Source organism: Nocardia nepalensis (assembly GCF_048910785.1).
Taxonomy (GTDB): Bacteria; Actinomycetota; Actinomycetes; order Mycobacteriales; family Mycobacteriaceae; genus Nocardia; species Nocardia nepalensis.
On record NZ_JBKBET010000041.1, the window covers coordinates 1 to 226389 of the forward strand.

Here is a 226389-nt window from a genome sequence, read left to right on the forward strand (position 1 = left end):
ACGCGGCGCGCCACCGCCACCGCGCGGACCGCCCGCGCCGCCCGGCGGCCGCGGACCGGTGGAGGAGCCGCTGACATAACCCGCCGAACCCGGCGCGGCACTCTTGACCGCGACAGCCTTGGTGCCCATCGCACCCAAAGCGCCCACCGCGAGCAAGGTTCCACCGGTCGCGGTCAGACCGGAACCACCACTACCGACGATCGCGACCGCGGGCGTGACCAGTCGCATCAGCGCGGGCAGCACGAACGCGACACTGCACAGCAGCACGATGGCGACCAGCATCCGTTGCGCCTGTTCACCTTCGGGCAGCCCGCCGGTATCGGTGAGCGAATCCACATGGCCCGCAGTGGTGAACGCGATCATGTAGACGATGGCGGCCACCGGCTTCCAGAGCATGAAAGCGATGATCCAGCCGATCAGCTTCTGATAGGACTGCTTACCGACATTCATCCCGGACGCGGCCGCCGCCAACGGCAGCACACCCGCCGCGATCAGCAGCAGACCCTGACGGACGATGGCGAGCACGATCTGCGCGAGCGCGCCCAGCAATCCAACAATCGCGATGATCAGCACCAGACCTGGCGAAAATGCCTGCAGCTTACTGGTTTTCACCATCAGCTCGGCCAGGTCCTTGGCATTGCCATTGGTCGAATCGTTGATGATCCACTCGGAGAAGCGATCCGAGGCCTGGGTGCCCGCGACGATGACGGCGCCGAGCATCCAGGAGCTGAAAACCACCCGGGCGAACATGCGGAACGATTCGGCCGCCTCGTTCATCGCGGCGCCGCGTCTGGCCTCGGCCAGTCTGGCGCCGGACAGGATCACCGAGGCTATCAGCAGCAATATCTGCGCTTGATAGGTGTAATCGTTGATCTTCACGAACAACGAACCGTTATCGCTGGCCGCCTCATTGGGAACCTTCATCCAGAAGGTCAGCGCGAGGATGATGGCCTCGCCGAGGCCGTTCATCAGCGAATCGACGACCTTGCCGAAGGTCGAATCCCAGGCCTTGTCCTTGACCGCGTTCGCGGCGCTGCCCGGGTGCGAGGCGGCGTTGCCCGCCTTGCACGCGGCCGACGCGGCATCACCAAGGGAGAAGCCAGGCAGGCCGACGTTGTCGAGAGTGTCGTGCAATTCGTTGCACGTCTCGTCGAATCCGTAACCCTGGCCGTAGGCCACCGTCGGTGTCGCGATCATGACAGTGAAGATGACCGCGAGAATCGTGACAACTCGCCTCACCATTTTGTCCACCCATCGATCGAGTCGATCGTCTCGAGCGGTTGTGCATCACTCGTGGACGACTTGAGTCTCCAACCACCATCACGCCAGAGCACATTCAGTCTCATGGCCACCCAACTGCGCCCGCCGTGCAGGAAATCACGGGTCTTGCGGGCGATACGTACCACAGCGAAATCGTCACCATAGCTTTCGATTCGGAATGCGTCGGAAGCGAACAACAACGGTTTGATGTTGTCGGGTAGTTCGTTCGGAATCTTGCCGTCGGCGATCTTTCGGTCGCGCTCGGCCTGCTCCTGTGCGGACAGGATCACCAGCTGCTGCCACAGGGCCCGATCGGTCGGGCGTGCCGCGGTGCGCCAGTAGATCTGCTCGGCCGCGAGTGCGGCGCCCTGCGGGGTCTTGGTGAATCCCAGCGGAATGTCATTGTCGATTCGAATGGGTCCGTCGGTGGTCGAGAACGGGATCACCGGACCTCCGTACACCCGCTGCCATCCGCCCTGCTGACCCGTACCGCCCGGCGCACCAGACTGCCAGTCGGAATCGGTGGGCTTGCGCGGTGTGACGGACTCCGAAAGCGGTTGTCCGGCAGGGTTGTTCGGGATATCGAAGCGATGACCGAACGAATCCACATCCGAGCCGCTGAATCCGGCCGCTCCGGCGGTCGACGAGGCGCTGGCAGGCACACTTTCCGAGTTCGTGCCGGTCTTCGAAACCTGGTCGCCCCCGGCGGCGTTATCGCGCATCGCGACCACGGTCACGGCGACCGCGACGGCCACCGCGAGCAACGCGCCGACGCCGAGCATCGCGACCGGCGAACGTTTGTGTGCCGGACCGGATCCGGGGCCCATGGTCACCATTTGGTCCACCCGTTCAGCGATTCGGCGTATTCGGTCTGAGTGTTGTTGGAGGTGGCGGGCTTGAGCCGCCAGTCCCCCGCGTCCCACACCATGACCAGTCGCAGGGCTGCCCACAGTTGCTTGCCGTCGACCACGGGACCGCGAGTAGCCAGCTGAATGATCGCCAGATCATCGGCATAGTTCTCCACCTTGAACGCGTCCGAGGCGACGAAGTAGCGAGTTACCTTCTCCGGCTGCTGTTCCGGCAGTTTGTCCTGGGACAGGGCCTTGTCGTAGGCGGCGATCTGCTGGGCCGAGACGCGCACCTGGCGGACGTAGAGGTCGCGGTCGGCGGGGCGGGCGTTGAGGCGGTAGGTGATCTGGGCCGCCGCGAGCACCGCGCCCTGCGGGGTGTGCGAATAGCCGACGGCCAGACCGTCTTCGATGCGGGTGGGTCCGTCGGAGGTGGAGAACGGGACCGACGCGCCGTAGACCCGCTGCCAGCCGCGCGGTGCGGTGGTCCCTTCGGGTGCGGCGGTCAGCCAGTCCGGGTCGGACGGTTTGCGCTGGCGGGACGGATCCTGCGGAAGTGGTTGTCCGGCAGGGTTGTTCGGGATGTCGACGCGCCTGCCGAGGATGTCGACCTCGGGCGTCGCGAAGCCGTCCGCGCCAGAACCCGCTGCGGCGGTAGCCTTTTCGCCGCTCGAACCCGAGCTGTCCCGGCCGAGGTACACGAATATGCCCACGACAATGATGAGCACCACCACGGCCGCGGACGCGATGACACCGAAGGAGACGCGATCGCGCGCGTACGACTCCTTCTCACTCACTTCGGTGCCTCCAATTTCACTATGTCCGTGGGCAATTCGTCGACCGACTCGATGGGACGAGCGGTGGCGTCCGGGTCGGGCAGCCGTAACCTCCAGTCGTTGCCGAACCACTCGACGGTGGTGTGGTTCACCGCCTTCGAGTTGTCGGAATACTCGGTATAGACGTCGACGGCGGATACCGCCTCGGTGTAGCTGGTGATTCGGTAACCGAGCAGTCTGGGCGCGTAATCGGGCGACGCCGGGCCGGTGACCGAGAGCTGCAGCCGGTTCACCGACCATTCGTCTCTGGCTCGGTTCGGCACCACCTCGAGGCGCACGATATCGGCCCACTGGCTGTCGGCGGCTATCGACAATCGCACCGTGTGGACGATCGCGGCCAGCGCCGCACCGGTCGGCGAATGCTCGAAACCCGTTGCGGCGCCGTCGGCGACCTTCTTGGGTCCCTGTTCGGCCGAAGGGAGTGCGACACCCTGGAAAGGCTGCCAGCGCACCTGGGTCGGCGCGGCCGACAGGTTCGGGCCGGAATCGCCGTCCCCGCCGCCGCAGCCGACCGCCGCCAGCAGCAGGGCGGCACCGAACGCACCGGCCGCGGGCGTGCGGATGCGCCGCCGCCGCGCGATGAGGTGCTTTCGTGGATGCTGCCTCGGCGCTGCCGTTTCGCGCGACCTGCGAGCAGTCGCCAGCGGTGTCGAATTCATCCCAGGGCCGTACCCATCCCCGTTCACGTCGGCAGGAACGCCAACGCGATCCCCGACGCCGTGCTCGCCACCGCCGCCCCGAGCAGACTCATCAATACGCCGTGCGAGGCGTCGTTCATCGCCAGATCGCTCCGGAACGCGATCCACAGGCGGCCCGCGGAGACGATCATCCACGCCAGGCACACCAGCAGCACGAACCAGAGCAACCAGTTCAGCAGCTGCATCAGCGGTTGCAGCACTTCGGCGGGCATCTGCTTGTAGGCGAGCAGTTCCGCCGCCGACATTCGCACGGTGGACATGGCGGACATCAGGTTCCGATGACCGCGTTCATGATGGTGCCCGCGCTGGTCGCGACCACGCCACCGATCATGGCTCCGGCCACCATCTTCGGCGATTCGAGCCCACCGCCGGTCCACTTCTCCCACGCGAACTTGCCGCCCGCGTAGGTGATTCCGCAGATGCCGGAGAGCAATACGAACCAGGTGAGGTACCGGACCAGCTGCAGGATCTTCTCCGAGCCGGGAGGCGCCTCCGGCGTCGGGTTACCGACCTGAGCCAGGACAGTGCCGTACGTGTCCTGCACGGCGAGGAGAATCATGCTCATCGGCTGCCTTTCTGGGTAGCAGTGGTGGTCAACGGTCCGGTCCGGCGGTCAGTGCGATGTTCATCGGTGGTCCTCCTCGAAAGATCCACTGCTGTCCAGGTTTTCGCGTACCACCGCAACGATATCGGCACCGAGTTCCCGAACTTCGAGCGGAACTTCCTCGAGCGGATCGATCCTTTTCTTCTTCTGCGGAATCTCGTCGCCCGGAGTCCAGATGGGCAGCTTCTCCGGTTCGACCAGGATCCATTCCTCGTACCACGGGAGCTGCCACACCTGGCCGGCCAGCGAGCCGACGACGTCACGGTAGCGGCGGATTTCGGCGGGCAGGCGACCGGGGCGGGCGGCGACGGTGATCAGCCCGAGCACCTCACACGATCCGGCGAAACCCGAATGATGTTGGCGCAGAAGGTCATGCGCGCGAGTGAGCCCGGCGATCGTCTCTCTGGCCACCAGGACGACGAAGGGTGATTCGCGGTCGAAGACGCCGGGCCAGCGGCGGCCCGAATCCGCCGCGGGCGCAAGCACATGCGCGAGGGTACTGGCTCCGGCACCGCCGTGCACGCCTAGCAGCCACCACAGCGGCGCCCGGCCGACGCCGGGTACGGGACGGTCCCAAATGGGCGCGCGACGGGACTCCGGTGGGGCGACCACACCGGCTTGGGCGGCTTCGGACTGACGGCGAAGTTTCATGGCGGCCGTCATGATGCCACTCCGGCGAGCAGCCGCCCATAAGCCCGGCGCGTCTCGGCAGCCAGCGACGCGTGGCGCACGAGTTCACCACGCGCCAAATGCGAATCGTAGGGAATCTCCCTGATGTCACGAACCCAGCCGGACAGATGCTCACGCAAATGATCGGCAACATGCGAGTCCGCGCCCGGCATCTGGTGTGAGACAACGATTGTGGTATCGCCGACGATGCCGGCGCCCTGCCCCTCGGCCGAGTCGCCGAACTGGTCGTCGAGCCATTCCAGGGTCACCCGCAGCCGATTCGCCGCATCGGCGCGCGCCGGAATGGCAAGCACCAGAGCGACATCCGCGTCGTCGAGCAGTGGTCGCAGCTGCCGTCCGGCAATCGGGTTGCCACCGTCGTAGACCGCGGTGTACCCGGCGTCATAGACGGCCCGCGAGACTGTGAGGTACGTGGCACGCCGACGCAGCGGCGCGGCGTCGCGCCACAGCAGTCCGATGCCCGAACTCGCCTGCGACAGACACTCCTTCAGCGGCGCGGGTTCGTCGTTGCCGCGGCCGTACAACCACGACTGCAGACTGATCGGATGCAGGTGCTCATCGGCCCCGCGCAGCGCCAGATCGCTACCCGCCGCGGTCGCGTCCACCGCCACCGTCGGCGTACCCGCCATACCCAGTTCACCCGCCAAGCCCAGCACCGTGGTTGTCGTTCCCGCACCGCCACAGCCACCGACCACCAGAATCGAGCGCTGCGCCGGTTCCGCGGACTCGGTCTCACCGCGCTTGCCACGCCGCAGTCGCACCACCGGAGCCTTCGAAGGCGCGTGCCGGCTCGACGGATCACCCTCCTCGGGTGCCTCATCGAGCCAGCGGCTCCAGTCGTCTCCCATCGCTATCAGCTCTCCCTAACTATCCGGCCGCAATGCCCGTGATGAGCGTGCGGCCGCCGACCACCGCAGTGGTGACGGTCTGCTTGTTGTACGTGGCGGGCGCGCCGCCGGGCCGATACTCGGTAACCTCGACCGAATACCTGTCCTCGGTGATGGTCTGGATCCGCACGCAGTGCGTGGTGCCCACCGGGATGGTGTCGATGCCGTGCTGGATCACCGCCGCGGGCGAGATATTCGAATCCGGTGCGACAACGGCCCGCACCCGCTCGCCGGAGCGTTCCACGTAATAGGCGTACTGGAACGCCAGGATCGCGTCCGGGCCGGATTCGGTGCCACCGGGTTCGGCGCTGCGCACGATGCGGTCGGCGCGTTCGGTCGGGCAATCGGCGATACCCCGGGATTGGACGCTGCCCGCGGTGAACTGCATCGAGGGCACGACCGGTGCGGCGGCGCCGTGATCACCTGCGGAACGCAGGAGATAGATCGCGCCCGCGGCGGCACCGGCCAGCAGCAGCACGGCCACGATGAGCACGACGACCACCCGGGCCCGACGCGAGGTCGGGTGATTGCGCGCCTCCTGGCGCAGGGCCCGCGTCTCGCGTACCGACCGCCCGGCTCGATCGTGGTCGTATTCGTCTTCGGGCCACGGGAACTGTACAAGTTCGCCATCGCCCGGACCGGTGTAGTCGTCATCGGGGCCGGGAGCGTGCCCGGCCACCCAATCCGACCAGCCACCGGTGAATTCGCTGCGATTGGAGGCCAAGTCGGCCGGAACCTCATTGCGCGCGCGCACGTCGTCGGGATCCTCTTCGCGAATGTAGTGCGGATACCGGGCGGGGCCGTCCTCGTCGCCGGGGGTCTGCAAGTCCGCCTCGTCGCACTGTGGCGGCGTCACCACGCTCGCCTCCGGCTCCAGCGCGCCGTACCAGCGCGACAGCTGTTTGTACGACTTCAACATTCCCCCATTCCCGCAGAGTGAGGCACGTGCATCATCGGACCCTCTCGGCGATCAGTTCGTGGAGAACGGGTAGGTGTTGTTCAGGGTGCCGGGTACCACGGTGGGCGGAGTCGACGTCGCGCCGCCGGATGAGGCGCCATTGGCTCCTGTCCCGAACGGAAATTGTCCCGTACCGGACGAATTCGGCGTAGTCGACGCGCCGGAACTTTCTCCGAAGAATCCGGTGGTCGATTTGGTGCCGCCACCGATAGGCACAGCTCCGCGGCCGAATTTATCGGCCAGATCGCGTGCCACCGCGGCGAACCAGTCCGCGACGAATCGGGTGGGCGCCTCCCCGGCTGCGGTGACCGCTGCCGTGCTGTAGGCGCCGTGGCGCTGCACGGTATCCCAGTACCGCACCCAGGTCGTCGCATTGAGCAGTTCGCTGTTATCGGTGATGTTCTGTACGACCGCGTCGAAGGCCTGGGTGACCAGCCGGACGCCGGTAGTCGGCGGCACCAGTTGGGTCACCGCGCCCAGCAATTTCGTGCCGAGCAGCAGGATTCCGGACACCGGATCGGAGAGGCCAGCGGTGGCCAGTTGGGTGATGGTCGCCGGATTGATCACCGTCTTGACCACCGTCACGACCGCGTTCATACCGATCATGCCGACCTTCAGCAGCGCCCGCAGCGCCGCGGGGGCATCGAGCGGGGTCCGCGGGTCGGCGGCGTCGGCGAGACGCTGCGAAATCGACTTCTTCGGCGAAATGGACAGATTCGCCAGTGAGTTGCCTTGGACGTCCTCGTTGGCGACCGTGGTCGCGGTCTTGATCGAGGTGAATGCCAGCGCCTGCGCGATCGAAACCAGGGAGGCGATCGGGTCGCCGCCGCTCAACTTGGCCTGGCCCGCGATGCTGGCTACCGCCTTGAGGATCGGCGCGCCCTCCGGTGCGTCGCACGCGAGATCGCCTGCGGCACAGAAACTGGCGACGCGGCCGGTCAGCGCGGCGAAGTTGACGGCCTTATCGCGTTCGGGTCCGATACCGCCGCCGCTGGCGGGCTGCTGCGGCATTGCCACAATGGACGCGATCTGATCGCCGGAGGTGCCCGGTGCGGGATCCGGTGTCGCCTTGCCCGGCGAACCCGGAAACAGCGGCGCGCCCGGATTGCGAGTCGGATCGGCGAACAACGCGACCGCGGCGACCTTCTCGGGCGGTATCACGCCCTGGCCCTGGCCGACCTCCTGGGCGAACATCGAGGCCACGTGCGCGCCTTGCGAATAGCCGACGATCGCGAAACGGGTCTCGGCGCAGCGGTCCGCGACATCCTTGGCCATCGAACGCAGCCGCACCAATCCGCCGATCACCGACTGCGCGTACGGCACCGCGCCACCGGCGGTCGCGCCGCCGAAGCCGGATTCGTAAGGGACATAGGCCCGATCGACCAGTCCTGGCTGGGATGCCTTGGCCAGCATGGGCATAAAGACGGTGGAGAGCATGCCGGTATCGGTGGTCGGCGCGGCATCCGGCGACGATTCTCCGGTGCCCTGAATCCCCAACGCGTACAGTGCCGGACAGGTACCGATGGCGACATTCGTTGTCGGGCCGGCGGGATCGGACGGTGCCGCGACGGCGGTGCCTGCGGTCGCCACAGCTACGGCGAATGCGACCAGCATCCCCGAGATCCGTGCCGTGTAGTTCATCATAGCGATCCGCAATCAATCCGTGTGGCCGCAACTAACCCAAACGCCATGAAACGCAATAGACCGTAACAGATTCCGGCTCCTACTGCGGCTTCGACGAAAAGTTTGCGCGAACCGCCGCGGGCAGACGGCAGTTCCCCGCACGACACCATGGATTTTGCGACAAGTTTCCGATAGCGGAAATCGCCCGGCAATCCGCACGCGATCCTGCGGAGAGCCGAATCATCAACGTGGACTTCACATTCCGGCGAATCTCGGAACCGCGCACAGCGACCACCACGACGTACGGGTACGCCGGGTTCGGCTTCCGCCGATGTTCAGCGAGCTTGACCAGGGTCGATCAGGTGGCCGAGGTCACCCGGTAGACGTCGTAGACGCCCTCCACGTTGCGCACCACATTCAGCAGGTGGCCCAGGTGTTTCGGATCGCCCATCTCGAAGGTGAACTTGCTGATCGCGACCCGGTCGCCGTGTGTGGCCACCGAGGCGGACAGGATATTGACCTTCTCGTCTGCGAGCACCTTGGTCACATCCGAGAGCAGCCGAGTGCGATCCAGGGCCTCGATCTGGATGGCCACCAGGAACACCGAGGACGGCGACGGCGCCCATTCCACCTCGATGATGCGTTCGGCCTGTTCCCGCAGCGAGCCGGCATTGGTGCAGTCGGTGCGATGCACGCTGACCGCGCCGCCACGGGTCACGAAGCCCATGATCTCGTCGCCGGGCACCGGGGTGCAGCACTTGGCCAGCTTGGCGACCGTGCCGGGCGCGCCCGGAATCAGCACGCCCGCATCGCCGGTGACGCGCTGACGGGCCGGGGTGGTCGACGGGGTGGAGCGCTCGGCGAGTTCGTTCTCCACATCGCCGATGCCGCCGAGTTGGGCCATCAACCGCTGCACGACGTGATGCGCGGAGACTTGGTGCTCGCCGACGGCGGTGTAGAGCGTGGAGATGTCGGTGTAGTGCAGTTCGTGCGCGACCGCGGTCATCGCGTCCACGCTCATCAACCGCTGCAGGGGCAGCCCGACGCGGCGGACCTCCTTGGAGATCTGCTCCTTACCGCTTTCCAGGGCCTCCTCGCGGCGCTCCTTGGCGAACCACTGCCGGATCTTGGCCTTGGCGCGCGGGGAGACCACGAAGTTCTGCCAGTCGCGGCTGGGTCCGGCATTCTGCGCCTTCGAGGTGAATACCTCGACGACTTCACCGTTTTCGAGCTGGCGTTCCAATGCGACCAGGCGGCCGTTGACTCGCGCGCCGATGCAGCGGTGGCCGACCTCGGTGTGCACCGCGTAGGCGAAATCGACCGGAGTCGACTTCTGCGGCAACGTGATCACATCACCCTTCGGGGTGAATACGAAGATCTCCGGCGACTTCAGGTCGAAGCGCAGCGACTCCAGGAACTCCGCCGGGTCCGCGGCCTCGCGCTGCCAGTCGAGGAGTTGACGCATCCACGCCATATCGTCGACTTCGGTGGAGTCGTTGGAATGCTTGCCGCGGGTCTCCTTGTAGCGCCAGTGCGCGGCGATGCCGAATTCGGCGGTGCGGTGCATGTCCTGGGTGCGGATCTGCACTTCCAGGGGCTTGCCGTCCGGACCGACGACGGTGGTGTGCAGCGACTGGTAGACGCCGTAACGGGGCTGGGCGATGTAGTCCTTGAAGCGGCCCGCCATCGGCTGCCACAGCGAATGCACGACGCCGACCGCCGCGTAGCAGTCGCGGACCTCGTCGCACAGGATGCGGATGCCGACCAGGTCGTGGATATCGTCGAAGTCCTTACCCTTGACGATCATCTTCTGGTAGATCGACCAGTAGTGCTTGGGGCGGCCCTCGACGATCGCGTTGATCCGCGACGCCGCGAGGGTGTTGACGATCTCCGCGCGCACCCGGGCCAGGTAGGTGTCGCGCGAGGGCGCCCGGTCGGCGACCAGTCGCACGATCTCGTCGTACTTCTTCGGGTGCAGAATCGCGAACGCGAGGTCCTCGAGTTCCCATTTGACGGTGGCCATGCCCAGCCGGTGCGCCAGCGGCGCGATCACCTCGAGGGTTTCCTTGGCCTTCTTCGCCTGCTTCTCCGGCGGCAGGAAACGCATGGTGCGCATGTTGTGCAGACGGTCGGCCACCTTGATCACCAGCACGCGCGGGTCGCGCGCCATCGCGATGATCATCTTGCGGATGGTCTCGGCCTCGGCGGCGGCGCCCAGGTTGACCTTGTCCAGTTTGGTGACGCCGTCGACCAGATGCGCGACCTCGGAGCCGAAATCCTGGGTCAGCTGCTCGAGTGAGTAGCCGGTGTCCTCCACGGTGTCGTGCAGCAGCGCCGCGACCAACGTGGTGGTATCCATCCCGAGTTCGGCCAGGATATTGGCGACCGCGAGCGGGTGGGTGATGTAGGGGTCACCGGATTTGCGGAACTGGTGCGCGTGGCGCTCGTCGGCGACGTCGAAGGCACGCTGGAGCAGGTTGAGGTTCGCCTTCGGGTACAGCTCGCGGTGCACACTGGCCAATGGCTCGAGCACCGGTTTGACCGCCGCGATACCGCGCTGACCGGTCATGCGGCGGGCCAGGCGGGCCCGCACGCGCCGGGATGCGGAGGTCGGGACGGCGGCCGTGGTCCCGGGCTGGCGTGCCGGTGCGGAATTGCCGCTCACCTGCGGTTTCGACGTCGATACAGCCGGGGTGGCCGCACCATTCGTCTGCGGGGCGCCTGCCGATTGCTCGACATTCGCCTCGCCAAGATGCTGAGTCATGCCACCACCTCTCCACGCCGCGATCGGACCACCCTATCCGACCGCTGCAACCGCCCAGAACACAACTTTAGTCCGAGCGCAGGTCACGCGTCCGGTCCGAGGTTGCCGAGTCGCCGACGACCCCGGAAACGCCAACGTGTGAGGTGCGGAAAAAGCTGCCCTATCGGCTGGTGAAGGGTTCGACCGGCTGGCGGATGCGGGACTGGCCGTCGAAGTCCGGATCGAGCGGGGCGTGGAAGATATCGAGCACGGTGGGGGTGATATCGACCAGGGAGAAGCTGGAGCTGGTGGCGCCCGCGATGAAGTTCGGGCCGCGGGCGATGACGAAACTGGATGTCTCGTCGGGGGTTTGGCCGCCGTGTCCACCCCTGGGCCGGTGACCGTGGTCGGTGGTGACCAGGATGGTCCAGCGTTCGGCGGGGTTGGTGCGGGCGCGGGTGTCGACGGCGGCGACTATGCGGCCGACCAGGGCGTCGATGCGCGTGACGGCGTCGCGGTATTCGCTGGACGCGCCGCCGTGGCGGTGGCCGGCGCGGTCGACCTGGTCGAGGTGGGTGAAGAGGAAATCGGGTGCGTATTTGGTGATGGCGGTGACGACGCTGTCGGCGGTGGCGGCATCGGTGTCGATCTCGGCGTCGTCACCGGGGACGGGCGCAGTGGAGATGACGACGTCGGCGCGGGGGTTACCGCTGCCCGCCATGGTGGCGATCTGATCCCAGGTGGCGATGGACTGTGTCTTCAGGGTCGGATCGCAGCGTTCGAGCCGGGTGAAGATCGTCGGATATTTCGCGAACGGCGTGGCGTCGAAGTTGTTGTCGGTGATGCCGTGTTTGCTGCCCCAGACACCGGTGAGCACGGTGGCCCAGGACGGACCGGAGATGCTGACGTGCGGAGCGATGGAGGCGCGGCCGAGGGTGCCTTCGGCGCTGAGCCGCAACAGGTTCGGTGCGCGCACCTCCTCGATCTTGCGGTACATCAGGCCGTCGAGTCCGATGAGGACGACCTTGTCGGCTTGGGTGACGGCCTGCGCGCGGCCGGCGGCGAGGACGGTCGAAACGGCCGCTACGGCAACGGCACTGGAGAACAGTTGCCTGCGGGCGAGGGACGTGATGGCTACGGTTCGCTCGCTCATATCCGCCAACGATCCGGTACGGCTGTGCCTTTCGGGTAGTTCACCGCGCGAGTGTTCATGGACGTTTCATCGGTATCGCCATCGTTGGTCGCCTCGCTGAACAACCACTGAATTCGCGATAGCCCATAGCTATTCCCACTGCTCACCAGCGCGTATCGGCGAGGTGAACAGCAGGGATTACCTCGATTGCCTGATCGACATCGCCGTGCAGGCCCCCGCGACTATTCGTCGGGGGAGAAGGCCCAGACGGCGGCGGGGCGGCCGGTCGCCTTGACGCGGCGGCGTTCGGTGGTGCGCTCCAAGCCAGGGATGGCGGCCAGAGTTCGGTTGAGGTTCGCGGGATCGGGGCGAGTGCCGTGGATGGCGGCGCTGAGTTCGACCGCACGAGTGGCCGGAAATTCGTCGCCGGTCAGTGCCCGGGTGAAAGCCAGGTCCTTCCAGAGCAATCGGGCAAGCAGGCCGCGGGCGGCCTCGACGATGCGATTGTGGTCGAACGCCAGCTCGGGCACCTGATCGAAGGAAACCCATTGCGCCGGCCCCTCATGCGGCCCGACCACCGCCCACATGGCAATGGACAAGGTCGGCCCGCGCGGATCGCGATTCGGTTCGTCGAAGGTCACCAATTGCCCGACCGCGCCGATCGCCGCCTCCGGCACCCCGAGCTTGGTGTGCACTGCCCGCCGCGCGGCCGCGACCAACCGCTCCCCCCGCCCGAGCAGTACCCCCGGCAACGCCAACCGCCCGGTGAACGGCTCCATCTCCCGCGGCGCGATCCCGACGCTCAACCCCGCGTCATCGGCCCAGAACCGCAACGCCACCACATCAACCGAAACAACGGATTGCTCCACGCCACCCCATCCTGCCCCACACCCGCCACCCGCCGCCGAGTGGCACGCCAGGTAGCGATGATCTCGACGTGCACCGCAGCCATTTGTACGGACACGGCTTTCGAGCCCTAGGCGACTGCGGCCGCGGTGTGGGTCGGGGTGCGGTTGCGGCGGTCCGGGCCGTCGGCGGTCAGGACTATCGGGGCGCCGAGTTGGCGTTCCAGCCATGGGACCGGGTCGGCGGGGATGGGTGTGAGGGTCGGGGTGGCCGTGGTCAGCAGTTCGGTGAGGTGGCGTTGGTGGTCGAGGTCTTGCCATGGGCCTGGTTCGAGGTGGTCGACTATGCCGGTCGGTGTCGCGTATTCCGTTGCGGCGTAGCCTGTTCCGGGCATGTCGAGATGGGTGAGGGCGAGACCGTCGATGCCGCCGGAGACCTCGATGGCGTAGCGGAGCAGGATCGGGTCGAGGTGGCCGCGGCGGAACGGGCCCTGGTACGGACCGGTGGTGTTGTGGGGTTCGGGGATGGTCAGGGTGTCATCCTCGGTGGGGAACGGGCCCGCGCCGTGGCGGGTCATGTAGGTGCGGGTGACGCCGAGTGTGTGTGCGGGGGCGTCGATTTCGGCCAGTAGGGCGCGGGCGTTGCGTGGTTCGACGGTGGACCAGGTGGTGTGTGGGTGGAAACCGCGCCATTCGTCGAGGAGAACGCCCTGTGCGCCTTCGAAGATCAGGCGGCCGCGTCGGGCCAGGCGGGCGAGTTCGGTGTCGTCGACGATGCGGACGGCGGCGGCGAATTCCCGGTACATCTCGACCAGATCGCCAATCGGTTCGTAGCGGTGCGCGCTCGGCGCGATCAGCGGGCCATAGTGTGCCGCAATCGCCTGCAGCTTGGCGTGCAAAACGTTGGGGCGCAGGCAATCCGACACGGTCGGGGCGTCGTATTCGAGTGCGTACCGGGCCGTTTCGCCGATGCCGCGGCCGCAGGAACCGTGCCGCGAGGAACCCCTCGCGTCCTCGCGCGCACGGTTGGCGGCGATATGGATCGGGGTGGTGAGCAGCGCTCGCCCGTCGATCCGCAGCAGCGACAGCGGCTCCGGCACACCCACCGCCGCCAGCCGCAGCGATTCGCTCGCCAGCGCGATCGGCTCGACCAGCATGTGCCGTGAGAGCAGCGTCGGCACACCGGAGAAGGCGCCGGAGCCGAACTGGGCGAAGGTGTGATGCCGTCCTTCGGCGATCACATTGTGCGCCGCCTGCGCACCGCCGTTGAACCGCACGACCGCCGATACGCCCAGTCCCGCCTCCGGCGAGCACAGCCAATCGACCGTCGCCCCCTTCCCGGCATCCCCGAACCCGAGGTCGAGCACTATGATGTGCGACTGGATCACCTTGTACCCCTGACCTTTCGAGCAAGGACCGAGTCCGAATTCAGCTCCGGCCCCGGGACAGTGCGCGCATACTCGGTCCCGCCTTGGCGCCCAAGGCCTTTCCGACCGAATCCGCTTCCGTTACCGACCCGACATCGCGCAGATCCGCCAGTCCCGTATGTACGTCGACGCGGTCCTCCTCGAGCCCGATGGTGAGCGCGATGAGCTCGCAGACCGCGGCCGGATCGTCGAGCTTCATGAAGTTCTGGCCGAGCAATCCCCGCCAGTGTTCGGCGATCTCCGGATCATCGAAATAACTCGACTGGTTCGGCAAGATGTAGTACACATGCCAGCGCTCGGCCAGTTCCCGATAGATCGAGGCCACCTCGATATCGGTGCGCACATGGTCGCCGATGACGCCGCGGATGTGCCGCCCGGCCAACTTCGCCTTGTTCAGCTCGTCGCCGATGATGAACAGGTAGCCGCGCTTGCCGCGCTGCTCCCAGGCGTCGGTCGCGACATGGGTGGCCATGAAATACGCGGCCAGCTCATAACTTTCGGACTTCTGCCCGCCACCCCCGCCCTCTAGCAGGATATTGCGCAACTGCTCGTCCATCCGGTTGTCGGATTCGAACTGGCCCACCTGCAGCGGCACCCGGTCGGTATCCGCATCGCCGATGGCGCCGAACATGATCTGCGGATCCTGCGCATATCCCTTGCGCCGCAACAACCCGTGCAACTTGCCGAGCTTGTCCTGCATGATCCGCGGTACCCGTCCCATCGATCCGGTGACGTCGAACAGCACCGCGATCGGCAGCGAATTCCCGTGCTCGTCGGAATCCCGACATTCGCGCACGGTGACGCCGAGCGGGTCGAGCGCCGGATGCGCCTGCCAACTCGTATACGGCTGGCCCTGCATCTCGGCGGTATATCCGAAGTCGTCCAGCCCCCGGCTGGCACGGAAGGTCTTGGCCGCGCGGTAGGCGGTGTCGTCCCAATGTCCGTATCCCATGTCGTCACTTCCTCTCGTGAATCTAGTTTTAGTGTATGAGACTAAAACTCTGCTCGTCAAGGGTCCCCCGGTCACCGTCGCGACCGCGCGATCAGCTCAGGAAGCCGACATCAAGGCCGCCGCGGCGACCGTCTCGAGAATGCAGTAGAACCAGTTGGGGTAGAAGGAGATTCGATCATCGATTACCGCTGAAATGATCCGGCCCAACGCCATTCCGCCCAGCGCGATACCGATCGTGAACATGATTCCGGTGCGCAGCGCTCCGTCGTGCGTCGCCGCGACCCCCAGCATCGCCGCCATCGCCAGACCGAATCCGCCATAGACGGCGCGGATCTCGTAGCGCGCCGCGGCGTGCTCGAGGCGCATGCCGAAGGGACGTATCAGCGGGGCGGGTGCGGCAAGGGCATATCCGCCCATCGCGAGGAAGAACAAGCCGATGACGATATTGACGGCAGTTGCCAAGGTAGCCTCCTGATCGAGTCGCAAGGCCAGCATGGTCGACCGGAGCACATACCCGCTTCCGGAAACGTGCGATCAGTCCTCGCCATAGCGCAACGAGCGCCAGGCCTCGATCGCCCAATCCAGTTGCGGCTCCGGAACAGTGATGGTGACCAGGAGAAGTTCGCCGTTGCGGCGGCTGGCGATCCCCTGCACCCCGACATCCTCGCCGTCCTCCGATGGCAACCACCAGCCGTCACCGGGCCCGCCGATGACCGGCTCACCGCGATGCCCCTCGGTCGCGTTGGCGCCGTATTGCAGCATGGCGGCCGGGGGCGGGCCGGTCTTCGTGTCGCCGACCCGCAGGATGGTGATCTCGATTTGGCGGATGCCGTCCCAGGCCCACCAGCGGTCGCCGTCCCAGCCATAGGTGAAATCGCCGGGGATCCGCAGGCTCCAACCGGATACGGGTGTGGTGCGGACCGACCGGCGGCGGTAACCCAGCCGCGCCGGCGGATCCGCGGCGGCCCGCGCCGGCAGATCGGCGGGCGCATCGGCTGCGGTAGGCAGCGAATCCGCGAGCAGCAGCCGTAACTCGTGCCAGGCCGCCCATGGCAGGTCCAGCGCCGCGTCGAGCCGGTGTGCCTCGGCGAGCAGCGCATCGGCCTGGTGCAGCGCTGGGGTGTCATCGGCGTCCGACGGTGCGCGCCAGCGCACATCGTTCCAGATGATGCCGACCGCGGTATTGCGAAGCGTCCGGGCGGTCCAGCCGTCCTCCCACCAGGGGAAGAACGCGCGCGCCGCCGCCTCGTCACCATCGGAGACGGCCTGGAACCAGTCGCGGTCGCGCGGCCCCAACCAGCTCGCGGCCAGCCCGTCGTAGTCGAAACGGTCACTGCCGAGCGACAATCCGATCGACACCCAGGCGCCCTCGGCGGGCACCTGGGTCAACACCGTCTCCGCGAGGGTGCGGATCCACATCAGGTAGTCGCGTTCGACCTCGGCGCGGTTATCGGCCAGTCCGAGCGGATCCTCGGTTCCCTCGTCCCACACGATGTCGAATCGCCGGCCCATTTCGCGCAGTACCGCGGCAACGTGTCGGTGATAGCCCGGCCCGGCCGCGGCGCAGCCCGCGCTCACCACCACCTGGCCATGCGCCGCGCGTAGATCGACCGGCTCCGCCGCCGGATGCAGGACCGCCAGCAGGCGATCACCGGAGACCTCCACCGAGTTCCGTATCGGCGCCGATGTGGCGATCCAGCCGACCCGGGCACCGGCCGGACCGGTCCGCAGCCACGCCCCGACCTGATCGAGGAAGTCCTCGGTGGGCGCGCGGCACACCCCCGCCACATTCAACTCGATTCCCATGGATACACATCCTTGTGTCCGCGGTCCGGCGGCGAAAGTCAGGACCCTACACCTAAACTGCGGACGTGGACCCGTTGACGCGGATCCGGGGCGATATGCCGGATTGAATCGGCTACTGCTCGACGAGACGACGACAGCCGGCCCGCCCGCCCGGCAGACCCGCCGCGCTGAACCAGCGTTCGAGCTGACCGCTCTGCCACAGGGTCTCGATCTCCGCCAGCACCGCGAGATAGGACAACTGGGCCGCGGACAGCTCCGATTCGGCGTCGATCGGATCGGGAAAGGCTCTGTGCAGGAAGGAAATACAGTCGCTGCGCACGGTGTGCTCGTTCGCGGCCCACGCCGCTTCGATCGCGGCGGGCAGCAGTGTCTCGAAATCGTCGACGCGGCTGACGAGTTCGCGGATGACATCGTGGCGAAGCCAGCCGTCCTGTCCGGGCAGCTGACGGTTGAACCACTCGTCGATGACCTCGGGGCGCTCCAGTGCGGCCAGGAGTTCGTCGATGGCGCGTTGCTCGGTGGCGAAGGCGGGCGCCAAGGCGGCGCAGGTACGGACACCGGGGTGGTCGTCGGTGAGCAGCTGTTCCGGACGACCGCCGTTGATACCCGAAATCCTTGCGGCAGTGGCACGTTCGGCCGGGTCCGGCATCATCGGCGCGATGATGTCCAGCCGGTCGAGCAATGCGGTCCGCTTCGCGGCGCAGGCCGGATGCGCGGTGAGCTCGATCAGCGCGCGCAACGCGGCGATACGCACCGCCGCGTCCGCATCGTCCACCAGGGATTCGACCGCCTCGATCACGTCGGGAATCACCGCGCGACAAGCGATCTCGTCCCGCGCCCGCATCGCCGCGCGGAATTCGTTGTCGTCGATCGCCGCCAGCAGGCCCGGTGGCGTCGGAACATGCTCCACCAGTAGGGCATTCGCAGGATCGGGACCGAGTTCCAGCAGCCCCGCGCGCCGATTCGCCTTTACCCGCTGCAGATCCTCCTCGGTGCGACCAGGCGGATAGGCCTCGGCATACAACTGCGCATCGGAAAGTCCGGTACAACAGCCCTGCGCGAAGACCTCGAGGTAATCGAGCAGCGCGACCCGCAGGGCCCGCGGCTCCGGATCCCACGGCAGGATGTCCTCGATCGTCATCGCGGTATGCGGGCGCGACAGCAGTTGCGCCACGATCGCGACGAACGGCGCGGTCGCGGAGTACACACTCCCCTGATGCAGTAGCGCGGCATCGAGATAGCCGACGGCGTCGACACAGGCCTCGGCATCACCGTCGATCAGTGCCCGCAGATGCGCCGGAGCATCCGCCGCCGGGCCATAAGCATGTTCCAACTCGGCCCAATCGACATCGGCTATCGCTCGCAGCACCTGGTCCACCGCATTGATCATGCTGCAGCCGGGCAAGTCGCTCAACTCGAGCGAAACCCTTGCCATGCCCCGCAGCGCTACGGCGCGGGTTCCAAATGGTCGCCGATCAGCATGGTTCCGGGGCCACGTCGCGCGCCGGGCCCGTGCCGCCAGGACACATTGTCGGCGGTGAGCGGCGCTCCGCAGTCGCGGCACACCACCACACCCGACGTCGCATGCCCACACTCTCGATGCACGACCAATGCGGGTGGGCCCGCTGGCCCGGCCAGCCATTTGTCACCCCACGAGATCATCATCGTGAGCGCCGGATACAGATCGCGGCCCTGCTCGGTGAGCAAGTACTCGTTGCGCACCGGATTCGACTGGTACTGCCTGGCCTCGACGATCCCGTACTGGCGCAGCACATCCAGACGCGCGGTGAGGACATTCGAGGCGATCCCCAGATCGCGGCGGATGTCCTCGAACCGGTTCACCCCGACGAACAGGTCACGCAGGATCAGCAACGTCCACCGCTCCCCGACCACGTCGAGCGTTCGCGCGATCGAGCACACAATGTCGGACATAGCAGCCTTGGGCACAGACCCATCGTAGTCCATTGCTTTTTGCAAGTGACTCAGCTACGTTCCGATGCGTCAGAAGGACGCGAGTGCGAAGGGGTGATCGAGACAATGCCGGACGCTGTGGCACGGTTCCGCGAGGCGACGGAGACCGCCGATATCGACGCGCTGATGACCACCCTCGCACCCGACGCCGAACTCACCTCACCGCTGTCCGGGCGCTTGGTCTTCCGCGGTCACGACGATCTGCGCATCCTGCTGACCGCCGCCTACGGCAGCCTCGCCCGGCTGCGCTGGACCGAACACATCGGCGATGGCGCACGCCGGGTTCTGCTGGCCGAGGCCGACGTCGGCCCATTCCGGATGACCGAGGCCATGATCCTCGAATTGGCCGAGGACGGCCGCATCCGCCGCCTCGAGCCGCACTTGCGGCCCTGGCTTCCCCTCACCTTCCTCGCCGTGAAGCTCGGACCGCGCCTGCTGCGCCATCCGGGTGTCATGCGGCGTGCCGCACGCGGATGACGTTCCGCTTTACCGGACCAGCGTTTCCACCAGTCCGTCGGCGGTCAGTTCGGCGCGCCTGGTTATCCCGATGTCGTCGAGGAAGCGAGGGTCGTGGCTGACGACGATCAGTGCGCCCTCGTAGTTGGCGAGGGCCTGGGTCAGGTGGTCGAGGCTGGGGAGGTCGAGGTTGTTGGTCGGCTCATCCAGTAGCAGGAGTTTGGGGGCGGGGTCGGCGAGTAGGAGCATGGCCAGGGCGGCGCGCAGGCGTTCGCCGCCGGAGAGGGCCGCCGCCGCGACATCGGCGTCGGCGCCGCGGAACAGGAAGCGGGCCAGTTGGGCTCGGATCTGTTCGGCGCGGGCGTGTGGCGCGGTCGCCGCGACATTGTCGAAGACGGTGCGGTGCTCGTCGAAGATGTCAAGGCGTTGCGGCAACATGCGCCACGGGACCTTCGGTGGTTCCGCGGCGATGCGGTGCAGCAGCGTGGTTTTGCCCGCGCCGTTGCGGCCGGTCAGTGCGATCCGCTCGGGGCCGGACACCCGCAGCGTCACGGTCGGCCCGCAGGCCAGCTCGACCCCGTCGAGATCGATGACGTCCTGCCCCGGATAGAGCCGGGTGTCGGGTAGGTCGACCCGGATCTGCCGGTCGTCACGCAATAGCTCTTCGGCGTGCTGCAGCTGTTCCTTTGCGGTGTCCAGCTTTTCGATGTGGTTATTGCGCAACTTGCCCGCCGACACCTGCGCGGCCCGCTTGCGTGCGCCCATGACGATCTTCGGCTCGCGTTTGTTCTCGAACATCTTCTGCCCGTAGCGCGCTCGGCGATCCAGTTTGATCCGGGCCTCGACCAGTTCGCGCGCCTGTTTGCGAACGTCGCTGCGCGCATCCCGGATGGTGGCACGTGCGAGCTCCTGCTCCGCCGCGATGATCCGTTCGTATTCGCTGAAATTGCCGCCGAACAAACGCAATTCGCCCTGGCGGAGTTCGGCGATCGTGGTCATCCGCTCCAGCAGTTCGCGATCGTGGCTGACCGTGAGTGCGGTGCCGGAGAATTGGCCGACGACCTCGTAGAGGCGTTGCCGGGCAACGTCATCCAGGTTGTTGGTCGGCTCGTCGAGCAACAGCACGTCCGGATCGCGCAGCAGCTCCGCGACCAGACCGAGCAGAACCGTCTCCCCACCGGACAGCGTCTCCAAGCGGCGGTCGAGCTGTTCGATCGAATCGGCGAGGTAATGCAGACCCAGTCGACCGAGGAGGGCGATGGCGCTCTCCTCGACGTCCCACTGCCCGCCGACCGCATCGAAGTCGGCCTCGTCGCCGATGCCGGATTCGATGCGGTGCAATGCCTTTCGTGTCGCGGCGATGCCCAGCACCTCGTCGACCCGCCGACCAGCGCCGAGGCCGAGATCCTGGCGCAGATAACCGAGCCGCCCGGTCACCGTGATCGAACCGCGTGCGGGCGTCAGCTCACCCGCGATCAACCGCAGCAGCGTGGACTTGCCCGCGCCATTGCCGCCGACCAGGCCGAGGTGGCCGGTTCCGAGCACGGCATCGAGCCCGTCGAATACGGGTGTGCCATCGGGCCAGGAAAAAGTGAGATCGGAAAGTGAAAGATTGGTCATGCGGACCCCAGAGGTTGCACGGAACGCGACGCGCGGGATGCGGGCCGCCCGAGTGGCTACCTCATGAGAGCAACGGCATGACTCCGATCAACGGGGATAAGACCCGACTAGGTTAACCACAACCGCGGATGTTGTGCCAGTGATATTTGGATCACACGAGCCCTGCCTACCCACCAGCACCGATGACAGCCGAGATCTCCGGCGGCACAGGATAAGGCCGCTCAACAGGCAGCGCCCCAGCCGCCGCATCCAACTGCCCGGCGGCCACCAGTTCACGGATCCGCCGTGCCTCATCGGTCAACCCCAACCGGCAAACCGATTTTCGCGAACTAGACGCGCACCACCGACGTCAACGGGTAATCACCCTGGCGGTCGCGCCCGTTCAGGAAACCCAGCTCCAGAACCACTGCGGCCGCCACAATTTCGGCCCCTGCGGCCTGGAACAGATCCGCTGCCGCGGCCAACGTCCCACCGGTTGCCAACACGTCGTCGAGGAGCAGGATGCGACGCCCCTTCAGCTCGACACTATCGGCGGGAATCTCCAGAGCGGCAGTGCCGTACTCGAGGCTGTACTCGCGGGAGATCACCGGCGGCGGCAGCTTACCCGCCTTCCGCACTGCCATGACACCGGTGCCCAACGTCGCGGCCACCCCCGCACCGAGGATGAACCCACGCGCATCGACCCCCGCCACCAGATCGGCATCGGGAGCACAGGCGGCAAGGCAGTCGATAACCGCCCGGAAACCCTCCGGATCAGCGAAGACCGGGGTCAGATCGGCAAACCGGATGCCGGGTGAGGGGAAATCGTCGCGCCAGCGGGTGAGGCGTTCGACCAACTCGGCCGCCTTGCCCGTCCGCTCGGCTAGGACGTCATCCGATTCCACCGCCGCATGCTTGCTCATCGACACCTCTCCATGGTTACTCACCCACCAACACCTGTCACCGCTTCAACACCCAGCGGTCCATGTTCCAGCCGGTTCCCGCCTGGGTGGGTCCGGCTATGCCGTTCTGCAGACCGTTGCCGAACGCGATGGTGCGGGGTGTGACGAACAATGGAATGCTCGACATCTCCGCCCACAGCAGGTTCTCGGCCTCGGTGCGCAGATTCAGCGTTGTGGTCGAGTTGTCGTCGCCCGCAAGCTGATCGGTGATCGAATCGTAGCGGCCATTACCGAAGCGACCGAAATTGAGCCCGCTACCGGTGCGCAACGCGCTGGTAGCGGCCACACCGGTCTCGGATCCGGCCGGACCCGGCGCCGATGCGGTACTACCGAGGACGGCGTCGACTTTGCCCTCGGTGAGCTGGGACGGCGCGAAATCGGGGGATCCGGCGTCCACCACGTTGATACCGGCCGGTTTGCACGCATCCGCGATCATCTGCACGGTCTGTGTGCGCCGCTCGTCCGGCTTCACATACCCGACCCGAATGGTCGAATTGGCCGCACCGGAGGCCGCCGCCGCGGTCGCGTCACCGCCCCGATACTTCTCGGCCGCGCCGATCACGGCCGGGTAGTACAGCGAATCCTGCTGTGTGATACGAGAATTCAGCACCGCGGTACCGAGTCCCGTCTTCGGCGCGTCCTTGGCCTTGCCGAGCTTGTCGAACAGCGCTTGGCGCGGCACACACAGCGCGAAGGCGCGCCGCGCGTCGACCGAGGCGAAGACCCCTGAGGTTCCGAGCACCAACTGCTCGGCACCGCGCCCCGGCACCGTCCGCACCGAGAACCCGTCCAGGTTGATGTCCTTCACCGATCCGGCGCCGATATCGACGACCCCGACCGCGTTGTCGCCGACCTTCGACTTCAGATCGGCCGTCTTCGGATACACCACGATCCGCCCGGTCTGGGGCTTATTGCCCCACCAGCGTTCGTTGGCGACCAGGACCAGCCCGTCCTTTGCGGAGTAGGAATCGATCCGATACGGCCCCGAAGACGGGAACCGCGAAAGATCCACCTTGTCCGCGCCGATCGTCCACCCGTTGTTCCAGAAGTCGGCGATCCGCTGCAGCGAGGCCTGATCACCGGATTGCACGGCGGTCACCACATTCGGCACATTCGCCACCCGAGCGGCGACATGCGCGGGCATCAACTCCCCCGCGCTGAACAGATTGCGCCACGGCAGGTAATGGTGGTCGGCCCGGAACACCACGGTGGCGTCCTTGGAGCCGGGCTGACAGTCCACCCGTTCGATATCGGCGTATCCGGCGGTGCTCGCGGCATCGAACAGCGGAACCTGGCCGCGGTCGCCGGGTTTGGTGTAGCGACCACTGCGCGCGGCCCAGGCGAGCACCAGATCGTCACATGAGGTCGGCACCCCGTCGGAGTAGACCCCGTCGGCATTGAGCCGGTACTGCACGGTCTGCGCCTCGCCGGGCACCTCTTTCGCAGTGCCCACATCGGTGTCGGCGACCTGCTGGCCGTCGGGTCCGGTGTAGAAGAACCCGGTCAGCACCCGCGCGAACACCGCGTCCGAGCCGCTGCTCGCGCCGAGCGTGGTCCCCCCGTTGTAGCTGGCGATCACCGCGTCGACGGCATAACCGATGGAGGGCACTTGGTTCTGGCTCGAGCACCCGGCCGCCACCGTGGCGGCCACGGTCCCCGCAGCCACCGCTCCGATCAGACGTGCCGCTAGCGACTGCTTCATAAACGAAAACCCCTGCCGTCGGCTGTCAGTGCCTGCGCTTGTTCCGCTTTCCGCTCGGTCGGGCGCCCGGACGCGGAGTCTGTCCGGGTTCGCGCTCGGGGCGTGCACCCAGATCTCGGCCGGTCGCCGCGAACGCGCGCCGCTCCGCCTCGGCACCCGCACGCGCCGACGCCAGCCCGGCCCGCTTGTTGAGCACCTTCTTGGTGTGCGCCGCGACCGGACCCCAGCGTTCCTTGATCGACACCAGCAGCGGCACCGCGAAGAAGATCGACGAATACGCGCCGACGATCATGCCGACCAGCTGTACCAGCGCCAGATCCTTCAGCGTGCCGACGCCGAGCAGCCATACCGCGATCACCAGCATGCCGACGATCGGCAGAATGCCGATGACCGTGGTGTTGATCGAACGCATCAGCGTCTGGTTCGCCGCGAGATTCGCCTGTTCGGCATAGGTGCGCCGACTCGTGTTCACCACGCCGCGGGTGTTCTCCTCGACCTTGTCGAAGACGACGACATTGTCGTAGAGCACATAACCGAGGATGGTCAGCAGACCGATCACGGCCGCGGGTGTCACCTCGAAGCCGACCAGCGAGTAGATGCCCGCCGTGACGATCATGTTGAAGAACAGCGAGGCGATCGCCGCGATCGACATATCCCGTTCGAAACGGATCGCGATGTAGACCATGGTGAGCGCGATGAACACTCCCAGCGCGATCAAGGCCTTCTTGGTGATCTGGCTACCCCAGGTCTCGCTGATCTCCGCGACACTGATCGCATTGCGAGAAACGTTGCCGTCCTTGTCCTTCGGCTGGAAGGCGTTGAACAGCGCGGTCTGCAGCGCGTCGGTCTGGGTGGCGTTCAGTGTGTCCGAGCGGACCTGGATGGTCTCGGCCGAACCGGACCCGACCTTCTGCACCGTCACCGGGGCGTGGCCGATGGTCTGGGAGTAGACGTCCTCGACCTTCTGGGTGGTCGCGGTCCCGGCCGCGGGCAGCTGGATGCGCGAACCGCCGGCGAAGTCGATGCCGAGGGTGAATCCGCGAACTCCGATGCTCAGCAACGAGATCAGCATGAAGGCCGCGGTCAGCGCGTAGTAGAAGCGACGGCGACTGACGATCTTGAAACCGCCGGTGCCGGTGTAGAGGCGCTCGAAGATGCCGTGCTTGGGCGCTTCGTAATCGTTCACCTGGTCGGCGAACGGCTCCAGGGTCGAATTGGGCCCACCCGTCGCCCGACCGCCACCCCTCATGGAATCGCTACGCGATGCTGTACTCATCGTGACGTCTCCTTAACCAGAGCCTCGCCAGCCCTGCGTTCCCTGGCCACTTCCTGAATCGCGCCGAGCCCGTTGACCGACGGCTTGGCCCAGAACGGCGAGCGCGACGCCAGCATCATCAGCGGCGAGGTCACCAGGTAGAGCACGATCACGTCGAGGACGGTGGTGATACCGAGGGTGAACGCGAAGCCCTTCACCTGACCGGCGGCCAGAATGTAGAGCACGACCGAGGCGATGAGGCTGACGGTCTTACCGGAGAGGTTGGTGCGCTGGGCCCGCTGCCAACCGCGCGGCACCGCCGAGCGGAAGCTGCGTCCTTCGCGCATTTCATCCTTGATGCGTTCGAAGAACACCACGAACGAGTCGGCCGTCAGACCGATACCGATGATCAGACCGGCGATACCGGCCAGATCGAGGGTGAATCCGATCCACCGCCCGAGCAGCACGATGATGCCGTACACCGCGACACCCGAGGCAACCAGCGAGAATCCGGCAAGGAAGCCGAGCATCCGGTAGTAGGCAAGGCAGTACAGCAGCACCACCGCGAGACCGATCGCACCGGCGAGCAGACCGGCGCGCAGCGAGGACAGACCCAGCGTCGCCGAAACCGTCTCGGCCTCGGAGGTCTGGAACGACAGCGGCAGCGAACCGTACTTCAGGGTGTTCGCGAGCTCCTTGGCGCTGGCCGCGGTGAAGCTACCGGAGATCGTGGTCCGCCCGCCCTGCTGCGGACCCGACTGCACGACCGGCGCGCTGACCACCTTCGAGTCGAGCACGAACGCGACCCGCTTATTGATGTATTCGCCGGTCAGCGTCGCCCACGCATCGCTACCACCGGATTTGAACTCGAGGTTCACCTCGTGGCGGGCCTGCTGCTGGTTCAGTCCCGAGGTGGCGTCCTTGATCTCCTGGCCGTCGATGCGGCTCTTGTCGAGCAGCAAGATCTCCTTGCCGTCGGTGGCGCAGGCGACCAGCGGCAGGTTCGGATCGTCGTTACCGGCCAGCGGGTCGGCCTTGGTGCAGTCCATCGCCGCCATCGCGGCCGCCTGCACCGTGGGATCGGTGCTCTGCCTGGTCGCCTTCGCGTCCGCGATCTCCTTCTTCGCCTGTTCCTGCGGCGTCAGGCCGCCGGGCGGGGCCGGGGGCGAGGTCGGGGCCTGCGCCGGGAAGACGCGCGGCTGCGGGGCCGACTCCGCCGGGGGCGCGGACTCCGGGGTCGGCGCCGCACCGGTGGCGGGCGCGGGCTGGGTCGGCACCGTCCCGTCGGGGTTGAGCTGCGTGGTGTCCGGAATCGTGCCCGGCGTCGTCCCCGGTGCGCCCGCCGTCTGCGGCGTGCCCTTGCCGCCGACCGCGGGGGTCGCCTGCAGCACCGGACGGATGTAGAGCTTGGCGGTCGTCGCGAGCGCCTTGGCCTGGCCGCCGTCGTCACCCGGAACCGTGATCACCAGGTTGTCACCGTCGATGACGACCTCGGACCCCGAGACACCGAGGCCGTTGACCCGGTTCTCGATGATCGTCTGCGCCCTGCGCAGGCTGTCCTGGCTCGGCTTGCTGCCGTCGGGGGTGCGGGCGGTCAACGTGACCCGGGTACCACCCTGCAGGTCGATGCCCAGTTTGGCGGTCGGGCGGTCACCGGCGAAGAACACCAGCGCATAGATCACGGCCAGCAGCAAGGCGTAGACGCCGAGCAACCGGAGCGGATGCGCCGATCCCTGGGAAGGTGGCACAGTTCGTCATCTCCTAGGCGGAAGTCGAGGATGGAACAGGCGGGCACACAGCACCCGGACGGATAGCCCGCGGCGCTCGTCAGCACGCGGGCTGGCCCTTTCGAGCGACCTGCAAGCAGTCGCTACGGTAGCCGGTGGAGCTGACCGTTTCGAGCGACCTGCGAGCGATCGCCGCGGAAGTCAGTCCTTGGTCAGCCGGGTCTCGGTCTGCTGCGCGGACTCCTCGACGGGACCTGCCTCGATCTCGTCGGCCACGGTCTCATCCGTGGTCTCGTCCGTGGTGCGCACATCGCGAATGGCCTGACGCAGCCAGGTGGTGATGACATCCTCGGCGATCTCGAGATCGACCGTGTCGTCATCAATATCGACCACGGTGCCGTAGAGCCCCGACGTGGTGGTGACCTGATCGCCGACCTTCAGGCTTTCCTGCATCGAGGTGACCTTCTCGGCCTCGCGCTTCTGGCGGCGCACGCCGAGGAACATGGGCACGAGCAGGGCTACCAGCAGCAGCGGAAACAGAAGTTCCATCGTCGAAGTCAGTCCCTAGTCTGTGGGTGGGATGGACAAGTACACCAACAGTCTGCCAGTTCGCGTCATCGCCACCACACCGGCACACCCCCTGACGTCCCAGAACGCCGCTTCGGCGGGCATCGGGGCGCTGGCCGCGGACCGGTCATCCGAGGTATTCCGCGATACGCACTGGTCGACGCCGCCCCGCATATGGGCCGAAACGTCGCAGCTAACGAGCGAGCCCCGCGACCGTGGTGCGGTCGCGGGGCTGCGCAACGGGACGTCCTAAGCGGTCTTGCCGTAGGTGTAATCGTCGAGCGGAAAGGCGACGGCTTCGCGGTGGGCGTTGATGGTGCTGGTCGGGCGCAGCAGAGCGGCCTCGCCGTGCTGGTTGAAGTAGTAGCTGCGCGCGGTCGAGCAGTCGCCGCCGTAGAAGACCGAGGAGCCGAGCTTGTCGGTGACCCGCTCCAGGAAGTGCCGGTTGGCCTCCTCGGTGACCTCGAAGGTGGTCTCGCCGCGACGGAAGGTCTCCTTCAGCAGGCGGCCCATGTGCTTCATCTGGGCCTCGATCGTGGTGAAGTAGGACAGGCCGCTGTAGGAGTACGGGCTGTTGAGGCTGAGGAAGTTCGGGAACTTCGGCACCGTGATGCCCTCATAGGCCTGGAAACGGTTGTCGCGCCAGAACTTTCCGAGGTCGAGGCCATCGCGGCCGATGATCTCGATGGCCGGGAAGTTCACATCCCATAGGTTGAAGCCGGTGGCCAGGATCAGGGTGTCGATCTCGGTCTTGTGGCCGTCGGCGGTGACGATGCCGTCGGGCTCGATGTGATCGATCGAGTTGGTCTCCAGCCGGACATTGGGCTGGTTGAACGTCTTGAAGTAGGCGTTGGAGAAGGTGGGACGCTTACAGCCGAAGTCGTAGTGCGGGGTGAGCTGCTTGCGAATCTCCTTATCGCGCACCTGCGCCCGCAGATGCGCCTTGGCCAGCACGCCCGCGGCCTTGTTCAGCGGCTTGGCCTGCTTGAAGTGCAGCACACCGAGCACCATCAGCGCCTCGAGCATGCTGGTGTTGACCAGCCGTGCGGCCTTCTGGGTGGCGGGCACGCGGGCGAACAGCTTCTGCACCGGTGCCGGAATCGCGGTGTCGATCTTGGGCACCACCCAGATCGGGGTGCGCTGGAAGACGGTGAGTTCCTCGGTCTTCTTGGCCGCCTCCGGTACCAACTGCACGGCGGTGGCGCCGGTGCCGATGATGGCTGCCCTGCGGCCGGTGAGGTCGAAATCGTCCTCCCACGCGGTGGTATGGATGATCTTGCCCGCGAAGGACTCGATGCCGGGGAACGGCGGGGTGTAGGGCTGGGACAGGAAGCCGGTAGCGGTCAAAAGGTAACGGCCGGTAATGGTTTCACCGCCCGCGACGGACACGACCCAGTGCTGGTGCTCCTCGTCCCAGCGAGCGCCGTCTACCACGGCGCCGAAGCGCATCCGGCGGCGCAGGCCGTACTTGTCGGCGACGTGCTCGGCGTACTTCTTGAGCTCCTTGCCCGGCGCGAACAGCCGCGTCCAATTCGGGTTGGGCTCGAAGGAGTACGAGTAGGTCACCGAGGCGATATCGACCGCGAGACCAGGATAGTGATTGACGTGCCAGGTGCCGCCGAGGTCGTCCTCGCGCTCGAGGATCACGAAATTGCTCAGACCGAGCCGGTCGAGCTCGATACCCGCGCCCATTCCACCAAATCCCGCACCGACCACGACAGCGTCGTACTGAGGCGCCACGTCGAACCTCCTGCTATATACATTCCAACGGGAATGTAGGAATCATCTCTCACAGAATGACATCTCATTCCGTTTATGAACACAGTATCATCGGGTGCGTGACGAAGCCATCCACGCGTGCGCCCCGACCAGCGGCCGGTAATGCGATCCAGCGGCGCAAAGCCGAGCTGCGCCAGGAGATCATCGACACCGCCTTCGTCTGCTTCGCCGAAAAGGGCTATCACGCCACCGGCATCGCCGATATCGCCAACGAGCTGGGCATCGGGCACGGCACGTTCTACCGGTATTTCAGCAATAAACGCGAGATCATCGACGTGGTCGTCGACGATCTGGCCGCCCGGATCATCGATGCGCTCGGCACCGATAACGCCCCCGACGCCGCCACCTCCCTTGACGAATACCGCGCCCAGATCGACCGCATCGGCGCCGCGCTCACCCACATCCTCGTCGAGGACCGTCGGGTCGCCCAGCTGCTGCTGTTCCACGCGACCGGCATCGATGACGAACTCACCGCCCGGCTCTACGGCCTGCTCGATATGGCCGACGCGCTCACCGCCGGTTACCTCTCGCACGGCGTCGAGCTCGGCTACCTGCGCGCGGACCTCGACACCAAGAACACCGCCAAGGCCGTCACCGGGATGCTGATCGCGGGGATTGTGCAGGGACTGCGCAATCCGGACCGGACCGCGGTCGACGGACTGAACGAGGCGATCCGGCGACTGCTGATCGACGGCGTGCGCAAGGACTGAATCCGGCTGCGCGAAAACGATAATTCTCCACCGGTTTGCCGCGGCGATCAGCGCTAGGGTGTAGCCAGATCGACTGTGGCCAACGGGGGCAGCACGTGTTCGGTAGAGACCGCCGAGTTCGAAAAATGCGTATTCGACCAGAGCAGGGCAGCGCCCCTGACACAATGTCGCGAGTGACCCCCGAAGACGTGAGCCGAATCCATTTCGCCATGCCGCCAATGGGACACCGCGGCTACCACGCCGACGAGGTAGACGCCTTCCTCGAACTCGTCTCCGCCACACTCAGCGGACACGGCGTGCTGACCGCCGACGATATCCGCCACGTCGCCTTCGACGCCCCCCGCTTCGGCGGCCGCGGCTATCAGGCCGACCAGGTCGACGAATTCCTCGACCGGGTCCGCATCGAGCTGGAATTCCGGCAACGCGGCAGCCGCCCGGTTCCCGCGGGCGGCAACGGCTCCGGTCCCGCCGCCATGCTCACCCCCGACGACGTGCACCGCATGCAGTTCACCCAGGCCGCGGTCGGCCGCCGCGGTTACGACACCGACGAGGTAGACGCCTTCCTCGACCTCGTCGCCGCCACTCTCGCCCACGGCGCCCCCGGCAGCCTCACCATCGCCGACGTCCGCGCCGTCCGCTTCACCGACGCCCGCCTAGGCACCCGCGGCTACACCCGCGACGAGGTAGACGCCTTCCTCGACCTCGTCATCACCGCCCTCCAACACGCCCACTAACCCAAGTCAAGATCAGGTGGAATCTATGGCGGCATCGCCCGAGAAAGCCCCGCCACCAGTTCCACCTGATCTTGATCTCATACCGCGCTGGGGAGGTTAGTCGAAGAGGTCCAGGGTGGGGTGGGGGTCGCGGCCGCGGACTTCGATGGAGCCGAAGACGAGATCGGGGGGTGGGATGAGGCCCAGGTGTTCCCAGGCGGCGGCGGTTGCGACGCGGCCTCGGGGGGTGCGCGCGACCATGCCGGCGCGGACGAGGAACGGTTCGCAGACCTCTTCGACGGTGGCGGCCTCCTCGCCGACGGCGACCGCGAGGGTCGAAACACCAACGGGCCCACCGCCGAAACTGCGGACCAGGGCGCCGAGGACCGCACGGTCCAGGCGGTCCAGGCCCAGCACGTCGACGTCGTAGACCTCCAGCGCCGCCTGGGCGATCGGCCGGGTGATCAGACCGTCGGCGCGGACCTCGGCATAGTCGCGGACGCGGCGCAGCAGGCGGTTGGCGATGCGCGGGGTGCCGCGGGAACGTCCGGCGATTTCGGCGGCGGCGTCGCGGTCTATGGTGACGCCGAGGATATGGGCCGAACGCTGCAGGATGCGCAGGAGTTCATCGGGATCGTAGAAGTCCATGTGGCCGGTGAAGCCGAAGCGATCGCGCAGCGGGCCGGTGAGCGCACCCGAGCGGGTGGTCGCGCCGACCAGGGTGAAGGGCGCGATATCGAGCGGAATCGAGGTGGCCCCGGGGCCTTTGCCGACGACCACGTCGACCCGGAAGTCCTCCATCGCGAGATAGAGCATTTCCTCGGCGGGCCGGGCGATCCGGTGGATCTCGTCGATGAACAGCACATCGCCCTCGACCAGATTGCTCAGCATGGCGGCGAGATCACCCGCGCGTTCCAGCGCCGGACCCGACGTAATGCGCAGTGCCGTACCGAGTTCCGCGGCGATGATCATCGCCATGCTGGTCTTGCCCAGGCCGGGCGGGCCGGACAGCAGCACATGGTCCGGGGTGCCGCCGCGCTGTTTGGCGCCGCGCAGCACCAGCGCCAACTGTTCGCGCACCCGCGGTTGCCCGATGAAGTCGTCCAGGGATTTCGGGCGCAGGCTGGCCTCGATCTCCCCGTCGGACTTCAGATAGCTTGCGCTGACCTGGGATTCGGGTTCGGTGTCGTCGTAATCCATGACGTTTTACCGGCTCTTGCCGAGCGAGCCGAGTGCGGCGCGCAATGCGACCGAGGTATCGGCGGCGGGCTGTTCGGCGAGCACGGCATCCACGGCCGGTTCGGCCTGTTTGGCGGGAAAACCGAGCCCGATCAGCGCCTCGACAACCTGCTCGCGCACCGGCGTGAGCACCGGAGTCGGCGTGCTACCGGGCGGGCCCGCCTGCACCGGAACGAGATTCACCTTGTCGCGCAACTCGACCACCATGCGTTCGGCGCCGCGCTTGCCGATGCCCGGCACCCGGGTCAGCGCCGCGACATTGCTCTCCGCGAGCGCCTTGCGCAGCGCCTCGGGTTCCAGCACGGCGAGCACCGCCATGGCCAGCCGCGGTCCCACGCCGGAGACGGTCTGCAAAAGGCCGAACAGGTCACGGGATTCGGTATCGGCGAACCCATAGAGCGTCATCGAGTCCTCGCGCACGATCATCGCGGTGAACAGCCGGGATTCCTCGCCGCGGGTCAGCGTCGACAGCGTCGCCGGGGTGACATTGAGCCGGTAGCCGACGCCCGCCGCCTCGAGCACCACATGATCGAGCGCGATCTCGAGCACCTCACCGCGTACCGACGCGATCACGGGCGCACCACCTTCCGTTGTTCGGCAAGCCGCTGGGTGTACCGCCGCTGCGCTTCGGCGGCCCGCGCCTCGGCCTCGGCCATCCGCGCCATCAGCGGCGCCCGCCAACAATGACAGATCGCCAGGGCCAGCGCATCGGCCGCATCCGCCGGTTTCGGCGCGACCTGGAGGCCGAGGATACGCGTCACCATCGCGGTCACCTGAGCCTTGTCCGCGGTGCCGTTTCCGGTGACCGCGGCCTTCACCTCGCTCGGGGTGTGGAATGCCACGGGTATCCCCCGCCGCGCCGCCGCCAGCGCGATCACCCCGCCCGCCTGCGCGGTGCCCATCGCGGTGCGCACATTGTGCTGCGCGAACACCCGCTCGATCGCGACCGCATCGGGTTTGTGGATGTCCATCCAGTTTTCGGCGACATCGGCGACGCCCATGAGCCGGTGGGCCAGGTCCATATCCGCGGGGGTGCGCACCACGTCGACGTCGAGCGCCGTCACCTTCCGACCCAGCCCGCCCTCGACGATGCTGAGGCCGCACCGGGTGAGCCCGGGGTCGACGCCCATCACCCGCACACGATCCCCTCTCGAACACACGAACAACTGTTCGAGAGTCTAGTGGACGCCGCGGGCGCCGTTCGCCAACGACACGGCGCCCGTCCGGGATTCGGCTCGTCGAGGGTCAGTCGAACGAGTGATAGCAGCTCACGTAGGCGTACGACCCGGAATCGGATTCCTCGACGACCACCTTGCCGTCGCGCAGGATGCGGCAGCTCACCGTGCCGCCATTGGACCCGCTGACAGTCGCCGACACCCGGCCCGAGCGGACGAATCCGGTGAGGGTCACGGCCTTCGTCCAGGGCAGCGACGCGTGGTTATCGCTGGAGCTCTCGAAATCGCCACTGGTGTAGGAGATATCGGCGGTGCCGGTGCCGGAGATCTCATAGGTCACCGCGACTTCTTTCTTCGACTCCTTGTCGATCCGATAGGCGATGGATCCGAACACCGCGACGCATCCGCCGACAATGAGCACGATGGCCAGGAAGATGCCGCCCAAGACCCACGGCCACACCGGCTTTCCCTTGGGCGGCTGCTGCGGCGAATAGCCCGGGTAGCCCGGATACCCCTGTCCGGGATAACCCGGGTATTGCGGCGGTGGCTGATAGGTCATGTGCACCCCTCCTGAATCCTGCACAACCGGCTATAGGACCTTACCGGACAACAGGGCTGGGAGTCCGGTTCACTTGTGCACTAATCGACCAGCGACCGATCAGCGTTTCAGCGCCGACCACCACGGCATCGTTCGGGCCCACAGGTCGGCTGGAGCGGATTCACAGGGTTTCTCGAGGAAAGGTCTCGACAATGCCGTAGGTGCCCGTAGTCCGTGCCCCGCTCGCCGCGCCCGCGACCCCCGTGACACCGCCACCGCCGCCACGGCTGCCGTCGGCGAATCTGAATCCGAACTACCAGCACGGCTCCTATCACGGGATTTCACTGCTGCACGGCTGGTTGCCATTGACCGTCGAGTTGGCCGCGGTGGCCGCGTTGATCCTGGCGATCGGCTGGCGAACCCGGCGCTGGCGGCTGGTACTGCTACCGGTCTGCGCGCTGCTCGGGGCGGCGGGCGCGATGGCCGCGTGGGCGTATGTGAACGATCAGGGGCTGGCATCGGATCCGGCGCCGGTCGAGTTGTGGGCCTGTGTCGGCGGCGCGGTCGCCGCGATCGCCGTCGCGGCACTCGGCTGGCGCAGTGCGCGCTGGTGGCGGCGCGCGGTCTCATTCCTCGCCATCCCCCTCGCCCTGCTGAGCACCGGCATCGTGCTCAATCAGTGGGTCGGTTACTACCCCACCGTGCAGTCGGCCTGGAACGCGCTCACCGCGGGTCCGCTGCCGAACCAGACCGATCTCGACGCACTGCCCGAACTGCGCAATACCAACGTCACCACCGGCAAGATCGTGCCGGTGCGAATTCCCGACGCGGGCAGCGGTTTTCCGCATCGCACCGAGTACGTATATCTGCCACCGGCCTGGTTCGCCGGTCCGACGCCGCCGACCCTGCCGGTCGTCATGATGATCGGCGGCGAATTCAACACCCCCGCCGACTGGATTCGCAGCGGCCAGATCATGCCCGAGGTGGACAAGTTCACCGCCGCCAACGGTGGCCGCGCCCCCATCCTGGTCTTCGTCGATTCCAGCGGCAGCTTCAATAACGACACCGAATGCGTGAACGGTCCGCGCGGTGATGCCGCCGACCATCTGACCCGAGATGTGCCCAGCTACCTGGAATCTCGCTTCGGCGCCTCGGCGGATCCGGCGAACTGGGCCGTGGTCGGCTGGTCGATGGGCGGCACCTGCGCGGTCGACCTGGCCGTCATGCACCCCGAATTGGTGCGCACCTTCGTCGATATCGCGGGCGATCTGGGCCCGGTCTCGGGCACCAAAGAGCAGACGATCCGCAGGCTTTTCGGCGGCAATGCCGACCAATGGGCCGCCTTCGACCCGCTCACCGTCATGGCGAAACACGGCCCCTACACCGATATGGCGGGTTTGTTCGACGATCTCACCCCACCCAAATCCGGTCCGGGATCCCGTGGCGCACGCCGGTCCGCGGCCGACGATGACGACACCGTCGGCATGGGCGGCCACGACGGCGTCGTCGATACCGGCGAGGTCGGCGCCGCCGAAAAGCTGTGCGCCGCAGGACATGAGGTCGGCATCGACTGCACCATCCACACCACCCAGGGCGGCCACACCTGGCAGTTCGCCTCGGCCGCGTTCACCTCGTCCTTCCCCTGGATCGTCGCCCGCGTCGGGCTTGCGGTGCCGGACGCGACCTGAAACCGATTGCGCGGTCGATGAATCGAGCCGCGGCTGCGCGGCTCAGTCCGATGAATCCGCCGATTCGGCGCGAAAGGTCCGCCGATACGCCAAGGGGGCGACGCCGATCGAATCGTGCAGGTGCTGGCGCAGCGAACCGCCGGTGGCGAAACCGACCTCGCCAGCGATGCGGTCCACCGTCAGATCGGTCGATTCGAGGAGCTGACGGGCGCGGAAGACGCGCTGCTGGATGAGCCAGCGGCCCGGGCTCATGCCGACCTCGTCACGGAAGCGGCGGGCGAAGGTGCGCTTACTCATTCGGGCCTGCACCGCGAGATCGTCCATGGTCAAGGGCAATTGGAGGTTCTCGAGGGCCCAGTGCCTGGCGGCGGCGGTGCCCACCGAGGTCGAGGGCGGCACCGGCTGTTCGATGTATTGGGCCTGGCCGCCGTCGCGCCACGGCGGCACGACACAGCGCCGCGCCACCGTATTGGCGACCGCGCTGCCGTGATCGCGGCGCACCAGATGCAGGCACAGATCGATGCCGGCCGCCGCGCCCGCCGAGGTGAGCACGTCATCGTCATCGACATACAGCACATCGGTATTCAGCCGGACCCGGGGAAAGGTGCGCCGGAACAGCTCGGCCACATTCCAGTGCGTGGTCGCGGGGCGGCCGTCGAGCAGTCCGGCGGCGGCCGTCACGAACGCGCCGGTGCAGATCGAGACGATGCGTGCGCCGGGCCGGATGCGCGCGAATGCCTGCGCCAGTGGCGGCGGCAGCGTGCCGCCGAGCGTCATGTCGATATCGCAGGCCGGGATGACCACGGTATCGGCGCTCGCCAGCGCCCGGCTGTCGTGCTGGACGGCGATGGCGAAATCGGATCGGCTCGGCACCGGTGCGCCGTCGACCGAGCAGGTGCTCACCTCGTAGCGGTCCGACGCGGTGCCGAATACCCGGCTCGGAATGCCGAGTTCGAACGGATACACCCCGTCCAGGGCGAGCACGACCACACGATGTTTCCGCGCATCCGACGTAGCGACCATGGCACGATCGTATCGAATATTGGCAATCGTGCCATTTTTCGGAGCCGCCGCCCTCGGCAAGCTGAGGGACATGAACGACACCACCATGCGCGCGATGAGCCAGCACGTGATCGGCGGCCCGGAGGTCCTGACCGAGGTCGAACTGCCGATTCCGACGCCCGGCCCGGGCCAGATCCTCATCCGGGTGCGGGCCGCCGGCCTCAATCCGACCGATTGGCGCCATCGCGGCGTCGCCGGGCTGTTCCTCGGCGAACCGCCGTTCGTGCTGGGCTGGGATGTGTCGGGTGAGGTGGTGCGGACAGGCATCGGCGTCACCCTGTTCGAGCCGGGCGACGAGGTCTTCGGCATGCTCCCCTACCCGCACGGCCACGGCGCGCTCGCCGAATACGTCGCCGGTCCCGCTCGCGCCTTCGCGCCGAAGCCGTCGAACCTGGACCACATTCAGGCCGCCGCAATCCCTCTGGCCGCCCTCACCGCCTGGCAAGCGCTCGTCGACACCGCGAAACTCCAAGCCGGACAGCGCATTCTGATCCACGCCGCCGCGGGCGGCGTCGGGCACTTCGCGGTCCAGATCGCCAAGGCGCGCGGCGCCCATGTGATCGGCACCGCGAGCGCGGCCAACCACGAATTCCTGCGCGGCCTCGGCGCCGACGAGACGATCGATTACCGCACAACCGATTTCGCCGAGGCGGTCCGCGATGTCGACGTCGTGCTGGATTCGATCGATGACGAGAACAGCGTGCGATCGATGCGCACGCTGCGCCCGGGCGGTCTGCTGGTCTCCTTGCGCGCCTTCGGCGCGACCGATTTGACCGCCGAGGCCCGGCATTCGGGCGTCCGGGCGGTGCGCATGCTGGTCGAGCACGACCACGCCGGGATGACCGCACTCGCACGGCTCGCCGAATCCGGGGCGCTGCGGCCGACCGTCGCCGGAGTCTTCCCGCTCGCCGACGCCGCGAAGGCGCACACACTCGGCGAAACCGGCCGCACCGTAGGCAAATTGGTCCTCACGGTGCCGTGATCCGGCGGGGTCAGCGCTTTCTTGCGTGGCCGATCAGAATGTCGGCGCCCCACCAGGTCAAGCGCCCGGTGATCGCGAAGTACAGGAAGATCGCGAAGTACACCAGGCTCGCGCCGTAATCGTCGGCCCAGCCGGGCATCCGGTTCATCGTCGCGACCGCGGCGATGAGCAGGACCAGTCCCGTCGCGACCGCGAGCGGGGCAAGAGTGATATTCAGGTCGGACGAATGGCCGGGATGCTCGTCGGCAAGGGATCGACTCATGATGGTGCGTCTCTTTCCGGGGACAAGTTCTCGGTGTTCTGGAGCCTGATCGCGTCGCCGCGGCGGTTGTTGTCGCGGCACTCGAATTTTGTATAACCAATCGAGCCGCAATCGTTACGTTGCCGAGCTAGACGGCTGCGACCAGTCCTCGCGCACCGGCAATCAGCTAACCCACAGCAATCTCAACGCGGTTCCGCCGGACATCTCGCCTGTCGAGCCGAGTCGCGGAAGCGAAACTTCCACAGGACAGACCGAGCCATACGGCCGCGTTTGTGGCATGCCTCACATTCGAGACCTACCATCCGAAGCATGAGCAATAAGGCTGTCCTCGAAGGTGGGCCGGAAGACTTGCCCGCGCGCATCGTTCCGATCACGCCGCCCGGCGTCGAGCTCAAGGTCGAATTCCGCGGCGGATACGAGCACTTCAAGGTCACCAACCGGGAGGCCGATACGCCCGAGGGGCGACTGCCGGTCTACCAGTGGTCCGACCGCACCAAAATCGCGGAATAGGCGAACGCCGACGTCACGGCCGCGCCCGCCGGACCCGTGACGCACTCGGGGCGGCCCGCAGACCTGCGAACCGCCCCGAGTTACCCGATGGACTGCGTCAGTCCTCTTCCAGCTGGGCGCCGACCTCGTCGGGGATGTCGACGTTGGTGTAGACGTTCTGCACGTCGTCGCTGTCCTCGAGCGCATCGACCAGTTTGAACACCTTGCGCGCGCCGTCGAGGTCGACCGCCACCGACACCGACGGCTGGAAGCCGGATTCGGCGGAGTCGTAATCGATTCCGGCGTCCTGCAGCGCCTTGCGCACCGGGATCAGATCGGACGGTTCGCTGATGATCTCGAAGGATTCCCCGAGGTCGTTGACCTCCTCGGCGCCCGCGTCGAGCACGGCCAGCAGCACGTCGTCCTCGGAGAGACCGTTCTTGTCCAGGGTCACGATGCCCTTGCGGTGGAACAGGTAGGAGACCGAGCCCGGGTCGGCCATATTGCCGCCGTTGCGGGTCATGGCGACGCGCACCTCGCCCGCGGCGCGGTTGCGGTTATCGGTGAGGCATTCGATCAGCACCGCGACACCATTGGGGCCGTAGCCCTCGTACATGATGGTCTGCCAGTCGGCGCCGCCCGCCTCTTCACCGCCGCCGCGCTTGCGGGCACGCTCGATGTTGTCGTTCGGAACCGACGACTTCTTCGCCTTCTGGATGGCGTCGTACAGCGTCGGATTTCCCCCCGGGTCACTGCCACCAGTGCGGGCCGCCACCTCGATGTTCTTGATCAACTTGGCGAAGAGCTTGCCGCGCTTCGCGTCGATCCCCGCCTTCTTGTGCTTGGTGGTGGCCCATTTGGAGTGGCCGCTCATTCCCTACTTCCTCCAGTCGACAGCACGTCTGATCGTGCGCACGTTACCCGCACCGGCCGGGTAGACAACTCTGTAAGCCTACTCGTCCGGTCAGGACAACTTTCCGAGGGCAACTACTGGGCGTCGCGCACCAGATCGACGAACATCTCGTGCACCCGCAGATCGCCGGTGACTTCCGGGTGGAACGAGGTCGCGACCACCTTGCCCTGCCGCACCGCGACGATGCGTCCGGCGAACGGGCCGCTCGGGACAGTGGCCAGCACCTCGACGCCAGCGCCGGCGCGCTCGACCCACGGCGCCCGGATGAACACCGCGCGCATCGGGCCGCCGGTCAGGCCGGCGAATTCCAGATCGGTTTCGAACGAATCGACCTGCCGACCGAACGCGTTGCGGCGCACCGTCATATCGATACCCGACAGATGCTGGGCATCGGGGCGGGTGTCGAGCACCTCGGAGGCGAGCAGGATCATGCCGGCGCAGGATCCGAAGGCGGGCATGCCCGCACGCAGCCGCGCGCGCAGTGGTTCGAGGAGTTCGAAGACCTCGAGCAGCTTGCTGATCGCGGTCGATTCGCCACCCGGCAGTACCAGCGCGTCCACCGCGGCCAGCTCGGAGGCGCGGCGCACCAGCACCGGTTCGGCGCCGCATTCCGCCAGCGCCGCGACATGTTCGCGCACATCACCCTGCAGCGCCAGCACGCCGATGGTGGGCCGGGCGGGAGTCTGCTGCGCGCCCGGAGCGGGCGAGGCGACCGATGCGTTCACGCCACGAGCTTACGAGGCGAGGCGCTGTGGTCCTGCTCACGGTGGCCGTCAATGTTGCGTCAAGACCGGTCCTATTCGCCCGAAGCCGGTCGACACTCGCAGATGTGATTGCCGTGTTGCCGCGCAAGGCGCCAGCGCCGAGCGGAAAAGCGAATGCTGTCGCGAAGCGCCGGGGGTTGACGGTTTCGACCGGTCTGGCGGGGCTTTCCCTCGATGCGATGGCATCGGTTTCCTATGGCCCGGAAGCGATCGTGCTGGTGCTGGCCACCGCCGGTGGCGTCGGACTCGGCATGACCCTGCCGGTGACCCTCGCGATCGCCGCACTGCTGGCCGTGCTGGTCGCCTCCTACCGGCAGGTGATCGCGACCTTCCCGGACGGCGGCGGCGCGTACGCGGTGGCCAAGCGGCATCTCGGCCATCGCACCAGCCTGGTGGCCGCGGCCTCGTTGATCGTCGACTACATCCTCAATGTCGCGGTCTCGATCGCCGCGGGTGTCGCGGCACTGACCTCCGCGTTCCCGGCATTGCACGGATACACGGTGTGGATCTGCCCGGCAATCCTGGTCGGGATCACCGCGCTCAATCTGCTCGGCATCCGAGAAAGCGCCCGCGCCTTCATGATTCCGACCATTGTGTTCGTCGCGGGCATCTTCGCGGTGATCATCGGCGGTCTGCTGCGCTCGGAACCGGCCAGCGTCACCACCGGGGTTGGGGCGGTCAGTGATATCCACACCGTCGGAATCCTCTTGCTGCTGAAGGCGTTCTCCAGCGGCTGCGCGGCGCTCACCGGTGTCGAGGCGATCGCGAATGCGGTGCCGAGCTTCGACGCGCCGAAAGTCGAACGCGCACAACGCGCGGAGGTCGCGCTCGGGGCACTACTGGGCGTCATGCTCATCGGGCTTGCGGTGCTGATCGAGAAGTTCTCGCTGCGGCCGATCGAGGGGACGACGGTGCTCTCCCAGCTCACCGAGGCGGCGCTCGGACACGGAATCGGCTACTACGTTGTGCAATTCGCGACCGTCGTACTGCTCGCGCTGGCCGCCAATACCTCCTACGGAGGATTGCCGACACTGACCCGGATCCTGGCCGACGACAACTGCCTTCCGCACCGGTTCGCGGTCAGCTCACCGCGTCAGGTGTACCGCTACGGTGTGCTGACGCTCGGCGTGACGGCGGGCGTGCTGTTGATAGCGGCGCGCGGCAATATGAATGCGCTGGTCCCGTTGTTCGCGATCGGTGTCTTCGTCGGTTTCACCATCGCCCAGACCGGTATGGTCCGGCACTGGTGGCTGACCCGTGCGGCGGGCTGGCGCTGGCGGATCGCGCTCAACGGCTTCGGTGCGCTGCTCACTTTCGTCGCCGCGATCGTCACCACCGCAATGAAATTCACCGAGGGCGCCTGGCTGATCGTGCTGGTGCTGCCCATGCTGGTGCTCGGCATGGAACGCATCCGCGGCGCCTACACCAGAATCGGCGGCCGCCGTGGCAACGGCGCGATTCCGGATCAGCCGCAGGCCACCGGTACCGCGATCGTGGTGCCGATCTCCGAGGTCTCCGAGTTGAGCCGCGAGGCGCTCTCGGCCGCCATGTCCATCGGCAAAGACGTTGTCGCCGTGCATGTTTGTCTGCCCGGTGAATCGGTGAAGGCGTTCACCAAGGCCTGGGAGGCATGGCATCCCGAGGTCAGGCTGGTGCTGCTCGCGGACAGCGACGCCACGGTCGGCGGTCCCGTCGCTCGGTATGTCCGGGAGAACTTCCCCGGACGGCGCAAGGTCGTGGTCATTGCCGAGATCGATCCGCCGATCGGCTGGGACCGCGTGCTGCCCAGCCACCGCAGCGATGAACTCGAACGCGAACTGCGTCGGATGAGCGACACCGTGGTCTGCCACCTACGCGTCCAGGTGGTCTGAGCCGTATGCGGGCTAAGGACTGTTGCCGTCAGTCGTCGCGCAATGTGCGGATCAAGCCCTCTTGCACGACCGCCGCGACCAACTCGCCCTGACGGTTGAAAATCTTGCCGCCGGTCAGCGCCCGGCCGAAGCCAGCGGACGGGGAGGACTGGTCGTAGAGCAGCCAGTCGTCCGCGCGGAACGGGCGCAGGAACCACATGGCGTGGTCGAGGGAGGCGTTCTGGGTCGGCTCATCGGGGTGAGTGACCTTGGAGGACCCGAGCAGGGTCATATCGCTCATGTAGGCGAGGGTGCAGACGTGCACCACCGGGTCGTCGGGCAGCGGGTGCCGGTAGCGGAACCACACCTGCTGCTGGGAGACGACACCGTCGCGGCGGGCCACCACATCCTGCGGCACGGTGCGGATATCCCAGTGCTCCCATTCGCGCATCGCCCACAGTCGTTCGGGACTCATCGTGGTGCTGGCATCGGGCAGCTCATCGGGGCCCTGCACCTGCGGCATCACATCCTGATGCTCGGGACCGGCGTCACCGATGTGGAACGACGCCGACATGGTGAAAATCGCGGCTCCGTCCTGCACGCCGGTCACCCGACGGGTGCAGAAGGATCGGCCGTCACGGATCCGCTCCACCAGGTACACGGTCCGCTCTTCCGGATTCCCCGGGCGAAGGAAGTATCCGTGCAGCGAATGCACCTGGAACCGCGGCTCCACCGTTCGTACCGCCGCCACCAGTGCCTGACCGGCAACCTGTCCGCCGAATGTGCGCGGGAGCTGGGTCTTGGTGGACGCGCCACGGAAGATATCCCGCTCGAGCCGCTCTATCTCCAGCGCCTCTTCGATTGTCGCCATGGCGCTGACATTATCCCGCCCGCCGACGCGGGCTCCGCCCGGCTGGCCGGTGATCCATCGGCAACGGCCGCGGCCGCCGCCCACAATGGGGTGCGACAGCGCGGTTTGATGGGATGGGCCGATGCCGCATTTCGATCCGATCACCCGCGACGGACTTGTCGAATTACTGACCAACCGCATCCTCGAGCTGAGCGCGCGCGTGGTGATAGCGATCGACGGAGCCGACGCCGCCGAACCCGTGGCGATCGCGGACCGCATCGCCACCGCGCTGCGCGATACCGGACGTGCCGCGGAGGTGGTCTCGCTGCACGACTACATCCGGCCCGCCTCGCTCCGGATGGAATTCGGGCGCACCGACGAAATGTCTTATCGCACCGCCTGGTTCGACTATGCGGCGCTGGACCGCGAGGTCATTCGCGCGCTGCGCGAGGATGCGCGCTGGCTGCCGGCTCTCTGGGACGAGGGTAGTGACCGGTCGGCCCGCTCCTCCATCCGCAGCGCCACGGCCGACACGGTCTTGCTGGTTGCCGGGCCCATGCTGTTCGGGCGGGGCCTGAGCTTCGATCTGACGGTGCGGCTCGAGATGTCCGAGCCCGCACTCCGTCGCCGCACCCCGGCCGAGGCGCAGTGGACGATTCCCGCAATCCTGCGACACGACCACGACAGCTCTTATGCCCCAACCTTTTTCATCCGCTGGGATCATCCCGATCGGCCCGCGCTTCGGATCGACGACAACGCCCGCAGATGAAGGCTTTCCTACTCGGAGGCCTCCTTGCAATTTCTTTCTGACGTACGGTTTCGCACTTTGATTTCAGGGAGGGATTCATGTTTAAGTGCGCATATCTAAGTAGGTAGATGATTACCAGTTGTTCGGCAGTCCGCTACCAACCGACTGACCCGACCTCCCGATGCACACGCACTCGGCTCCCTGCCGAATGTCCGGGCCCGCCGAGGTGCCACACGCCCGGCCGAAACGAATCCCGTTGTCGCCGAGGGTAAGTCGAATATCGCCACTCCCCCACCGTCGGCACGAAACCACTCGACCCCACCTCCACGAACACGCCGGGTGGCGAGCGCCGCACGCGCCCGCCACCCGGCGATGAACTGTTCCCGGCCGAACCCGGCCGGGCAACAGCGAACTATCCGCAGGCCACCGACTGCTGGCCGAGGTTGGTCAGCATGGTGCAGGCCCAGGACTTCTCGACCTTCCACTTGCCGTCCTCGGCGACGAACGGTACGTCGACGACGTTCTCCTGGCCATTGACGACGAACTTCGCCTTGGCATTCACGCTGTCACCGAATGAGGTGACCTCGGTGACCGTCACCTGCAAATTGGCGCCCTTGGCGGCCTCCGCGAGGCGGCTCGGCAGATTCGGATCGGCCTGTGCGCCCTGCACCAATTCGAGCTTCTCCGCACCGGGTACCGACGGATCCAGCGCGCGGGCGAGTGCGGCATTCAACTCCGCCGCGGTCGGCACCGGCGGCAGGTTCGGGTTGGCCACCGCCGACGTGGTGGCCTTGGACGGCTTGGTCGGGGTGGTCTTCGAGTCATCGCTGCTGCACGCCGACAGGCTGAGCGCGGCCACGACGGCCAGACCCGCAATCGCGATACGCCCGGTCTTACGAAGCTTCAACTGATCATCCTTTGCCGTTCGAATAGGTCCGTGACCGCGCCGGCGCCGCATTCGATTGCCCGCGCGGTCGCCGACGTGCACCGAATCCCGAAGCTAGCCACCAACTCTGTGGTGGGAATAAGACAACTGTGTGGGATGTGCAACGGGTTCGCTCCGCCCCGCGTTCGACCACACGATCGATGCCAACCAGATCATGCCGACACCAGCGGCGATATGGCCGGTCCGCACGATGGGAGCCGGGAGCAGGAAGGTCAGGCAGAGGGCCGAAAGCCCAACCGTGTACAGCGCGATGGCGAACCGCGACACGGCACCGCTGCGCAGTAGTGCCGCGCCGAACAGAACAGTGCCGATGAGGGCGATGGCGGCGGTCGCCAGGAAGGCGAATCGCGCTGGGCTCCTGAGCAATTCGTCGACAATCGGGCGATCCAGATGGACCAGCACGAAGTTCTTCGTATACGCGACGCCGGCGAAGTAGCCGAAGCCGAGGAACTGGATGACGAAGGCGATGGCACCGAAGCGGCCGAGTTTCCGGTGCAGCAGTGCGTAGATCGCCACCAGCAGCCCGATGCCGAAGGGGACGGCGCCACCATTGAGTAGTTGAGTGAGTGCGGCTTTGTGGCCGACGACGAGTTCGGTGCCGCCAGCGAGTGCGATGGCGCAGCCGCAGATCAGGCCCGCGGCGGCGCCGAGGCGAAGCAGCGCTCGGGTGTCCATATCGAATTCCTTTCTCGAGGTGCGGCCGACGCTAGGAATCCGGTGGTCACGTTGGTAAGTGCCGTACGACCCATGACTTTCGGCCATACTGTCGGCGCACGACTGGTCGCGGTGAACGGTCCCGCCCTACGCTCGGGGCATGATCCGTCCGCGGGCACTGACCTGGGTGGCGTGCTTCCTCTACGCATCGGTCCTGCTCGCCGGGGTGGCCATGGCAGGGATGGGCGTCTGCCCCATCGACGCCGGGCTGCTCGGTTTCGTCGGCGTGCTCGCGGTGCTGTGCGGCCTCGAATTCGTCGAAAGCCGAAGGACCGCAACCAGAGTCACGGCCGTCGCCGGGCTCCTCGCACGTGCCGTGCTGTTCGCGCTCGCCACGGCGCTGGATTGTCAGGGCAATGCCAAGGTCCTGTTCGCACTGCTGCCCCTCATGGCGTACTGCACGCTCGGTCGCCGGATCGCGTTCGGCATCGCCGCGTTGGGGCTGATCACCCTGGCCGGCTTGGTGCTCGTCCGGCCAACGCTGCGGCACGATCCGGAAAGCGTGTCGGACCTGCTGATGTTCGCGATCGGCGTGGTGTTCGCGCTGGCCATCGCGGTGATCGCCGAACGCGAGGAGGCTGGTCGCCGCCGCGCCGAGATGCTGTTCACCGAACTGTCGGACGCCCATGCGCGACTGCGCGAATACGCCGACCAGGCGGCAGCCCTGGCGGCCGTGGCCGAGCGCAGACGGATGGCGCGCGACATCCACGACACCGTCGGCCACCACCTGGTTGTTACCGCTATCCAGTTGGAGAAGTCCGCCGCCTACCGCACGCTCGACCCGGCCGTCGCCGATCAGGCGCTCACCGACGGCAGAGATTCGGCCGGACTCGCACTCCAAGAGGTCCGCCGTGCGCTGGAATCCCGCCGCACCGACACGGAATTCGCCCTCCGCACGGCCCTCACCACCCTGGTCGACCGCCTGGACGAACCCGAATTCACGGTGCGCCTCGACCTGATCGGCGCCGAACAGCACATCCGCGAACCTGCCCGTCTCGCACTGTATTTCGCCGCGCAGGAAGCACTGACCAACGCCCGCCGCCACTCCGGCGCAACGGCCGTCACGGTGCGCGCCGATCTCGCCAACCCGACCGCGACACTCGAAATCACCGATAACGGTGGTGGTTTCGCCCCTGGATCGACCACCGGTCATGGCTTGACCGGCATGCGCGAGCGACTGGATCTGGTGGGCGGCATCGTCGAAATCACCACCGGGCCAACGGGTACGCGATTGGTCGCCCTGGTGCCGCACCTGGAGTCGGCACAGTGAACGCAAGGCCGACCGACTACTCGTCACGACGCGAGCCCCACGATTGCGATGCAACGGACGGCACGCTCGCGGTCCGGGTGTTGATCGTCGACGACGAGCGCCTGGTACGGGAGGGTATTGCTGCGCTGCTCGCCCTGCAGCCGGGGATCGAAGTGGTGGGCGTCGCCGAGAATGGTTCCGACGCTATAGAACTGGACTGGGATCCGCGCCCCGACGTGGTGCTCATGGACGTGCGGATGCCGGGTATGGACGGCGTCGAGGCGGCGAGCATCCTGCGGGCGCGGGCGAAGGTGTTGATGCTCACGACCTTCGACGATGACGATTACATCGTGCGCGCACTGCGGGCCGGAGCGTCCGGCTATCTGCTCAAGGACCTACCCGCCGCCGAACTCGCGCAGGCCGTGCGCCTGGTCAACGCGGGCGTCGACCAGTATTCGGCGACGGTCTCCGGGCGACTCGCGGCAATGGTGCGTCCGCACCCGACCACCCCCACCATCGAGTTGACGCCGCGGGAAGTCGAGGTGCTGCGGCTGGTCGCTAATGGCGCGGCCAACAGGGAGATCGCACGCACGATGTATCTCAGCGAGGGCACCGTGAAGAATCACGTCTCGAACATCCTCAGCCGCCTCGGCGTACGTGACCGCACCCAGGCCGCGATCTACGCGCGTGACCAGGGACTCATCTGAGCGGAGAACGAACGACGCCCGCGGCAGCGGATCGTGAAATCCCTTGCCGCGGGCGTCGATTCAGTTCAGCGGTAGCGCCGAATCACCAACCGCGCTCGGCCAGCCGGTGATCGACCGGCAGCTCCTCGACATTGATGCCGACCATGGCCTCGCCCAGTCCACGCGAAACCTTCGCCAGCACATCCGGATCGTCGTAGAAGGTGGTGGCCTTGACGATGGCGGCGGCGCGCTCGGCCGGGTTGCCGGACTTGAAGATGCCGGAGCCGACGAATACGCCCTCGGCGCCGAGCTGCATCATCATCGCGGCGTCGGCGGGGGTGGCGATGCCGCCCGCGGTGAACAGCACGACCGGCAGTTTGCCGGTCTGGGCGACCTCTTTCACCAGCTCGTACGGCGCCTGCAGCTCCTTGGCCGCGACGAACAGCTCGTCCTCGGGCAATGACGACAGCTTGCGGATCTCGGCGCGGATCTTGCGCATGTGGGTGGTGGCATTGGAGACGTCGCCGGTGCCCGCCTCACCCTTCGAGCGAATCATGGCCGCGCCCTCGGTGATTCGGCGCAGCGCCTCACCCAGGTTGGTGGCGCCGCACACGAACGGCACGGTGAAGTTCCACTTATCGATGTGGTTCGCGTAGTCGGCGGGGGTCAGCACCTCGGACTCGTCGATGTAGTCGACGCCGAGGCTCTGCAGAATCTGCGCCTCCACGAAGTGGCCGATGCGGGCCTTGGCCATGACCGGGATGGAGACGGCGGAGATGATGCCGTCGATCATGTCCGGATCGCTCATCCGGGAAACGCCGCCCTGCGCGCGGATATCGGCCGGAACACGCTCCAGCGCCATCACCGCGACCGCACCGGCGTCCTCGGCGATCTTGGCCTGCTCGGGGGTGACGACGTCCATGATCACCCCGCCCTTGAGCATCTCGGCCATCCCGCGCTTCACGCGGGCGGTGCCGATGGTGTTGGTGGTCTCGGGCGTGGTCACGGCAAACTCCTGAGTCATGTGCGCCAATCGGGTCGCTTGGAACTAACGACACCGATTCTAGGCGGGCCGATCAGGCCACTTGATAGCCAGTTGGAGTCCACTGGCCTTGCCCCGACCAGCGAGTCTGCGTGAGGTCGGTCACGACTGGACCGATCGGGCGGCGCTCGGGAGGCGGCATATGCGGCGCGAGCGCGGACCGATGCAAAACGGAGCCGCCGGGTCGACGCATTATTTCGCCGACCCGGCGAACACCGGGTTTTCGTTCTAGAGCGGGCCGATCACCAGCAGTTGTGCCCAGTACTCCGCGGCGGCGGGGCCCAGCAACGGCAACAGGAAATCGAACAACAGGTAGGACATGTACTGCTTACCTCCACGCACCAATGGACATCTCACTGCAGTGGAATCACCACCGAATTCCGAGCAGCGCTCTCCCGTAAGCACTACCCAGGCGGCATCAATCCAGTCGCGACGCTATCACGATCGTGAAACACATCACAGGTGAGAGCCGCAGGCGCGCACGGGGATCGCGGCGTAGCGGATGCCGTTGGTCCGAGCGCGCATTTCTGCGCCGATTCCCGTGCGACAGTTCGGCATTCGAGCGAACGCTCGGCACATTGCCGACGCCCGAGGCGGCGCGCTCAGCGGATGGAGCGAACCTCGGGGTCGGCGGCTGCGGAGGCGGCGGCCGCGGCTTCGGGGAGTAGCTGGTCCAAGTGGTAGGGATAGACCGTCTCGCCGGTGTGGTCGAGGGTGACGATATCGGAGCCGGTACACCATTTGTTGCCCGTGATGCTGCGGCGCTCGATGGCGGTCAGGTTGCCGGGCTTCGGGTCGTAGGCCGGGACGCGCAGCGCGAAGAACAGCTCCTCGGCGCGGATGAGTTCGCCGTCGAAGGGGAAAACCGCGACGCGCCGCCAGATAGGACCGCGCAGGCTCGCCGGGTCCGCGGTGTATCCGGTTTCCTCCCATAGTTCGCGCACGGCGGCCGAGCGCAGGGTCTCCCCCGGTTCCACGCCGCCGCCGATGGTGAACCAGAAGGAGACGTCGGGAGTCTTGGGGTCGTTGCCGCGCATGAGCAGCACACGATCTTGTTCGTCGAGTAGCACCACACGCGCGGAGGTGCGGACGGTGTCGACGGCCAGACCGATGGAGGCGGCGGGGGTGGTGCGCTCGCTGATCTCGAAGTAGGTCGGCAGCGGCGCGGTACCGCCCAGGTGCAGGATGCGGACCGGGCGGCGGGTGCGCAGGGCGAGGGTGTCGCGGACGGCGTCGTTGTGGAAGCGGCGCGCGATCAGCACGCGGGCCTCGGCGTCGGCGAGCTCGGCGACCTGCTGTGGGCGCAGTTCGGCGACATCGATCGCGGAAAGCGCCGTGGAGAGCTGGTTTTCGGCGGTTTCGCGATCGGCGCGACTCGCCCGCTCGGCCCGATCGGCCAGCGCGGACAACCGTTTGGCCTGCTCGGACCGCGCCGCATCGGAGGTCGCCCCCATGATCGCCCCGGCGACCGACCTCGCCACCACCGCCCGCCTGGCCAGCGCCCCATCCAACGCCTGCCAGGACTGATCCGACCGCACATGCAGCCGGTCGAGCCGATTCGCGGTCGAGGCCGCCCACAGACCGATCGCGACGATCAACGCCGCGATGAGCGCTAGAACGAGAACAGTTGTGGCAGAGAAAGTAATCATCCGGCGGCCCGGACCCTGGTGTCACCAACGGTGACCGTCTCGTACACCCGCAGGATCTGTTCGGCAACCACCGGCCAGTCGTATTCGCCGACCACCTGATTGGCGGTGCAGACCAGGGCCTCACGGCGGACGTCATCGGTGAGCAGGGTGTCCAGCGCCTCGGCGAGGCGGGCCGAATCACTGACCGGGACCAGCATTCCGGCGGTGCCGTCGCGCAGCACGCGACGGAAGGCGTCCAATTCGCTTGCCACTACGGCGGTTCCGGCGGCCATTGCCTCGATCAGGATGATGCCGAAGCTCTCGCCGCCGAGATTGGGCGCGACGTAGACATCCGCGCTGCGCATCGCCGAGGCCTTCTCCTCGTCCGAAACCTGGCCGAGGAAGCGCAGGTGGCGGGCGAGCGGCCCGGCGTCCCGCCGCAGCCGGTCCTCATCACCGCGCCCGACGATGAGGATTTCGATATCCGGATGCTTGCGCACCAATTCGGGCAGCGCGCCGAGCAGCACCTCCATCCCCTTGCGCGGTTCGTCGTAGCGGCCCAGGAACAGCACAGTCCCACCCGCGCGCGGATAATCGGGCAGCATCGGGGCGCGCGCGAAGGCGGCCACGTCGACGCCATTGGGAATCTCCACCGCATCCGAGCCCAAGGCCTCCACCTGCCAGCGCCGCGCCAGCTCGGAGACGGCGATCCGGCCACTGATCTTCTCGTGATACGGTCGCAACACACCCTGAAAGGTGCTGAGCACCAACGATTTCGTGGTCGAGGTGTGGAAGGTGGCCACGATCGGCCCCTCGGCGATCTTCAGCGCGAGCATGGACAGGCTCGGCGCATTCGGCTCATGGATGTGCAGCACGTCGAAGTCATTGCCGTCGATCCAGCGGCGAATCCTGGTGTAGGCCATGGGCCCGAAGGACAGCCGGGCAACCGAACCGTTGTACGGAATCGCCACCGCGCGACCGGCCGACACCACGAAATCCGGCAGCGGCGTGTCCTCCGACGCGGGCGCCAGCACGCTCACCTTGTGACCGCGTTCGATGAAGACCCGCGCCAATTCCACGACATGGGCCTGCACGCCGCCGGGGACATCGAACGAATAGGGGCAGACCATGCCGATTTTCATGGTGTCTTCTCCCCTGCGGACCTGCCGATCCCGGCCTGCGCCGCGGCGATCCTGGCGCGCCGCTCCGCCGAAAGGTCCTGTTCCCATAGTGGCTGCAACATATGCCAATCGGCGGGGTGCTCGGCGATATTGGCCGCGAACCGGTCCGCCAATGCCTGGGTAGCCGCCGCGACACCGCCCGAAACATCCAGCGGCGCTTCGGTCTTCATCCCCCAGCCCTCGCGGCCATCGGCGTCGACGGTGAACCAGACGTGCACCGGGATCAGCGCGGCGCCGGTCTCGATGGCCAGCTTCGCCGCGCCCGCGGGCAGCCAGGTGCGCTCGCCGTACATGGTTACCGGCACCCCCTTACCGGTCAGATCCCGCTCGCCCATCAGGCAGACGACCGTGTTCTCGCGCAGGCGGGCGGCCAGCGCGGCGAACGGCGGCTGCTCACCGCCGGTCAGCGGGAACACCTCGAAGCCCAGGCTCTCCCGGTAGGCGACGAACCGCTCGAACAGCGACTCCGGCTTCAGCCGTTCCGCGACGGTGGCGAGTGCGCCGTCGTGGTTGACCAACCAGACCCCGGCCGCATCCCAGTTCCCGGAATGCGGCAGCGCCAGCACCACACCGCGTCCTTGCGCCAGTGCGGCATCCAAATTCTCCACGCCCTCGACGAGTGACCCGGTCAACGCCGAGTGATCCATTGTCGGAAGGCGGAATGCCTCACGCCAATAGCGCGCGTAGGAACGCATACTCGCGCGAATGAGGTCGTCGGGCACCTCGGCCGGAGTTACACCGAGGACGCGAGCAAGATTGCGCCGCAACTGATTCGGCGGACCACCCGCTCGGAATGCGCGATTGGCCTTGTTCGCGACTCGATTGCCGCCCCAATCGAACGCCCGCCGTGCAGTCGATTCGGGCAGTGTACGCACGACCCGCCAACCGGCCGCATAGGCCCAGTCCGTCAGTCCAGCCTTGATCCGAGATCCAAGGCCGCCGTGCGCATCCGCACCAGATCGTTGGCTCGACTCGCCGACAGGCCGCGCGGAATCCCCCGACGCGCCGGGCTGGGAGCTCACGAGGGCAACTCCGTCGCGTCCGCGGGATTCTGTGGTTGCGCGGGCGGGATCACATCCCGCGCGCCCGGCGAGTTCCGGACCGCCAGCACCCGCTGGAACACCGTGATGATGCTCAGCACCGCCAGGATCCACATCGCCACGTGGACGGCCCAGGTCAGCCATTCGATCCCCCAATAACCGCCGATGCCGGTGAATCCGGCGCCCACCAATACGATGATCAGCCGATCCGGCCGCTCGATCAGCCCGCCGTCGGCGGAGAGTCCGCTCGCCTCGGCGCGCGCCTTCGCGTATGAAATCACCTGGGAGGTAACCAGAACCACCAGGGTCGCGAAGAACAGCGGCTTACTGTTCTCGTGATACACCGCCCACCAGGCCAGCCCGGCGAAGATCGCGCCGTCGGCGACCCGGTCGCAGGTGGCGTCCAGTACCGCACCGTATTTCGTGCCGCCGCCGCGGGCTCTCGCCATGGCGCCGTCGAGCATGTCGAACATGACGAACAGCCAGATCACCATGGTCCCCCAGAACAGATGTCCGGTCGGGAACAAGGTGACCGCGGCCGTGATCGAGGCGACGGTGCCGATCACCGTCATGGCGTCCGGAGTGAGCCCGGTGCTGACAAGCGCTCTACCCAGCGGCGCAGTCGCTTTGGAGAACGTCTCGCGGCCGAAGAAGCTGAGCACCCTACTCGACTTCCTTCCACGCCGCCGAGAGCAGCGCCCGAGTTTCCCGCAACAACTGCGGCATGACCTTCACCCCGCCGATGACGGTGATGAAATTGGCGTCGCCACCCCAGCGCGGCACGATGTGCTGATGCAGGTGGTCGGCGAGCGAACCACCGGCCACCCCACCGAGATTCAGGCCCACATTGAAACCGTGGGGCCGCGAAACCCGCTTCATCACCCGAATCGCCTGCTGGGTGAAGGCCATCAGCTCGGCGCTCTCCTGTGGCGTGAGGTCCTCCAGGTTGGCCACCTTGCGGTAGGGCACCACCATCATGTGCCCCGGGTTGTACGGGTACAGGTTGAGCACCGCGTAGACGTGCTCACCGCGCGCGATGACCAGACCGTCCTCGTCCGACATCTTCGGGATATCGGTAAACGGATGGCCCGTAGCATCTTTCGGAGTGGCGGCCTCGGCGATATAGGACATCCGGTACGGAGTCCACAACCGCTGCAACCGATCCGGCTCACCGGCCCCGGTGTCCACGAGGCTCCCCTGCTCGTCCGAGTCCGCGTTCAAATCCGCGAGCCCGTCCGGCACCGTGCGCTCACTCATGCCTGGCCCTTCACCACAAAACCCTCGGCGGTCGGCGAGGCGTTCTTCCGGTTCGCGATCCATTCCACGATGGTCGCCACCGCCGCCGCGACGGGCACGCCGTTGACCTGGGTGCCGTCGCGGAAGCGGAAGCTGACCGCGCCCGCGTTCACATCGCGCTCACCGGCGAGCAGCATGAACGGAATCTTCTGCGCGGTGTTGTTGAAGATCTTCTTCTGCATCCGGTCGTCACTGCGGTCGACCTGTGCGCGGACGCCCGCGTCCCGCAGCTGCTCGATCACCGAATCCAGGTGCGGCGCAAAGGCTTCCGCAACCGGAATGCCGACAACCTGAACCGGCGACAGCCACGCGGGGAAGGCGCCCGCGTAGTGCTCGGTCAGCACACCGAAGAAGCGCTCGATCGAACCGAACAGCGCGCGGTGGATCATTACCGGCCGCTGCTTGGTGCCGTCGGATGCGGTGTATTCCAGGTTGAAGCGCTCGGGCAGGTTGAAGTCGAGCTGGATGGTCGACATCTGCCAGGTGCGGCCCAGTGCGTCCTTGGCCTGCACGGAGATCTTGGGGCCGTAGAAGGCGGCGCCGCCCGGATCCGGGACGAGCTCCAGTCCGGACGCCTCGCCCACCCTCGCCAGGGTTTCGGTAGCCTCCGCCCAGATCTCGTCGGAGCCGACGAACTTCTCCGGGTCCTTGGTGGACAGCTCGAGGTAGAAGTCGTCGAGTCCGTAGTCGGCGAGCAGGCCGAGCACGAACTGGAGCGTATTGGTCAGCTCCGCGTGCATCTGCTCCTTGGTGCAGTAGATGTGCGCGTCGTCCTGGGTCATGCCGCGCACGCGGGTCAGGCCGTGCACGACGCCGGACTTCTCGTAGCGGTAGACCGAGCCGAATTCGAACATCCGCAGCGGCAGTTCCCGGTACGACCGGCCGCGGGACCGGAAGATCAGGTTGTGCATCGGGCAGTTCATCGGCTTGACGTAATAGTCCTGGCCGGGCTTGCGGACGGTGCCGTCCTCATTGAGTTCGGCGTCCAGGTGCATGGCCGGGAACATGCCGTCCTTGTACCAGTCCAGGTGACCGGAGACCTCGAACAGATGGCCCTTGGTGATGTGCGGGGTATTGACGAATTCGTAGCCCGCGGCGATATGGCGGCGGCGCGAGTACTCCTCGAGCTCCTTGCGGATGATGCCGCCCTTGGGGTGGAACACCGGCAGGCCGGAGCCGAGCTCGTCCGGGAAGCTGAACAGGTCCAGTTCCAGGCCGAGTTTGCGGTGGTCGCGGCGTTCGGCCTCCTCGAGCAGGTGCAGGTGCTCTTCGAGGGCCTCCTGCGACTCCCAGGCGGTGCCGTAGACGCGCTGCAGATCCTCGCGGTTCTGGTCGCCGCGCCAGTAGGCGGCGGAGCTGCGGGTCAGCTTGAACGCGGGGATGAACTTGGTGGTCGGAATGTGCGGGCCGCGACACAGATCGCCCCAGACCTTCTCGCCGGTGCGCGGATCCAGGTTGTCGTAGATGGTCAGCTCTTTGCCGCCGACCTCCATGACCTCAGGATCGTCGATGCCCGACTTATCGCTGATCAGCTCGAGCTTGAACGGCTCCTTGGCCAGTTCGACGCGCGCGTCGTCGATCTCGACCACCCGACGCGAAAACCGCTGCGCGCCTTTGACGATCTTCTTCATCCGGGATTCCAGCTTGGCCAGATCCTCCGGGGTGAACGGCCGATCCACCTGGAAGTCGTAGTAGAAGCCGTCCTTGATGGGCGGGCCGATGCCGAGCTTGGCCTCCGGGAACTCCTGCTGCACCGCCTGGGCCAGCACATGCGCGGCCGAATGCCGGATCACGCTGCGGCCGTCCTCGGTGTTCGCGGCGACCGCCTCGACCTCGACGTCGGTTTCCGGGGTCCACGACAGATCCTTCAGCCCCTCGGCATCGCGCACGACGACGATGGTTTCGGGCCCCTTCGTCGGCAGTCCCGCCTCGCGCACCGCGGCACCCGCCGTCGTCCCTGCTGGCACCCGGACGAGCGCGACAGGGCTGGTAGGTGCTGAGGTGGTCACGGCGAGGGACTCCTTGGCGTTCGCTGGCGGGCGTGTTCCCGCGCTGGTGCGGGCGGTTGCCCACGGGTCATCGTCGGAGGCGAATTTGCTCCGGCGCGACCATGCTATCGGCACCCTGGCAGCCCCGCGTCGATGGACCGGGCTCGCCGCGTCGCGGGTCGGCCGGTGTGCATATGCGAGACCCGAACGTGACGTTCGGCAAGCGGTTCCGTCATCCGAACCGCCGCCCCTTCGATGCGGTGCGCGCGGCGCTCGGCCGAGATCGGATCCGATGCCGGGATCGGACGGTGCGTGAGTTCGATCGACTGCGCTGAGCGTGCATCTCTCGGTCCGGTGATTCCCGCGGGAACTGCTCGACCGCGGCTTTCGAGCCGGGCCCGGCGATCATATTCGCGCGAAAGGTGCGGCTCCGCGCAGGTGTCGGGCTGGCGTGCGAGGACCGATGTCGAATGCGTTGCGGGCGATCAACTTTCGGCGGCAAGCTGAGCCAGCAGAGCCTTGCGCTCGGCGGCGGGCCGCTTCGGGCAGCTGGTGCACATCTCACATCCGGGCACCTCGAAGACCAGGCAGCAGGAGATGCGGCGCACAAAACTGCGCCCACCGACCTCCACGAACCGCGGCACCGGTAGCTTCCCGCCGACCTCACTCGCAAGCCGCACCCCGGCCTGCGGATTCCCGGCGTCGAGCGCCCGGTTACCGATGGCGTCGGCGGCTATCGCCCACAACGACGGCACGCCCGCGCCGGATACCGCCGCGACGGGCCCGATCACCGCGGCCAACGTTTCTCGCAGCGCGTTCGCGCACGCCTGACTCAGCGCGGCATCATCCGCCTCACGCGGCGCACTGACATCCACATCACCCTGAATCACGGCTGCTGAGCCGGGTAGCTCGCGGGCGGGACTGATCGCATCGGGCAGCACGTCCGAAGCCTCGTGTAGGTCGGCATCAGGCCCGGATAGTGGGCCGGTCTCCGATCCAGGCAGCGCCACAGCCTCCGGACCGTGCTGTGCGCGAGCATCGGTCCGATCCAGCGCGCCTCGATCTCGGTCGGCATCGGCGGTCTCGCATACGTGGGCACCCGAGAGCTCGGAACCTTCCGTGGTAGGCGGCGGAGCGGCTGTCTCGATATCGGCGGCGGGCACGATGCGGACTCGTTCTATGCCGCCGTCGGGTCGGACCTCGCAGTCCAAGCGGTCCAGGAACGGCTCCGGCGCGACTTCATCGTTCGCATAGGCGCGCGCGAGCTGTTCGACCAGAGCGGAGGCGACCATGCACCACCACAGCGTGCCGGAGACCCGTGGTTCGGTGGCGCCCCAGGAGCGGCCCATTTCCGCGATGCGCGCGGACAGCCAATCCGGCTCGGTCAGGGTCCGGCCGGGGACCATGTTCACCACTTCAGGGGACTGCGCAACCACTGCCAATCGACTCCGATCCAGCCGCCGACCACTCCGAATGTTCCCAATACCCATAGCGTCGCGATGACCAGCGCGAAGGTAGCGACCGCCGCGACCACGCGTACGGCAGGACCCCGTGCGGAGTACCACGCCATACCCTGCCGGTACTTGTCACGCAGCCAGCCGAGCGCCCGGCGAGCCCAGGCGAATTCGGTGGCGAGGATGCCAAGCCCGGCGAATACGATCGCCCAGCCGGGTCCGGGGTAGGGAATCGCCAGGATTCCGACACCCAGCACCGCGATGCCGATCACCGCGACCCCGATCCGGTAGGCGAGGTTCAGCGTAGGCCGCCCGGCCACCCGGGCGCGGAAGGCGCGCCATCGGCTGCGCTGGGCGGTTGCTTCGGATTCCAACTCGACACTCATCGCCACCAGCGTACGAGCGCAAGCGGCAGGAATGGACCCGCCCGAACGACGTCGGGCGGGTCCGGTGTCATCGCCTCAGACGAGTTGCGGTGTACTGCGCGCTCCGGTGTCGTCGATATGGGCGAGCCCGTCCACGGTCACCTCGACCACGCGCGCGCTGGCGATATCGAAGAACAGACCCGATACCGTCACACCACGCTCGGCGATGGCCGCCCGCACCGCGGGGTGCAGGTGCAGAGTTTCCAACTGCACGGCCACATTGACCATGCTCAGCTGGTCGACCTCGCCGAATCCGGCGGCAGCGGCCGCCCGCGCCACCGGGTGCCCGAGCCGGAACCGCTCGAGGCTCGGATGCGCGTGCGCGAGCCACGGTCCGATCCCAGGACCGGCGTCGGCGCCGGAATGCAGCGCCTTCATCGCACCGCAGGACGAATGCCCGCACACCACGACGGAGCGCACATTCAACTCGGTGAGCGCGAAAACCAGGGCGGCCTCCACCGACGCGTCGCCGCTCAGCGGCACCAGATTGCCCACATTGCGCACCGTGAACATGTCACCGGGACCGCTATTGGTGATGACGTTCGGCACCACTCGCGAGTCCGCACACGTCAGGAAGAAGGTGTCGGGATCTTGCCGGTCCCGCAGCTCGTCCAGGTGCGGACGCACGACATGGGCGTGGCTGCGGTGGTAGGCGGCGACACCCGAGGTCACCGGGTCGGCGGACTTGTCGTCGCCGCGCCACGGGCCGAGGATCTCGTCCAGCACCGCGCGCCCGAATCCGCGGGCGGGTGGACCCGCGGTCGCGTGCGCCATCCTCGCGCTGCCCATTTCCACGAAATCGACTGCGCCGCCACCGCTTTCCTGCTGCCGGACCCAGTCCTCGATGGCCTCGAAGGCGGCGTGGTCGAGGAAGTCGACCGTCATCTCGACGGTGATGTCCACGCCCGCGGGCACTTTCGCGAATTCCGCGGACAGCTTCGGCAGCGCGAGGAAGGTGCAGGAGCCGTCGATGGTCATCAGCCAGCGTTGCGAACCGGGAATCTGCTCGGCCGCCACGGCAACCCGCACCACACGCCACAGCAGCAGCCCGAAAGCCAATGCCAGACCGATGATCACGCCTTCCAGGAGATTCGAGAAGACCACGCCGACCACGGTCACGGCGTAGATGAGCAGATCGCCGGTGCGCCTGGCCAACTTGATATGGGCCAGCTTGACCAACTGCATGCCGATGACGATCAGCAGACCGGCGAGTGCGGACTTCGGAATCTGCTGCACCAGCCCGACCAGCGCGACCGAGAAGACCAGAATCCAAAGGCCGTGCAGCACAGCCGAAGCGCGGCTGCGCGCACCGGCCTGAACGTTGGTGGCGCTGCGCACGATCACGCCGGTGACCGGCAGACCGCCGAGCAGACCGGAGACCACATTGGCTGAGCCCTGGCCGATCAGCTCCCGGTCGAAATTGGTGCGCTTACCGGTGTGCATCTTGTCCACGGCCACCGCCGAGAGCAGGCTCTCGACGCTGGCGATGAGCGCGATGGTGAGCACGGTGATCGCCACGGCGGACCAGTTGCCACTGGGGATCTGCGGCAGTCCGATCGCGTCGAACAGCGAGCCGTTCAACACGATTCGCTCGGCCTCGAACGGCAGCACCAGCGACAACACCGTGCCGACCAGGACCGCGACCAGCGGGCCTGGAACGGCCCGCAGCTTGGCGGGCACCCGGCGCCAGCCGAGCAAGATCGCGATGACCACGGCGCCGACGATCGCGTCATCGCCGTGCAGCGACAACAGCTGCGACGGCAACTGGGTGATGTTGTTCCAGGCGGAACTGTGCGACGATCCGCCGAGCAGCACGTGAATCTGTTGCAGCGCAATGGTTATGCCGATACCGGCCAGCATCGCGTGCACCACAACCGGCGCGACGGCCAGCGCGGCTCGCGCAATCCGGCTGAGCCCGAACAGAATTTGCAATACACCGGCCGCGACGACGATGAATGTGGTTATCCGCCAACCGAATTGGTTGATGGATTCGGCGACGACGACGGTTAGACCCGCCGCCGGTCCGCTGACCTGCAGCGACGAGCCGCCCAGCGTGCCAGCGACGATGCCACCGATGACGGCGGCGATGAGTCCGGCGGCGACCGGCGCGCCGGCGGCGACGGCGATGCCGAGGGACAGCGGCAATGCGACCAGGAAGACCACGATCGAGGCGGGCAGATCGAGGCGCAGGATCGATGTCAGTCGATCCGATAGGGTTTCGGAACTGGGACTGCCCTTGCCCAATTCGGTGGGTGGTATCGGTGGTGCGGCTACAGCGCTATCAATAGCCATTGACTTCTCCTTCGCCGACTCGGCGCGAACGCCGAGGTCGGTTGACGATCAACATGTCCAGCAGGGGCACAGACCGCGAACCGGCATCTCGCGGTGAAGCAGTTCTCGACGCGGCGGTGGGTCGAGAGGTAAACCAAGTCAAGGCTATTAGTAAAGGCTTAGCAAAGCCTAAGAAGTAGCGGCCGGATCCATGCGTCCCGTGTGTGATGCTGACCACATTCGTGCCGAATTCGCTTACCGCGCCGGGACATTCGACGCGCTCCTGCGGTACGCCCGCGGCTAGACGGGTTCCGCCGCGATACCGCGCGCATCGGCCAACTCGGCAAAATCCTCGACCGTCGCCTCATCGGCGAACTCGGCGATGCCGTGCACGGTCACCTCGACGACCCGGGCGGTCGCGAGATCGAAGAACAGCCCGGACACCGCGACGCCCCGCTCCTCGATCCCACGCCGTACCGCCGGATGCTCGTAAAGCCGCTCCAGCTGTAGCGCGACATTCACCATGCCGAGTTGGTCGACCGGGCCGAATCCAGCGAACGCCGCGGCATCGGCGACCGGATGTCCGAGCCGGAACCGCTCCAGGCTCGGCCGCGCATAGGCGAGCCAGTCGCCGAGCCCCGGCCCGGTTCGCACCTCCCGGTGCAGTGCCTCCATCGCACCGCAACCGGAGTGCCCGCAGACGACCACTGCCCGCACATCGAGTTTCTCCAGCGCGTAGATCAGCGCGGCCTCCACAGAAACGTCACTGCCCCCGGCCGGGACCAGATTGCCCACGTTGCGGACGGTGAACAGATCGCCGGGCCCGCTATTGGTGATGACGTTCGGCACGATGCGGGCATCGGCGCAGGTCAGGAAGAACGTATCGGCATCGGGCCGGTTGCGCAGCCCGTGCAGATGCGGCCGCATCAGATGCGCGTGACTGCGGTGATAGGCGGCGATACCCGCCGCGATCGGATCCTCTCGGTTGCCTGTGCGCCGCCAGGGTGCGATCACTTCATCGAGGATCTGGCGCGACCGCCCACGCTCCGGCGGACCCGTCACCGCGGTCGCCATCCGCGCACTGCCGATCTCGACGAAATCGACTGTGCCGCCGTGGGCTTCGCGCTGGCGGGCCCAGTCGGTGATCAGTTCGCAGGAGGCGTGGTCGAGGAAATCGACCGTCATCTCGACGGTCACCTCCGCACCGGCGGGGACTTTCGCCAGTTCCGCGGTCAGTTTGGGCAGCGCCAGGAAGGTGCAGGTGCCGTCGATGGTGACCACCCAGCGCCGAGCGCTGGCCACCGGTTCGGCAACGATCGTCACCCGTACGACCCGCCAGAGCAGCAGACCGAACGACAGCACCAATCCGATCACCATGCCCTCGAGCAGGTTCAGGAACACCACACCGAGCATCGTCGCCACGTACACGTACAGATCGCCGGTGCGGCGAGCCAACCGGATATGGGCCAGCTTCACCAGCTGCACACCGATCAGGATCACCAGCCCCGCCAGCGCCGCCTTCGGAATCTGCTGCACCAATCCCGCCAACGCGACCGCGAACAGCAGAATCCATACACCGTGCAGCACTGTCGCGGCCCTGGACCGCGCGCCCGCATGGACATTGGTGATGCTGCGGACGATCACGGCCGCGATCGGCAGGCCGCCGAGCAGGCCCGATACGATATTGGCCGATCCCTGCCCGATCAGCTCACGATCGAAATTGGTGCGCGTGCCCGGCCGCGTCTTGTCCACGGCGACCGCCGAGAGCAGGGTCTCCATACTGGCGATCAGCGCGATGGTCACCATGGCTATCGCGACGGCGAACCAACTGCCGGACGGGATTTCGGGCAGACCGATGGCATCGGCCAGCGATCCGGTCAGCACGATGCGCTCGACATGCGTCGGCAGCAGCAGCGACAGCATCGTCGCCGCCAGCACGGCGACCAGCGGTCCCGGCACGGCGCGGATCGGGCGCGGCACGAACTTCCAGGTGATCAGGATGACGATCACCACCACGCCGATGAACAGGTCGCCGCGATGCACCGACATCAGCTGGTGCGGCAACTGGGTGAGGCTGGCGAACGACGAACTCAGCGAGTTGCCGCCGAGTAGCACATGCACCTGTTGCAGCGCGATCACCACACCGATACCGGCCAGCATCGCGTGCACGACGACCGGCGCGATCGCCAGCGCACCGCGCGCAATACGACTGACCCCGAACAGAATCTGCAGCACCCCCGCCCCGACGGTGATGAAACAAGTAGCGGCCCAGCCGAATTGGTGCACGCTCTCGGCCACGACGACGGTGAGACTCGCGGTGGGCCCACTGACCTGCACAGTCGAGCCGCCTAGTAGCCCGGCGACCACACCACCGACGACTGCGGCGATGAGCCCGGCGGCGACGGGTGCGCCCGAGGCGACCGCAATACCCAGCGAAAGCGGTAGTGCGACAAGGAAAACCACAACCGAGGCGGGTACATCGTGGCGGCCGACGGCGGCGAGACTTGCGCGAAGCGGCGACGTCCGTGGTGCGAGATCGGTGTCGGTGGACATTATTCTCCTTCGCCGAAACGGCGCGAAGCCGATCCGGTTCATCGGTCGAACATGTACTGGCATCGAAAGCGAGCGGCGGGCGAAGCTGGTGGATCGGGAACGCTCTCATGCGCTTTGCCATGGAGCGGCTTCGTGGAGCAGGACCCGTGACGCGAAGGTCAGACGCAATAGTAAAGACTTCCCAAAGTGAACGGAAAGCTTTCTTGTGCAAATAGGCCCAACCGCTATCAAACTGTGACCCAAGTCACAGTAGGGCAAAAAGTTGGTTCCGGTCAGGAGATTGGGCCGATGACGGCGGATTCCGCGCCGATATGAAAAAGGCCGGGCACTCACAGTGCGCCGACCTTGGTTCCAAATGAGTGGTCCCAGCTGGTTTCGAACCAGCGACCTTCCGCGTGTGAGGCGGACGCTCTCCCACTGAGCTATGGGACCGAACTCGATGTTCGACCGGGGCCGAAGCGGCCGTTCGAACGAGATGGAACCTTAGCACGCACCACCGGCGTCCCACCAAATCGCCACCACCCCACCAGCGGTGCTCGAATCCCGGCCGATGCGCCGGCCCCGAGTGCAGGCCGGTGAATCACCAAGCGGTTCAACAGATCCTGGAGCAAGGGTTGTTCACGTCGAACACGGGGCCGCACAAACGGGCCACCACGGGAGCGTCAAGGCCCGACCGGACGGCGCCGAACTCACCGGGCGGCATCATGGCCGCACCGACAACCAATGTCCCAACCAACGTTCGTCCACGGCGGGTTCGGATGTTGCGCAACCGAAGGTAAAGGCGCGGCGATGCGCCCAACCCGCCGATTCGGGCAAGTTTGCTCGGGATGCATCGACCGCACCCGCGAACAACACCCGTGTAATTCAACTTCATGCCGTTCTACCAGCGGATTTGTAGGTTGCGCCGAACGTCGGCTAATGTTCTGTCTCGCACCACGGAGGGCAGCGAGCCCCCCGGAGATGCAAATGCGGATGTAGCGCAGCTGGTAGCGCATCACCTTGCCAAGGTGAGGGTCGCGGGTTCGAATCCCGTCATCCGCTCGAGGAGTAGGGCCAGGCAGTAATTAAAGCCTTCCCCCTTCGCACGGTGGAGTGGCCGAGTGGTGAGGCAACGGCCTGCAAAGCCGTGCACACGGGTTCGATTCCCGTCTCCACCTCGCGCGATTAGCTCAGCGGGAGAGCGCTTCCCTGACACGGAAGAGGTCACTGGTTCAATCCCAGTATCGCGCACCACCGTTTTGCCAGGTCAGAGGCACTTTTCGAGGAAACTCGGAAGGTGCCTCTTCTGCTTTTCAGCCTCCGAACGCACACTCAGCACACACAAGGTTGAGTAGCTCCGCGCCAGCGGGAGCAACTCCGGTATCCCATTCCGTTGTCGGCGAACACGGGTCTACCCATCCGAGCGCGTCGTCCCTTCCCCACCTTCCCCTGATGCCGTTGGTAGGCCCCGCCGCGATTGTGGCCGTTAGTATTCGAGCTGCACCACCGGGCGGTCGTCGACCACGGCGTTCTCTACCCGCTTCATAGCCACCGTGGCCGGGTCGAACGTCGTCCAGTACTGGTGATAGGGGCCGGATTCGGGCCGCACTGCGACCGCACCGGCGGCGGCAAGCCTCATCATCTCGTCGGCCTCATCGGGCCGGTTATCGCGTACCGCCGCCGCCGATGCCCCTCGCGCAGCGAGATATGTGCCAGATCAGTTGGTGTCCGCCCCTCAGTCGGCGAGCAGCCGCCAGGCGGTGAGGGCGAGTCTGGCCCTTATCAGTCCGGTGGGGGCGGTGAGTTCGATGCCCAGGGTTTTTCCGAGGTGTTCGACTCGGCGGGCGACGCTGCTGTGGTGCAGGTGGAGCAGTTCGGCGGCCCGGCGTTGGGAGCCGGTGGCGCAGTAGGCGTCCAGAGTATCCAGATCCTCTGGGTTGCAGGCGATTCGGGTGATCGCGGTCACGTCGGGGTTATCTCGCGCGGCGTCACCGGGTATCTGTGCGAGCAGCGCCAACGACCCCAGGTCGTGGTAGTGGATGACCGGCTGGCGTGCGGTGGTGAAGCGCAGGGCGGTGCGGGCTTCCCGCCAGGAGCGGTCGGGACTTTCGGCCGCGCCGATGCCCGCGCGCACATCTGCCGGAAACCTGGCCGGATCGACGGTGGTGGCGAGGATGACGCCGACGTCGGCCACCGCTGCCGCTTTCACCGGGCGAGCCGGGCAGATGAGGCCGCCGAGCTGGTCCAGCGGCAGCCGGGACCGGACGGCGACGACGCGCACGGGCAGGTCGGGGGCGAAACCCAGGAGTCGCAACGCGCGATCTCTGGCCGCCTCGTCGCTGTCGGAGCTGATCACCAGTTCGACGAGGGCGGGATCGGCCATGGTGGTGCGGGCGGGACCGTAGCGTTCGACGACCGCCGCGACGGCGATGGCGAGCCGGTCCAGCAGCAGGTCGTCGAGCGAGCGGGGTGGGGCGGTACGTTCCAGCCATACCGTGCCGATCTCCTCCTCGTCGAGCGTGATCGCCACGGTGGTGGACGCGGACGCTGGCGGAGACGCGGCTTCCCGGCCGTCAGGTGAAAATCGGATCACCTGTCCCGTGCCGTGCAGCCTGATCCCGGCCACGGATTCGGCCAGGCCGGCAGAGGCGCGGGCGAGCGCCGGGAGATCCACGCGGCGGCGAATCAGCGTGTCGTAGAACATCACAACGCGCAGCGCGCCTTCCGCTTCCGCATCCAACTGCGACAGCCTGAAGACCAAGGCATCCATGTCTGGAGGATATGCGGCGATCGTCGCGTTATCGGACCGGAATGCGCGACGGTCGGCGGATGATCTTCGGTCGCCGGGTCGCGACGATAGCTGTTATGGATCCCGAACTCGAACCATTCCTCGCACTGTTCCCTCCGGCCGACCTGTCCGATCCGCACACCGCGCGTAAGCAACTCGTCGAGTTGGCCGCCGGGATTCCGGCGGACACCGCGAACCTGGAGATCGAAAATCGCACGGTGCCGGGCGATCCCGATGTGCCGGTGCGGATCTATCGGCCGCAGGGGGCGCAGGGCGCGATCGTCTGGCTGCACGGCGGTGGATTCGTCATGGGCGATCTGGACACCGAACATCCGTGGGCCACGCTGCTGGCCAATGGTTCCGGCGCGACGGTGATCTCGGTGGGCTACCGTCTGGCCCCCGAACATCCGTTTCCCGCCGCGCACGATGACATCTACGCGGTGCTGACCTGGACGGCCGAGCACGCGGTCGAGCTGGGCATCGACCCGGCGCGGATCGCGATCGGCGGCCACAGCGCGGGCGCTGGACTCGCGGCGGCGGTGGCGTTGCGGGCGCGGGACCAGCAGGGGCCGCCGATCCGCTTCCAGCTGCTCCACCAGCCCGGCCTCGATGACCGACAGCAGGCGTGGTCGGCGCGGAATTTCACCGATACGCCCTTCTTGACTCGGGGCAAAGTCACCCAAATGTGGGGGCACTACCTGGGTTCCACGCCCGCCACGCCGTACGCCGCCGCGGCGCGGGCGAGCGATCTGTCCGACCTGCCACCCGCCTACATCGCGGCCGCCGAGTTCTGCCCGAACCGCGACGAGGGCATCGAGTACGCGCTGCGGCTGATGCGGGCGGGCGTATCGGTCGAGCTGCACCAGTGGCCCGGCACGTTCCACGGATCGCAGGCGATCCTGTCCGCCGATATCTCACAGCGGCAGAACGCCGAACTCGCCGGCGCCCTGCGGCGTGGCCTGGCCGGGTAGCGCTGGCTGCTCACGCTGATACCGGTGGTGCTGGCCGTGGCGCTGGTCCCGCGGATGATGACCCCGGCCCGCTGCGCGAGCAGCACGAGTTCGATGCGGCCATGGGACGGATTCGAAGGAAAATTTCCGCGGCAACGGTAGCGAGCAAATGAGTCGGAAAGTCGTCCGGCTCGTGGTAGGCGACTAACCCCGGCACGACCATATCCGCACGGCAAACGAGCAGCTATGCTGGTAGCACGCCTCTGGCGTATGCGCTGATACGTGTGGCCAGGGGAATGTGGGAGTCGAAGTACCTTTTCTGCGAAGAGGTTATCCATGAACACAAGCACACGCAGAGCTCCCGGCCCGCGTCGACAGCAGATGGCATCGATTGTCGTGGCTGGAGCCGTTCCGCTGGCACTCGTGCTGGGCGGAATTACGAACGCCGCGCCCACCTGGTCCACCACGGTGGCGCAGTCCGACTACCTCCAGGTCGGCTTGCCTGGGGCCCCCGAGCCTCCGCCCGAGATACCGCCCGAGCAGATCAACCCGGAGCATTATCCCCCAGAGCACCGCCAGCCCGAGCAGACCCAGCCCGAGCAGTATCCCCAAGAGAACCAGCCCTCGCAGACCGCGGCCGGCCAGTCGTAGTCACCGCGAAGTCGCGCGCCACCGTTCTCGCAGATCAGCCCCGGTTTCCGCCGGGGCTTTCGGGTGTTGTGCCAGATCGCTGGACTCGGATTTCCGAAACCCACCACACGTAGTCGCCACCTCGATGGCCGATTGCTCATTCCGGCGGACTGTCCGATGCGGGGTTTCGGGACTGGACTCGGCGGACCGTGTCGATGACCCCGTCCAAGGGGCGGCCCTGGCTGATCGTGAGCACTGTTTGGGCGAGTTCGGCGCAGGTGTCGTCGACGGCCTGGCGGGCGCGGTCGCGTTGGGCGGCGATGGTCGCGTATAGCAGGGCGGTGAGGGCGACCGAGCCGTTGAAGGCCTGCAGGGTGATCATTTTGGCCGTGAGGTCGAGTCCGGCGAACGCGGGCAGGTCGCGGGCGACGGCGAATATGGCGACGATTGATGCGATCAGCGCGCACGGGAGGGCGCCGGCCAGGTGGAAGCGCATCGCGGCCCAGATCAGGAATGGGAAGACCAGAAAGAGCATATTCGCCGACACCGCCGTGGCAGATACCGCGACGAGGAATGTCCCGGTAGCCAGGACGGCGCCCTCGAGCACTCGCGATGGCACCAGCGCCTTCGGTATTCGCGCACGTTCGGCGACGAGGATGAGCGGTGCGATCAGCAGGACGCCCATCGCGTCACCGGTCCACCACACCGACCAGGTCCCCCAGAAACCGTGCGAGGGAACCGTACCGGCCACGACCAGCGTCACGCTGCCGATCGTCGCGCTGATCAGCATCGCGGCCAAGGCACCGAGGAATACCAGTTCGAGCGCATCGCGGACGGTGTCGAAGTCGCTACGGAACCGCACCCGTTTCAGCAAGAGGTAGGCAACCGCCGGGGCGATGGTATTCCCGACCGCGATCATCAGGACGGCGGGCAGATTCGGCCCGATCAGGGCATTGACCGCTACCGCGCCCAGGGTGATTCCGGGCAGGGCACGTAGCCCCAGCAAGAACAGACACGCCAGCGCAACCCCGGTCGACGGCCACAGTGGCGTGACTTGGCCGCCGACGAGGGCCATCCGCAAACCGACTTCAGCGGCCGCGAAGTACGCGACCGCCGCCACGATGATCCACAACGCCACCACCGCGTTCATGCGGAATCGGCCCACGGCGTCAGCTTAGAACCGTTTCCCGGGATGATCAGCGAATATCGGTGCCGGCCCGCATTCGCGGGTGTCGACGTCTCGACGCCGATTCGGCTCCCGACCTGCGGGATGGGCTGGGTTGTCGGTGGACGGCATTAGGCTTTGGCGCACATGTCGAGTCGGGGTCAGGGGTGCAGGGTGACGGCTAGCGAGAGGACCGGGCCCGATCGGGCCATTGACGAGGCGGACCCCGAACTGCTCGACGATATCGCTGGGGATGTGTCGTTCGGGCTCGAGGAGATCAATGAGCTGCTCGGGGAATTGATCGAGATGCGGGGGGATCGCAAGCGGCGGGATGCGGAGATCGTCGGGTTTCGGCTGGGTGTGAGCGGCGAGCCGCCGGAGACGCTGGCGCGGATCGGGGCGCGCTACGACCTGTCTCGGGATCGGGTTCGGCAGTTGCACACCAGGGCGGTGGCGCAGATTCTGCGGGAAGCGCAGTTGAGCGGGCATCGGGCGGCGGCGGTGTTCGCAGCGCGGTATCCGGCGGGGACGCGGGATCAGCAGTTGGTGCGGGCGCTGCTGGTGGAGACGTACGCGACGGATACCGATCTGGCCGCCAATGAGTTGTCGTATCTGAAGCTACGGTTGGCGGGGCATGCGGGCGAGGATGCGAAGCGGGTCGCCGGATTCGTCATGCAGCGAATCATGGCCTGGCAGAAGAAGACGAATCGGCGGTTGGCGAAGCTGCACAATGCGGAGCCACTGGCGAGCGGCGAGGTGAATTCCTGGCTGGCACAGGTCGATTGGCCGGACTCCGGAAAAGGTCCCGCAGCCCTGCCGACCGAATCGGCGCGCACCGTCGACGGGGACGACGAGGGGCGCGGGCGGTTCTACCTGAGCAAGGTCGGGCGCGACGTCGGGTTCGACTCCGGGCTGGAGGCTCGGCTGCTGCGGACGTTGAACGCCAGCGATCTGATCGAGACATTCCAGGAACAGCCGAGTGCGGTCACCTATGAGTTGGACGGCGCGGAACGGATCTTCTACCCCAGCATCGCAACGCGGCTGGCCGATGGCCGGGTGATCCTGATCGATGTCGAGCCGCTGGGACATGTCGGCTTCCAAATCAATCGGATCAAGTCCGCGGCTGGTCGCGCGCACGCGCATGCCAACGGGTGGGGCTGGCTCGGGTGGACCGGCAGCCGGATCGGAATCCCAGATCTATTGCGGCGCAAGGTGGATGCGCACGCCGAGAACCGGCTGTGGGAGCTGGTCGAGCGCGGACCGGTGTATTGGCCCGCGCTGCGGCAACTACGGGAGGAGGTCGAGCTCGAGTTGCTCGATCTCGTCGCACTGGTGCTGCGCAACGAATGGCGTTGGGACCGTGCGCCGTTCCGATTGACCGGCGGTCGCGCCAGCCCGATCAGGTCCGGCCTGGGACGGCCCGACGGCGCCCAGTAGCGGGCCCGCGGGCCTCCTCACCCCTCAGCGCACGAATATCGCCCCTGCCACGAACGTGACGATCAGCATCATCGCGCAGTAGGTGATCAGCTGCCAGTGGCCGATCGCCTTTTGCAAACTGACGATATTGGCGCGCAGCGAGGTGTCGATGCGGTGGTGATCGTCGAGCTTGCGCCTGACCTCGGCCAGTGAATCGGCGTGTTCCTGCGCGGACTCCTCGGCGCGTTCCAGGCGGGTGGCGAGCTTCATGATCTGCTTCTGCTTGTCCCGAACCGATTTTCGGGACAGAGCCAGGGTGGTGCGTTGGTTGACCAACTCCTGGCGCTGACGGGCGATGACGCTGGCCTGCGTCCTGGTGTGGTGTTCCCAGTCGGTCACGGTGGCCCATCCTCCTGTCATCACATCGCGGTAGCCCCACGCGATCTCGCCCCGCACCCAGCCGCGCAGGAAATCGCGCAGTTCGTAGGGATCACGGCGCGGCACGGCGACCGCGCTGTTCGAGGCGTCCAACATTCCCATTTCGGTCCGGTAGTCGCAGGCGGGCGGCGCGAAGTCCGCGATACCCAGCGCGGGCAGGTGCGGGACCCAGTAGCCCGAGGGGCACAGCCACAGCACGCCGTCGCAGCCCGAGGAGCGCAGGCGAGCCGTATGATGCTGCGCCGATTCACGATCCAGCGGTCCGGTGCGGACCTCGATGGCGAACTGCCGATCGCCGCGGCGCCAGAGCACGTCCACCGGGATATCGCCCACGCGGCGGTCCACCTCGGCGGCATCCGCGCCGTACGCGGCGAGTCTGCCGCAGAGCCAATATTTCAGCCGTTGGATATCCCATTGCGCGGCCGCGCATTCCGGACAGGTGCAGCCGTACCCCGTGCTCCCCTCCGGCGCTCGGCCGTCCGATATTCGGGTGTCCGTGACACGACTGTCCGCCAATCCCAATTCGGCGAGCATCGTCCGACGCCCGCACGCCCGCTCGACGCGCTGCTTCGTTCTCACGCGACCACACCCCTGCCCAAAACCACCGCAGGTCAGGTACGACCTACGCCATAGATCAAGAGTGCGTCAGCTTTTGCGAGCCCGCCAGCCCCCTATACCCCGCGCTCGGGTGCGCCACAACCCGAGAACCGTCCTCGACCAGCCGATGTGCGCTGTCTCACAAGCGATTTCAGCGCGACACGCGAGAGCATTACCACAGATATTTCCGGCGATTGATAATTGCCGCCATTCCTGGGACACGGCCCGACGCCCGCGGAAACGGACCAATGACGCAGAACGACCGACGAAAGCCACTGTGCAATCGGACGAATGCCCCATCGCGCGGGCGCTGCCGGCACTCGAGCCGCCGCACCTGGCGATCGACGGATAGAATCGGCCCGCCACGAGCGGAGTTCGGGGCAATACGGGGAAGAAGGTATGGGATGGACCACGACGAGCACAGCGGCGAATCGATCGGCGCTCTCTTGTCGAGTCTCGCTACGACGCTGCGTGAGGTGAGCAATAAGCTCGACGCGGTCGCCGCCCACGTGGATGACGACCGCAACCTGGCCGGCCGCCTGGCCAAGTTGGAGGCGTGGGCATTTCGTACCGGGGAGGATGTTTCCAAGATCGGGTCGCGGTTGGAGCAGGTCGAGACCGGTGCAGACGAATCGGCTGAGCCCGCGCCCGACAGCCAGCCGGTGCCCGCGAAGCGCGAACGGCGTGAACCGATTCCGTCACGCCGGGACCGCCTCGGCAATGTCAACGGGCACGCTGGCCGCCTCGACACCGCGACCGCGCGGAATGAGACCACACCCGGACGCGACAATCGACCGGACACGGTGACCGGCCACAGCGAACGCATCGAAACGACGGCTGTACATCTGGACACCGCGACCACACAGCACGAACGCATCGACACCGCGACCACGAGCAACGGACACCTCGATACAGCAACCGGACGCAACCAGCGCCTCAGCACCGCGACCACACAGCACGAAGCCGCGACCGGGCACAGCGAACGCCTCGATATCACCTCTGGACGCAATGCCCGCCCGGACGCTGTGACCGGCCGCAACGAACGTCTCGGGGCGCCCGACGAACCCGCGCCCCGCCCCGCTCGGACCGAATTCACCGCGCCGGTATCCCGCCCCGACCCCCTTGAACCCTTCGGCCCCGCGACACCGAACGAGCCCGTCCCCTTGCCGTCGCGGACTCCCCAGCCGATACCGCCGGCCGTCCCCCCGACCTACCGCAGCGAACCCCTCGCCGCACCCACCACCCGCGCCGAATGGCTCGACTCGGCCACCCCGGCCGAATCGGCGGCACCCGCATACACCAATCGCCTCGAGCCTCCGACCACCGGAGACCACCTCGACTACGGTTCGATCGGCTCGACCAATGGCCGCCTCGAACCGCTCACCTCCGCACCCCGCAACGGCTACGAATCCCCCACTCCCCGCCCGGATTCCGGCATGACGACCCCCCGCGCCGAGGACAATGGCGCCCTACCCCCGGGCGCGCACCGCGCCAGCACCGGTGAGGACACCTCCCACGTCGACAAGCTGCAAGCCATGCTCGACGAACTCAAGCGCAACCCGAACGGCCCCTTCGGCCGCCCCGACTCGACCCCCTCCGCCAACGAATTACCCGGCGTAGACCCGACTTTCGCCATCCGCACCGAGGGCTGAAATCCCGTCCCGCCCCCTCATCGCTGCCGACCTCCTGACGGGTGCAGGTCCATGAGGGTGATGCGGATCAAGTCGCGCAGCCATCGGTGGCCATTGTCGGCGGTATTGCGGGGATGCCAGGCCATTGCGATGGCGACTTCGGGTAGGGGAAGCGGGATTTCGAAGGAGCGCAGGCCTAATGCGGCGAGGGTTGTCGCGGTGAGGGTTGCGGGTGCGGGGCAGATGAGATCGGTGGAGCGGACCGCCAGTAGGGCGGTGGTCAGATTGGGGACGGTGGCTACCACTCGGCGGGTGCGGCCGTGCAGGGCCAAGCGGTCATCGATGGGGCCGCGGGCGCGGCCGCGGCGGGAGATGCCGAGGTGGGCCGCTGCGGCGAAGCGCGCCACCGTGACGCGGTCGGTGATCAGCGGATGCTCCGGTGCGGCAACGCCGATCACGCGGTCGCGGAGTACCCGTTGCACGGTGGTCTCCGGATCGGTGTGGTCGATGACGCCGACCTCGATATCGACGCGGCCATCGCGGAGGCCGGCGGTGCCTTCCAGACTTTCCGGCAGGAAGTGCAGCGTCACACCGGGCGCCTGCGCGCGCACGGCATTCAGCAGCGGCGTGGCCAACTCGCCGAGCACCATATCGTCGGCCTGCACCGCGAAACTGCGCTTCAAGGTGGTCGGATCGAGCGCACCGCGCGGGGTGAGCAGCGCGCGGCCCTGCTCCACCAGAACGCTCACCTCATAACGCAATTCCAATGCGCGCGGCGTTGGCACCAGCGTGCGGCCCGCGCGCACCAGCAGCGGATCGCCGAGCACGCGACGCAGCCGGGCCAGCGTCCGGCTCATGGCGGGCGCCGAGGTATGCAGCCGCTCGGCGGCCTGGGTGACGCTGTTGGTGTCCAGCAGCGCATCCAGAGCAACCAGCAGATTCATATCGAGGGCGTCCACTCGTGGATTATCCAGAATGTAATGACCGACAACCAACATTGCACCGGTGATAATCCGGCGCGGGCCCGCATCGGGTCACAGCTCTCGATCTATGACGCCCCTCAGGGGGTGCGCTGCTCCGCGGAAACCTGGACCGCCGTATCCCGCGCCGGGGGCACCACCGCCCCCTTCGACCGATCGGCGAGCCCGCGATACGAGGACGGCCGGATCGTGCGGAACCATTGCGCCGCACGGGTTCTGCGCGGCAGGCGGAACTTCAGATCGGCGAGCATCTCGTCGAGGTTGTGAATGGAGAACGGAGTAATGGCGGTGCCGTGCGCATGGTGGCCGCCGCTCCGTTCGGCCATCCAGCGCAGCCGCTCATCGACCTGCGCGGCCATCTCCTCGTGCGTCGGCAAGGCGAGACGGCCCTGCAGCAAGGCGGCGGTCCAATGCGCGCCGACCTCGGCGCTCAGCGCGCTGACGACCGAGGAGTTGTACCCGATGAAGCTCAGATTCGGGACGCCGATGGGCAGGATCTGCCGGTGCAGCCGGAAATTGCCGTCGTCGTCGGTGAGCTGACGCTGCACATACGGGGTCAGGAACGGCACCCGCTGATGGAACCCGGTGGCGCACACGACGATATCGGCCTGCACGGTCGTGCCGTCGGACAGCCGCACCGCCGGGCCCTGCTGATTCGCGAACATCTCGGTGATGGTGCTGTCGCGGTGCACCGTGATCAGCCCCATGCCCACACGCTCGAAGAAGTCCTCGGTCACCAAGCTGATCGTGCTCTGGGCGATCTCCTCGAAACGCCCCTCTGGCACCAGACCGAGTTCGCGCAGATGCGACTTCTTGGTGGCGAGTTCCTGGATCACATCGAAGTTGCTGTCACGGAAGCTCTGTCCGGAGCCGTGCAGGAACCGCTCGATCCGATTGAGCTGCCGATAGCGGAAGTGCGCCTCCCCGAACCTGGTCAGCATCATTCGTTCGTAGTTCAGCCCACGTGCCAGCTTGCGCGGCATCTTCCACATCAGCCTGCGGGCGACCACATTCGTCGAGGCCGCGACATGGCTGATCGCCTCGGCGATATCGCAGGCCGACTTGCCATAGCCGACGACGACAACCGATTTGCCACGCGCCCATTCGACATCGAGGAACTCCGAGGCGTGCCCGATCTGCCCACCCGCCTGCCGGAACCGATCGACGCCGGGATAGTCGGGCACCGCGGGCTCACTGAACACACCATTGGCGATGATCAGGTGATCGCAGGAGGTGCGGTGGATGCCGATATGGTCGCGGATCTCCAGCAGCCAGCCGCTGTCCACCGGATCGGCGGCGACCACCTCGGTGTTCAGGCGCAGGCTCTCACCGAAGCCGTGGTGACGCACATACCCGTCGAGGTATTCCTGCATCTGCTGCCCGTCGGGCACGCGCGGATAGTCCTCGGGCATCGGGAAGTCGGAGAAGTGATAGGTGTGTTTGCTGTTCTGTGCGCGCAGGCCGGGGTATCGGCGCGTCGCACTCCACACTCCACCGACGTCCGGGCTCCGGTCGAATACCTCGACCGGAAACCCCTCCTGGCGCAACACCTTCGCGCAGGCGAGGCCTGCGATGCCCGCACCTACGATCGCGATGCGGTTCCCGCTCGTCATGGGACGGAGATTACGTCGCTCGCGCGAATGCGGCAAAGCCTCGGTGCGATTTCACGAACCTGAACGGGGGGTGACTAGAATCCTGGCCCTGCCGCGCGGGACCGTGGTGATATTGCGCACCCGTCCGCGCTCGGGTTTCGCGCCCGCTGGCGCCGCCAAGCTGTAGCGGGACAGGATCTCGCGCAGCACCGTGGTGCCCTCCATCAGCGAGAATCCCGCGCCGATGCAACGGCGGACGCCACCGCCGAAGGGCAGCCAGGTATTCGGTTCGACTTCGCCGTCGAGGAAGCGCGACGGGCGGAAGGTCCAGGTATCGGGATAGTTCGCCGGACTGCGGTGGGCGAGCAGGATCGAGCAACTGACCACGGTGCCCGCGGGCAGTTCCCAGCCGCCGATGGTCATATCCCTGGTGAGTTTGCGGACCGCGCCGGGAATGACCGTGCGCATCCGCATCGCCTCCTTCATGACGGCCTCGAGTGCCTTGTCGTCATCGATGCGGACCGCTTGGTGGGCGCCGCGCTGTACGTCCGCGTTGACGGAGAGTTCGTACAGCGCCCACGACAGCGCGGCGGCCGTGGTTTCGTGACCGGCGAGCAGCAGGGTGATGAGTTGGTCGCGCAGTTCGGCGTCGGCGAGCGGTGGTTCGTCGTCGGTATCGCCGCCCGCCTGCAGCAGCCGAGATAGGACGTCGGTGCGTTCGGCGAGGTCGGGTGCGGTGCGCCGGGCCGCGATCTCGGCGTACAGCAGGTCATCGATGGCCACCATATTGTCGTGGAAGGACTTCCACGGCGGGTACTTCTGCAGCGCGGGCTTCAGCAGGCCGATGTATTGCAGCGGACCGATGGTGACGATGCGGCCGACGCGTGGTGCGAGCGCGGCGCGGGTTCGCTCATCGGTGACGCCGAAAACCACCCGCATGATCACCTCGAGGGTGAGCGCGTTCATCCGGTCGAGGGTGATCACCGTCGAGCCGGGTTGCCAGCGTTCGACCTCCGCGGCCGCGATTTCGGCGACCAGATCGCGGTAGCCGCGCAGTGCCGCGCCGTTGAATGCGGGCATGAGCAACCGCCGGGCCCTTGCGTGTTCGGCCTCGTCGGTGATCAGCACGGAATGCTGCCCCATGACCGGACCGAGAATCTGGTTGCCTTCCCCCGCGTGCAGGTCGCGCGGGTTGCCCGCGAAGACCTCCCTGATGTGTTCGGGGCGGGTGAACACGACGAGATTGTCCGCGAACGGCGGCACGTGCACCGAGAAGACATCACCGTAGCGCCGCCGAAGCGGGGTCAGTAACTGCGCGCGGTAGCGGAAGTACAGCAAGCCCTGCACAAATGCCGGGATCGGCGGGCCGGGTGGATACGCGGCAGTCATCGTTTCCTCCGGATCCGGCGCCGGACGCCTCGTTACGACCGGTTCTATGCAATGTTCCATAGATTCCGGGCGCGACGGAAGCCCCTGGAGCGCAAAGCCTGATCAACGCAGCGCCGGCGCACCCGTCAGTTCGACCGGAAGATCCTGCAGACCGCGGATGAGCGTGCTCTCCCGCCAGCGCAATTCCCCGCCGTCGGCCGCCAGCCGCAGCTGCGGACAACGCTCGACCAGCCGCGTGATGGCGATGCGTGCCTCCAGCCTGGCCAGACCCGCGCCGAGGCAGTAGTGGATCCCGTGACCGAAGGCCAGATGGCCGGAGGCGGGCCGTTGGGGATCGAACTCGGCGGCGCCGTCGAAGTGCCGTTCGTCGTGGTTGGCCGAACCCAATGCGACGAGCACCAGTTGGTCGGCGGGAATCTCGGTGGCGCCCAGCGTGATCGGGGCGGTGGTGTAGCGCAGGGTCGCGATGTTCACCGGACCGTCGTAGCGCAGCATCTCCTCGATCAGCGCGGGCACGTCCTCCGGATTGCCGTGCAGCGCACGGTAGCGTGCCGGATCCGACAGCAGGGCGAATACGGTATTGCCGATCAGGTTCACCGTGGTCTCGTGGCCCGCGACCAGGATGAGGAACACCATCGAGATCAGCTCGTCGTCGGTGAGGCGGTCACCGTCGGCATTGGCGGCGATCAGGTCCGAGATGAGGTCTTCGCCCAAACCCTCGGCGCGACGTCGGGCGATCAACTGCTCGAAGTAGTCGGCGATGGCGTCGGTCGCGTGCCGGATCTCCTCCTGCGTGGCCGTGGACAGTTCGACGATGATCCGCGACCATTCCCGGAACTCCGCTCGATCGGCCACCGGCACCCCGAGCAACTCACAGATGACGGTAATGGGCAGCGGAAACGCATACTCCGACAACAGATCTACCCGTCCGGCGCCGTCCGCGGCCATCCGGTCGAGCAGTTCATCGGCGATCGCGAGCACGCGCGGTGCGAGCGCTTCGATCCGGACCGGCGCGAACGCGGGGGTGACCAGGCGCCGCAACCGTGCGTGCGCGGGCGGATCGGTATTCAACAGGTGGTAGCTGATCCGCGTATTCACCGCGCCGACGCCGGTGTCATCGGCGGGCAGGCCACGAGCCTTGCGGCTGGCGTCGGTCCGCGGATCCTTGCGGATGGCAGGATGGCGCAGCACCTCGCGCGCGGCGTCCAGGTCGACCACCAGCCAGGCGCGGGCACCGGTATTCAGCTCGATGACGTGCACGGGGCCTTCGGCGCGTAGCTCTTCATAGAAGGCATACGGTGTATGAAAGAAGTCCTGCGGCAGCTTTCTCATTCGACGGCCCTTCCCCGTTCGCGAGTTGTCTTGCGCCCCTTCGATAGTGGCACGCGGCAACGATCTCGACCACCCGCGCGCCGACGGTAGCAGCCGTAGCTGACCAAAGGATGACTGTCGCGCGCACCACATCCGACGAAAGTATGATCGCGGCCGTTTCGTTCGGCACAGCGGCAGCCTGGCCGATACTCTCCGCAGATGGGACCGATTTCTCCTGTCCTGCGTGGTGCCCGGATCGCGAATTCTTTCGCATTCGGGCTGCAGGGCTTTTTCTTCGCCGTCGTACTCACCGAACTGCCCCAGCAGAAGGATCGCTTCGGATTGTCCGACGGTCTGATCGCCGGTTCGGTGGTGCTGGTGTCGATCCTGGCCGGTGTCGGCAGCGTGGCGGCCGAGCAGGTCGCGACGCGCTGGTCGAGCCGGGTCACGGTGCGGGTCGGGCTGTTGGGGATCACGGTCACCGGATGCGCGATCGCGATGGCGCCCAATACGCCTGTCCTGCTGATCACGCTCGGCCTCTACGGGATCGCGGTCGGCATCGTCGACGCGAGCACGAATATGCAGGGTGTCTTCATCCAGCACGGGTACGGGACATTCATCCTGTCCTCGTTCTACGCGGTGTGGAGCGCCGGATCGATCATCGGCGCGCTGTTCGTCTCCGCCTGCGAGGCCTTGGATGTCACACTGCGCGAATCGCTGTTGACGGCGGCGGGGCTGGTCCTGGTGGTCGGGTTGGTGATCGGTCCGCGCCTGCTGGGCGCGCGCGAGGCCGAGGCCGGTCCCGCGGAGGTAGAAGCCAGCGAATCCGCAGCATCCGCGATGGTTCCGGTGCGCAGGTACCTCGCCTTCGGCATCGCGGCCTCGCTCGTCTTCGCGATCGACCTCGCCGTCAGCAACTGGTCGGCGCTGTATCTGAAAGAGGATCTGCTGGCCAGTTCGTCCACCGCGGCGCTGGCGCTGGCCGTCTATCAGTGCGCCTCGCTGGCCGCGCGGCTGTCCGGGGATCTGTGGGTGCGCCGGCTCGGCGGACGCAGGGTGGTGCGCGTCGCGGGTGCGATCGGCGTGCTCGGGCTGGCGGTCGCGGTGGTCGCGCCGGGGCCTGCGGTCGCGATCGCGGGCTTCCTGATCGGCGGTTTCGGGACCGGCGTGGTCGCGCCGCTGTGCTTCAGCGAGGCCGGACAACTCACCAGCGGACGCCAGCTCGACGCGCTCATCGCCCGCCTGAACCTGTTCAACTACGCGGGCACACTCGTCGGCGGTGGGCTGGTCGGCGCCATCGCCGCCGGGTTCGGACACCGGATCGGTTTCGTGATCCCGGTGCTGTTCATGGCGATCGTTATCGGACTCGCGCGTGTATTCCATTCCCGTTCCGAACCGGATGAACTTTCCGCGTCGAGCGAAGGTCATGCTGTACTGGACATATGAGCAACATCCCAGTCACCGTCGACCGGGCCGGATTATGGGACGCCGAGGCCCTCAGTGATGTTGCGGCCGCGACCTTTCCGCTCGCGTGCCCGCCGCACGCCACCCCCGACGATATCGAGATCTTCATATCCGAGGTGCTCTCCAGCGAACGTTTCGGCGAGTACCTCAGCGACCCCACCCGGATCGTGCTCAAGGCGGTCACCAACGGCGATATCGTCGGCTACGCGATGTTGCACTACGGCGATCCGGCCGATCCCGAGGTCGCCGAGGCGGTCGGTCTGCGGCCGGTCGTAGAGATCAGCAAGATGTACGTGCTGCCCGGCCACCACGGCGCCGGGGTGTCGAAGGCATTGATGCATGCCGCCCTCGAGCGGGGCCGGGAGGACGGCATGGCCGGGGTGTGGCTCGGGGTCAATCAGGAAAACGTGCGCGCCCAGCGGTTTTACCTCAAGCACGGATTCGAGCGGGTCGGCACCAAGACGTTCACCGTCGGCAGTCAGTTGCATCACGACTTAGTTATGCGGCTGGCTTTCTGACGCCTTCAGTCCACGAACTCGACCAGCGCCGTATGGAAGGCCGGATCCACCACGGCCATCAGATGATCACCTGGGACGACCCGCAAAGTGCCGTCCGGTAGCGCATCCGCGAGCCGATCGGGCTCGGCGGCGAACGGGTCCCTATCGCCCGCCAGCACCAGGCTCGGCATCGTGATGTCGGCCAGGGTTTTGATCGGCTCCTCGTCCAGGCCGGTCGCGACCGCCTCGATGGCGTCGCGGTCGGCGCGCACCGCATCGGCGAGAATCCGGAACATCATCGCGATCGGTGGCGCGCCCGCGCCGTCGCCGCGCATGGCGGTGCGCAGGTCGTCGATATCGATCACGCGCCGGTCGACGCCGCCGCAGTCCAGCACGCCGGAGCCGATGCCGCCGACGGCCAGCTTGCGCACCCGCTCGTCCGCACCCGCCACCAGCAGCGAGATGATCGCGCCCATCGAATAGCCCACCTGCACAACGCGATCGAAGCCGAGTTCGTCGTAGAGTGCGCTGACATCGCGTGCCATCCCGGCCCACGTGTACCTGGCCGCCTCGTGCGGTTTCTCGGAACGGCCGTGCCCGCGCGCGTCCAGCGAGACCACGGTGCGCCCGGCGGCCTGCAGCGCCGCGACCACGCCGGTGGCCATCCAGTTGGCATTCGTATCGGCCACGACTCCGTGCTGCAGAACAACCGGGATGCCCTCGCCCTCCCACATGCGGTAGTTGAGCTCGAGTCCGTCCCAGGTAGTGAACTTCGTCATGACCGGATCGTAGTGGCGCCGCCCCGAGGGGTTTACGAGTTCTGTCTGTGCCGGCAAGTCCACCACCATCCGCGCCGCGATACCGCACGCGAGCGTCTGCCCACGCTGTCGGCCCGAGGCCCGGGATCTGCTGTGTTACAGCGTGATTCAGACGAGCAGTTTCGCCTTCAGCGCGGCGACGTCGTCGGCGGACAGCTTCAGTCCATCGCGGACATAGTTCTCGAAACTGCCGTAGGTCCGGTTCGCTTGGTCGAAGGCGGCATCCAGCCACGCGGCGGAGACGCCGTTGAGCGGATCGTTCGAGCTGGCGTTGCGGTACTGGTTGGACAGCAGATAATCCTGCGTCACGGTATCGCGGTCGACGCCGAGGATGGTCAGCAGGACCGCGGCGGTCCAGCCGGTGCGGTCCTTGCCCGCGGTGCAGTGGAACAGTACGGCGCCATCGGTGTCGATGATGTCGCGCAGCACCGAGGCGAAGGCCTGATTCGCACCGGGCGCGGTGATGAACGCGCGGTACAGGTCGCCGCCGCCGGTGAGGGTGGTGACCAGGGTTTGCGGCGGAGCCTGGCCGATGACGTCGTCCCAGTTGGCCACCGCATCGCCGGGGACGCGGTCCGCGGCGATGGTGCGCTCGTAGACGGTGCGCAGATCGTCGACGACGCGCACCCGACGCTCGCTCAACACGGCCAGATCGGCCGGGGTCGCGTTGTTCAGCTGGCCGGTGCGGTACACCAGCCCGGTGCGCACCCAGTGTCCGTCGGCGGTGCGGTAGCCACCCGCGTCACGGCCGTTCTGCACGCCCTGCAGGTTCAGCGAGCGGTCGAAGGCGACCGGATCGGCGATACTGACCGGATCGGCCGGGGCGAGGCCTGCCACCGGCCCGAAGGCGACGGTGAGACCGGCGGCCAATGCCACCGGAACGCGAATCGAACGGCGGACCATCGCAGTGCTCCGATCATCGGTGTAACCCGGTCTCATCGACCCTCCTCGACCGCTACGCCGCGACCTCGAAGCGCGACAACGCCAGCAGACGCGATATCGCGCGCAGGTACTTCTTGCGGTACCCACCGTCGAGCATTTCCTTGGAGAAGATCTCGTCCAGTTTCGCACCGGAAACCGTCACCGGAATGCTCGCGTCGTAGAGCCGGTCGGCCAGCACGACGATCCGCAGCGCGACTGCCTGATCGGTCACCGGATGCACATCCGAGATGAACACCGACGACACCCCCGAGATCAGCGCGCCGTACTTGGACGGGTGCAGCGTGCTCAGATGCTTCAGCAGCGCGTCGAACTCGTCGAGCGTGGAACTCGGTGTGGCAGCGGCCCGTTCGGTCAGCAGGTCCGGCGAGGTGGGTTCAGGCGCGGGCGGCAGATCGCGGTGCCGGTAGTCCGGACCATCGACGCGCACGGGCTCGAAGATCGAACCGAGCTTCTTGATCTCACGCAGGAAGTCCTGGGCGGCAAAACGGCCCTCGCCGAGCTGTCCGGGCAGGGTATTGGAGGTGGCGGCGATCGAGACGCCGCGCGCGGACAGCTCGGTCAGCAGCCGCGAGACCAGCATGGTGTCGCCCGGGTCGTCGAGCTCGAATTCGTCGATGCACAGCACGCTGTTCGCCGATAGCCGCTCCAGGGCATTGTTGAAGCCAAGTGCGCCAACGAGATTGGTGAGTTCACCGAAGGTGCCGAAGGACTTCGGCGCGGGAGCGCTGTGGAAGATGGAGGCGAGCAGGTGGGTCTTGCCGACGCCGAAGCCGCCGTCGAGGTACAGCCCGGCGCCGCTGATCGGTTTCTTCTTCCCGAACAGGCTCTTCTTGTTGGCCGCCTGGTTGATCTTGGCGACCTGCCCGGCGAAAGCCTCGGCCTTGCCGACCGCGGCCGCCTGGCTCGGCTCCTTCGGGTCCGGAATGTAGGAGGCGAAACTGACCTCGTCGAACATGGGCGGTGGCACCATCTGGGCGACCAATTGGTCCGCCGGAACCTCCGGATGGCGATCGACAAGGCGTTCTTGCATGGGCGAAGCCTAATGACGTGGTGTGATCTTCCTTCATGCAGCGTATCCACAATGCGATCCAGCTCACAGGACTGAGCCGCGACGACCTCGCCGAGCTGTACGCCTACCCCACCGACCTCCAGGCCCCTTGGGTCCGCGCCAATTTCGTCGCCAGCATCGACGGATCCGCCACCAGCGGCGATCTCTCCGCAGGACTCGGCACCCCCGCCGACAAAACCGTGTTCTCGATATTGCGTGAACTGGCCGATGTGATCGTGGTCGGCGCGGGTACCGCGCGCGCGGAGAACTACGGCGGCGCGCGCACCGATCCGCGGCTGCGGCGCGCGCTCTACGACCGCGGTATCGGCGGCCATCGCGACGGCGCGCCGCCGCCGATCGCCGTGGTCACCGCGAGCGCCGCGCTCGAACCGGGCGCGCGGTTGTTCACCGATACCGAAGTGCCGCCGCTGATCATTACGACCGCCGCCGCACCGCAGGACCGCAAACAGCAACTCGCCGATGCCGGCGCGCAGGTGGTCGAGGCGGGCGGCGTCGCCGTGACGCCATCCGGTTTGCTGCGCACACTCGCCGACCTCGGACTGCGCCGCGTACTGCTCGAGGGCGGACCGCATCTGTTCGGTGAGCTGCTGGAGGCGGATGTGGTCGACGAGTTGTGCCTCACCACCGCGCCGATCCTGGTCGGCGGCACCGCCCGCCGAATCTCGCTGTCCGGACACGAGTTCCGCGCACCGATGGTGCGCAGGCACATCTTGCTCGACGACGACGGCACCATGTTGACCCGCTGGACGCGCCGATGACCTACACGACACCCGAATTCACGGACCGCGCCATACCCGCTCGCGGGCGGTGCGCCGTCACGCTTTGCCGCATCTACGCCTGCTTTGTGAAACAACCGCACGAACCTGGCAGGCTGTAGCGCATGCGCTGGACTCGGGCCGTCGTGCTGGCCTCGACACTCTCGATCATGATCGCCGGATGCGGTGCGGGACCTTCCGATCGCCCCGGCGTTGCCGTCGAGCGCGCGCCCCAGGGCGGTGCGGGCCCGAGCCCGACCACGGTGATCGCGCCGCCGCCGGCTGCCGGTGTCCCCAAAACCGATCTGACCTGGCACGATTGCACCACACCGACGCTCGACCTGCTCGGTCTCGGTACCGCACCGTCCGGTTTGGTCTTGGACTGCGCCGAATACACGACCCCGATCGACTCGACTGGCGGGGTGCTCGGCAACTTCCGCACCGGCGCCATGCGGGCCCGGATGCCGCAGACCCCGACCGATGTCGCGCCGCTTGTCATTACCTCCGGCGCGGACCGATCCTCCACCGCCACGCTGGCCGGTCTCGCGGTCGGCGGGGGTAACGGGCTGCTGGCCAGCCGCCCGATCGTCGCGGTGGACCGGCGTGGGCTGGGCACATCGCAGCCGATCGACTGCATGCCGGTCGATGCGCGCCGCGGCCTGGCCGATAACGGACAATTCGGGCCGGGCGCAAGCGATCCCGTCGAGGCGGTGACCGGATTCAGCCAGGACGCCACCATCGCCTGCCGCGATTTCCTACAGCCCTATGAGGGCACCTTCGACGCACCGCACGCCGCCGACGACATCGAACAGCTGCGCAGGCAGTGGCAGGTCGACCGGATCGATCTGCTCGGTTCGGGCAACGGCGCGAAGGTCGCGCTCAGCTACGCACGCAAGTTCGGCGACCATCTGGCGCGACTGGTGCTCGATTCGCCGGAGGCCGTCGGCACCGATGCCGTCACCCGCACCGAACAGCACGTCCAGGGCGCGGAGGCGGCCGTAACGGCATTCGCGCAGCGCTGCACCGGAATCGGCTGCTCACTCGGCGCCGACCCGCGCGCCGCGATCATCGACCTCGTGCGCAAGGCGAGCAGCGGCGGACTCGGCGACATCTCCGCGAACGCGCTGCTGACGGGGCTGTCCGGATTCCTCGCCGGTCCGCGCGACCAATCCGCGCACATCGCCGAACTCGCCGACGCGCTCTCGGCGGCCGGACGCGGCGATCGCGGACCGCTCGGGACGCTGATCCAGCGCGAATCCGCCGCCACCGCGGCCGACGGCCAGTTCGTCAACCGCTGCACCGATAACCAACTCCCGCCGAGCCCGACCAAGGCCAAGGAGCTCGCGGACACCTGGGGCACGAAATATCCGGTCTTCGGCAGGACGGCCGCGATCGGCATGATGGCCTGCGTCGCCTGGCCGGTCAGTGCCGCGCCGCCGCTGCCGGAGAAGCTGGACCTGCCGGTTCTGGTCCTCGGCGGGACCGCTGATCCGCTGGTCGGCGATGGCGGCCAGGCCTCGGTCACCGGTGCACTCGGGGCTGCGGGCGCGCGCAAGGCCGCGATCACCTGGCAGGGTTGGGGGCACCCGGTTTTCGCCCATTCCGGTTGTGCGCAACGGGCTCTCATCGATTATCTGAAGGAGGCCAAGCTTCCTGCGGACGGCACCGCATGCCCCGCATGAGCGAGCGCATCAACGGCACGGCCTTAGAGGAGTGACGAAGCCGACCGACAGCGAGGGGTAGGCACATGAGCGAGCGAAGCGAAGGCACAGCCCCCTAGGGGGAATGACGAAGCGAGCGACAGCGAGGGGTAGTCATGATCCCCTAATGTCGGCGCGCCAGGTAGGTCCCGGCAACCGTCACGAGCGGATCCGGTGTACCGTGCCCCAGTGTTACTTCGACAGCTCGAGCCTCGCACCGCTCGCACCACCGCCGAGGTGATCAAGTTCGCACTCTGGCCGCTCGCGGTCATGACCGTGCTCAACCGGGTCTTCATCAAGGCCGTCAACGGGTTCATCACCGATGACTTCAAACCCGTTTACAACGCGTCGCTGGCGTTCCTCAACCACCGCCCGGTGTACACCGCGAACTACGATCTGGTGGATCCGCACTACCTGTACCCGCCGAGTGGCACCCTGCTGATCGCGCCGTTGGCGCTGATCGACCCGGAGAAGTCGCGCTGGTGCTTCATCTTGCTGAATGCCGCCGCCATCATCCTGGCCTGGTACCTGCTGCTCAAGCTGTTCAAGTTCACACTGTCGTCGATGGCCGCGCCGATCCTGCTGCTGGCCATGTTCAGCTCCGAAACCGTCATCAACACACTGGTTTTCACCAATGTGAACGGGTGTGTGCTGGTGGCCGAGGTGGCCTTCATCATGCTGCTGCTGGCGCGGCGAGATCTGTGGGCCGGTGCGCTATTGGGGTTGAGCATCGCGGTCAAACCGACGCTCGCGCCGCTGGTATTGATCGCGGCGGCCCGCGGGCAGTGGAAGGTCTTCTACACCGCCATCGGCGTCCCGCTGGCGCTGACCGCGATCGCATGGCCGCTGTCGGCCGATCCGGACAAATTCTTCACCAGAACCGCTCGCTACCTCGCCGACCCGCGCGACTACTTCAACAGCGCCATCGTCGGCAATGCGGCGTACTACGGCCTGCCGCTGTGGCTGACCTGGGGCATTCGCATTCTGATGGGCGCACTGGTGCTCATCTCGCTGTGGTTGCTGTACCGCTACTACCGCGACGACGAGCTGTTCTTCGTGACCACCGCCTCCGGTGTGCTGATGACCGCGGAGTTTCTGCTGAACTCGCTCGGGCAGATGTACTACTCGATGATGCTGTTCCCGCTGCTGATGTCGGTGGTGCTGCGCAATTCGGTGATGCGGAACTGGCCAGCGTGGCTGGCGGTCTTCGGGTTCATGTCCTACGACAAGTGGCTCTCCGACCGCTGGCAGGGCGTCGGGCGCAACCTGGAGTACCTGCGCATCACCTTCGGCTGGGGCCTGCTGCTGATCGTCATCGCCTGTGTGCTCGGTGACCGGTATCTGGCGGCGCGGCGCGAGGGTCGGCTGCGGTTCGGGATCGACCCGGAATGGATGCGGCCGGCGCCGGACGCACCGGATGCGGTCGCGGAAGCGTCGCGCGCGATCGAGGAGGCCGGTGTGCACGAAGCCGACGCCGGTACGAACGGCGTGGAGGTCGAGCAGCCCGAGCTGCGGAGCGAAGCGCAAGCGAGTGCGCTGAAGTAGTGGCGGAGTGTGCGGCGCTGCCGCGGGAAACCTATTAGCGTGGAGCAATGAGTTCCGACGCCGACACGTCCCTACCCGCGCCGCGCATCCAGCTGACCCCACAGCAGTGGCAGGCCAAGCTGAATCCGGAGGAGTACGCGGTGCTGCGACAGGCCGCGACCGAACGCCCGTTCACCGGCGAGTACACCGACACCAAGACCGAAGGCGTCTATGTGTGCCGGGCATGCGGCGCCGAATTGTTCCGCAGCACCGAGAAATTCGATTCGCATTGCGGTTGGCCGTCGTTCTTCGATCCGGCGAAGTCCGAGGCGGTCATCCTGCGCTCGGACGACACCCTCGGCATGCGCCGGGTCGAAGTGCTGTGCGCGAACTGCCACAGCCACCTCGGCCACGTCTTCGAGGGCGAGGGATACAACACGCCCACCGATAAGCGCTATTGCATCAACTCCATCGCCCTGCAACTGCACCCCTCGGGCAGTGCAGCGGAGTAATTCACCTGCGGCGCTGAGCGAAACATACAGACCGACCGGCTTGTTGCGCATGCCCCGAAATGCTGGGGCATGCGCAAGCGGTCAGTAATTGCATTGCTGACTGCCCAGCGGTAGATCAATGAACACCCGGCACAACAGAAACATGATGCCGCGGGTGCGCTGCGCTGAGCCGCTAGGGGAAAACGCCTCACCCCAGGCATCGGACGAGCCCGACGGCACTCCCGCCCACGAGGATGCGGACCCGGTGGGCGCATCCGCCAATAGCGACGAACCCGAATCCGGGGCCGCCACCGCGGGCGGCACGCCCACCACCAACGGTCCTGACATCAATACCGCCGCAACGAAACCGGCCGCGCATCTCCCACCGGACACTCGCCAAACCTCCCGCTCGTCGGAACCCTGCACGCACCGTAGTGCCACCGACCACCCCACCCGCTCCGGCTCGCCGAGTTCCCCACCGCGCAAGCGAAAGCCGCGCGCTTTGTCGGGATTCGCACTTGTTGTAGGCGCACACGGGGAGTGCAGATCCCGACAAAGGGGCGGATCCGGACAGAGCCTCGACTGAGCGCGCGGGCTCCGACAGAACACCAGTCCCGATTGAGCACGCGGGTCCCGACCCGACGTGCTGGTCTGCGGGATCGGAGCGGGTCAGGGCAGGGCGGCGATGAGGTTTTCGATCTCGACGCGGGGGCCGGTGAAGAACGGGACTTCCTCGCGGACGTGCAGGCGGGCTTCGGTGGCACGCAGGTCGCGCATCAGGTCGACGATGCGGTGCAGTTCCGGGGCCTCGAAGGCGAGGATCCACTCGTAGTCGCCGAGGGCGAAGGAGCTCACGGTGTTGGCGCGCACGTCCGGGTAGCCGCGCGCGGCCTTGCCGTGGTCGGCGAGCATCTTGCGACGCTCCTCATCGGGCAGCAGGTACCACTCGTAGGAGCGCACGAACGGGTAGACGCAGATGTAGTTGCCCGGATCCTCACCGGCCAGGAACGCCGGGATATGGCTCTTGTTGAACTCGGCGGGCCGATGCAGCGCCACATTGCTCCACACCGGCGCGCTGGCCCGGCCCAACTCGGTGGTGCGACGGAAGTCCGCGTATGCCGACTGCAGATCCTCGACCCGCTCGGCATGCGACCAGATCATGAAATCGGCATCGGCGCGCATCCCCGCGACGTCGTAGATGCCGCGCACCACGACATCACGCTCGGCGAGCCCATCGAAGAACGCCCGCGCCTCCTTGATGGCACCTTCCCGGTCGTCTCCCAGCACGCCCGGCTGCACCTGGAACACCGAGAACATCAGGTAGCGAATGGTGGAATTGAGTGCTTGATAGTCGAGTCGCGCCATGGTTCCTATCGTGCCACTGCGGTGGGTGGGAGTATCCGCGCGGGCCGTTCCCGACGCGGGTGCTCGCGCCGGCGTTTCCGGCGCGAGCCGATCGCGCCGCTACACCGGGCAGCCGTCCAGGCGCCAGTCGGTCGGCGTGAACTGCTCGATGTGGATGCGTTCCTCGGGTACGTCGGCGGCGAGCAACTGGGCGCGCACCGAGTCGAGGAATCCGGAGCCGCCGCAGACATAGATGTCGGCGTCGGCGGGCAGGTCGACCACCGCCAGGTCGAGTAGCCCGTGGTGGGCGTCCCCGGCTTCCTGTTCGTACCAGAGTTCGACCGTGGCGGCGCGCAGCCGGGTGCCGAGCTCACGCAGGCGTGCCCGCAGTGGATGGGTCTGTGGGGAACGGTCCGCGTGCAGCACGACGGTGGGCCGGTCCGGGTTGTCGACGGCGAGCTGTTCGAGGATTGCGATCATCGGTGTCGCGCCGACACCGGCCGAGATCAGCACCAGCGGGGTGGTGGCAGCGGTGTCGACGACGATATCGCCGAACGGGAGGGTCACCTGCAGCGCGTCGCCGGGCCGCACGGTCTGGTGCAGCCATGACGAGACCTCGCCCGCCGGGCAGCCGCCCGCGGCATCGATCCGTTTCACCGCGAAGGCCAGGGTGCCCCCGCCCGCGGCGTTCACCAAGCTGTACTGACGCAACTGCCTGGCGCCGTCGGGGAGCCGCACGCCGACCGAAATGTATTGGCCCGGCAGGAAACTCGGCAGTGGTGCGGATGGATCGGCGGATTCGACGGCGAAGACCGCGACACCGGACGGATCGTCGGTGCGCTCGACCACGATGACATCCCGGAACACATCGCCCGGCTCGACTCCGGCCGCCACGTAGAGCTGTTTCTCCAGGTCGATCAGTGCATCGGCCATCAGCCAGTAGACCCGATCCCAGGCCGCGGCCACCGGTGCGGTGACGACGTCCGCGCCGAGCACCTCCACGATCGCGGCGAACAGATTGTCGTGCACGACCTGGTACTGCTCGGCGGTGACGCCGAGCGAGGCGTGCTTGTGTCCGATCCGCGCGAGCATGGCGGTCGGGTGCGGGAGCTGCGGGTCGACCAGATATGTGGCGAAGGTCGCGATGGAGGCGGCCAGGGCCCGCGCCTGGGAGCCCTGTGCCTGGTTACCGCGATTGAACAGGTCGCGGATGAGTTCGGGATGATTGCCGAACAGGGTGCGGTAGAAGACCGTGGTGATCGCGTCCACCTGCGCACCCACCAAAGGCAATGTGGCGCGGATGATTTCGGCGTGGTGTGCTTCGAGTTCCGGTTCGCTACGGACCGCGGTGTTCATGACAACTCCTTGTTCACTGAACCGCCCGCCGCGGATGTGGCGAGCAGACGCAGCAATCCGGCCGTCGGCGCGCTGACGAGTTCGTCGAGGGTGTACCGGTCCAGTTCCCGGTAGAACGCCGCCTTGGCCTCGGCCAGTGCCCGGCGCAATCGGCAACCGGCAATCAGTGGGCACGGATGGTCGCCTTCGCACACGACCACCTCCCGATCGCCCTCCAGTTCGCGGATCAACCACCCGATCGAGACCGAGCGGCCCGCCTCGGTGAGGAACAACCCGCCCGTGCGACCGCGCTGCGCCTGCACGAGACCGAGTTCGATCAGTCGCGAAACCGCTTTGGCCACATGGCGTTCGGAGGCATTCACCTGATGTGCGATCAAGCGCGTCGTCACCCGGCCGTCGGCCTCGTCACTCACCGCCAACCGCATGATGGCCCGCAGGCCGATATCGGTGAACCGTGAGAGCTGCATGAGCCCGACGCTACCGGCGGGCAACCACCGCCACATCCCCCAGCGGCCGTGTCCTTAATTACGTCATATCGTGCGGTTTTTTGCGCAGCGACAACGCCGCGATGTCCGGCCCGCCGGGCGGCGGTCCGCCGTCGCGCCGGACTCGATCAGGATGCGGCGGTTCGGTTCAGGGCGGTGGCGATGCGGTGGGCGGCGGCGGTGCCCGAGGCGACACAAGCGGGGACACCGACACCATGAAGGTAGGCGCCAGCTATCGCGAGGCCGTCGAAATCGGCTGTGACGGATTCGATTTCGGCTACTCGGTCGAGGTGGCCGGGAGCGTATTGGGCGAGGCCGCCCGGCCAGCGTTGCACGAGGGCGGAGATCGGTTCGATGGTGGTGCCGGTGACCGTGGCGAGGTCTTCGGTGGCGGCGGCGATCAGATCGGCGTCGGACCAGGTCTGGGTGGAGTCGTCGCCGAATTTGCCGAATGAGGCTCGGACCGCGGCGGTCTCACGTTCAGCCAGGTGGGTCCATTTGCGGCTCGACAGTGTGAAAGCCTTGGCGCGCAGTGGTTCTCCGGTGGCGACCAGGATGCCGGAATTCTGGGGCAGCGCGGTGTCGCGCGGGAGGGCAAGGGCCACAACGACAGACGAGGACAGCTCGATGCCCGCGGCGGCCGATGCGGCGGCGGGGGCGAACGAGCGCAGCAGGTTCGCGGTCACTGGGGCAGGGGTGGCGAGCACCACCGCGTCCACCGCGCCGACCGGTTCGAGTACCCAGCCGTGGGTCGCGCGGGTCAGGTGGGTGGCCGAGGTCGTGGTGACGAATTCCGCCTCGGACTTCGCGGCCAATGCGTCCAGGAGCACTCGATAGCCGTCGCGCAGGCCGCCGAAGACGGGCGCGTTCGAGGGCGGCGGCATGGCGGCAACCACCGCGTGGGTGAGGCTGGGCGCACCGTCGTCGAGCGCGGCGGCCAGGGTCGGCAGCGCGGCGCGCACGCCGATGGAGCGCGAACTGCCCGCGTAGACACCACCGAGCAGCGGATCGACGCTGCGCTCGGCGACCTGTGCGCCGAACCGGTCGGCGACCAGGCTGTAGACGTCGATATCGGCGTCCGGATACCAGGCGAACGGCCGCCGGGATTCCGTGTCGATCCGCTCGAGCGTTTCGGCATCGACCACGCCGCGCATCGATTCGGCATTCGACGGAATCCCCATCAGGGTGCGTTCCGGCAGCGGATGCGCACGGCCCTGCGACCAGAGCAGCGGCCGCAACCCCGCCGGGACCACCAACTGCGATTCGAGCCCGAGCTCCCGCAGCAGTTCCGGCACCTCGGGCCGCCGCCCGACGAACGCCTCCGCCCCGAGATCCAAAGGCTCCCCGGCCAATTCGCCGGTATAGAGAATCCCACCCACCCGCGCGCCCCGATCGATGACGACGATCTCCGCACGCCCACCCAACAGCACCCGCAACCGGTACGCCGCGACAAGCCCGCTGATCCCGCCCCCGACAACCGCGATTCTCATGCCGCGACCGTAGCCCGCCGACGGATCCGCGCCCTGCACGCCCCTCGCCAACGTGGCCGAGCCCACGGTCGGCACCGGCCGAGGCCGAGCACCGGACGGCGAGTCATCCGCGGTCAGCGGCCGCCCCCCAGAGTTGCCCGTATCTCCGGTTTGAGCACCTTGCCGATCTTCGAGCGCGGCAGATCGGGCCAGATCTCCACCTGCTTGGGAGTTTTCACCCCACCGAGGCGTGCCCTGGCGTGCTCGCGCAGTTCGTCGGCGGTGGCGGTGCGGCCGAGATGCAATTGGACGACGGCGGTGACCCGCTCGCCCCATTTATCGTCGGGAAGTCCGATGACCGCGCAGTCCTGGACGGCCGGGTGGGTCAGCAGCGCCTGCTCGACCTCGGCGGAGTACACGTTGAATCCGCCGGTGATGATCATGTCCTTGGCCCGGTCGACGACGTAGAGATAGTTGTCGGCATCGAGGTAGCCGATGTCCCCGGTGTGATGCCAGCCGAACCGCGACACCTCGGCGGTCGCCTCCGGATTCTTGTGATACCCCGCCATGACCAACGGGCCCCTGACCACGATTTCGCCGCGCGCACCGGTGGGCAGCACGCGGCCCTCGTCATCCATGATGGCCACCTGGGTGAGCGGGGTGGGCCGTCCGGCCGAGGACAGTCGTTCGGTGGCGATCGAGCCGTCGGGGCGGAAGTGCTCCTTCGGCGCCAGTGTGGCGACCATCATCGGCGCCTCCGACTGCCCGAACAGCTGCCCCATGACCGGCCCGATCCGGTCCAGCGCAGCGGCCAGCCGAGCCGTCGACATCGGCGCTGCTCCGTACCAAAGACATTGCAGGGAGCCGAGATTCGCGGCCGGTAGCGCCGGATGATCCAGCAGCATATAGATGAGCGTCGGCGGCAGGAAGGTGTGGGTGATCCGGTGCCGCTCGATCAACGTGAGGAATTCACCGAGATCCGGGACGGGCATCACGACGATCTCACCACCGAGGGTCAGGATCGGAAAGCACAGCACGCCCGCGGCGTGGGTCAGGGGCGCCAGCGCCAGATAGCGGGGCCGAGGTTCGAACGGATAACTCATCAGGGTCGAGGCGGTCATCGCCTCGATATTGTGGCCGGTGAGCCGGACACCCTTCGGACGTCCGGTCGTTCCACCGGTGCCGACCAGCATGGCGAGCTCGTCGATCGGCTCGGCCTGCCACGGGTCCGCTGGACAGTCGCGCACCCAGTCGTCGAAACATGGTGCCCCGGCGGCGTTTCCATCCAAACAGACCAAGGTTCGCAGTGTTGGAAGCTGCGGTGCGATGACGGAAACCAATGGCGCGAAGGCGGATTGGAATATCAGGCAGGTGCAGTCGAAAAGGTCGAGCAGCTCCCGATTCTCCGCCGCCTCGTTGCGGGGATTGATCGGACACCACACCGCACCGGCGCGGGCGATGCCGAAAACGCATGCGAAGGCCAGGGTGTCGTTCGCCGACAGGATCGCGACCCGATCGCCGGGCCGGACCCCGGATCGCTCCAGCGCGCGGCCGATCCGCCACGACGACTGCTGTACCTGCGCGTAGGTCAGCGTGTGACCGTTCATGGTCAGGCAGGGTGCGGCGGCGCCGAGCGAGGCGCCCTTGTCGAGATAGTCGGTCAAACGCACGGTAATCCTCTACGGAAGCTGTTGTGGGAGCGGCGATTCGGGCCACAGGCTGGTGTCCGCCGGTGGCCCGAGTCCGCGATCACTGGTGCACGTTCAGCACCGGTTCACCGACCAATCCGAAACCGCGCAGCACCCCGAGCAGTTCCCGATGACCGAAGGCCTGGCACGCCGAGGCGAACCCGGTCCGTTTCGGCGGCGCCTGCAGTAGCGCGTTCGCGGCGAACGCCTGCAGCAGGCCGGTCTGCTTGTAGTTGCAGTTCCCGTAGATCACGCAGTGGGCACGCGCCAGCGGTCCGGACGCGTACACGGAGTCGAGCGAGGTATTGACGCGCGGATTCTCCCGCGGCGGCATCTCGTCTCGGACCAGTGCGGCCTGTTCGGCGAGGACACGGTATTTCTCCTGCACCGGAAGGTCTTTCACCTGTTCGACGACCGCCTGCACGATCTGCGGCACGCCCTGCATCAACGGCCGGTTGAACACGCCGCCGAGCACTTTTACGTTCGCGACCCTCGGATCGCGCTTGAACCAGACCGGATGCGAGGTGCCGCCCCAGGGCAGTGCGAGCCCGATCTCGTGCTGGCCGGGCACCACCACGTCGTAGAGTCCACCGTCGGCCGGCCACTCCACATACTGGTTCTGCTCGAGGTAGTAGGCCTTGGACAGCGCGGCATTGACCAGGATCGTCTTAGTGGACGCGACCGTCGGGAAGCCCTTCCAGAAGACCTGGATATCGAGTGTGTCCAGACCGGGGGTTTCCAGGCAGATGTTCGCGGCGATTTCCCCCGTGGTGTACATCTGCGCGACGCCCGGCGCGAGCAGCAGTCCCCGCGCGGCCATTTCGGCGCCGTATTGCTCGTCGCAGTCGATCAGCCAATCCTGTTCGCCGGTGGTGTCGAGATAGTGGGTTCCCGCGGCCACGCAGGCCCGCACCACCTCGTGGCCGTACTGCGCGAACGGGCCGACGGTATTGCAGACAACGGCGGCGCCGCGAAACAGTTCGGTCAGCGGTGCGACCTCGTGTGCGACCTCGACTACTTCGTGCTCGACGGTGTCGATGCCGGGAATCTTGTCGATCGCCTCTTGCAGCCGGGCTTTGTCCCGACCCGCGGCGACGAACGGAATGTTGAACTCGCGGAGGTATTCACAGACCAGTCGGCCGGTGTATCCGGATGCGCCGTAGACGACGACGGGCTTATCAGTACTCATCAGATCTCGAACCTTTCGCTGTCGTAGCTGCTCACATGCCCATGCCGCCGTCGACCGGCAGACCAGCGCCGGTGATGAACCGCGCGGCATCGGAGGCGAGGAACACCACCGCGTCGGCCATATCGGCAACCTCACCCAGCCGCCCCTGCGGCGTCTGTTCGACGACCGCGCCGACCGCGGCTTCCGCGCTGGGGAACAATCCGATCCGAGCGACATCGTCGGCCAGTTGGGCGCCCATCTCGGTCGGGACGAGTCCGGGGTATACGCAGTTCACGCGCACGCCGTAGCCGAGCTTCCCGGACTCCATCGCCGCAACCCTGGTGAGGCGATCCACCGCGGACTTGGTCGCCGAGTACACCGAAATGCCCGGGAAGGCGATGGTCGCGGCGACCGAAGCGATATTCACGATCGCGCCACCGCGGCCCGCCGCGCCGCCGGGCCGCATCGCGCGCAACGCGTGTTTGATGCCGAGCGCGGTGCCGAGCACATTCACCTCGAGCATCCGGCGCACCTGTTCCGGATCGAGATCGACTATGAGGCTTGTGATTTCGACGCCAGCGTTGTTCACCACTATGTCCAGGCCGCCCAGCGCGGCGACGGTGTCGGTGACCGCCTGCGCCCAGCGCGCGTCATCGGTGACGTCGAGCGGCACGAATTCGGCCGTCGCGCCGGTCGCCCGCAGCGCTTCCACGGTGTCCTTGCCGAGATCCTCGCGCACATCGCCGATCGCGACCGCCGCCCCGGCGCGGGCCAGCGCCTCGGCCATACCCGCGCCGAGTCCTCGCGCGCCACCGGTTACCAGGGCCGTGCGCCCGGTCAGGTCGTACCCACTCATCGGGCATCTCCTCCTCGAGATGGTCCATTTGGCCTGCATCGCATCCGACACTCGGTCCGAATGCGACGTGGATCACAGTGTGCCCGCAACCTTGACGACCGTCAAGAATTTTTTTGACAGTCGTCAAGTTTTTCTTGCACAATCGTCAAATCGGCTGGTCGCCCGGGTCCCGTCCCGCGATACACTGGGCCAATTCACAGGACGCGGTGACGGAGAGAAGCACGATGACCGAAATCGTCGAGACCAGGCGGGATCGCATCGCGCGCCGACAGGTCGACAAGTTCGGCGAGCGGCGCGCACAGTTGGCCGCCGCCGCGCTGCACACCCTCGCCGAACTCGGCTACGCCCGAACCAGCCTGCGCGAGATCGCGCAGAAATCCGAGTTCACCCACGGGGTGCTGCACTACTACTTCAACGACAAGGTCGAGCTGATCACCCACGCGGTGCGGCAATACGAGCAGGTCTGCGTCACCCGATACGACGACATCGTCGCCGCCGCGACAACGGCCGAACAGCTACGTCGCGACTTCGGCGCGGCCATGGCGGCCACCCTCGACGCCGACGCGCCGCTGCACAGGCTCTGGTACGACCTGCGCAACCAGAGTCTGTTCGAGGAGTCTTTCCGCGATGACGTACTCGAGATCGACGGTCACCGTGCGGAGATGATCCGTAACGTCGTCGACCGCTTCGCCGAGTTGTCGGGTCGGCCCTTGCTGGTGCCATCGGCAGCGGCCTACGCCATTTTCGACGGCCTGTTCCAACAGGCACTGCTGCACAAGCTCGCCGGGCACAGCGATGCCGCCGATGGTCTGGCCACCGAGGCCGCCCGCCTACTGGACGTGGTGATCGGACAAGCCAAGCCCTAGCCGCTCTCCGGAATTACGCTGTCGCACAGCATTTTACCGCCGTGCATTGCCACACCCTCATTTGTTTGCGAAAGACGTTGTCGCGCCGCGCATTCGAGCGCATCGTCAAGCCTCGCCCGTGATGATCAGGTCCACCCGGTCGCGGGTGCGGTCAGTGGCGAAGTGCGCATCTTCGGCGGCCATCCACTGCTCCCATAGCGGCAGTGTGTGCGCACCGTCGCGTTCGAGACCGCGGGCCAGACGCACCACGCGCGGGGTTTCGATCCACACTGCCAGCGATATTCGATCGCGGACGGCGGCCCGGGCCGAGGAGACCCCTTCGAGGACGAGCACTCCCCCGGGCGCGACATCGTGCCATTCGGCCAGGGCTCGCCTGTTCCAGTCGTAGCGCTGGTATCGACCGGGGCGGCCATTGGCGATCGGCGTGAGCACCTGTTGCTCGAGCCGGGGCCACCATGGGAGCTCGTTGTTCCCGTCCGCGAAGTCGTCGGTGTGCACGATCTGCGCATCGCACAGCGCCGCCAAAGACGCTGCGAACGTTGACTTTCCGGCGCCGCCCGGCCCGTCCACCGCCACCAGGCGGGTCGATCCGAGGCGCGGCGCGCTGGCGGCGACCCGGCCCACGATCTCCTCCATCGTCGGACTCGCCCCGCCCGGCGCGGCAGGCAGGGGTCGGCCGCTCGGTCGAGGATCCGCACCCACGGCTAGTCGGTCACAGCTCGTGGACGAGTTGCACCAACGCGGTGAGCACACCCGGATCGGTATCGGGCAGCACACCGTGCCCGAGGTTGAAAATGTGACCGGCCGCGCCCATGGTGATCGCATCGTCGGCCTCGCGTGCGATGCGCCGCGCCTCGGCCTCGATCGCGGCGGATCCGGCGAACAGCACCGCGGGATCCAGGTTGCCCTGCAACGCTTTTCCGGGTCCGACCCGGCGCACCGCCTCGGTCAGCGGTACCCGCCAGTCGACGCCGACGACATCGGCGCCCGCCTCCCCCATCGCACCGAGCAGTTCCCCGGTCCCGACCCCGAAGTGGATCCGCGGCACACCGGCGGCGGCGACCTCGGCGAAGACCCGCTCCGAATGCGGCAGCACGAACTCGCGGTAGTCGGCCAGCGACAGTGCCCCGGCCCAGGAATCGAACAACTGCACCGCGTCGACACCCGCGGCCAGCTGCGCCTGCAGGAAAGCGATGGTGATGTCGGTGAGGACACCGAGCAGTTCGTGCCAGGTCGTCGGATCGGCGTGCATCATCGCCTTGGTGCGCTCGTGGTTCTTACTCGGACCACCCTCGACCAGATACGACGCGAGCGTGAACGGCGCACCGGCGAATCCGATCAGCGGTGTCTGGCCGAGTGCGTCGGTCAGCAGCCGCACCCCGTCGGCGACCGCGCCCACCTCTTCGGGCCGCAGCCGAGGCAGCGCGCGCACATCCGCGATGGTGCGCACCGGCGAGGCGATCACCGGACCGACACCGGCCACGATATCGAGGTCGATGCCCGCGGCCTTCAACGGAACGACGATGTCGGAGAACAAGATCGCCGCATCGACACCGTGGCGTCGGATCGGCTGCATGGTGATCTCGCACACCAATTCCGGATCGAAGCACGACTCGAGCATCCCGATGCCCTTGCGCAGCTCGCGGTACTCGGGCAGCGACCGTCCGGCTTGACGCATGAACCACACCGGCCGACGGGTGGGTTCGGCGCCGGTGGCGGCGGCCAGGAAGGGGGCATCGGTCAACCGACGGCGGGTGTGAGTGCTCATCACCGCTATCGTATGCGGGCTCTCGACCCGCCCTCGCTCGGCCGGGTACCGGGTCACGGAAGGGCTATGTTCGCCCGCTCGGAGCGGGTACCCGGCGCGCCTCCGAGCGCCCCGGGCGCGCAAGGTCTACCGTCGCTTCCGTGACACCGCTCGACTTCCGCGACGGAGCCGCACCGACCGAAGGACCCAACGGCGAGCCAGCTCAATTTCGCGCCGCGGTCGATGCGATGGGCACCGCAACCGTGCACCCTCGAATCGAGCTGGCACCGATCCGGCCCCCACAACGCCTGGCACCCTATTCGTACGCACTAGGCGCGGAAGTCAAACATCCCGAAACCAATGTGGTACCGGTCGATTCCGAGGGCGATGCCTTCGGCAGGCTGATCCTGTTGCACGATCCCGACGGTGACGACGCCTGGCACGGCGTATTCCGTCTAGTCGCCTACATCCAGGCCGATATCGATGCCGCGCTGGCCACCGACCCGCTGCTGCCCGAGGTCGCCTGGAGCTGGCTGGTGGACGCGCTCGAGTCCCGCGGCGAACCGTTCACCGCGCTCGGCGGCACCGTCACCTCCACCAGTTCGGTGCGCTACGGCGATATCGCCGGACCCCCGCGCGCGCACCAATTGGAGCTGCGCGCCTCTTGGACCGCGATGTCCACCGAGATGCGCCCGCACGTGGAAGGCTTCTGCGAAGTGCTCGCCTATGCGGCCGGTTTGCCGCCCGCCGGAATCACTCATCTGAGGCCGGACCCCTATACCACCAACGACCACACCTGATCGCCACGTAAAGTTCAGGTTTATGTCGGTAGCAGATGAGTCCGAACCGGGCAACACAGCCGAAGACAGCACAGCCGAACCCCTGCTGGTGCCTGCCGAAGGTGTGCCCCCTGTGCTCGTCACCGCCGCCGAGGTCACCGAGGCCGCCGCCCGCCTCGCCGCGGGCGCCGGGCCACTGGCCGTGGACGCCGAACGCGCTTCCGGTTTCCGGTACTCGGCGCGCGCCTATCTGATCCAGCTGCGGCGCGCGGGCTCGGGCACCTTCCTCATCGATCCGATTCCGGTCGCCGATGCGCTCGAACCGCTGGCCGCCGCGATCAACGAGTTGGAGTGGGTGCTGCATTCCGCGGACCAGGATCTGCCCGGACTCGCCGAACTCGGCCTGCGCCCCGCGCGACTGTTCGACACCGAATTGGGCGGCAGGCTGGCCGGTTTCGAGCGCGTCGGGCTGGCGGCGATGGTGGAGCGGCTGCTCGGCCGGGCCCTGCGCAAGGGTCATGGCGCGGCCGACTGGTCCACCCGGCCGTTGCCCGCGGAGTGGCTGAACTACGCGGCCCTCGACGTGGAACTGCTGCTCGAGCTGCGTGACGAGGTGGCCACCTCGCTGGAGGCTCAACACAAGAGCGACTGGGCCGCACAGGAATTCGAGCACGTCCGGATCACCGAACCCGGCACGCCGAAGGCCGACCGGTGGCGACGCACCTCCGGCATCCACACCCTGCGCCGCACCCGCCAGCTGGCGGTTGTGCGCGAACTGTGGAACACCAGGGACACCCTGGCCCGCACCCGCGACGTCGCACCCGCCCGCATCCTCCCGGACGCGGCGATCATCGCCGCCGCGAACGCGGAACCACGCACCATCGCCCAGTTGCGCGCGCTGCCGGTCTTCGGCGGACCCCGCCAACGCCGCTACTCCCGCGACTGGCTCGCCGCCGTCGACCGCGGCCGCACCCTGCCCGATACCGAACTGCCACCGCTGACCCAGCCCTTCGAGGGACCGCCCCCGGTGAACCGCTGGGAACGTCGCGACCCCGCGGCAGCGGCCCGGCTGGTGCGTGCGCGGGCCGCGATGGGCGAGTTGTCCACCGAGTACGCGATCCCGGTGGAGAACCTGCTCTCCCCCGACCTGGTGCGCCGATTGTGCTGGGACGGACTGCCGGATTACGACAAGGTCGGCGACCTGGCGGAGCTATCGGCCGCGATCGATGGATTCCTGAAATCGGGCGGCGCCCGACCATGGCAGCGTGAACTCGCGGTCCCCCGACTCACCACAGCCCTGACACCCATTCCTGAGGAGTAAGCCCCGGATTGTGGGCGCGCAGCTCAACGGGCGAGTTAAAGGGGCGTACCTCCGGTCCTCGCAGCCACCATTCGACTCCACTCGAAGGTCGACTCGCTCCTGCCGAGGGCTGACAGCCGGGCCAAACCAATCGCCGCCGCTGGACCCTGCCCCGCGCCGAGGCGAGTTTAAGGGGCGTTCACTAGGTCGTCTTCGCGCCACCATCAGGCTCGCTCGACCGAGTAATTCACCCCAGAGCCGTGCGATCAAGATCAGGTGGCACTGGTGGCGGGGGCTTCTCGGGCGATGCCGCCACAGATTCCACGTGATCACATGTCCAACTGAGGGGGGTGGGTGGTGGCGTTCCGGTTGGGTGGGCTGCGGTAGGTCCTGTTGTTCTGCACCGACTTCTCGGGGGTGCTCGACCCGGATGGTTTGGCGTTCCGTGGTTTTGCCGGTGCAGTGCTGGGCGCGTCGTGTGCCGTACCCGACTTACCTCCCGCAGTCAGGTGGGCAGGCCCGCGGCTTCCAGCTTGGTCGACTGGCTGTGGTTGCGTTCTCGAGAGTGTCGAGGCGAGTCGCACAGGGATCAAGATCAGGTGGCAGTGGTGGCGGGGGGTTCTCGGGCGATGCCGCCATGGTTTCCACGTGATCACATGTCCAACTGAGGGGGTGGGTGGTGGCGTTCGGGTTGGGTGGGCTGCGGTGGGTCCTGTTGTTCTGCACCGACTTCTAGGGGGTGCGGACCCCGGATGGTTTGGCGTTCTGTGGTTTTGCCGGGGGCAGTGCTGGGCGCGTCGTGTGCCGTACCCGGCTTACCTTCCGCAGTCGGGTGGGTAGGCAGGCGGCTTCCAGCTTGGTCGACTGGCTGTGGTTGCGTTCTCGAGCGTTTTCGAGGGGAGTCGAATGGTGGGTGTGGTGGTCGCAGTCACCATTTGGCTGATGTCGGAGGCTGGCTGGTTCGCCGCTGTCGGTGTGTGGGATTGGCGATGGCTGTGGCCCGAGTCGGCGGTCAGGGCTTGGGCGCGACTGCACCCTCGACTGTCTGTTTGAAGACCTGGAGACCGTGTTCCATGCTTGCGCCGAAGGTTTCGGCGAGTTCGTCGGGCAGTACGTCGTGGATCCAGACGAATCGGCTGCCGGTCTCGTGTGGGAAGACCTGCATCGATGCGTTGTTGTGCGTTGGGGTGACGCTCCCGCCGACGATGGAGTACACGAAGCGGTGCTCCGGTTCGTCCAGTGCGATGAAGCGCTCGTGCAGCGTGGTTCCGTTGGCGAAGGTGGCAACCCGCAGGTCGGGGGCGTCGAGCGCGCAGTCGGTGACGAAGCCCGGTGCCATGCGGATCGGGCCCTGGGCGAAGTCGCGGATGATCGCCCACAGGTCGGCAACCGGCGCCTTGATGATGAGCTCTTTCTTGACCGATGCCATGGTCCGATCCTCCTGATACGTGGGTAACTCCCGTTATCAAGACGGTAGTTAGGTAACTGCCTATCGTCAATGGCCGGTTATGGTGGATTTATGTCCAGTGGAATCGAGACCGCGGCAGTGGCACGTCTCGTGGAATTCGTGAACACCCGCCGCGCGGATGCCGACCTGATCGGCACACCGCAACAGTTGACGACATGGCTGCGCACTCAGCACTTGTTGTCCGATGACGCCACCGCCGACCGCGCCGCGCGCGACCGGGCCGAACGTGTGCGCGAAGGTCTGCGCGCCCTGCTCGCGTCGAACAACGCCGAACCCGTCACGAGCCCCCGCCCGGACGGCCTGAACCCCGCGGCACGCACCGAACTCGCCGCCCTCGCCGAGGCACTGCCACTGGCCCTGGATGTGACGAGCACCCCGCCCCGCCTCGTCCCGCGCACCGACGAACCCGTGGACCGAGCCCTGGCCACCCTGCTGGCCGATGTCGCCACCGCCGTCGCGGCGGGCACCTGGCCGCGCCTCAAAACCTGCCGGGAACCGAGCTGCCGCTGGGCCTTCTACGATCACTCCCGCAACCGCGGCCGCACTTGGTGTTCCATGGACGTCTGCGGCAATCGCGTGAAAGTGCGTGCGTCCCATCGACGCAACACCGCACGCTAGTCGACGACACAATCGCGCGGCACCGAACCGCACAGACTGTCGCCCATGGATAGCGAGCAGACCATCGTTCCTCGGGAACGGCAACTGCTCGACGACCGATCCGCCGCGACGAACGCACCGACGGTGTCGCTCCGGGGCCGGAGCGATATCGCTCGGGATCAGCGTGCGTCGAGCCAGCCCGAGATGCGGCGCGCGATATCGGGCGCGGTCAGCCCGAGCTCCTCATGAACCTCGTTGCGCGAGGCATGGTCCAGGAAGTGTTGTGGCACACCGAGATCGCGCGTCGGAACATCCAATCCCGCGGCACGCAACCGCGCCGAGACGGTCGAACCGATGCCACCGTGCACGCCGCCATCTTCCAGGGTGACCACGAGACGGTAGTTTTCGGCGAGTTTGACGATGGTGTCGGAAACCGGCAGCACCCAGCGGGGGTCGATAACGGTGACCGAAACACCTTCCGGCGCAAGCAGATCCGCGACCTCGAGCCCGGTCGCGGCGAACGGGCCGACCGCGACCAGCAGCACATCGCCGCGCTGCGCTTGCGCGGAGCCGCCCTCGCGCTCGGGCAGGCGCAGCACGTCGACACCATCGAGCCGCTCGACGGCCGAAATATCCTCGGCCACACTGCCCTTCGGGAACCGAATGGCGGTGGGTCCGTCGCTCACCGCAAGCGCCTCGGCCAATTCCTCACGCAACGTCGCCGCATCGCGCGGGGCTGCCACCCGAATACCCGGAATGATGCCGAGTACGGATAGATCCCACATCCCGTTGTGCGACGCGCCGTCCGGCCCGGTGATTCCGGCGCGGTCCAGCACCACCGTCACCGGCTGCTTCAGCAGCGCGACATCCATCAGCAACTGATCGAAGGCGCGGTTCAAGAACGTCGAATAGATCGCCACCACCGGATGCATGCCGCCGAGGGCGAGTCCGGCCGCCGAGGCCATCGCATGCTGTTCGGCGATGCCGACATCGAACATCCGCTCCGGGAAGCGTTCCCCGAAGGCCGCGAGACCGGTCGGTCCCGGCATGGCCGCGGTGATCGCGACGATATCGTCGCGCTTCTCCGCGTGCGCGATCAGCTCCTGGGAGAACACCGAGGTCCAGCCGAGCGCCTTCGGCCCGCCCAGCGGGCGTCCGGTGAGCGGGTCGATCGGATCGCAGGCGTGCATCTGGTCCGCGACGTGGTTCTCGGCGTGCGTGTAACCACGCCCCTTCTGGGTCACCACATGCACGACCACCGGCCCGCCGAAATCCTTCGCCCGGCGCAGCGCGGCCTCCAGCGCGACGGTGTCGTGGCCGTCCACGGGTCCGACGTACTTCAGTCCGAGGTCGCTGAACAGCTCCTGCGGACTCACCGCATCCTTTATCCCGGCCTTGACCGCGTGCACCATCGAGTACGCGGACTCGCCGACGCGCGGGATGCTCTTGAGGATCCGCTTGCCCGCGTCCAGCGCGTGCTCATAGGCGGGCTGGGTGCGCAGCGCCGTCAACCGGTCAGCGAGGCCGCCGATGGTCGGCGCGTAGGAGCGGCCGTTGTCGTTGACCACCACGACGACCGGGCGGTCCGGTGCGGCGGCGATATTGTTGAGCGCCTCCCAGCACATGCCACCGGTGAGCGCGCCGTCGCCGACCACCGCGACCACATGCCGGTCCTGCCCGGTCAGCGCGAATGCCTTCGCCAGACCGTCGGCATAGGACAGCGACGCCGAGGCGTGCGAAGATTCGACCCAGTCGTGGGCGCTCTCGGATCGGCTCGGGTAGCCGGACAACCCGCCCTGTTTGCGCAGCGTGTCGAACTGATCCTTGCGGCCGGTGAGGATCTTGTGCACGTATGCCTGATGACCGGTGTCGAAGATCAACGGATCGGCTGGCGAGTCGAAGATCCGGTGCAGTGCGATGGTCAGCTCGACCACACCGAGATTGGGGCCGAGGTGCCCGCCGGTGACGGCGACCTTCTGCACCAGGAACTCGCGAATCTCCTCCGCCAGTTCACCCAATTCGGCAACGGTAAGCCGTCGCAGGTCTTCGGGTGTATCGACCCGGGAAAGCACTCCCACCTGAACTCGCTCCCTCCGGATAGCGCATCTGATCCCGATCAGTCTACGGAGCCGTGCCAGTGGCTCCGCACGACAATGCCCCGCCACCAGCCGACTTCGCGCGGAAGTGTGAGCCTCCACACGAATCGCCAGCCCGTCCGAAGACACGCTCGGGCGGACGAGTTCACCGGTCCATCTAACGCTACCCAAGCTTAGAGTGGACCAGTGGCCCTGCCCCAGCAGATGGTTCCGCGAACGATCGACCCCGGCGTCGTGGCACGCATCGTCACCGATGTCCACCAACTCTGCCGCGCCGACGATTCCGCAGACCTCGCTGTCCGCGTCCCCGAACTGGCTGCGGTACAACCCGATTCGTTCGGGTCGTGCCAGACCACCTCGGACGGACAGGTGTACGGCACCGGTGACGTCACCACCGAGTTCACCATCCGGTCGATCGCGAAACCCACCGAACTCACCGCCGCGGGCTGCCGCGTCGCCACCATTCGCCGTTCGCGGTGGCGACTGTCGACCGGCTTCGGTCGAGCCGAGGGGACATTTCCGAAGCATCGACCGTTCTCATCTGAAACCGACGAAGTCAGGAGACGCCGTGAGCAAGAAGAAGTCCGACGACACCGGTACCGCCGCAGGCACGGTCACCACCTTCGGATACGGCACCGCCCGCGCCACCCCGGATCTGATGCGGGTCACCATCTCCATCGAAACCCGGGCCAGCAAGGTCGCCCTCGCCTACGGCCAGGCCGGCGAGCGCGTCGCCGCCGTCACCGATTCGCTGCGCTCCGACGGCGTTCCCGGCACCGATATCGCCACCAGCGGGCTGACGGTGCGCACCGAAACCGTCTGGCTGGAGGGCGGGGGCTCCAAGATCACTGGTTACGTGGCGACCACCGACCTCACCGTCGTGCTGCGCGATATCGGCGAAACGGCCGATCCCGGGCCCGCCACGATCATCGCCAACTGCGTCGACGCGGGTGGTGACGATGTTCGCCTCGGCGGCCTCAATCTCGGCTTCGCCGATCAGGAGGGGCTGCTCACCCGGGCCCGCGATGCGGCATGGGACAACGCGCTCGCCAAGGCCCAGCAGTACGCGGGCCGCGCCGGGGGCACCCTCGGATCGGTCGTCGAGATCACCGAGAACACCACCTCCGCAGCGCCCGCCGCGCCCCGGCTGATGGCGATGTCGGCCCCGATGAACGAGGGCTACGGTGGCGCTTCGGTTCCGGTCGAACTCGGCGAATCCGAGATCTCGGCGACCGTCCGGGCGACCTGGCAGCTCACCTGATTTCAGGTAACCTAACGCTTGCTTGGGTATAGTGAGGGCCTCATCTTGTCCGGTTAGGGGTCTGCATGCCATTCGTGCTCATCGACAAACCGCGGCCGCAGGTCGCACTGGTCACGCTCAACCGGCCGGAACGGATGAACGCGATGGCCTTCGACGTGATGATCCCGCTGCGGGAGGCGCTCGAAGAGGTGAGTGCCGATAACGAGGTGCGGGTCGTGGTGCTCACCGGCGCGGGCGATGGCTTCTGTTCCGGCGCGGACCTCCAGCACGCGGGCAAGGTCCCCAATACCGAGGGGCTGACCAAGACCAGCGTCGCACGCCGCTCGATGGATCTGCTCAACGATGTGATGATCACCCTGCGGCGGATGAACCAACCGGTCATCGGCGCGATCAATGGCGCGGCCATCGGCGGCGGATTCTGCCTCAGCGTCGCCACCGATATCCGAATCGCGGGCGAGGACGCCTACTTTCGCGCGGCCGGCATCAATAACGGCCTCACCTCTGCGGAATTGGGCATCAGTTATCTCCTGCCGCGCGCCATCGGCGCCTCGCGCGCCTTCGAAATCATGTTGTCCGGCCGCGATGTCGACGCCGTCGAGGCCGAGCGCATCGGCCTCGTCTCGCGCACCGTCCCCACCGCCGAACTCCTCGACACCTGCTACGACCTGGCCGAACGGATCATCAGCTTCAGTCGCGTCGGCACCGAACTCACCAAACGCATGCTGTGGAGCGGAATGGAGGCCAGCGGCTTCGAATCCCATATGCAGCACGAGGGCATGTCCCAGCTCTACGTTCGCCTCACCACCGAGAATTTCGACGAGGCCATCCGCGCCCGCCGCGACCGTCGCCGGCCGGTCTACGAGGACTGAGCCGACTGCTGGCCGATGCCCTTGACCAGCAGTGTCACCGTGTCGGCACCCGCGTGGCGGTCCTTCGAGATCTCCAGGTACTCAGGGGAATCCGCCCACGCCCGGAAGGACGGTTCGTCCGGGAACGACATCAGGACCACCTTTTCGCGATCCGAATCGCCCTCGATCACCTGCGGGGATTCGTCCGCGGCCAGCAGGGTGCCGGAGTAACGGGCGAATACGTCGAGGAAGCGCGCTTGGTAGCGATCGTAGGCGGTGCGATCGGTGAACTTCAGCTGCGCGACGACATAAACGGTCATGGTCAGACTCTAAGCGGCGCCGCGGCTTCGGCGATCGAGGGATATGAAGTCGAGGCGGCGCGAACGCCGATTCGGACCATCCACAGAGCCTCGGCGCCGCCGAAGTCCGAGGTGGCACGACCGGGCGACGCTCAGCGTTCCAGGAGGGCGAGGCATTCGACGTGGTGGGTGGCGGGGAAGGCGTCGAAGGCGCGCAGGTCGGCGAGATGGTAGCCGGCCGCCTGGTAGAGGCCGAGGTCGCGAGCGAAAGAGGCCGGGTCGCAACCGATGTGGATGATGCGAGCGGGGCCGCTGGTGGTCACCGGAGTGATGACGTCCTTACCCGCGCCCGCGCGCGGTGGATCGAGCACGACCACATCCGGTGCGGCGCTACTGGCGTGTTCGGCCAGCCACTGCTCGACGCGCTGGGCACGCAGGTCCAGCCAGGGTAGGTCGCGCAGTGCCGCGCTGCCGTCGGCCACCGCGGACCGCGTCGATTCCACCGCGAGCACCGAGCCGGTCTGACCGACCTGGTCGGCGAGCCGGGCCGCGAACACTCCGACCCCGCTGTACAGGTCCCATGCCCGTTCCCCATGACCGAGCCCGGCCCACCCTGCGACCAGATCCGAATAGCATTGCGCCGCACCGCGATGCGCCTGCCAGAACCCGGTCGCCGACAACTCCCACCGCCGCCCGGCCACATATTCGACCGTCCGCCCACTACCCCCGAGCACCCACTCGTCCCGAGCCGCATGCGTCGCCGCCCGCCGAGCCGAAGCGCGCCGCCGATCCCCCTCGTGCCCAGTCGATCCGGCCTGATCCGTCCCGCGCGAACCCCCGCCACCACCGAACTGGTCACCTCGCGGCCGACCGCCGCCGTCGCGATCCCACTCGCCATCGCGCCCACGCTCAGCGCCACGACGACTGCGCCCCGAATCGCCCCGCCGATCCTGGCCACGCCGACCATACCGACCGTGCCGATCGCCACCACGCGACGCAGGCCGCTCGCCACCACGACGACCACGCTCATCACCACCGCCCACCGCCGACGGCGCCAACTCGACGATATGCCGCATCCCATCGCCGTCCACCGCGATCACCAGGTCCGCGCCGGGCGTCCACAGACGCTCCGCGATGCCGTCCATCGCGCCCGGAACAGGTTGGGGGCAGCGCAGGTCGGTGATCACCTTGGTGCTGCGGTAGCCGTGGACCCCGGCTCGGCCATCGGCGTCGACGGCGAGTCGGACACGGGTGCGCCAGCCGCCGGTGGTGTCGGCGGGGTATCCGGTGATCGGCTCCACGGTGATGTCGCGGTCGATTCCGGCGATGCGACGCAGCTGTTCGGCGACCACCGCCGCCTTCAGCGCGCGCTGGGCGGCCGGAGTGGCGAAGGAGAAATCGCAGCAGCCCGCGCCGGCCGGACCGGAGACGGGACAGGTGGCCGGGACGCGGTCCGCAGATGCCTCGAGGATCTCGATCGCGTCGGCCCGGCAGAACGAACCGCCGCGGTCCTCGGTGACCCGCACCCGTACCAGCTCGTCGGGCAACCCGTGTCGCACGAAGACAACGCGCCCCTCGTGCCTGGCGACACAGAATCCGCCGTGCCCGGGTGGCCCGAGCCGTACCTCGAAGGTGTGCGAGCGCCAGTCGGTCACCCTCGGTCCTCGTACCCGCGCCGCACCGCACCTGGTGCGTTCACCACGCCGGCCTGCCTGGCCTTCGCGGACGACGTCAGCTGCCACGGCACACTCGTCACCATCACACCGGGCTCGAAGAGCAACCTGCCCTTGAGCCGCAAGGCGCTCTGGTTGTGCAGAATCTGCTCCCACCAGTGTCCGACAACGTATTCCGGGATGAATACGGTCAACACATCGCGCGGCGAATCCCGCCGCACCCGCTTCACGTAATCCAGTACCGGCTTGGTGATTTCGCGATAGGGCGATTCGATCACCTTGAGCGGCACGGTGATGTCGCTGCGCTCCCACTCCCGCACCAGCGCCCTGGTGTCGGCCTCGTCGACGTTCACCGTCACCGCCTCCAAGGTGTCGGGCCGGGTGGCGCGGGCGTAGGCCAGCGCCCGGCGCGTCGGCAGATGCAGTTTGGACACCAGCACGATCGAATGCGACCGACTCGGCAGCACCCCGTCCCACTCGTGCTCGTCCAGCTCACGGGAAACCGAATCGTAGTGCCGCCGAATGAGTTTCATCACAACGAAGATCGCCACCATGGTGCAGATCGCGATCCAGGCTCCGGCGAAGAACTTGGTGATGAGCACGATGACCAGCACCGTCCCGGTCGCGCTGAGACCGATCGCGTTGATCACCCGCGAGCGCATCATCCTGGCCCGCTGCGCGGGATCGGTTTCGGTGCGCAGCAATCGGGTCCAGTGCCGCAGCATGCCGGTCTGGCTGAGCACGAACGAGACGAAGACGCCGACGATGTAGAGCTGGATGAGCTTGGTCACCTCGGCCCCGAACACCACGACGAACCCGACGGCCGCCCCGGAGAGGAACAGAATGCCATTGCTGAACGCCAGCCGGTCGCCGCGGGTATGCAGCTGTCGGGGCAGGTAACGGTCCTGCGCCAGAATCGAACCCAGCACCGGGAACCCGTTGAACGCGGTATTCGCCGCGAGCACCAGGATCAGCGCGGTCACCGTGGTGATGAAGTAGAACCCGATCGGGAAGCCGTGGAATACGGTCTCGGCCAACTGCGCGATCAGCGTCTTCTGATGGTAGTCCGAGGGCGCGCCGATGAGTTCGGACTCGTTGTGCGCGTATACGATCCCGATCTTCTGGGCCAAGATGATGATGCCCATCAACAATGCGATCGCGATGCTGCCGAGCATCAGCAGTGTGGTCGCGGCATTGCGCGACTTGGGTTTCCGGAATGCGGGCACGCCATTGCTGATCGCCTCGACACCGGTCAGCGCGGCACAGCCGGAGGAGAATGCCCGCGCGATGAGGAAGGCGAACGCGAGCCCGTAGAGGTGCTCGTCCTCGGCATTGAGCTGGAAGCCCGCCGATTCGGCCCGCAGCTGGTCACCGAGTACGAAGATGCGGAACAGTCCCCACCCGAGCATCGCGAACATGCCGAGGATGAAGGCATAGGTCGGAATCGCGAAGGCGACACCGGATTCCCGGATGCCGCGCAGATTGATCGATGTCAGGACGACGATGGCGACCACCGCGAACAGCACCTTGTGGGTGGCCACGAACGGAATCGCGGATCCGATATTCGACGCCGCCGAGGAGATCGACACCGCCACCGTGAGCACATAGTCGACCAGCAGCGCACTGCCGACGGTGAGTCCGGCATTGGGCCCGAGGTTCGTGGTGGCAACCTCGTAGTCACCGCCACCGGAGGGATAGGCGTGCACATTCTGCCGGTAGCTGGCGACCACCACCGCCATCACGAACGCGACGGCCAGACCCACCCAGGGCGCGTAGACATAGGCCGAGATACCGGCCACCGAAAGGACGAGGAAGATTTCTTCCGGCGCGTACGCCACCGAGGACATCGCGTCGGAGGCGAACACCGGGAGCGCGATTCGCTTCGGCAGCAGGGTATGGCCCAGCGCATCGCTACGGAAAGGCCTGCCCAGCAGCACACGTTTGGCTGCCGTCGTCAACTTGGACACTGGAGCGAGCATAGATCCCCGCAGGGTTGTCCGCTGCCCCGGCTGGCCCGCGTCGTATGTTTGGTCGGCGCGCAGAGGGGGAAGTTGGGGCATGGACACATCTGGCGGGTACGGTTCGAAGCCGGAGATAGCAAACCGAACGCCCCGCGCGGCGCGAGTTCGCGGCCCGGAGGAGGTAGCTTGCGTAACCACGCAGGGCCTGCGAGTGCCGCCGATTGAACACGGTTTCCAGGAACGAGGTTGCACGGTGTACGTAGTGATCATGGGTTGCGGACGAGTCGGCTCGTCGCTGGCACGCGCCCTGGTCCGGGTCGGCCATGAGGTCACCGTGATCGATCGGGACCAGAGCGCCTTCCTGCGCCTCGGCGAGGACTTTCCCGGCCAGCGGGTGATCGGCGTCGGTTTCGACCGGGATGTGCTGACCCGCGCGGGAATCGAGCGGGCCGACGCCTTCGCCGCGGTCTCCTCCGGCGACAACTCCAACATCATCTCCGCGCGGGTGGCCCGGGAAATGTTCGGCGTGCAGCGCGTGGTCGCGCGCATCTACGACGCCAAGCGCGCCGCCGTCTACGAGCGTCTCGGCATTCCGACCATCGCCACCGTGCCCTGGACCACCGACCGCTTCCTCACCACGCTGATCGGCGACGGCGGCACCACCACCTGGCGAGATCCGACGGGCACCGTCGCGGTGGCCCAGCTGACGCTGCACGAGGACTGGTACGGCCGTACCGTGCGCGATCTGGAACGGACCACCGGCACCCGCGTCGCGTTCATCATCCGGTTCGGTCAGGGCCTGCTGCCCGAGAGCAAGACCGTGGTCCAAGCCGACGACATCGTCTATGTCGCCGCGACCTCCGGCTCCGTCGGCGAGGCCGTCGCCTTGGCCGGTAAGCCCCCAGCAAGCGAGGACTGAACATGAAAGTGGCGATCGCCGGAGCCGGTGCCGTCGGCCGCTCGATAGCCAAGGAGCTATTGCGCGGCGGACATCGGGTGATGCTGCTCGAGCGTCAGCTCGACCATATCGACCCCGCCGCCATCCCGGATGCCGTCTGGGTGCATGCCGACGCGTGCGAGCTCGCACTGCTCGAGGATGCCGGATTGGAGACCTACGAGGTCGTCATCGCCGCCACCGGTGACGACAAGGCGAATCTGGTGCACAGCCTGCTGGCCAAGACCGAATTCGGGGTGCGCCGGGTGGTGGCCAGGGTCAACGATCCGCGCAACGAATGGCTCTTCGACGCGTCCTGGGGCGTCGATGTCGCGGTGTCGACGCCGCGGCTGCTGGCCTCGCTGGTAGAGGAGGCCGTCTCGGTCGGCGATCTGGTGCGACTGATGACGCTGCGGCAGGGTCAGGCGAATCTGGTCGAGATCACCCTGCCCAGCGATACCGCCTTGGCGGGCAAGCCGGTCCGCACGCTCACCCTGCCGCGCGACGCCGCCCTGGTGACGATTCTGCGCGGCGGCCGGGTGATCGTGCCGCAGCCCGACGACCCGTTCGAGGGCGACGACGAGCTGTTGTTCGTGACCTCCGTGGAGGCCGAGGAGGACCTGCGGGTGGCACTGGCCACGCACGGCATCAAACCCTGACTCCCCGACAAGGCCGATGCGGCTCAGCGCCTGATCGCCCTCAGGCCGCGGCTTGCAGCTGCGCGCGCAACTTGTTCAGCGCGCGATGCTGCATGACGCGAACCACCCCCGGGCTGGTGCCGATGGCCTCGGCGGTCTGCGCCGCGGTCCAGCCCAGCACGATCCGCATCACCAGCACCTCGCGGTGCGCGGGCGCAAGGATCTTCATCAATTCCCTGGTGGTGGCGCGACGTTCGGATGCCAGCGCCCACTCCTCGGGGCCGGCCGCGGTCGAGGCCATATCGGGGACCTCGTCGACCGGGTACATCGGGTGCAGCTGCGAGCGCCGGAACGCGTCGGCAACCTTGTTGGCCGCGATGCCGTAGACGAAGGCCAGGAAGGACTTGCCCTGATCCTGGTAACGCGGAATGGCATTGACGGTGGCCAGCAGGACCTCCTGCACCACATCGTCGGCCGTGACGTGCAGATGAGCGGTATTGCCCAGGCGCGCACCGCAATACCGGCGGACCAGCGGATGCACCAGCCGGACGATCTCGGAGACCGCCGCGCGATCGCCCGCGGCCGCCGGGCCGATCAACTTATCCAGTTCGGCCGATACCCGGCGGCTCTCCGACAGTGCCGGGTTGTGGTGGGCCTGCTTCTTCGACAATGTCGCAGTGTTGTGCTCGGTAGCCAACTTCCGAGTCCTTCCTAGCCGATCGTGCTTTATTTGCTTGCACTGATCGTCTGATGAACTCGGTCGCCCAACCAGGCACCCCAGGGTGGGTACTCCTGCACCTCCGGCGGCGAATTGTTAACACCCCGACGACATCGGGGCGAGAATCCCTAGGCCGCTTCGGCGGCGGTCCCACGCTGCGCCGGCAGGTGTCCGGCGCGTCGCACCGCCCACACCGTGACGGCCAGCGCGACCGCGGTCAGCGGCCACCCCATCGCGATGCGCGCGAAGGCCAGCCAGCCGGTGCGATCGGTGTCGTAGAGCTGCGATTGCACCAGATAGCGCGCACCGAATACCACCACCCAGGTGGTGGTCGCGAGGTCGTAGAGACGCACGACGCGGCGGTCGGACCGCCATTCGGTGCCGTGACCGTTGAGCACGCCCCAGATCACGCCGACCAGCGGCCAGCGCACGAACATCGACACCAGGAAAACCCCGGCGTACACCAGGCTGGTGTAGATGCCGAACAGGAAGAAGCCCTTCGCCTCACCCATCCGATAGGCGATGAACGCGCAGATGCCGACTCCGAGGAAGCCGGAGATCGCGGGTTGGATCGGGCTGCGCCGCACCAGGCGCCACACCAGAATCGCGGCGGCCACGCCGAGTGCCGACCAGATCGCCGCGGTGAGCCCGGCAAAGGTGTTCACGGGCACGAAGACGAGCACCGGCAGGGTCGAGTAGATCAGGCCGCTGAAACCGCCCAGCTGCTCGAGCAGGGTCTGTTCGGCCTCTTCGATCTCGACGTCGGTTTCGGCGTCGACAGGGAGATCGACGGCCTCGGCCGGGTCGATCGAATTACGCCTTCCGGTCTGGCTCGCGGCGCGGATCTCGGCGGCGTTCTCGTTGCTCGATGGCATACGTCAGCTGTTCTCACGCAATTCGTAGTAGGGGTTGTAGATCACCTTACGGCCATCGCGGTCACCCACCCGACCGCGAACGAGGATCTTGCGGCCCGGTTCGATACCGGGGATCCGTCGACGACCGATCCACACCAGACTGATGGCATCGGTGCCGTCGAAGAATTCTGCCTGAACACTGGCGCCGACGGACTTCGGACACGCTTCGACACTGCGTAGTCGTCCGAGCATCGTGGCCTCTTCGCCGCGACGGCACTCCGAGGCCCGGCACGCACCCGACGCGTCGGCCGATTCGGCCAGTTCCTCGGCGTCCAACTGATCGATGTCCTCGGTCAGCCTGCGGCTCAGACGGCGAAAATAACCTGAGGCGGCGGATGACATGTGACGCTCTCCTGCTTGGAGCAAGACGACGTGGATCCACACGCCATCGGGGTTGTTCCGGTTACGACCGGCTGTAGGCCGTATACCCGCCACTGTAGATGGGCAACCCTCCCCCCGCTACGCTCGGACCGGTGTTCGACTCCCCACACTCAGCGCCGGGCCACGGCGACCGCGCCCCGATCGCCGTGGCGTTGCCGGGAACCGGTTCGGATGCCGACTTCGCGCGCCGCGCGTTCGGACCGGCCTGTGCGGCACGCGGACTCGAATGCATCGCCGTCGAACCCGACCCGCGCGCGGTGGTTGCCAGCTACCGGGCCGCGCTCGACGCCGCCGCCCGGCGCGGCCCCGTCCTGGCCGCTGGCATCTCCCTGGGCGCGGCAATCGCACTCGAGTGGGCAGGTGAGCACCCCGAGTCGGCAATCGGCGTAGTGGCAGCGCTACCGGGCTGGACCGGACCGGATACCGCGGCCTGCCCGGCCGCGCTCAGCGCCGCGGCCACCGCGGCCCAGCTGCGCGCGGACGGTCTCGACGCGGTCGTCGAACGGATGCGCGCGAGCAGCCCGCGCTGGCTCGCCGACGCGCTCACCCAATCCTGGCGCTCGCAATGGCCGCGGCTGCCGGATGCCCTGCAGGAGGCCGCGGACTACAAATGGCCCGGCGCCGAACGACTCGGCACCATCGATGTACCGGTCGCGATCGTCACCGCGATCGACGATCCGGTGCATCCGCTGGCGGTCGCCGAGGAATGGGCCGAACTGATCCCGCGCTCCGAGCTGATCCGGATCACCCTCGACGAACTCGGCGCCGACCCCGCGATTCTCGGACACTCCGGTATCGCCGCGTTCTACCCAACTGCCTGACGTCCGCGCCCCCGCGTGCGGCCGTGCGCTCGTTCAGAAACCACGAAGCCCCAGCGTTGGGCTGGGGCCACGAATTGCGGTCGGGCGTCGGCTAATTCAGGCCGAGCTGCTGCATGGCGGAACCGTCCGCGCCGCGGCGGGGTTCATTCGGCATGCGCGGCGGGATCACGGCCTGCGGTGCGGCCTGGGCGGCCTGCTGTGCCGCCACCGCCTGCTGCTGGGCCTCTACCTGCGCCTGGTGCGCGGCGGCCAACTGCTCGGCCAGCTCCGGCGGCAGCACGACGGCCAGCGGCTCGCGCACCGGCATCGGGTCGTCACCGCGTCGGATCACGGTCTCGCTCAAGATGGCTCGCGCCGCGCGCACCAGTGGTCCGCCGTCATCGGCGGCGCCCTGCGGACCCGCCGCCACCAGACGCACCATCCACCGTGGCCCGTCCACCCCGATGAAGCGCAGATCCGCGCCCTCGGTGATGGCGAGCAGTTCCCGGCCCCACGGTCCGGTCTCCACCGCGACCCTGGCGCCGTCCTTGCGTAGGGATTCGGCGAGATCGGCTGCCACCGAACGCCATTGGCCCGCGGACTTGGGCGCGGCGTAGGCCGCGACGGTGATCCGGCCGTGCTCGGTCGCCAGGTGCACCGCCTGCGGGGTGCCGTCCGGGGTCATCTCGACCTGCAGCTGACCGCCCGGCGGTACCGGCAGGATCACCGATCCGAGATCCAGGCGCTGATCGGACACATTCTCCAGCAGCTCGGCCACTTCGCTGTAGTCGTACGGGCCGGACTTGGGCATCTCCGCGTCGACATCGTCGTAGTCGGTCTCGTCGTAGCCGGGTTCGTCGGCGTAGCCGGGTTCGTCGGCGTAGCCGGGTTCGTCGGCGTAGGCCGCGGCGGCGTAATCGGCTGGTACGACCGGATTCTCATCGGTGATCGGATCGATGATCGGATTCTCATCGGTGATCGGCTCGTCGTCGTAGCCCGGATGGCCGTAGCTGGCGTAGTCGGCGTCGTAGTCGCCCGCGTAGTCGTCGTCGTACTGATCCTCGGCGAACTGGTCACGTCCGCCGGACCTGCGTCTCTTTCCGAACATTCCCGTCATGCCTCCTTGCCGGGGGCGCCCACTCCGTCGGCCGCCGCGGCCAGACTCGCGTGGCCACCGCTCGACCCGTAACCGCCCGCACCTCGCGTGGTGTCGTCGAGCACGTCGACCTCGACGAAATCGACCAACTCGACCCGCTGCACCAATAGCTGCGCGATCCGGTCGCCCCGGCGCAGCTCGATCGGGGTGCGCGGATCGTGATTGATCAGGCATACCCTGATTTCGCCTCGATATCCCGCGTCCACCGTGCCCGGGGTATTCACCACGGACAGGCCGGTTTTCGCGGCCAGACCGGAACGCGGATGGATCAGGCCGACCGTGCCGACCGGCAGCGCGACGGCGACACCGGTGCCGACCAGCACCCGCTCGCCCGGCTCGATGATGACGTCCTCTGTGGTGCACAGATCCACGCCCGCGTCTCCGTGGTGGGCACGCGTGGGCATGGGGATGCCGGGATCAAGCCGCAGCAAAGGTATCGGTGAAAGTGCGCTCATGACCGCGCCTCGCTGCCGCTCGGCTCCGTCATGACCGCACATGCTGCTGTGTTGATTATTCGCTCGCTGCGCTCGCTCACGTTGATCGAGCCTACGCGTACGCCCTCGACCTCAGTGAATTAGTGTTGAGTCGTGTCGGACCAGCCCAACCCAGTGACTATGGACGAACAACAGAGCGGCTTCGAGCCCTACCGCGAGCGCCTGTGGGTGCCGCTGTGGTGGTGGCCGGTCGCGTTCGCCATCGCCGGTCTGCTGGCCGCCGAAATCCATATGGGCGCACCGGGTCTGCGTGCCTGGCTGCCCTACGCGCTGCTGTTTCCGGTACCGGTGTGGGTGCTGGTGTGGTTGAGCCGCCATCGGGTCGAGGTGGCCCAGGATTCCTCCGGCGTGCGTGAGTTACGCGCCGATCGCGCGCATCTGCCGGTCAACTTCGTGGCCAAGGCGGCCACCGTGGCCCCCACCGCCAAGAGTGCGGCACTGGGCCGCCAGCTGGACCCCGCCGCCTTTGTTCAACATCGGCCATGGGTGGGGCCGATGGTGTTGCTCGTGCTCGACGACCCGGACGACCCGACGCCGTACTGGCTGGTCAGTACGCGACGGCCGGACCGGGTCTTGGCCGCGCTTGGCATACCTGGCTGAAAGCCGGGCGTGCCGAGCGCGGGCTATGGTGTCGATCTCGGGCTGGAGATCAGATCTCGCGCCGCGGATCAGGCTGCGCAGTCCATGCAGATCATCTGGCCGCCACTCTCGCTGGCCAGTCTGCTCCGGTGATGGACCAGGAAACAGCTGGAACAGGTGAACTCGTCCGCCTGCTTCGGGATCACCCGAACCGTCAGCACTTCCTCGGACAGGTCCGCGCCGGGAAGCTCGAACGACTCCGCGGTATCGGATTCGTCGATATCCACGACGGCGGACTGTGCCTCGTTGCGACGAGCCTTCAGCTCCTCCAGCGAATCCTCCGACACCTCGTCGGTTTCTGTGCGCCTCGGTGCGTCATAGTCGGTTGCCATGTCGTCTTCCCCTCGTCCTTAATCCGTATATCCCGGACCGGGCCGCCCAACCGATTCACTGGGAATCGGAATGATCAGCCCGCCCCGCCGGTGGTGCACGTCACACGTACACCGGTCCCCTATCAGGGCGGATCGCGCGGACCCACCATTGATAGCGCTCGGTAAACGCAGGACATGCCCTTCTTGTTCCCGCGACCGACCACCGATTTCTGGCTGGATGATTCGATCTGGGCCGCCAGACAATAGCGGACGACACGGCAAAAGTCGCAATCAAAACACAGACGATTCGAAACTGAGGGGCAATCGACACCAACCCTGCAACTCGCCGAGACCTTGGCGCTGAATTCACCCCACCCCGGCCGGCTCCGCCGGCCCGCCATCGCCCGGCCGCGCAGACATTTTCGTAGAGTATGCCCGTGGTTTCACTCATCACCGAAGGCAGCGCGACCGATCGTCAGGGGCAACCCTTCCTCCGGCGGCGCAATCAGCCATGGTTGATCCTGGTCGGCGTCCTGTTCCTGATCTGCACCGTGGTGTGGATCAAGGCCCTGACAACCGAGGACAGCAGCGGAACCGCGATGGCGTGCAACTCGCCGAGCCCCGCCACCGACGCGAAGTCGCCGCAACCGGCTCCGCTGGGTCAGCGGGTCGGCCAATCGCGGCTGACCGATGTCGAACCGGCGGCGCTGGCCTCCGCCAAGGTCCGCGTACTGAACGCGAACAACAAGAGCGGTCAGGCCTCCCACATCGCCTCCGCGCTCGGTGATCTGGGCTTCGCGAGCCCGTCGGGGCAGCAATTCGGTAACGATTCGGTCTACGTCAATGGCGACCTCAATTGCACCGGCCAGATCCGCTTCGGCGTGAACGGCCGACCGGCCGCCGCATCGGTCCAGCTGGTCGCGCCGTGCGCCGAGCTGATCGAGGATCAGCGCAATGACGACTCCGTCGATCTGGTGCTCGGTTCGGTGTTCGGCGAGTCGCTGCGGCCCAGTCCGGATGCCGAGGAAGTGCTCAAATCCCTGAAGAATCCGGCGCCGGGCGGCTCGCCGTCCATCGATCCCAAACTGCTCTCCGCGGCGCGCACGGCCCGCTGCTGAGTCGGACTTAGACCAACCTCCATCGCCCCGGCGCCGCTTCGGCGCCGGGGCGATCCGCATTTTCGGGCGACGAATCAGGCGTCCGGAATCGCCGCGGTCGCGCCGACCCGCCCGAAGAGTTCGGTCAATTCGCCGGCGATGCCCGGCGCCGCGGCAACGACCAACTCACCGGCCGCGCCCGGACTGGTGGCGGCGGGCAACCGGAGTACCGCACCCGCCTCAGCGGCGATCAACGCGCCCGCGGCCCAGTCCCACGCGTTGAGTCCGTGCTCGTAGTACGCGTCGATCCGGCCCTCGGCGACGAAGCACAGATCCAGGGCCGCCGCGCCGAAGCGGCGGATATCGCGGATATTCGGCAGGATCTCGGCGACCAGCGCCGCCTGCCGGGCCCTGCGGTGCTTGCCGTAGGCGAATCCGGTGGCCACCAATGCCATTGCCGCCGACCGCACGGGCGTGCAGCGCAGATGGTCCACCGAGCCGTCCGCGGCCACCCGGGTGGCGCCCAGACCCGACGCGGCACTGTAGGTCGCCGCGCGCGCGACGTCGACAACCGCGCCGGCGACCGGTCGTCCGTCACGCACCGCGGCCACCGAAATCGCGTAGCCGGGAATGCCGTACAGGAAGTTCACGGTGCCATCGATCGGGTCGACCACCCACTGCACGGTGTCCGCGTCGGTGTCGGCCAGGCTGCCGCCGCCTTCCTCACCGAGGATCGGGTCACCGGGGCGCGCCTGGCCCAGCAGCCGCCGGATCAGATCCTCGGTCTCGGTGTCCACGATCGTCACCGGATCGGTGGGGTGTCCCTTGGCCTGCACCGCACCGTCACGCGCGCCGTCCGGACCGAACACCTCGGGGCGGCGCGAACGCACATGCGCCGCCGCGGTTTCGGCGAGCTGAACCGCGATCCGGCGCAATTCGGCCACCTCCGCGGAATCCGCGGCGTTGGGCTGGTCGGTAACTGACGCTCTGGTCTCCGGCATGACCCCATGCCATCACAGATCCTCATCGAACGGGAACCGGCCAACGCCCATTACTCTTGTCGTGCACGACACAACGCCGTCGTCGGGCACACCCGCCGCATGCGCTCGGACCAGCGGGGGCCTCTGTGCGGCGGTGCGTTCATCACATCGGCCAGCACAGGGAGCGAGGGAACGTCATGTCCGCTCGGGGGCACGCATTCGGTATCGATATCGGTGGCAGCGGCGTCAAGGGCGCCGCGGTGGATCTGGCCACCGGTGATCTGGTCCACGAGCGGATCAAGATCGCGACACCGCATCCCTCGACACCGCAGGCGGTCGCCGACGCGGTCGCCAAACTGGTCGCCCAGGCCGATTGGGACGGTCCGGTCGGCATCACGCTGCCCTCGGTCGTGCTCGAAGGCGTCGCGCGGACGGCCGCCAATATCGACAAGGCCTGGATCGGCACCGACGCGCGCGCCCTGTTCTCCGCGGCGCTCGACGGCCGCACGGTCACCGTGCTCAACGACGCGGACGCGGCCGGACTCGCCGAGGACCACTATGGCGCGGCAAAGGATTTCGACGGCCTGGTGCTGCTGCTGACCTTCGGCACCGGCATCGGCTCGGCGCTGCTGTTCCACGGCACGCTGGTGCCCAACACCGAACTCGGCCACCTCGAGATCGGCGGCATGGAGACCGAACACCGCGCCGCGGCCTCGGTCAAGGATCGCGACGGCCTGACCTACGCACAGTGGGCCGCCGAGGTCAGCATCGTGCTGAGCGGACTCGAGAACCTCTTCTGGCCGAAGGTCTTCGTCGCGGGCGGTGGCATCAGCCGGGACGCGGCGCAGTGGATCCCATTGCTCACCAATCGAACCCAGGTGATCCCGGCCCACCTGGAGAACACCGCGGGTATCGTCGGTGCGGCGATGGCCATCGACGCGGGCATCGCGCCGTGAGCGAGCGCAGCGAGTGAACCAAAGGCACAGGCCCCTTCGGGCACGGCGGAGCCGAGCGACAGCGAGGCGCAGCCGTGACCGAGATCAGCGGATCCGGGAGGCGCGCGGAGGGTGCGGCATTAGCCGTTGCCGGGATCGTGCCGTAGGTACCCTGGTTCGATCGTTACAATGGAACGTACTCCGGCCGCGAGCCGGAAACCCCCACCCCGGCGCTCAGCCGGTGAAACCCGACAGACCGCTCCGCCGGAACACCACTCTGGCGTGACGCCGCACGAGACCGTCACGAAAGGGCGTACGTGGTAGCCACGACCCGTCAGACCGCCGAATCGGCCGATGCCGACTCCGCAGATGTAACCGAAGCACGGCCGGTCCGCAAGGCTGCCGCTAAGAAGGCTCCGGCGAAGAAGGCCGCCGCCAAGAAGGCGCCGGCCAAGAAGGCCGCCGCCGCGAAGGCGACGAAGGGCCCCGCCAAGAAGGCCGGACCGAAGAAGGCCGGACCCGACGGCGAGCCCGGCGGCGACGAGAACCTCGAGGCCGAGGATCTGGACCTGGAGGATCTCGGCGATCTCGAGGTGTCCGAGGACGACCTCACCGAGGACGCCGAGGATCTGGTCGAGGACGTCGCCGAGGAAGTCGAGGAGGGCGAGGCCGACGAGCCGACCGCTGCCGACAAGGCCTCCGGCGACTTCGTCTGGGACGAGGAGGAATCCGAGGCGCTGCGCCAGGCCCGCAAGGACGCCGAGCTCACCGCTTCGGCCGACTCGGTGCGTGCCTACCTCAAGCAGATCGGCAAGGTCGCGCTGCTCAACGCCGAGGAGGAGGTCGAGCTCGCCAAGCGGATCGAGGCCGGGCTCTACGCGGCGGAGAAGGTGCGCGAATTCGCCGAGCAGGGTGAGAAGCTGCCGGTCGCGATGCGGCGCGACTACACCTGGATCGTGCGCGACGGCAACCGCGCCAAGAACCATCTGCTGGAAGCCAACCTGCGCCTGGTGGTCTCGCTGGCCAAGCGCTACACCGGCCGCGGCATGGCGTTCCTGGATCTGATCCAGGAGGGCAACCTCGGTCTGATCCGCGCGGTGGAGAAGTTCGACTACACCAAGGGCTACAAGTTCTCGACCTACGCCACCTGGTGGATCCGGCAGGCCATCACCCGCGCCATGGCCGACCAGGCCCGCACCATCCGCATCCCGGTGCATATGGTCGAGGTCATCAACAAGCTCGGCCGCATCCAGCGCGAGCTGCTCCAGGATCTGGGCCGCGAGCCCACCCCGGAGGAGCTGGCCAAGGAAATGGACATCACGCCGGAGAAGGTCCTCGAGATCCAGCAGTACGCGCGTGAGCCGATTTCGCTGGACCAGACCATCGGCGATGAGGGCGACAGCCAGCTCGGCGACTTCATCGAGGACTCCGAGGCCGTCGTCGCGGTGGACGCGGTGAGCTTCACGCTGCTGCAGGATCAGCTGCAGTCGGTGCTGGAGACGCTGTCCGAGCGCGAGGCGGGCGTCGTCCGACTGCGCTTCGGCCTGACCGACGGCCAGCCGCGCACCCTCGACGAGATCGGCCAGGTGTACGGGGTCACCCGTGAGCGCATCCGGCAGATCGAGTCGAAGACCATGAGCAAGCTGCGCCACCCGAGCCGCTCGCAGGTTCTGCGGGACTACCTCGACTGAGTTCGTTTCCGCTCACTTCTCGCCAAGCGCCCGCGCCGAACAGCGCGGGCGCTTTGTCGTTTGCACACACTGGTGTTGCCGGGTATGCGGACCGGCAACTTCGTCCGCACTCTCTCCGCCTTGGGCCCCGCTACCATCGAATCCGGCAGTGCGCGTTGGCAATTTCGCTTGAGTTTATCCGAACTCCTTCTGCGACAGCACTTTTTGGCATTCCCAACGGCAATCGACCAGCCACGCAATGGCAACCGCAGCAGCGTCCGGCCCGCTAACCAATTCACGTTTCAATCAAACCTAAAAGTGACCGAAACCACTTCCACGGAAACAGATTTCGATGCCCATCCGACCGCTAGCTGTCGTATCGTCTGACCCGCCGTTGTTTCAATAGCCGAAGTTCTCGGCAGTGGGGACGTTGCGTGCTCGACATCTACCATTTCAGTTACGGTCTACTGACCCCGCTGCTGGCCTACACCGTGTCCGTGACCGGATGCCTGCTCGGCTTGCAGTGCGCCGCGCGCGCCCGCACCGGCAAGGACCGGATCGGCTGGCTGCTCGCCGCGGCCATCGCGATCGGCGGCACGGGCATCTGGGTCATGCATTTCATTGCGATGCTGGGGTTTTCGATCCGCGGCACTGAGATCCGGTACGACATTCCGCTCACCCTGCTCAGCGCTGTCACCGCGATTGCCGTGGTCGGTATCGGGCTGTTCATCGTGGTCAAACCCGAACCGTCGCTGCTCGGCCTGCTGGCCGGGGGTGCGGTCACCGGAATCGGTGTCGGGTCCATGCATTACATGGGCATGTACGCGATGAAGTCGAATGCGGTGATCGTCTATGACGTGCGCCGAGTTGTGCTGTCGATGGTCATCGCGGTGGTCGCGGCGACGGTTGCGCTGTGGTTCACGTTGCGGGTCAAGGGCTTTTTCGCCACCGTCGGCGCCGGACTGATCATGGGTGTGGCGGTCTGCGGCATGCACTACACCGGGATGTCGGCGATGCACGCACATACCGGAAATACCCATGAACCCGAGGGTGCGGGGGCAATGGAGCTGATCGCACCGCTGATCGTGGTGATCAGCGTGGTCACCATGCTGTTGCTCATCAGCGTCAGCCTGACCGAGATCGAGCGCAATATCGAGTTGCCGCCACTGCGCATCGCTCCGCGCGCCAAGCCCGATCCGCTACCGCCGCTGCCACCGGTCGAGCCGGAGGCACTGTCGCCCGCGACCGCCTACTGGCCGACGCGGACCGAGGTACCGCGCCACTGAACCCATCGAAATCGCCTGTGCGACAAACTGACAGGCGATATGGACTCAGTCCCGGGTCGGCCAGTATCGCGCCGTACGCGGGCCGCGAGCGCCGTCGTAGGCCGGATCATCGACATCGGTGATGCCGATGTGCAGCAGCAGCATCATCGTCACCATGCCGACGCCGACGGTCAGCGGTGTCAGCAATTGAGCCGCGCCCGCACCGGAGGGCGGGTGCATATGTTGGCCGTTCTGCACATGCATCGCGAACATGCCCGTGTAGTGCATGCCGCAGACCGCCACTCCCATCACCAGAGCCGCACCGATGGTGGCGATGGTGCCGCGTACGTGCAGCGCGAACCACAGCGCCGCGGTCGCGGCAAACACCGCGATCACGATCGACAGGCTCACGATCCACCCGTCGTATTCGATCACCGCATCCGATTTCATCGCGTACATGCCGGAGTAATGCATGGCACCGACGCCCGCACCGGTGATCGCACCGCCGATGAACAGGGCCAGCGGCTCCAATCCCCGCTGCTGCGCGACCCACAGTCCGATCCACACCACCGCCATCGCGATCACCGCGCTGAGCAGGGTGATCGGCACGTCATAGCGGATCGACGCGCCGCGGATCGAAAAGCCCAGCATGGCAATGAAATGCATGACCCATATGCCGGTGCCGCCGATCGCGACGGCCGCGGCGACAAGCCATCCCGCGTGACCGTTACCGGCCCGCGCACGAACCACACAGCGCAGTCCAAGCAATGATCCGGTGAACGACATCAGATAGGCGAGCACGGGCGTGAGCCACCCGTGGCTGAAGTGGTCGATTTGCAGCACGCGACCTCCCTCACGGGGCGGACGTCGGCCGTCACCGCGACAGCGCGAGCCCGCCAACTTGTATCGAACTAGCAGGTAGGCGATTTACAGTACTACCGTCCGCTAAATTTGTCGTGGGATGAATCCAGCCAGTGGGATCGCGGGTGCGATGCGGCAGTCACCGCCCATCACCCGTCCATACCGATCGGTCCCCAACCGCCCGATCTTGTCGAACACGCCATCCGGCAACCAATCAGCACCGATCTCACTGGGGCACAATGGATCTGGTGAGCTCGCCGATCGGCAACAGGCGTTCGCACATTTGCAAGAACGGTGCGCGATTTCGGTACGCATTCCGAGTCCTGTTGCGGCCCAACACCACCGGGCGCGATCACGCGCGTCCGGTAACCGGACTTGACCGACGCCGTGTTCCCACTGGCGGGTCTGAGCGCACACTTTCGTGTGGAGATGGCAGAAATTGCCAGATCCGGCGGGCGAGTGCGCGCTCAGACCCGCCAGTGACAGGTGTTCGCCCTAACCAGCGGTGATAGCGACGACGTCGGCGGAAATCACGGCATCAGCGCGGGAAGTGTCCTTCAGGTCGACACCCGACCTGCCGAGGGCACGCGCGCCGGATATCAAGCCCGCCAACACTTTCGCCGCCTGCCGATAACCCAACCCCTCCGGCGGATGGATGTTGGAGACGCAGTTGCGATCGGCGTCGGTACGGCCCGGTCGAGGCAGGTGGGTGAGGTAGATGCCGAGGCTGTCGGCCACCGACAGCCCGGGTCGCTCACCTATCAGCACCACCACCGTCGCAACGCCCATGGCCTCGGCGATATGGTCACCGAGCGCCACCCTGGCCTGCGTGGCGATCACCGGCGGGGCGATGGAGTAGCGGGGGGCCAGTTCCGCGACGAGGGCCGCGAGCAGTGCGGGACCGTGGTCGGTGAGCGCGCGCGGCGAGAGCCCGTCCGCGAGCACGAACCCGATCTCGGCTCCACCACGCGGTAGCTTCGCCAATAATTTCCCTTGCGCCGCAACTGATTCCGGTAACCGACCCAGATCCGGACGACGCAGGTACTCCGCCCGATCGCGCGCCCGGCTGCGCACATGGACGGCATTCCCCAACCCGACAGCCGCGACCCGCGCGGCCAACCCGTCCACATCCAAGGGCGTATGCACCGCGTCACGCGCCGCCGAATGCGCGGCCCGGAACTCCAGCACCCGCTCCGTCGGCAATGCGTCGCCCGTCCGGCCGAGCCCGATCCTGGCCTGTGTCGTTCGCCGCAAGTCCTCCCAGAACCCCTGCACCGCAGGATATTCGGCAACGACAGCGCTGGATTCCGCGGCCGTGCCAGCGCCCACGCCCGAATCCGGAGTGGCCACGGCGGAATCCGACTCGGCGAGATCCGTGGCGGCCGAGTGCGCAGTCCCGGCGGTCATCGTGTCCCCGCCAGTGCGCGCAGCGGCGACGACGGTGCTTCGACCGGGAGCACCCGACCGGTGTCGTCGATCATCCCGAGTCCGGATAGCCAATTCTCGAATTCCGGTGCGGGACGCAGACCCAGCACGCGCCGGGCGTACAACGCGTCGTGGAAGCTCAGGCTCTGGTAGCCCAACATCACGTCATCGGCGCCGGGAACGGCGATGACGAAGGCGACACCCGCCGCGCCGAGCAGCGTGAGCAGGGTGTCCATATCGTCCTGGTCGGCCTCCGCGTGGTTGGTGTAGCAGACGTCCACGCCCATCGGCAGGCCGAGCAGTTTGCCGCAGAAGTGATCCTCCAGGCCAGCGCGGATGATCTGCTTGCCATCGTAGAGGTACTCCGGGCCGATGAAGCCGACGACGGTATTGACCAGCAGCGGGTCCAGATCCCGCGCCACCGCGTAGGCGCGGGCCTCCAGGGTCTGCTGGTCCACCGGCCGCCCGCCGACGCCCAGATGCGCGCCCGCCGAAAGTGCCGAGCCCTGGCCGGTTTCCAGATACATCACGTTATCGCCGACCGTGCCGCGCCCCAGCGAACGACCCGCCTCGTCGGCCTCGCGCAGCAGCGAAATATTCACGCCGAAACCGGCATTCGCCCCCTCGGTGCCCGCGACGGACTGGAAGACCAGATCCACCGGAGCTCCGGCCTCGATGAGTCCGAGCGTGGTGGTCACATGCGAGAGCACGCACGACTGCGTCGGAATATCGAAGCGGGTGCGCACCTCGTCGAGCAGGTGCAGCAGATCCGCGGTCGCCTGCGGAGAGTCGGTCGCCGGATTGATGCCGATCACCGCGTCACCACAGCCGAGCAGCAGACCATCGAGCACCGCCGCGGCGATGCCGCGCGGATCGTCGGTGGGGTGATTGGGTTGCAGCCGCGTCGCCAATCGTCCGGGCAGACCCATGGTGGTGCGGAATCCCGCGGTCACCACGGCGGCGCGGGAGACCGCTATCAGATCCTGGTTGCGCATGATCTTGCTCACCGCCGCAACCATTTCCGGCGTCAGACCCGACGCAACCGCGCCCAAGACGTCCGCGGGACTACGCAAACCACAGGCCGCGTGATCGCCCGCCGCGACGGCGAGCAGCCAGTCCCGCAGTCCACCGACGGTGAGATGCGAAATCGGCTGGAACGCAACGCGATCGTGGGAATCGATGATCAGCCGCGTGACTTCGTCGGTCTCGTAGGCAACGATCGGATCGCGCAGGAACGTGGTCAGCGGCACCTCGGCCAGCGCCCACTGCGCGGCAGCCCGTTCCGCGTCGGAAGCCGCTGCGCACCCGGCCAATTCATCACCGCTGCGCTGTGGCGTGGCCTTGGCCAGCAGTTCGACCAACCCGTCGAAGACATACCTCGTCCCGCCGAGATCCTGTGCGTAGCGGGTCATTCCAGCACCTCCTCCGTGCGTGCGAGCACGGCGTACTCTGGCGAGTTCGCGACCAGACGGTGGCGGCCGCAGAGCGCGAAGTAGCGATAGTCGTCCCCGGTCGGTGCGGTGATCCGCACCTCGTCGATCGTGATAATTGCTGCGCGCTCCTGTCTGCCGACGTTTTGGTCGGCAGACCAATTCTTCGGAGCCGATGTTGCCCGGATGTGAATCGGCGTTACGTCCGAACGACCAGGTCAGGTGAGTCAGGCCACAGACTTGGCGGGTCTGCGGACATGACCGCCCTGCGCCCGGCAGACTTGTGCATTGTGGTTGCCCCCACTTTGCACCGGATCCATTCACCCTGGACGCGGACCGTCGACCTCCGCGACGAACTCCGCGCGGTCTGGACGTGGGTGCGTCGCCCCGGGCTGGCGCGCCGATTACTGCCCGAACTGCGCCAGCACCTGTCGAGCGCACCGGCCAGCACTGCTTACGCGTTCACCCTGTTCGTCACCTGGTGGACGCTGCGCGGGGTCGGCGATTCGGTGGAGCGCAGGCTGATCTTCTCGGCCTCGACCAACCTCTACAACATGCAGCACAATCCGGTCCAGGTGCTGGTGGCGTCGGCGTTCTGGACCCAGGGCCAGTTCCCCTGGATCACCATCGCGGAGATTCTGCTGGTCATGGGCTTCGCCGAACGCTGGCTCGGCACCAGCCGCTGGATTCTGCTGTTCGCGACCGGGCATATCGGCGCGACGCTGCTCACCGTCACCGCCATCTCCCACGCCATCGACCGCCACGTCATTCCGGTTCGCGTGCAGTACGCAGCTGATGTCGGCACCAGTTATGGGTTCACCGCGGTGCTGGCCGCCATGGCCTTCCACTTCCGCGGGGCGGTGCGCGTGGTGTGGGCGGGCGTGATCATCGTCGTCCTCGGCTCGGCGCTGCTGATCGGACCGACCTTCACCGACTACGGCCATATGTGCGCGGCCCTGATCGGTTTGGCCGTCGGATTCCTGGCCTCGACCCTCTGGCGTCGCATCGAACGCCGGCGTGCCGCCCGCGATGCGAGTTCCGCCGCGGCGACCCCGGTTCCGGCGAACCCGGCAGCTGAGATCTTGGCGGTGGCTGATGGCACGACTGCCACCGAGGCGTCCTCCGTTGCGGCCCAGCCCCTATCAGGCGCTGGCGGCCGGACTGAATCGGCGCTGCACCATGCCGATGACCGGTTCGACGACGCGGGCCGCGATCGGGCCGAGCACGGCCATCAGTAGCACATAGGCCGAGGCGAGCGCGGCCAGCTGGCCGTCGACCGCGCCCATGCCCACCGCCAAGCCCGCGATGACAATGGAGAATTCACCGCGCGCAACCAGTGCGGCGCCCGCGCGCGCCCGACCCATCCGGCGGATGCCCTGCCGACTCGCCGCCCACCAGCCGGTGGCGACCTTGGTGACCACGGTGACCACCGCGAGCAGGATCGCCCAGCCGAGCACCGGCGGAATCGCCAGCGGGTCGGTGCTGAGTCCGAACGCCACGAAGAAGATGGCCGCGAAGAGATCTCGGATCGGCTCCAGCAGCTTCGTCGCTTCGTGCGCGGTCGAGCCGGAGATCGCGATCCCCAGCAGGAACGCGCCGACCGCCGCCGAGACGTTCACTGCCGAGGCCAGCCCGGCGACCAGCAGCGCGGCACCGAGCAACTTCAACAGGAATACTTCGCGATCGGCGCTGTCCACGATCGCCGAGACATAACGGCCGTAGCGCAATGCCACGACCAGCACGACGGTGACGGCGGCCAAGGCGAGACCGACCACGGTAAGCCCACTCAGCAGACTCGTGCCCGCCAGAATCGCGGTGAGGATCGGCAGGTACATCGCCATCGCGAGATCCTCGAAGACCAGAATCGACAGGATCACCGGGGTCTCCCGGTTGCCGAGCCGTCCGAGATCATTGAGCACCTTGGCGACGATGCCCGAGGACGAAATGTAGGTGACTCCGGCCAGGGTGATGGCTCCGGTCATCCCCCAGCCGAGCATCAGCGCGACCACCGCACCGGGCGTCGCGTTCGCGACGATATCGACCACACCGGCGGCCCACGATCGGCGCAGTCCGGTCACCAATTCGGCCGCGGTGTACTCGAGGCCCAGCAATAGCAACAGCAGCACAACGCCGATTTCGCCCGCGATATGGCCGAATTCGTTCGCCGCGCCCAGTTCGATGAGTCCGCCCTGGCCGAATGCCAGCCCGCCGAGCAGGTATAGCGGAATCGGGGACATGCCGAAGCGTGCCGCCACTCTCCCGAGCATGCCGAGGGCGAATAACACCGCCCCGAGCTCGATGAGGGCGAGCGCGGTTGCGTTCACGCTCTCATCCGTGCGTCAGGATCTTCGCGGCCGCGTCCAGACCGTCGGGCGTCCCGACGACCACGAGTATGTCATCGGCGGTGAAGGTGAAATCCGGTCCCGGCGAAGGGTGCAGCTGCCCGGCGCGCATCACGGCGACGATGGAAGTCTTGGTGCGCGTGCGCATTCCGGTCTCACCCAGGGTGCGACCCTCGTACGGCGATTCCTCGGCGATGGGTAGCTGGCGGGTGGTGATCCCGGGTAGGTCGCGGTGATCCTCGCGCAGCTTCGCCACCAGTTGCGGCGAGCCGAGCAGATTGGCGAGCACCGATGCCTCGTCGGGGGTCAACGGCACTTGCGCGGCGCAGGAGTCCGGATCATCGGGTTTGGAGACGATGAGATCGATGCCGCCGTCGCGGTGATCGACCACACCGATCCGACGGCCCGACCGCAGCTGGAAGTCTTTGCGTACCCCGATCCCGGGTAGGGCGGTGACATCGACATTCACACCATCCACCCTAACCGGCGATAGCGGCTGACCGACCGCACCTCCTTCCTTCGGCTGATCCGGGGACGCCGCGGCGTGTGTTGTGATGAGTCGGTGAGGCGGCAGTGGGAGGCGTTGTCGGCGACCGCGCAGGACGCGCTGGTCGTCGCGTTCGCGTTCGCGCTCGGCGCCGGGCTCTTTCTGTCCGGCCTGTTCGAGATGGCCAGCGATCTCAGCACCCACCCGCCGCTGATGGCCCGGTTCGGGGTGCTGGCGTTGATCTGCGTGGCCACCTTCCTGCGGCGGCGCATGCCGGTGCTCGCGCTCGGCGTCGGTCTGCTTCCGTTCGTCATCGACGTTCTCCTGGGTCCGACGGTGCCGATCTGGCTTATCTATTCGGATCTGATCTACGCGGGCGTGCTGTACGCCGAGCCCGTGCGCTCGCGCTTGGTGGTCGCGGTGTGCGGGGTGCTGTCGGTCGTACTGACCGTGCTGGCGCTGGTATTGGGCGACTGGCGGATCGCGGTCATCACCATCGCGGCCCTGTTCGCATTCGTCGCGACGCCGCTGTGGTGGGCATTGTCGGTGCGCGGACACAAGGAGATCGCCGAGGCCGAACGTAAACGCGCACAAGCGATGACCTTGGTCGCCGAACTGGATCGGCGCGCCGCCATCGCCGATGAACGCAAGACGATGGCGCGGGATCTGCACGATGTGATCGCGGGTCATCTGTCCGCCATCGCGATCCAGTCCGAGGCGGCATTGGGTGTGCTGGCACGGCAAACAGCGCCGGGCGGTCGAGACGGCGATCCCGCTGTCGCCGGGATCATTTCGTCGATCCGGTCCAACAGTGTTAGCGCCCTGCAGGAGATGCGCACCATGATCGGTCTGCTGCGCCGCGACGACGGCGCCGAGGACGACGCGGCCGCGCCACGCAAACTGGCCCAGCTGCCCATCCTGGTCGACGCGGCCCGCGCCGCCGGCATCACCGTGCGGGTGCGTGATTCGCTGAACGGGACGCCCCTGCCGAGCGCGGTCGACCAGGCCGCCTATCGAATCGTCCAGGAAGCGCTGACGAATGCCATGAAACATGCCCCCGGCCAGGAGGTCGATATCGACGTGCGCGCGGAGGCAACGGCTTTGGCCATCGCGGTACGCAATCCCACCGCACCGGCACGCAATCGGCCCGAAACGCACGATATGGGCCATCGCGGACTGATGAACATGCGCGAGCGGGCCGCGGCCCTCGGCGGCACCTTCACCGCGGGACCGGCCGCACGCGGCTGGGAAGTGCTTGCACGGCTGCCGATCTCGGAGGTGTCATGAGGGTGACGGATGGCCCCATCCGCGTGCTGATCGCCGACGATCACGGCGCGATCCGGGCCGGCCTGCGCATCATCCTGGAAACCGCCGACGGCATCGAGGTGGTCGGTGAGGCCGCGGACGGCGATATCGCGGTGGCACAGGCCAAAGCGCTGCGCCCGGATGTGGTGCTGATGGATGTGCGCATGCCCGGCGTCGACGGCATCACCGCCACCGGCCGCATCACCGCCGACGGCCTGGCCAGGGTGCTCATCCTGACCACCTTCGATCTGGACGAGTACGTCTTCCGCACACTGCGCGCCGGCGCGTCGGGATTCGTGCTGAAATCCGCGTCGGGACAAGCACTTGTCGATGCGGTGCGCGCGGTGGCCGCCGGCGACGGCGTTCTCGCGCCGGAAGTGACCGCCGCGGTGATCAACGCGTTCGCCTCGACCGATACCGAGCAGAGCGAGCCAGCGCCGCACGGTCTGGACGATCTGACCGAACGCGAGCGCGAGGTGCTCGACTGTCTCGGCGAAGGCCTATCCAATGCGCAGATCGCCGCGCGGCTGTTCATCGGCGAGACGACGGTGAAGACACATGTGTCGCGGGTGCTCACCAAACTCGGTGTGCGGTCCCGGGTTCAGGCCGCCATCGTGGCGCGCGGGGCCAGGAACCGATAGCTCACGACTCGGCGCAGTTCGGGTCCAGTGCGGCGAAAGTGCCGTCCGGACCGGGCTGATACTCGATGACCGCGGTGACGGCGCCGACCGGCAGTGGACCGTACAGATGTGGGAACAGCATCGATTCGGGGTCGGTCGGCACGCCCGGCTCCCACTTCACCGGCGCGCCGACGCGGGCCGGATCGATGCGCAGCAGCACCAGGTCGCGCCGTCCCGCGAACAGGCGGTTGGCCGGAAGATGCGCCTGCTGCGGCGTGGAGAGATGGATGAAGCCGATCTCCTCGAACGACTCCGGGCGGTACTCGCCGGTTTGCCGCGCGGTCAACCATTCGGCGAGGGTGCAAATGTGAACGAGCGTGTGAGTGTCGTGGATCACGGGTAATCTCCCGGTAGACAACTGGATAGGCCTGTTCGTGATCGTGGTCGAGTGGAGTTCGATACGTAACCAGTGGTGTTCGCCAGTAGCGAAATCCCAGGTCGTGTTATCGAAAACACACTGAATCACTTCCGGGAACAAAGCCCCCGTCCCGAACGTCTGACAGAGTAGTCATACCCCTGCTGGGAAGTAGCGGTAGCGAGCCCGCGGAGTGACCACGGGCCCCACACCAGGTGAACGGACTGTAGTGCCGGGAGCCAGGACGGAGGAGTCATGCCAGGAACCCTGACAAGCACCCCACTGACCGCGGTCGATCGTTGCGACCGCTGCGGTGCTGCCGCACGAGTTCGTGCCGTATTGCCCGCAGGTGGCGAGTTGCTCTTCTGCCAGCACCACGCGAATGAACACATGGATCGCTTGCGTGAGCTCGAAGCCGTGATCGACACGGAATCGGCTCCCGCGCTCTGACCAGTCCTCGCGTCCCGACACAACAGCATCGAACAACAGAACATCGCTGATAGACCGACAGCGGGCGACCTACAAGTCGCCCGCTGTCGGCGTTCGACGAAGCGCCGCGCCCGGGTCCGCGAGGATGCCGTCCAGCAGCTTCGCCAGTCCGAAGGCGAAAGCGCCCTCCGGGTCCGACGGCGCTTGATAGCGTTCGCCTACCGCCGCACCGACCCGGGACGAGATCGGGAACTCCTCGACCGACATGACCTCGGTGAGCAGCGGACCGTGCTGCTCCCACCACTGCGCATCGGTCAACTCCGCCGTACTGCGGATTCCGGCGATCGCCATCCGCGCATTACCCGTCGCGAATTCCGATAGCACCGCGATGACCCGATCCATCGCCAGATCCGATAATCCGATCCCCTCAATCGCGGCCAGCTGCCGTTCGTAGCGACGCATCCGGCCCGGCCCGAGCACCAATCGCCACGGCGGTACCTCGAGCAGCCACGGATGCGCGATCAGCTCCGCGCGCACCTGATCGGCGATCGCGGCCATGCGATCGCGGACCGGCAGGTCGGCCGGGATCGGCGCGTCATCCTGGGCGACCGCGTCGACCATCAAGACGGTCAACGCGTCCTTGCTGGGCACATAGGTATAGAGGCTCATCGGGCGCAGTCCCAGTTCGGCGGCGACCGCGCGGATGGACACCTTCTCGTACCCGTCGCGATCGGCGAGGGTTATGGCGGCGGCGACCACCGCGTCGACACTCACCGTCTGCTTCGGCCCACGCCCGCCGGGACGCGGCGGCACGGCATGCCGCCACAGCAGACTCATCAGCTGTTTCGCCTGGTCGGGATCGGTCACGTGGTCCTCTCGGAATTAACCCGGTACGGTGTACGTTATTACAATACTCCGTACACGATACGATGATCTAGGGGTCCGCTCTGCCAAGCACACACGCCACATACCTCCCCGACCGCCATATGTTCGCCCTCTGGACCTGGACCGGATCCGCCCCCGGCCGCGCGCCCGAGGGCGATCGGCAAACCATCGCACTCGCGGTCCCGACAGGACCGCACGGCGCGATCGAGGTCGCCGACGTCCACTGCGCGCTGGTCGATCCGGACGCGCTGCTGAACCCGGATCTCGACGATGCCGGATCGTCGGTACATGCTTGGCGCGCGGTTCTGCTGGACGGAGTCGGTCCGCGTGACGCACTGACACCGGGCGATAAGAATTCCCCCGGTGCACGCCGATGCGGGCCCGATGATGCGGCTTCGGACGCCACTGGGACGACGCAGGCTGCCACCGCACCGCCGAGGGCCGTCAGATCGGTGCCGACCCCCCACACATGGAGGTCCCCGGTGCACGTGCCGGCGAACGCATCTCGGGAACCGGCCGCAGCGCGAGTCGACACGTTTCCACTACCCATTGCGGCGCATGCGGTGCCCGATGCCACCGGCGCTTCGATCGTGTCCGCCGCGCGGGCGGTACGGGTGTTACGCGAAACATGTTCCGTCGAGGCGGAATTGCGGGTGGGGTTGCAGGCGGAGTTGCGGCCTTATCAGGCGCGTGGGGTCGGGTGGTTGCACGAGACCGTCGCGGCGCAGGGCGGCGCGGTGCTGGCCGATGAGATGGGGCTCGGGAAGACCGTGCAGACCATCGGGTTTCTGCTCGGGCGCAGTGCGGGTGGTCCGCAGCTCGTGGTTTGTCCGACGTCGTTGGTCGGGAACTGGGCGCATGAGATCACGCGGTTCGCGCCGGGGCTGCGGCCGGTGGTGTGGCGCGGCGGCGAGGTCTCGGGCGCGGCCGGCACGGTTGTGGTGACCGGATATCCGATGTTGCGGCTGCACGGCCGCGTGCTGGCCGATCAGGCCTGGGCGACAGTCGTTTTCGATGAGGCGCAGGCGTTGAAGAATCCGCGCACCCAGATATCCAAGGCCGCGCGGGCGCTTTCGGCGCAGGCCACGGTCGCGCTGACCGGTACGCCGGTGGAGAACCATCTCGAGGAGCTGTGGGCGCTGCTGAATCTGGTGGCGCCGCGGCTGTTCGGGCATCGCACCCAGTTCCGGCGGCGGTTCGTCCGGCCGATCCACGAGGGTTCGGCGGCCGCGGCGGCCCGGCTGCGCGACACCCTGGAGCCGGTGCTGCTGGCGCGCAAGAAGGCCCAGGTCGCCGCGTCACTGCCCGCGAAGATCCACAGCGATCTGCTCTGCGATCTGACCACCGAGCAGGAACGGCTCTACGACCAACTGCTCGACCGGGCCATCGATGACGGCTTCGGCCATGGCGCGCAACGGCAGAGCCGGGTGCTCGCGGCGCTGACCGCCCTCAAGCAGGTCTGCAACCATCCGGGCCTGATCACCGGCGAGCTGGACGAATTGGCGGGCCGGTCCGGAAAGCTGGACCTGTGCACCGATATCGTGGCCAATAACCTCGAAACCGGTGACTCGACACTGATATTCACCCAGTACCGCGCCACCGGCGACCTGCTGGTCCGCCACCTCGACGAGCAGTTCGGCGTGCGCGCCCCGTTCTTCCACGGCGGCCTCGACCAGGCCGAGCGCGCCGAGATCGTCTCGGGCTTCCAAGCCGAAGATGGTCCGCCCGTGCTGATTCTGAGTCTGCGCGCCGCCGGCACCGGACTCACACTGACCCGCGCCGCCGATGTCATCCACTTCGACCGATGGTGGAATCCGGCCGTCGAAGCCCAGGCCTCCGACCGGGTGCACCGCATCGGCCAGACCCGCACCGTCACCATCACCACGCTCACCTCGGGCACCACCGTCGAGGAGCACATCGCGGGCATGCACGACCGCAAATCCGCCCTCGCGGACCTCGGCGATTCGGCGGGCATCGCCGCGCTGGCCCGACTCGACGACGACCAGCTCATCGAGATCCTGCGACGCAAGAGGGAGAACTGATGGCGGATAACGAATTCGGCTACACCGCCTGGGGTATGGACTGGGTTCGCCTGGCCGAACCCCTGCGCCAGACCCGCCCCGACCCGCTGCTGCCCCGCGCCCGCAGTATCGCTCGCAATAGTGGCGTCCAGACGACGATCGAAGGGCGCGTCATCCGCGCCGCCATCCACCGTGGCGGCCAGGCCTCGGTGACCCATCTCGAAGTCGCGCCACTCCCCCGACCGGCCATCACCGCGATCGCCGAAATCATTCCGGACCCAACGGTACTCACCGACGATATGCACCGAGCCTTGGTCACCGCGGGCACCAGCCCGGCCCCTATCCTGGCCGGGACGGACTGCTCCTGCTCGGCCCGCTCCGCCCGCTGCGTGCACATCCTCGCGGTGTACTACGACCTGGCCCGCCGCGTCGACGAAGACCCTCGCCTGGCCCTCGACCTCCAGGGCTATTTCCGGGCGGCACCGCAAGATCCGGCAGCGCCGGTCGAGTCACCCTGGTGGACCCCGATCAACGCCCTCGACCCTGCGGACTACTTCGAGGCTCTCGACGCCAGTGCGCCTCGGCGAGTTCGTCACCAGTCCGCGCAGGGATTCGGCGGTACCTGACGATCAGGCGTTGGTGCCACCGTCGACGGTGAAGATCGAGCCCGTGATGCTGCGTCCGGAGGTACCGGCGAGGAAGGCCACGGTGGCGGCGATGTCGTCGGCGGTGCCGAAGCGACCCAGCGCGGTGAGGCCGATCTGGTGTGCGGCATGGTCGCCGTCGGCCGGGTTCATGTCGGTATCGGTGGAGCCGGGCTGCACCAGATTCACGGTGATATTTCGCGGACCCAGTTCGCGCGCAAGCGCTTTGGTGAATCCGTTGAGCGCGGACTTGCTCAGGTTGTAGAGCGAGAGTCCGCCGAATGCGGCGCGCTCGGACAGGTTGCTGCCGATGCTGATGATCCGCCCGCCCTCGGTCATATGCGTGATCGCCGCCTGCGCCCCGACGAACGCCGCCCGCGCGTGGATATTGAGCGCGCGGTCGATCTCCTCGACGGTGAACTCCTCGAACGGCTTGGCCGGGAAGATGCCCGCGTTATTGACCAACACATCGAGCCTGCCCAACTCGGCCGCGGCCCGATGCACGGCCGCGACGACGGCGCCCGCATCGGCGCTGTCCGCCTGAATCGCGACCGCACGCCGCCCCGACGACTCCAACTCGGCGACCACCGCTTTCGCCTGCAGCTCATTGTTCTGGTAAGTCAGCGCCACATCCGCGCCGGCACCGGCCAGGTGCCGCGCGATCGCCGCACCGATCCCCCGGCTACCCCCGGTCACCAGCGCCACCTTGCCCGCGAGATCCGACATCGCAACTCCTCCAAGTTCTGTGTCGATCAGTACATAAATAGCTAAGCGCACGGGTGCGGATCGCGTCAAGGGGTATATTTAACGATCGACACAGAAAGGATCGAGCCATGGCCGAACGAGGACGCCCCCGCGCTTTCGACCGCGAGGTCGCGCTGCGCCGCGCCATGGAGGTGTTCTGGGAGCACGGCTACGAGGGCTCGTCGATGAGCGATCTCACCGCGGCGATGGGCATCAATTCACCGAGTCTGTACGCGGCCTTCGGCGGCAAGGAAGAGCTGTTCCGTGCGGCCGTCGGCCTGTACGGCCGGACCGACGGCGGCTACACCGCGCGCGCGTTGCGGGAGGAGCCCACGGCACGCGCGAGCATCGAAGCGATGTTGCGCGACAACGCGATTGCCTACACCGTCGCGGACAAACCGCACGGCTGCATGGTGGTGCTGGCGGGCTCCACCTACACCACCCGCAGCGAGAGCATCCGCGACTTCTTGATCGAAAAGCGGCGCGAGACAACCGAAGACATCCGCGAACGCCTGGATCGTGGTGTCGTCGAAGGTGATCTATCCCCGGACGTCGATACCGCCGCTCTGGCCAGTTTCTACACCACGGTCCTGTACGGCCTATCGATCCGGGCCCGCGACGGCGCCTCCCACACCGAACTCACCCAATCCATCGACTGCGCCATGGCGGCATGGCCGGTCTCCGCCACCGCCCATTGACGGGGAACTACTTGCGGCGCAACGCCGCGATGCGCTCTCCGAGCTGATCGGCCGTCGCCAATGCCGTTGGCGGACCGCCACATTCGCGCCGCAGCTCACCGTGGATGACACCGTGCGGCTTGCCGGTCCGATGGTGGTGCATGGCGACCAGGCTGTTGAGCTCGCGCCGCAGCTCACCGAGCTTGTCGGCGGTCGCGACACGCTCGGCGGCCGAGGCGACCTGCGGCCCCGGGTCGGGCGCGGCGGCCGTACCGCGTTCGGCCAACTGCCGCGACTGTCGTTCCCGCAGCAGCGCACGCATCTGGTCCGCGTCCAGCAGCCCGGGAATGCCGAGGTAGTCCGCCTCCTCGGCGCTGCCCGCGAAAGTCGCGGTGCCGAAGGAGGATCCGTCGTAGATGACCTGGTCGAGCTCGGCGTCCGCGGCGAGCGCGACGAAGGGCCGCTCGTCCTCCCCCGGCTCGTCCTGCTGCTTGTTCGCCTCGATCAGCAGTTCGTCCTCGAGGCCGTTCTTCTCCCGGTGCGGCTTGCCGATCACGTGGTCGCGCTGCAGTTCCAGCTGCGCCGCCAGATCGAGCAGCACCGGCACCGACGGCAGGAAAACACTGGCGGTCTCGCCGGGCTTGCGCGCACGCACGAATCGGCCGATGGCCTGGGCGAAGTACAGCGGCGTCGAGGCGCTGGTCGCGTAGACGCCGACCGCCAGGCGCGGCACGTCGACGCCCTCGGACACCATGCGCACCGCGACCATCCACGGCTGGGTGTTCTTGCTGAACTCGGCGATCCGGTTCGAGGACAACGGATCATCCGACAGCACCACCGCGGGCTTCTCACCCGAAATATGTTCCAGCAGCTCGGCGTAATCGCGGGCCCGCTCCTGATCGGTGGCGATCACCAGGCCACCGGCATCGGGCATACCGGTCGCACGCAGCTGGCGCAGCCGGGTGTCCGCCGCGACCAGCACCTTGGACATCCAGTCCCCGGCCGGGTCCAATGCGGTGCGCCAGGCGCGGGCGGTGTGTTCGGCGCTCAGCGGCTCACCGAGGCGGGCGGAATACTCCTCGCCCGCGCTGTCGCGCCAATGCGCCTCACCGGAGTACGCGAGGAAGACCACGGGCCGCACCACGCCGTCGGCCAATGCCTCGGCATAGCCGTAGGCGTGATCGGCGCGCGAACGCGGGAAGCCCGCTTCATCGGGCTCGTAGGTGACGAACGGGATCTGGCTGTCATCGCTGCGGAACGGGGTTCCGGTCAGCGCTAGGCGCCGAGTCGCGTCACCGAATGCCTCGGCGGTCGCATCGCCCCAGGACTTGGCATCGCCCGCGTGGTGGATCTCGTCGAGAATCACCAGCGTTCTACGTCTTTCGGTGCGGACGCGGTGCCGCGCGGGATGTGAGGCGATCTGTGCGTAGGTGACCACGACACCGTGATAATCGCCGGAGGTTCCGCCGGTGGCGTTGGAGAAGCGCGAATCCAGCTGAATCCCCGCGCGGGCCGCGGATTGGGCCCACTGGTGTTTGAGGTGTTCGGTCGGTGCGACCACGGTGATCTGGTCGACGGTGCGGTCGGCCAGCAATTCGGCCGCGACCCGCAGCGCGAAGGTGGTCTTACCGGCGCCCGGCGTCGCCACCGCGAGGAAATCCCTCGGCTTCGTGGACAGATATTTCATCAGGGCCCGGCGCTGCCAGGCACGTAGCGAACCACCCGTGGATCTCGCGGCGTTCGATATCTGCGAATCGCCCGGTGTTTCCGCTTCTCCCGCCACAGCGGCGCCACCCGACACAGTCACGAAGACGACCCTAGCTGTCCCCCATGGCGTGTCGCCAAACCGACGCGGCGTGGGCGACAGGCGTCACACAGGAACCGCACGCCACGCCGTGTTCATCTGCTGCCCGCCGACTCGATGCGATGGCAAACCAGAACAATATGCTCCGATGCGCGATGCTGTAGGCACCATGACCGACGACAGTGCCTTACCGCGCGACCCCCGCGGCACCGGCGACCAGCCGATCCACAGCGGCGGTGGCGGCGCGCACCCCACCGCGGCGACCCACGCCCGACGTGCCGCCACGCGGGTGGCGCACGGCGCGCGACAGGGCGGCAAACTCGTCGTGCGGGTGGCTGTGAAGGCATGGAACGATTCGATCTTCACCAAATCCGCGGCCGCGGCGTTCTGGCAGACGATGTCGCTGGCGCCACTGCTGCTCGGGGTGCTCGGCAGCCTGGGCTACGTCGGGGGATGGTTCGGACCCGACACCGTGCAGATTGTCGAGCAGAAGATCATCGCCTTCAGCCGGGACCTGTTCAGCGCGAGTGTGGTGAGCGATCTGATCGAACCGACGGTCACCGACGTCCTCAGCCGCGGGCGCGCCGCCTTCGTCTCGGTGGGTTTCGTGCTGTCGCTGTGGGCCGGATCCTCGGCCATGTCGACCTTCGTGGATGCGATCGTGGAGGCGCACGGGCAGAAGGACGCCCGGCATCCGGTGTGGCAGCGCATCTTCGCCTTGCTGCTATATGTGCTGTTCCTGGTGGTGGCGGTGTTCCTGCTGCCGCTGATCGCATTGGGTCCGACATTGATCGGACGGGTGCTGCCGGATTCGTGGCGCGAACCTGGGCTGCGCCTGATCGACTTCTTCTACTACCCGGGTGTCGGACTGCTGCTGATCATTGGGCTCACCACGCTCTACAAGCTGGCGTTGCACAAATCGCTGCCGTGGCACCGGTTGTTCGGCGGCGCGCTCGTGGCCGGCGTGTTCTTCATGGCGGCCAGCGAGGGGCTGCGCCGCTACCTGGCCTGGGTCGCCAAGACCGGTGTCAGCTACGGTGCGCTCGCCACGCCGATCGCCTTCCTGCTGTTCACATTCTTCCTGGGCTTCGCGGTGATCCTGGGCGCCGAATTCAATGCCGCGGTCCAGGAATTCTGGCCGGCCCGCAGCACCCGCATCGACCAGGTGAAGGAATGGTTGTCGAACCAGTTGGGCGGCGAAGGATCCGATGACGCGGACACCGACCCGGCATCGAGTGCCGACCACGACGATCTCGACACAGCGAAGCCCCCGACCTCACCGGGAGCTCAGGGGCTGATCAAGCGGGCAGACGATATCGACGCCGATGCCGCCCGCGCACGCCTGGGCGCACCGGACGGTCCGTCACCGCGGGCGCAGTCGGCTCAGTCGCCCTTGCGCAGGCCGTCGTAGACCTTCTTGCACTCCGGGCAGACCGGCGAACCGGGCTTCGGGGAGCGGGTCACCGGGAAGACCTCACCACAGAGGGCGACCACGTGGGTGCCCATGACGGCGCTCTCGGCGATCTTGTCCTTCTTCACATAGTGGAAGAACTTCGGGGTGTCGTCGCCCGTCGTCTCGTCGGTGGTCGTATCCGGGCGAACCAGAGTGTCGGTACTCACGGATTCCATGATGCCGCATCGGCGCGAACTCGGCTCGGCACGGTCTGTGCCGCGCGCCTTCATCCAGCTGACCAGGCCATGTGCGGTCCGGTCGCGACAGTGGAAGACTCAGGGTATGCAGCAGCACGGCGACAACCCCGACGCCGACGACATCGGCAGCGGTGATCGCCCGGACGTGACCATGCCGACGCCGCCTCGCAAGTCCACCGGCTACTTCCCCGGCAATGACCAGAAGCATCCGTTGCTGATCACCGAGGCCGCGCCGTCGCTGGACGACCAGCACCGCGCCAGGGTCCGCCGCTACACCATCATCATGGCGTTCCGCATCCCCTGCCTGGTCTTGGCTGCGGTCGCCTACAGCATGTTCAACAGCGCCCTGCTGTCGATTCTGATCATCGCCGCCTCCATCCCGCTGCCCTGGATCGCGGTCCTGATCGCCAACGACCGCCCGCCGCGCCGCAAGGACGAACCCAGCCGCTGGGATCACCCGCGCACCGCCATCGAGTCCCGGCCGCACCGGGCGATCGATAGTTGACCATCCGTCAGGCGTGACGGCGGATACCCGCCGACATCAGGGCCGCTGCCGCGCAGAGGGCTCCGGCGATGTACCAGGCGAGGTTGTAGGAGCCCTGAACGTCGCGGATGATGCCCGCGCCCGTCGCGGCGATGGCGGAACCGATCTGGTGTGCGGCGAAGACCCAACCGAAGGCGACCGGCCCGTCGGCGCCGAAGAGTTCGCGGCACAGCGTCACCGTCGGCGGCACCGTGGCGATCCAGTCCAGGCCGTAGAAGATGATGAACACCCACATGCTGGGCTGGGTGTCCGGCGCGAACAGCGACGGCAGGATCAGCAGCGACAGTCCGCGCAGGGTGTAGTACCCGACCAGCAGGTAGCGGGGGTCGGCCCGGTCGGTGAGCCAGCCGGAGAAAATGGTGCCCGCCACATCGAAGACACCGACCAGTGCCAGTAGGCCCGCCGCGGTGGTCGGCGGCATGCCGTGATCATGTGCGGCACTGACGAAGTGGGTGCCGACCAGTCCGTTGGTGGAGGCACCGCAGATCGCGAATCCGCCAGCGAGCAACCAGAATCCGGGTCGGCGCGCGATCGTGGCCAGCACCGTCAGCGCCCGGCTCGCGCCGCCGGACGCGGGAACGCGCAGCCCGACCGTGCTGCCGGGTTCGGCGCCGTAGGCGGAAACGCCTGCGTCACTGGGGAAGTCGCGGATGAACAACAAGACCAGCGGCACCACCGCCAGCGCGACGCCCGCGACGATCACCGAGGGCACCCGCCAACCGTGCGCGTGCGCCACCGCGGACACCAGCGGCAGGAAGATCAGCTGGCCGGTCGCACCTGCGGCGGTGAGTACGCCGGTCACCAGTCCACGCTGGCGCACGAACCAGCGGCCGGTGATGGTGGCCACGAACGGCATGGACATCGAGCCGACGCCGACACCGACCAACAGCCCCCAGGTCGCCACCAAATGCCAAGGCTGGGTCATGAATACGGTGAGCCCGCTGCCCGCCGCGACGAGCACCAGCGCGCACGCGACCACCCGGCGGATGCCGAATCGATCCATCAGTGCCGCGGCGAACGGCGAAATCAGGCCGTACAACAGCAGATTCAGCGAGACAGCCGCCCCGATGGTGCCGTGCGACCAGCCGAACTCCTCGTGCAGCGGATCCAGCAGCACACTGGGCACCGACCGGAACGCGGCCGCACCGAGCAATGCGATGAATCCCACGCCGGCGACGATCCAGGCGGGATGCAGCCGCCGCGTCTCGGTATCGACAGGTCCCGGAGTCGGCGTCTGCAGTTCGGTCACAGCTCCGCCTCGCTGGCGCTCGGCTCCGCCGCGACCGTTGGTGCTCTGCTGATGGTTCCTTCGCTGCGCTCAGTCACTAGCTGAGACTGCCGGAATTTCGCGCACCGAACGAGTGGCCGGAATGCCATAAACCGACAAGATCGTGCCAGTCAGGGCGGTTCCGAAACCCGCTCGACAGCATCATGCGATACACCTACTGTGTGGCGGGGGTACGAGACGGGAACTCCCTCACCCCAAGTGATGTGCGACACACCTGCGCCGAACCGGGCGCGGGACGCCGTCGAAGCGCGGAAGGTGCGACACCATCGCACGGCGCTTTCGGCAGGGAGAATCCGCAAGGAAACAGGAGACACAGCATGATTCGGTGGGTCTGGGCCTTCCTCGATCGCCCGGCACAACGTTTCGACGAGTGTGCGACGTTCTGGGCGACGATCACCGGCACCCAGCTGTCGCAACGCCGCGGGGAGAACGACGAATTCCTTACGCTCCTGCCCGATCCCGCACTCTTCGCGGCCGCCGGCGTCAAGATGCAGGCGGTGACCGGACTCGGCGGTGTGCACCTGGATCTGGACGTCGACGACGTCGCGGCCGCGGTCCGCATCGCACTGGACCTCGACGCCGAACTGGTCGCCAACCACAAGCGCCACGCCGTACTGCGCTCGCCAGGCGGTCAGATCTTCTGCTTCACCCCCAGCGGCCGCGCCAAGGGCACCCCCGCGCCGGCCGTTCGCGCCCCCGACGGCACGGTGACCCGCCTGGACCAGGTCTGCCTCGATATCGGCCCCAGCGACCACGCCGCCGAAACCGGCTTCTGGACCACCCTCACCAACTGGGACCTGACCCAGGGCCGTCTGCCCGAATTCGCCCGCCTGCGCGCGAAAGAGCCGATGCCCGTGCAACTTCTGCTGCAGCGCCTCGGTACGGACCGCACCACCAGCGCCCATATCGACCTGGCCTCCGCCGATATCGACGCCACCGCCGCCTGGCACCAATCCCTCGGCGCGACCCTCGTCGAACGCCACGGACACTGGATCGTCATGTCCGATCCGGCCGACGCGCCCTACTGCATCACCGGCCGCGACCCGAACGGCGTCTGATCCGCACGGGGTGGTCCTGCCGGACATGTGACACGACGGACACGTTTCGAGTGCTGGCGAGTTGCGGTGGCAGAGTACCCGTGTGCCTACCAACCAGACGACCACCGGATCGCTGCTCACCGCGCTGTGCCCGGATCTGCGCGCCGCGCTGACCCGCGTCGGCTACGACGCCGACACGCTGCTGGAAGTGCTCGGCGCGGACGTGCACGCGGCACTCGGCCGCTCCGAACCGGTACCGGTGCGCCGCGCCGCGCGCGAGGCCGGAGCGCTCGGCACGCTGATCCGTCTGTTGCTGCTCGGTGACCCGCTGCCCGAACGCGAGGTCGCGGCCGCGCTGGCGCCGCTGGATATCGACCGCGCGGTGGCGGCGGGCCTGCTGACCCGCGACGACGACGACGTGCGCGCGGCCCTGGATCTGCGCCCGCTCGACGCGGGCGAAGGCACCCGCTGGATCCTGTCCGACCTCGACGATTCGATGCGCAGGCGCACCCTGACCGAGGATCACGTGCTCGGCGTCGGCCACGCCTCCCTCTCGCTGCTGCGCGCCACACCGACCCGCCGCGTCGGTTCCGTCCTCGATCTGGGCACCGGCTGCGGCGTCCAGGCCGTGCACGCCGCCGCCTACGCCGATCGCGTGACCGCCACCGATGTGAACACCCGCGCGCTATGGCTGGCCGAGGCGACGGCCGCACTCAACGAACTCGATATCGAACTCCTGGAAGGCTCCTGGTTCGAGCCGGTGGCCGGTCGCCGCTTCGACCAGGTGGTCGCCAATCCGCCGTTCGTCGTCGGTCCCGCCCGCATCGAACACACCTACCGCGACTCCGGCCTCGCCCTCGACGGCGCAAGCGAATTGGTGATATCGCAGGCCCCGGACCTGCTCGCACCGGGCGGCACCGCGGCGATGCTGGCGGCGTGGGTGCATGTGGACGGCGAGGACTGGCGCCAGCGGGTCTCGTCCTGGTTGCCCGGACACGGCGTCGACGCCTGGGTGGTGCAGCGCGATATCGCCGATCCGGCCCTCTATGTCGGAACCTGGTTGCGCGATGCGGGTTTGGATCCGCGCGACCCGGCCGCACAGGCCCGCGCCGAACAGTGGCTCGATGCCTTCACCGCCGCCGATGTCGAGGGCATCGGCTTCGGCTTCGTCTACCTGCACGCCATCGACGGCCCGACCGAACTGCTCGCCGAGGATCTGACGCACGGCTTCGACGATCCGCTCGGCGCCGAGGCCACCGGGTATTTCGCGCGCTCGGCCTGGCTGCGCCGCGCCGCCGCCGAGGAAAACCTGGCCTGGACTTCACGTTTCGTCGTCGATCCGGCCACCGCGCTCGAACGGGTCTACCTGCACGGCGAATTCGGCTGGGACCAGCAGGTCGCGCGGCTGCACCGCGGCGACGGTCCGCGCTGGCAGCACGAGGTGGATGAGTCCACCATCGCACTGGTCGCGGGAATGCGTGCCGACGGTTTGCCGTTGGAAGAACTGATCGAACTGCTTGCGCTCGCCCACGGATCGGGTGAGATGACAAAGGAGTTCGCGGCCGACGCATTATCCGTGGTGGCCGGATTGGTTCGCCACGGTTTGGTGCGGCCCGTGTAACGAAGCGGCAACCGCATGCTTCGCGTGGCGGCACTTCGCGCACGGGCTGTTCCGACAGGGTGGGGTTCTCAGGAACTTCTCAGACGCGAGTGATGGAAACCGCAGTTCAGAGCGGTTTATCGGAGCAATAGCGGGGAACTTTCTACCTGTCGGGTCCGTTGATCGGAGTGAGACACCACCGACAGGAGGCAAGTCATGACAAGCCCCGCCACCACTCGTGTGCGCACCAGCGATTCGGACCTCGACGCCCAGAGCCCTGCCGCCGACCTGGTACGTGTGTACCTGAACGGGATCGGCCGTACCGCACTGCTCACGGCAGCCGACGAGGTCGAGCTGGCCAAGCGCATCGAGGCGGGCCTCTACGCGCAGCATCTCCTGGAGACCGGCAAACGGCTGTCGGCTACCCGCAAGCGCGATCTGGCCGCCATCGTCCGCGAGGGTCAGACCGCGCGCTCGCATCTGCTCGAAGCCAACCTCCGTCTCGTGGTCTCGCTCGCCAAGCGCTACACCGGCCGCGGCATGCCGCTGCTGGACCTGATCCAGGAGGGCAATCTCGGCCTGATCAGGGCGATGGAGAAGTTCGACTACGCCAAGGGCTTCAAGTTCTCCACCTATGCCACCTGGTGGATCCGTCAGGCCATCACCCGCGGTATGGCCGACCAGAGCCGCACCATCCGCCTGCCCGTGCATCTGGTCGAGCAGGTCAACAAGCTGGCCAGGATCAAGCGCGAACTGCATCAGCAGCTCGGGCGCGAGGCCACCGACGCGGAGCTGGCCAACGAATCGGGCATTCCGGTCGACAAGATCTCCGATCTGCTCGACCACAGCCGTGATCCGGTAAGCCTGGACATGCCGGTCGGCAATGACGAAGAGGCGCCGCTCGGCGATTTCATCGAGGACTCCGAGGCCACCTCGGCCGAGTCCGCCGTGATCGCCGGACTGTTGCACCACGACGTGCGCAGCGTGCTCGCCACCCTGGACGAGCGGGAGCAGCAGGTCATCCGCCTGCGTTTCGGCCTGGACGACGGTCAGCCGCGCACCCTCGACCAGATCGGCAAGCTCTTCGGACTCTCCCGCGAGCGGGTGCGTCAGATAGAGCGTGAGGTCATGTCGAAGCTGCGCAAGGGTGAGCGGGCCGACCGCCTGCGCGCCTACGCCAGCTGATCACAACAATCCCGCGGTAACTTCGTGCTGGCGACCCCGGCACGTGCCCAAGACGCCGGATCACATCCGAGGCCGGTCCGGCGTCCGGCTTGGTGACCGGGGACGGTCACCTCGAAACGCCGACCGGTGTCCGCGCGTCCCGCCCCCTCCGGGTTTCGCGCGAGCCGGTCGGCGCCCCTATCCGAAAGCCTTCGCGACCAGGTCATTGCGTCTCGAGCAGCCCTGGTACGAGGAATTCGCCGTCAAGCAGTTCCAGCGAAATATCCTCGATCGCCCGAGCTGGTGCGGCAGCGCCAATTCGTCGCCGAAGAATCACGCCTCGGCGACCAGATCGCTCAGGAAGGCGCCGCGCTCGCTGCCTTCGAGCGCGGCTCGCGTGCGCGGGTCAGCCGATGGGTGCGCAGGCGGTTGAATCGACGCGCTGCTCGTAGTCGACGCCCATGTGGCCGGGTGCGGCCATCGGCGCGGCATCCACCATGATCAGCTCTCCCCGCCGAGTCCATCGTCGACCGTGACGTTCTCCGGTTTCAACGCGAGCGCGGAGTTCCGCGCCTGCAGATCGAGCAGGATCGCGAAATCCTCCCGCACCCGGCCGCTGCCGACGCTGGCCTGTACGAGTTGCGCGGTGGCCGCGGCGAGCGGCATCGGCACGTCGAGCCGTCTGGCCGCGCCGAGGCCGAGGTCGAAATCCTTGCGCAGCAGGATCGGGGTGAATGTGGGCGTGTAGTCGAGGTTTACGAAGGCCGGGGTCTTGTATCTGGTGAAGACGGAGCCCATGACGCTGTTGTTGAGGAAGTCCAGGAATGCCGCGCGCGATACGCCGCCCTTTTCCGCGAGCACGGTGACCTCGGCCATCGATTGGGTGACCACACCGAGGAACAGGTTGTGGCAGATCTTGACCAGTCGCGCCACATCGCCCTCGCCGACATAGGTGACGGATCTTCCGATGGTGTGCAGCAGCGGCGACACCCGCTCGTAGACGTCGGGCGGGCCCGATGCTGCGATCGAAAGTCCGCCCGCGCTAACCACTTTCGCGTTGCCGCTGACCGGTGCGGCCAGGAAGCCGACGCCACGCAGCTCACAGGCCGTGCGGATCGCGGCGGATGATTCCGTCGAGACGGTCGAGCAATCCACCACGACCGCGGGCGCGGTGTCCGCATCGGCGAGCAGGCCATCATCGCCGAGCAGCACCTGTTCCAGGTCGGCGGATGTGGAGACCATCGTGAACACCACGTCGAGCGTGCGCAGGTCCGCAATGGTGGCGGCGATGGCGCAACCATGGTCGGCCAGTGGTTCGGCCTTGCTTCTGGTGCGGTTCCACACCGTGATCGGAATGCCCGCGGCGGCCAGGCGAACGGCCATGGCGGCGCCCATGCGGCCTGCGCCGATCCAGCCGACGGTGTGGTTCTGGGGTGATCCCTCTGGATCCAACTTAGCTCCTTGCAATCGTTTGCAGTCAATAATGCCCTAGTATAGACATCAGGCCAGGTATGAATTTGTCCGATCTTGCAAACGAGTGCAGTTAACTAGGTAGGGCGATCGACCTTGGTGTCTGCCCGCCCGATCGCCACCGCGGCACATCGACCGCCAACGCCCGCGCTACAGCACGCGCAGCGGCGCTCTGCGCGGCTGGAAAGGAAGACCGTGTCAACGAAACTCACATTGGGTGTGTGCACCCCGTTGGTGCGCGCGAGACGGCTCGCGAGATCCGCTGCGGGCGTTGGGGATCGGCTGGCCATGGACGCCGCGGTGGGGCTGCCCCGCGCACTCGACCCCGCCGCCGGGGCGGGATGACACGGCGCGGGTCGGTGCGACGGCCGCATAGTATTTCTGTAATGCAGGGACCCACGCTCCGCGATGTGGCCAACGCGGCCGGTGTGCATACCGCCACGGCGTCGCGCGCTTTGAATCCCAATGCCCGTGCGTTGGTGAATCCGGAGACCGCGCGCCGGGTGCTGCGAGCGGCGGAATCGCTCGGTTACCGGCCGAATCCGATTGCCAGGAGCCTGAAGACCGCGAAGTCCGGCACCGTCGGGCTGGTCATCCCCGACCTCACCAATCCGCTGTTTCCGCCGATCGTGCGCGGCATCGAGGATGTGCTGGCCCCCGCCGGATACAGCACACTCATCGTCAATACCGACGACCGGCCCGATCGCGAGCAGGCGCAGATCACCTCGCTGCGCTCGCGCCGAGCCGAAGGTTTGATCATCGCCACCGCGCTGTTGGAGCACCCGCTGCTGGGGCAGTTGCAGGAGCAGCGCGTGCCCATGGTGCTCGTCAACCGCCGCACCGAAGGCCTCGATATCGGATCGGTCGCCGCCAACGACGCCACGGGCATCGGGCTCGCGGTCAGACATCTCGTCGACCTGGGCCATCGCCGGATCATTCACCTCGCGGGCCCGCAGCACACCTCCACCGGCGTCGAACGCCTGCGCGCCTTCCGCACCGCCATGCGCGAATACGATCTCGACGACACCGCTCGAATCATGGTGTGCGACCGATGGACCGAAGACGCGGGAGCCCAAACCTTGCGCACCGCACTCGATTCCGGCGACGACTTTACCGCGGTGGTCGCCGGGAACGATCTCATCGCCCTCGGCTGCTACGACGTCTTCGCCGAACGCGATATCACCTGCCCCACCGATATCAGCGTCATCGGCTTCAACGGCATGCCCTTCCTGGACAAACTCCGTCCCCCGCTGACCACCATCGCGATCCCCCACCAGGACATCGGCCGCGAAGCCGCCCGCATGCTCCTCGAGTCCATCGCCGAACCAGACCGCACCCCCCGCTCGGTCCTCCTCCCCCCGACCCTCGTCGTCCGCGGCTCCACCGCCCCACCCCGCCCCTGAGGCCAGGCCGAGCCGGCCCCAGAAAGCTATTGGCGGTCGCAGCGAATTCGGAGCCCCGCGAGTGGCCCCCGCACCCATCCCGGCGGTCGCTACGGAGCGGCGGAAGCCTCAGCCGAGGCGGCGCGAGCCCACCCGAAGCACCAAGAGCTGAGCGGCGGCGACGCGGCCCGTCCGAACCGCCAAAACCTCAGCCGAGCCGGGCACGCCCCTGCCCGAACCGCCAACACGGTCAGCCGAGCCGGCGCGACCCCGCCCGAACCACCAACACACTCACCCGAAACGGCACGCCCCCGCCCGAAGCACCAAGAGCTCAGCGGAGGCGACGCGGTGTCGATTCCGGCTCAATACTGGATCTGGCACACATTCCGTGACTCCGCAGGATCCCTCACTCCCTCAACAGGATTCCCCTCTGCACCAGATCACCCTCCGCACTGTTGGTCGGCCGATCAGGTGGAACTGGTGGCGGCATCGGCCGAGAGAGTGCCGCCGTCAGTTCCACGTGATCACTTGTCCAGTAGTGCACAGCGGCCGACGATCACGGAATGTGTGCCAGAGCCAGGCTTCGGCCGGAGTTGACACCCGCCCGAACCGCCAACAAACTCAGCCGAGACGGCACGAGCCCGCCCGAAGCATCAAGAGCTCAGCGGAGGCGGCGCGGCCCGTCCGAACCGCCAACACGCTCAGCCGAGACGGCACGAGCCCGCCCGAACCGCCAACAAGCTCAGCCACCGCGGCGCGAGCCCCACTCGAAGCACCAACAAGCTCAGCCACCGCGGCGCGAGCCCCACCCGAAGCACCAACAGACTCAGCCACGACGGCGCAAGCCCGCCCGAAGCACCAAGAGATTCACCCGAGGGGGCGCGAGCCGCCCGAAGCACCAACAGGCTCAGCCACGGCGGCGCGAGCCCGCCCGGAGCGCCAACAGGCTCAGCCGAGGCGGCGTGGGCCGGTGTCGAAGCGGCTGGGTTCGGGGCCGAAGCGGGCTCGGGCGTAGAGGATGGCGGCGGCGTTCGGGGAGGCGAGGACGGGGTCGAAGGATAGTTCGCGGATTTCTGGGAGGTCGTCGAAGAGGGCCGAGACGCGTTGGGCTAGTTCGGCTAGGGCAGGTTTGTCGACTCGGGGGCTGGCGGGGGTGCCGGATAGGAGGGGGGCCGCGCGGGGGGCGTCGATGAGGGCGGTGGCCTCGTCGGCGGTGAGTGGGAGCGCGCGGTAGGCGCGATCGCCGAGGAGTTCGATGATCATGCCGGAGAGGCCGAATTCGATGACCGAGCCGAAGGACGGGTCGTCCTGTACCCGAAGCACACAGCCGACACCGGGATTGGCCATCTTCTGGATGTGCACGGCCGGATCACCGCACAGCTCCACCAGATGCGAATAGGCCTGCCGTACTGCCTCGGGGCGCCACAGGTCGAGTCGGACGCCGCTTAGATCCGGTCGACGCCGCCACATTTCGCCGGTCGCCTTCGCCGCGACCGGATAGCCGAGTTCCTCGGCCGCGGCCACCGCCTCGTCGGCGCTGCGGACCTCACGGAACTCGACGACGCGAATGCCATAGCAGTCCAACAGGTCCACCGCCTCCAGGTCGGTCAGCCACCGGCCGTCGGACTCCCGCATCCATCCGGCGACCAACCGCTTGGCCCGGTCGGCATCGATGCCCGCCGGACGCACCACCGTCGAAACCGGTCTCGTGCGCCACTGCGCATACCGGCGCGCCCTGGCCAGCGCCCGCGCGGCCCGCTCCGGATCCGGATAGGACGGGATCGACCCGTGCACGGCAGCGCCGTTCGGACCACGCATCGCCAGCAGGTTCGGAATCCCTTGTTCGGCAACGAAAGTGGTGAGAATGGGTTTGCCCGAATCGGGTACGGCCTGCGCCGCCGCGCGAATGGCATCGGCGAATCCGGCCATCGGCAGCGGCACCGGCGGCGCGAAAACCACGATCACCGCGTCGATCTCGTCCGAGCGCAGGGCGGCGACCACCGCGTCCAGGTAGGCGCCCGGCGTCGCATCCGGACCCAGACTCACCGGATCGCCGACCGACTCCTCGTCCACCACCCGCTCGGTGGGGCGGGGACGGCGAATGTCCTCCAGCGGCACGGCGGCGGGCCGCCGCACCTCGAGACCTTCACCGCGCGCGGCGTCGACGGCCAGCCAGTTCAATGCCGCACTATTGCCGATCACGGCGACCCGGGGACCGGCGGGCAGCGGTTGATAGCCCAGTAGTGCCGCACAGTCGAACAGCTCCGAAATCGAGTCGACCTGAACGATTCCCGACTGCGCGAACAAGTCACGCACGATCGACCGGTCCATATCACCGGTCGGCTGGGCCCGCGCCGCCAACCGGCCGCTGCTCACCGCGACGATCGGTTTACTGCGGGCGACGCGACGCGCGATCCGGGAGAACTTGCGCGGATTACCGAAGCTCTCCAGATACAGCAGGATCACGTCGGTGGCGGAATCGGTATCCCAGTACTGCAGCAGATCGTTGCCGGATACGTCGGCGCGATTGCCCGCCGAGACGAAGGTCGACAATCCCAGGTTGCGCGCCGCGGCCTCACCGAGGATGGCCGCGCCCAACGGCCCGGATTGACAGAAGAATCCGATGCGCCCGCGCCCGGGCAGAACCGAGGCGAGGGTCGCGTTCAACGAGACCGCGGCATCGGTATTGGCGATGCCGAGCGCGCTCGGCCCGACCACCCGCATCCCGTGCCCGCGCGCCGCGGCGACCAGCTCGTGTTCGGCGACCACACCATCGGCGCCGGTCTCCCCGAAGCCCGCGGTCAACACGATCAACCCCTTGACGCCCTTGGCCATACAGTCGTCGAGGACCGAGCCGATCGCCTCCGGGGGCACCGCGACCACGGCCAGATCCACCTCGTCGGGGATATCGCGCACCGTCGGATAGGCCCGCACCCCGCGCACCGAGCGGCGGTTCGGATTGACCGGGAACACCGGCCCCTGGAACACCCCGGACAGCAGATTGGCCAAGATCACCCCGCCGACCCGGGCCGGGCCCATGGTGGCGCCGATCACCGCGACCGAACGCGGCGCGAGCAGATTGCCCACACTGCGCGCCTCGGAGGCGCGTTCGCGTGAATCCCGCACCGACAGCAGGGCTTCGGTGGGATCGATGGCGAATTCCAGATGCAGCACCGAGCCGTCCCTGCTGCGCTCCACCTGATAACCCGCGTCGCGGAAGACGGTGACCATTACGGTGTTCTCGGCGAGCACCTCGGCGACGAAGGTTTCGATCTTGTTCTCGGCGGCGGCTCCGGCCAGATGTTCGAGCAGGATCGAGCCGAGTCCGCGCCCCTGATGTTCGTCGGCCACCACGAACGCGACCTCGGCGGCGCGCGGACCCGGGCGGTCCGCCAGCAGTTCGTAGCGGCCGACCGCGATGATCGCCTCGCCCAGCACCAGCAGCAGCCCGACCCGGTCGTGATGGTCGACATGGGTGGAGCGGTACAGGTCCTTGGGCGAAATGCGCGGATACGGGCCGAAGTAGCGCAGATACCGGCTGCGATCCGACAGCGCCGCATGGAACTCCTGCAGCCGATCGGCGTCATCGGGCGTGATAGGGCGCAACCGCACCACGCCGCCGTCGGAGGCGAGCACATCGGCGAACCAGTGCTGCGGCGGCGGTGGCGGCACCAGCGGTGTGCTCGGGGAATCCGGGATGGGCGGGTTCTCAGTCACGGGCGTCCTCCGGATCCAGTCCGAGCAACCCGAAGGTGGCTCGGCGCGTGGCCAATACGGCCGTATCGATAGCGCGTTGCGCACGGTCGGTGCGCGCGTCCCCAGTTTCCCCGGTACCGCCGGGTCCGTCCCAACGGCGGAACGAGATGTCAGCACCGTCACCCATGGTGCGCGGCGGGTCGACGGTCGGGGCCGCGGTGCGGATCATATCGATCCAGTCCTGCGGCACCGCGGTTTCGGGTGCGATGGTGCGATCCAGCGCGGTGGCCAGCAGATGCGTCCAGGCGCGCGGCACGACGCGCACCACGCCGTAACCACCGCCCCCGACGGCGAGCCAACGGCCTTCGGCATATTCGTCGGCCAGATCGCGCATCGCGATGAACGCGGCGCGCTGACCGTCGACGGTCAGTTCCATATCCGCGAGCGGATCCTCGCGATGGGTGTCGACACCGCATTGGCTGACCACGATCTGCGGCCGGAACGCCGCCAGCGCGCCGGGCACGATCGCATGGAACCCGCGCAGCCACTGGGGATCCCGGGTGCCCGGCAGCACCGCCAGATTGATCGCGGTGCCTTCGGCGGCGCCGTGACCGGTCTCCTCCGGCCAGCCGGTATTGGGCCAGAGGGTGGCCGGATGCTGGTGGATGGAGATGGTCAGCACCCGCGGGTCGTGGTAGAAGGCGCGTTGCACACCATCGCCGTGGTGCACGTCGACATCGATGTAGGCGATCCGATCGAATCCGTTGTCCAGCAGCCAGGAGATGGCCACGGCCGCATCGTTGTATATGCAGAATCCGGCGGCCGAATCCGGCATCGCGTGGTGCATGCCGCCGCCGATGCTCACCGCGCGCCGGGTCCGCCCCTGGGCGATCTCACGCGCGGCGCTCAACGTGCCGCCGACGATCACCGAGGCCGCCTGATGCATCCGGGGGAACACCGGATTGTCCGGGGAACCGAGGCCGTACGGCGGTGCGAGCGGCGCACCGGCGGGCGGCGTGGCATGTTCGACGGCATCGATGTAGTCGGCGGTGTGGATGCGCAGCAGATCCGATACCTGCGCCTGCTCAGGCGCCAATCGCTCGACACCGTCGAGTAATCCGAGACTTTGCGCCAGCGCCATGGTGAACTTCAGGCGCGCCGGTTTCATGGGGTGTTCCGGCGTCCACGCGTAGTCGAGGAATCGGTCGGTCCAGACAACCGTCCCCGATCGCGACCCGAGATCACCTTCGTCGAGCGGCGCGGAGTACTCGCCGCGCGGTGCAGTGGCCATGCTCGCAACGCTACGCGGGAAGCTAACCGCCCCGTTGAGCGTTCGTATGCAGTAGAAATACAAGCAAGTGCGAACACGGCGGCAGGCCGTGCGCCGACAGGATTCCCACAGCGCAGTCACGGGTGTAGCGCGAGACCACGCGGCACACGGGGGTGCCGACGTGCGTGGGTAGAATTCGTGCCGACGAAGGGTTAACAGGTGAAGGATCTGGTCGACACCACGGAGATGTACCTCCGTACCATCTACGACCTCGAGGAAGAGGGCGTGGTGCCGCTGCGCGCGCGCATCGCCGAGCGCCTCGAACAGAGTGGTCCGACGGTCAGCCAGACCGTCGCGCGGATGGAACGCGACGGTCTGCTGCTGGTCGCCGGTGACCGCCATCTCGAGCTGACCGAGAAGGGCCGCAGCATGGCGGTCGCGGTCATGCGCAAGCATCGCCTCGCCGAGCGGCTGCTCGTCGACATCATCGGGCTCGACTGGCAGAACGTGCACGCCGAGGCGTGCCGCTGGGAGCACGTCATGAGCGAGGACGTCGAGCGGCGACTGGTCGAGGTGCTCAACCATCCGACCACCTCGCCCTACGGCAACCCGATTCCGGGCCTGGACGAGCTGGGCATCGCCCCGCCGTCCGCCGCCGAGGAGACCCTGGTGCGCCTGTCGGATCTGCCGCACGGCCAGGTGCACGCGGTCGTGGTGCGCCGCCTCGCCGAGCACATCCAGACCGATCCCGAGGTCATCGGCCAGCTGCGGGAGGCGGGCGTGGTGCCCGATGCCCGCGTGACGGTCGAGACCAAGCCCGGCTCGGCGGTCATCACCGTGCCCGGCCACGAGGGCTTCGAGCTCTCGGACGAAATGGCCCATGCCGTCCAGGTGAAGCTGGTCTGAGGCGTGAAACTTCTGGTCACGGGTGGCGCGGGCTACGTCGGTGGTGTCTGCGCACAGGTTCTGCTGGAATCCGGGCACGAGGTCGTGGTGGTCGACGATCTGTCGACCGGCAATGCCGACGGCGTGCCCGCCGAAGCGCGGTTCGTCGAGGGTGATGTCGCCCTGGCCGCGCCCGCACTGCTGGAAGCCGAATCCTTCGACGGTGTCCTGCATTTCGCCGCGCAGTCGCTGGTCGGCGAGTCGGTGCAGCAGCCGGAGAAGTACTGGCAGGGCAATGTGGTCAAGACCCTCGAGCTGCTGGAGGCGATGCGGCGCACCGGCACGCCCAAGCTGGTCTTCTCCTCGACCGCCGCCGTCTACGGCGAACCCGACCAGGTGCCGATCACCGAGGACGCGCCGACCCGGCCGACCAATCCCTACGGCGCCTCGAAACTCGCCATCGACCACGCCATCACCTCCTACTCGATCGCGCACGGGCTGGCCGCGACCAGCCTGCGCTACTTCAATGTCGCGGGCGCCTATGGCGGCCTCGGCGAAAACCGTGTGGTGGAAACCCATCTCATCCCCCTTGTACTGCAGGTCGCCCTCGGACATCGCAAGGCGATCTCGGTCTTCGGCACCGACTGGCCAACACCGGACGGCACCGCGGTCCGCGACTACATCCACATCCGCGACCTCGCCGAGGCCCATCTGCTGGCCCTGGCCACCGCGGAATCCGGCGCGCATCGCATCTTCAATCTCGGCAGCGGCACCGGTTTCTCGGTCCGCGAAGTGATCTCGGCCTGCGAACGCGTCACCGGCCTTCCGATCACCGCCCAGGACGCGCCGCGCCGCCCCGGCGATCCGGCCACCCTCATCGCCTCCAGCGACCGCGCCATCACCGACCTCGGCTGGCGGCCCGAGCACAACGACCTCGACGAAATCGTCGCCGACGCTTGGGAATTCCTGCGCGACCTCGGTCCGCGGGCACACAGCGCCGAGTAGGGCGCCGGGCCCGAGTCGAATGGTGGTCCGCACCCGGCACCAACCACCATTCGACTCACCTTGATCGTCATCGGGCGACAGGGCCCAGATCGATGCCGAGGTCGGCGGCGATGCCGAGGCCGCAGTAGGCCAAGCGGCGCAGGGTGTCCGGGCGCATTCCGGTGCGCAGGGAGATCTCGAGCAGGATCGCCATCGAATGGGCCGGGTCGGCGTCCAAAGCGGCTTGCAGGGCAATGCCCGCGAGGGGGCCGTCCCCGCGGATGTAGGCGCTATAGCCGAGCAGGGTTGCGGCATCGGCGCGGTCGCTGCCCGAAAGTGCTTGTGCCAGTGCCACCCACAGGTTTTCCGCGGCGGCGGCGTGGTCGGAGACGGCGAGTCCGAAAAGCGAGTCGCGGACCATCCGAGCACGCAGTGCGGCAGCCACTTCCGCGTATTCCCGGGCGGTGAGGGATACCCCGGAGTCGGTGTTGGCGATGTGCCACAGCACGTGTTCCAGCGCCCGCCGGTGATAGCCGTCGGGATCGCCGCGCCGCACGGCGGCCGCATACCGCTCGTGCGCGGCCGCGCGGGCGCTGTCGAGATGCGACGCAACCTGCCGCGCCAGCTCATCGTCGGTAGCGACCAGATCGGTAAGTTCCGAGCGGGCACCGCGGATCGGCCGCCCCTCGAGCACATGCGCCACCGTGACCATCGAGGTGGCCGGATCCGGCAGCGTCCCACGATGATTCGCATCCAGCAGACTCCACCACCGCTGGTCCGCCTCGATCGCGCGCACCGCCCAAGCGCCCTCCAGGAATACCTCGGCCTGTGCCAGCCGCCGCCCGAACGCGGCGATGAGCGTGCCCCACGCCCCGGGACTCGCCGTGCCGCCTCGGCGCGCGCGACGCGGTTCGCGCACCCGGTCATCGATGATCACCGCGAGCACCTCGGTCGCGCCCTCCGCGGCACAGATCTGCGAGACGCACTCCGCATACGCCGCCGCGAGACCCCGGCGACCGCCCTCCTGATCCAGATCGAAGCGCACTACGGCATCGATGATCGGACTGTGCCCCGGATCGGGCGCGCCCCGCAACACGGCGACCACCAGCGACCGCTCCGGCACGAACCCCACCATCGCGGGCACCGCCACAATCAATTCGCCGGGATCATCGACATGTAGCGCCCAGGCCGGACCGCGATCCCCGAAAACCGGCGGCGGTTCCGCGCAGGTACCCGTCGCGCGTCCGAAACCCCTTGTGCACTCCGATGATTCGTCCTCGTCGAGATCGGGGTCGAAGAAGGGTACCGAGTCGATCCTGGACCGTGTGCCACCCCGGGGACGAGGGGATTTGCGGAGGTGAACGGCTGGGCTCGCGCACAGACCGTCGCGAGGCGATGCGCCGTCGCCGGGATCTCCGAGGGCGGGAGCGGGATTCGTCGAAGTTGTCATGCGCCGAGAATGCGCTCCCCCGCCACCGCGGCCGAGGCGGCGACCTGGGCTTATCTGGGGATTATTCTGCCCTGTGGAAATCGCTTGGTCTGTGTACGAATTGGCCCATGAACGAAGAAATCCCGATAACCGTGTCGGTGCTATCTGCTATTGTCCCGCCGCGAGCCCCTGCCGCCGATCGGCAAAGTCTCACCCCTTCTTCGCCTTTCGCACCGCCGTCGTGAACAGCTCGTCCAACGCCGCCGTATCCGGCTTCGCATCGCTGAATGACATGTAGGTCACCGCGATTCGCACATCCCCGACCTGCCCGGTCAGCGTCTGCATCGACTGTGTCAGCCCCGGTGTGCTCACCTGCGGCACTACCGTCCGGCGCAGTGCGAGGGTGTCGTCGGCGTCGATCGGTGGCGGCGCCTGCAGTTCGGTGCTCACCGTCGTCGTCGCGCCCGCCCGGCTGACCCGAACCTGCTGACACCGCTTCAACTGATCACGCAGTGCCGACAGCGGCTGCGCGGACCTGGTCAGCTCGACGGTCATCGTGACGCGCGTCTCGTTGTCGGTGCCCACCGCGACGGCGGTCTGATTCGGGCCGAATTGCTGAGCGGGCGGCGCACATCCATCGGGCTGCACCGTCGAACCGCGCCCGACCCCGGTCAGATCCCCCGACGCCTGCGCGGCCGCCTCCGGTGGCAGCACCACCGCCTCGTACCGGGCCGGGAACTGCCCCGGATCGGGCAATAACGTCGAAAGCTGCGCCGCCACATGCTGGGTCACCGAATTCGGTCCGGAGCCGACCGGATGCCCGGTCACCGTCGACGCGCACCCGGTGAGCAGCGCAGCACTCGCGGCGAGGGCTATCCAACCCGATGCCGCGAATCCGCGTGGCCGCCTGCACGTCGAATTCGGCACATTCACCGGTCCACTGTGCCAAACTCCCCGTGCCCGCCCGCGGATGCCACGCCGATCGTCCCGAACGACCTGCAAGCAGTAGCTAGCCGATCGTTTCGGGCGACTCGCGAGCAGTCGCTAGCCGACCCTTTCGAGCGACCTGCCAGCAGTCGCTACGGCCCGGGGCGGGAATGCGTGGGGCATCACCGATGTTGCCCCCACTTATGGGTCGGTGTCGCCCGTGGTAACCGGTGTCGGTCTCATGGGGGACAATGGACAGTGGTTGACCGCCGCGAATTGCCCAACAGGCCTAGGACCTGGAAGTTCTCGGCACCAAGCGGCTCGCATCGGTGAACCGCGCAGGAAGGGAGTACGCGATGGACCACGAGTCGCGAATGTACGAGTTGGAATTCCCAGCTCCACGGCTGTCGAATGACGACGGCCTGGGTCCGGTCCTGGTACACGGACTGGAGGGCTTCACCGATGCCGGGCATGCGGTGCGGCTGGCCACGACGCACCTGCGCGAGAGCCTCGAAAGCGAACTGGTCGCCTCGTTCGATGTCGACGAGTTGCTGGACTACCGATCGCGTCGTCCGCTGATGACGTTCAAGACCGATCACTTCTCCGACTACGCCGAGCCCGAACTGAATCTATGGGCGCTGCGCGATACTTCGGGCACCCCCTTCCTGCTGCTATCGGGGCTCGAACCGGACCTGCGCTGGGAGAAGTTCACCACCGCGGTGCGTCTGCTCGCCGAACAACTCGGCGTGCGCCGCAGCATCGGCCTGAGCGCGATTCCGATGGCGATCCCGCACACCCGCCCGCTCGGCATCACCGCGCACTCCTCCGATCGCGACCTCATCGCCGACCACCAGCGCTGGCCGGGCGAGCTACAGGTGCCGGGCAGCGCGTCCTCGCTGCTGGAGTACCGGATGGCCCAACACGGCCACGAGTCCGTCGGTTTCTCGGTGCACGTGCCGCATTATCTCGCGCAGACCGCCTACCCCGAGGCCGCGCAGACCCTGCTGGAGCACGTCGCCGACAACGCGGGCCTCGAGATTCCCCTGGCAGCGCTCGGCGAGGCCGCCGCGCGGGTCCGTGAGCAGGTCAACGAGCACATCGCGGGCAATTCCGAGGTCGAGACCGTCGTGCACGCGCTCGAGCGCCAGTACGACAGCTTCGTCACCGCACAGGAACGCCAGTCGAGTCTGCTCGTCGGTGACGGCGAACTGCCCAGCGGCGATGAATTGGGCGCCGAGTTCGAGCGGTTCCTGGCCGAACAGGGCGGCTACGACGGGGACGGGGACGAACAGTCCAACTGACCCGATCACCCTAACGGCGCCGTAGACGGCTGCCCGTAGGGTGGTCGGAGTGGATCTGACCGAACTGCTCGAGATACCGGGAACCGACGCCGACGCGCTCTACGAATCCTTCGGGACGTGGGCGGCCGAGCAGGGCACCGCGTTGTATCCGGCGCAGGACGAGGCGCTGCTGGAGTTGGCGTCCGGGTCCAATGTCATCCTGGCCACCCCCACCGGGTCCGGTAAATCCCTGGTCGCGGTCGGCGCGCATCTGTTCGCGCTGACCCGCGGCCTGCGCACCTACTACACCGCCCCCATCAAGGCCCTGGTCAGCGAGAAATTCTTCGCCCTGTGCGATGTGTTCGGCGCTGATCGGGTCGGCATGGTGACCGGTGACGCGGCGGTGAATCCGGAAGCGCCGATCATCTGCGCCACCGCCGAGATATTGGCAAACCTCGCCCTACGCGAGGGATCGGCCGCCGATGTCGGCCAGGTCGTGATGGACGAATTCCACTTCTACGCCGATCCGGACCGCGGCTGGGCCTGGCAGGTGCCGCTGCTGGAACTCCCGCGCGCCCAGTTCCTGCTCATGTCGGCCACTCTCGGCGAGGTCGACTTCTTCGCGGCCGATCTGGAACGCCGCACGGGCAACCCGACCGCCATCGTCGCGGGCACCGAACGGCCTGTCCCGCTGAGCTTTTCCTACGCGCGCACGCCCATCACCGAAACCCTGGAAGACCTGGTCACCACGAACCAGTCACCGGTGTACGTCGTGCACTTCACCCAGGCAGCGGCACTGGAACGCGCACAGGCGCTGACCAGCGTGAACTTCGCCACTCGCGCCGAAAAGGACGCCATCGCAACGGCCCTCGGCGATTTCCGGTTCTCCTCCGGATTCGGCAAGACCCTGTCCCGGCTGATCCGCCACGGCATCGGCGTGCACCACGCGGGCATGCTGCCCAAGTACCGCCGCCTGGTCGAGCGCCTGGCCCAGGACGGTCTGCTGAAGGTGGTGTGCGGCACCGATACCCTCGGCGTCGGCATCAACGTGCCGATCCGCACCGTGCTACTCACCGGCCTGACCAAATACGACGGTGTGCGCACCCGCAGGCTCAAGGCGCGCGAATTCCACCAGATCGCGGGCCGCGCGGGCCGGGCCGGCTACGACACCATGGGCACCGTCGTCGTGCAGGCCCCCGATCACGAGGTGGAGAACACCCGGCTGCTGGCCAAGGCGGGCGACGATCCGAAGAAACAACGCAAGGTGGTGCGCCGGAAACCGCCGGAGGGCTTCGTCTCCTGGAGCGAGGACACCTTCGACCGTCTCGTCGCCGCATCCCCCGAACCGATGGTGTCGCGCTTCAACGTGACGAATTCCATGTTGCTCAACGTGATCGCCCGCCCGGGCAATTGCTTCGACGCCATGCGCCACCTCCTGGAAGACAACCACGAGCCCCGCCCCGCCCAACGCAGACACATCCTGCGCGCCATCCGCCTGTACCGTGCCCTGCGCGATGCCGGTGTGGTGCAACAACTCCCCGAACCCGACGCACAGGGCCGCCGGGCCAGGCTCACCGTCGACCTGCAACGCGATTTCGCCCTCGACCAACCCCTGTCCCCGTTCGCCCTGGCCGCACTCGAGCTGCTGGACCAGGACGCCCCGAGCTACACCCTCGATGTCATCTCCCTGATCGAATCGACACTCGAGGATCCGCGCCAGCTGCTCATGGCCCAGCAGCACAAGGCCCGCGGCCAGGCGATCAACGAAATGAAGGCCGACGGCATCGAATACGACGAACGCATGGAACTCCTGGAGGAGGTCACCTGGCCCAAACCCCTGGCCGAACTCATCGAACCCGCCTTCGAGACCTACCGGGCCGGGCACCCCTGGATGTCGGAGTTCGCCCCATCCCCCAAATCGGTCGTCCGCGACATGATCGAACGCTCGATGACCTTCGCCGAGCTGATCTCGCACTATGAACTGGCCCGCTCAGAGGGTGTGGTGCTGCGCTACCTCGCCGACGCCTACCGCGCGCTGCGCCGCACCGTGCCGGAATCCGCGCGCACCGAGGACCTCGACGATATGACCGAATGGCTGGGCGAGCTTGTCCGCCAGGTGGATTCGAGTCTGCTCGACGAATGGGAGCAGCTGACGAACCCGGGCGCGGAGACCGACGCGGATCAGCTCGCCTTCGGCGCGGAGTCGGTGCGCCCGATCTCGGCCAACGAACGCGCCTTCAAGGTGATGATCCGCAATGCCATGTTCCGCCGCGTCGAACTCGCCGCGCTGCGCCGCTGGGAGGCCCTGGCCGAGTTGGGCACGGGACCGGACTGGGAGGCGGAGCTGACGCCTTATTTCGACGAATACGAGAGCATCGGCACCGGTCCCGACGCCCGCGGTCCGCAACTGTTCCAGGTGGAACAACGCCCCGGTTTCTGGCACGTGCGCCAGGTGCTCGATGATCCGGCGGACGAGCATGGCTGGGCGCTCGCGGCAGTGGTCGATCTCGCCGAGTCCGACGCCGCGGGCGAGATCGTATTCGACGAGGTCACGGTAGTCGCGGGGTGATCATGGTCAAGGTGTCGTCAACGAGTTAGTTAACCGGGGCATCGCGCTGATACTCTCTCGCGCGGTGCCCGAACGAAGGCCGCCCCCCAAACGACGGAGAGTTCCCTTAGATTGACCGGCTCAAACATGCCCGAATCGCCCTATCTGGTCATCGACCCGGAGCGAGTGCGCGATAACTACCGCGCACTCGCGGTCGCGGTACCCGGGGCACGAATTCGCTTCGCGGTCAAGGCGAGCCCGGTCCCAGAACTCATCCGGCTGCTCGACGAGCATGGCGCGGAGTTCGACGTCGCCAGCGTCGGCGAGATCGAACTGTGCCTGCGCGAGGGCGTCGACCCGGCCCGCATGTGCTACGGGAACCCGATCAAGAAGGCTGCCCATATCGCCGCCGCCTACGCCGCGGGCGTGCGCCGCTACGCCTTCGACACCGAGGACGATCTGCTGCGCATCGTCGAGCACGCGCCGGGCTCGGAGGTCGAATGCCGGTTCCTGTCCTCGGCGCCGCAGTCGACGACGCCCTTCGGCACCAAATTCGGCTGCTCCCCGACCGAGGCGCTGCGCCTGCTGGTGCGCGCCCGCGATCTCGGACTGATCGTCGGGGGTCCGTATTTCCACGTCGGGTCCCAGCAGACCGACCCGAGTGCCTGGCGGATCGGCATCGAACAGGCCGGTCGCATCGCTGAAGCGTTGGCGGACAAAGATATTCGGGTGCGTTCGGTGAATATCGGTGGCGGCCTGCCCATTTCCTACGTCGAGGCGGCGCCCGCACTCGACGAGATCGGGGCCGTCATCGCCGCGGCCACCGCCGAATTCCTCCCCGAGACCGCCGGACTCGTCGTCGAGCCCGGCCGCGCGCTCGTCGGTTCGGCGGGCACCATTCACGCCGAGGTCATCGGCGTGCGCATCGCGCCGGACGGACGGCGCTGGGTGTATCTCGACATCGGCCGCTACAACGGAATGGCCGAGACCGAGAACGAGTACATCGCATACCGCTTCGTCACCGAACGTGACGGAGATCCCGTGGACGAGGCGGTGGTGGCCGGACCGACCTGTGATGGCGACGATGTACTGTATCAACGCACGAAGGTCCTTCTTCCGACCTCGTTGCGAGCCGGTGATCGCATCCAGATCCTCGATACCGGCGCCTATACCGCGAGCTATTCGTCGGTGTCCTTCAATGGTTTTCCGCCCTTGACCGTTCATGTCTCGGGCGCTGAGCGAGAGTGAGTTTGCCCATGACGGCGGAATTCACCGGCTGGCATGTGCTGGCCGAGTTCGGTGGTGTCGACGCGACCCTCTGCGACGACCTCGAACGACTCGAATCGGCGTTGCGCGAGTCTCTGATCGCCGCGGGCGTCACCATCTGCGATGTCGTACACAAGAAGTTCGATCCGCAGGGGGTGACTGTCCTCGCGCTGTTGTCGGAGTCTCACGCCTCGATTCACACTTATCCGGAGTCCGGCGACATCTTTGTCGACGTCTTCACCTGCGGAAGTATCGGCGCCGGCGCGTCGAAAGCTGTCGAGCTACTGCGAGATAAGTTGTCTCCCAAGGATGTTCGCATGCAGGTCATCCAGCGTGGGCACGGCTCCACGCGGATCGAGGAGCCGGTCGGCAACGGCCTGACCCGCATCTGGGATCTGCACGAGGTCATCGTCGACACCCATACTCCGTTCCAGCACATGGTGATCGCGCGCACCGAACAGGGCATCAGCCTGTTCTCCGACGACGATCGCCAGTCCACGGAGTTCTCCCAGCTGACCTATCACGAGGCGATGATGGTCCCCGCCTTCGCGCTGGCCGCGAAGCTGGAGAAGGTCCTGATCATCGGTTCGGGTGAGGGTGTGGCCAGCCAGATGTCGGTCGCCGCTGGCGCGACGCTGGTGGATCACGTCGATATCGACCAGCGCGAGGTCGAGCTGTGCGCCGAGCACCTGCCCTACGGCTACACCAGCGACGAGCTGGCCGCCGCGGTGCGCGGCGACGGCCCGATCAAGGTGCACTACGCCGATGGTTGGGACTTCCTGGCCAATGCGGCCGAGGCGGGCACCCGCTACGACGTCATCGTCATCGATCTGCCCGATGAGCGGGTCGAGGACGCGCAGCACAACCGCCTCTACGAATCGGAGTTCCTGTCGCGATGTCGGGCCCTGCTCGCGCCCGGCGGCGTGCTCAGCGCGCAGGCCGGTTGCGCGACGATGTGGCGCAACGAGACGTTGAAGCGGTCCTGGAAGCGCTTCCATGAACAGTTCGCCACCGTGGTGCAGTACGGCAGCGATGAGCACGAGTGGACATTCCTGTTCGGGTTGAACGAGCGGATCGATGACCCGGTGCCCGCGATGACCGATCGACTGGTCACGCTGCCCTACCGCGCCGAGACGGTCGACGCGCGGGCGCTGGTGCGTGGCGCGATCGAACCGCACGCGCTGCGCGTATCGCAGTAACCTCGAATCGCACCGGCTCCCAAGGAATTTCCCATGGAGCCGGTGCGCTTCGGCGTTGCGGGGTCAGGTCTTCGCTGGTTCCGCTACGGGCGTCTCGCCGTCGGGCCCGCAAACCAGGCCATCGCGCCACGGTTGCCGGGGTTATGGCGTGAAGCGGATCTCGCTGTGTCGGGGCGGAGCTGTGGTCGCGTAGCGGATCTGCTGGTTGCCCGGCCGCGTGCGCTGCCACCGACCGAACCGCTGTACGAGTACGGCGATGGACAGTGCGCCGGTCAGCAGCGCCATCGGTTCGCCGATGCATTTTCGTTTGCCGCTGCCGAAGGGCAGGCGGGCGGGTCCGAGGGCGATGAACAGCTGGTCGCCCTGACGCAGCGGGCGACCGGCCAATTCGGTATCGACCACGACATGACGGAAGATGAGCGGGAACGAGGGCCGCTGTGCCACAACGTCGCCGAAAAACGATGTGAGCAGCGGCAACCGGGCGAGGTCGGCTGCGGCCGGTACCCGATTCACCAGCGTTTGTTCGACCTCGGTCCGCAATTCGGCCAGCTCGGCGGGATTGTCGGCCAGCCGCACACATGCCCACGCCTGAGCGCATGCCGTACTGTCGAAACCCGCCATCAAGTGGCTTATCACCTGATCGCGTATCCGCTGAACCGGAAGTTCCGGACGCACCCGCAGTAGATGTCCGAGCAGGTCACCCCCGAAATCGTTCAATGCGCGACGCCGGTCGATGATGGCGTGGACCTCGGCGTCCATGGCCGCGATGGCGCGCCGATACCTGCCGCCGCCGATCCGGAACCACTGCTTGCGCTGGCTGTCGAAGATCGGCTGGGCCAATCGCACCAGGGTCGCGCAGTCGACGGTCTGACCGAAAAGGTGTTGCGCCAGTAGCTCCACATTGAGCAGTTTGAATTCGGTGAACACGTCGACGGCTCGGTTCGGCCGCCAGCTGTCGACGCGGTCGTTCAGTCGGCGCACACTCTCGTGCGCGAGCGGCGCCAGCTCGGCAGCCGCGAACGCGGGATTCGTGTGTTCACGCAAGGTCCGCCAGAGTTGCCGATCGTTGATCACGAACAAGCCCTCGTCGCCGGTTGCCTTACGGATAATGCGGTAGATCGGACCACCCTTGTCGAATTCGCCCGCACCGGTACGCAATACACGGTCGATGAGATCGCTGTCGGTGATCAGCCAAGACCGGCCCGGCAATGGCATCCTGACCCGCATGATCCCGCCGTTGCGCCGCGTCCGCGCGATCAGTGCGGACGGAATGTCACGCTCGACAATCGCCCGTCTCCAACCGATCTCGGCTCGAACCTCACCGGGCATAGCTGCTCCTGGACCGGATACATCGGATCTCAGGTTAACAGCGCCGCGTGGGGCAGGGTGGATCGCCGAGGAATGCCTGGCCATTGCCGTGTACCCGGCCAGGACCGAAGTGGCCTCGGCGCCCATTCCGGCCTCGATCCCACTGAATCCGAGCAAGAATGGGCGCATAGGTCGACCTATGACTGCTTGCGCCAGTCTTCGACGTTCATGCCGCCGATGCCCCAGTCGCTCAGCTCGACCTCGTCGATCACCACGAACGTTGTCGCCGGATCCTTGCCGAGCACATCTCGCAGCAGGTCGGTGACGCCCTTGATGAGCTGGGTCTTCTGCTCCCTGGTCACACCCTCGTTGGTGACTTTGATATTGACGTAAGGCATTACGCGGCCCTTCCCGAGATGAACCCGCCGTCGACGGGGAAGATGTGACCGGTGGTGAAGGCGGCGTCCGCGAGATACAGCACCGCCGCGGTGGTTTCGCTCACCTCGCCGATCCGGTTGAGCAAAGCCAGTCGGCCCGAGGCGCTTTCGTCGCCGTCACCGAACAGTGGCGTGCGAATGATCCCTGGCGCAACGGCATTGACTCGGATCCCGTCCGCCGCGAGTTCCGCCGCAAGGCTCGTCGTCAGGGCGTGCACGCCGCCCTTGCTGACCAGCGCCGCCGATGCGGGTAGGCCCGCCAGCGCGTGGTTGATCAGGACCGTCCCGATATTCACAATGCTGCCACCGGTTTTCTGCGCCTGGAGCTGCCGCACGACCGCCTGCGTGGTGAAGTAGGTGCCCTTCAGGTTCCCGTTCAGATAGCCGTCGAGCTCCGCCTCGGTGACATCGACGAACGGTGTGGCCCCGAAGATTCCCGCGTTGTTCACCAGCACATCCACCCGGCCGAACCGCTGCACCGCCAGGCGCACTAGCTCGGATCCCGTTGCGGGAGCACCGATATCACCGGCGAATACCGCGATCCGCTCCGGTGCGCCCAACGAGTCCGCGACCGTGCCGAGCTTGTCCGCATCCCGTCCGTTGAGCACGACATTGTCGCCGCGCTCGACGAAGGCCCGGGCGATATCGCGCCCGATCCCGCTGGAGGATCCGGTCACGATGACCGTCTTCGCGCTGACCATATTTCTCTCTCTTCCTCGTGATACTTTTCGATACGACCGGTCGTCTTGGAATGGATATGCGTCGACGCAAAGCGGAAATCCGCAGCTCAGGGTCGGAAGTAATCGTCCAGCAGTCGACGCAGACACTTGTGCAGCGGTTCGAGCGAGCGCTCGATCTTCATCCGTATCACCGCCCCCTCCCAGGACTCCAGCAGCAGATCGGCCAGCTCGGTGGCATCGATATCGCCGCGAATGGTCCCGAGCTCCTGCGCCCCACGCAGCGCCACCGCGACCCCGTCTCGCCAGGAATGCCACGCACCGGCCAGGGATTCCCGCAGCACCTCACTGCCCTCGAGCTCCCCACCGAGATTCGCGATCAGGCACCCGCCGGTGAACTCCGCCTGGACGAAGTCGTCCATGAGCCGCGCGAAGAACGCGCGCAACCCGGCGATCGGATCCGCCGTACTCCCCAGCGCCTCGGCCAAATTCCGCTGCACGCACAGCGAGTGATGGTCGATGATCGCCCGCCCGAAGCTCTCCTTGCTGTCGAAGTAGTTGTAGAACGACCCCTTCGGCACGCCCACCGCATCCAGCACCTGTTTGATTCCGGTGCCGTGATAGCCGTTCGTCAAGAACCCGGCGGCCCCCTCCTCCACCAGAGCCTGCCGAGTATCGTCACTGCGTCGCGGTCGCGCCATGCGATTAATATATGACCGGTCGTCTTGGAATGGCAAATTCCGGCCATGACCAGGCTCGATTCAGAGCCGCCGTCGCCAACCGGCGCAGCGAAGGACGAATGATTCGAGATGCTCGGCGGCGAAGCGCTCGGCGAACCAGTCATCCTGGGCGACACCGGAAGTCCACACATACGTCCACGCGGACGTCACCGAATCGAGCCGCACCTGTCGCAATTCGTACTCATCGTCCTCGAACGCATCGAGCACCGCCCGCTCCGCCGCGTCGAGCCCCGACAGCACCGCACCCCGCGCGACCCCACCTACGGCGGGCACCAATCCCGGATACACCCGCCCGGGAAGTGTCGCCACCCGCCACCCGGCCAGCTCCGCCGCGACGCACTCGGGACGCCGACCGATCAACTCGACCAGTACCTCGGGAAACTGCAGCGTCCCGTAGACGAACAACCGATCGTCGTCCGCCATCGCGCGGACGGCTCGCTCGGTCGCCGAGCGCGTGACCGACACGATCGCCGCCGACTCCACCGCGAACTCTTCGGAACTGCCCACGAGCGGAGATTACGCCCGATAGGTCATGTGCGCCCGGCGGGACCGGCACGACACCGACGGACCGATCCACACCCCTCGCGCGACACGCGGCGACCCGGAGCGATACCAGTGATCCGTCGAGCCCCGACGTCAGCGAAACCGACTCAGCCACTGGAGCTTTGATTCCGGGCCGCCTTCGGACGGATGCCGGCTACGCGCCGCCGGTCGGGACCGAAACCGCCAGCACACCCGATGGGCCGGATACGTCGGCGGGCGCGGCGCACCGCCGCCGCTGTGACCCGATAAGACCCGTTTCACGCTGTCGCACGGAATGCGTCGATGTTGCGGGCACACCACTCGGCGAATGTACCCGGACTGCGGCCGAGCAGTTGACGTACGGTGTCGGTGCGGAATCCCACCGTATCGGCGCGCATCAATTCGAACCCCTCGATAATCGCCGCGGCCAGCGCTGGTGGCGCACCGCCTGGGTAGCGGGACTGCAACGCCTCCTGCGGTGTGGCCGCCTCGCGCACCTCTATGGCGTGGCCGACCGCGCGGGCGATGATCGCGACTTGTTCTGCGACAGTGTAGGTTTCCGCGCCGGTGAGGGTATAGGTCATACCCTGGTGCCCGTCGGTGGTGAGCACTTCGGCCACCACGGCGGCGATGTCGGCGGGATCGATCGGGGCGTAGCGGCCGGGTCCGGTGGGATCGAGTACCGCGCCGCCGGAACGGATGGTCCGCGCCCATTCCAGCGCGTTCGTCATGAAGCCGCCGGGCCGCAGCACCGTCACCGGAATGCCGGATTCGGCGACGATCCGCTCGCGCTCGCGATGCCAACGACCCATGGCCGGTACGGGATCGCCCATCGCGTTGATCGACGACAGTTGCACGATATGCCGCAACCCGGCCGCTCGCGCCGCGGCGACCGCATTCACCGTGTGCTCCGAGCCGATGCCCGGCACCAGCAGGAACAGTGCGTCGGCGCCGTCAAACGCAGGCGCCAGGGTCGCTGCATCGTCGAGGTCACCGACGATCAGCTCGCCCCGACCCGCAGCGCGGGCCGGATCACGCACGAGCACACGGTATTCCGCGCCCCTGGCATCGAGTTCGTGGACGAGTTCACGGCCGATATTTCCGGTGCCACCGGTAACCACTATCATCAGATCTCCACATCGTTAGCCGTCTAACGAAGAGAACGTTAGACGGCTAACGATTGATCCGTCAATGCCCGCCGCCCGCGACAAGGAGGCCGATCGTGCCCGAATTCCTCGACCTGCACGGCCGCAGTTCGAAGGTGCTGCGCGCACTCGCCGATCGCGAGATGCGCACGCACGGACTACATCTGGGCCAGAATCACCTGTTGGCCCTGCTGTGGGAGCGCGACGGCCGGACCCCGGGCGAGGTTGCCACGGCGCTGAACGTCGCCACACCGACCGTCGTCAAAATGGCCACCCGCATGAGTGCGGCGGACCTGCTCGAGCGACGCCGCGACGAGCACGACAACCGCCTCGTGCGCCTCTGGCTCACCGAAAAGGGCCGCGCCCTCCAGCAGCCGATCGAAGCACAGCGACAAGCCTTGGAGGACAAGGTAACCGCCGATCTCACCCCGGCCGAACGCCGCCACCTGATGACCGCCCTGCGCAAAATCCACCACACCGCGTCCGAACTGCTCGGCGACTCCGCACCCTGATCCGGCGCTAGCGGCGCACCGCGAACGCGCTGGTACGGGATCGAGTCATGGTGAGCCCGCACCGGCGGCCGACGCTTCGAATTGCGGCGGGCATCGGCCGACATGAGACCTATCGGACTGTCGAGGCTCCCGCTGCGCGGCTATTCCCCTGGGAGCAGCGCTGATTCAGCTCGCTCCGGGGCGCTGCGATCGGATGATCTCCGCGAGGCGTTCGTAATCCTCGGCGCGCGCCGTCGATCCCCGGAAGGCCAGACCAAGAGTGCGCCCGGGAGCAGGCGCGGCGAAATGCGCGGTTTCCAATGTGCCGCGCGAGGTTTCGGCCGCCACGGCCATCTCCGGAATCAGCGTCACACCGAGGCCGCCGGCGACGCACTGGACTACGGTCGCCAGCGAGGCAGCGCGGGTATCCCCGACCGCGCCCGGGTGCGCGTCGGCGGAACGGCAGAACTCGAGGGTCTGATCACGCAGGCAGTGCCCCTCGTCGAGCAGCAGCAGCGGCAGCGTGTCGAGGGTGGCGGGGGCGATATCGGTGCGGCCGGCCAGCTCGTGACCGCGCGGGGTCACCAGCACGAATTCCTCGGTGTACAGGGGGATCTCGACCAGCCCCGGCGCCTCGGTCGGCAGCGCGAGCAGCGCCACGTCCAGGACACCCGTGCGCAAACCCTCCAGGAGCCGCGCGGTCTGGTCCTCGACGACCTGAGGTATCAAGGCGGGCAGCACCTTGCGCAACTCGGGCAGGAGATTCGGCAGCACATACGGAGCAACCGTCGGGATGATGCCGATCCGCATGGTGCCACCGAGACTGTCACCGGTCGCCGATGCGACGAATCGATCGGCCGCCTCGAGCGTTGCCATCGCCTGCGGCAGCAGCCGCATGCCCGCGGCGGTGACGAGCACCCGGCGGGTGCTGCGCTCGATCAGCTGCAGCCCGAGCCCGTGTTCCAATGCGGCCAATGCCTGCGATAACGTGGGCTGGCTCACACTGAGCCTGGCTGCCGCGGTGCCGAAGTGGCGGTACTCCGCAATCGCTACGAACGCACGCAGCTGCGACAGGGTCGGCTGATAAGTCTGATCAGTCACGCCTATCAGTGTAGTGCGACTGATCACGTTTACCTTTCACCGGCCTTTGGGCAAGATCACTTGTGAGCTTTTCGATCCACTCGCTCTAGCAACCCGACTGACGAGGAGACAAGCATGGCTTTGCTGACCATCGGCGACCAATTCCCGGCATACAACCTCACCGCGGTGATCGGCGGTGACCTGTCGAAGGTCGACGCTCAGCAGCCTGACGACTACTTCACCCGGATCACCTCCGACGACCACGCCGGCAAGTGGCGCATCGTCTTCTTCTGGCCCAAGGACTTCACCTTCGTGTGCCCGACCGAGATCGCCGCCTTCGGCAAGCTCAACGAGGAGTTCGCCGACCGCGACGCGCAGGTGCTCGGCGCCTCGGTCGACAACGAGTTCGTGCACTTCCAGTGGCGCGCCCAGCACGAGGATCTCAAGACCCTCCCCTTCCCGATGCTGAGCGACCTGAAGCGTGAACTGGCCTCCGCCACCGGCGTTCTCAATGCCGACGGCGTCGCCGACCGGGCCACCTTCATCATCGACCCGAACAACGAGATCCAGTTCGTCTCGGTGACCGCCGGTTCGGTCGGCCGCAATGTCGACGAGGTGCTGCGCGTGCTCGACGCACTGCAGTCCGACGAGCTGTGCGCCTGCAACTGGAAGAAGGGCGATCCGACGATCAACGCGGGCGAACTGCTCGCCGCGAGCGTCTGAGCACCATCCGAAACACCTGAAAACCCCCGAACGAGAAGAGGATTCGCCGAATGAGCATTGAGACCCTGAAGAACTCCCTTCCCGAGTACGCAAAGGACCTCAAGCTCAATCTGTCGTCCATCGCACGCACCACTGTGCTGAACGAACAGCAACTGTGGGGCACCCTGCTCGCGTCGGCGGCCGCGACCCGGTCGGCGACGACGCTGCGTGAAATCGCCGAGGAAGCCGCGGACAACCTCTCGGCGGAGGCGTACAACGCCGCACTCGGCGCGGCCTCGATCATGGGCATGAACAATGTGTTCTACCGGGGCAAGGCGTTTCTCGAGGGCCGCTACGACGATCTGCGTGCCGGTCTGCGGATGAACATCATCGGCAACCCGGGTGTCGACAAGGCCGATTTCGAGCTGTGGTCCTTCGCGGTCTCCTCGATCAACGGCTGCGCGCACTGCCTGGAGGCGCACGAGAAGACGCTGCGTGAGGCGGGTATCTCGCGCGAGGTGATCTTCGAATCGCTGCGCGCGGCGGCGATCGTCGCCGGTGTCGGCCAGGCCGTCCAATCCACGGAGGCGCTGGCGGCCGTCGCGGTCTGACACCTCGTTACGCCGAGCAACGGTCCCGCCCAAAAGGGCGGGGCCGTTGCCGTTTCCGCGTCGACCGGTACATGTCGGAGCGGCCCGATAGCCTGTCCGCGATACGCACCTCGTGGACAAGGGAGACGGGCCAATGGCTGTCCGCACACCGCCGACCGATGCGGACGCCTGGGTGGTACCCACCGCTTGGTAGTCGAAAACCGATCGGAGCTGAAGCGCCAACGGCCGCACCCTTCGAACCGTCGGAACTCCCAAACGGGAATTTGGGACATAACGGGCAAATTTGCCGGTCGTAGGACAATTCGTCCCAGACAGAAATTCTGCGGCGACGCATAGGAGCACTTTTCGCCGCCCGGTAGGCTCGCGATCATGGGCACACAAGGTGAACCGGAGGCCATTGGTACGCGGGTCGAGGTCGTGCGCGTTTTCACGGACCCGGCCGGGCGGGGCGGTAACGAACTCGGCATCGCCCGTGCGAGCGATGTCGCCGAGGTGGACCACCAAGCACTCGCCGCGCGTGCGGGCTACAGCGAGACCGTCGTCGTCGAGGAGCCGGTCGACGAGGTCGCCAAGGTGCGGATCTACACCCCCGCGATGGAGCTGCCCTTCGCCGGACACCCCTCGGTGGGTACCGCATGGTGGTTCGCCGAGCAGGGCCACCCGGTGCGGACCCTGCAGGTGCCCGCGGGACCGGTCGCCGTCGAACTCACCGACGGCCTCATCTGGATCACGGCGCGCGGCGAATGGGCACCGGATTTCACCTTCCACCAACTCGATGATCCCGACGAACTGGCGAAGCTACGCCCCGACGACTTCACCGAGGGCTCCCACTACGTGTGGACCTGGACCGACGAACACCGCGGCACCGTACGCTCCCGCATGTTCGCCCCGGCCATGGGCATCGCTGAGGACGAGGCCACCGGCGCCGCCGCCGTCGCCCTCACCGCCCTACTGCGCCGCAGCCTGATCATCACCCAGGGCAGGGGCTCTCAACTGTTCACCGGATGGGACTCCGACGGATGGGTCCGCCTCGGCGGTCGAGTCGTCGCCGACTCGGTCATCGAGCTGTAGGCAAGCCCGTCGGCCGCGATCATCCGGATGGGGTCGCAATCATCCGGATACGGCGGCGACCAGCATGTAGGCGGTGCCAAGATCCATCACGATGTGGGGCACCATCGCCGAGGACAGCGCACGACCGGCAACGGAGCCAGTCTGCGTTGAGCCGGTTACGACCGGAGCGGTCGGTGTGGAACCGGGCTGACCCGGTATCGAACCGGACCGGGCCATATCGACCGGCATCGAAATAGCCTCAACCGAATCCCGTTGAGCCGAGCCGGCCGGCAGGCCGATCGGATGCCCGAGCCAGTGCTGAGCACGTCCGGTGGTCGCGGCGACGATCGACGCGATCGCATCCGCGGTGAACAACGCGGCCAATGCCAGCGCGGGAACACGTGCGGGTCCACCGGCATGTCCGCTCGCACCGTGCCCGGAGATCGCGTACAGCATCGCGGACGCGACGACGACGTGATATCCGAGCGCGACCATCCGAGCGCCGGGCACCAACCGAGTCGCACTGCGCCACTGCACAATCCGGTCCACCAGCAACGCCGCGAATACGACGATCATCGCGATCAGCACACCGCGCAACGCAACCGGGTCCGCACCGGCGGGAAACACCAGCATCGCGAGCATGACCAAACACATGATCAGATGCGCGGCATCGGATTCATGACATGCCGCCGTGCCTTTGCCCATCGAATTCGCCTGCGCGCAACCGAAATCGGCCGTACTCGAGCCGCCAACGAGCGGGACCACAACCGCCCCGCACTCCCCTGCCACACGCCGCAGCTCACCGGCCGGTGCCGCCAACCGCCCGAGCACCACCGCCGACGCCAACAGAAACGCCAGCACCACCGCCCACCGCAAAGCGGCATACTCCTGCGCGAATTCCACCACACCCACCACCTCCCGACCCGGCACTACCCACCATTCATGCTCGCACCCAGCATGTCCACCGGCCACCCTTTCCACACAACACGCTCAGTCGCACCCCATCAGGGTTGCGAATCGACACCGCCACCTCAGACACTTCACCCCGCTCAGGCCGGAAGCTCCCGTAGCACGCGTTTGAGCACCTTGCCCGTGGGGTTGCGCGGGAGTTCGTCGATGAACAACACATCACGGGGCACCTTGAAGCGCGCCAGATGCGTCTTGACGTACTCGCGCACCTCATCCTCGGTGAGCGAATACCCCTCTCGCACAACGACTACCGTGCGCAGGCGCTGACCGTACCTGTCATCGTGCACGCCGAACGCGCTGACCTCGGCCACCGCGGGATGCGCGGCCAGGAGTTCCTCGACCTCGCCCGGAAAGACGTTCTCGCCGCCGGAGACGATCATGTCGTCATCGCGCCCGTCGATGAAAAGCCTTCCGGCACTGTCGAAGTGACCGACATCGCCGGTGGACATCAACCGTCCGATGCGGGGCTTGTCGCCGCCACCGGTGTAGCCCTCGAACTGGTAGTTGTTGCCCACGAAGATCCGCCCGGTGGTGCCGGGGCCCACCTCCAGGTCATTGTCGTCGAAGATCTTCACGGTGGTGCTCGGCACCGGGGAGCCGACGCAGCCGGGCTCTATCGCCAGGTCCGCGGGCGTGGCGATGGTCGCGTAGGCCACCTCGGTGGATCCGTACACGTTGTAGACCACCGGCCCGAAGGCCTCGGTCACCCGAACGCATAGGTCGGCGCCGAGCTGCGATCCAGCGACGAATATGATCCGCAATCGCGAGAGATCATGTCCGGCAAAGGCTTTCGGACCGGCGTCGACGAGCCGCTGTAGCATCACCGGCACGGCGATCATGGCGGTGGCGCCGTGCTGGTCCAGGCTGTCCAGCACCGCCTGCGGATCGAACCGGCGCCGGATGACCAGCGTCGAACCGAAGCCGACCGCGAGAATGGCATGCGCGAAGCCGAGCGTATGGAACAGCGGCGCCGGGCATTCGGTGATTTCGCGTGCCCGGAACGGCACCTTGCCGAGGATGGCGCCCAGTGGCGACAGCGAGGTCGGTTCACTGCTGCGCGGCGCACCCTTCGGCGTACCGGTCGTCCCGCTGGTCAGCAGGATGATTCGGGCTGTGGTGCGTGGTTTGCGCGGTGGCGTGCGCGCGGCGCCCGCGATCAGATTGTCCAAGGTGTCGACACCCGGTTTATCGGCCCAGGCGCGGTAGCGGCCGCGCCGCGGCGAGAAGTCGCCGAGCATGCTGGCGTACTCGTCGTCGAAGACCAGCAGATCCGCGCCCTCGCGGGTCGCCACCTCACGCAGCTGCGGGCCCGCGAAGTCGGTGTTGAGCAAGATGATCCGGGCGCCGCACTTGGCCGCCGCGAAGAGTGAGTAGTGGAAGCCGCGGTGGTTGCGCGCCAGGATCGCCACGCCCTCGCCATCACGCAGACCTCGTGCGCGCCAGGCATTCGCCAGTGCGGTGCTGCGCTCGTCGAGTTCGCGGAAGCTGACGCGGCCGAGTTCGTCGATGATGGCGGTGCGATCGCGATAGCGCAGGGCGGCAACGGTTGTCAGCCCGCCGAGCAGTCCCGAGCGCAGCACCGCCACGCCCATCCGGGCGATCCGATCCGGGCGTTCGGGCGTCGCGAGTCCGGCGCGCACGGTCAGGGCGGCGTAGTAGGTCTCATCGGCGGCCCGGCGCGCCGCGGTCGCGGCCAGCGTCCCGACCTTGTTGGCAAACTTCATGATTCGATCCTCACGTCGTCCGCGTCCGATCGCACGTCGACTGTCGCCGATCCGCCGCGCCGGTCGCCCCGGTCGCCCCGGTCGCCCCGGTCGCCCCGGTCGCCCCGGTCGCCCCGGTCGCCCCGGTCGCCCCGGTCGCCCCGGTCGCCCCGGTCGCCCCGAATTGTGCTTGTGCCGTCGAGGTTTCCGGACGGGGCAGCCGGCTGAATACCCTTCGCCGCAGCCGATTCGGGGACCATACGGTGGAAGTAGTGCAGCAGCAGTCGCGCGGTCCGCGGCATCAACTGACTGCCGGTCGCGGCGAGGGCGCCCAATGGCACGCCGACGTGGTCCGGTTGCCGTCGGAGCGCGTCGATCAGCAAGGCCACCGCCTCGTCCACCGTGAGCGGGGCGAAGCCACCCCAGCCGGTCGGGCCGATCATGTCGGTGTCGACCAGCGGCAGGTGCACGGTGCCGAATCGGACTCCGTCACTGAGGCATTCGACGGCGGCGACCCGCATGAACGCATCCAGCGCGGCCTTGGACGACACATACGCCGAGAAACGAGGCAGGTTGGCCTGCACCCCGATCGACGAACTCGCCAGCACATAGCCGGAACCCCGGGCCCGCATGCCCGGCAGCAGGCGCAGCGTCAGTCCGACCGCGCCGAGGTAGTTGACCCGCATGGTGCGCTCGTAATCGTGCAGGCGCCGTTCGGAATTCGCCACCGACCGGCGGATCGAACGACCCGCGTTATTGACCAGGATCTGCGGTGCGCCGAATTCGGCGAGCACCTGGTCGGCGACGGCATCGATGCCCTCGTCGGTGGACAGATCCCCCGCGATCGCGTGCGCCACCCCGCCGCGCTCGCCGATCTCGCGCACCAGCACCGCCAATTCATCCGCGCGCCGCGCCACCACCAGGGTCGTCGCACCCGCCGCCGCGACCGCCTCGGCCAACGCTCGGCCGATTCCGCTGGAGGCGCCGGTGATGAGCACCGTGCGTCCCGCGACCCGATCGGCCAGCGACGGCACCCAGGGCGCGGGCAGGCGACGCGGTTTGATCAGCGCATTGTTCGTGCGCTGCGCGAACTTCTCGAATATCGGCATCGTTGTCCACCTAAGGTGAGGGCGAGTGCCCTCACAGTAAAGCGTGCCGAAGGAGTTCGTCGAGTGCCGACCCAGACAGCAGGGGCCGGGCGCGCGGTCCATGATGGTCCAATGTCCAGCGAAGTCGACGAGCACCTGCCGAGCCCCACCGCCACCCTGCGGATCGTGATCGATGATCTGTCCGGACCCGAGGTGGCGGCCCTGCTGACTCAGCATCTGGCCGAGATGTACGACAACTCACCCGCCGGCAGCGTGCACGCCCTCGACCTGGACGCCCTGCGCGGACCGAACGTCACATTCTGGAGTGCCTGGGAGAACAGCGAACTCGCCGGCTGCGGCGCACTCAAACAGCTCGACCCCACGCACGGCGAGATCAAGTCGATGCGCACCGCCACCGATCGCACCGGCCGCGGCATCGCCCCCACCCTGCTGAACCACCTCATCGCCGAGGCCCGCGCACGCGGCTACCACCGGCTCAGCCTGGAAACCGGAGCCTCCGACTACTTCGCCCCCGCGCAACGGCTCTACGCCCGCCACGGCTTCGAGGTCTGCGCCCCCTTCGCCGACTACCTCGAGGACCCGCACAGCGTCTTCATGACTCGCGCCCTCTGATCGTTCGGCACGGCCCGGATCGGCGTGATCGCCGGTCCAACTCAGGCGGCGTTGATCGCGGTGATCAGCGTTCGATTGCCCGCTGTTCGGGTCGTGATGATCTGGGTGAATGTCTGTGGCTGCTCGCCGGGACGCTGTTGGGTGAGGCGGACTTCCCAGTGGGCCTCGCCCGCATCGGTGCCCGCGCGGGTGATCTGCACGCAGTAGAGCGTGCCGACGGGGACCTGGTTGATGCCCCGCTGGATCTGATCGGCGGCGGGTACATTCGCGTCATCGGCGACGACGCCGCGCGCCGCGAATCCGGAACGCTGCACGTAATAGGCGCGTTCGAAGGCGAGGATCGCCGAGGGGCCATCGCTGGTGCCGCCCGGATCGGTGCCGGAGATGACATCGCCGGTGCGCCGCTGTTCGCAGCCGGGAGTCGCGACCGCCGACGGTTGATCGCCGGGGGCGGTGGTTCCAGGGGCGCGCCCGGCGGTGCCCTGTGGGTAGGCCGGAGTGGTCGCGGCGGCAGGTCGCTTCGGGTCACCCGAGCCGCCGAAGACGAACATCACCACCGAGACCACCGCGAGCAGCACACCGAGCACGATCAGCACCGCGACCACCCGATTGCCGCCACCTGCCGGTTGCGGATCGCGACGCCGCGGCGGATGCCGCAGTGCCGGACCAGGATTCCCACCGGACCGATCGATGATCGTGGGCACGACGGAACTGGTCTCCGCCGGTAGGGCGGATTCGGCCTCGGCCGCCCGCGTTCGAGTCCGGCTCCGATCCGCCTCCGGTGGCGCTTCGGCGGGGCGGCGCGGTTCGAGCCACTCCTGCCAATCCCCGGCCGGCCTGGCGCGACGCGGCCGCTCGGGTGGGTCGAGCGGATCGACCCGCGGTGCCCGCCGTTGACCGGAACCGCGGCGCGGGTTCGAGCGCCGTCGCCGCTTCGAATCCGGGGCGGCGGGCCGGACCATGGGCAGTCCGGTGTCGAACGGATTGCCCTGGTTCTGGCTCGGGGAGCCGGAATCAGAGCTCGTCATCGTCGAATTCGCCGATCACCGCTGGCGGGACGGTCGCCATCGCGGTCGGCACGGTGACGCCGAGCTGGCCGTCGCGCGGGCGGCGGTCCTCATCCGATTGCGACGACGGCGGCATCGCCAGACCACCGGTGGTGCCCGGCTGGTTCGCCGGCTCCGGCGCGGACGGTCGCGACGGCGGCGTTTCCGTGCTGGCGGCCGGTGGCTGCGGCGCCGGCGTCGGCGCGGGCGCCGGTTTCGTCGCGGTGGATCCGTTGGGCGGGATCACCGAACTGGTCCCGGCATTCGGCGCGGGCTTGGCCGACTGACCCGATCCGCCGCCGAAGTCGATCACGTTCGAGGGCTTGCTCGAGGATTCGCCCGTGGTCGAGTTCGTGGTGCTGCCGGGATGGATGAGTTCGGGAATCGCCTTATCGATCACCTTATCGGCCGAGGTGGCCACGGTATCCATGGCGTGCGTGCCGACCTCGGCGATCTTGTCGATGAGGTGGGTGCCGATATTGACCCCCGCCTCGATGGCCGCGGTGCCGACCGAAACACCGGCGTTTATCAGGTACTGCTGCAACTGGAGTTGGGCGGCCTGCACCGGATCCAGCGGCGTTGTCGTCGTCACGCCCGCGGTGGTGGTGCCGTCCGTGGTAGTGGGCACGACCGATTGCTGGTAGGTGCCGACGCCCTGTGGTGTGGTCACCGTAAGCGGCCCCATCGCGTCCAGCCGCGCGGTATGGCCGTCCATTTCCGACCGCGCGGTACTGACCGCGGTGACGGCGTCACGCAGCGCCTGCGTGGCCCGCGCGATCACGGCATCGGTATCCGAGGACGCGCTCGCGGTGCTCATGATCTGCCGGGCGTCGCGGCGGAAGTCCGCGATGATCTGGTCCACCTTCTGCGCGGCGCGGGAGCTGGTGGCATGGGCATCCCCGAGCACCGACAGGTATTCGGGTCCGCGGTCGGAGATGTCGCCGATCTGGGTTTGGGTGGTGCGCAATGCCGGAACGGCGTCGTCGGCGGCGCGCGAGGTCCAGGTCGACTCGAGTGCGTGCAGGCCGTCGCGGTGCGGACCCTCGGTATCGGCGACCTGGGTGGAGGCCGCGGACAGCGCGTCGACAACGGACTGGTCCGGTGTCGCGACACCGCTGCCGAGCGAGGCGCGCAGCTGCAGCAGCGGCTCGACCAGCGCGGCCACAATCGGCGGATCCACATTCGGGTCGACGGTCGTGGTGGGCGTGTCGGCCGCGGTGTTCGCGGGCCGTCGTCGCAGTAATCGTCTCATGACAGCGCTTCTCCTTGCCGGGCAAGGGCGCCCGCGGAATCGACGTCGATGTCCTGCATATCCGCGCTGTAATCGCGCAGCACCTGCCCATAGGCGGCCACCAATTGCCCTGCGGTCGAGAGCGCCTGGACGTGCTCGTTCACCTTCTCGGTGAAACGGGCCACGAATCCGGCGCCGATCGGTCCGAGGTCGGCGGCCAGCCGCTCCGGATTCACCGCGCCACCCGCGACAGCCGACGCCGAGGCCAGCTGTTGCGACACCGTATTCGCGATCGTGGTGTAGGCGGCCATCGCCGCCGGGTCGAGCTTCAGCGCGTCCACTGTTCCCCCTTGATAAATACGGAAACCAATCTGTCGCGTTATATTTCGACACTCCGAGCGTACTTGGGACCCGGACAATGCGCGCCCGATCCTGTGTTCCGATGGAGTCTATGTCGCTTCCGCTGGCGCTTGTGCGACACCGGCACTTCGCAGCAGATACCGAGGTAGCGGTGCGAAAATGATCACTTTCAACTCGCGGCGGACCTATGCTTAGCCGACGAGGTTGGTCCCATCATCACCCTGGCGGGTCGCGCACAGGGTGCCGGTAAGGTTAGGGGTCAGAAACGTGAAGAACAGCAAGCGTTTTCGAAACTGGTCGGTCAGATCCGCAGTGCTAGTCGGTGCCGTTTCGGCCGGGCTCCTGATGGCGGGCACGGCGCAGGCCGAACCATTGTGGCCCGGTGGACCGGATATCGGCACACCGGCGATCATTCCGCCCATTCCACCAGCTCCCGTCTACGCACCGTGCGGCACCTCGGCACGGATGTGTATGCGGCTCTCGACCAACGAAGCCTGGCTGATGGACAACGGCAAGGTCACCTACGGCCCGACCCCGATCTCGCATGGGCGGCCGGGATACGAGACGCCGCCCGGCGTCTTCAAGGTCGCCTTCAAGAGGGAGGACTTCTGGAGCACCATGCACAACGCTCCGATGAAGTGGGCCGTCTTCTTCAACGGTGATATCGCCACCCACATCGGCCCCATCGAGGAACAGTCGCACGGCTGCATCCGGATGACCCCCGAGGGCGCCGAGGCGACCTACCGTTGGCTCGAGCCCGGTGACGTAGTCGAAGTCGTACGCTGACAACGTCTTTGGTCACCGAGCAAGGCCCGAGCGGAAATCACCGCCCGGGCCTTTCTCGTGTCGATCCGCGGCCTTACCGTTCGCCGACGAGCTCGGGAGCGAGATTCGCGTCGTCTTCCATGACCGCTTCGCCGCGGGCGACCATGCCCGCCTCGTCGGAGAGTTTCATCTGGGGGATGAACAGGGCGAGCAGGAAGGCGAGTATCGCGCCCGGGATGAGGTACCAGAAGCCGGGAACCAGGGCGTCCACGTAGGCGCCGACGATTGCGTCGTGCAAGCCATCGGGTAGGTGTTTCACGACCGAGGGAACCAGGGCGCCGGGATCCAGTTTCGCCGCAGCGGCTTCGGGGCCGTGGGAGACGAACACGTCGGTGAGACCTTCGGTCAATCGGTTGGTGAAGATCGAGCCGAAGATGGCTACGCCGAGTGCGCCGCCCATTTCGCGGAAGTAGTTGTTGGCACTGGTCGCGGTGCCGATCTGGTTGGGGGCCACCGCATTCTGTACGACAAGAACGATGATCTGCATGATCAGGCCGAGGCCCGCGCCCATGACGAAGAGCATCGCGGAGACGACCCACATCGCGGTGTCGGCGTCCAGGCGGGTCAACCACAGCATGTCCACGAACATCAGCGCCGCGCCGAGCGGCGGATACGCCTTGTAGCGGCCGGTCTTGGTGACCATCGTCATCGACGCGATCAGCGCGATCATCAGGCCGACCATCATCGGGATCAGCAGCAGACCCGATACCGAAGCCGAAGCGCCCGTTGCCATTTGGAGATAGGTCGGAATGAAGGACAAGGCGGCGAACATCACCAGCCCGACCAGGAAGCCGATCGCGGAGGTCAGCACGAAGGTGCGGTTGCGGAACAACCACAGCGGCAGCATCGGCTCCTCGGCGCGTGCCTCGACGAGCACGAAGGCGGCCACCACCGCGATGAACGCGGCGATCATCGTGACCATAACCGTTGAGCCCCAGGCGTATTGCTTCCCACCCCAGTCGGTGATCAAGATCAGCAGAGTGGTCGCCGCCGACATCAATACGACACCGAGGTAGTCGGGCCGGGTCTTGGGCCGGTGGCTGGGGATGCTCAGGTAGCGGAAGGCGATGAACAGCGCGGCGATACCGATCGGCACATTGACCCAGAAGCACCAGCGCCAGCCGAGGTGATCGGCGAAGAAGCCGCCCAGCAGCGGACCGGCGACCGAGGTGATGCCGAAGACCGCACCCATCGGGGCCATGTATTTGCCACGGTCCTTGGCGGGCACCACATCGGCGATGATGGCCTGCGCCAGGATCATCAGACCACCGCCGCCCACACCCTGCAGGCCGCGGAAGGTGATGAACTCCCAGAAACTCGTCGACGAGGCGGCGCCGATGGATGCGGCCGTGAAGATGGTGATGGCGAACAGGAACGGCCAGCGACGGCCGAACAGGTCACCGAACTTGCCGTAGATCGGCATCATGATGGTGGTCGCGAGCAGATATGACGTTGCGGTCCAAGCCATATGGGAGATGCCGCCCAAGTCGCCGACAATGGTCGGCATGGCGGTGCCAACGATCGTCTGATCCAGGCTGGCCAGGAACATCCCCGCGATCAGCGCGCCGAAGATGAGCCAGATTCGCTTCTGCGTCAGTACGATCGGCGCGGGGGGCGATTCAGCCGTGATGGTCATCGGTCACGTCTCCTTTTCTGGTCGCCGGCTGCTCGAACAGCCGGGCGGCCATGACACAGTGTTGGTGTACCGCCGCTGCCAGCGATACGTTCGGATCCTCGGCCGAGGTCATCGCTGCCCTCGTGGTGATGGTCGTCATGAATCCCGCTGCCAGACCGGCGAATTCGGGTGAGACGGCACTACCCAGCCGAGCGCCGAGCAGGTCGGAGATAACGCTCTGCAATCGGGCGCCCGAGGCGACGAAGGCCGCGAGCACCCGTGGCTCGGTCTTGATGATCTCGGTAACCAGGGCGATGCCCTCGCGGACTTCGCTCTCGGATTCGAAGCCGTGGGCGAACAACCAGGTGAGATCGTCCATCAGCACACCGCTCGGTCCGCCAGCGATGAACCGCTGGCGCAACTCCGGCGTGCCGATCTCCCCGATCGGCCCGACTACCGCATCCATTTTCGTCTCGTAGTAGTTGAAGAACGTGCGGGGCGAGACCCCGACCGCCCTTGCGATGTCCTCGACGGTCGTCGCGTCCAGCCCGCGCTCGACCGCCAGCCGTCGAGCGGCAAGACAGAGCTCGAGCTCGGTCTGACGCTTCTTCTGTTCTCGCAACCCGATCGGGCGCTCGTCGCGCGTGGCCTTGGACATGTCCGCCAAAGTAGCACAAACTGCAATTTTTCAGAAACTGCAAGTTCAGTGGCATACTCCGTCACAGCCGGGACGGCGACGGCCGGGAACAGGCACGGCGGATGCACGCAGCGGACCGAGTCGGCGCGTACCGACACCCCTGCGTGCTGTCAACCCATGAATTCACCCAGCGTATGAATCTCCTTGGGACGTAGGACAATTCGATACGTTATCAATGTGAATTAACTCCGATATAACTCAACTTTCATCGAGTCGCTACTCGATTTTCGATAGTGTTGAGCTTGCCTACAGCGAGGTGGGATTTCGAGAACTCACGTCGGTCGGGGGGATAACGCCCGGAGGAGAGCTCCAAGTGAAGTATCCAGTGTGCGCTCGCGTGTTAGGTCCATTGACGCTTGCCCTGAATAATCAGAACGCCACGCCAACTGCTCAAAAGCAACGCCAACTGCTCGCATTACTCCTCGTCAGACACGATACCGTCGTTCCGGTCACCACCCTGGTGGAAGAACTGTGGAACGACGATCCGCCGCGGAGCGCCGTCACCGTCGTGCAGACCTACGTGCTCGGAATTCGCAAGAAGATGGCCGAACAACTCGGCATCGGACAGGCCGAGGTGGCCGAGCGTTTTCTGCGCACCCGCAGCAAAGGCTATTCCTTCGACGTCAAGGACTGCCTCTTCGATTTGCGCGATTACCAGAGCATGTCCGAGGCCGCCCGCTGTGCCGCCAAGACCGGCGACGACTACCGCGCGGTCGACCTGTTCACCGCCGCGGAGGCGCTGTGGAGCGGTCCGGCGCTGGTCGATGTGGAGGGCGGCATCCCGCTCGCCGCGGAGATCTCGCATCTGGATCACCTGCGGCTGACCAATGTGGAGCTGCGGGTCGAGGCCGAGCTGCGGCTCGGCAGATACCGTGAGGCCTGCCCCGACCTGGCCCGACTCACCATGCAGCACCCGCTGCACGAGCGTCTGCAGGCGTATTACATGTTCGCCCTGTGCCGTTCGGGCCAGCGGGCCAGCGCCCTGGCTTCCTACCAGCGGTTCAGCAAGCTGATGCAGCATGAACTCGGCCTCGACCCGTGCCAGAAGCTGCAGAAACTGCATCAGGACATACTCGCCGCCTCCGACGTATCGGTGAGCGCCATGCTCAACAGCCGCCACGCGGGATATCTCATCGGCTGGTACTCCCCCGAATTCCGCTCGGCTCGAGCAGAACCCGCTTAACCCTCCCGCAACAACTCGTCCACCAGCGCGGTCGAGTGCGTGGCCGATCGCATGGCCGGATGGTCGAGTACTTCGCGTAGGAAATCCCGGGTCGTCTCGACCCGCGCCCCGGAAATCCGGAATTCAGCCAGGGCTCGCCGCATGCGCGCGAGCGCCTGGTCCCGGTCGGGCGCCCAGACGATCAGTTTCGCCAGTAGCGAATCATAGTGCGGCGGGATCGAATAACCGGCGTGCACGTGCGTATCGACGCGTACGAACGGACCACCCGGCGGTGTGAATTCCGACACAATTCCCGGAGCCGGTGCGAATTCGGCGGCCGGGTCCTCAGCATTGATCCGGCATTCAATTGCAGCACCGCGCAGGGAAATATCGTCCTGAGCGATGCCGAGCGGTTGCCCAGCGGCTATCCGAATCTGTTCGGCGATCAAATCGATGCCCGTGACCATTTCGGTCACCGGATGTTCTACCTGGATTCTGCAGTTCACCTCCATAAAATAGTAATTCCCCTCCCGATCCACCAGAAATTCCACGGTTCCGGCGCCGACATAGCCCGCTTCCAGCACCCCGTCCACTGCGGATTTGCCCATCCGCGCCGCGAGTCCGTCCGGCAGTCGCGGCGCGGGCGACTCCTCGATGAGCTTCTGATGTCGGCGCTGCACCGAGCAATCGCGTTCGCCGAGGTGCACGCCCTTGCCGTAGCCGTCGCACAGCACCTGGATCTCGACATGCCGCGCGCCCTCGAGGTACTTCTCCAGATAGACTCGACTGTCCCCGAACAACATTCGCGCGGTAGCGCGGGTCTCCTGGTAGGCGCGCGGGAACGCCGCACTCTCGCGCACCACCTGCATGCCACGCCCGCCACCGCCCGCGGCCGCCTTGATGATCACCGGATAGCCGATCGAGTCGGCGAGCGCGTGCGCCGCATCGGGTTCGAGCGGATCGAGACTGCCCGGCAGCAGCGGCAACCCCGCCTTGGCCATCAGTGTGCGCGCCGACTGCTTGTCGCCGAGCTCGGCCATCACATCGGCGGGCGGGCCGATCAATGTGACCCCGGCCGCACGGCAGGCATCGGCGAAATCCGGTGACTCCGAGAGGAATCCGTATCCAGGATGGATGGCATCTGCTCCGGTCAGCTCGGCGGCGGCAAGCACGGCCGCGGCATTGAGGTAGCTGCGCTTGGCCGCCGCGGGCCCGATCTGCACCGATTCATCGGCGAACCGCACGACCGCCGATTCGGCGTCGGCGACCGAATGCACCGCGACGATGCGCACGCCGAGTTCCCGGCAGGTGCGCGCGACCCGCAGCGCGATCTCGCCACGATTGGCGATCAGAATCTTCTCGAACATGGTGTCCCGCACTCTCTTACGCCACCGACCGGACCGGAACCTGGTGCCGCGCGCCGAATCGGCGGAAGCGAGCGCGCCGCTCGGTCGCGAGGTCTTCCCCACTGCGCCCGGTCAACTCCCGCAGGTTCGCCACCAGCGCCCGGTGCAGCTGATTCGCCGCCGCCAAGGGCGCACTACCGACATCGTCACCGGGTTCGGGCAGCACGGCGTCGACTACGCCCAGCCGCAGCAGCTCGCCGGCCGTAAGCGACAGCGCGGCAGCCGCTTTCGGCGCGGCGGCCGCCTCGTTCCAGACGATGGCCGCGCACCCCTCCGGGCTGATCACCGAGTACGTGCCGTTCGCGAATATCAGCACCCGATTGGCCACACCCAAGGCCAGCGCACCACCGCTGCCGCCCTCGCCGATCACCACGCTGATCACCGGCACCCGCAGCGCCGACATCAGCCGGATATTCTCCGCGATCACCACCGCCTGCCCCTGCTCCTCGGCGGTCGCACCGGGATAGGCCCCCGGAGTGTCGATCAGAGTGATCACGGGCAGCCCTAGCTTCTCGGCAAAACGCATGAGCCGCGCGGACTTTCGGTATCCCGCCGGCGTCGGCATGCCGAAGTTGCGCGCCATCATCTCCTTCGGCTCATGGCCCTTCTGGTGTCCGATCACTACGACCGGCTGATCACCCAACCAGGCGGTGCCACCGACAATGGCCGGGCAGTCCCCCGAGATACGGTCCCCGCGCAACTCGTGGAAGCCGTCGAAGGCGAGGGCGAAATAGTCGAGCGCGGTCGGCCTGCTCGGTGTCCGCGCGCGCCGGACCTGGGTCCAGGGATCGCTGTCGGCGACCCGAGCCGGGTCGGTGATGGTTCCCGCGTCCAGTTCGGTCACCGCACCGCCGGTCGGGTCGACCGGACCGGCGATTCGCAGCAGGGAACCGAGCGCCTGCCGCAGCCCCGCGCGCGGCACGATCATATCGATCAGCCCACGCTCCAAGAGGAATTCGGCGGTCTGGAACTTCGGCGGCAGCTCCTGGCGGATGGTCTGCTCGATCACCCGGCGCCCCGCGAAACCCAGCCGCGCGCCCGGTTCGGCGATCAGCACATCCGACAACGTCGCGAACGAGGCCGCCACACCGCCATAGGTCGGGTCGGTGATCAGGGTGATGGTGAGGATCCCGGCGCGGTCCAACTGTTCCAGTGCCGCACTGGTTTTCGCCATCTGCATCAGCGACAGCGGGCCCTCCTGCATCCGCGCACCGCCGGATGCGGTGACGATGAGCAGTGGGATCCGTTCGGCGAGCGCGGTTTCCGCGGCCGCGGTAATCATCTCCCCAACGGCGGTACCCAAACTGCCACCGAGGAAACGGAAATCCATCGCCGCAATGATCACCGGATTGCCGTCTATCGAGGCGAGCGCGCACAGTACGGCATCGTGCATGCCGGTGCGCGCCCGCGCGGCGGCCAGCCGGTCCGGGTAGGGCTTGGTATCGGTGAAGCTCAGCGGGTCCTCGTCGGTAGGAATGACGGCGAGCGGTTCGTAGCGGCCCTCGTCGGCGAGCTGGGCGATGCGCTGTTCGGCGGTGATCGGGGTATGTCTGCCGCATTCACCACAGACGCCGAGGTCGCGGGCGAACCGCTTGCCGTACAGCGGAATCAGACAGGCCGGGCAGAGCACCCAGTCCGCGGCACCGTCCAGGCCGTGTGCTGACTTCATCACGCATGTCTCCTGTGCTCGGGGAACGGGTGATCGATCCGGACCTCGCTGTCGGTCGATCACTGAGCACAGCCTGCGCGCGCCCGCTAGAGAACAGCTCGACTCCGGCGCTCGAGTCAGGTTCGAGGATCGCCTTCGATGCTTGGTGCCACGATCGAAGGGAGATAACGCCATGAACCCCAACACATCCGGTGGTGCGGCATGAGCCGCCGCGTTGTCGTCACCGGCCTCGGTGTCCGCGCGCCCGGCGGTTCGGGCAAGGACGAGTTCTGGAAGCTGCTGTCCGAAGGCCGCACCGCCACGCGCCGGATTTCGTTCTTCGACCCCGCACCGTACCGATCGCAGGTGGCGGGCGAGGCCGACTTCGACCCGGTTCAGGAGGGGCTCTCGCCCAGGGAAATTCGCCGCATGGACCGGGCGGTGCAGTTCGCCGTGGTGTGCGGACGCGAGGCGGTGGCCGATAGCGGCATCGATATCGGGTCGCTGGATCCGCACCGGCTCGGCGTGAGCCTCGGCAGCGCGGTCGCCGCGGCCACCAGCCTCGAGCAGGAGTATCTGGTGTTGTCGGACTCCGGCAAGAACTGGCTGGTCGACCAGACCTACCTGTCCCCGCACATGTTCGACTACATGGTGCCCAGCGTGATGCCGGCCGAGGTCGCCTGGAGCGTTGGCGCCGAGGGCCCGGTCGCCATGGTCTCCAACGGCTGCACATCCGGCCTGGATTCGGTCGGCCATGCGGTGCAGTTGATTCGCGAGGGTTCGGCCGATGTCATGCTGGCCGGGGCCGCCGATACCCCGATCACGCCGATCGTGGTGGCCTGCTTCGATGCGATCAAGGCGACCACCTCCCGCAATGACGATGCCGAACACGCCTCCCGGCCGTTCGACAACTCGCGCAACGGCTTCGTCCTCGCCGAGGGCGCCGCGATGTTCGTGCTGGAGGAGTACGAGAGCGCGCGCAAGCGCGGCGCACACATCTATGCCGAGATCACCGGCTACGCCACGCGGTGCAATGCCTACCACATGACCGGTCTCAAGGCCGATGGTCGCGAGATGGCCGAGGCGATCCGGGTCGCGCTGGACGAATCGCGCATCGACCCCACCGGCGTGGACTACATCAATGCGCACGGTTCGGGCACCCGGCAGAACGATCGGCACGAAACCGCCGCGGTGAAGCGCAGTCTCGGCGATCACGCCTACGCGACACCGATGAGCTCGATCAAGTCGATGGTCGGACATTCGCTCGGTGCGATCGGTTCGGTCGAGATCGCCGCGTCCCTGCTGGCACTCGAATACCAGGTGGTGCCGCCGACGGCGAATCTGCACGAGGCCGATCCGGAATGCGATCTGGACTACGTGCCGCTCACCGCGCGCGAGCACCGCATGGACACCGTGCTCACCGTGGGCAGCGGGTTCGGCGGCTTCCAGAGCGCGATGGTGTTGCGCAAACCGCAGGAGGTGGCGGCATGATTTTGGTGACCGGAATGGGTGTGCTCGCGCCGAACGGCCAGGGCGCCGAACGCTTCTGGGATGCGGTATTGGCGGGTCGCGGTGGTATCGCGCCGCTCACCCGGTTCGACGCGAGCAACAGCAGCGCTCAATTGGCCGGGCAGGTCGCCGATTTCGACGCGGCCGAACATCTGCCGAGCCGATTGCTGCCGCAGACCGACGTTTCCACCCGGATGGCGCTGGTTGCCGCGCAATGGGCTCTCGACGACGCCAAGGTCGATACGGCGGCGCTGACCGACTACGACATGGGCGTGGTCACCGGAAATGCCTCCGGCGGTTTCGAATTCACCCATCGGGAGTTCAACAAGCTGTGGTCGCGCGGTTCCGAGCATGTGAGCGTCTACGAATCGTTCGCCTGGTTCTACGCGGTGAACACCGGACAGATCTCGATCCGGCACGGCATGCGCGGACCGAGCAGCGCGCTGGTCGCAGAGCAGGCGGGCGGGTTGGACGCGGTCGGGCATGCCAGGCGCACGGTACGTCGCGGAACCCCGCTGGTGGTCACCGGCGGGGTGGATTCGGCGCTGGATCCGTGGGGCTGGGCCTCGCATCTGGCCAGTGGCGCGGTCAGCACCACGCCCGTACCGGAACGCGCCTACCTCCCCTTCGATATCGAGGCAGCCGGATATGTACCCGGTGAGGGCGGGGCGATGCTGGTGGTCGAGGACGCGACGGCGGCCCGAGCCCGCGGTGTGCCGAAGGTGCACGGCGAGATCGCGGGGTACGCCTCGACATTCGACCCGCCGCCGGACTCCGGGAAGCCCTCGGGCCTGCGCCGGGCCGCCGAACTCGCACTCGCCGACGCCGGTGTGCAGCCGGGCGATATCGATGTCGTCTTCGCCGACGCGGCCGGTGTGCCCGACCGCGATCGGGACGAGGCGGCGGCCATCGAAGCCATCTTCGGCGCCGACGGCGTCCCGGTCACGGCGTCGAAACCGCTGACCGGACGGTTGTTCTCGGGTGCGGGCCCGCTCGACATCGTGACCGCGCTGCTGTCCATCCGCGATTCGGTGATCCCGCCGACCGCCTACACCACCACACTCGCCGAGGACTACCGGATCGATCTGGTTCTCGGCGCACCCCGGCCCGCCACCGTCGGCGGCGCCCTCGTCCTGGCGCGTGGCCGTTGGGGTTTCAACTCCGCGGTCGTCGTACGCGCCGTCGATCAAACCTAGGGAGCCGATCATGACCATGACCATCACCGAATTACGCCGGATCCTCGTGGAATGCGCGGGCGGCGACGATATCGCCGAGGATATCGCCGGCCTCGACTTCGAACAGCTCGGCTACGACTCCCTGGCGCTCATCGAGACGGCCTCGCGGATCCAGCGCGATTTCGGCGTGATGATCCCGGAAGAGCAGCTCATCGACGTCAAGACGCCACAGGAGTTGATCGATATCGTCAACAGCCAATTACCGGGTGCGGCATGAATACCCAGGTGATGAGCCATTCCAAGGTGGTGCAAGCACCGCCCGAGGTCGTCTACGCCCTGGTGGCCGATGTGACCAAGTGGCCGGTGATCTTCGCGCCGAGCGTGCTGGTGCGCCATCTGCACCGCGGCGCCGATGAGGAGCGGTTCCGGTTGTGGGCCACCGTCAATGGCGAGGTGAAGAACTGGACCTCCCGGCGGGTGCTCGATGCGGCGCAACGCCACATCGCATTCGAGCAGGAACGCAGTCAGGCGCCGTTCGCGTCCATGGGCGGCGCCTGGACATTTCGTGAAATCGACTCCAGCACAACGAAGGTCATACTCGATCATCGCTTCACGGTGGTGGACGGCGTCGATCCGGATGTGGTCGCCGGCGCGGTGGATCGCAATAGCGAAACCGAACTGGCCGCGCTGGTGCGCATCGCGGAGCTCGGCCATCCGGTCGAGGATGTCGTGCACACCTTCGAAGACACCGTCACGCTGAATATTTCGGCGGCCGAGGCCTACGACTTCGTCTACCACAGCCAGCGCTGGCCCGAACACGTCCCGCATGTCGGCCGGATCGAGCTCACCGAGGACGACGAGGGAGTGCAGCTGATGGAGATGGATACCGTGACCGCAGGCGGTATCCCACACACGACCAGATCGGTGCGCGTCTGCTTCACCAACGAGCGCATCGACTACAAACAACTGCTGCCACCGGCCATGCTCTTCGGACACAGTGGCGCATGGGAGTTCGCGGACGGACCCGACGGCGCATCGGTGACGGCACGGCACACCGTGGCGATCAATCCGGTCGCCGCCCGCGAAATCCTCGGGGCCGATACCGATCTCGCCGACGCACGCGCATATCTCACCGATGCGCTCTCGACCAACAGCCGCAACACGCTGCTGTGCGCCGTGCGGTATGCCGAGTCCGTGAAGTCACCGACATGACAGCCACCGAACTACCGCAGGTGGCCGGGGCCCCGGTCGTGCGCGAAATCGCCGACCGGGTCTACGCGTACACGCACAGTCGCGGCGGCTGGTGTGTCAGCAATGCGGGCGTGCTGGCGGGTCCGGATGGCGCGGTGGTGATCGACACGCTGGCGACTGAGGGACGCACCCGCGCGCTTGTCGAATTCGTCGATGGGCTCGATATCGGCCCCGCCAGAACGATTGTCAACACCCACCACCACGGCGACCACAATTTCGGCAATCACCTGTTCGGCCCCACCGCGGTCGTCATCGGCCACGACCGGATCCGCCCGGAGATGATCGAGACGGGACTCGCCCTGACCAAACTGTGGCCGCAAGTGCAGTGGGGCGATGTGCGGGTCACGCTGCCCAGCATCACCTTCAGCAGCCGGGTCACGCTGTATATCGGCGAACGACGTGTCGAGCTCATCCACCTCGGACCGGCCGCGCACACCACCAATGATGTGGTGGCGTGGCTGCCCGAGGAAAAGGTGCTCTTCGCTGGGGATCTGGTGATGTCGGGTGCCGCGCCGTTCTGCCTCATGGGATCGGTCATCGGATCGATCAGCGCGATCAGGAGGCTGGCCGCACTGGGCGCGGAGACCGTGGTGTCCGGGCACGGTCCGGTCACCGGACCCGAAATCTTCGACCAGACACTGCGATATCTGCGGTGGGTGCAGGATCTGGCCGCCGAGGGAAGGTCCCTGGGCCTGACCCCGTTGGCGATCGCACTCGAGGCCGATCACGGCGAATTCGCCGACCTGGTCGACGAGGAACGCATTGTCGGCAATCTGCATCGGGCCAACGCGGAGTCGGCGGGCGGTCCGCTCGGCGAACCACTCGATGTGCTGTCGATATTCGATGAGATGATCGTGTACAACCACGGGCGGGTGCCGACATGTCTAGCGTGACAACCGAATCGGTGCAGGTCTGCGTCGTCGGCGGCGGACCGGCCGGGCTGATGACCGGTCTGCTGTTGGCTCGCTCCGGCGTGGAAGTGCTTGTGCTGGAAAAGCATCCGGATTTCCTGCGGGACTTCCGCGGCGACACGGTGCATCCCTCCACGCTGCGGGCCATGGACGAGCTCGGACTCGCGACGGAGTTCCTCGCGCTACCGCACGTCGAACTGCCGCAGCTGCCGATGGCCACCGCGAGCGGTCCGGTTGTCTTCGCCGACTTCCGCACTCTCCCAGGCCGTTTTCCTTTCGTGGCGTTCATGCCGCAGTGGGATGTGCTCAACTTCCTCGCCGACGCGGGCAGGCGGTATCCGGGCTTTCGGCTCATCCAGCAGGCCGAGGTCACCGAGCTGATCCAGGAGGACGACACGGTGGTCGGCGCGCGAGTTCACACACCGCAGGGCCCCTTCGAGGTGCGATCGAACTTGGTGATCGCCGCGGACGGGCGCAATTCGATCGTGCGCGGCCTACTCGAGGTCGCGGCCAGCGCTGCACCCATGGACGTGCTGTGGTTCCGCGTCAGCAAGCCCGAGGGCGAACGGCTACCCACCGTGCGCAGCGGCAAGGGGTTCTTCATCGTCTGCATCGACCGCGGCGACTACCTCCAGGTCGCGTACATGATCCCGAAGGGCGGATTCGCGACCGTCAAGGCGGCCGGAATCACCGAATTCCGCGCCGGACTCGCCGCGATCTATCCCAGCCTGACCGCGCACCTGGCGGCGGAGATTCGCACCTGGGACGATGTGAAACCCCTTGACGTGCGGGTGGATCGGCTGCGCCGGTGGTATCGGCCCGGTCTGCTCGCCATCGGCGACGCGGCCCATGCCATGTCGCCCGCGGGCGGGGTCGGCATCAATCTCGCGGTGCAGGATGCGATCGCGGCCGCCCGCCTGCTCGCACCCATCCTCGGCACCGGTGCTCGACCGAGCATCGCGCAGCTGCGCACGGTCCAGAGCAGGCGCGAATTCCCCATGCGGGTAGTCCAATTCGCCCAGCTGCGACTGCTATCGGATCTGTATCCGAATGCCGGACGCCCGGGCACCGACAAACCACTGCTCGTGCGGCTGCTGCGCCGCTTCCCCCGCCTGCCGCGGCTGGTGGCCCGCGTGATCGGACTCGGCATCCGGCCCGAGCAGGTGCCGCCTGCGGGCGCGGTCGCCGGAACACTCACTGCCCTACCGAAATTCAGGGAGAACTGATCGTGTCGAACTATCTGCTCGTCCACGGGGCGTTCCACGGCGGCTGGGTCTGGCAGCGGGTGACACCGCTGCTCGAGGATGCCGGGCATCGCGTGCTGGCGCCGTCCCTGGTCGGCCTCGGCGATCGCGCCGACCAGCTTACCCCCGAGGTCGGCCTCGACACCCACGTCGAGGATCTGGTCGGCCTGCTCACCTTCGAGGACCTCACCGATGTCATCCTGGTCGGCCACAGCTATGCGGGCATCGTGGTGACCGCCGTGGCCGACGCCGTGCCCGAGCGCATCGCCGAACTCGTCTATATCGACACCTTCGTCCCACGCGACGGTGAGGCGGTCGCCGACATCATGCCCGGCATGGTCGAGGCCTTCACCGCCGCGGCCGACGCGCACGGTGACGGTTGGCGGGTGCCGCCGCAGACCGAGCCGATGGGCGATGGTGGGCTCTACGGCGTCACCGAGGAACCCGACCTCAGCTGGGTGGCCTCGATGCAGACCCCGCAGTCGCTGGAAACCTTTCGGCAGCGCATCCTGCTGACGAATCCCGAAGCGCTGGCAGCGATTCCGGTGACGCACGTGCATTGCAGCGAGGGCGGCGAGGATTTCAAGGCCATGCGCGCCGCGATGCCGCGCACCCTGCCGCCCGCCGACCTGCCACCCGAGCGCCTGCACGTGCTGCCGACCGGGCACGACTGCATGATCACCATGCCGCGCGAATTGGCCGGGCATCTGCTGGCTTTGGCGCCGCGACCGGCGCCGACCGGTCTCGTTTAGCACAGAACACCGTAGGTCGCCGCGACGGTGAACCCGTGGTCTCCGGCCGCACAGGTCACGGTGCCCTGATAGCCGACGCCGCAGGTGGTGCCGCCCAGGGAGACCTTTTGCCCTTCCGACAGCACCTGCGCGCCGTCCGGGTAGGTGAAGATCGGTTTGTCGGCGGTCGGGAAGTGGGCTGGCTCCCGTTAGCGATGAGACCGCTCGACGACCATTACGTGTTGATGACGAATTCGCGTGCCGTCCAGGCGAATCCGCTCAAAACTGCGCCGAGTCGAAAGCGGCACGGGCCGCGAGCACCTCGCTGAGATGTTCGCTCGACCAATCCACAATGCTCATGAAGACCGGCGTCAGCGTCACCGCGAGCGGGGTGGCCTCGTACTCGACGCGCGGCGGCACCTCAGCATGGTAAGTGCGGGCTACCAGGCCATCGCGTTCCAACTGACGCAGACGCTGGGTCAGCACCTTGGGGGTGAGGCCCGGAATGCGCTGCTGGAGTTCGGTGAAGCGCAGGCGGCCGTCGTGGGTCAGCACCCAGAGCACCTGGGTGGACCAGCGGCCGAAAACGAGGTCGATCACCGGGGTGATCGGGCAGGGATCGACGGTTGTGGACCCACCCGTCATCGAATCGCTATGCGATGCCGCATTCATTTGTTTCTCCCAGCGAGTCACTTTCCACTTGGTAACTACTATACTTTGGAAAGTACTGTGAAACCAGGGGTCGCGAGCGAGCAGGACCGCTAGCGAAAACCGAAGGGAGCACAGTCATGACGACGATTTCCGTGGACGGACGCATCGATCTGCCGCGCCGCTCCGGCGAACGGCCGCACACCAGGGCGCACAATCCGCACCAGCAGCTCACCCAGCTGGCGCCACCGGATCTACAGGAGACCCTGTGGTCGCGAATGACCACGCTGAACGGGGTGCTGCTCGGGCGCAGCGGCGTTTCGCTGCCCGATACCCGTGCGCTGCATCTGCGGCCGACAATTGCCAAGGGACCGGGTGAGGCGTACCTGGTCGGCACCGAATTCGCACATCTGCACGGACACGGCGACGGCAGCCTGCACATGTGCCTGCCGAACGATATTGCGGCCGAGGCGATCGCGCAGGGCTGGGCGGAGCTGCATCCGATGGCACGCCAGCGGTTCCTGCCGCAGACGCTGGTAATGGTCTACGGGCCACGGGATCTCGATGAGCTCGAGGTCGCCTGGCGGCTGGTGCGGCTCAGCCACCGGTTCGCGCGCGGGGTGGCTACAGCGTGATTAGAGCGGCCGCCGCCATCGTGGGAGTCATGAACGCGACCGATCTCGTCGGAACCTGGGAATTGATGTCCTACTTCGACATCGACGAAAACAATGCGACCAGCACTGGGCCACTGGGCGATTCACCGCGCGGCCTGCTGATCTACGGCGCGCACGGCTATATGTCGGTGAGCATGATGCGAACCGACGGGGCCACGGGCACACCACCGTTCATGGGCTATGCCGGAACCTGGCGCCGCCGCGGCACGGAAATGGTGCACGCGATCACCGTGTGCTCCAATCCGGCCTGGGCCGATACCGAACAGGTGCGTCAGATGTCGCTGAACGGCGACGTGCTGACGCTGATCGGGGCCGCCCAGGTCGGCGGGCGGACGCAGCGCCGGGTGCTGACCTGGCGCCGCGCCTACCCACAGGCCTGAAAACCCCCGTCATTCCGGAGAATACGAGAACAGGGGCTCATCGAATTGGACCGGATCGTTGTTTTCCTTGAGTATTTCGGTGATCACGCCACTGGCCTGCGCGGTCACCGGGATCATCAACTTCATCGCCTCCACGATGGCGATCTGCTGTCCGGCCGTGACCCGGTCGCCCACCTCGACGAAGGGGTCCGCGCCTGGCTCGGAGCTGCGGTAGAAGACCCCGACACTCGGTGCGCGGAAGACGGCACCGAGTGGCGGATCATCCTGTGCGGCAGGGCTTTCGACCGATCCTCCCGCCACTTCGACCGTTCCACCGGCAACCGGGGCCGCGACGACCGGTGCGGCCGAGACCTGCCATTCGGCCTCGATCGTCACCTCACCCACCTGGACCCGCAACGCACTCGGCTGGTGCGGAAAGCCCGCGAGCAGTTGCAGCGCGCCGGTCTGGATGGCCTCGAGAACCCGCAGATACTCGTCGTGCCCGGTGGCGCCGTCGAGCGCGCCCGATGTGTTCTGCTCCACTGCGGTCATTGTCCCCGCCTCTCAGTAATTGCCAAGTCCGCCACAGACATTCAGCGCCTGCGCGGTGACCGCGCCGGCGCCGGGACCGATCAGGTAGTCGACCATCGCCGCCACCTCGAACGGCTGCACGTAACGCCCGATCGGCACCCGCGCGCTCACCCTGGCGTGCACCTCATCGGTGTCGACACCCCACAGGCCCGAGTACACCTCCCGAACCCGTTCCGCCATCGGGGTTTCCACGAAACCCGGGCATACCGCGTTCACCGTGATCCCGGTCTTGGCCAGTTCCAGTCCGAGCGCCTTGGTGAACCCGACAACGCCGTGTTTGGAGGCCGAGTACGGCGCACCGTGCACGACGCCCTGTTTGCCGCCGGTGGAGGCGATGTTCACGATGCGGCCGCTGCCGCGCTCGAGCATGCCGCCCGCGGTCAGCACCGCCTTGGTCGCCAGGAAGACGCTGTTGAGGTTGGTATTGATGACGTCGAACCACAGCTCGTCGGTGACCTTCGCGGTGACACCGCCGCCGCTGCGGCCCGCATTGTTGACCAGGATGTCGATCGGGCCGTACCGGCGTACCCCCGCGTCGACGTAGTCGCGGATCTGCGCGGCATCGACGACATCACAGACCGTGCCGTCGACCTCATGCCCGTCATCCTGCAGGCGCTTCACCGTATCGGTCACCTTTTGCTGATCGCGAGCGCAGATGAACACCGCGATGCCCTGGGCCGCCAGGCTTTTGGTGATTTCCAGGCCCATACCGCTGGTCGCTCCGGTGACCAGCGCGACGCGCTGATTTTCCGCCATGACTCCTCCATCGGTCTTTCCGTACTCGCCGGGCTGTTCGACCTCCAGACTCGCCGCGGGACCTATAGCCCGGGTCAACCCGCGCCCGGCTCGAGCCAGTCTCGAGCGGTATCGGCGACCGTTGCGTGCAGCCGCGCCCCGCCGCAACCAAGGAGCCACCATGACCACCGTCGCCAGCCGCACCGAGTTGTACGCCGAGGTCCAGCAGTTCTACGCCGATCAGATGCAGCGGCTGGACAATCGCGACATCCCGGGCTACGCCGAAACCTTCACCGAGAACGCGGAATTCGAGCACACTCCGGGTCGGCCACCGGCCCGGACCAGGGCGGGCATCATCTCGGACCTGGTCGAATTCCACAAGCGTTTCGAGGCCGACCCGATGCAGCGCAGGCACTGGTTCAACATGATCAACCTGCAGCCGCAGGACGACGGAACCATCGTCTCCACGGCCTACTGCCTGGTGGTCAAGATCCGGCCGAACAGCAAGCCCGAAATCGCGCCGAGCTGCGTCGTGCACGACGTGCTCGTCCGCGTCGACGGCAATCTGCGCACGCTGTCCCGGCGCGTAGCCCACGACTGATTCCGCTGTCCCCGACCATATTTCGAGGAGAACCACGTGAACACCGTGCAGCCAGAAACCCTGCTCACCCTTGCCGCCGAGGCCCAGGACCTGTTGTTCCGGGAGGCGCGCACCGCGAACACCTTCACCGACGCACCGGTCACCGACGACCAGATCCGCGACATCTACGAACTGGTCAAATACGGCCCGACATCGATGAATCAGCAACCGCTGCGCATCGTGCTGGTCCGCAGCCCCGAGGCACGGGCCCGCCTGGTCACCCACATGATCGAGGGCAACAAACCGAAGACCGCCGCCGCACCCCTGACCGCAATCCTGGCCGCCGACTTGAACTTCCACGAAAACCTGCCCAAGGTCTTCCCGCACGCCCCCGAGGCCAAGGACTACTTCGTCGACCCCGGCTACCGCGCCGAATCCGCCCGCTTCAACGCGCTGATCCAGATCGGCTACTTCATCCTCGGCATCCGAGCCGCGGGCCTGGCCGCGGGCCCGATGAACGGTTTCGACGCCGCCGCCCTGGACCAGGACTTCTTCCCCGAGGGCAACCACAATTCACTGGTGGTGGTCAATATCGGCCTCCCCGGCCCCGACGCCTGGTTCCCCCGCTCCCCCCGCCTGACCTACGACGAGGTCGTCACCACGGCATAGCTGCATTGCCGACGAGTGGCACGGCTTGCATCGCATCTCGTTCGCCACTCGTCGGCGATGACCGACAGCCCACCACAGGCTGATGTTATTTGCCCAGCCGCCACGTCAGGATGATCAGCGAGACGTCCACTGCCCACACTGCCACACCGACCAGCCACTGGCGGCCGATCGGCCAGCGTCGTATCAATGCCAGGACGACGAGCGAAATGCCCAATAAACCGGCGGCGAGGCACAGCACCGTCATCGCTGGATACTTCGACATCGCACCGAAGATCATCAGAATGATGGCGAAAACCGCCGCACCCTCGAGCGCCTTGGTCCGCACCGCCGCTTCGGCCAGTGCGACTGCTCCCCGGCCTATCTGTCGTGCGAACTGACCGCGGGACAACGATTCTCGACTGCCGAACTCACTTGGCGATGGATTGCTCTGATCGTGTTCCGCGGCCATCTCGGCTCCTCCAGAACTCGGGCTACAGGTCCTCATACGGAAGGGCGTGCGCAGTCGGGGTCGCCGGATACCGCTGCCCGTACCGCATCCCCGTGCTCCGTACGCATTTTGTCCAGGTGACTCAATAGCAATCCGGAATTGGACGACTTTCCGCTGAAGAGTGCCGCCCAGGTCTCTCCGCCCGAGACGAGGCCGGCGGCGGCCTGCATATCCGCTCCGAGCTCACCGGACTGCGCCTTCGTCTGGAGTTTCTGCAAGACGTCGGCGGGTACCTCGTTGGCACCCTTGAATACTGCGAGTTGCTGATCCGCCTGCTCGATGGCCGTCTTGACCTTTTCCAGCGCGGTCGCCATCCGAGACGCGAAATCAATAGGGTTCGTCGCTGCCATGGTGATCCTCAGACGGAGGGCGCGGCCGGTAGGGCTTCGCTATTGAATGCGGAATTAGACGCTTTGATGAAATCCACGATGGTCTTCAGCATGAGAATGAAGACGTTCAGTGCCGTGTAGGCCTTCCAGACGGTCTTGATGCCCTCTTTCACCGTTTTGATCAGCTTCCACTGGCCCCACAGCGGGATGGCTGCGCAGGTCCATGCGGCGCTGAGGAATTGGACAACCGTCAGCACGATGTCGACCAGAACCTGCGCGAGCGAGATCGCCTGGGTCACGGAGTCTTTGAGATACTTCGACATCTGGTCCATCGCCGATTTCTGGTTGGTCAGCGCCCCGTCCCATCTGCGGAAATAGTCTGCCTCAGCTGTCGATGCCTTCCCGGACCATGTCTTGTTGATATTTGTTTCCCCGTCGCTGAGGTTCTTGCGAACGGTCTCGATGCATTCCGCCAGGTGTTGCCAGGCGGACGCCTGGGTCGCTGCCTTGCCGACATCACCGGCAATGAAATCGGTGATTTCCTTTCGAATATCCGGTCCGCCGACCCAGGAGATCAGCTCGCATACTCTGTCGTAGATGATCCCGAGCGAGACCTCGGGTAGCTGCTCGTTGTTGTTCGTTGGCGTGACCAATGCGGCCGAACCCGAGCCGAGGTCCCTGAATTCATTGGTTTTCGCGCCGTCGTCGTTGATGGAGATCGTATCGTCCAACCCGGCGATCGACTTCGCCCAGTTCTGGTCTCGCTGGTGATACTCATCAGCCGCATAGATCAGTGCGTTACGCGTCTTGTCCATGCTGTCGCCATCCACCGATAGGGTATTGTGAACCTTCGGCAGAATATTTCCATACTCGCCTGTGATGGTATCGAGAATTCTTCCGAAGTTCGAATCGTTGACGTTCTTTTTCGCATAGTCGGTTGCCGCGGAAAGATCAGTGCCCGCGCGCCCGACCTGATCGGCCCAACTCCTAAGGTCGTCAACATCGACCGAGAATGTCATTCGCCCTCCCAAACTGACATCGAATGCGGCGCAACACCTTTGGAGCACAGCCCCGCCATGCAGAGATTAGTCGAGGGAATTTCGGTTGTCTATCCACTCTTTCATCTTCCAGCGTCAGCGGGCAGGGCAGGGTTCCGGCGTTGTTGATCAGCAGCTATTCGACCTGCTGTTTTGGTGTTCGTCGCTCGGGCAACGACCGACAGCCCACCACAGGCTGCGGTAAACCGCATCGAGTGGGCTCAGCCCAGGGCGCGGGTGAATCCCTCGACGAGTTCGTCGACCTGGTCGTCGGTCATTACGAATGACGGCGAGATCTGCATTGCGCCCTGGCCTGCCGCTCGTCCCGAAATACCGTGTACGCGAAGGGTCTTCACGAGCGGCAGCGCTTCGGAGGGGTCGGCGAGCTGGATCGCGGCGACCGCGCCGAGACCGCTGCGGACCTCGGCGACTCGCGGGTGGTCCGCGAGTGGGGCAAGCTTGGTGTCCAGAGTGGATTCCAGGCGCTTCGCCTCGTCCAGCAAACCCTCGCGTTCGACAATGGCGAGGTTGGCCAGGGCCGCGGCGGCGGCTCCGGCGTGGCCGCCGTAGGTGTAGCCGTGCCGCCACCAGACGCCGCCGCTGAAGAAGGGGTCGGCGATGTGGGGGGCGATGAAGACCGCGCCCATGGGGACGTAGCCGGAGGTGAGGCCCTTGGCGGTGGTCATGAGGTCGGGTTGGAGGTCGAAACGGGTTGCGGCGAACCAGGATCCGCCGATGCGGCCGAAACCGGTCACGACCTCGTCGATGACGAAGAGGATGTCGTGGTCGCGGCAGATGCGGCGGACCTCGGCGAGGTAGCCCTGCGGCGGCAGGTACACCCCGCCCGCGCCGATGATGGGTTCGCAGAAGAAGGCGGCGATGCGCTCCGCGCCGATCTCCTCGATGAGCGCGAGCAGCGCCTTCGCATCGTCCCATGCGACGGTGCGGGCATCGGGCATGAGCTCGCCGTAGCCTTCCCGATTGACCGGGATGCCTGCCAAAGCCGTTCCCGCGACGTGCATTCCGTGATACGCGCGCTGACGTCCGACCACGATGGTCTTATCCGGGCGGCCCAGCTCGTGCCAGTAGCGGCGGGCGAGTTTCGCGGCGGTGTCCACCGAATCCGAGCCGCCGGAGGTGAAGAAGATCTTGCTGCCGGGCACCGGTGCGATGCTCGCCAGCTTCTCCGCCAATTCCTGGGTGGCGGGTTCGGTGAAGTCACCGAAGTTCGAGTAGTGCGCGACGGTACGCAGCTGCGCGGCGACCGCGTCGGCGATCTCGGCACGACCGTGCCCGACATTGGTGAACCACAGACCGGCCGTCGCGTCCAGATACCTGGTACCGGCCTGGTCGTAGATGTAGGCACCCTCACCACGCGCGACAACGAACGCGCCATCGCGTTCGACGGCGCCCATATCGGCGAACCCGTGCCATAGCGCACCCATTTGACTTCCTCCCACGCTTGCTTAAGGGATTCCAACCCGTAAGAGTTGGGGTTCCTGCTTCACGGACCGGCTGGCGCCGAGGTCTCCACAGGCTGTCACGGCCAGCCCGGCCGCGAGAATGTTGCGGGCCGCGTTCACGTCCGCGTTTTCGCTGTACCCGCAGCCGGTACACCGGAACCGTGCTTGGCTCTCACGCGATTCGGGGTCCACGCTGCGGCAGCGCGAGCACGTTTGCGACGTGTACGCGGCCGGGACTTTGACAATCGTAGTACCCGTGTAACGGGCGGCGCTGTTCAGGGCGAGCTCGAAGGCGTGCCAGCCCTTGTCGAGGATCGCTCGGTTCAAGCCGGCCTTAGCCCGGACATGCACACCCGGCTGGTCGAGTGTGCCCCGGGCCGTGCGCGTCATGTTCCGCGTCCTCAAATCCTCTAACACCACCAGCGCGTAACCGCCGGTGAGCCGGTTCGCGGTCCAAGCGAGGAAGTCGGTACGGCGGTCGCGTTCCCTCCGCTTCAGTTTCCTCATAGCGGCGTTCGTCTTACGACGATTACCCGAACGCTTCCGCTGCCGAGCCAACCGTTGCTGCAATCTCCGATACCGACGCTCCTCACCGGGAGTACGGAACCGGCGGTCACGCATCACGCCGTCCGACCGCGCCACACCCACCGCGACCCCCCTGTCCACGCCAACTACAGCGTCCGGGTGTGCGTGCTGACCGGGGGTGGCGCACCCATCCTCGACGAGGAACGTGACATACCAGTGCTGGCCGTCGCGCTTCACCGTCGCCGACCGGATTGTGCCACCGAGCGCGCGGGACCACCGCAACCGCACCCACCCGAACTTCGGCAGCCGCACTCGACCCGAACGGCGGTTCAGCCGCTCCACAACGATCTGCTTTGGATCCGGAAACCGAAACGACGGTGACCAACCACGGCCCGAACGCCATCGAACCCGGAAGGTCCCACGCTCCCGACAAGCCCGATCCAGGTCCATCAGCGTCTGCTGCAACACATGCGACGGCGCGTCTTTCAGCCAGGGGTGCTCCCGCTTCGCCTCTACAAGTTCACCGGCTTGGGCCGCGTAGTTGATCCAGGCGCCACGGCGACGGTATTCGCGGCGTTGCTCGAGGCCGGTGTTCCATACCGCCCGACATATAGAACCGACCTGCTCGGCGTATTCGGCCTGTTCACAGGTGAGTTCGAGACGATACCGGCGGCCAACGAGCATTCGGATCACCGGGTCTTCTGCTGCTCGACGTAGCGTTGCGCAGTCTCGAACTCGACCAGCCAAGCTCCATTTTCAATGACGACTTCGTTGATGATCTGCACATGAAATGCACACTGGAACACCGCGTTTGAGTTGCTGCGCAGCGTCACGGCCACCCCGACACTATACGACCTCCAACTACATATCGCTCACATGTTCGATTCGATGCGCCTACCCCATGGCTAAAGCCGCGAGTCTGCTCACCACGTTTCCACCTTGACTCGACAACTCCGTAGCTTCGTCGGTGCCCGCTCATCCACATCACGTCGTCGGTCGCTCAGCTCACCAAGGGCAGCGACGCCTACGGCGAGTAGGGGCGAAGACGCCCGTAAGAATGACCAAGCCGATGATGAGGGAGCCGCAGCCCTGTTCACGGGGGCTAATACACAGGTACAGGTACGGGCGCCAATCGACGATCGGGCCGCGGATAAGGGTGTATGCGCCGTAGGCGGCCGGGTAGATGAGCCAGCCGCCGATGACTGCGCGGGTATGCCGAGGGTCAGGATCCAGTCCAGGACCACGACGATCGGGAGAATGCGGTGCAGGACGTCATTGATCCACTGTCAGTGAGCATGGCGTCGACCTCGGCGAGCAGCACGGCATAGACGACGCCGGTGATCAGCAGATAGAGGGCAGCGGCGTCGCGGATCACCTGCCAGCGGCGCGTACGCGGGTCGCGCACGGCCCCGATCAGCAGAACTATGACGCCGAGCACATTGGATTAGATGGTGAAGTGGCTGAAGTAGCTGGCCGCGGAGAAGCCGTTGCGGATCGGTATCCAGACCATGCCATGATGCCGGGTACGGCAAAGGCGAAGCGCGCGATACGAATCAACCGTTGAGCGGTACCGGCTGTCATCATCGGATCTTCCCACATCAGTACCGCTGCGATCGGTGGACCGAGCCGGTCGACAAATGGTGTCACCACCCGGATTGAGGGTGTGCGCACTGGATCCTCGCGCCCGGCTCGGATTCGACGCATCCGTTTCGCTACCCTGGTGAACGCAATGACCAGGACAGCCGATGCGAATCTCCGCGAGCTCCGAACCCGCCTGGCCGCCGTAACGCTCCGCGATGAACACCGGTTGCGCCGAAGCCTGGACCGGGCCCGCGGCGGCGATCTCACCGGCATCACGGCCGAGATCGCGGCGGCCGAGCAGCGCGTCGAGGCCCGCCGCGCCGCGGTACCCGAAATCCGCTATCCCGAGCAGCTGCCCGTCTCCGCGCGCCGCGACGATATCGCCAAGGCGATTCTGGAAAACCAGGTCGTGATCGTCGCGGGCGAGACCGGATCGGGTAAGACCACCCAGATTCCGAAGATCTGTCTGGAGATCGGCCGGGGCATTCGCGGCACGATCGGGCATACCCAGCCACGACGCTTGGCCGCGCGCACCGTCGGCGAGCGCATCGCCGAAGAGTTGGGCACCGAACTGGGCGATATCGTCGGCTACACGGTGCGTTTCACCGACCAAGCCTCCGATCGCACGCTCATCAAGCTGATGACCGACGGCATCCTGCTCGCCGAAATCCAGCGCGACCGGCTGCTGCGCCGCTACGACACGATCATTATCGACGAGGCGCACGAGCGCAGCCTCAATATCGACTTCCTGCTCGGCTATCTGAAGCAATTGCTCCCGCGCAGACCGGATCTCAAGGTGATCATCACCTCGGCAACCATCGATCCGGAGTTGTTCGCGCGGCACTTTTCGGACGAATCGGGAACTCCCGCACCGATTGTCGAGGTTTCCGGCCGGTCCTATCCGGTGGAGATCCGGTACCGGCCGCTAGCGCTCGAACTACCCGGCGCCGCCGATGACGACGATGAGGACACCCGGATCGTGGACCGCGACCCGGTCGACGCCATCGGTGACGCGGTACGCGAACTGTTCGCCGAGGGCGACGGCGATGTGCTGGTATTCCTATCCGGTGAACGCGAGATCCGCGACACCGCGGATGCGTTGCGCGACTTGAAGATTCCGCGTACCGAGATCCTGCCGCTCTATGCCCGCCTGTCCACAGCGGAACAGCATCGAGTGTTCGCCCCGCATCCGGGTCGACGAGTTGTCTTGGCCACCAACGTCGCCGAGACCTCGCTGACCGTGCCCGGCATCCGCTACGTCATCGATCCCGGCACCGCGCGCATCTCCCGCTACTCGATGCGCACGAAGGTGCAGCGCCTACCCATCGAAGAGGTTTCGCAGGCCTCGGCCCGCCAGCGTTCGGGGCGCTGCGGCCGCGTCGCCGACGGCATCTGCATCCGCCTGTACTCCGAGGACGATTTCGAATCCCGGCCCGCCTTTACCGAGCCGGAGATCCTGCGGACCAATCTGGCCGCCGTCATCCTGCAGATGACCGCGCTGGGGCTCGGCGATATCGAGAAGTTCCCGTTCGTGGAGGCGCCGGATCGGCGCGCCATTCGCGACGGCATCGCGCTGCTGGAGGAATTGGGCGCGCTCGCCAGGCCCGAGGCCGGCGCCGACGCCGCGGCCGCGCTGACGCTCACCGCTACCGGGCGCGAAATGGCGCAGCTGCCGGTCGATCCCAGGATGGCGCGGATGCTCGTCGAGGCGCACCGCAATGGCTGTCTGGCGGATGTGCTGATCATCGTCGCGGCACTGTCCATTCAGGATGTGCGCGAGCGGCCCGCGGACAATCAGCAGGCCGCCGATGCCAAACATGCGCGGTTCGTGGTCGAGGGCTCGGATTTCCTCGCCTACCTACGGTTGTGGGAGTACCTGACCGAGCAGCGCAAGTCGCTGTCGTCCAATCAATTCCGGCGCATGTGCCGCGAGGAGTTCCTGCATTACCTGCGGATCCGGGAGTGGCAGGATCTGCACGGGCAGTTGCGAACCATCACTCGGGGGCTCGGGTGGTCCGGCGAAGGCTCGGATGGGGACGAAACCAGCTCGCGCCGTAAGCGATCCGGCGGGACCGCCCTGGCCGCTCGGGCGGGAGATTCGAGCGGCGGACAGCGCGGGGCCGACTCATCTGGCGCTGGAACGAACCGTCGTGGGAGCGGACGGGGCGGCCGCGCACGCGATAACGCCGCATCGAGATCGCAGGCGACGCAACGCGGACGCGGTGCCGATACCGCGGAGGAACTCGAAAGCGATGGCACCCCATGGGATTCGACCGCCATCCACCAGGCACTGCTGGCGGGCATGCTCTCCCACATCGGCGTCCGCGAGGCGGAATCCCGCGAATTCCTCGGTGCGCGCAATGCCAAGTTCATGATCTTCCCCGGTTCCTCGCTGGCGAAGAAGCCGCCCCGCTGGGTGATGGCCGCCGAACTCGTCGAGACCTCCCGGCTCTGGGGCCGGATGGCGGCGCGAGTAGAACCCGAATGGGCCGAGCGGCTGGCCGGGGATCTGGTGAAACGCACCTACTCCGAGCCGCATTGGTCATCCAAACGCGGCGCGGCGCGGGCGTATGAGCGGGTCACACTGTACGGCGTGCCGCTGGTCGTCAGCCGCGCCGTCGATTACGGCCGCATCGATCCGGAGCTGTCGCGTGAACTGTTCATCCGCCATGCCCTGGTTCAGGGTGAGTGGCAGACCCGCCACGAGTTCTTCCATCGCAATCGCGAACTCCTCGACGACGTAGCCGATTTGGAGCATCGCGCCCGCCGCCGTGACATCCTGGTCGACGACGAGGTGCTCTTCGAGTTCTACGACAAACGCCTGCCCGCCGATATCGTCTCGGTGCGCCATTTCGACAGCTGGTGGCGCACTGCCAAGCGCAAAGACCCTGGGCTGCTCGACTTCTCGACCGACACCGTGGTCAATGACGCGGCGGCGGTGCTCGACCCGACCGACTTCCCCGACGCCTGGCGCCAAGGTGAGCTGAGCTTCCCGCTCACCTATCAGTTCGAGCCCGGCAATGACGATGACGGTGTCACGGTGCGGATCCCGGTCGAACAACTGGCGCATGTGCGCGCCGTCGGCTTCGACTGGCTGGTCCCCGGCATGCGCGAAGAGTTGGCCACCGCACTGATCAAGACACTGCCGAAGGCCCTGCGCCGCACCGTCGTTCCCGCACCCGACTTCGCGGCGGCCGCCCTCGCCGCGCTCACCCCGCGCGCCGAACCCCTGCGCGCCGGCTTGGCCAGGGAACTGTCGCGCCTCGGTTCGGTCACCATCGCCCCGAGCGATCTCGACCCGACCGCGCTCCCCGACCATCTGCGCATAACCTTCGCGGCGATCGACGCCGGCGGCCAGACCCTGGCGCGCGGCAAGAATCTCACCCAGTTGAAGACCAAACTGTCCGAGCAGGTTTCGGCCTCGGTCGCCCGCGCGACCGCGGGTGCGGAGCGAGCCCCGGCCACGGTGTGGACCTCGGAATCTCTGGGGACGGTCGAACCGACCGTGCGCAGCGAGGTCGCCGGCCAGACGGTCACCGGTTATCCGGCATTGGTCCCGGAGGGCGAGGGTGTCGCGGTCCGCGTGCTCAGCTCCCCCGCCGAGCAGGCGGCCGCCATGCGCGCGGGCACACGTGCATTGGTGTTGGCCGCGATTCCCACCTCGGTCCGCACCGTCACCGCGAGTCTGCCGCCGCGGGATCGTCTTGCGCTGAGCCAGAATCCCTACGGCTCGCTCGACGCACTCGTCGAGGACTGCCGCGCCGCCGCCGCGGACGAACTTATCGCCGCCGCCGGTGGCCCGGTGCGCAATCCGGGCCAATTCGACGCATTGGTCGCGAAGATACGTCCCGAATTCGTCTCCGCCGTGGCGCGCATAGTGCGCTTGGTGGTGCCGGTTCTGGCCGGGGCGCACGAAGTTTCGTCCGCCCTCGCCGATACCTCCGAACGCGATATCGCCGACGATGTGCGCCAGCAGCTCGACGATCTGATCTTCCCCGGATTCATTTCGGAATGGGGCAGCGCGCGTCTGCGCGAACTCCCCCGTTACCTCCAGGCCGCCCGCACCCGCCTCGAATCGCTTCCCGGATCCGCGGTCCGCGACCGCCAGGGCATGGTCGAGATCGACCGCGCCCTCACCGCCTACGATCGCCTCGTCAACGCCCTACCCGAAACCCGCAAACACGCCCCCGACGTCACCGAAATCTGGTGGATGATCGAGGAATTCCGCGTCAGCCTCTTCGCGCAGAAACTCGGCACCCCCTACCCCGTCTCCACCAAACGCATCGAAAAGGCCATCGCCGCCATCCGTCGCTGACGGCCCGTCACAAACGCATGGCTCACTAGGCGCGCCAGTTCTGCGGCCACGACCGAGCGTGGGCGCGGCGCCACATGCCCGCGGGGCATCTGCCGCTGACCAAAAGGTCAGTCGGCGCTCGCCGCGACCGTCGCTTCCTCGCGATGCTTGCGCAGGTTCGCGATTTCGCGTTCGAAGTCATCGGCGGAGGTGAAGGAGCGGTACACCGAGGCGAAGCGCAGGTAGGCCACCTCGTCCAGGTCGCGCAGCGGGCCGAGGATGGCCAGGCCGACCTCGTGGCTTGGGACCTCCGGGGAACCCTTGGCCCGCACCGCGTCCTCGACCTGCTGGGCGAGCAGGTTGAGAGCGTCTTCGGCGACCTCGCGGCCCTGGCAGGCGCGGCGCACACCGCGGATGACCTTTTCCCGGCTGAACGGTTCGGTCACGCCGCTGCGCTTGACCACCGATAGGATGGCGGTCTCGACCGTGGTGAATCGTCTCCCACACTGCGGGCAGGAACGCCGGCGGCGGATGGCCGCGCCTTCCTCGGCCTCACGCGAGTCGACGACCCGCGAGTCGGGGTGTCGGCAGTAGGGGCAATGCATCCGAGAGATCCTTCGTCGATGCGCGCGCCCGCGTCCGAATCGGCTCCGGTTCGGCGGTCCGATCCGGCGAGCACGTGTACAGGGGTCTAGACCTATACGTCCATATCGGTTCCAGGATACCCGGGAGGGGTCATCAGCCGTCTCACCCGTCCCACCTATACCGTCCGCGGGCGGTTATCCGAGCCGCCATTGCGTCGTGAGATCGGCGATCAGTTCCGGAATCCGCGCGATCATCCGGCCGTTCGCGAGCTTGTTCCAGAAGGATTCACCGAGAACGACCTCGGCAAAGGGGCGGTTGCTTTCCATGTCGATATGGCGCGGCGCCAGGTCGCCCATGATGTAGGTCCAGCGGGTGTCGCGGTCGGCCCAGTTGAAGTCCGGCAGCGGAGTGCGCAGCGAGACCGTGCGCCCGCCGATATCGGCGCTGACGGTCGCGGGCGCGAAGACACCGGGTGCGAGGACGCCGGGAACCGCGGGCTTACCCGCCACGGTGCTGACATAGGTCAGCACCCGGCCCATCTTGCCGCGACCGGCCGAGGTCACGTCCCACTGGTCGGCGATGACGCGGTTCTGCTCACGATCGGTCATGCGGATCAGCGCATCGACATATCCGCCTCGGGTGTGCGAATCGATCGACTGCCAGGCGGTGCGGATATCGGCATCGATCACCCCGGCCGCGTACATTTCGTCGATTCCGGCCATCCCGAGTGCGGCATAGGCCTCGTGCATCGGGACCAGGTCGGTGAAGATGTGCTTCTGCATGATCATCAGCCGGGTCTGGTACCAGGCGACATCGTCAGCGCTGAGCCGTGAACCCTCGGTGGCCAGCAGCCGGATATCGGCGGGCACCTTGGCCACCAATTCCGGTGGGGTGCTGCGCAACAGGTCGGCGACCGCATCGCCGAGCTGGTGGATGCCCGGCACATCGAGCACCGTGCCGATATCGCTGAGGTCGAAGAAACCGGAGGCGAAGGAGCCGCCCGCGATCCCGGCCAGTCCCGCCCACCAGTAGTCCTGATGCTGGTTCGCCAACCGGAAGTAGTTGACGTAGACCTGGCTGAAGGTGCGCTGGTTGGCGCGCACGCCGAGGGCCGGATCCCAGGCCGCGAGGTCGATATCGGCATTGCGGGTCGAGACCACCAGCCAATACTGGTGCAGCAGTGTGCCGTACCGGCTCGGCGCCACCCCGTCGGCCCTGGCCTGGTCGAGTGCGTCGCGCAGTGTCGATTCATCCAGTGGCAGCGCCGGATTCAGACCACCGCCGCCCGCGCCGTCACCGTTGAGCGCGGGCAGATCCAGATATGCCTGGTATGCGGGCGCCGCCTGCGCGGCCGGAATCACGGTGAGGCCGAAGACAAGACAGGCGAGCAGCCCGGTGAGCCGGGCGAGAATGCGGACAGCGTGTTCAGCGGTGCGGCGATGCGTCATTGCGTGGTGTCCCGAAATCGTTCGTCGGCATAGTTGCCTAGGTCACGTTTTCAGGCACAGTAACAACATGTTCTAGTTTGCAATCGACAAATTCGGCCACCCTTCATGGCCGATCAACCGGTCCCAATCCGCCACACCGGCTTTCGACGAGCTACCGCGGCACAGCGATACCGGAGCCGTCCGGAACCGATTGCTGTTCGACCACGGCGGGCACCGTCGCCGGGGTCGTACCGCCGAAGGTTCCGGCACGCCAATGCGCCAACCCGATCAACGCCGTCACCACCAGTGCGCTCAACAGCGCACTCACTGCCAGCACCGCGAAACCGACCTGCGCCTGTTCGACCCGCTCCATCGGATGCGGCCCGTGCGCATGGCGCAGCGCGGGCGTTCGAACCGGACCTCGGTCGTAGAGCGCCAGCGCTGCGCCGGGCCTGTTGCCGCGCGGCCCCCGATCCGCCGTGACGCGCGCGCTATCCAGGGCGCGAACTCCGCCGCGACGCGGGCGCTGAACGCGCGGAACGGAATCGAAGCCGAGGTCGACATCGGCCTCGTCGAGGGTGGCGCTCGGGGCGCTGATCGCTGTGCTCATCGGACAAACCTCCGTGACGGGGTGTTGGTGGGGGCTCAGGTATGTCGCGAGACGATGGGGGTAGCTGTTCGATCAAATGTTCGAAGAACTTGTGTTCGATTTCTACCACGCCCGGACGACAAAGTCAGCAGAAAACGCCGACATGCTCGAACAGATGTTTGATACATCGGCGTTACCGGACTAGATTCGGTAGACGAAATCCATCACACGAAGGGCGGTTGCGGTGAGCCACACAGACGACACGGGCGACGAGAGCGGAGTTGGCACCGACCCGTCCGGAACCGGGGCGGATCTCACCGTGCGTCAGCGCAAGGTCCTGGAGGTCATCCGCACCTCGGTGAGCGAGCGCGGCTATCCGCCGAGCATCCGCGAGATCGGCGATGCGGTCGGACTCACCTCTACCTCCTCGGTGGCCCACCAGCTGCGCTCCCTCGAGCGCAAGGGCTATCTACGACGCGACCCGAATCGGCCACGGGCCGTGGATGTTCGCGGCCTCGACGAGGCGGTGCGCGCGGTGACCAGCCTGCCCACCACCGAGGATGTCGAACCCGGTAGGCCCGTCCCGACTTTCGTGCCCGTCCTCGGCCGGATCGCCGCCGGTGGCCCGATCCTGGCCGAGCAGGCGGTGGAGGATGTGTTCCCGCTGCCGCGCGAATTGGTCGGCGACGGTTCGCTGTTCCTGCTCAAGGTCGTCGGTGAATCGATGGTGGACGCCGCGATCTGTGATGGCGACTGGGTGGTCGTGCGTCAGCAGAATGTCGCCGACAACGGCGATATCGTGGCCGCGATGATCGAGGGCGAGGCCACGGTGAAGACGTTCAAGCGCACCGGCAAGGAGGTCTGGCTGATGCCGCACAATCCGCTGTTCGAGCCGATTCCGGGTAATGACGCGCAGATCCTCGGCAAGGTCGTCACGGTCATCCGCAAGATCTGAAAGTCGTTGGGATGCGCGGGCCATCGGGTCCGCGCATCCGGCGTTCAGTGCAGCAACAGGCCCAGCGGCCACGCCCAGTGATCGAGCGTGATCCGCTCGATGAGCAGAATCTGCAGCTCGCCGACCAGTCCGCCGAGTACGGCGCCGACCGCGATCGCCGTCGGTTCGTCCTCCTTCACGGCGGGCCGCAGCAGATTCTCGAACTGCGCGGGTGAGAGCTCCCCCATCCGTTCGATGACGGTGTTCTCGACATCCATGGCCTGCATCGTGTAGGCGTGCGCCTGCGCGGTGGTGACTTCGGCGTAGGCGAAAACCCGTTCGGCCGCCGTGGCTTTCATCTCCCGCCACCGGTCGGTGCCGACGGTCAACGTCACGAGCGGTTTGGCCAGGCTGGGCGCGGCGTCCGCGGCCCGATCGACATATTTGGCGGCCAATTCGAATACCCGGTCCGCCGCGGGCCCCTTCAGAATCGCGTCGACGATCTTGTCCGGCGTCAGCAGCTCCGCGGCGATCAGGTGCGCGTACTGCGGGATCAACTCGTGCCGGTTCTTCGCGAAAAGTCCGTGCCAGGTGAAGATTCCGAAGTACCGCTTGGGCTCGTGCGGGCGGAAGAGCATCTGCAACCCGATGTAGTCGGTGACCCACCCGTTGACGAAACCGAACACCGGCATCAGCCACGGCTCGCGGAACAACGCCCACATGATCGCCTGGCCGATGCCGATGAGCAGACCGAACCAGAAGCCGATCTTCGGAATCATCGTCATCTGCGCCCCGGCGATATCGCGCATCATCCGGTTCAGCAGCGCCTTATCCGCGGTCAGATTCGATACGACCATGGCGCGCAGGTCGAATAGGCGCACGATATCGCGCTTGGCGTCCTCGATCGCCGCGATGGCGTATTTCGGTGTCTCGGACTGGATCAGCCCGATCAACGCGCGCCGGGTCACCTCCGGCATCGCCTCCCACAGTCCCGGGTAGTAGTCGATCGCCATGGATCGCACCACATCGTCGACGGCCCGGCGCATCGGCGCCTCGACCTCCTTGATCAGCTGATCCGCGTCGAGCCGGTCGAAAAGTTCCTGCGGCTGTAGCAGATTCGTGCTGATCATGTCGTAGGCGATGCCCGCCATCTTCTCGGCCTGCCGCGGCAGCATCCCCTGCCACCCCAACGGGATTCGGCCCAGCCGCACGCCCACGAACTCCAGCGGACGAAACATCATCTCGATGGCGATCAGCTTGGTGAACCACCCGATCCCGCCCGCGATGAACGGCATCGACAGATAGATCCACCACCACTGCCGCACATCCGCCACTATCGACGACCACGACTGCACGCCACACCCCACTTCCGAATCCGAGATCTGAAGTTTACAGTGTTGTATCATGACCCTACCGGCGGCCTACAACCTGCCTGACCTCGCATATCCACTCGAGGTCGCCCGATGAAGGAGCCGCGCGACGATGCCCGGACCTACCGCCCGATTCGCCGTCGACAACCCACCTGGTGATATCCGGGCCACCTTGGACGCATTGGACGCATTCATCGATGCGGAGATCAGGCCGCTGGAAGAGGAGGGCGACAATATTCGCTTCTTCGATCACCGGCGCGAGTTCGCGCGCACCGATTTCGAGCACGACGGCACTACGGATCAGCGCGGCAGCAGGGGGCCCAGAACTCGGCTCGGTGGTCGGCGGCGTAGGAGTCGATCAGGCGGTTTCCGCTGGGGCGGAAGGACATGACCAGCGGTGCCGACGGATCGTAGGCCGGAATCGGTTCCAGGCCAGCTGGGTTCGGGCGGGCGTCGATGGCGAATCGCGTCCAGTACCTGCGCATTTCGGTGGCGAGGCGTTGTTGGTCGGGGGTCAGCGCGGTGCCGTAGAGCCAGCCGAGATCGCGCAGGCTCCACAGCGACGGAAGCTCGCTGGCGTGAAAAGCGCCCAGCGGGAAGATGTTCGGTGGGGCGAGCGGCGCAGGATCGTCGAAAGAGTAGGTGTAGGTGGGGTTGTGGGGGCTCAATGCGGCGTATTCGCCGATCAGCGTGGTGAGGGTGCGGTCGGTCCAGGCGCGCGACAGGGCGAGCGCGGGCTGGGGGTAGGCGGCGGCCGGATAGACCTGCTCGACGCGGTCGATCTGCTCGGGCGTCAGGTCGGGCATGGCGGCGGCCAGCGCGTCCCGGTAGCCGGACGCGGTCAGCGGCGTACCCAGGGGCACACCGTATTTCAGGTACACCCAGAGCGCCATCTCGTCGTTGTTCGCACCGACGAAGGTGGGGACCTCGGCCAAGGAACCGTTGCGCAGGGCCGCCTGTGGGCCGGTCGGCAGGAACGGTCCCCCGAAGACGGTCGCGGTGCTGGGATTGCTCGCCAACTTGTCGAACGGCAGCGCGCGCAGACAGGCCGCGGTCTCGGGTCCGGCGCAGCCCAGACGTGCGGCGTACACGTCGCCGTCGGCCGCCGCCTTCTCGACCGGCACGCCGACCGAGCACGGACCGCTCTGCATGATCGCGGCACGGAACAGTCCACGCGAGCTCGGCGCGGCCATCTGCGCGCACACCGATGCCGCGCCCGCGGACTCACCCGCGAGGGTCACCCGATCCGGATCACCGCCGAAGGCCGCGATATTGCGCCGCACCCAGCGCAAGGCGGCCTGCTGATCCAGATAGCCGTAATTCCCTGCCCCCGAGCCGTCGTCGAGCGAGGAGGCGGCGAGGAAACCGAGCGCGCCGAGGCGGTAGTTGATCGTGACCACGATGAGGTCGCCGTCACCGCGTGCGATCAGCGGATCCGCACCGTAGGTGTCGCCGGAGCCGCTGGTGAAACTGCCGCCGTGGATCCATACCAGCACGGGTAGCCGGCGGCCGTCCGCGGGCAAACCGCGTGGCGTCGAAACGTTCAGGTACAGACAGTCTTCCGACTTCGTCGCGCCCGCTCCGACCACTCCGAAGACGCTGCTGTCCTGCGGACAACTCGGCCCGGCCACTACGGCATCGCGCACCCCCGGCCACGACGCGGCCGGAGCCGGTGCCCGCCAACGCAATTCACCGACCGGCGGGGCGGCGTAGGGAATGCCCGCGAACAACCGATGATCCGCGGCCAGCACGCCGCGCAACTGACCGGTCTCGATGGTGACGACGTCGGCGGCGATCGGCTCGGCGGGAGCCGGTCCCGTCACGCCGATCAGCACGATCACCGCCGTCAGGACGGCGAACCAACCTCGAGCCGCCAGCCGATCGGGCAAGGCACGCAGACCGATCCACCCGCCCGCTATCACCCACCGACGCATGCGCACGGGCCCACGGTAGTCACCCACACCGCCGCAGCGGGTAGCAAAACCCCGAAAACAACACCGCCGCCAGCTCGGCCGTCTGACTATTGATCGCCAGAGAGAATTCGTGGCCGATCCCGATCCTCGCCGCGACCGGGCAGGTGACGCCCGGGCTGGCCCAGCGCCTGCGCGACACCAGCTGCCGGTCCGCGCGCCGGCCGCGATGAGCAGGCGGCCCCTCGGCACCGAGGTCACCTTCGGCATCGACCGCAGCGCCGGGGACAAATTGCAGGAGCGCGCCACCACCACACTCGAGCACCCACCCCACCGCCCGAGCCCCACTCGCAGAGCGCGCCACCCTCGCGATCGGGCACCCACTCGCACGCCCGCGCGGCACTCGCCGAGCACCGTGACGCCTCACCTGACGCGGCATTGCGCCCCGAACCGTCGAATAGCTCGAAAGTGACCCTTGCCACAGTCGGTACGTGAGCGTACCGTGCTGATGGTACACCGATGTACCACGCTGGGAGGTGCCGCATGACCACGGTAAAACTGCCCGACGGGCCGACTACTCCGGCTCTCGTTCAGGCCCTGGAGGTGATGGCGGGCCGGACCCGCGCCTGGCGCAGGCTGCACGACCGTTACGGATCGGCGTTCACCGTCTATCTGCCCCGGTTCGGCCGGATGGTGGTGTTATCCGATCCGGCCGAGGTGAAGGCGCTGTTCACCGCGAGCTCCGATGTGGCCGACAATGTCGATGTCAATCTCGGGCAGTTCCTCGGTCCCGGCTCGTTGTTCTCGCTGCGGGGTGCCGACCATCGCAAGCAGCGCAAACTGCTGACCCCGCCGTTCCATGGCCGCCGCCTGGCCGTATACGAGGCGCTGATCGAGGAGGAGACGGTCCGCGAACTGGCGACCTGGCCGCAGGGTCAGGAGTTCGCGACGATGGATTCGATGATGCGGATCACCCTGAACGTGATCCTGCGCGCCGTATTCGGCGCCGAGGGCCGGGAATTCGACGAGTTGCGCGAGTTGCTGCCCAAACTCGTGCTGGTCGGGTCGGCGCTGGCGGCGCTACCGGTGCCGCGAAAGTTCCTGGGGCGCTTCGGACCCTGGGCCCGCTTCACCGCGCATCGGCGCCACTACGACGAAATCGTGGGCCGACTCATCGACCGCGCCGCCGCCGACGAACAGCTCGCCGACCGCGACGATGTGCTCGCGATGATGCTGCAGTCCCGCTACGACGACGGCACCGCGATGACCCACAGCGAGATCGCCGACGAACTGCTGACCCTGCTCACCGCGGGACACGAGACCACCGCGACCACGCTCTCGTGGACCATCGAGCGGTTGCGCCGCCATCCGGAAGTGTTGCGCCGCTTGGTCGCCGAGGTGGACGCGGGCGGTTCGGCACTGCGCGAGGCCACCCTGCTCGAGGTGCAGCGGGTCCGCCCGGTCATCGACGCGACGGCCCGCAACATCCGCGCGGAGTCGCTGCAACTGGGTCGGTGGACGCTGCCCAAGGGGCAAAACGTCCTGGTGAGCATCCGGCTCATGCACGATAACGAGGAGCTGTTCCCCAACGCCCGCGCCTTCGACCCGGACCGCTTCGTCGGAGTCCGGCCCGGCACCTTCACCTGGATACCGTTCGGCGGCGGCGCACGGCGCTGCATCGGCGCGGCATTCGCCACCATGGAGATGAATGTCGTATTGCGCACGCTACTAAGGGATTTCACGCTCGCACCGACCGAGGCCCCGGACGAGCGGACGCACTTCCGCGGTGTCGCGCTCGTGCCCGCCAAGAAGGGCCGCGCCGTGGTGTATCGCCGCGCGCCCTCGCCGACTGCCGCGGCGGCGCGCGCCGAGCAGGTGACGGCATGACATCGCCCAGCGATTCGATGAGCGGTGATGGCCGGGCGACGGGTGGGTCCGAACAATTCGCCGATGTGGGCCGCGGGGTCACACTCGCCTACGAACGCCTCGGCAACGGCGGCACGCCACTGCTGCTCGTCGCGGGGCTCGGTCAGCAACTGCACGATTGGCCCGACGGTTTGTGCGAGCTGCTCGTCGCACGCGGCTACGACGTCATCCGCTTCGACAATCGCGATGTCGGGAAGTCGACCCACTTCGGTTTCCCACCGCCGGGTCCGCTCGATTTTCTGCGAAAGCGCTGGCACACAGAGCAATACGATCTCAACGATATGGCCGCCGACACAGTGGGTCTGATCGATGCACTAGATCTCGGCTCCGTACATCTGGTCGGCATGTCACTCGGCGGGATGATCGCGCAGACCGTCGCCGCCCGCTATCCGGACCGAGTCGCCTCGCTGACCTCGATCATGTCGACCACGGGTGCCGCGCGGGTGGGGCGACCGGCCCTGTCCACCTGGCGGCTGATGTTCGGCCGACCGGCACGCAACCGCACCGAGCACATCGATCGCTCGGTGCGCATGTACCGGCACATCTGCTCGCACGGCTACCCATTCGACGAATCCGCCGTACGCACCGCCGCGGCGACGACCTGGGATCGCGATCCGCACCCCGCGCCCGGGGTCGGCCGCCAGCTAGCAGGCATCCTCAAATCCGGTGACCGGACAACCGAACTCGGCGCCGTCGTCGCCCCGACCCTGATCCTGCACGGCGACCGGGACCTGATGGTCAACCCGACCGGCGGCACCGTCACCGCAAGCGCCATCACCGGCGCGCGCCTGCACACCCTGCCCGGCATGGGCCACGACCTGCCCGTCGGCGTCCGGCCGACGCTCACCGACCTCATCGATACCCACATCCGCACCGCCAGGAGCACCGATGCCCCGCACCGCTAGGCCGCTGTCCGGCCGTCCCGCCATGATCACCGGCGCCGCCTCCGGCATCGGCCGCAGTCTCGCCCAATCGCTTTCCCGCCGTGGGTCACCGGTGGCGATCGCCGATATCGACGAGACCGGATTGAAGCAGACGGCCGCTTCGCTGAGCGGTCCGGTGCTCACTCGGGTCCTCGATGTGCGCGATGCCGCCGATCAGCTCGCCTTCGCCGCCGAGGTGCGCGACTGGTTGACCGAGCCTTTGGCGGCGGTGTTCAACAATGCCGGTGTCGCGGTGTCGTCGTCGGTGCTCGACGCGGTCCCCGAGGACGATGAATGGCTGCGGCAGATCAACTTCGACGGCGTCGTCAATGGCACCCGCGCATTCCTGCCCATCCTGGTGGAACAGGATCAGGGTGTCATCGTGAACACCTCGAGCGTATTCGGCTTGGTCGGCATGCCGTACCAAAGTGCCTACTGTGCCGCGAAATTCGCGGTGCGCGGCTTCACCGACGCACTGCGCCAGGAACTTCGGGGTACCGGGGTGTCCGCGGTGAATGTGCATCCGGGCGGCATCACCACCAACATCGCGCGCAATGCCAGGGTCCGCAAGGATCCCGAGGGACGTGGCCGTTCGCGGGAACAGATGGCGGCCGAATTCGAGGCGGTCACCCTGACCTCGCCCGATAAGGCGGCCGAAATCATCTGCCGCGGAGTGGAACGCGGGAAGTCCCGCATTCTGGTCGGCCCGGATGCCTATGTGTTCGACGCGCTCGCGCGGGTGACGCCGACCCACTACTACGACATTTTCGCGGTGTTGGAGCGGCGGCTACGGGCCCGCGCCAAGGTGGGAGCGACGATATGAGTGCAGCATCGCGCAGCGATTCGATGAGGGGTGGCGGCCGGGAGACGGGTGGGCGCGAGCATTTCGATGTGCTGATCGTCGGCGCCGGCCTCTCGGGCATCGGTGCGGCACACCATCTGCAGACGGCGTTTCCCGGCCGCAGCTACGCGATTCTGGAGGCGCGCACAGCAATCGGCGGCACCTGGGATCTGTTCCGCTATCCCGGGGTGCGCTCGGATTCCGATATGCACACCCTCGGTTACCGTTTTCGTCCGTGGACGCAGGCCGCGGCCATCGCCGACGGACCATCGATCCTCGACTACATCCGCGATACCGCGGCCGAGGCCGGAATCGATCGCCGAATCCGATTCGGGCACAAGGTTATCGGCGCGTCCTGGTCGAGCGCCGAAGCGCGTTGGACGGTGACGGCCGAGCACGACGACACGACCTCGACGTTCACCAGCGACTTCCTCTACGTTTGCAGCGGCTACTACCGCTACGACCACGGCTACACCCCCGACTTCCCCGGAATCGAGGACTTCCAAGGGCAGCTGGTGCATCCGCAGCAGTGGCCGACCGACCTGGATTACGAGGGCAAGCGCGTCGTCGTGATCGGCAGCGGGGCAACAGCGGTGACCCTCGTTCCCGCCATGGCCGAAAAGGCGGCGCAGGTCACCATGCTGCAACGCTCGCCCACCTACATCATGTCCATTCCCACCGAGGACGCGGTGGCCATCCGGCTGCGCGAACGGCTCGGACCGCGCCGGGCCTACACGATTACCCGCTGGAAGAACGTGCTGATCGGCACGATCATCTACCAACTCAGCCAGCGCCGTCCGCACATGGTGCGCAACCTCATCCGCAAACAGACGGCCGCGCAACTGCCCACCGGCTACGAGGTGGACGTCCACTTCAAACCGACCTACAACCCATGGGATCAACGGCTGTGCCTGGTACCCGACGGGGATCTGTTCCGCGCGATCCGGGGCGGTCGCGCAGCGGTGGTGACCGACCGCATCGACCGGTTCACCCCCGAGGGCCTGCGCTTGACCTCCGGCGCCGACCTCCCGGCCGATATCGTGGTGTCCGCGACCGGTCTGCAATTGCTGGCCTTCGGCGGGATCGAACTCACCGTCGACGGCCGGGCGATCGCGCTGCCCGACACCATGGCGTACAAGGGGATGATGCTGAGCGGCGTCCCCAACTTCGCGTTCACCATCGGCTACACCAATGCGTCCTGGACATTGAAGGCCGACCTGGTCGGCGAATTCGTCTGCCGACTGCTGCGGCATATGGACGCCAACGGCTACGACCAGTGCGTGCCGTGGCCCGATCCGGATATCGAGAGCGCGCCGCTGCTGGACTTCCAGTCCGGATATGTCCAGCGCTCGATCGACCGGTTCCCCCGGGCGGGTTCGCGTCGGCCCTGGCGGCTGGGCATGAACTACGCACACGATGTGCTCGCGCTGCGTCACGGGCGAATCGAGGACGGCACCATCCGATTCGCGCGGCGGACCGCGGCCTCCGAGCATGTCCCGGTGCGCGTGAGGTCATGATCGCGGTGGCGGCGGGGCGAACTAACCTGATTCTCGTGACCCGTGCCGACCCCGCCGCCAGCATCTCCGCCGAGGCCGCGCCGGAATCCGGATTCCGGCGTCGGCTCCTCGACGCGATGGCCGATGCCGTGCGCGAACGCGGCTATCGCGAAACGACCGTGGCCGATGTGGTTCGCAATGCGCGCACCTCGCGCCGCACCTTCTATGAACACTTCGACAGCAAACAGGACTGTTTCATCGCATTGCTGGCCGAGCGCAATAACGAGACGATCCAGCAGATCTACGATGCCGTCGACGCCGGCGCGCCCTGGCGCACCCAGGTCCGGCAGGCCATCGAGGCCTGGATCGGCGCATCTCAACAAGACCCGACGATCACCCTCGCCTGGATCCGCGACACCCCTGCCCTCGGCGAGGCCGCCCGGCAGGTCTACCACGACGCGCGCGAGGCCTTCATCGATCTCATCCAAAGCCTCACCACCACAACGGGATTCGAAGCCCCCGGACTGCATCCGCCGACCCGTCGGATGGCCACCATCCTCTACGGCGGCTACCGCGAGCTCATCGCATCCACCGTCGAGGAGGGCAAGGACATCCGCGAGATCATCGACGTGGCAGTCGAGACCGCCATCGCCCTCGTGGGACCCCGCTACGAGCAGCCGCGCTAGTCCTTCACGACCGTGAACTGGGCCAGTGCGCCATTGCATACCAGCTCCACTTCGCGCAGACCCGCCGCGGCAAACCAGCGCGACAGGTCGGCGGCGGTACCGGACGGACCGAATACGCCGATCGCCCGCATCACCCGCATATGCAGGTCGAAGCGCGGACGGACCCCGCGGACCACGCAGCTGCCGACCAATCGGCCGCCCGGCGCGAGCACCCGTGCGAGCGAGGCGATCGCGGCGGCCGGGTCGGGCATGCAGTGCAGGCCGGCGAAGGTCACCACCAGGTCGAATTCGCCGGTGCCGAACGGCAGGTCGACGACATCCGCGCGCACGTAGTCGATGCCGGACAGTCCGGCGCGTTCGGCCGCGCGGCGCGCCGCCGCCAGCTGGTCGTCGGAAATATCGGCCGCCACATAGCGGATCTTGTGACCGGGTCGCAGGCGGCGCAGTGTCACGCCACCGCCGACCGGCAGATCCAGTAGCGCGGAGCCCTCCGGTAGCTCGTTGATGATGTCCATGCCCGCGTACATCCGACGGGTGTCACAGCCCCAGAGCAACCGTCCGGCGGGCCGGGCCACCCCGGGATGGTCGAGGACGAAGTCGTATACCGGAGCGCCGAGGGTCCCCCATGTTCGGCTCTGCCACACTTCACGGACGTCGGGCACGGTCGTCTCCTCTTCGCGCGGTGGGAGTCCAGGCTAGGCCGATGCTCATCGACGTGCCAGGGCCTGCGCCGACTCGAGCGCGGCCGGTCGCTTCGCCATGCTGCGATAGGTGTAGTTGTCGAGGTCGAAAGTGCGTGCGTCCCACCAGGCTTCGACCGCAAGACCCGGGCGCAGGAACGGCGCGTCACCGTGGTGATCGAAGAAATAGCTATTGGCCGAACCGCAGTTGTGGTTGAAGAATACGGTGCCCTGTTGGCGGCGCTGTACCTCGGCGAAGTACCGGTCGTGCGCTTCCTGTTTGATCTCGACGCAGGTCGCGCCGCGGCGGTGCGCCTCGCGGATGGTGCGGACCGCGTGCCGGGATTGGTTCTCGACGAGCTGGAACCAGGAGCCGCCGGTGAGTCCGTACGGGCCGAGCATGAGAAAGGCGTTCGGGAATTTCGGCACCGATGCGCCGAGGTAGGCCTGGTATCGCCGGTCGTGCCAGAACTGGCCGAGTTCGATGCCGTCGCGCCAAGTGCGCCAGGCAGATTCGCTCGACCGCGTGGTTGGCCCAGGGAAAACGCTTGTAGTACAGGCGGATACCGACCATTACCGTCTCGGTGATCGATGATTGCAAGTACCGCATGGCGAGCTGGGCGGGCGGCAGATACCGGTAGATCCGTTGCTCCAGTGGCGATATGCCGCGATCCGGTTTGGGAAAGCACCAGATCGGGGTGCGCTGGAAGACCGACAACTGGGCCACCTCCGGTGCGATCGCGGGTACTACTTGCACCGCGGTCGCTCCGGTTCCGATGACCGCCACCCGTTTTCCGCGCAGATCCACCGAATGATCCCAGCGCGCGGTGTGCATGGCCGGAGCTCGCGCTGCAGACCTGCGGGGTCTCGCCCATGCCGACAAACTCGCCTCACTCCCGACCATGCATGCCCTGTCCGACCCGAATCGGCTTGTACCCCAGGCCCTTCGGATGACACGGCTCACCCCGGCCGGTGCGACATTCGCCACCGGCTACGGCCACTGCGATATGGTCATCGGCTCCGACCACCCGGACGAGCCGGTCACCACCGCCTTCGCCGATTTCCTTGTCCGCCACGTCACCCCGAGCGCCGTATCGGTCATCGGGGAGCCCGCATAGTACGTTCGGCACAGAGCTCGGGATCCGCACCAACTGCGGGTGCGGATCCTGACAACGGGTACGACTGCGCGGGCCTCAGTTCGCGGGGAACGTCTTGGCGAGGAAGTCAGCGGCGCTTGGCGCGAGATCGGGGTACCCGAGTCGCCCCAGACGAAGTCGTAGGCGTGGTCGCCATACGGGATCGGAAGCAGCTGGCGACCTCGTTCGTGCCGAGCCGATCGGCCAGCAGCCGTGCCCAATAGCGCACCGTATTCTGGTCCAATGACGGTGCCGGACCTGGATGCGATCGACCTGGGTCTACTGCACGCACTTCACGTGGATGGGCGGGCCGCGTTCAGCCGCATCGCCGAGGTGCTCGGGGCCTCGGATCGGACGGTGGCCCGGCGGTTCTCGCGGCTGCGCGAGGCGGGGGCGCTGCGGGTTATCGGTGTCCCCGATCCGCACCGCGTCGGTTATGCGGAATGGGTTGTCCGCCTGCGGGTTCGGCCCGATGGCGTGGACGGTCTCGCGCGCGCACTCGCCGCGCGCCCGGATACCGCGTGGGTCACCGTACTATCCAGTGGCTGCGAAATCTTGTGCCTGTTCCGGACCGTCGGCGAGAGCCCGGCGCCCCTGCCCGCGGTGACCCGTCATCCCGCCGTCGTCGCCAGCGACGCACATCGACTGCTGCGGCACTTGATGACTCGGCAATGGAGCGGCCGAACCTCGGCCCTGAACACCGACCAGGTCGCGGCACTGCGCGCGCCACTCTCGGCGGCGTCCGGGCCGGTCACCTTGACCGACCTGGATCGTCGCATGCTGCCACGACTGGCGGCCGACGGTCGCGCGGCCTACCCCCACCTCGCGGGGGCGATCGGCTGGTCGGAGTCCGCGGTTCGGCGCAGGCTGGATGAATTGCGCCGGTCCGGCCTGATGCGCTTCGATGTCGAAATCGATGCCGCGCTGCTGGGGTACTCGTTCCAGTGCATGCTGTGGCTGACCGTCGCGCCACTGCGGCTCGCCGAGGTGGCGCGCGCGCTCATCGACGATCCGGAGGCGGCCTTCGTCGGCGCGACGACGGGACCGCACAACATCTTCGCCATCGTGGTCTGCCGCGATGCCGACACGATCTTCGACTATGTCGCCGACCGCGTCGGCACGCTACCGGGCGTCGAGCGCATCGATACAGCCCCCATATCCCGCTTCGTCAAAAGGGACGCGCCGGTCTCCCCGGACAGCGGTGTGTTCACCTCGAATCCGAAATCGCAGCAGCGTCTTTCGTGAATCGATGGCTCGTACCGCGCGCCCAGCCGGGGTCGCCGGTGCGGGTAAAGCCGATCCAGCTATCGCGGACCTCGTCGACCAGATCGGGCGGTCGCTGACCGCGCAACATCGGCGCATTCCGCCATGCGGCGGCGTCGCCGAGGACGAAGGGCAACTCGATGCAGTGACAGGCACCGTAGGGGCTGTCGGCGGGGTGCCAGTCGAAGCGGTACTGCCAGGGCGGTGCTCCGGCCGCGGTGAGCAGCCGCGCCAACCGCTGGCTGGGTTCGCTGAACATCTGCACGGTCACCGCCTCGGCGGTGGTTCGACCGTCCGGAAAGAAGGCCGACGCCTCATCGCGGGTGGTGCCGAGCAGGATCGGCACACCATCCGCGCCGCGTGTGCCGACCACGGCCACTGGATCGGGCGCGACGAGTGTGTCGACCACCAATTGGAACGGCGGCACCGGATTCGCCGGAGTTCGTCGCGCGACACCGCGTTGAGCCGCCAGCAGGTCGGCGAGGGGTACCTCACCGAGAAGAGCGGCTTCGCTCGGTTCGATGCCCAACTCCCGCAACAGTATTCCACCGGTGTGCGCCGCCTTATCCGTTTCGTCGGGGAGCATCCCCGCCGGTGTGCTCTGCAGGATCGCCCGGTGCATCAACCCGCGTGCCGCCGGCCCGGACAGTAGCGCCAGGATCGACATCGCTCCCGCGGATTGTCCGGCCACCGTCACGTTGTGCGGGTCACCGCCGAACGCCGCGATATTGTCGCGCACCCAATGCAGCGCCGAAAGCTGGTCCAGCAGACCGAGATTGCCCTCACTCACCCCCGGCATCCGGAGGAAGCCCAGCGCGCCGAGCCGGTAGTTGACGGTGACCACGACCAGGTCGCCGCGCGCCGCGAGCTCGGTGCCGTCGTACCAGGCCAGACCGCCCGAACCGCTGCTGAAGCCGCCTCCATGTAGGAATACCAGCACCGGGTGACCGCTGCCCCGCGGCGCCCACACGTTCAGCGACAGACAGTCCTCGGACTGCGGTATTTCGAAGGGGCCCATCACATTCTGCAGCCGCGACGGCGGTTGCGGCGCTGCCGGACCGGGCGTCATCGCATCTCGAACGCCCGCCCATGACGGCACTGGTCGTGGTGCGGCGAACCGCGCGGCGCGCGCATACGGGATTCCGCGGAAGGCGGTGATCTCCCCGATCGCGGCACCGCGGAGGCGACCGATGTTCGTCTCGACGATCATCGCGCCGCGAAGAACAACCCGGCGCCGTACGCATCGCGCGCCGAGACGAAGAAGCCGCTGTCGGTGGTCCGGGTCGGAATGCCGCCTGTCTCGACGATCGTGCGTGCGGCGGCGACATCGTCGACCTGAATCGTCATGGCGGCCAAATACGATGGCGCGGGGGCTTTTTCACCGGGCAACACGCTCTGCGCGTCCGATGCGCGGACGATCTCGAGGCGCACATCCTTGTGCTCGAGCACGGCGAGCGGACCGGCCTGCACCGGCTCGGTCCCCAAGACCCGCACGTATCGGTCTGTGATCGCATCGAATTCGTCATCGGCGGCCACGGTCAGCACGGCGGTGATACCGCGTGCTCCGTTCGGATGGTCGAGGTAGCGCGGCTGGTGTACATACTCGCGGGTGAGATGCTGGGCTATCCCGATGTATCCCTCGGGCGTCGCCCCCGGTTCGATATGCACCGAGCGGGCCCGCATGGTGCGTACACCGTCTACGGTCTCCACGTCGCGTTCGAGGTCGAGGACACCGGAGGTGCGCAGGCCCGCGGCGGTCAGGCCCTGCGCGACTCCGGCAGCATCGTCGGTATCCACGTACAGAATTCGGAATCCCTCGTACTGATCGGCCACCGCCTTGGTATGCCACGGATCCGGCGCCGACTCGTCGACGATGCCGAGTAATTCGATGTACGACCCGCCGAACAGCGCACATGCGTTGGCGGTACATCCCGCCTGCAACTCCGCACCGGGCTGCGGTGCGAGCAGGTGCCGCGAGCGCGGGCTGAGCGTGAATCCCAGGGACCGATATGTGCGCTCCAAACCGTCGAGATCGCGGGTCAGGATGCCGGTGTGGTGGATGGCGTGGATGTCGTAGGTCATGACTCCACCCTGCGCCACCGACCCGGATCCGCCGACCGATCGGCCGCCGGACGCCGCAATCCGACACCGATCGCGGCCGATCCGGCGGATTCGGACACCCCCGCATTTTGGCGGGGCGGATCAGGCTGTTTCACCACCCGGACCACCCGTATAGGCTGAGTCTCCGCAGCGGCCCCGAAACGCCGCTGCGGACCGGCCCGACTAGGGCGCGGGGGCAATGTGAGACATTGCCGCTTCGGCCATGGCGACAATGGTGAGGCTCGGATTCACCCCGACATTGGCTGGCACCGCCGCACCGTCGCACACCAAGAGGTTCGAGTACCCGAAAACTCGATGCCGCTTATCGATAACCCCGTGCTCGCGATCCGCGCCGATGACCGCGCCACCGAGAAAGTGGGCGGTCATCGGCGCGGACCCGAGGGATTCACCGACCGAGGCGAGCGGTTGCCCGCCGATCCGGTCGGCCGCGAGCCGCGCGACCCGGCGCGCGAGATCCACGGCGGATTCTCCCTTCGCGACGGTGCCATCGGACTCCGTCTGCAACCGCCCTGGACCGAATCCCCTGCGCAACCGCAGCGAGACGTCGGTGCCCCGCATCACGGTGAAGATAATGGTGCGACGAGACCAATTGCGCCGCAACAGCAATCGGCCCAGATAAGCCGGATACCCGAGCAGGAACCGAGCCCACCGGTTACGACCGGTCGCCGCCGGTCCATAGAACAGGGCGAGCAGGTTGCCGCCGTCGCCATAGGTGTTATTGGTGAGGTGGGTGCGCTCGTCGAGGAAGATGCT

218 protein-coding genes, 4 tRNA genes and 3 pseudogenes (1 of these 225 only partly in view) are annotated in these 226389 nt (G+C 67.0%); 86 read left to right on the plus strand and 139 right to left on the minus strand.

From position 1 onward, the window contains the following. From ACHQ4I_RS39790 to ACHQ4I_RS39880, 19 genes are all read right to left on the minus strand, one after another. A partial coding sequence (locus ACHQ4I_RS39790) for a hypothetical protein (protein WP_420777092.1) occupies window positions 1–1242 on the minus strand: 1242 nt, incomplete at its 3' end. After that, window positions 1236–2096, minus strand: coding sequence for a DUF8175 domain-containg protein (locus ACHQ4I_RS39795; RefSeq protein WP_420777093.1), 861 nt, complete (start codon window positions 2094–2096; stop codon window positions 1236–1238). The genes ACHQ4I_RS39790 and ACHQ4I_RS39795, both read right to left, overlap by 7 nt. Then, window positions 2090–2905 carry a DUF8175 domain-containg protein gene (locus ACHQ4I_RS39800; protein ID WP_420777094.1) on the minus strand — a complete coding sequence of 272 codons (816 nt, stop codon included), beginning with the start codon at window positions 2903–2905 and terminating at the stop codon, window positions 2090–2092. Before ACHQ4I_RS39800 ends, ACHQ4I_RS39795 begins: the two co-directional genes overlap by 7 nt. Then, the gene (locus ACHQ4I_RS39805; protein WP_420777095.1) at window positions 2902–3603 is read right to left on the minus strand and encodes a DUF8175 domain-containg protein; all 702 of its coding nucleotides are present in this window, start codon (window positions 3601–3603) and stop codon (window positions 2902–2904) included. The genes ACHQ4I_RS39800 and ACHQ4I_RS39805 overlap by 4 nt, the downstream gene beginning before the upstream one ends. 23 nt (window positions 3604–3626) lie before the next feature. After that, window positions 3627–3902, minus strand: coding sequence for a hypothetical protein (locus ACHQ4I_RS39810; protein WP_354950750.1), 276 nt, complete (start codon window positions 3900–3902; stop codon window positions 3627–3629). 8 nt (window positions 3903–3910) lie between these two features. Further along, a complete protein-coding gene (locus ACHQ4I_RS39815; protein WP_040692318.1) occupies window positions 3911–4207 on the minus strand; it encodes a hypothetical protein in 297 nt (98 codons plus the stop codon). A gap of 60 nt (window positions 4208–4267) precedes the next feature. Continuing rightward, the gene (locus tag ACHQ4I_RS39820; protein WP_420777096.1) at window positions 4268–4909 is read right to left on the minus strand and encodes a DUF6668 family protein; all 642 of its coding nucleotides are present in this window, start codon (window positions 4907–4909) and stop codon (window positions 4268–4270) included. Beyond that, window positions 4906–5784, minus strand: a complete 879-nt coding sequence (locus tag ACHQ4I_RS39825) for a MinD/ParA family ATP-binding protein (RefSeq protein WP_420777097.1) — start codon at window positions 5782–5784, stop codon at window positions 4906–4908. The genes ACHQ4I_RS39820 and ACHQ4I_RS39825 overlap by 4 nt, the downstream gene beginning before the upstream one ends. 19 nt (window positions 5785–5803) lie before the next feature. Further along, window positions 5804–6742: a DUF8176 domain-containing protein gene (locus ACHQ4I_RS39830; protein WP_420777098.1), complete on the minus strand. Its 939-nt coding sequence runs from the start codon at window positions 6740–6742 to the stop codon at window positions 5804–5806. A gap of 51 nt (window positions 6743–6793) precedes the next feature. Then, window positions 6794–8422, minus strand: a complete 1629-nt coding sequence (locus tag ACHQ4I_RS39835; RefSeq protein ID WP_420777099.1) for a cutinase family protein — start codon at window positions 8420–8422, stop codon at window positions 6794–6796. Window positions 8423–8762: 340 nt separating this feature from the next. Next, window positions 8763–11168 carry a RelA/SpoT family protein gene (locus ACHQ4I_RS39840; protein WP_420777100.1) on the minus strand — a complete coding sequence of 802 codons (2406 nt, stop codon included), beginning with the start codon at window positions 11166–11168 and terminating at the stop codon, window positions 8763–8765. A 160-nt stretch (window positions 11169–11328) separates the two neighbouring features. Continuing rightward, window positions 11329–12300 (minus strand): alkaline phosphatase family protein, encoded by a 972-nt coding sequence (locus ACHQ4I_RS39845; protein WP_420777101.1) that lies wholly within the window; start codon window positions 12298–12300, stop codon window positions 11329–11331. 221 nt (window positions 12301–12521) lie between these two features. After that, window positions 12522–13148: an NUDIX hydrolase gene (locus ACHQ4I_RS39850; RefSeq protein ID WP_420777102.1), complete on the minus strand. Its 627-nt coding sequence runs from the start codon at window positions 13146–13148 to the stop codon at window positions 12522–12524. Window positions 13149–13255: 107 nt separating this feature from the next. Continuing rightward, window positions 13256–14512, minus strand: a complete 1257-nt coding sequence (locus ACHQ4I_RS39855) for an adenylosuccinate synthetase (protein ID WP_420777103.1) — start codon at window positions 14510–14512, stop codon at window positions 13256–13258. 40 nt (window positions 14513–14552) lie between these two features. Further along, a complete protein-coding gene (locus ACHQ4I_RS39860; protein WP_420777104.1) occupies window positions 14553–15503 on the minus strand; it encodes a hypothetical protein in 951 nt (316 codons plus the stop codon). A 96-nt stretch (window positions 15504–15599) separates the two neighbouring features. Beyond that, on the minus strand, window positions 15600–15965 hold the full coding sequence (locus tag ACHQ4I_RS39865; RefSeq protein WP_420777105.1) for a DUF4345 domain-containing protein: 366 nt from the start codon (window positions 15963–15965) through the stop codon (window positions 15600–15602). 72 nt (window positions 15966–16037) lie between these two features. Then, complete coding sequence (locus ACHQ4I_RS39870; RefSeq protein WP_420777106.1) at window positions 16038–17309, minus strand: hypothetical protein; 1272 nt, start codon at window positions 17307–17309, stop codon at window positions 16038–16040. Between the two features lie 112 nt (window positions 17310–17421). Continuing rightward, entirely contained in the window at window positions 17422–18744 is a 1323-nt protein-coding gene (locus ACHQ4I_RS39875; RefSeq protein WP_420777107.1) for a HEAT repeat domain-containing protein, read from the minus strand. Between the two features lie 11 nt (window positions 18745–18755). Beyond that, entirely contained in the window at window positions 18756–19256 is a 501-nt protein-coding gene (locus tag ACHQ4I_RS39880; RefSeq protein WP_420777108.1) for a winged helix-turn-helix transcriptional regulator, read from the minus strand. Between the two features lie 90 nt (window positions 19257–19346). On the opposite strand from ACHQ4I_RS39880, the gene ACHQ4I_RS39885 reads away from it, so the two are divergent. Further along, the gene (locus tag ACHQ4I_RS39885) at window positions 19347–19757 is read left to right on the plus strand and encodes a nuclear transport factor 2 family protein (protein WP_420777109.1); all 411 of its coding nucleotides are present in this window, start codon (window positions 19347–19349) and stop codon (window positions 19755–19757) included. Between the two features lie 9 nt (window positions 19758–19766). Here ACHQ4I_RS39885 and ACHQ4I_RS39890 read toward each other — a convergent pair whose 3' ends face one another. From ACHQ4I_RS39890 to yajC, 6 genes are all read right to left on the minus strand, one after another. Continuing rightward, a complete protein-coding gene (locus ACHQ4I_RS39890) occupies window positions 19767–21356 on the minus strand; it encodes an ABC-F family ATP-binding cassette domain-containing protein (RefSeq protein WP_420777110.1) in 1590 nt (529 codons plus the stop codon). A 329-nt stretch (window positions 21357–21685) separates the two neighbouring features. Continuing rightward, window positions 21686–22258, minus strand: a complete 573-nt coding sequence (locus ACHQ4I_RS39895; protein ID WP_420777439.1) for an adenine phosphoribosyltransferase — start codon at window positions 22256–22258, stop codon at window positions 21686–21688. 37 nt (window positions 22259–22295) lie between these two features. Continuing rightward, a complete protein-coding gene (locus ACHQ4I_RS39900; protein ID WP_420777111.1) occupies window positions 22296–23999 on the minus strand; it encodes an ABC transporter substrate-binding protein in 1704 nt (567 codons plus the stop codon). 25 nt (window positions 24000–24024) lie between these two features. After that, the gene (secF, locus tag ACHQ4I_RS39905; protein WP_420777112.1) at window positions 24025–25275 is read right to left on the minus strand and encodes a protein translocase subunit SecF; all 1251 of its coding nucleotides are present in this window, start codon (window positions 25273–25275) and stop codon (window positions 24025–24027) included. Next, window positions 25272–27002: a protein translocase subunit SecD gene (gene secD, locus ACHQ4I_RS39910; RefSeq protein WP_420777113.1), complete on the minus strand. Its 1731-nt coding sequence runs from the start codon at window positions 27000–27002 to the stop codon at window positions 25272–25274. Before secD ends, secF begins: the two co-directional genes overlap by 4 nt. Before the next feature lie 180 nt (window positions 27003–27182). Further along, window positions 27183–27530, minus strand: coding sequence for a preprotein translocase subunit YajC (yajC, locus tag ACHQ4I_RS39915; RefSeq protein WP_420777114.1), 348 nt, complete (start codon window positions 27528–27530; stop codon window positions 27183–27185). 31 nt (window positions 27531–27561) lie between these two features. On the opposite strand from yajC, the gene ACHQ4I_RS39920 reads away from it, so the two are divergent. Then, window positions 27562–27801, plus strand: coding sequence for a hypothetical protein (locus ACHQ4I_RS39920; protein WP_420777115.1), 240 nt, complete (start codon window positions 27562–27564; stop codon window positions 27799–27801). Here the strand turns inward: ACHQ4I_RS39920 and ACHQ4I_RS39925 are convergent. Further along, complete coding sequence (locus ACHQ4I_RS39925) at window positions 27798–29288, minus strand: flavin-containing monooxygenase (protein WP_420777116.1); 1491 nt, start codon at window positions 29286–29288, stop codon at window positions 27798–27800. The two genes, ACHQ4I_RS39920 and ACHQ4I_RS39925, sit on opposite strands and share 4 nt — an antisense overlap. Window positions 29289–29386: 98 nt before the next feature. Between ACHQ4I_RS39925 and ACHQ4I_RS39930 the strand changes: the two genes are divergently transcribed. Beyond that, the gene (locus ACHQ4I_RS39930; protein ID WP_420777117.1) at window positions 29387–30037 is read left to right on the plus strand and encodes a TetR/AcrR family transcriptional regulator; all 651 of its coding nucleotides are present in this window, start codon (window positions 29387–29389) and stop codon (window positions 30035–30037) included. 164 nt (window positions 30038–30201) lie between these two features. Next, window positions 30202–30771, plus strand: coding sequence for a DivIVA domain-containing protein (locus ACHQ4I_RS39935; protein WP_420777118.1), 570 nt, complete (start codon window positions 30202–30204; stop codon window positions 30769–30771). A gap of 96 nt (window positions 30772–30867) precedes the next feature. Here ACHQ4I_RS39935 and ruvB read toward each other — a convergent pair whose 3' ends face one another. From ruvB to ACHQ4I_RS39955, 4 genes are all read right to left on the minus strand, one after another. Beyond that, a complete protein-coding gene (ruvB, locus tag ACHQ4I_RS39940; protein ID WP_420777119.1) occupies window positions 30868–31950 on the minus strand; it encodes a Holliday junction branch migration DNA helicase RuvB in 1083 nt (360 codons plus the stop codon). A 6-nt stretch (window positions 31951–31956) separates the two neighbouring features. Continuing rightward, window positions 31957–32562 (minus strand): Holliday junction branch migration protein RuvA, encoded by a 606-nt coding sequence (gene ruvA, locus ACHQ4I_RS39945; protein WP_420777120.1) that lies wholly within the window; start codon window positions 32560–32562, stop codon window positions 31957–31959. Beyond that, window positions 32559–33128 carry a crossover junction endodeoxyribonuclease RuvC gene (ruvC, locus tag ACHQ4I_RS39950; protein ID WP_420777121.1) on the minus strand — a complete coding sequence of 190 codons (570 nt, stop codon included), beginning with the start codon at window positions 33126–33128 and terminating at the stop codon, window positions 32559–32561. Before ruvC ends, ruvA begins: the two co-directional genes overlap by 4 nt. A gap of 106 nt (window positions 33129–33234) precedes the next feature. Then, window positions 33235–33723: an MmpS family transport accessory protein gene (locus tag ACHQ4I_RS39955; protein ID WP_420777122.1), complete on the minus strand. Its 489-nt coding sequence runs from the start codon at window positions 33721–33723 to the stop codon at window positions 33235–33237. 200 nt (window positions 33724–33923) lie between these two features. On the opposite strand from ACHQ4I_RS39955, the gene ACHQ4I_RS39960 reads away from it, so the two are divergent. Beyond that, entirely contained in the window at window positions 33924–35390 is a 1467-nt protein-coding gene (locus ACHQ4I_RS39960) for an alpha/beta hydrolase (RefSeq protein ID WP_420777123.1), read from the plus strand. 42 nt (window positions 35391–35432) lie between these two features. On the opposite strand, the gene ACHQ4I_RS39965 is transcribed toward ACHQ4I_RS39960, so the two are convergent. Beyond that, the gene (locus tag ACHQ4I_RS39965) at window positions 35433–36413 is read right to left on the minus strand and encodes a GlxA family transcriptional regulator (protein WP_420777124.1); all 981 of its coding nucleotides are present in this window, start codon (window positions 36411–36413) and stop codon (window positions 35433–35435) included. A gap of 70 nt (window positions 36414–36483) precedes the next feature. On the opposite strand from ACHQ4I_RS39965, the gene ACHQ4I_RS39970 reads away from it, so the two are divergent. After that, window positions 36484–37434 (plus strand): NADP-dependent oxidoreductase, encoded by a 951-nt coding sequence (locus tag ACHQ4I_RS39970; protein ID WP_420777125.1) that lies wholly within the window; start codon window positions 36484–36486, stop codon window positions 37432–37434. A 10-nt stretch (window positions 37435–37444) separates the two neighbouring features. On the opposite strand, the gene ACHQ4I_RS39975 is transcribed toward ACHQ4I_RS39970, so the two are convergent. After that, window positions 37445–37696: a hypothetical protein gene (locus ACHQ4I_RS39975; RefSeq protein WP_420777126.1), complete on the minus strand. Its 252-nt coding sequence runs from the start codon at window positions 37694–37696 to the stop codon at window positions 37445–37447. Window positions 37697–38005: 309 nt separating this feature from the next. Between ACHQ4I_RS39975 and ACHQ4I_RS39980 the strand changes: the two genes are divergently transcribed. Further along, window positions 38006–38206: a DUF5988 family protein gene (locus ACHQ4I_RS39980; protein WP_420777127.1), complete on the plus strand. Its 201-nt coding sequence runs from the start codon at window positions 38006–38008 to the stop codon at window positions 38204–38206. Between the two features lie 97 nt (window positions 38207–38303). Here ACHQ4I_RS39980 and ACHQ4I_RS39985 read toward each other — a convergent pair whose 3' ends face one another. Then, a complete protein-coding gene (locus tag ACHQ4I_RS39985) occupies window positions 38304–39059 on the minus strand; it encodes a YebC/PmpR family DNA-binding transcriptional regulator (RefSeq protein WP_420777128.1) in 756 nt (251 codons plus the stop codon). A gap of 113 nt (window positions 39060–39172) precedes the next feature. Beyond that, window positions 39173–39823, minus strand: coding sequence for a pyridoxal 5'-phosphate synthase glutaminase subunit PdxT (pdxT, locus tag ACHQ4I_RS39990; protein ID WP_420777129.1), 651 nt, complete (start codon window positions 39821–39823; stop codon window positions 39173–39175). 104 nt (window positions 39824–39927) lie between these two features. Here pdxT and ACHQ4I_RS39995 point away from each other — a divergent pair, with 104 nt between their 5' ends. Continuing rightward, the gene (locus ACHQ4I_RS39995; protein ID WP_476445422.1) at window positions 39928–41733 is read left to right on the plus strand and encodes an amino acid permease; all 1806 of its coding nucleotides are present in this window, start codon (window positions 39928–39930) and stop codon (window positions 41731–41733) included. Between the two features lie 28 nt (window positions 41734–41761). On the opposite strand, the gene ACHQ4I_RS40000 is transcribed toward ACHQ4I_RS39995, so the two are convergent. Further along, complete coding sequence (locus ACHQ4I_RS40000; protein WP_420777130.1) at window positions 41762–42583, minus strand: acyl-CoA thioesterase; 822 nt, start codon at window positions 42581–42583, stop codon at window positions 41762–41764. Between the two features lie 121 nt (window positions 42584–42704). Here ACHQ4I_RS40000 and ACHQ4I_RS40005 point away from each other — a divergent pair, with 121 nt between their 5' ends. Further along, window positions 42705–43331, plus strand: a complete 627-nt coding sequence (locus tag ACHQ4I_RS40005; RefSeq protein WP_420777131.1) for a nucleoside/nucleotide kinase family protein — start codon at window positions 42705–42707, stop codon at window positions 43329–43331. A 391-nt stretch (window positions 43332–43722) separates the two neighbouring features. On the opposite strand, the gene ACHQ4I_RS40010 is transcribed toward ACHQ4I_RS40005, so the two are convergent. After that, entirely contained in the window at window positions 43723–44217 is a 495-nt protein-coding gene (locus ACHQ4I_RS40010; protein WP_420777132.1) for a WKL family lipoprotein, read from the minus strand. A 93-nt stretch (window positions 44218–44310) separates the two neighbouring features. Then, the gene (locus ACHQ4I_RS40015; protein WP_420777133.1) at window positions 44311–44931 is read right to left on the minus strand and encodes a hypothetical protein; all 621 of its coding nucleotides are present in this window, start codon (window positions 44929–44931) and stop codon (window positions 44311–44313) included. 139 nt (window positions 44932–45070) lie between these two features. On the opposite strand from ACHQ4I_RS40015, the gene ACHQ4I_RS40020 reads away from it, so the two are divergent. Beyond that, window positions 45071–46240 (plus strand): sensor histidine kinase, encoded by a 1170-nt coding sequence (locus ACHQ4I_RS40020; protein WP_420777134.1) that lies wholly within the window; start codon window positions 45071–45073, stop codon window positions 46238–46240. After that, a complete protein-coding gene (locus ACHQ4I_RS40025) occupies window positions 46237–46926 on the plus strand; it encodes a response regulator (RefSeq protein WP_420777135.1) in 690 nt (229 codons plus the stop codon). The genes ACHQ4I_RS40020 and ACHQ4I_RS40025 overlap by 4 nt, the downstream gene beginning before the upstream one ends. An 82-nt stretch (window positions 46927–47008) precedes the next feature. Here the strand turns inward: ACHQ4I_RS40025 and pdxS are convergent, their stop codons facing one another. The 12 genes from pdxS to ACHQ4I_RS40085 form a co-directional block, all read right to left on the minus strand. Further along, entirely contained in the window at window positions 47009–47911 is a 903-nt protein-coding gene (gene pdxS, locus ACHQ4I_RS40030) for a pyridoxal 5'-phosphate synthase lyase subunit PdxS (protein ID WP_420777136.1), read from the minus strand. Window positions 47912–48549: 638 nt separating this feature from the next. Then, complete coding sequence (locus ACHQ4I_RS40035) at window positions 48550–49593, minus strand: NUDIX hydrolase (protein WP_420777441.1); 1044 nt, start codon at window positions 49591–49593, stop codon at window positions 48550–48552. Then, window positions 49593–50717, minus strand: coding sequence for a glycosyltransferase family 4 protein (locus ACHQ4I_RS40040; protein ID WP_420777137.1), 1125 nt, complete (start codon window positions 50715–50717; stop codon window positions 49593–49595). The genes ACHQ4I_RS40035 and ACHQ4I_RS40040 overlap by 1 nt, the downstream gene beginning before the upstream one ends. Then, window positions 50714–51679, minus strand: coding sequence for a phosphatidylinositol mannoside acyltransferase (locus ACHQ4I_RS40045; protein ID WP_420777442.1), 966 nt, complete (start codon window positions 51677–51679; stop codon window positions 50714–50716). Before ACHQ4I_RS40045 ends, ACHQ4I_RS40040 begins: the two co-directional genes overlap by 4 nt. Before the next feature lie 95 nt (window positions 51680–51774). Beyond that, entirely contained in the window at window positions 51775–52458 is a 684-nt protein-coding gene (pgsA, locus tag ACHQ4I_RS40050) for a phosphatidylinositol phosphate synthase (protein ID WP_420777138.1), read from the minus strand. A 1-nt stretch (window position 52459) separates the two neighbouring features. Beyond that, window positions 52460–53053, minus strand: a complete 594-nt coding sequence (locus ACHQ4I_RS40055; protein ID WP_420777139.1) for an ATP adenylyltransferase — start codon at window positions 53051–53053, stop codon at window positions 52460–52462. After that, complete coding sequence (gene thrS / locus ACHQ4I_RS40060; RefSeq protein WP_420777140.1) at window positions 53050–55101, minus strand: threonine--tRNA ligase; 2052 nt, start codon at window positions 55099–55101, stop codon at window positions 53050–53052. Before thrS ends, ACHQ4I_RS40055 begins: the two co-directional genes overlap by 4 nt. Window positions 55102–55565: 464 nt before the next feature. Continuing rightward, the gene (locus ACHQ4I_RS40065; RefSeq protein ID WP_420777443.1) at window positions 55566–56486 is read right to left on the minus strand and encodes a (2Fe-2S)-binding protein; all 921 of its coding nucleotides are present in this window, start codon (window positions 56484–56486) and stop codon (window positions 55566–55568) included. Between the two features lie 2 nt (window positions 56487–56488). Then, entirely contained in the window at window positions 56489–56920 is a 432-nt protein-coding gene (locus tag ACHQ4I_RS40070) for a TIGR02611 family protein (RefSeq protein WP_420777141.1), read from the minus strand. 75 nt (window positions 56921–56995) lie between these two features. Further along, a complete protein-coding gene (locus tag ACHQ4I_RS40075; protein WP_420777142.1) occupies window positions 56996–59251 on the minus strand; it encodes a solute carrier family 23 protein in 2256 nt (751 codons plus the stop codon). 279 nt (window positions 59252–59530) lie between these two features. Beyond that, window positions 59531–61783 (minus strand): SulP family inorganic anion transporter, encoded by a 2253-nt coding sequence (locus ACHQ4I_RS40080; protein ID WP_420777143.1) that lies wholly within the window; start codon window positions 61781–61783, stop codon window positions 59531–59533. 360 nt (window positions 61784–62143) lie between these two features. Beyond that, window positions 62144–62215, minus strand: a tRNA-Val gene (locus ACHQ4I_RS40085). A 536-nt stretch (window positions 62216–62751) separates the two neighbouring features. Between ACHQ4I_RS40085 and ACHQ4I_RS40090 the strand changes: the two genes are divergently transcribed. The 3 genes from ACHQ4I_RS40090 (at window position 62752) to ACHQ4I_RS40100 (ending at window position 63016) form a co-directional block, all read left to right on the plus strand. Then, window positions 62752–62824 (plus strand) — tRNA-Gly (locus ACHQ4I_RS40090). Between the two features lie 45 nt (window positions 62825–62869). Then, a tRNA-Cys gene (locus tag ACHQ4I_RS40095) sits at window positions 62870–62940 on the plus strand. 1 nt (window position 62941) lies between these two features. Then, window positions 62942–63016: transfer RNA gene (locus tag ACHQ4I_RS40100), tRNA-Val, on the plus strand. A gap of 232 nt (window positions 63017–63248) precedes the next feature. On the opposite strand, the gene ACHQ4I_RS40105 is transcribed toward ACHQ4I_RS40100, so the two are convergent. Together ACHQ4I_RS40105 and ACHQ4I_RS40110 are read right to left on the minus strand one after the other, a co-directional pair. Next, entirely contained in the window at window positions 63249–63404 is a 156-nt protein-coding gene (locus tag ACHQ4I_RS40105) for a hypothetical protein (RefSeq protein ID WP_420777144.1), read from the minus strand. A 93-nt stretch (window positions 63405–63497) separates the two neighbouring features. Then, entirely contained in the window at window positions 63498–64532 is a 1035-nt protein-coding gene (locus ACHQ4I_RS40110) for a helix-turn-helix domain-containing protein (protein WP_420777145.1), read from the minus strand. A gap of 95 nt (window positions 64533–64627) precedes the next feature. On the opposite strand from ACHQ4I_RS40110, the gene ACHQ4I_RS40115 reads away from it, so the two are divergent. Further along, window positions 64628–65521 carry an alpha/beta hydrolase gene (locus ACHQ4I_RS40115; RefSeq protein ID WP_420777146.1) on the plus strand — a complete coding sequence of 298 codons (894 nt, stop codon included), beginning with the start codon at window positions 64628–64630 and terminating at the stop codon, window positions 65519–65521. Window positions 65522–65836: 315 nt separating this feature from the next. Further along, on the plus strand, window positions 65837–66151 hold the full coding sequence (locus ACHQ4I_RS40120; RefSeq protein ID WP_420777147.1) for a hypothetical protein: 315 nt from the start codon (window positions 65837–65839) through the stop codon (window positions 66149–66151). 136 nt (window positions 66152–66287) lie between these two features. Here ACHQ4I_RS40120 and ACHQ4I_RS40125 read toward each other — a convergent pair whose 3' ends face one another. Continuing rightward, window positions 66288–67295, minus strand: a complete 1008-nt coding sequence (locus tag ACHQ4I_RS40125) for an MASE1 domain-containing protein (protein ID WP_420777148.1) — start codon at window positions 67293–67295, stop codon at window positions 66288–66290. 174 nt (window positions 67296–67469) lie between these two features. On the opposite strand from ACHQ4I_RS40125, the gene ACHQ4I_RS40130 reads away from it, so the two are divergent. Beyond that, a complete protein-coding gene (locus ACHQ4I_RS40130; RefSeq protein WP_420777149.1) occupies window positions 67470–68732 on the plus strand; it encodes a sigma factor-like helix-turn-helix DNA-binding protein in 1263 nt (420 codons plus the stop codon). 24 nt (window positions 68733–68756) lie between these two features. On the opposite strand, the gene ACHQ4I_RS40135 is transcribed toward ACHQ4I_RS40130, so the two are convergent. Further along, on the minus strand, window positions 68757–69728 hold the full coding sequence (locus tag ACHQ4I_RS40135) for a hypothetical protein (RefSeq protein ID WP_420777150.1): 972 nt from the start codon (window positions 69726–69728) through the stop codon (window positions 68757–68759). A gap of 422 nt (window positions 69729–70150) precedes the next feature. On the opposite strand from ACHQ4I_RS40135, the gene ACHQ4I_RS40140 reads away from it, so the two are divergent. Then, window positions 70151–71398 (plus strand): hypothetical protein, encoded by a 1248-nt coding sequence (locus ACHQ4I_RS40140; protein WP_420777151.1) that lies wholly within the window; start codon window positions 70151–70153, stop codon window positions 71396–71398. Window positions 71399–71415: 17 nt separating this feature from the next. On the opposite strand, the gene ACHQ4I_RS40145 is transcribed toward ACHQ4I_RS40140, so the two are convergent. The 4 genes from ACHQ4I_RS40145 to ACHQ4I_RS40160 form a co-directional block, all read right to left on the minus strand. Then, window positions 71416–72321, minus strand: coding sequence for a LysR family transcriptional regulator (locus tag ACHQ4I_RS40145; protein ID WP_420777444.1), 906 nt, complete (start codon window positions 72319–72321; stop codon window positions 71416–71418). A gap of 116 nt (window positions 72322–72437) precedes the next feature. Continuing rightward, window positions 72438–73970 (minus strand): flavin-containing monooxygenase, encoded by a 1533-nt coding sequence (locus ACHQ4I_RS40150; RefSeq protein ID WP_420777152.1) that lies wholly within the window; start codon window positions 73968–73970, stop codon window positions 72438–72440. A gap of 51 nt (window positions 73971–74021) precedes the next feature. Next, window positions 74022–75338, minus strand: a complete 1317-nt coding sequence (locus ACHQ4I_RS40155) for a cytochrome P450 (RefSeq protein ID WP_420777153.1) — start codon at window positions 75336–75338, stop codon at window positions 74022–74024. Window positions 75339–75440: 102 nt separating this feature from the next. Next, the gene (locus ACHQ4I_RS40160; RefSeq protein ID WP_420777154.1) at window positions 75441–76670 is read right to left on the minus strand and encodes a cytochrome P450 family protein; all 1230 of its coding nucleotides are present in this window, start codon (window positions 76668–76670) and stop codon (window positions 75441–75443) included. Between the two features lie 198 nt (window positions 76671–76868). Here ACHQ4I_RS40160 and ACHQ4I_RS40165 point away from each other — a divergent pair, with 198 nt between their 5' ends. Both ACHQ4I_RS40165 and ACHQ4I_RS40170 read left to right on the plus strand, forming a co-directional pair. After that, the gene (locus ACHQ4I_RS40165; protein ID WP_420777155.1) at window positions 76869–78095 is read left to right on the plus strand and encodes an MFS transporter; all 1227 of its coding nucleotides are present in this window, start codon (window positions 76869–76871) and stop codon (window positions 78093–78095) included. After that, window positions 78092–78631: a GNAT family N-acetyltransferase gene (locus tag ACHQ4I_RS40170; protein ID WP_420777156.1), complete on the plus strand. Its 540-nt coding sequence runs from the start codon at window positions 78092–78094 to the stop codon at window positions 78629–78631. The genes ACHQ4I_RS40165 and ACHQ4I_RS40170 overlap by 4 nt, the downstream gene beginning before the upstream one ends. A 5-nt stretch (window positions 78632–78636) precedes the next feature. On the opposite strand, the gene ACHQ4I_RS40175 is transcribed toward ACHQ4I_RS40170, so the two are convergent. The 3 genes from ACHQ4I_RS40175 to zapE all read right to left on the minus strand — a co-directional run bounded on the left by ACHQ4I_RS40175 (window position 78637) and on the right by zapE (window position 81400). Further along, window positions 78637–79389, minus strand: coding sequence for an alpha/beta fold hydrolase (locus ACHQ4I_RS40175; RefSeq protein WP_420777157.1), 753 nt, complete (start codon window positions 79387–79389; stop codon window positions 78637–78639). A 147-nt stretch (window positions 79390–79536) separates the two neighbouring features. Continuing rightward, window positions 79537–80367: a tyrosine-protein phosphatase gene (locus ACHQ4I_RS40180; protein WP_420777158.1), complete on the minus strand. Its 831-nt coding sequence runs from the start codon at window positions 80365–80367 to the stop codon at window positions 79537–79539. A gap of 16 nt (window positions 80368–80383) precedes the next feature. Further along, window positions 80384–81400 carry a cell division protein ZapE gene (gene zapE, locus ACHQ4I_RS40185; RefSeq protein ID WP_420777159.1) on the minus strand — a complete coding sequence of 339 codons (1017 nt, stop codon included), beginning with the start codon at window positions 81398–81400 and terminating at the stop codon, window positions 80384–80386. A 35-nt stretch (window positions 81401–81435) separates the two neighbouring features. Between zapE and ACHQ4I_RS40190 the strand changes: the two genes are divergently transcribed. The 4 genes from ACHQ4I_RS40190 to msrB all read left to right on the plus strand — a co-directional run bounded on the left by ACHQ4I_RS40190 (window position 81436) and on the right by msrB (window position 85930). Further along, a complete protein-coding gene (locus ACHQ4I_RS40190) occupies window positions 81436–82197 on the plus strand; it encodes a pyrimidine reductase family protein (protein WP_420777160.1) in 762 nt (253 codons plus the stop codon). Between the two features lie 122 nt (window positions 82198–82319). Continuing rightward, entirely contained in the window at window positions 82320–83876 is a 1557-nt protein-coding gene (locus ACHQ4I_RS40195; protein ID WP_420777161.1) for an alpha/beta hydrolase, read from the plus strand. Window positions 83877–84083: 207 nt separating this feature from the next. Next, complete coding sequence (locus tag ACHQ4I_RS40200) at window positions 84084–85439, plus strand: glycosyltransferase family 87 protein (protein WP_420777162.1); 1356 nt, start codon at window positions 84084–84086, stop codon at window positions 85437–85439. Window positions 85440–85486: 47 nt separating this feature from the next. Further along, on the plus strand, window positions 85487–85930 hold the full coding sequence (gene msrB / locus ACHQ4I_RS40205; RefSeq protein ID WP_420777163.1) for a peptide-methionine (R)-S-oxide reductase MsrB: 444 nt from the start codon (window positions 85487–85489) through the stop codon (window positions 85928–85930). 81 nt (window positions 85931–86011) lie between these two features. Here the strand turns inward: msrB and ACHQ4I_RS40210 are convergent, their stop codons facing one another. From ACHQ4I_RS40210 to ACHQ4I_RS40245, 8 genes are all read right to left on the minus strand, one after another. Then, window positions 86012–86257 (minus strand): hypothetical protein, encoded by a 246-nt coding sequence (locus ACHQ4I_RS40210; RefSeq protein WP_420777164.1) that lies wholly within the window; start codon window positions 86255–86257, stop codon window positions 86012–86014. 321 nt (window positions 86258–86578) lie between these two features. Further along, window positions 86579–87274, minus strand: a complete 696-nt coding sequence (hemQ, locus tag ACHQ4I_RS40215; protein WP_420777165.1) for a hydrogen peroxide-dependent heme synthase — start codon at window positions 87272–87274, stop codon at window positions 86579–86581. Between the two features lie 99 nt (window positions 87275–87373). Next, window positions 87374–88609: a globin domain-containing protein gene (locus ACHQ4I_RS40220; RefSeq protein ID WP_420777166.1), complete on the minus strand. Its 1236-nt coding sequence runs from the start codon at window positions 88607–88609 to the stop codon at window positions 87374–87376. After that, a complete protein-coding gene (locus tag ACHQ4I_RS40225; RefSeq protein ID WP_420777167.1) occupies window positions 88606–89076 on the minus strand; it encodes an RrF2 family transcriptional regulator in 471 nt (156 codons plus the stop codon). Before ACHQ4I_RS40225 ends, ACHQ4I_RS40220 begins: the two co-directional genes overlap by 4 nt. A 146-nt stretch (window positions 89077–89222) precedes the next feature. Beyond that, a complete protein-coding gene (locus ACHQ4I_RS40230; protein ID WP_420777168.1) occupies window positions 89223–90584 on the minus strand; it encodes a protoporphyrinogen oxidase in 1362 nt (453 codons plus the stop codon). Window positions 90585–90697: 113 nt separating this feature from the next. Beyond that, complete coding sequence (locus tag ACHQ4I_RS40235; protein WP_420777169.1) at window positions 90698–92233, minus strand: acyl-CoA synthetase; 1536 nt, start codon at window positions 92231–92233, stop codon at window positions 90698–90700. Between the two features lie 79 nt (window positions 92234–92312). Continuing rightward, window positions 92313–93440, minus strand: coding sequence for a DUF5938 domain-containing protein (locus tag ACHQ4I_RS40240; protein ID WP_420777170.1), 1128 nt, complete (start codon window positions 93438–93440; stop codon window positions 92313–92315). A gap of 31 nt (window positions 93441–93471) precedes the next feature. Continuing rightward, complete coding sequence (locus ACHQ4I_RS40245; RefSeq protein ID WP_420777171.1) at window positions 93472–94275, minus strand: SDR family NAD(P)-dependent oxidoreductase; 804 nt, start codon at window positions 94273–94275, stop codon at window positions 93472–93474. A 224-nt stretch (window positions 94276–94499) separates the two neighbouring features. Here ACHQ4I_RS40245 and ACHQ4I_RS40250 point away from each other — a divergent pair, with 224 nt between their 5' ends. After that, window positions 94500–95141: a TetR/AcrR family transcriptional regulator gene (locus ACHQ4I_RS40250; protein ID WP_420777172.1), complete on the plus strand. Its 642-nt coding sequence runs from the start codon at window positions 94500–94502 to the stop codon at window positions 95139–95141. 105 nt (window positions 95142–95246) lie between these two features. On the opposite strand, the gene ACHQ4I_RS40255 is transcribed toward ACHQ4I_RS40250, so the two are convergent. Together ACHQ4I_RS40255 and hemE are read right to left on the minus strand one after the other, a co-directional pair. Next, window positions 95247–95777, minus strand: coding sequence for a uridine kinase family protein (locus ACHQ4I_RS40255; protein ID WP_420777173.1), 531 nt, complete (start codon window positions 95775–95777; stop codon window positions 95247–95249). 76 nt (window positions 95778–95853) lie between these two features. Next, window positions 95854–96909 (minus strand): uroporphyrinogen decarboxylase, encoded by a 1056-nt coding sequence (gene hemE / locus ACHQ4I_RS40260; protein ID WP_420777174.1) that lies wholly within the window; start codon window positions 96907–96909, stop codon window positions 95854–95856. 140 nt (window positions 96910–97049) lie between these two features. Between hemE and ACHQ4I_RS40265 the strand changes: the two genes are divergently transcribed. Both ACHQ4I_RS40265 and ACHQ4I_RS40270 read left to right on the plus strand, forming a co-directional pair. Further along, window positions 97050–97688 (plus strand): DUF3000 domain-containing protein, encoded by a 639-nt coding sequence (locus tag ACHQ4I_RS40265; protein ID WP_420777175.1) that lies wholly within the window; start codon window positions 97050–97052, stop codon window positions 97686–97688. 22 nt (window positions 97689–97710) lie between these two features. Beyond that, complete coding sequence (locus tag ACHQ4I_RS40270; protein ID WP_420777176.1) at window positions 97711–98988, plus strand: HRDC domain-containing protein; 1278 nt, start codon at window positions 97711–97713, stop codon at window positions 98986–98988. Between the two features lie 991 nt (window positions 98989–99979). Here the strand turns inward: ACHQ4I_RS40270 and ACHQ4I_RS40275 are convergent. Then, entirely contained in the window at window positions 99980–100396 is a 417-nt protein-coding gene (locus ACHQ4I_RS40275) for an SRPBCC family protein (protein ID WP_420777177.1), read from the minus strand. 90 nt (window positions 100397–100486) lie between these two features. On the opposite strand from ACHQ4I_RS40275, the gene ACHQ4I_RS40280 reads away from it, so the two are divergent. Then, window positions 100487–101053, plus strand: a complete 567-nt coding sequence (locus ACHQ4I_RS40280; RefSeq protein ID WP_420777178.1) for a CGNR zinc finger domain-containing protein — start codon at window positions 100487–100489, stop codon at window positions 101051–101053. A gap of 158 nt (window positions 101054–101211) precedes the next feature. Here the strand turns inward: ACHQ4I_RS40280 and dxs are convergent, their stop codons facing one another. Continuing rightward, on the minus strand, window positions 101212–103110 hold the full coding sequence (gene dxs / locus ACHQ4I_RS40285; RefSeq protein WP_420777179.1) for a 1-deoxy-D-xylulose-5-phosphate synthase: 1899 nt from the start codon (window positions 103108–103110) through the stop codon (window positions 101212–101214). 222 nt (window positions 103111–103332) lie between these two features. Between dxs and ACHQ4I_RS40290 the strand changes: the two are divergent. From ACHQ4I_RS40290 to ACHQ4I_RS40300, 3 genes and pseudogenes are all read left to right on the plus strand, one after another. Further along, a pseudogene (locus ACHQ4I_RS40290) lies at window positions 103333–103560 on the plus strand (glutaminase); the annotation flags it as partial. 136 nt (window positions 103561–103696) lie between these two features. Further along, a complete protein-coding gene (locus tag ACHQ4I_RS40295) occupies window positions 103697–104389 on the plus strand; it encodes an SIMPL domain-containing protein (protein ID WP_420777180.1) in 693 nt (230 codons plus the stop codon). A 65-nt stretch (window positions 104390–104454) separates the two neighbouring features. Further along, window positions 104455–105258 carry an enoyl-CoA hydratase gene (locus ACHQ4I_RS40300; RefSeq protein WP_420777181.1) on the plus strand — a complete coding sequence of 268 codons (804 nt, stop codon included), beginning with the start codon at window positions 104455–104457 and terminating at the stop codon, window positions 105256–105258. Here the strand turns inward: ACHQ4I_RS40300 and ACHQ4I_RS40305 are convergent. The 3 genes from ACHQ4I_RS40305 to ACHQ4I_RS40315 form a co-directional block, all read right to left on the minus strand. After that, window positions 105246–105557, minus strand: a complete 312-nt coding sequence (locus ACHQ4I_RS40305; RefSeq protein ID WP_420777182.1) for a DUF1330 domain-containing protein — start codon at window positions 105555–105557, stop codon at window positions 105246–105248. The genes ACHQ4I_RS40300 and ACHQ4I_RS40305 overlap by 13 nt on opposite strands. A gap of 131 nt (window positions 105558–105688) precedes the next feature. Then, window positions 105689–107191: a class I SAM-dependent RNA methyltransferase gene (locus tag ACHQ4I_RS40310; RefSeq protein ID WP_420777183.1), complete on the minus strand. Its 1503-nt coding sequence runs from the start codon at window positions 107189–107191 to the stop codon at window positions 105689–105691. Then, window positions 107188–109176, minus strand: a complete 1989-nt coding sequence (locus ACHQ4I_RS40315; protein ID WP_420777184.1) for an APC family permease — start codon at window positions 109174–109176, stop codon at window positions 107188–107190. Before ACHQ4I_RS40315 ends, ACHQ4I_RS40310 begins: the two co-directional genes overlap by 4 nt. A gap of 247 nt (window positions 109177–109423) precedes the next feature. Between ACHQ4I_RS40315 and ACHQ4I_RS40320 the strand changes: the two genes are divergently transcribed. Both ACHQ4I_RS40320 and ACHQ4I_RS40325 read left to right on the plus strand, forming a co-directional pair. Beyond that, complete coding sequence (locus tag ACHQ4I_RS40320) at window positions 109424–110089, plus strand: potassium channel family protein (protein ID WP_420777185.1); 666 nt, start codon at window positions 109424–109426, stop codon at window positions 110087–110089. Between the two features lie 2 nt (window positions 110090–110091). After that, window positions 110092–110763, plus strand: a complete 672-nt coding sequence (locus ACHQ4I_RS40325) for a potassium channel family protein (RefSeq protein ID WP_420777186.1) — start codon at window positions 110092–110094, stop codon at window positions 110761–110763. A gap of 40 nt (window positions 110764–110803) precedes the next feature. On the opposite strand, the gene ACHQ4I_RS40330 is transcribed toward ACHQ4I_RS40325, so the two are convergent. From ACHQ4I_RS40330 to ACHQ4I_RS40340, 3 genes are all read right to left on the minus strand, one after another. Further along, window positions 110804–111439: a sigma-70 family RNA polymerase sigma factor gene (locus ACHQ4I_RS40330; RefSeq protein ID WP_420777187.1), complete on the minus strand. Its 636-nt coding sequence runs from the start codon at window positions 111437–111439 to the stop codon at window positions 110804–110806. Window positions 111440–111588: 149 nt separating this feature from the next. After that, complete coding sequence (locus ACHQ4I_RS40335) at window positions 111589–112335, minus strand: DUF3159 domain-containing protein (RefSeq protein WP_420777188.1); 747 nt, start codon at window positions 112333–112335, stop codon at window positions 111589–111591. Between the two features lie 3 nt (window positions 112336–112338). Next, on the minus strand, window positions 112339–112716 hold the full coding sequence (locus ACHQ4I_RS40340) for an OB-fold nucleic acid binding domain-containing protein (RefSeq protein WP_420777189.1): 378 nt from the start codon (window positions 112714–112716) through the stop codon (window positions 112339–112341). Between the two features lie 131 nt (window positions 112717–112847). Between ACHQ4I_RS40340 and ACHQ4I_RS40345 the strand changes: the two genes are divergently transcribed. Then, a complete protein-coding gene (locus ACHQ4I_RS40345) occupies window positions 112848–113576 on the plus strand; it encodes an alpha/beta fold hydrolase (RefSeq protein ID WP_420777190.1) in 729 nt (242 codons plus the stop codon). Window positions 113577–113667: 91 nt separating this feature from the next. Here the strand turns inward: ACHQ4I_RS40345 and ACHQ4I_RS40350 are convergent, their stop codons facing one another. Continuing rightward, entirely contained in the window at window positions 113668–114663 is a 996-nt protein-coding gene (locus tag ACHQ4I_RS40350; protein WP_420777191.1) for a DUF3710 domain-containing protein, read from the minus strand. Window positions 114664–114668: 5 nt separating this feature from the next. Then, window positions 114669–115166: a dUTP diphosphatase gene (gene dut / locus ACHQ4I_RS40355; protein ID WP_420777192.1), complete on the minus strand. Its 498-nt coding sequence runs from the start codon at window positions 115164–115166 to the stop codon at window positions 114669–114671. Window positions 115167–115325: 159 nt separating this feature from the next. Here dut and ACHQ4I_RS40360 point away from each other — a divergent pair, with 159 nt between their 5' ends. After that, on the plus strand, window positions 115326–115805 hold the full coding sequence (locus ACHQ4I_RS40360) for a DUF3093 domain-containing protein (protein ID WP_420777445.1): 480 nt from the start codon (window positions 115326–115328) through the stop codon (window positions 115803–115805). A gap of 68 nt (window positions 115806–115873) precedes the next feature. Here ACHQ4I_RS40360 and ACHQ4I_RS40365 read toward each other — a convergent pair whose 3' ends face one another. Continuing rightward, window positions 115874–116176 (minus strand): DUF4193 domain-containing protein, encoded by a 303-nt coding sequence (locus tag ACHQ4I_RS40365; RefSeq protein WP_420777193.1) that lies wholly within the window; start codon window positions 116174–116176, stop codon window positions 115874–115876. Between the two features lie 416 nt (window positions 116177–116592). Between ACHQ4I_RS40365 and cei the strand changes: the two genes are divergently transcribed. Further along, on the plus strand, window positions 116593–117273 hold the full coding sequence (gene cei / locus ACHQ4I_RS40370; RefSeq protein WP_420777194.1) for an envelope integrity protein Cei: 681 nt from the start codon (window positions 116593–116595) through the stop codon (window positions 117271–117273). A gap of 74 nt (window positions 117274–117347) precedes the next feature. Here cei and ACHQ4I_RS40375 read toward each other — a convergent pair whose 3' ends face one another. Next, window positions 117348–118253 carry an inositol monophosphatase family protein gene (locus tag ACHQ4I_RS40375; RefSeq protein ID WP_420777195.1) on the minus strand — a complete coding sequence of 302 codons (906 nt, stop codon included), beginning with the start codon at window positions 118251–118253 and terminating at the stop codon, window positions 117348–117350. 176 nt (window positions 118254–118429) lie between these two features. On the opposite strand from ACHQ4I_RS40375, the gene ppgK reads away from it, so the two are divergent. The 3 genes from ppgK to ACHQ4I_RS40390 all read left to right on the plus strand — a co-directional run bounded on the left by ppgK (window position 118430) and on the right by ACHQ4I_RS40390 (window position 122123). Continuing rightward, window positions 118430–119188, plus strand: a complete 759-nt coding sequence (gene ppgK, locus ACHQ4I_RS40380) for a polyphosphate--glucose phosphotransferase (protein WP_420777196.1) — start codon at window positions 118430–118432, stop codon at window positions 119186–119188. 296 nt (window positions 119189–119484) lie between these two features. Then, on the plus strand, window positions 119485–120858 hold the full coding sequence (locus tag ACHQ4I_RS40385) for an RNA polymerase sigma factor (protein WP_420777197.1): 1374 nt from the start codon (window positions 119485–119487) through the stop codon (window positions 120856–120858). 413 nt (window positions 120859–121271) lie between these two features. Next, the gene (locus tag ACHQ4I_RS40390) at window positions 121272–122123 is read left to right on the plus strand and encodes an MHYT domain-containing protein (RefSeq protein ID WP_420777198.1); all 852 of its coding nucleotides are present in this window, start codon (window positions 121272–121274) and stop codon (window positions 122121–122123) included. A gap of 45 nt (window positions 122124–122168) precedes the next feature. Here ACHQ4I_RS40390 and ACHQ4I_RS40395 read toward each other — a convergent pair whose 3' ends face one another. The 4 genes from ACHQ4I_RS40395 to ACHQ4I_RS40410 form a co-directional block, all read right to left on the minus strand. Further along, the gene (locus ACHQ4I_RS40395) at window positions 122169–122945 is read right to left on the minus strand and encodes an MHYT domain-containing protein (protein ID WP_420777199.1); all 777 of its coding nucleotides are present in this window, start codon (window positions 122943–122945) and stop codon (window positions 122169–122171) included. Between the two features lie 513 nt (window positions 122946–123458). Beyond that, complete coding sequence (eutC, locus tag ACHQ4I_RS40400; RefSeq protein ID WP_420777200.1) at window positions 123459–124370, minus strand: ethanolamine ammonia-lyase subunit EutC; 912 nt, start codon at window positions 124368–124370, stop codon at window positions 123459–123461. Continuing rightward, a complete protein-coding gene (locus tag ACHQ4I_RS40405) occupies window positions 124367–125800 on the minus strand; it encodes an ethanolamine ammonia-lyase subunit EutB (protein ID WP_420777201.1) in 1434 nt (477 codons plus the stop codon). Before ACHQ4I_RS40405 ends, eutC begins: the two co-directional genes overlap by 4 nt. After that, entirely contained in the window at window positions 125797–125919 is a 123-nt protein-coding gene (locus tag ACHQ4I_RS40410; RefSeq protein ID WP_420777202.1) for a hypothetical protein, read from the minus strand. Before ACHQ4I_RS40410 ends, ACHQ4I_RS40405 begins: the two co-directional genes overlap by 4 nt. Window positions 125920–126108: 189 nt before the next feature. Here ACHQ4I_RS40410 and ACHQ4I_RS40415 point away from each other — a divergent pair, with 189 nt between their 5' ends. Continuing rightward, window positions 126109–127056, plus strand: coding sequence for a rhomboid-like protein (locus tag ACHQ4I_RS40415; RefSeq protein WP_420777203.1), 948 nt, complete (start codon window positions 126109–126111; stop codon window positions 127054–127056). Here the strand turns inward: ACHQ4I_RS40415 and ACHQ4I_RS40420 are convergent. Further along, window positions 126961–128142: a cation:proton antiporter gene (locus ACHQ4I_RS40420; protein ID WP_420777204.1), complete on the minus strand. Its 1182-nt coding sequence runs from the start codon at window positions 128140–128142 to the stop codon at window positions 126961–126963. The two genes, ACHQ4I_RS40415 and ACHQ4I_RS40420, sit on opposite strands and share 96 nt — an antisense overlap. 4 nt (window positions 128143–128146) lie before the next feature. After that, window positions 128147–128629 carry a cation:proton antiporter regulatory subunit gene (locus tag ACHQ4I_RS40425; protein WP_420777205.1) on the minus strand — a complete coding sequence of 161 codons (483 nt, stop codon included), beginning with the start codon at window positions 128627–128629 and terminating at the stop codon, window positions 128147–128149. 93 nt (window positions 128630–128722) lie between these two features. Between ACHQ4I_RS40425 and ACHQ4I_RS40430 the strand changes: the two genes are divergently transcribed. Continuing rightward, window positions 128723–129934 carry a sensor histidine kinase gene (locus ACHQ4I_RS40430; RefSeq protein ID WP_420777206.1) on the plus strand — a complete coding sequence of 404 codons (1212 nt, stop codon included), beginning with the start codon at window positions 128723–128725 and terminating at the stop codon, window positions 129932–129934. Further along, window positions 129931–130593: a response regulator gene (locus ACHQ4I_RS40435; protein WP_420777207.1), complete on the plus strand. Its 663-nt coding sequence runs from the start codon at window positions 129931–129933 to the stop codon at window positions 130591–130593. Before ACHQ4I_RS40430 ends, ACHQ4I_RS40435 begins: the two co-directional genes overlap by 4 nt. Window position 130594: 1 nt before the next feature. Here the strand turns inward: ACHQ4I_RS40435 and ACHQ4I_RS40440 are convergent, their stop codons facing one another. Continuing rightward, on the minus strand, window positions 130595–130969 hold the full coding sequence (locus ACHQ4I_RS40440; RefSeq protein ID WP_420777208.1) for a DUF952 domain-containing protein: 375 nt from the start codon (window positions 130967–130969) through the stop codon (window positions 130595–130597). A gap of 273 nt (window positions 130970–131242) precedes the next feature. Here ACHQ4I_RS40440 and ACHQ4I_RS40445 point away from each other — a divergent pair, with 273 nt between their 5' ends. Further along, entirely contained in the window at window positions 131243–131437 is a 195-nt protein-coding gene (locus tag ACHQ4I_RS40445) for a DUF7455 domain-containing protein (protein WP_029903635.1), read from the plus strand. 69 nt (window positions 131438–131506) lie between these two features. On the opposite strand, the gene ACHQ4I_RS40450 is transcribed toward ACHQ4I_RS40445, so the two are convergent. After that, window positions 131507–132253: a TetR/AcrR family transcriptional regulator C-terminal domain-containing protein gene (locus ACHQ4I_RS40450; RefSeq protein ID WP_420777446.1), complete on the minus strand. Its 747-nt coding sequence runs from the start codon at window positions 132251–132253 to the stop codon at window positions 131507–131509. 149 nt (window positions 132254–132402) lie between these two features. Between ACHQ4I_RS40450 and ACHQ4I_RS40455 the strand changes: the two genes are divergently transcribed. Beyond that, on the plus strand, window positions 132403–134343 hold the full coding sequence (locus tag ACHQ4I_RS40455; RefSeq protein ID WP_420777209.1) for a DEAD/DEAH box helicase: 1941 nt from the start codon (window positions 132403–132405) through the stop codon (window positions 134341–134343). Then, a complete protein-coding gene (locus ACHQ4I_RS40460) occupies window positions 134343–134948 on the plus strand; it encodes an SWIM zinc finger family protein (protein WP_420777210.1) in 606 nt (201 codons plus the stop codon). Before ACHQ4I_RS40455 ends, ACHQ4I_RS40460 begins: the two co-directional genes overlap by 1 nt. Window positions 134949–134951: 3 nt before the next feature. Here ACHQ4I_RS40460 and ACHQ4I_RS40465 read toward each other — a convergent pair whose 3' ends face one another. Next, window positions 134952–135692, minus strand: a complete 741-nt coding sequence (locus ACHQ4I_RS40465) for an SDR family NAD(P)-dependent oxidoreductase (protein ID WP_420777211.1) — start codon at window positions 135690–135692, stop codon at window positions 134952–134954. Between the two features lie 107 nt (window positions 135693–135799). On the opposite strand from ACHQ4I_RS40465, the gene ACHQ4I_RS40470 reads away from it, so the two are divergent. After that, window positions 135800–136408 (plus strand): TetR/AcrR family transcriptional regulator, encoded by a 609-nt coding sequence (locus tag ACHQ4I_RS40470; protein ID WP_420777212.1) that lies wholly within the window; start codon window positions 135800–135802, stop codon window positions 136406–136408. Window positions 136409–136415: 7 nt separating this feature from the next. Here ACHQ4I_RS40470 and ACHQ4I_RS40475 read toward each other — a convergent pair whose 3' ends face one another. Next, entirely contained in the window at window positions 136416–138134 is a 1719-nt protein-coding gene (locus ACHQ4I_RS40475) for a DEAD/DEAH box helicase family protein (protein ID WP_476445423.1), read from the minus strand. Window positions 138135–138339: 205 nt separating this feature from the next. Between ACHQ4I_RS40475 and ACHQ4I_RS40480 the strand changes: the two genes are divergently transcribed. Next, a complete protein-coding gene (locus tag ACHQ4I_RS40480; RefSeq protein ID WP_420777213.1) occupies window positions 138340–139602 on the plus strand; it encodes a YihY/virulence factor BrkB family protein in 1263 nt (420 codons plus the stop codon). On the opposite strand, the gene ACHQ4I_RS40485 is transcribed toward ACHQ4I_RS40480, so the two are convergent. After that, entirely contained in the window at window positions 139575–139811 is a 237-nt protein-coding gene (locus tag ACHQ4I_RS40485; RefSeq protein WP_063043591.1) for a DUF3039 domain-containing protein, read from the minus strand. The two genes, ACHQ4I_RS40480 and ACHQ4I_RS40485, sit on opposite strands and share 28 nt — an antisense overlap. Before the next feature lie 181 nt (window positions 139812–139992). On the opposite strand from ACHQ4I_RS40485, the gene ACHQ4I_RS40490 reads away from it, so the two are divergent. Then, the gene (locus ACHQ4I_RS40490) at window positions 139993–140346 is read left to right on the plus strand and encodes a DUF3099 domain-containing protein (RefSeq protein WP_420777448.1); all 354 of its coding nucleotides are present in this window, start codon (window positions 139993–139995) and stop codon (window positions 140344–140346) included. A gap of 7 nt (window positions 140347–140353) precedes the next feature. On the opposite strand, the gene ACHQ4I_RS40495 is transcribed toward ACHQ4I_RS40490, so the two are convergent. After that, window positions 140354–141634, minus strand: a complete 1281-nt coding sequence (locus ACHQ4I_RS40495) for an MFS transporter (protein WP_420777214.1) — start codon at window positions 141632–141634, stop codon at window positions 140354–140356. A gap of 356 nt (window positions 141635–141990) precedes the next feature. On the opposite strand from ACHQ4I_RS40495, the gene ACHQ4I_RS40500 reads away from it, so the two are divergent. The 3 genes from ACHQ4I_RS40500 (at window position 141991) to ACHQ4I_RS40510 (ending at window position 145495) form a co-directional block, all read left to right on the plus strand. Next, window positions 141991–142731: a VOC family protein gene (locus ACHQ4I_RS40500; RefSeq protein ID WP_420777215.1), complete on the plus strand. Its 741-nt coding sequence runs from the start codon at window positions 141991–141993 to the stop codon at window positions 142729–142731. A gap of 82 nt (window positions 142732–142813) precedes the next feature. Further along, entirely contained in the window at window positions 142814–144331 is a 1518-nt protein-coding gene (locus ACHQ4I_RS40505) for a DUF7782 domain-containing protein (protein ID WP_420777216.1), read from the plus strand. A gap of 195 nt (window positions 144332–144526) precedes the next feature. Then, a complete protein-coding gene (locus ACHQ4I_RS40510; protein WP_040692597.1) occupies window positions 144527–145495 on the plus strand; it encodes a sigma-70 family RNA polymerase sigma factor in 969 nt (322 codons plus the stop codon). Window positions 145496–145975: 480 nt separating this feature from the next. Here ACHQ4I_RS40510 and ACHQ4I_RS40515 read toward each other — a convergent pair whose 3' ends face one another. Continuing rightward, window positions 145976–146926: an NAD(P)-dependent oxidoreductase gene (locus tag ACHQ4I_RS40515; protein WP_420777217.1), complete on the minus strand. Its 951-nt coding sequence runs from the start codon at window positions 146924–146926 to the stop codon at window positions 145976–145978. Between the two features lie 213 nt (window positions 146927–147139). On the opposite strand from ACHQ4I_RS40515, the gene ACHQ4I_RS40520 reads away from it, so the two are divergent. Beyond that, window positions 147140–147289, plus strand: coding sequence for a hypothetical protein (locus tag ACHQ4I_RS40520; RefSeq protein WP_420777218.1), 150 nt, complete (start codon window positions 147140–147142; stop codon window positions 147287–147289). A 41-nt stretch (window positions 147290–147330) separates the two neighbouring features. Beyond that, window positions 147331–148347, plus strand: a complete 1017-nt coding sequence (locus ACHQ4I_RS40525; protein WP_420777219.1) for a LacI family DNA-binding transcriptional regulator — start codon at window positions 147331–147333, stop codon at window positions 148345–148347. A gap of 927 nt (window positions 148348–149274) precedes the next feature. Here ACHQ4I_RS40525 and ACHQ4I_RS40530 read toward each other — a convergent pair. After that, the gene (locus tag ACHQ4I_RS40530) at window positions 149275–152043 is read right to left on the minus strand and encodes a bifunctional acetate--CoA ligase family protein/GNAT family N-acetyltransferase (protein WP_420777220.1); all 2769 of its coding nucleotides are present in this window, start codon (window positions 152041–152043) and stop codon (window positions 149275–149277) included. After that, on the minus strand, window positions 152036–153190 hold the full coding sequence (locus ACHQ4I_RS40535) for an acetoin utilization protein AcuC (protein WP_420777449.1): 1155 nt from the start codon (window positions 153188–153190) through the stop codon (window positions 152036–152038). Before ACHQ4I_RS40535 ends, ACHQ4I_RS40530 begins: the two co-directional genes overlap by 8 nt. 321 nt (window positions 153191–153511) lie before the next feature. Between ACHQ4I_RS40535 and ACHQ4I_RS40540 the strand changes: the two genes are divergently transcribed. Next, window positions 153512–154198 (plus strand): iron-dependent transcriptional repressor DtxR, encoded by a 687-nt coding sequence (locus ACHQ4I_RS40540; RefSeq protein WP_420777221.1) that lies wholly within the window; start codon window positions 153512–153514, stop codon window positions 154196–154198. 3 nt (window positions 154199–154201) lie between these two features. Continuing rightward, window positions 154202–155182, plus strand: coding sequence for a UDP-glucose 4-epimerase GalE (gene galE / locus ACHQ4I_RS40545; protein ID WP_420777222.1), 981 nt, complete (start codon window positions 154202–154204; stop codon window positions 155180–155182). Window positions 155183–155249: 67 nt separating this feature from the next. On the opposite strand, the gene ACHQ4I_RS40550 is transcribed toward galE, so the two are convergent. Together ACHQ4I_RS40550 and ACHQ4I_RS40555 are read right to left on the minus strand one after the other, a co-directional pair. Next, window positions 155250–156317, minus strand: a complete 1068-nt coding sequence (locus ACHQ4I_RS40550) for a DUF4192 domain-containing protein (RefSeq protein WP_420777450.1) — start codon at window positions 156315–156317, stop codon at window positions 155250–155252. Window positions 156318–156800: 483 nt separating this feature from the next. After that, on the minus strand, window positions 156801–157523 hold the full coding sequence (locus ACHQ4I_RS40555; RefSeq protein ID WP_420777223.1) for a DUF5642 family protein: 723 nt from the start codon (window positions 157521–157523) through the stop codon (window positions 156801–156803). 350 nt (window positions 157524–157873) lie between these two features. Here ACHQ4I_RS40555 and ACHQ4I_RS40560 point away from each other — a divergent pair, with 350 nt between their 5' ends. The 4 genes from ACHQ4I_RS40560 to speD all read left to right on the plus strand — a co-directional run bounded on the left by ACHQ4I_RS40560 (window position 157874) and on the right by speD (window position 163810). Then, complete coding sequence (locus tag ACHQ4I_RS40560; protein WP_420777224.1) at window positions 157874–158818, plus strand: PAC2 family protein; 945 nt, start codon at window positions 157874–157876, stop codon at window positions 158816–158818. A gap of 49 nt (window positions 158819–158867) precedes the next feature. Next, window positions 158868–161366 carry a DEAD/DEAH box helicase gene (locus ACHQ4I_RS40565; protein WP_420777225.1) on the plus strand — a complete coding sequence of 833 codons (2499 nt, stop codon included), beginning with the start codon at window positions 158868–158870 and terminating at the stop codon, window positions 161364–161366. Between the two features lie 126 nt (window positions 161367–161492). Next, complete coding sequence (locus ACHQ4I_RS40570) at window positions 161493–162593, plus strand: type III PLP-dependent enzyme (protein WP_420777226.1); 1101 nt, start codon at window positions 161493–161495, stop codon at window positions 162591–162593. An 8-nt stretch (window positions 162594–162601) separates the two neighbouring features. Then, window positions 162602–163810: an adenosylmethionine decarboxylase gene (gene speD, locus ACHQ4I_RS40575; protein ID WP_420777227.1), complete on the plus strand. Its 1209-nt coding sequence runs from the start codon at window positions 162602–162604 to the stop codon at window positions 163808–163810. A gap of 141 nt (window positions 163811–163951) precedes the next feature. On the opposite strand, the gene ACHQ4I_RS40580 is transcribed toward speD, so the two are convergent. From ACHQ4I_RS40580 to ACHQ4I_RS40605, 6 genes are all read right to left on the minus strand, one after another. Further along, window positions 163952–165139 carry a cytochrome P450 gene (locus tag ACHQ4I_RS40580; RefSeq protein WP_420777228.1) on the minus strand — a complete coding sequence of 396 codons (1188 nt, stop codon included), beginning with the start codon at window positions 165137–165139 and terminating at the stop codon, window positions 163952–163954. Between the two features lie 176 nt (window positions 165140–165315). Then, window positions 165316–165516: a tautomerase family protein gene (locus ACHQ4I_RS40585; RefSeq protein ID WP_420777229.1), complete on the minus strand. Its 201-nt coding sequence runs from the start codon at window positions 165514–165516 to the stop codon at window positions 165316–165318. Beyond that, the gene (locus ACHQ4I_RS40590) at window positions 165516–166256 is read right to left on the minus strand and encodes an SDR family NAD(P)-dependent oxidoreductase (protein WP_420777230.1); all 741 of its coding nucleotides are present in this window, start codon (window positions 166254–166256) and stop codon (window positions 165516–165518) included. Before ACHQ4I_RS40590 ends, ACHQ4I_RS40585 begins: the two co-directional genes overlap by 1 nt. An 86-nt stretch (window positions 166257–166342) precedes the next feature. Then, window positions 166343–166933, minus strand: coding sequence for a TetR family transcriptional regulator C-terminal domain-containing protein (locus ACHQ4I_RS40595; protein ID WP_420777231.1), 591 nt, complete (start codon window positions 166931–166933; stop codon window positions 166343–166345). Window positions 166934–166993: 60 nt separating this feature from the next. Next, on the minus strand, window positions 166994–167479 hold the full coding sequence (locus tag ACHQ4I_RS40600; protein WP_420777232.1) for a gamma-glutamylcyclotransferase family protein: 486 nt from the start codon (window positions 167477–167479) through the stop codon (window positions 166994–166996). Window positions 167480–167772: 293 nt separating this feature from the next. Then, window positions 167773–168621: an SDR family oxidoreductase gene (locus ACHQ4I_RS40605; protein WP_420777233.1), complete on the minus strand. Its 849-nt coding sequence runs from the start codon at window positions 168619–168621 to the stop codon at window positions 167773–167775. A gap of 95 nt (window positions 168622–168716) precedes the next feature. Between ACHQ4I_RS40605 and ACHQ4I_RS40610 the strand changes: the two genes are divergently transcribed. Next, window positions 168717–169151: a MarR family winged helix-turn-helix transcriptional regulator gene (locus ACHQ4I_RS40610; protein ID WP_420777234.1), complete on the plus strand. Its 435-nt coding sequence runs from the start codon at window positions 168717–168719 to the stop codon at window positions 169149–169151. Window positions 169152–169316: 165 nt separating this feature from the next. Here ACHQ4I_RS40610 and ACHQ4I_RS40615 read toward each other — a convergent pair whose 3' ends face one another. Then, window positions 169317–170231, minus strand: coding sequence for a hydrogen peroxide-inducible genes activator (locus ACHQ4I_RS40615; protein ID WP_420777235.1), 915 nt, complete (start codon window positions 170229–170231; stop codon window positions 169317–169319). Window positions 170232–170345: 114 nt separating this feature from the next. Between ACHQ4I_RS40615 and ACHQ4I_RS40620 the strand changes: the two genes are divergently transcribed. The 3 genes from ACHQ4I_RS40620 to ACHQ4I_RS40630 all read left to right on the plus strand — a co-directional run bounded on the left by ACHQ4I_RS40620 (window position 170346) and on the right by ACHQ4I_RS40630 (window position 172594). Continuing rightward, window positions 170346–170933, plus strand: coding sequence for a peroxiredoxin (locus tag ACHQ4I_RS40620; protein ID WP_420777236.1), 588 nt, complete (start codon window positions 170346–170348; stop codon window positions 170931–170933). Between the two features lie 50 nt (window positions 170934–170983). Continuing rightward, window positions 170984–171523, plus strand: coding sequence for an alkylhydroperoxidase, AhpD family (ahpD, locus tag ACHQ4I_RS40625; protein ID WP_420777237.1), 540 nt, complete (start codon window positions 170984–170986; stop codon window positions 171521–171523). Window positions 171524–171892: 369 nt separating this feature from the next. Next, entirely contained in the window at window positions 171893–172594 is a 702-nt protein-coding gene (locus tag ACHQ4I_RS40630) for a PhzF family phenazine biosynthesis protein (RefSeq protein ID WP_420777238.1), read from the plus strand. Window positions 172595–172633: 39 nt separating this feature from the next. On the opposite strand, the gene ACHQ4I_RS40635 is transcribed toward ACHQ4I_RS40630, so the two are convergent. From ACHQ4I_RS40635 to ACHQ4I_RS40645, 3 genes are all read right to left on the minus strand, one after another. Next, window positions 172634–173479, minus strand: a complete 846-nt coding sequence (locus ACHQ4I_RS40635; RefSeq protein ID WP_420777239.1) for a DUF5134 domain-containing protein — start codon at window positions 173477–173479, stop codon at window positions 172634–172636. A 143-nt stretch (window positions 173480–173622) separates the two neighbouring features. Then, window positions 173623–175266, minus strand: a complete 1644-nt coding sequence (locus ACHQ4I_RS40640) for an acyl-CoA synthetase (protein WP_420777240.1) — start codon at window positions 175264–175266, stop codon at window positions 173623–173625. Then, entirely contained in the window at window positions 175263–176456 is a 1194-nt protein-coding gene (locus ACHQ4I_RS40645; protein ID WP_420777241.1) for an SDR family NAD(P)-dependent oxidoreductase, read from the minus strand. Before ACHQ4I_RS40645 ends, ACHQ4I_RS40640 begins: the two co-directional genes overlap by 4 nt. Window positions 176457–176465: 9 nt before the next feature. On the opposite strand from ACHQ4I_RS40645, the gene ACHQ4I_RS40650 reads away from it, so the two are divergent. Next, complete coding sequence (locus tag ACHQ4I_RS40650; protein ID WP_420777242.1) at window positions 176466–176966, plus strand: GNAT family N-acetyltransferase; 501 nt, start codon at window positions 176466–176468, stop codon at window positions 176964–176966. Between the two features lie 41 nt (window positions 176967–177007). Here ACHQ4I_RS40650 and ACHQ4I_RS40655 read toward each other — a convergent pair whose 3' ends face one another. Genes ACHQ4I_RS40655 through ACHQ4I_RS40665 form a run of 3 tightly spaced genes read right to left on the minus strand, consistent with a single transcriptional unit; the run spans window position 177008 to window position 179584 of the window. Then, window positions 177008–177994, minus strand: coding sequence for a DUF8176 domain-containing protein (locus tag ACHQ4I_RS40655; protein WP_420777243.1), 987 nt, complete (start codon window positions 177992–177994; stop codon window positions 177008–177010). Continuing rightward, window positions 177981–179264: a hypothetical protein gene (locus tag ACHQ4I_RS40660; protein ID WP_420777244.1), complete on the minus strand. Its 1284-nt coding sequence runs from the start codon at window positions 179262–179264 to the stop codon at window positions 177981–177983. Before ACHQ4I_RS40660 ends, ACHQ4I_RS40655 begins: the two co-directional genes overlap by 14 nt. After that, on the minus strand, window positions 179261–179584 hold the full coding sequence (locus ACHQ4I_RS40665; RefSeq protein ID WP_420777245.1) for a hypothetical protein: 324 nt from the start codon (window positions 179582–179584) through the stop codon (window positions 179261–179263). Before ACHQ4I_RS40665 ends, ACHQ4I_RS40660 begins: the two co-directional genes overlap by 4 nt. A 331-nt stretch (window positions 179585–179915) precedes the next feature. Between ACHQ4I_RS40665 and ACHQ4I_RS40670 the strand changes: the two genes are divergently transcribed. Next, window positions 179916–180389: a L,D-transpeptidase gene (locus ACHQ4I_RS40670; RefSeq protein ID WP_420777246.1), complete on the plus strand. Its 474-nt coding sequence runs from the start codon at window positions 179916–179918 to the stop codon at window positions 180387–180389. A 73-nt stretch (window positions 180390–180462) separates the two neighbouring features. Here the strand turns inward: ACHQ4I_RS40670 and ACHQ4I_RS40675 are convergent, their stop codons facing one another. Together ACHQ4I_RS40675 and ACHQ4I_RS40680 are read right to left on the minus strand one after the other, a co-directional pair. Then, a complete protein-coding gene (locus ACHQ4I_RS40675; protein WP_420777247.1) occupies window positions 180463–182064 on the minus strand; it encodes an MDR family MFS transporter in 1602 nt (533 codons plus the stop codon). Further along, complete coding sequence (locus ACHQ4I_RS40680; RefSeq protein WP_420777248.1) at window positions 182048–182701, minus strand: TetR/AcrR family transcriptional regulator; 654 nt, start codon at window positions 182699–182701, stop codon at window positions 182048–182050. Before ACHQ4I_RS40680 ends, ACHQ4I_RS40675 begins: the two co-directional genes overlap by 17 nt. A 352-nt stretch (window positions 182702–183053) precedes the next feature. On the opposite strand from ACHQ4I_RS40680, the gene ACHQ4I_RS40685 reads away from it, so the two are divergent. Then, window positions 183054–183923 (plus strand): AfsR/SARP family transcriptional regulator, encoded by an 870-nt coding sequence (locus ACHQ4I_RS40685; RefSeq protein WP_420777249.1) that lies wholly within the window; start codon window positions 183054–183056, stop codon window positions 183921–183923. Here ACHQ4I_RS40685 and accC read toward each other — a convergent pair. Both accC and accA read right to left on the minus strand, forming a co-directional pair. Beyond that, window positions 183920–185281: an acetyl-CoA carboxylase biotin carboxylase subunit gene (accC, locus tag ACHQ4I_RS40690; RefSeq protein ID WP_420777250.1), complete on the minus strand. Its 1362-nt coding sequence runs from the start codon at window positions 185279–185281 to the stop codon at window positions 183920–183922. The genes ACHQ4I_RS40685 and accC overlap by 4 nt on opposite strands. A gap of 4 nt (window positions 185282–185285) precedes the next feature. After that, the gene (accA, locus tag ACHQ4I_RS40695) at window positions 185286–186977 is read right to left on the minus strand and encodes an acetyl-CoA carboxylase carboxyl transferase subunit alpha (protein WP_420777251.1); all 1692 of its coding nucleotides are present in this window, start codon (window positions 186975–186977) and stop codon (window positions 185286–185288) included. 201 nt (window positions 186978–187178) lie between these two features. Here accA and ACHQ4I_RS40700 point away from each other — a divergent pair, with 201 nt between their 5' ends. The 7 genes from ACHQ4I_RS40700 to ACHQ4I_RS40730 are packed head-to-tail and all read left to right on the plus strand — an operon-like array spanning window position 187179 to window position 193798. After that, a complete protein-coding gene (locus ACHQ4I_RS40700; RefSeq protein ID WP_420777252.1) occupies window positions 187179–188447 on the plus strand; it encodes a beta-ketoacyl-[acyl-carrier-protein] synthase family protein in 1269 nt (422 codons plus the stop codon). Beyond that, window positions 188444–189661: a ketosynthase chain-length factor gene (locus tag ACHQ4I_RS40705; RefSeq protein ID WP_420777253.1), complete on the plus strand. Its 1218-nt coding sequence runs from the start codon at window positions 188444–188446 to the stop codon at window positions 189659–189661. The genes ACHQ4I_RS40700 and ACHQ4I_RS40705 overlap by 4 nt, the downstream gene beginning before the upstream one ends. Window positions 189662–189671: 10 nt before the next feature. Beyond that, a complete protein-coding gene (locus tag ACHQ4I_RS40710; protein WP_420777254.1) occupies window positions 189672–189917 on the plus strand; it encodes an acyl carrier protein in 246 nt (81 codons plus the stop codon). Then, window positions 189914–190852, plus strand: coding sequence for an aromatase/cyclase (locus ACHQ4I_RS40715; RefSeq protein WP_420777255.1), 939 nt, complete (start codon window positions 189914–189916; stop codon window positions 190850–190852). The genes ACHQ4I_RS40710 and ACHQ4I_RS40715 overlap by 4 nt, the downstream gene beginning before the upstream one ends. Further along, complete coding sequence (locus tag ACHQ4I_RS40720) at window positions 190849–191784, plus strand: MBL fold metallo-hydrolase (RefSeq protein ID WP_420777256.1); 936 nt, start codon at window positions 190849–190851, stop codon at window positions 191782–191784. The genes ACHQ4I_RS40715 and ACHQ4I_RS40720 overlap by 4 nt, the downstream gene beginning before the upstream one ends. Continuing rightward, window positions 191772–193028: an FAD-dependent oxidoreductase gene (locus ACHQ4I_RS40725; protein WP_420777257.1), complete on the plus strand. Its 1257-nt coding sequence runs from the start codon at window positions 191772–191774 to the stop codon at window positions 193026–193028. The genes ACHQ4I_RS40720 and ACHQ4I_RS40725 overlap by 13 nt, the downstream gene beginning before the upstream one ends. 2 nt (window positions 193029–193030) lie before the next feature. Beyond that, the gene (locus ACHQ4I_RS40730; RefSeq protein ID WP_420777258.1) at window positions 193031–193798 is read left to right on the plus strand and encodes an alpha/beta fold hydrolase; all 768 of its coding nucleotides are present in this window, start codon (window positions 193031–193033) and stop codon (window positions 193796–193798) included. Here the strand turns inward: ACHQ4I_RS40730 and ACHQ4I_RS40735 are convergent. Both ACHQ4I_RS40735 and ACHQ4I_RS40740 read right to left on the minus strand, forming a co-directional pair. After that, on the minus strand, window positions 193795–193923 hold the full coding sequence (locus ACHQ4I_RS40735) for a hypothetical protein (protein WP_420777259.1): 129 nt from the start codon (window positions 193921–193923) through the stop codon (window positions 193795–193797). The genes ACHQ4I_RS40730 and ACHQ4I_RS40735 overlap by 4 nt on opposite strands. A gap of 133 nt (window positions 193924–194056) precedes the next feature. Then, window positions 194057–194449 carry a winged helix-turn-helix transcriptional regulator gene (locus ACHQ4I_RS40740; protein ID WP_420777260.1) on the minus strand — a complete coding sequence of 131 codons (393 nt, stop codon included), beginning with the start codon at window positions 194447–194449 and terminating at the stop codon, window positions 194057–194059. Between the two features lie 116 nt (window positions 194450–194565). On the opposite strand from ACHQ4I_RS40740, the gene ACHQ4I_RS40745 reads away from it, so the two are divergent. Both ACHQ4I_RS40745 and ACHQ4I_RS40750 read left to right on the plus strand, forming a co-directional pair. Then, window positions 194566–195060 carry a luciferase domain-containing protein gene (locus ACHQ4I_RS40745; RefSeq protein WP_420777261.1) on the plus strand — a complete coding sequence of 165 codons (495 nt, stop codon included), beginning with the start codon at window positions 194566–194568 and terminating at the stop codon, window positions 195058–195060. 29 nt (window positions 195061–195089) lie between these two features. Continuing rightward, a complete protein-coding gene (locus ACHQ4I_RS40750) occupies window positions 195090–195479 on the plus strand; it encodes a lipocalin-like domain-containing protein (protein WP_420777262.1) in 390 nt (129 codons plus the stop codon). Window positions 195480–195488: 9 nt separating this feature from the next. Here ACHQ4I_RS40750 and ACHQ4I_RS40755 read toward each other — a convergent pair whose 3' ends face one another. Together ACHQ4I_RS40755 and ACHQ4I_RS40760 are read right to left on the minus strand one after the other, a co-directional pair. Then, window positions 195489–196010, minus strand: a complete 522-nt coding sequence (locus ACHQ4I_RS40755) for an acetyl-CoA carboxylase biotin carboxyl carrier protein (RefSeq protein ID WP_420777263.1) — start codon at window positions 196008–196010, stop codon at window positions 195489–195491. A 12-nt stretch (window positions 196011–196022) separates the two neighbouring features. Further along, window positions 196023–196805, minus strand: coding sequence for an SDR family NAD(P)-dependent oxidoreductase (locus tag ACHQ4I_RS40760; RefSeq protein WP_420777264.1), 783 nt, complete (start codon window positions 196803–196805; stop codon window positions 196023–196025). 160 nt (window positions 196806–196965) lie between these two features. Between ACHQ4I_RS40760 and ACHQ4I_RS40765 the strand changes: the two genes are divergently transcribed. Together ACHQ4I_RS40765 and ACHQ4I_RS40770 are read left to right on the plus strand one after the other, a co-directional pair. Continuing rightward, a complete protein-coding gene (locus ACHQ4I_RS40765) occupies window positions 196966–197385 on the plus strand; it encodes a nuclear transport factor 2 family protein (RefSeq protein ID WP_420777265.1) in 420 nt (139 codons plus the stop codon). A 36-nt stretch (window positions 197386–197421) separates the two neighbouring features. Then, complete coding sequence (locus tag ACHQ4I_RS40770; protein ID WP_420777266.1) at window positions 197422–198033, plus strand: malonic semialdehyde reductase; 612 nt, start codon at window positions 197422–197424, stop codon at window positions 198031–198033. Window positions 198034–198118: 85 nt separating this feature from the next. On the opposite strand, the gene ACHQ4I_RS40775 is transcribed toward ACHQ4I_RS40770, so the two are convergent. The 8 genes and pseudogenes from ACHQ4I_RS40775 to ACHQ4I_RS40810 all read right to left on the minus strand — a co-directional run bounded on the left by ACHQ4I_RS40775 (window position 198119) and on the right by ACHQ4I_RS40810 (window position 203279). Then, entirely contained in the window at window positions 198119–198481 is a 363-nt protein-coding gene (locus ACHQ4I_RS40775) for a hypothetical protein (RefSeq protein ID WP_420777267.1), read from the minus strand. A gap of 32 nt (window positions 198482–198513) precedes the next feature. Next, the gene (locus ACHQ4I_RS40780; RefSeq protein WP_420777268.1) at window positions 198514–198870 is read right to left on the minus strand and encodes a hypothetical protein; all 357 of its coding nucleotides are present in this window, start codon (window positions 198868–198870) and stop codon (window positions 198514–198516) included. An 8-nt stretch (window positions 198871–198878) separates the two neighbouring features. Further along, window positions 198879–199868, minus strand: coding sequence for a WXG100 family type VII secretion target (locus ACHQ4I_RS40785; protein WP_420777269.1), 990 nt, complete (start codon window positions 199866–199868; stop codon window positions 198879–198881). Between the two features lie 239 nt (window positions 199869–200107). Continuing rightward, window positions 200108–201331: an aminotransferase family protein gene (locus ACHQ4I_RS40790; RefSeq protein ID WP_420777270.1), complete on the minus strand. Its 1224-nt coding sequence runs from the start codon at window positions 201329–201331 to the stop codon at window positions 200108–200110. A gap of 21 nt (window positions 201332–201352) precedes the next feature. Next, complete coding sequence (locus tag ACHQ4I_RS40795; protein ID WP_420777271.1) at window positions 201353–202558, minus strand: RNA-guided endonuclease InsQ/TnpB family protein; 1206 nt, start codon at window positions 202556–202558, stop codon at window positions 201353–201355. Window positions 202559–202584: 26 nt separating this feature from the next. Then, a pseudogene (locus tag ACHQ4I_RS40800) lies at window positions 202585–202713 on the minus strand (IS200/IS605 family transposase); the annotation flags it as partial. Window positions 202714–202879: 166 nt separating this feature from the next. Further along, entirely contained in the window at window positions 202880–203107 is a 228-nt protein-coding gene (locus ACHQ4I_RS40805; protein ID WP_420777451.1) for a Pr6Pr family membrane protein, read from the minus strand. Next, on the minus strand, window positions 203097–203279 hold the full coding sequence (locus tag ACHQ4I_RS40810) for a hypothetical protein (RefSeq protein ID WP_420777272.1): 183 nt from the start codon (window positions 203277–203279) through the stop codon (window positions 203097–203099). The genes ACHQ4I_RS40805 and ACHQ4I_RS40810 overlap by 11 nt, the downstream gene beginning before the upstream one ends. 324 nt (window positions 203280–203603) lie before the next feature. Between ACHQ4I_RS40810 and hrpA the strand changes: the two genes are divergently transcribed. Further along, a complete protein-coding gene (gene hrpA, locus ACHQ4I_RS40815) occupies window positions 203604–207770 on the plus strand; it encodes an ATP-dependent RNA helicase HrpA (RefSeq protein WP_420777273.1) in 4167 nt (1388 codons plus the stop codon). Window positions 207771–207877: 107 nt separating this feature from the next. Here the strand turns inward: hrpA and nrdR are convergent, their stop codons facing one another. The 3 genes from nrdR to ACHQ4I_RS40830 form a co-directional block, all read right to left on the minus strand. Next, on the minus strand, window positions 207878–208354 hold the full coding sequence (gene nrdR / locus ACHQ4I_RS40820; protein WP_420777274.1) for a transcriptional regulator NrdR: 477 nt from the start codon (window positions 208352–208354) through the stop codon (window positions 207878–207880). A 174-nt stretch (window positions 208355–208528) separates the two neighbouring features. Further along, window positions 208529–209782 (minus strand): hypothetical protein, encoded by a 1254-nt coding sequence (locus tag ACHQ4I_RS40825; protein WP_420777275.1) that lies wholly within the window; start codon window positions 209780–209782, stop codon window positions 208529–208531. A gap of 151 nt (window positions 209783–209933) precedes the next feature. After that, window positions 209934–210371, minus strand: coding sequence for a hypothetical protein (locus ACHQ4I_RS40830; protein ID WP_420777276.1), 438 nt, complete (start codon window positions 210369–210371; stop codon window positions 209934–209936). A gap of 223 nt (window positions 210372–210594) precedes the next feature. Between ACHQ4I_RS40830 and lexA the strand changes: the two genes are divergently transcribed. Beyond that, window positions 210595–211305, plus strand: a complete 711-nt coding sequence (gene lexA / locus ACHQ4I_RS40835; RefSeq protein ID WP_420777277.1) for a transcriptional repressor LexA — start codon at window positions 210595–210597, stop codon at window positions 211303–211305. A 44-nt stretch (window positions 211306–211349) separates the two neighbouring features. Here the strand turns inward: lexA and ACHQ4I_RS40840 are convergent, their stop codons facing one another. After that, window positions 211350–212609 carry a DUF445 domain-containing protein gene (locus ACHQ4I_RS40840; RefSeq protein WP_420777278.1) on the minus strand — a complete coding sequence of 420 codons (1260 nt, stop codon included), beginning with the start codon at window positions 212607–212609 and terminating at the stop codon, window positions 211350–211352. 338 nt (window positions 212610–212947) lie between these two features. Beyond that, window positions 212948–214588 carry a carboxylesterase/lipase family protein gene (locus ACHQ4I_RS40845; RefSeq protein ID WP_420777452.1) on the minus strand — a complete coding sequence of 547 codons (1641 nt, stop codon included), beginning with the start codon at window positions 214586–214588 and terminating at the stop codon, window positions 212948–212950. Window positions 214589–215107: 519 nt separating this feature from the next. Here ACHQ4I_RS40845 and ACHQ4I_RS40850 point away from each other — a divergent pair. Genes ACHQ4I_RS40850 through ACHQ4I_RS40870 form a run of 5 tightly spaced genes read left to right on the plus strand, consistent with a single transcriptional unit; the run spans window position 215108 to window position 220436 of the window. Next, on the plus strand, window positions 215108–216451 hold the full coding sequence (locus ACHQ4I_RS40850) for a cytochrome P450 (protein ID WP_420777279.1): 1344 nt from the start codon (window positions 215108–215110) through the stop codon (window positions 216449–216451). Continuing rightward, window positions 216448–217395: an alpha/beta fold hydrolase gene (locus ACHQ4I_RS40855; protein ID WP_420777280.1), complete on the plus strand. Its 948-nt coding sequence runs from the start codon at window positions 216448–216450 to the stop codon at window positions 217393–217395. Before ACHQ4I_RS40850 ends, ACHQ4I_RS40855 begins: the two co-directional genes overlap by 4 nt. Beyond that, window positions 217379–218236, plus strand: a complete 858-nt coding sequence (locus tag ACHQ4I_RS40860; protein WP_420777281.1) for an SDR family NAD(P)-dependent oxidoreductase — start codon at window positions 217379–217381, stop codon at window positions 218234–218236. Before ACHQ4I_RS40855 ends, ACHQ4I_RS40860 begins: the two co-directional genes overlap by 17 nt. Beyond that, entirely contained in the window at window positions 218233–219771 is a 1539-nt protein-coding gene (locus ACHQ4I_RS40865; RefSeq protein WP_420777282.1) for a flavin-containing monooxygenase, read from the plus strand. Before ACHQ4I_RS40860 ends, ACHQ4I_RS40865 begins: the two co-directional genes overlap by 4 nt. A 35-nt stretch (window positions 219772–219806) precedes the next feature. Further along, complete coding sequence (locus ACHQ4I_RS40870) at window positions 219807–220436, plus strand: TetR/AcrR family transcriptional regulator (protein WP_420777283.1); 630 nt, start codon at window positions 219807–219809, stop codon at window positions 220434–220436. Here the strand turns inward: ACHQ4I_RS40870 and ACHQ4I_RS40875 are convergent. The 3 genes and pseudogenes from ACHQ4I_RS40875 to ACHQ4I_RS40885 all read right to left on the minus strand — a co-directional run. Then, complete coding sequence (locus tag ACHQ4I_RS40875) at window positions 220433–221098, minus strand: class I SAM-dependent methyltransferase (protein WP_420777284.1); 666 nt, start codon at window positions 221096–221098, stop codon at window positions 220433–220435. The genes ACHQ4I_RS40870 and ACHQ4I_RS40875 overlap by 4 nt on opposite strands. Window positions 221099–221143: 45 nt before the next feature. After that, window positions 221144–221545: a monooxygenase gene (locus ACHQ4I_RS40880; RefSeq protein ID WP_420777458.1), complete on the minus strand. Its 402-nt coding sequence runs from the start codon at window positions 221543–221545 to the stop codon at window positions 221144–221146. A gap of 240 nt (window positions 221546–221785) precedes the next feature. Next, window positions 221786–221951: pseudogene (locus tag ACHQ4I_RS40885) on the minus strand (NAD(P)/FAD-dependent oxidoreductase); the annotation flags it as partial. 115 nt (window positions 221952–222066) lie between these two features. On the opposite strand from ACHQ4I_RS40885, the gene ACHQ4I_RS40890 reads away from it, so the two are divergent. Both ACHQ4I_RS40890 and ACHQ4I_RS40895 read left to right on the plus strand, forming a co-directional pair. Next, entirely contained in the window at window positions 222067–222234 is a 168-nt protein-coding gene (locus tag ACHQ4I_RS40890) for a hypothetical protein (RefSeq protein WP_420777285.1), read from the plus strand. Window positions 222235–222495: 261 nt separating this feature from the next. Continuing rightward, entirely contained in the window at window positions 222496–223497 is a 1002-nt protein-coding gene (locus ACHQ4I_RS40895; protein WP_420777286.1) for an Lrp/AsnC family transcriptional regulator, read from the plus strand. Here ACHQ4I_RS40895 and ACHQ4I_RS40900 read toward each other — a convergent pair. From ACHQ4I_RS40900 to ACHQ4I_RS40910, 3 genes are all read right to left on the minus strand, one after another. After that, entirely contained in the window at window positions 223460–224725 is a 1266-nt protein-coding gene (locus ACHQ4I_RS40900) for a carboxylesterase/lipase family protein (protein WP_420777287.1), read from the minus strand. The two genes, ACHQ4I_RS40895 and ACHQ4I_RS40900, sit on opposite strands and share 38 nt — an antisense overlap. Continuing rightward, complete coding sequence (locus tag ACHQ4I_RS40905) at window positions 224722–225597, minus strand: VOC family protein (RefSeq protein WP_420777288.1); 876 nt, start codon at window positions 225595–225597, stop codon at window positions 224722–224724. Before ACHQ4I_RS40905 ends, ACHQ4I_RS40900 begins: the two co-directional genes overlap by 4 nt. A 201-nt stretch (window positions 225598–225798) precedes the next feature. Then, window positions 225799–226389 carry the 3' end of an FAD-dependent oxidoreductase gene (locus tag ACHQ4I_RS40910; RefSeq protein ID WP_420777289.1) on the minus strand. The gene runs 1023 nt beyond the window's last position, so the window shows 591 of its 1614 coding nt (coding positions 1024–1614); its start codon lies beyond the right edge, outside the window — the gene reads right to left on this strand; the stop codon is at window positions 225799–225801.

Excerpts from the sequence above, each read along its gene's own strand:
- ACHQ4I_RS39795 (WP_420777093.1), bottom strand. The coding sequence starts at position 2,096 with ATGGTGACCATGGGCCCCGGATCCGGTCCGGCACACAAACGTTCGCCG.
- ACHQ4I_RS39805 (WP_420777095.1), bottom strand. The coding sequence starts at position 3,603 with ATGAATTCGACACCGCTGGCGACTGCTCGCAGGTCGCGCGAAACGGCA.
- ACHQ4I_RS39810 (WP_354950750.1), bottom strand. The coding sequence starts at position 3,902 with ATGTCCACCGTGCGAATGTCGGCGGCGGAACTGCTCGCCTACAAGCAG.
- ACHQ4I_RS39815 (WP_040692318.1), bottom strand. The coding sequence starts at position 4,207 with ATGAGCATGATTCTCCTCGCCGTGCAGGACACGTACGGCACTGTCCTG.
- ACHQ4I_RS39820 (WP_420777096.1), bottom strand. The coding sequence starts at position 4,909 with ATGACGGCCGCCATGAAACTTCGCCGTCAGTCCGAAGCCGCCCAAGCC.
- ACHQ4I_RS39825 (WP_420777097.1), bottom strand. The coding sequence starts at position 5,784 with ATGGGAGACGACTGGAGCCGCTGGCTCGATGAGGCACCCGAGGAGGGT.
- ACHQ4I_RS39830 (WP_420777098.1), bottom strand. The coding sequence starts at position 6,742 with ATGTTGAAGTCGTACAAACAGCTGTCGCGCTGGTACGGCGCGCTGGAG.
- ACHQ4I_RS39835 (WP_420777099.1), bottom strand. The coding sequence starts at position 8,422 with ATGAACTACACGGCACGGATCTCGGGGATGCTGGTCGCATTCGCCGTA.
- ACHQ4I_RS39840 (WP_420777100.1), bottom strand. The coding sequence starts at position 11,168 with ATGACTCAGCATCTTGGCGAGGCGAATGTCGAGCAATCGGCAGGCGCC.
- ACHQ4I_RS39845 (WP_420777101.1), bottom strand. The coding sequence starts at position 12,300 with ATGAGCGAGCGAACCGTAGCCATCACGTCCCTCGCCCGCAGGCAACTG.
- ACHQ4I_RS39860 (WP_420777104.1), bottom strand. The coding sequence starts at position 15,503 with ATGGGATACGGACATTGGGACGACACCGCCTACCGCGCGGCCAAGACC.
- ACHQ4I_RS39870 (WP_420777106.1), bottom strand. The coding sequence starts at position 17,309 with ATGGGAATCGAGTTGAATGTGGCGGGGGTGTGCCGCGCGCCCACCGAG.
- ACHQ4I_RS39875 (WP_420777107.1), bottom strand. The coding sequence starts at position 18,744 with ATGGCAAGGGTTTCGCTCGAGTTGAGCGACTTGCCCGGCTGCAGCATG.
- ACHQ4I_RS39885 (WP_420777109.1), top strand. The coding sequence starts at position 19,347 with ATGCCGGACGCTGTGGCACGGTTCCGCGAGGCGACGGAGACCGCCGAT.
- ACHQ4I_RS39890 (WP_420777110.1), bottom strand. The coding sequence starts at position 21,356 with ATGACCAATCTTTCACTTTCCGATCTCACTTTTTCCTGGCCCGATGGC.
- ACHQ4I_RS39895 (WP_420777439.1), bottom strand. The coding sequence starts at position 22,258 with ATGAGCAAGCATGCGGCGGTGGAATCGGATGACGTCCTAGCCGAGCGG.
- ACHQ4I_RS39900 (WP_420777111.1), bottom strand. The coding sequence starts at position 23,999 with ATGAAGCAGTCGCTAGCGGCACGTCTGATCGGAGCGGTGGCTGCGGGG.
- secF (WP_420777112.1), bottom strand. The coding sequence starts at position 25,275 with ATGAGTACAGCATCGCGTAGCGATTCCATGAGGGGTGGCGGTCGGGCG.
- yajC (WP_420777114.1), bottom strand. The coding sequence starts at position 27,530 with ATGGAACTTCTGTTTCCGCTGCTGCTGGTAGCCCTGCTCGTGCCCATG.
- ACHQ4I_RS39920 (WP_420777115.1), top strand. The coding sequence starts at position 27,562 with ATGGACAAGTACACCAACAGTCTGCCAGTTCGCGTCATCGCCACCACA.
- ACHQ4I_RS39935 (WP_420777118.1), top strand. The coding sequence starts at position 30,202 with ATGTCGCGAGTGACCCCCGAAGACGTGAGCCGAATCCATTTCGCCATG.
- ruvB (WP_420777119.1), bottom strand. The coding sequence starts at position 31,950 with ATGGATTACGACGACACCGAACCCGAATCCCAGGTCAGCGCAAGCTAT.
- ACHQ4I_RS39955 (WP_420777122.1), bottom strand. The coding sequence starts at position 33,723 with ATGACCTATCAGCCACCGCCGCAATACCCGGGTTATCCCGGACAGGGG.
- ACHQ4I_RS39965 (WP_420777124.1), bottom strand. The coding sequence starts at position 36,413 with ATGGTCGCTACGTCGGATGCGCGGAAACATCGTGTGGTCGTGCTCGCC.
- ACHQ4I_RS39970 (WP_420777125.1), top strand. The coding sequence starts at position 36,484 with ATGAACGACACCACCATGCGCGCGATGAGCCAGCACGTGATCGGCGGC.
- ACHQ4I_RS39975 (WP_420777126.1), bottom strand. The coding sequence starts at position 37,696 with ATGAGTCGATCCCTTGCCGACGAGCATCCCGGCCATTCGTCCGACCTG.
- ACHQ4I_RS39980 (WP_420777127.1), top strand. The coding sequence starts at position 38,006 with ATGAGCAATAAGGCTGTCCTCGAAGGTGGGCCGGAAGACTTGCCCGCG.
- ACHQ4I_RS39985 (WP_420777128.1), bottom strand. The coding sequence starts at position 39,059 with ATGAGCGGCCACTCCAAATGGGCCACCACCAAGCACAAGAAGGCGGGG.
- ACHQ4I_RS40000 (WP_420777130.1), bottom strand. The coding sequence starts at position 42,583 with ATGGCGACAATCGAAGAGGCGCTGGAGATAGAGCGGCTCGAGCGGGAT.
- ACHQ4I_RS40005 (WP_420777131.1), top strand. The coding sequence starts at position 42,705 with ATGCCGCATTTCGATCCGATCACCCGCGACGGACTTGTCGAATTACTG.
- ACHQ4I_RS40015 (WP_420777133.1), bottom strand. The coding sequence starts at position 44,931 with ATGGACACCCGAGCGCTGCTTCGCCTCGGCGCCGCCGCGGGCCTGATC.
- ACHQ4I_RS40020 (WP_420777134.1), top strand. The coding sequence starts at position 45,071 with ATGATCCGTCCGCGGGCACTGACCTGGGTGGCGTGCTTCCTCTACGCA.
- ACHQ4I_RS40040 (WP_420777137.1), bottom strand. The coding sequence starts at position 50,717 with ATGAAAATCGGCATGGTCTGCCCCTATTCGTTCGATGTCCCCGGCGGC.
- ACHQ4I_RS40055 (WP_420777139.1), bottom strand. The coding sequence starts at position 53,053 with ATGAGTGAGCGCACGGTGCCGGACGGGCTCGCGGATTTGAACGCGGAC.
- ACHQ4I_RS40065 (WP_420777443.1), bottom strand. The coding sequence starts at position 56,486 with ATGGTCCCCGGCCGGACCCTGACCGAGCCGGATTGGCTGTCCGCGCGC.
- ACHQ4I_RS40070 (WP_420777141.1), bottom strand. The coding sequence starts at position 56,920 with ATGAGTGTCGAGTTGGAATCCGAAGCAACCGCCCAGCGCAGCCGATGG.
- ACHQ4I_RS40075 (WP_420777142.1), bottom strand. The coding sequence starts at position 59,251 with ATGGCTATTGATAGCGCTGTAGCCGCACCACCGATACCACCCACCGAA.
- ACHQ4I_RS40080 (WP_420777143.1), bottom strand. The coding sequence starts at position 61,783 with ATGTCCACCGACACCGATCTCGCACCACGGACGTCGCCGCTTCGCGCA.
- ACHQ4I_RS40105 (WP_420777144.1), bottom strand. The coding sequence starts at position 63,404 with ATGATGAGGCTTGCCGCCGCCGGTGCGGTCGCAGTGCGGCCCGAATCC.
- ACHQ4I_RS40110 (WP_420777145.1), bottom strand. The coding sequence starts at position 64,532 with ATGGATGCCTTGGTCTTCAGGCTGTCGCAGTTGGATGCGGAAGCGGAA.
- ACHQ4I_RS40115 (WP_420777146.1), top strand. The coding sequence starts at position 64,628 with ATGGATCCCGAACTCGAACCATTCCTCGCACTGTTCCCTCCGGCCGAC.
- ACHQ4I_RS40120 (WP_420777147.1), top strand. The coding sequence starts at position 65,837 with ATGAACACAAGCACACGCAGAGCTCCCGGCCCGCGTCGACAGCAGATG.
- ACHQ4I_RS40140 (WP_420777151.1), top strand. The coding sequence starts at position 70,151 with ATGGACCACGACGAGCACAGCGGCGAATCGATCGGCGCTCTCTTGTCG.
- ACHQ4I_RS40145 (WP_420777444.1), bottom strand. The coding sequence starts at position 72,321 with ATGAATCTGCTGGTTGCTCTGGATGCGCTGCTGGACACCAACAGCGTC.
- ACHQ4I_RS40150 (WP_420777152.1), bottom strand. The coding sequence starts at position 73,970 with ATGACGAGCGGGAACCGCATCGCGATCGTAGGTGCGGGCATCGCAGGC.
- ACHQ4I_RS40155 (WP_420777153.1), bottom strand. The coding sequence starts at position 75,338 with ATGACTGCCGCGTATCCACCCGGCCCGCCGATCCCGGCATTTGTGCAG.
- ACHQ4I_RS40160 (WP_420777154.1), bottom strand. The coding sequence starts at position 76,670 with ATGAGAAAGCTGCCGCAGGACTTCTTTCATACACCGTATGCCTTCTAT.
- ACHQ4I_RS40165 (WP_420777155.1), top strand. The coding sequence starts at position 76,869 with ATGGGACCGATTTCTCCTGTCCTGCGTGGTGCCCGGATCGCGAATTCT.
- ACHQ4I_RS40170 (WP_420777156.1), top strand. The coding sequence starts at position 78,092 with ATGAGCAACATCCCAGTCACCGTCGACCGGGCCGGATTATGGGACGCC.
- ACHQ4I_RS40175 (WP_420777157.1), bottom strand. The coding sequence starts at position 79,389 with ATGACGAAGTTCACTACCTGGGACGGACTCGAGCTCAACTACCGCATG.
- ACHQ4I_RS40180 (WP_420777158.1), bottom strand. The coding sequence starts at position 80,367 with ATGAGACCGGGTTACACCGATGATCGGAGCACTGCGATGGTCCGCCGT.
- zapE (WP_420777159.1), bottom strand. The coding sequence starts at position 81,400 with ATGCAAGAACGCCTTGTCGATCGCCATCCGGAGGTTCCGGCGGACCAA.
- ACHQ4I_RS40190 (WP_420777160.1), top strand. The coding sequence starts at position 81,436 with ATGCAGCGTATCCACAATGCGATCCAGCTCACAGGACTGAGCCGCGAC.
- ACHQ4I_RS40195 (WP_420777161.1), top strand. The coding sequence starts at position 82,320 with ATGCGCTGGACTCGGGCCGTCGTGCTGGCCTCGACACTCTCGATCATG.
- msrB (WP_420777163.1), top strand. The coding sequence starts at position 85,487 with ATGAGTTCCGACGCCGACACGTCCCTACCCGCGCCGCGCATCCAGCTG.
- ACHQ4I_RS40210 (WP_420777164.1), bottom strand. The coding sequence starts at position 86,257 with ATGTCAGGACCGTTGGTGGTGGGCGTGCCGCCCGCGGTGGCGGCCCCG.
- hemQ (WP_420777165.1), bottom strand. The coding sequence starts at position 87,274 with ATGGCGCGACTCGACTATCAAGCACTCAATTCCACCATTCGCTACCTG.
- ACHQ4I_RS40220 (WP_420777166.1), bottom strand. The coding sequence starts at position 88,609 with ATGAACACCGCGGTCCGTAGCGAACCGGAACTCGAAGCACACCACGCC.
- ACHQ4I_RS40225 (WP_420777167.1), bottom strand. The coding sequence starts at position 89,076 with ATGCAGCTCTCACGGTTCACCGATATCGGCCTGCGGGCCATCATGCGG.
- ACHQ4I_RS40230 (WP_420777168.1), bottom strand. The coding sequence starts at position 90,584 with ATGAGAATCGCGGTTGTCGGGGGCGGGATCAGCGGGCTTGTCGCGGCG.
- ACHQ4I_RS40240 (WP_420777170.1), bottom strand. The coding sequence starts at position 93,440 with ATGAGTACTGATAAGCCCGTCGTCGTCTACGGCGCATCCGGATACACC.
- ACHQ4I_RS40245 (WP_420777171.1), bottom strand. The coding sequence starts at position 94,275 with ATGAGTGGGTACGACCTGACCGGGCGCACGGCCCTGGTAACCGGTGGC.
- ACHQ4I_RS40250 (WP_420777172.1), top strand. The coding sequence starts at position 94,500 with ATGACCGAAATCGTCGAGACCAGGCGGGATCGCATCGCGCGCCGACAG.
- ACHQ4I_RS40255 (WP_420777173.1), bottom strand. The coding sequence starts at position 95,777 with ATGGAGGAGATCGTGGGCCGGGTCGCCGCCAGCGCGCCGCGCCTCGGA.
- hemE (WP_420777174.1), bottom strand. The coding sequence starts at position 96,909 with ATGAGCACTCACACCCGCCGTCGGTTGACCGATGCCCCCTTCCTGGCC.
- ACHQ4I_RS40270 (WP_420777176.1), top strand. The coding sequence starts at position 97,711 with ATGTCGGTAGCAGATGAGTCCGAACCGGGCAACACAGCCGAAGACAGC.
- ACHQ4I_RS40275 (WP_420777177.1), bottom strand. The coding sequence starts at position 100,396 with ATGGCATCGGTCAAGAAAGAGCTCATCATCAAGGCGCCGGTTGCCGAC.
- ACHQ4I_RS40280 (WP_420777178.1), top strand. The coding sequence starts at position 100,487 with ATGTCCAGTGGAATCGAGACCGCGGCAGTGGCACGTCTCGTGGAATTC.
- ACHQ4I_RS40300 (WP_420777181.1), top strand. The coding sequence starts at position 104,455 with ATGCCATTCGTGCTCATCGACAAACCGCGGCCGCAGGTCGCACTGGTC.
- ACHQ4I_RS40305 (WP_420777182.1), bottom strand. The coding sequence starts at position 105,557 with ATGACCGTTTATGTCGTCGCGCAGCTGAAGTTCACCGATCGCACCGCC.
- ACHQ4I_RS40325 (WP_420777186.1), top strand. The coding sequence starts at position 110,092 with ATGAAAGTGGCGATCGCCGGAGCCGGTGCCGTCGGCCGCTCGATAGCC.
- ACHQ4I_RS40335 (WP_420777188.1), bottom strand. The coding sequence starts at position 112,335 with ATGCCATCGAGCAACGAGAACGCCGCCGAGATCCGCGCCGCGAGCCAG.
- ACHQ4I_RS40340 (WP_420777189.1), bottom strand. The coding sequence starts at position 112,716 with ATGTCATCCGCCGCCTCAGGTTATTTTCGCCGTCTGAGCCGCAGGCTG.
- ACHQ4I_RS40350 (WP_420777191.1), bottom strand. The coding sequence starts at position 114,663 with ATGTTCGGAAAGAGACGCAGGTCCGGCGGACGTGACCAGTTCGCCGAG.
- dut (WP_420777192.1), bottom strand. The coding sequence starts at position 115,166 with ATGAGCGCACTTTCACCGATACCTTTGCTGCGGCTTGATCCCGGCATC.
- ACHQ4I_RS40360 (WP_420777445.1), top strand. The coding sequence starts at position 115,326 with ATGGACGAACAACAGAGCGGCTTCGAGCCCTACCGCGAGCGCCTGTGG.
- ACHQ4I_RS40365 (WP_420777193.1), bottom strand. The coding sequence starts at position 116,176 with ATGGCAACCGACTATGACGCACCGAGGCGCACAGAAACCGACGAGGTG.
- ACHQ4I_RS40375 (WP_420777195.1), bottom strand. The coding sequence starts at position 118,253 with ATGCCGGAGACCAGAGCGTCAGTTACCGACCAGCCCAACGCCGCGGAT.
- ppgK (WP_420777196.1), top strand. The coding sequence starts at position 118,430 with ATGTCCGCTCGGGGGCACGCATTCGGTATCGATATCGGTGGCAGCGGC.
- eutC (WP_420777200.1), bottom strand. The coding sequence starts at position 124,370 with ATGACCGCCGGGACTGCGCACTCGGCCGCCACGGATCTCGCCGAGTCG.
- ACHQ4I_RS40405 (WP_420777201.1), bottom strand. The coding sequence starts at position 125,800 with ATGACCCGCTACGCACAGGATCTCGGCGGGACGAGGTATGTCTTCGAC.
- ACHQ4I_RS40435 (WP_420777207.1), top strand. The coding sequence starts at position 129,931 with ATGAGGGTGACGGATGGCCCCATCCGCGTGCTGATCGCCGACGATCAC.
- ACHQ4I_RS40445 (WP_029903635.1), top strand. The coding sequence starts at position 131,243 with ATGCCAGGAACCCTGACAAGCACCCCACTGACCGCGGTCGATCGTTGC.
- ACHQ4I_RS40450 (WP_420777446.1), bottom strand. The coding sequence starts at position 132,253 with ATGAGTCTGCTGTGGCGGCATGCCGTGCCGCCGCGTCCCGGCGGGCGT.
- ACHQ4I_RS40455 (WP_420777209.1), top strand. The coding sequence starts at position 132,403 with ATGTTCGCCCTCTGGACCTGGACCGGATCCGCCCCCGGCCGCGCGCCC.
- ACHQ4I_RS40460 (WP_420777210.1), top strand. The coding sequence starts at position 134,343 with ATGGCGGATAACGAATTCGGCTACACCGCCTGGGGTATGGACTGGGTT.
- ACHQ4I_RS40465 (WP_420777211.1), bottom strand. The coding sequence starts at position 135,692 with ATGTCGGATCTCGCGGGCAAGGTGGCGCTGGTGACCGGGGGTAGCCGG.
- ACHQ4I_RS40470 (WP_420777212.1), top strand. The coding sequence starts at position 135,800 with ATGGCCGAACGAGGACGCCCCCGCGCTTTCGACCGCGAGGTCGCGCTG.
- ACHQ4I_RS40480 (WP_420777213.1), top strand. The coding sequence starts at position 138,340 with ATGCGCGATGCTGTAGGCACCATGACCGACGACAGTGCCTTACCGCGC.
- ACHQ4I_RS40490 (WP_420777448.1), top strand. The coding sequence starts at position 139,993 with ATGCCGACGCCGCCTCGCAAGTCCACCGGCTACTTCCCCGGCAATGAC.
- ACHQ4I_RS40500 (WP_420777215.1), top strand. The coding sequence starts at position 141,991 with ATGATTCGGTGGGTCTGGGCCTTCCTCGATCGCCCGGCACAACGTTTC.
- ACHQ4I_RS40510 (WP_040692597.1), top strand. The coding sequence starts at position 144,527 with ATGACAAGCCCCGCCACCACTCGTGTGCGCACCAGCGATTCGGACCTC.
- ACHQ4I_RS40525 (WP_420777219.1), top strand. The coding sequence starts at position 147,331 with ATGCAGGGACCCACGCTCCGCGATGTGGCCAACGCGGCCGGTGTGCAT.
- ACHQ4I_RS40535 (WP_420777449.1), bottom strand. The coding sequence starts at position 153,190 with ATGAAACCGGCGCGCCTGAAGTTCACCATGGCGCTGGCGCAAAGTCTC.
- ACHQ4I_RS40560 (WP_420777224.1), top strand. The coding sequence starts at position 157,874 with ATGGACCACGAGTCGCGAATGTACGAGTTGGAATTCCCAGCTCCACGG.
- ACHQ4I_RS40570 (WP_420777226.1), top strand. The coding sequence starts at position 161,493 with ATGCCCGAATCGCCCTATCTGGTCATCGACCCGGAGCGAGTGCGCGAT.
- speD (WP_420777227.1), top strand. The coding sequence starts at position 162,602 with ATGACGGCGGAATTCACCGGCTGGCATGTGCTGGCCGAGTTCGGTGGT.
- ACHQ4I_RS40580 (WP_420777228.1), bottom strand. The coding sequence starts at position 165,139 with ATGCCCGGTGAGGTTCGAGCCGAGATCGGTTGGAGACGGGCGATTGTC.
- ACHQ4I_RS40585 (WP_420777229.1), bottom strand. The coding sequence starts at position 165,516 with ATGCCTTACGTCAATATCAAAGTCACCAACGAGGGTGTGACCAGGGAG.
- ACHQ4I_RS40590 (WP_420777230.1), bottom strand. The coding sequence starts at position 166,256 with ATGGTCAGCGCGAAGACGGTCATCGTGACCGGATCCTCCAGCGGGATC.
- ACHQ4I_RS40595 (WP_420777231.1), bottom strand. The coding sequence starts at position 166,933 with ATGGCGCGACCGCGACGCAGTGACGATACTCGGCAGGCTCTGGTGGAG.
- ACHQ4I_RS40605 (WP_420777233.1), bottom strand. The coding sequence starts at position 168,621 with ATGATAGTGGTTACCGGTGGCACCGGAAATATCGGCCGTGAACTCGTC.
- ACHQ4I_RS40620 (WP_420777236.1), top strand. The coding sequence starts at position 170,346 with ATGGCTTTGCTGACCATCGGCGACCAATTCCCGGCATACAACCTCACC.
- ahpD (WP_420777237.1), top strand. The coding sequence starts at position 170,984 with ATGAGCATTGAGACCCTGAAGAACTCCCTTCCCGAGTACGCAAAGGAC.
- ACHQ4I_RS40630 (WP_420777238.1), top strand. The coding sequence starts at position 171,893 with ATGGGCACACAAGGTGAACCGGAGGCCATTGGTACGCGGGTCGAGGTC.
- ACHQ4I_RS40640 (WP_420777240.1), bottom strand. The coding sequence starts at position 175,266 with ATGAAGTTTGCCAACAAGGTCGGGACGCTGGCCGCGACCGCGGCGCGC.
- ACHQ4I_RS40645 (WP_420777241.1), bottom strand. The coding sequence starts at position 176,456 with ATGGACCGCGCGCCCGGCCCCTGCTGTCTGGGTCGGCACTCGACGAAC.
- ACHQ4I_RS40650 (WP_420777242.1), top strand. The coding sequence starts at position 176,466 with ATGTCCAGCGAAGTCGACGAGCACCTGCCGAGCCCCACCGCCACCCTG.
- ACHQ4I_RS40655 (WP_420777243.1), bottom strand. The coding sequence starts at position 177,994 with ATGACGAGCTCTGATTCCGGCTCCCCGAGCCAGAACCAGGGCAATCCG.
- ACHQ4I_RS40660 (WP_420777244.1), bottom strand. The coding sequence starts at position 179,264 with ATGAGACGATTACTGCGACGACGGCCCGCGAACACCGCGGCCGACACG.
- ACHQ4I_RS40675 (WP_420777247.1), bottom strand. The coding sequence starts at position 182,064 with ATGACCATCACGGCTGAATCGCCCCCCGCGCCGATCGTACTGACGCAG.
- ACHQ4I_RS40680 (WP_420777248.1), bottom strand. The coding sequence starts at position 182,701 with ATGTCCAAGGCCACGCGCGACGAGCGCCCGATCGGGTTGCGAGAACAG.
- accA (WP_420777251.1), bottom strand. The coding sequence starts at position 186,977 with ATGAAGTCAGCACACGGCCTGGACGGTGCCGCGGACTGGGTGCTCTGC.
- ACHQ4I_RS40700 (WP_420777252.1), top strand. The coding sequence starts at position 187,179 with ATGAGCCGCCGCGTTGTCGTCACCGGCCTCGGTGTCCGCGCGCCCGGC.
- ACHQ4I_RS40705 (WP_420777253.1), top strand. The coding sequence starts at position 188,444 with ATGATTTTGGTGACCGGAATGGGTGTGCTCGCGCCGAACGGCCAGGGC.
- ACHQ4I_RS40710 (WP_420777254.1), top strand. The coding sequence starts at position 189,672 with ATGACCATGACCATCACCGAATTACGCCGGATCCTCGTGGAATGCGCG.
- ACHQ4I_RS40715 (WP_420777255.1), top strand. The coding sequence starts at position 189,914 with ATGAATACCCAGGTGATGAGCCATTCCAAGGTGGTGCAAGCACCGCCC.
- ACHQ4I_RS40720 (WP_420777256.1), top strand. The coding sequence starts at position 190,849 with ATGACAGCCACCGAACTACCGCAGGTGGCCGGGGCCCCGGTCGTGCGC.
- ACHQ4I_RS40725 (WP_420777257.1), top strand. The coding sequence starts at position 191,772 with ATGTCTAGCGTGACAACCGAATCGGTGCAGGTCTGCGTCGTCGGCGGC.
- ACHQ4I_RS40740 (WP_420777260.1), bottom strand. The coding sequence starts at position 194,449 with ATGAATGCGGCATCGCATAGCGATTCGATGACGGGTGGGTCCACAACC.
- ACHQ4I_RS40745 (WP_420777261.1), top strand. The coding sequence starts at position 194,566 with ATGACGACGATTTCCGTGGACGGACGCATCGATCTGCCGCGCCGCTCC.
- ACHQ4I_RS40750 (WP_420777262.1), top strand. The coding sequence starts at position 195,090 with ATGAACGCGACCGATCTCGTCGGAACCTGGGAATTGATGTCCTACTTC.
- ACHQ4I_RS40755 (WP_420777263.1), bottom strand. The coding sequence starts at position 196,010 with ATGACCGCAGTGGAGCAGAACACATCGGGCGCGCTCGACGGCGCCACC.
- ACHQ4I_RS40760 (WP_420777264.1), bottom strand. The coding sequence starts at position 196,805 with ATGGCGGAAAATCAGCGCGTCGCGCTGGTCACCGGAGCGACCAGCGGT.
- ACHQ4I_RS40765 (WP_420777265.1), top strand. The coding sequence starts at position 196,966 with ATGACCACCGTCGCCAGCCGCACCGAGTTGTACGCCGAGGTCCAGCAG.
- ACHQ4I_RS40775 (WP_420777267.1), bottom strand. The coding sequence starts at position 198,481 with ATGGCCGCGGAACACGATCAGAGCAATCCATCGCCAAGTGAGTTCGGC.
- ACHQ4I_RS40780 (WP_420777268.1), bottom strand. The coding sequence starts at position 198,870 with ATGGCAGCGACGAACCCTATTGATTTCGCGTCTCGGATGGCGACCGCG.
- ACHQ4I_RS40785 (WP_420777269.1), bottom strand. The coding sequence starts at position 199,868 with ATGACATTCTCGGTCGATGTTGACGACCTTAGGAGTTGGGCCGATCAG.
- ACHQ4I_RS40790 (WP_420777270.1), bottom strand. The coding sequence starts at position 201,331 with ATGGGTGCGCTATGGCACGGGTTCGCCGATATGGGCGCCGTCGAACGC.
- ACHQ4I_RS40795 (WP_420777271.1), bottom strand. The coding sequence starts at position 202,558 with ATGCTCGTTGGCCGCCGGTATCGTCTCGAACTCACCTGTGAACAGGCC.
- hrpA (WP_420777273.1), top strand. The coding sequence starts at position 203,604 with ATGACCAGGACAGCCGATGCGAATCTCCGCGAGCTCCGAACCCGCCTG.
- nrdR (WP_420777274.1), bottom strand. The coding sequence starts at position 208,354 with ATGCATTGCCCCTACTGCCGACACCCCGACTCGCGGGTCGTCGACTCG.
- ACHQ4I_RS40825 (WP_420777275.1), bottom strand. The coding sequence starts at position 209,782 with ATGACGCATCGCCGCACCGCTGAACACGCTGTCCGCATTCTCGCCCGG.
- ACHQ4I_RS40830 (WP_420777276.1), bottom strand. The coding sequence starts at position 210,371 with ATGAGCACAGCGATCAGCGCCCCGAGCGCCACCCTCGACGAGGCCGAT.
- ACHQ4I_RS40845 (WP_420777452.1), bottom strand. The coding sequence starts at position 214,588 with ATGCGTCGGTGGGTGATAGCGGGCGGGTGGATCGGTCTGCGTGCCTTG.
- ACHQ4I_RS40850 (WP_420777279.1), top strand. The coding sequence starts at position 215,108 with ATGACCACGGTAAAACTGCCCGACGGGCCGACTACTCCGGCTCTCGTT.
- ACHQ4I_RS40855 (WP_420777280.1), top strand. The coding sequence starts at position 216,448 with ATGACATCGCCCAGCGATTCGATGAGCGGTGATGGCCGGGCGACGGGT.
- ACHQ4I_RS40860 (WP_420777281.1), top strand. The coding sequence starts at position 217,379 with ATGCCCCGCACCGCTAGGCCGCTGTCCGGCCGTCCCGCCATGATCACC.
- ACHQ4I_RS40865 (WP_420777282.1), top strand. The coding sequence starts at position 218,233 with ATGAGTGCAGCATCGCGCAGCGATTCGATGAGGGGTGGCGGCCGGGAG.
- ACHQ4I_RS40890 (WP_420777285.1), top strand. The coding sequence starts at position 222,067 with ATGACACGGCTCACCCCGGCCGGTGCGACATTCGCCACCGGCTACGGC.
- ACHQ4I_RS40895 (WP_420777286.1), top strand. The coding sequence starts at position 222,496 with ATGACGGTGCCGGACCTGGATGCGATCGACCTGGGTCTACTGCACGCA.
- ACHQ4I_RS40900 (WP_420777287.1), bottom strand. The coding sequence starts at position 224,725 with ATGATCGTCGAGACGAACATCGGTCGCCTCCGCGGTGCCGCGATCGGG.
- ACHQ4I_RS40905 (WP_420777288.1), bottom strand. The coding sequence starts at position 225,597 with ATGACCTACGACATCCACGCCATCCACCACACCGGCATCCTGACCCGC.